The organism is Microbispora sp. GKU 823, from assembly GCF_002027145.1.
Lineage (GTDB): Bacteria > Actinomycetota > Actinomycetes > Streptosporangiales > Streptosporangiaceae > Microbispora > Microbispora siamensis.
In genome coordinates, this window is record NZ_MWJN01000001.1 from 1 (window position 1) to 226878 (window position 226878).

Consider the following 226878-nt stretch of genomic DNA (forward strand, 5'->3'; position numbering starts at 1 on the left):
CCCGGCACGACAGCTCCCGCACCCGCCCGTACGACACCCGGCCCCCCGGCGTCACCAACGCCGTACGCCCCGGATCGACCCCGTCCAGGAAACGCGCGGAGATATTGAATTCGGCGGGATAGGAGCCGCCTTCGGGAATTGCCGGAAGGGGCGGGCTGCTGAGGATCGTCATTTTCCAGCACACCTTTTCTCGAACCGGAATTGTTCGTCACGCACCACTCACCGTGCTCCTCGACGACCCCCGCGACCAGGCGAATCGGCGGCAGCAAGATGCCCGCAGCTGTCACCTTCCTGCCACCGCACGGCAACACCCGAGCGACCGTCAGGGGGCGTTATCGCAGATTGCTGAATATGCCGCCGCGCGTTGACCTGGCCCTGGCGCGGCGTGCTTCACTTGTCCTGCACCGGCATGTGCTTGTCCGCAGACACGAGCCAGTGCCGGACACCGGGGCAGCCGGGGCGGCCTCGCCGCCGGAGGTCCCAATCACGGTCCGGGGTCCGTGACGAGGAGGGACGGATGGCGACTACCCCTGGAGTCTCCCGGCCGGCGACCGCGGGCAAGTCCTGGTCGCCCGGGCCCGCCGGTGAGGTCGCCGAATGTCTCGGCGGCGGGGTGCACCTCGCCTACGCCGAAGGGCCGGTGTCCGGATCCGTCACCGTCGCCGCCGCCTTCACTCCGGAGGCCGCGCTGGCCCGGGCGCGCACGCGCGCCGCCGCTCTGGACGCCCTGCACGAGGTTCCGGCGAGCCTTCCGGCCTCGCCGGCCGCCCGGCGGCTCACCCTCGCCGACTTCATGGTGGAGCCGCCCGCCGACGACACCCCCGCCCGCGTGCCGGGTGTCGGCCTGCTCAGCGGCGACGAGTACCTGCTTCCCGCCGAGGTCGTCCAGATCGGAGGGCGTGACGGCGGGGTCGAGCCGACGACGGTGGGAGTGGTGGAGGAGGACGTCTCCGCGGCGGTCGCCGACCTCCTCGCGCACGACGTGGTGATCCGATGGTGGGAGAGCCCGCGGATCCCGCTCCTGCGGATCTCCGAGCATCTGGGCGGGCTGCTCCCGCCCGGTCTGCTGTCCGCCGCGCGCACGCTGGGCCTGCGGATTCCGGCGTTCGTGCTCCCGGGCGCCGACTTCCGGATCGGCCTGGTGGGGGTGAGCGGCGAGGGCACGACGGTGGCCGCGGCGGCGGGCCGCACGGTCGAGATCGCGATCGGCGAGGCCTTCCTGCGGGCGATGGCGGCCCGGGCCCAGCCGTGGGTCACGTTGCCCGCGACGGACTCCCTGCGGCGCCTCACGGTCTGGCACCGGGAGGCCGACTACCTCGCCTACCTGGAGCGCTCGGCCGTCGACGCCGACCCCGCCGCGCTCGACGACGCCGTGCTGTGGGAGAGCGCGCTCGACTGGCCGGACATCGCCTGCCGCCGCTTCGGGCACGAGCCGGTCGTCGTCGGGCCGGGCACGCCCGCCGGGCCGGTCAAGGTGGTCTGCCCGGGCGCCGCCTGCTACCGGACCGCTCCGCCCGGCTTCATGCTGCCCTGCCCTGTGCCGTGAGGAGCCCGTCCACCATGTCTCCCCGTCCGCGGGAGCGGGCGCTTCCCGGCGCGCTCACCCGTCCCGCCGCGCCTCCCGACCGGGTCATCCGGTACGGAGACCACCCCGACCAGATCATCGACGTACGGCAGGACGGGGACCGCCCGGATGCGCCCGTCGTCGTCCTGCTGCACGGCGGGTTCTGGCAGGCGGCGTACGACCGGTGTCACACCCGGCCGATGGCGGACGAGCTGGCCCGCAACGGCTACGTGGTGTGCACGCCGGAGTACCGCAGGATCGGCCAGCCGGGCGGTGGTCACCCCGGAACCTTCGACGACGTGGCGGCCGCGGTCGACGCCGTGCTGGCCGATCCTCCCACCGGGGGCGGCGTCGTGCTCGCCGGTCACTCGGCCGGGGGTCACCTGGCGCTGTGGTCGGCGCTGCGGCACCGCCTGCCCGCCACGTCGCGCTGGCAGGCGCGGCCGCGGATCCGGGGGTGCGTGGCGCTGGCGCCCATCGCCGACCTCGGCCGCGCGATCGAGCTGGGGCTGGGCGACGGCGCCGGCCGCGAGCTGCTGGCCGATCGGCTCGGCCTGCTGGCGGACACCGACCCGATGCGGCTGCTGCCGTCCGGGCCGGGCACGCTCGTCCTCGTGCACGGGACGGCGGACCGGCTGGTGCCGGTCGAGCTCAGCCGCCGCTTCGCGGCAGGGGAGCCGTCCGCCACGCTGATCGAGCTGGAGGGCGCGGGGCACTTCGGGCTGATCGAGCCGCTGTCGCGGTCCTGGCCCGCCGTCCTGGACGCCATCGGCCTGGTCGCGGGCAGGGCGGCCCTGCCGAGACCTCCCAGGACCTAGTTCCTCCGGTCGCCGCGGTCGCCGTCGCGCTCGTACACCAGACACCACAGCATCCGGTTGAACTGCTCTCGCTCGTCGGGGTTCAGCGGGGTGAGGAAATCGTCGAGGGCCCCGAGCATGGCCGGGCCGAGCTTGTGCCGCAGCAGCGACTGTCCCTCGCCCGTGAGCGCGATCGCGTACTTGCGCCGGTCTCCGGGGTCGCGGGAGCGCCGCACGAGGCCGAGCCGCTCCAGCCCGTCCACCACGCTGACCATCGTCGTCCGGTCGATGCCGTGGCTGCGGGCGAGCTGCTGCTGGGATTGCGGGCCCATCGCGTCGATGGCGGTGAGCACGATGAAATCCTTCGACTTCAGCCCGAAGGGTTGCATCGCCGTTTCGAAGATCTCGGCGAAAAGGTTGGTGGCCTTGCTCATCAGAACGCTGGTGGAGCTGGACAGGAACCCGGGCGTGGACAGGTCGGCGGGTGCGGAGAGATTCGTGCGAGGGGAATCAGTGCTCACGTCTGTCCCTTCGATCGCCGTTTCCGGTCAGCTATGCGAGGGCGTCCGTACCAAGCAGGGCCTGCCATATATCGGAAGAGTGTCACACGTGTGTTTTGGGTCGCGCAATGGCGGACAGCGAATCGTCAGGTCTACTGATTGACACGCTTCCGATCGTCAGCAACACTGACGATATGGGAGGCGGAAGGTTGAGAGTGGTGTCCGCCCCCGGTGAGGAGAGACCATGTCGGTGGGAAAGCCGGAGAAGTCGGCGGGACGGTCCGGTTCCGTTGGCGGCATCACCTGGGACGAGGCGGCGGAGTCCCCGGTCGCCGCGGAAGCCGCCGAGGCGCCGGACGGACGGGAAGGCTGAGCGGTAGCCGGCGGAGGAAGGGATCCACGCGTGGAGGGAGACGGACGACTCGCCGCCCCGGTCTCGGGGCCGCTCGCCACGTCCGTCTGCTGGCTGCTCGGCGACGCGGCCCGCGAACTGACCCAGGAACTGGAGCGGGTTCTGCGGAAGGACGACCTGCGCTGGCGCGACTACGGCGTGCTCGTGGTCCTGGAGGCCGCCGGGCCGCTGTCGCAGCAGGAGATCGGGCGGCGCCTGTCCGTGGACCGGTCGACCATGGTCCACGTGATCGACGTGCTGGAGGAGCGGGGACTGGTGGCCCGCGCCCGTGACGCCGCCGACCGCCGGGCCTACTCCATCCGGCTCACCGACTCCGGCCGCGCGCTGCTCGTGGACGTGCTCCACCCCGCGACCGAGGCCGTACAGGAACGGGTCCTCGGCGGCCTGGCCGCCGAGGACCGGATGCACCTCAACCGTGTTCTTGCGCAGTTGGCGGCAGGTCGCTGACGGGGCAATTTGCGAGAAGGTACTGACTATCTACCTCTTGATAGTTTGGGAATACGCATATTGCCGTCGATCCCTTAGCGAGCGGGCTGGGCGCATGCCGGGAGGTGTGCCATGGACATTTCCGTCATCGGTGTCTCGCCCGAAGGGGTGGAGATCTACCGGTACTTCCTGCGGCACCGCGGCGAGGGAGTCGGCGACGCCCGTAAGGCGCTCGGCCTCGACCCCGACACGGTCGAGGCCGCCGTCGAGGAACTGGAGCGGCTGTCCCTGCTCGACCTCAGGGACCGGCACAGGGTGGTGGCCACCGAGCCGAGGGTCGGCATCGAGCGCCTCATCGAACAGCGCCTGAACGAGCTCAACGCGGAGATCCGGCGGGTGCTCGCGGCGAGGGACGCCATCGCCGTCTTCATGGAGGACCAGCAGCAGGGGGAGCGCACGGCGACCGCACTCGACATCGAGCGCGTGGAAGGGCTGGAGCGGGTCCGGGAGCGCCTGGACGACCTGGGTTTCTTCTGTTACAAGGAGACCCTCTGCCTGCATCCCGGCGGCCCGCTGTCCCGGGGCGCCATCGAGACGGCGATGCCGCTGGACACCCGCTCGCTGCGGCGGGGGCTCGCCGTCAAGGCGGTGTACCACCCCAAGGCGCTGGACGACTCCCTGATGGCCGCCTACCTCCGCGACATCGTCGGCCTCGGCGGCCAGGTGCGCATCACCGAGGAGCCGATGGACCGGATGGTGGTCTTCGACCGGAGCGTGGCCGTCGTGCCGATCCACCCGAAGGAGTCGGCCCGGGGCGCGCTGCTGGTGCGGGAGCCGGGACTGGTATCCCAGCTGGTCACCTATTTCGACGGCGTATGGGAAGCGGCCACGGATTTCCGCGAGTACACCGAGCCGTCGAAGGAACCGCCGCTGCTGTCCGATCTGGAAAGGCGGGTCCTGGCCGTCATGGCGACCGCCGACAAGGACGAGATCGCGGCCCGCGAAATCGATGTGTCCGTACGGACCTACCGCCGTTATGTGGCCGACCTGATGGCGCGGCTGGGCGCCGTCAACCGTTTCCAGGCGGCGCTGCGGGCCAAGGAAGAGAAGTGGATCTGACGCCGCGCGCGGTGTGAAGGCGTTGGGCTCGAAGTTGCGTTTCCGGCGTTTCCGCCGTGGGCCGGGCGTCCCCGGCCGTCGGCGTGCCGGTCTTTCACCGAATCGCGCCTGTGGATGCCACGGGTAGTGCAGCGGCGCGTCAGTCCCAGGTGGTGCCGTTGCCCTGGGAAGCGGAGTCCCACGTGGTGCCGTCCTCGTCGGCCGGCGCGCTGTCCCAGGTGGTGCCGTTGCCGTTGGCCGGCGCGCTGTCCCAGGTGGTGCCGTCGCCCTGGGGAGCGGAGTCCCACGTGGTGCCGAGGCGGCCAGCACGGGGGCGTCCCAGGTGGTGCCGCCCCCCTGCAGCCCGCCCATCCCGACGGCGCAGGCGATGGCGCCGGAGACGATCGCGATCGAGAGACGGGTGATGTTCATCGGCGAAGCAATCCGGGTGTTCATTTCTTCACTCTTTTCTGTGGGCTGTTTGTTCTCGCACCATCGACTCTGCGGTTCGCACAGCCCCGGAACCAGGCAATCCGGCGGCAGCAAGGTGCCGGGCGGTTGCAGTTTCCTGCCACGGTCTCCGGGATGACCGCCGTGGCGGCGTCCGCATGCTGCCCCCCGGGGTGCGGCGCATCTGTCCGGCTGCCCCGGAAAGGCCCGGCTCATTCCGGTCCCCGTCCGCTTTCCGACAATCCGGTAAGACCGGCCGCACGGTGGTCAAAGCACACACAGAGATGACAGTCCGGAGGCGCCCGTCCTTGACTGGAAGGAATTGAAAGGAGTCGGCGAAATGCTGGTCACCGTCACCGGTGGGACCGGGTTCCTGGGCGCCCACACCGTTGCCGGGATCCTCCGGGCGGGTCATCGGGTCCGCCTGCTCGTGCGCGACCCGTCCACGGTGGACCGGGCGCTGGCGCCGCTCGGCGCCGACCTCGGCGCCGTCGACGCGGTGCCGGGCGACGTCACCGACGAGGCTGCTGTGGCGCGGGCGGTGCGCGGCGCCGACGCCGTGCTGCACGCCGCCTCGGTGTACTCCTTCGACAGCAGGCTGCGCCCGGTGATGCGGCGGGTCAACGAACACGGGACGGAGGTCGTGCTCGGGGCCGCCCGCCGGGCCGGCGCGTATCGGGTCGTCCACGTCTCCAGCGTGGTGGCGATGTTCCCCGCGGCGGGACGCGTGATCGACGAGCGCTCGCCGGTCGGCCGTCCCCGGGACACGTACATGGCGACCAAGGCCGCGGCGGAGGCGGTCGCCCGGCGGCACCAGCGCGAGGGCGCGCCGGTGGTGATCACCTACCCGCCGGCCCTGCTCGGCCCGCACGACCCGCGTCTGGGCGACCAGACGTCCCGGATGCGCGACGCGCTGCGCGGGCTGATGCCGATCTGGCCCCTGGGCGGATTCCCCGTGGGCGACGTACGGGACACCGCCGCGCTGCACGCCCGGCTGCTCGGCATGCCGGAACCCGGCGCCGGCCGTCTCTTCGGACCGGGCCGTTACGTCTCCACCCGCGAGTACGTGCGCACGTTGCGCGAGATCACCGGGCGGGCCCTTCCCACGGCTTTCCTGCCTGCCCGGATGATGCTCCCCGTCGGACGCCTCACCGACCTCGTGCAGCGCGTCGTGCCCTGGCACATCCCCGCCGAGTACGGCGCCATCTACACCTGCGCGTGCGCGACCCGGCCCGCCGAGGGGGTCGACACCCTCGGGATCGAGGCCCGCCCGCTCGCCGAGACCTTCGCCGACACCGTGCGCTGGCTGCGCGACCACGGCCACCTGTCCGCCCGGCAGGCCGGTCTCGTCGGACAGGCGGGTCCGGCCGTGCCGCGGGGAGCGTCCCGGAGGGCGCCCGCCGGCCACGCCGGGACCCTCGTCCTCGACGGAGAGGAGCGTTCATGACGATCACCAACGACCCCGTTCTGCTCGGCCTGCCCCGGCAGCCGGGAGAGGGCGCTGCGGCCGGGCCCCCGCGTACGGGCGACCGGGGTGAGGCGGGCCGGCGGCAGGAGCCGGAGGCGCGGACCGTCCCCACGATGCGGTCCCTGCGCGAGCGGCGCGACGCCCTGCGTGACGACATCGTGACCGGCAACCCCGCCGCGGTCGACCGGCAGCACTCGCTCGGCAAGCTGACGGCCAGGGAACGGCTCGGCCTGCTGCTGGACGAGGACTCGTTCGTCGAGATCGACATGTACCGCCGGCACCGGGCGCACGGCCTGGGCCTGGAGGAGCGCCGCCCGCACACGGACGGCGTGGTGACGGGCTCGGGGACGATCCACGGCCGCCGTGTCTTCGTCTACGCCCAGGACTTCACCATCTTCGGCGGCTCGCTGGGCGAGGCCCACGCGCTCAAGATCCAGAAGGTGATGGACCTCGCCGTCTCCACCGGGAACCCGTTCATCGGCCTCATCGACAGCGGCGGCGCCCGCATCCAGGAGGGCGTGCTGTCGCTGAACGGCTACGGCGGCATCTTCCAGCGCAACGTCCAGGCGTCCGGCGTGATCCCCCAGATCAGTGTGGTGCTCGGGCCGTGCGCCGGGGGAGCCGCCTACTCGACGGCGCTGGCCGACTTCACCTTCATGGTGCGGGACACGGCCCAGCTCTACCTGACCGGCCCCGACGTCGTGGAGGCGGTGAGCGGGGAACGGGTCACGCACGCGGAGCTGGGCGGCGCGCAGGTCCACGCCCGGCGGTCGGGGATCGCCACGTTCGTGCACGACGACGAGGAGAGCTGCCTGGAGGACGTCCGCTATCTCGTCTCGATGCTGCCCGCCAACAACATGGAGCCGCCGCCCCGCGGGCCGTCCAGGGACGCCTCCCGCGATTCGCGGCCACGGCTGGCCGAGCTCGTCCCCGCCGACCCCAAACAGCCGTACGACATACGCGAGGTGATCGCGGAGATCGTGGACGACGGGGAGTTCCTGGAGCTGCACGAGGCGTGGGCGCGGAACGTCGTCTGCGCGCTCGCCCGTGTCGACGGCGAGGTCGTCGGCCTGGTCGCCAACCAGCCCATGGTGCTGGCCGGGGTGCTCGACGTCGACGCATCCCAGAAGGCCGCGCGGTTCGTCCGGTTCTGCGATGCCTTCAACATCCCGCTCGTGACCCTGGTCGATGTGCCCGGCTTCCTGCCCGGCACCGGCCAGGAACACGCCGGCGTCATCCGGCACGGGGCCAAGCTGCTCTACGCCTACTGTGAGGCGACCGTGCCCCGGATCCAGGTCATCCTGCGCAAGGCGTACGGCGGCGCGTACATCGTCATGGACTCCAGGTCCATCGGCACGGACCTGTCACTCGCCTGGCCCTCGAACGAGATCGCGGTGATGGGCGCCGAGGGCGCGGTCAACGTCGTCTACCGCAAGGAACTGGCCGCCGCCGGCGACCCGGCCAGGCGGCGCGCGGAACTGATCGACACCTACAGGGGGGAGCTCGCCCACCCCTACTTCTCCGCCGAGCGGGGCCTGGTCGACGACGTCATCGACCCCGCGGACACCCGCTCGGCCGTAGCCCGCGGCCTGGCCATGCTGCGCGACAAGCGCGGGCCCGTCGTACGGCGCAAGCACGGGAACGTGCCTCTGTAGTCCTGCCCGCCGTCCCCTGACGCCCGGAACCCGCCACCGGCGGGCCGGGCGTTTCGGCATGCCCTCGTAGCACCTCCGGATCTGACAGCTTGCGGTTACCCGCATGCAGCTTGCTGCCGCCTCCGCACCTGGTCTCCGGCACCGCCCCGAAGCACAGTGAAGGTGTCGGGTTCGCACGTCGGAGCGGCTGGAGGCGGGAGAAGGTTCGCAGGTCATGGTTTATCAACTGACGATGCGGCGGAGCGCGCCGTGGTCGGCACCCACCTCGCCGGTCGACGGGATACGCGTGCTGGCTCTTCTGCCGCGGCGATGGCAGAAGGACCTGAGCCAGGTGGCCGGCGAGATCGTGATCCGGATCAGCGCCGGCGAGGAGGCGACGAGCGAGGACGTCCACGCCGAGGTGGAGCGGGCCCTCGCCAGCTCTGAGGTCAGCCATCTGGAACTCGTGGCCTGCCGCCCGCTGGCGGCCGGGCCCCCCAAGTGAACGGGCCGAGGAGTGACCGGCGGGGCTTGACCGTCGGACATGACGTAGGAGAGGAGAAGGACCAATGGTTGTCTCTGTCTTGCAGGCGGGCGAGTGCCGCGTGTGGTGGGCGGATCCGCGGAACGAGACGATCGACACCCTGACCGAGCCGCTCAGCGTGGTGGAGCTGGAAAGGGCGGCGCGCTTCCGGCGCGACGCCGACCGCCGCCGGTTCCTGACCGGCGCCTGGCTGCTGCGAGTGGCGGCGGGGGCCCGGCTCGGAGTCGGTCCGGAGGACGTGGTGGTCGACCGGACGTGTCCCGACTGCGACAAGCACCACGCCGGCCGAGGATCGTGGCGGGCCAGGTCCGGTCCCTGCACGCTTCGATCTCCCACTCCGGCGACCGGGTCGCCGTGGCCCTGACCGCGGAGGCGCCGCTGGGGGTCGACGTGGAACAGGTGGAGTCCACGGGCTCGGTGGAGGATCTCGTGAAGTGCGCGCTCACCCCGAGCGAGCGCGACGCCGTGCTGAGGCTGCCGGAGTCCGAGCAGTACGAGGCCTTCGTACGCGTCTGGGTGTGCAAGGAGGCGGCGCTCAAAGCCACCGGGCACGGCCTGCGCGTCTCCCCGCACCTCGTGGAGTTCGACGTGGCGGAGGACCCGCCCGTCCTGCTGCGCTGGCCGCTGGACATCCCCCCGGAGACCGTGCGGATCCACCGGCTGGACCCCGGCCACGGATACGCCGCCGTCGTCGCGCTGCTGAGCGGGGACCGTGAGGTGGAGGTGCTGGAGTCGGCCCCGATCGAGCACGAGCCGCTCTCCGTTGACCCGTCCCGGCGGGCCGCGTAGAACCGGACAGCAGAGGGACATGAATTCTCGTGAAGACATTCGTTCTGATTCCGGGCCCCTGGATGGGGGCGTGGGCGTGGGAGCCGGTGGCGCGGCGGCTGCGCGGCTACGGCCACCGCGCTCTCCCGGTCACGCTGCCCGGACTGTCCCGCGCCGACACCGACGTCTCGGCGGTCGGGCTGGACACGCATGTGGGGACCGTCCTCGCGCTGCTGGAGGCGGAGGACCTCCACGACGTCGTCGTCGTGGGCCACAGCTACTCCGGCATCGTGGCCGGCCAGGCGGCCGACCGCGCCTTCCACCGGGTGGCGCGGACGGTGTTCGTCGAGGGTTTCCTGCCGCATCACGGCAAGTCGATGCTGCACGCCTTCCCCGAGCGCCAGCACGCCGCGGAGCTGCGACTCATCGAGGACAACAACGGACGCTGGCCGCCGCCCGACGCCCAGGTGGTGGCCGAGGGCCAGGGCCTGTCGCTGCGGCAGGCGCGGCAGATGACCGAGCGCTTCGTCGGCCACCCGGGGCGCACGATCGCCGAGCCCGCCGTCCTGACCCGGCCCCTGGAGCAGCAACGCGCCACCTACATCATCTGCTCGCTGGAACACTTCGGCGGCCGCATCGCCGACGACGTGCGCGCCATGCGCGGGCTGCCGAACTGGCGGTTCGAGACGCTCGACACCGGGCACTGGCCGATGATCTCGGCTCCCGCCCGGCTGGCCGAGGTGCTGCACCGGACCGCCGGATAGAGGCCTTCCGCCTCCGTCGGCGCGCCGCCCCGGTAATCGCCTGCATCCGGGGTAACTTCGGCATCATGGCCACCCGTACGTCCGGACAGGGGTCCGGCAAGCGCCCCGCGTCGCGCTCCGGATCCCGTACGGCTTCCCCGAAGCGATCCCCGGCGGGTTCCCGAGGCAGGGCGGCGCCCAGGCCCAGGCCCGCGCCCAAACGGCCGGTCGCCACCGGGCAGGACCCGATCAGCTGGTTCTTCCTCGTCATCGGCAAGCTCGTCATCGGCATGTGGATGCTGGTGGCGAACGGCGTGGGCGCGGCGGCGCGGGCGCTCGGGCAGGGAGCCCGCGACCTCGACCCCATGCACCGCCGAGACGGGCAGGGCCTGTCGGTGCTCGCGGGCGCCATCGTGCTCGCCGCCCTGACCTGGCGGGACACCAAGACGGGCTTCGCCGCGTTCGTCGACGCCGTGGTGCGCGGGACGGTGGGATCGCTCGCCTGGGCGGTGCCCGTGCTGCTCGCGGTGCTCGCCTGGCGGCTGCTGCGCCACCCCGACCAGAACGCCGAGACCGGCAGGATGGGCATCGGCTGGACCGCGCTGCTGGCCGGGATCCTCGGGATCGTGCACGTCGCCCACGGCACGCCGTACCCCTCAGGCGGGCCCAACGACGGCATGGACAACGTGTCGGCGGCGGGCGGCATGATCGGCTTCATCGTCTCGGCTCCGCCGTCGAGCATCCTGCCGGCGTTCATCACGATCCCGCTGCTGCTGATGCTGTCCGGTTTCGGCCTGCTGGTGATCACCGCGACCCCGGTGCACCGCATCCCCGAACGTCTCGCCGAGATCCAGCACATGCTCTTCCAGCGGCCGGAGGAGACCGGGGAGCGCCGCAAGGCCCCCGCGCCGGCCAGGAAGCGCACGCGCAAGCAGCAGGGCGGCGGGCGCGACGCGGCCGAGGGCGGCGACAACATCAAGCCGTACGACACGCCCGTGCTGTCGGAGAAGGACCACTCGCCGGAGATCGTCCCCGGCCTCGTGGACGACGTCGTGGAGTCGGCCGAGCCGACCGAGCCGGAGATATCCAAGCCGGCGCCCCAGCCTCCGCTGCCGACCCCCGCGCCGCGCAAGGTGGAGCAGCTCGTCCTGTCCAGCCAGGAGGGGCCCTACACGCTGCCGGACCTCACGCTGCTGCGGCCGGGCAGCGCGCCCAAGCAGGAGACCAAGGCCAACCGGACGGTCGTGAACGCGCTGACCAGCGTGCTGGAGCAGTTCTCCATCGACGCGCAGGTCGTCGGCTTCACCCGGGGTCCGACGGTGACCAGGTACGAGATCGAGCTGGGCCCGGCCGTCAAGGTCGAGAAGGTCACCGCGCTCACCAAGAACATCGCCTACGCCGTCAAGTCCGCGGACGTCCGGATCCTGTCTCCCATCCCCGGCAAGTCGGCGATCGGCGTGGAGATCCCCAACGTCGACAAGGACCTCGTGTCGCTCGGTGACGTGCTGCGCTCGCAGGTGGCCCAGGCCGACCACCACCCGATGATCGTCGGCCTCGGCAAGGACGTCGAGGGCCGCACCATCGTGGCCAACCTGGCCAAGATGCCGCACATCCTCATCGCCGGCGCCACCGGCGCGGGCAAGTCGACCTGCATCAACGGGCTGATCTCCTCGATCCTCCTGCGGGCCACGCCCGACGAGGTCCGCATGGTGCTGGTCGACCCCAAACGGGTCGAACTCAGCTCGTACGAGGGCATCCCCCACCTCATCACGCCCATCATCACCAACCCGAAGAAGGCCGCCGAGGCCCTCGAATGGGTGGTGGGCGAGATGGACCGGCGGTACGACGACCTCGCGGCCAGCGGCTTCCGGCACGTGGACGACTTCAACAAGGCCGTGCGCGCGGGCAAGCTGGTGCCGCCGCCGGGCAGCGAGCGGGTCTACCAGCCGTACCCCTACCTGCTGGTGATCGTGGACGAGCTGGCCGACCTCATGATGGTCGCGCCGCGCGACGTGGAGGACTCGATCGTCCGCATCACGCAGCTCGCCCGGGCCGCCGGCATCCACCTGGTCATCGCCACGCAGCGGCCGTCCGTGGACGTCGTCACCGGCCTGATCAAGGCGAACGTGCCCTCGCGGCTGGCGTTCGCCACCTCCTCGCTCGCCGACTCGCGGGTCATCCTCGACCAGCCGGGAGCCGAGAAGCTCGTCGGGCAGGGCGACGCCCTGTTCCTGCCGATGGGCGCGAGCAAGCCGATGCGGCTGCAGAACGCGTTCATCTCCGAGAAGGAGATCGCGGAGGTCGTCGCCCACTGCAAGGCCCAGATGCAGGCCGAGTATCGGGAGGACGTCGCCGCGCCCGCCGCCACGAAGCGGGAGATCGACGAGGAGATCGGCGACGACCTCGACCTGCTGATCCAGGCCGCGGAGCTGATCGTGTCGACCCAGTTCGGCTCCACGTCCATGCTCCAGCGCAAGCTGCGTGTCGGCTTCGCCAAGGCCGGGCGGCTGATGGACCTGCTGGAGAGCCGCAACGTGGTCGGCCCGAGCGAGGGGTCCAAGGCTCGCGAGGTGCTGGTCAAGCCCGACGAACTGCCCGGCCTGCTCGCCGAGTTGCGCGGGGAGACCGGCTGAACGCCGGCCTGATCGCGGACGTGCCGTCCGTGATCAGGCCCGTTCGGGCGCCGCGCTCTCCGGCGCGCCCGCTGGGAAGGCGGCCTCGGCCTCGGGCGCGGGCCGGTGCGCCACGCCTTCGTACCGCTGCCGCATCTCGGTCCCGCCGCGGGCCCGGCCGCGAGACCGTAGCCGGCGCCGTCGACCCGCTCGCCGGTGTGGGCGTCGACGACCACGGGCTCGGCCTCCCGGCCGGTTCGCGCGTCGACGAGGATCATCGACCGCTCCTGCGGGGCCAGTTGCGCGTTGCGCCACGCGGCCATCGCGACGAGCACCGGCCGCAACGATCGCCCGAGGTCGGTGAGCACGTACTCGTACCGGACCGGCCGCTCCTGGTAGGGCCTGCGTTCCAGGATGCCGCGATCGACGAGGCCCTTCAGCCGGGCGGTGAGCATGCTCGACGACAGGCCGGTGTTGGCCTGGAACTCGTCGAACCGGGTGTAGCCGTCGAAGCAGTCGTGCAGGATCAGCACCGTCCACCACTCGCCGACGATGCCCAGCGTCGCGGACAGCCTGGCCGCCGTACGACTCGACCGGGCGATCGTGCCGTCGATGCTCGCCGCCGGCCGCGGCGCGATCGTGCACGTGGCCTCCATCCAGGCACGCATGCCCCTGTGGAACGGCACGCTCGGGTACGCCGCGGCGCGTCTGCTTCGCCGAGGCCGCACACGTCGCCGACGACGGGCGCGACTATCGGGGAACAGGCGAGATCAGAAGGTGGCTCGACCGCGTAGCGGGCGAGTACACCTACACCGTGACGCCGCTGTCCGCCCACGCCGGCGGCGTGGCCGGGCGGACGATCGTGACCTGCCGGTTGGAGGGAACGTTCCCCGGCAGTCCCGTCGAGCTCGACTACCGGTTCGACCTCGACGGCGCGGAGCGGATCGCCCGGCTGGAGATCGTGGCCCACGACCCGTACGCGGGCGGCTGAGCCGCGTTCCTCTCGTCTCGCCCTGAAACCGGTGCGAAGGTGACAGGGTAGTTGCTCCGAGTCCACCAATGGGTACCCTCCGTAGTCAGTTGCTGATTGAATGTGACTAACTACGCATCGTGGGGCGAGCTGGAAGACGGTGCGGTTGAAGACAGGGGGGCGGAACGATGAGCGTTGGTGCTGTTTTGGCCGAAGCCCGTGAGCGCGCCGGACTGACCGTGCGTCAGCTCAGCGAGCGCACGCGGATCCGCGAGACCGTCATCGAGCGCTTCGAGCGGGACGACTTCTCGGTGGGCGACTTCTACGCGCGCGGGCACATCCGGACCATCGCCTCCGACCTCGGCCTCGACCCGGACGAGATCCTGCGGCAGTACGAGCAGGAGAACGCCGACAACGCGTCACCGGTCAAGGCGTCGGCGGTGTTCAGGGGCGACGTGGGCGAGCGGGCCCGCAGGGCCCCGGGGTGGACGAAGGCCGTCGCGGTCGCCCTGGCCATCGTCGCGGTCGTCGTGGTCGCGCGGATCCTCGGGGGCTCCGGCGGGAAGACGGGCCCGACGGCCGCCCAGCTCCCGGTGACCGCGCCGCACGCGCACTCGCGTCACGAGAAGGGCCACGAGAAGAAGACCCTGGAGGAGGCCGTCGCGCCCGGCCTCGTGGTCATGAAGGTCACCGCGCGCAAGGCGGCCTACCTCAACGTGAGGGACGCCAAGGGCCACGAGATCTTCCAGGGGACGCTGCCCGAGGGGAAGACCACGACCTATTCGGCCAAGGACCGGATGCGGGTGACCATCGGCGACGCGGGGGCGGTCAGGCTGGAGGTCAACGGAAGGGACCTCGGCACGCCGGGCAAGGACGGCCAGATGATCCGGCGGACCTTCGACGCGGGCGGCCCGAGTCCCCGTTAATCGCCGACTGCCGATACCGTAGTTCGCATCATGTCTTCTCGCCGAACCGTATCGCTGATCACGCTGGGCTGCGCCCGCAACGAGGTCGACTCCGAGGAGCTGGCCGCGCGGCTGGAGGCCGCCGGCTGGCATACCGATGACGACGATCCCGACATCGTCGTCGTCAACACGTGCGGCTTCATCGATTCGGCGAAGAAGGACTCGATCGACACCCTGCTCGCCGCGGCCGACTCGGGCGCGAAAGTGGTCGCGGCGGGCTGCATGGCCGAACGCTACGGCGCGCAGCTCGCGGACGCCCTGCCCGAGGCGACCGTGATCTCGTTCGACGACTACGCCGAGATCGGGGAGCGTCTCGACGACGTCCTCGCGGGCAGACCGCTGGTCCCGCACTCGCCGCGGGACCGCCGCACGCTCCTGCCGATCACGCCGGTGGAGCGCTCGGCCGCCCGGGCCCACATTCCCGGTCACGCCCAGGAGGACCCGCTGCCGGAGGGCGTCGCCCCCGCAAGCGGCCCGCGCATGCTGCGCAAGCGGCTCGGCTCCGGGCCGGTGGCCTCGCTGAAGCTCGCGTCCGGCTGCGACCGGCGCTGCACGTTCTGCGCGATCCCGGCCTTCCGCGGCTCGTACGTCTCGCGCCGGCCGGAGGACCTGCTCGCCGAGGCCGCCTGGCTGGCCGGTCAGGGCGTCAAGGAGCTCGTGCTGGTCAGCGAGAACTCCACGTCGTACGGCAAGGACCTGGGCGACCTGCGCGCGCTGGAGAAGCTGCTGCCCCCGCTGGCCGCGACCGAGGGCATCGAGCGGGTGCGGGTCAGCTACCTGCAGCCCGCCGAGCTGCGGCCCGGGCTGCTCGACGTGATCGCCTCCACCGAGGGGGTCGCGCCCTACTTCGACCTGTCCTTCCAGCACGCCAGCGGGACCGTGCTGCGGCGGATGCGGCGCTTCGGCGACCCCAAGCGGTTCCTCGACCTGCTCGCGCAGATCCGTGACCGCGCGCCCGAGGCGGGCGTCAGGTCCAACTTCATCGTGGGGTTCCCGGGGGAGACCCAGGAGGAGTTCGACGAGCTGGTGGGCTTCCTCGAGGAGGCCAGGCTGGACGTCATCGGCGTCTTCGGCTACTCCGACGAGGAGGGCACCGAGGCGTACGGCTTCGAGGGCAAGCTCGACCAGGACGTGATCGACGAGCGGGTCGCGATCCTCACCGAGCTCGCCGAGGAGCTGACCGCCCAGCGGGCCGAGGAGCGAATCGGCACCGAGCTGGAGGTCCTGATCGAGGAGGACCTCGGCGACGGCGGATACGAGGGCCGGGCGGCGCATCAGGGCCCCGAGGTGGACGGAGCGGTCACGGTCCAGGGGATCGGCCTGGTCCCCGGCCAGATCGTCCAAGCGGTCGCCGTCGACTCCGAGGGGGTCGACCTCATCGCCCGGATCAAGGCAGGCACATGACGGAGCGCGGTGAGCCACCGGTGGACGTGGCGGGCCCGGGAGAGATGACACCGGAGCCCGCGGCGCCACCGGTCGCCGCCGTGCCCGCCGCCGTGCCCGCCGTGCCGGTGGCGGCCCCGGCGCCCGAGCCGCCGTCCGCCGGCGTGGCCGGAGAGAGCGCCGCGGAGGCCGCCGTAGAGGGCGCGGTGCGCCGCGTCAGCACCTGGAACATCGCGAACGCCCTGACCATCGCCCGGCTGGCGATCGTCCCCGTCTTCACCGTCTTCCTGTTCGTCGAGGGGGAGGGCTGGCGTCTGGCGGCCCTCGGCGTCTTCCTGCTCGCGTCCCTCACCGACCAGCTCGACGGCTGGCTCGCCAGGAAGTACGCGCTGATCACCGACTTCGGGAAGATCGCCGACCCGATCGCGGACAAGGCGCTGATCGGCGCCGCGCTGCTCAGCCTGTCGTACCTCGGTGAGATCCCGTGGTGGGTCACCGTGGTGATCATCGCCCGCGAGGCGGGAGTGACGCTGCTGCGCTTCCTCGTGATCCGGCACGGGGTTATCCCGGCCAGTTACGGGGGCAAGGTGAAGACCGTGTTGCAGATCGTGGCCATCGCCCTCTACGTCGTGCCGGGCGTGCCCGACCTGGTCAGGTGGGCGGCCATGGGCCTCGCCCTTGTGGTCACGGTGGGGACCGGAGCCGACTACGTGGTGCGGGCGGTGCGGCTGCGGCAGGTGGCGAGGAGCGCGCGAAGCGGATGATGGGTGTGGCGAGCGAGGTGCTGTCCCTGCTGGTCCGTCAGGGCGCGACGGTCGCCGTGGCGGAGTCGCTCACGGGCGGCCTGATCGGGGCCGCGATGACCGGTCCGATGGGGGCCTCGGCCGCCTTCCGGGGCGGGGTGATCGCCTACGCCACGGACCTCAAGGCGAGCCTCCTCGACGTCCCGTCCGATCTCCTCGAGAGGGAGGGGGCGGTGCACCCCGGCGTGGCCGCGGCCATGGCCACCGGAGTGCGCAAGCTCACAGACTCCGACTACGGCCTGGCGGTGACCGGGGTCGCCGGCCCCGATCCCCAGGACGGCAAACCGGTCGGCACGGTCCACGTCGCCCTGGCCGGACCGGGAGAGCGCCTCTGGCATCGCGACCTGCGCTTGACCGGAGACAGGGACACGATCAGAACTGCCACCTGTCAGGAGGCGTTGACCCTGCTGGAAGGTGTGCTGAAGGCAAATTTGGGGGAACATTCGGGGTGATTACCGCGTTACGTCCCCAGCGAACATGCTCGCCTCGGTCTGCCGCGGTGTCGCCCTCTACAGGTACGGTGGAGCTGTGAGTGAGGTCCGTGAGCCATCGGCGAGGAGCAAGACAGGCGCACGCCCGGCGAAGGGGCCGAGCGAACCCATGATGACGGCGAGGCGTATGTACGAAGGGCAGATGAAGAAGGGGCGACATGAGCCCACCGCGAGAGGCGTCGTGAAGGCGCCCCCCTTGGGGAGGGAGCGACAGATGATCCTGCTGCGTCAGCTGCTCGGTGACGTACTGCGGCGGCTGAGGGTGCGGCAGAATCGCACCCTTCGCGAGGTCTCCACTCTGGCGCGTGTCTCACTCGGCTATCTGTCCGAGGTCGAGCGCGGTCAGAAGGAAGCCTCTTCCGAGCTGCTCGCCTCGATCTGCGGCGCGCTCGGAGTCCCGCTGTCCCAGGTGTTGCGCGAGGTGTCCGATCAGTTCGCGCTGGCCGAACTGCAGGCCGCCCCCGTGCTGGCAGAGCTGCCCGAGCACGAGCGCCTGCCCATTCCCGAGACCGTCCCGTCAGGGCCGGAATTCGAGGGCTTCCCCGAGGTCAAGGACATGGTCGCCGCCTAGGCGGCGTCTCGGCGCCCCGCAGTGCCGGCGGACGGCGTCACCGCGACTTCGCCTGACCGTCTCCGAGACTTCATAAATCACGGCCCCCGTAAGACACGCCCGGCATGGATGTCAGGCGTGGCCCGCGCTCGCAGTCCGGGTCGCCCGGACCCGGGTCGCCCTGTCCCGATCCCACGGGCGGGCGCCTGGCCCCCGCCGCAGGCCCGTTTCCGTTCCCGACGTGTCCGTTCGGCCGCGTTCCCGCTTCGTCGCGCTCGCCGGGCCTCTCGTCCCCTTGCGGCCTCCCGGCCCCATCCCCGGCTTCCGTCCTGGAGCCGTCCTCGCTCCCAGCGCGCGGCCTGACGTACGGCCGGTCAATCCCGCTGGCAGGCGGGGCACCAGTAGATCAGCCGCTCGGCCGGCTGTGGTCCCATCTCTCCGCCGCTGATCGGGCCGCCGCAGCGACGGCACGGGCGACGTGCCCTGCCGTACACGAGCAGCGACCGTCCGGGGCGTGGATCGCCCGTCGTCACCGGGAGCGGCGCGTCCTTGCTCGCGTCCATCAGACGGTGGGCGACCGAGACCAGCTCCTCCAGATCGTCCGGCGGAATGGACCCCACCGGACGCCACGGGGACACCCGCGCGGCGTACAGCGTCTCGGCCCGCCAGATCGTGCCGATGCCCGCCAGGTCGCGCTGGTCGAGCAGCGCCTCCCCGATCGACCGCTGCGGGGCGCGCAGCAGGTTCCGTACGGCCAGGGCGGCGTCCCAGTCCGGCCCGAGCAGGTCCGGGCCGAGATGGCCCACGACCCGCTCCTCACGGTCGGTGGGCACGAGATCGACCATCCCCAGCCGCGTGCCGACGGCCTGCCACTGGGCGTTGGCGAGGATCAGCCGGACCACGTCGCCCCTCGGCGCCGGGCGGCCCGCCGGGCCCACCCGCCAGCTTCCCTCCATGCGCAGGTGGGTGTGGACCGTGAGCCCGCCCTCCACCCGGGTCAGGAGGTGCTTGCCGCGCGAGACCGTCGTCAGCACGGTCCGGCCGCGCAGATCGGCGGTGGCGTACCTGGGCACCCGGAAGTCGCTGCGGGTCAGCCTCCGGCCGTCGAGGGCCTGCCTGAGCCGCTTGGCGGTCCGGTAGACGGCATCACCCTCCGGCACGGCTCTCCTCCCGGGAGGATCGGGTACAGGCGGCTCACACCGGCATGTGCGAGTCCCACGCCGCCGGGTCGGCGGCGAGCTCGGTCACCCGGGGCGGCAGCTCGCCCTTGGCGATCTGCTCCAGGGTGACCTCCTCGAGGATGGCCCGCTCACTCGCCCGCAGCGCGATCCACACCTGCTGCAGAGCCTGGGCGGCGCCCTGGTAGCCGACGTGCTCGGGCCGCTCGCCCCGCACGTTGGCCAGCGGCCCGTCCACCGCGCGGATCACGTCGGCGAGCGAGATCTGACTGGCCGGCCGTGCCAGGACATAGCCCCCCTCTGGGCCCCGCTGCCCGCGCACCAGTCCGGCGCGGCGCATCTGCAGCAGGATGTTCTCCAGGTATTTGGGGGGCATCTCCTGCTCCTTGGCCAGCTCGCCCACCGTGGTGGGTCCCTCACCCGCCGCGGCGAGTTCGGCGGCGGCGCGGAGGGCGTAGTCGACACGGGCAGAAAGTCGCATGTAGTCGATTATCCCGCCTGGTTGGCATCGGTAGGACGCCCGCCTGCCAACACGGCCCGGCCGGGCCTATTTCAGGCGCAGCCGTACGACGAGCGGGAGGTGGTCGGAGAACGGCACCCGGGGCGCGTCGGCCGCCACCGCGGTGAGTCCATCCGAGATCAGCACGTGGTCGATGCGCCGCACGGGGGCGTCGGCGGGAGAGGTCGGCGGGTCGCCGAGCGCCCGCAACGGGTCGGACAGGCCCGCGGCCTCCAGCACGCGCATCTGGGGGTCCGACGGCGTCGTGTTGAGGTCTCCCGCCACGATCACCGGTCGCGGACCGGCCACCCCGACCCCGGGCGGGAGGGTGTTCGCGGCGAGCCGCCGGACGATCGCCGCCACCTCGGGCGCCTGCCCGCGCGGCTCCTGCAGGTGGGTGTTCACGATCCCCACCTCGTGGTCGCCGACCTCCAGCACGATCGACTGGGCCTGGGCGCCGGTCGGGTATCCGTGCCGCCCCAGCCGGGTCGAGCCGATCTCGGCGACGGGCAGGTTCGTGAGCAGCGCGTCGCCCCAGAGGCGGTCCGCGGCGGGGGCGAAGTAGTAGCGCATGCCCAGGCCGCGGGCGATCCTCGCCAGGTCGTCGTGCCCGCCGTTGAGCAGCCAGCCCCGGTCCACCTCGCTGAGCAGCACCACGTCGGGACGCCGGGCGGCGGCCCAGGCGGCGACGCGGTCGAGGTCGAGCCGCCCGCCGAGCCCGAAGCCCATCCGGATGTTGTACGCCACGAGTGTGAACTCGTCACCGGTGATCGTCCTCGTAGCGGGCGGCGACTGCCAGGTGAGGAAGCCGGCCAGCAGGGCCGACGACAGTGCGATCGAGCCCCATCGCCGCGGCGCCCGCCGTACCGGTGCCGTCCGGTGCCGCCGGCCCGCGCGTACGGCGACGGCGGCGACCAGAACGGCGACCGCCACCGGGACCAGCGCGTTGGGGAACCCCAGGTCGGCGTCGAAGGCCGCGTAGTAGAGGAACGCCCCGGCCAGGAACACGAGCATCCCGCCCAGCACCGCGACGCCCCCACGCCCGCCCGCGGTGGTGTCCGCCTGCTGTCCGGCGGCGCCGGCGCAGGCCCCGAGGGCGACCGCCGTCACGAGAGCCGGCAGGCCCTGCACGCCGGTCTCCGCCGCCGCCACCCCGGCGACGAGGAAGAGCCCGGCGGTCCAGCCCCACGACGTGGTCCAGGCGTAGACGACGGCCGCGCACAGCGCCACGACCTGGAGCGCGACCGCCAGGGCCGTGAAGGGCGCACTGTGCTGCCCGGTGTCCTGCGCGAGTACGGCCGGGCCGCCGCAGTACATGCCCGCGAGCATGAGCATCGGGCCGAAGGCGAACCACACGGCCGCCGGGGCGGGGGCGGGCGACGCGGGCGAGAGCCGTACGGACCACAGGAAGGCGAGGCAGAGCGCGGCGACGGCGAGCCAGGGCAGCGGCCCGCCCCGCCAGACGAGGTCCACCCGGTCGAGGGCCAGATGGACGATCGAGGAGGCGGCCAGGCCGCCGATCAGCCCGGCCGGCACCCATGTGCCCGCCGCGTCCGCGCGCAGCCGTAGAGGAAGACCCAGGCCCGCCGTGACCCCGGCGGAGGCGAGCAGAAGCTGGGGCGTGCCCCCGTCCGCGGCCTGCAGGCCGAGCCGGGCCGCGACGAGCGCCACCGCGCCCGCCATCGTGACGACCCGGGGCGAGGTGAGCCGCGCCGCGGGAACGGCGGCGAACGGCAGGACGAACCACAGCGCGGCGTACAACCCCATGCTCGCGGGGTCGGTCTCGCCCGCCCTGCCGTACAGGGTGATGAGGGACGGCAGGAACACCCGCACCACGTCGAACAGGAGCGCGACGCCCGTGACGAGCATGACCAGTGGCCACGGGGGAGCGGGATGCCGGCGGGTCGGTGTGGTGTGCGGTTGCCTGGCCGTCTCGGTCATGGCGCTCACTTCGGACTCATATGAGCCATCCTCATGAAACATGGGAGCGTTACCAATCGTTCGACCTGGGGCGATCCCCCGCACTCGTCTGCTCGCTAAGCTTGCTTTAAACCTTGTTATTCATTCACGGGCGTGCATGACCGAAGCGCCACCGGGGGCCGAGCGAACCGGAGGGGCGTGGGTGGGCGCACCGACGGCGAGCCGGAGACTCAGACGATGGGAAGCAGGAGCATGGAGCGACGTCCTGGCGTACCCCGGCTGCTCCGGGAGATCAACGACCGGGCCGCCCTGGAACTGCTGCTCGCCTCGGGTCCCCTGACCCGCGGCCAGATCGGGGAGCTCACCGGCCTGTCCAAGGTCACCGCGTCCCAGACGCTGGCGCGTCTGGAGGAGCGCGGCCTCGTGGAGGTCGTGGGGGAGCAGGCGGGCAACCGGGGGCCCAACGCCGCGTTGTACGGCGTGATCGCCTCCTGTGCGTACGTCGCGGGGCTCGAGGTCGGCCCCGACCGGGTGTCGGCGGCGATCGCCGACATCAACGGCGACGTGGTGGCCGAGGTGACGGCCTCCCCCGAGGGGCAGGACGACCCGGTGTCGCTGGTGCACGCGGCCGTGGTGAAGGCCTGCAGGAGCGCGAAGGTGGCGCTGTCGCGGCTGCGCGGCGTGGTGATCGGCACGCCCGGCGTCGTCGACCCCCGCACCGGCGATGTGCGGTTCTCCTTCGACCTGCCGCAGTGGCACGAGGGCATCCACGAGGCGCTCGCACGCGACCTGCGCCGGGACGTCACGATCGAGAACGACGTCAACCTCGCCGCGATCGCCGAACGCGCGAAGGGCTCCGCCCAGGAGGTGGACGACTTCGTGCTCGTGTGGGTGGGCCGTGGCATCGGCCTGGCCGTCGTACTGGGCGGGCGGCTGCACCGGGGCCGTTCGGGCAGCGCGGGGGAGATCGGCTATCTCCCGGTGCCCGGGGTGCCGCTCGCCGACGACGTGAGGGCGGTCCCCGGGCGCCTGCCGTCGCTCGGGGGCGGCCTGCAGTCGCTGGTCAGCTCCGAGGCCGTCACCGAACTGGCCCGTGGGCACGGCTTCGCCGGAGACACCGCCGCCGACTGCGTGACCGCGGCCGTCGCGGCCGGGGCCGCGGGCGAGCCCCTGCTCGACGAGGTCGCCTCGCGGCTCGCCCTCGGTGTGGCGTCGGTGTGCGTGGTGCTCGACCCCGGCCTCGTGGTGCTGGCCGGAGAGGTCTGCCGGGCCGGCGGGGCGGCGCTGACCGCCCGCGTGGAGGAGGCGGTCGCGCGCATCTGCCCCGTCCCGCCGCAGGTCGTCACGAGCCAGGTGGAGGGCAACCCGGTGCTGCGCGGCGCCGTCCTCGCCGCGCTCGACCAGGCCCGGGAAGAGATCTTCACCTCCTGAGGAGGGTGCGAGGCCGTCGTCAGGACCGCTCGCGGGCGCGGCGGCGGTGGGCGGCCACCCGCTCCCGTGAGGCGCAGGCGGCCGAGCAGTAGCGGCGGGCGCTGCCCGGGCCGGTGCCGAGGTAGAAGGCCGAGCAGGTCGCGGCGGCGCATTCGCCCCAGGTGACGCGGCCGTACTCGCTGAGGATCCGCGCCAGGGCCAGCGCGCTCGACGCGAGGAACCACTCGTCCCAGCCCGCCTTCTCGCCCCGGTCCACGTGCAGGTGCCAGGGGTGACCGTCGTGCCGGGACAGGTACGGCGGCGCGCAGTGCTCGGCCAGCAGGACGTTGAGGGCCTGGGCGGCCTTGTCGGTGTCGGTCTCGGCCAGCACGTCCGCCATGCGGAGGGCGGCGGCACGCAGGGCGTCCGCGTCCGAGTCCGAGAATTCCCGCTCCGTCAGGTCTCCGGCGCTCTCACCGTGCCGGGCGAGCAGGTCGGCCATCGCGGCGCGCGGCAGGTCCTGGGACCGGCGGACCGCGTTCACAAGGTCGATCAGCCGCCGGGCCGGCTGGAATCCCTGCTTGGTCGACGTCTCGCTCACACGTCCTAGGGTAACGTCTTGATTCGCAAAGCCGTTACATGGGAGGTCGCGTGCCCGCCGGAGTGAGGCTCTATCTGGTCACCGCGTTGCTCGCCCGGCTGGCCGAGGAGGGTGTCGCGGTCGCGGCCGTCCTGCTCGCCCTCGACCGGTCGGGCAGCGCGGCGGAGGGCGCGTTCGTGCTCACCGCCCTGATGGCGCCGCACGTGTTCGCCGCGCCCCTCGCGGGCGCCCTCGCCGGACGGGTGCGCAGCCCGCGCGTCTTCTACGCGGGGGCGCTGGCCGGGTTCGCGCTGGCGGTCGAGGCCCTGGTGCTCCTCGTCGGGCGCGCGCCGTTGCCCGTGACGCTCGCGGTCGCCCTGGCCGGCGGTTGCTGCGGGCCGGTGGTCTCCGGCGGGCTGTCCGGTCTGCTGGCCGTGCTGGTTCCGGCGGGCGCGGCGCGGGACCGTGCCTACGCCCTGGACGCCGCCGTGTTCAACGCGGCGTCCGTGACCGGCCCTCTCGCGGTGACCGTGGTGACCGGCCTGGCCTCGCCCGCGCCGGCCATGGCGGCCGTGGGCACGGCCGCGGCGTGCGCGGCCGTGCTCGTCGCCCTGCTGCCGCACCGTCGCCGGCAGGACACTCAGGAGCGTCCGACGCTGTGGGGCGACCTCATGGCGGGGCTCGCCGTCGTGTGGCGCATCCGGGAGCTCCGGGCGATCACGGCGGCCACCTGCCTGGCCTTCCTCGGAATCGGCGGCCTCACCGCCGCCACCGTGCTCTTCGCGGACGCGCACGGCAGTCCGGGCGCGGGGGGCGCACTGGTGACGGCGTTCGCCGTGGGAGCCCTGATCGGCTCGCTGGCCGTGGCGCGGCGGCCCGTTCCGGCCCCACGCCTGGCCGGGCTCGCCATGCTCGGCTTGGGGCTGGCTCTGGCGGTCGCCGCGCTCGCGCCTTCGGTGACCTGGGCGGTGCTGCTGTTCGCCCTCGCCGGGCTGTTCGACGGGCCGCTGCTGAGCGCCACGCTGCGCATCCGGGCGGACCACGCGCCGCCCCGGCTGCGGCCCCAGGTGTTCACGCTCGGAGCGGGTCTGAAGATCACGGCGGCGTCCTGCGGGTCCGCCGTGGCGGGCCTGTGCGCCGGGCTGCCCGCGCCGCTCGTGCTGCTCGGGATCGCCGCCGTCCAGGTCGCCGCCGCGGTCCTCTACGCGATCGTCCGCTCTCCTCGTACGCGCGGCACGACGGCGGTGCCCGAGGCGTTCACGCCGTGAGGAGTTCGACGGCCGCCTGGGCGTTGGCGCGGGCCGCGCCGTACGTCGCGATGTAGGCCCCCGAGTCGGGCCGCCAGATCGGCAGGCCCATCTCCACCACGACGGCGTCCGGGCGGGCGGCGAGCAGCCCCGAGATCAGCTCGCGGCTGCCCTGGTGGCGGTGGGCGTCCTTGACGACGACGATCAGCGAGCGGTCCCGCGCCCGCCCGAGCAGCGCCGCGGCGTCGGCCTCCTCCGGCTTGACCCGGACGATCTCGGCCTGCGGCAGCCACGGCGCGACCCCCCAGGGCACCTCGCCCACCGCGATCGTGGGCGGCGTGTCGATCTCGACCACGAACGGGTCGACCAGCGGCCCCGCCGAGCCCGTCAGCGACACGGCGCGGCGGGCGGCGTCCAGGCCGATGACGTCGCCCTCCGCGTCCTCGGCACGTGTCGCGCCGAACCAGTCGCGCAGCCGCTCCACCCGCGCGGCGGCCTCCTCCAGCCGCTCGGCCGTGAGCCTGCCCTCGGCGACGGCGTCCACGATGTGGTCCACCATGCCCCGGACGTCCTCCGGAGTGGGCAGCGGCCCGAGGCACAGCAGGTCGGCGCCCGCGGCCAGGGCCATCACCGCACCCTCCGCGAGCCCCACGCTCCTGCTGATCGCGTGCATGTCGAGGGCGTCGGTGATCACGACGCCGTCGTAGCCGAGCTCGCGCCGCAGCAGCCGGGTCAGCGTCTCCCGGCTCAGCGTGGCGGGCAGCGTCCCGGTCAGGTCGGGGACCGCCACGTGCGCCGACATGATGGACTTCGCGCCCGCCTCGATCGCCGCCAGGAAGGGGACCAGCTCGCGCTCCCTCAGCAGGTCGAGCGAGGCGTCCACCAGCGGGATCTCCAGGTGCGAGTCCTGGTGGGTGGCGCCGTGACCCGGGAAGTGCTTGACGCAGGCGGCGATCCCCGCGGACTGCAGGCCGCGTACGGCGGCGACCGTGTGCCGTGCCACGAGGTCCGGCGATGAGCCGAACGACCGGGTGCCGATGATCGGGTTGTCGTCGGCGGTGTTGACGTCGGCCACCGGGCCCATGTCGAGGTTCACCCCGCACCGCGCCAGGTCCGCGGCCATCGCGTGGTAGACCCGCTCGGTCAGGGCCACGTCGTCCACCGCGCCGAGCGCCGCGTTGCCCGGGTAGGCGCTCCCGGTGTGGTAGGCCAGCCGGGTGACGTCCCCGCCCTCCTCGTCCAGGGAGACGACCGGGCGTCCCGCCTCGTGCAGGCGGGCGCTGAGCGCGGCGACCTGCTCGCCGTCCGCGACGTTGAACCCGAAGAGGCAGACGCCCCCCAGACCGTCCTCCAGGCCGCGCAGGACCCAGTCCGGCGCGGTCGTGCCCCGGAACGAGATCAGCAGTGCGCCCGCCGCGAGCCGGTGCAGGCCCGGGTCGCCGGTACGCGTGGACGGGTCGGCGGCCCCGTCAGGGGGTCGCGGGTGGCGGACATGGTGTCTCGGCTCCTTAGGTGACAGAGGGTGTGACGGCGCGCGGGCAGGGCCCGTACGGCCACCGGGTCGCGGTGGCCGTACAAGGGCGCCGACAAGGGCGGCCGTACGAGGGGGAGGTGCCGGTGGCGGTGTGGTTATCCCTTGACCGCGCCCGCGACGAGGCCGGAGACCATCCGCCGCTGGACCAGCAGGAAGAAGATGAGGACCGGGATGGTCATCAGGGTGGAGGCGGCCATGATGCCGCCCCAGTCGGTCGAACGCTGGCCGACGAAGAACTGCAGCGCGACCGGCATCGTGTACTTGCCCTGGTCGCCGATGAGGGTCAGGGCGTAGACGAACTCGTTCCAGGTGGTGATGAACGCGAAGATGCTGGTCGCGACGAGACCGGGCGCGACGAGCGGGAACAGCACCCGCCAGAACGTGGTGAACCGGCCCGCGCCGTCGATCCAGGACGCCTCCTCCAGCTCCTTGGGCACGGCCGCGACGAACGTGCGCAGCATCCAGACGGAGAACGGCAGCGTCAGGCCGACGTTGATGATGATCAGGCCGAGCAACTGGTCGTACAGGCCGAGCCGCTTGACCATGGTGAACAGCGGGATCAGCAGCGCCTCGGCCGGCACCATCTGCACGATCAGCAGCAGGATCAGGAACGAGGTGCGGAACCGGAAGCGGAACCTGGCCACCGCGGTCGCCGCGAGCAGCGCGAACACCGCGCCGAGCACGACGGCGCTGAGCGCCACGAGCGTGCTGTTGAACAGGTACTGCCAGATGGAGTGGCCGGCGACGCCCTTGGTGAAGACCCGCGAGATGTGGTCCATCGAGGGCGGGCTGGGGAACGGGATGAAGCTCGTGGTGAAGATCTGGTCGTTCGGCTTGAAGGCCGTGGTGACCATCCAGTAGACGGGGAAGACCGCGAAGAGGAACACCACGACCCCGGCCGCGTTCAGCGCGGCCCGTCCGAGCCTCCTGCGGGCGAGCGGGCTCATCGGATGTCGTCCTCCGTCTTCACGATCTGACGCACGTACACGAAGGTGATCAGGAGCAGGATCACGGTCAGCACGACCGCGATGGCGGCGCCCAGGCCCATCTTCGGCGGGCTGCTGAACGCCTCGGCGTAGCTCCACAGCGACAGGTTGAACGCGTCGCGGTTCACCGTGCCGCCGGCCAGCAGGTAGAGCTGTGTGAAGACCTTGAAGTCCCAGATGATCGACAGCACGACCAGCACCGAGAACACCGGCTTGAGCAGCGGAAGCGTGATCCTCCTGAACGTGAGGACCGCGCCCGAGCCGTCCATCTTCGCCGCCTCGTACAGCTCCGAGGGGATGCTCTTGAGCCCCGCGAGCACCGACACCGAGATGAACGGGAACGACGCCCACACCACGGCCACGATCAGCACGAAGTAGAGCGTGAGCGTGTCGTTGAACCACGGGTGCCCGCTCCAGTCGGCGCGGCCGAACAGCAGGTTCGACAGCCAGTCGGGCAGGAGGTTCAGCGTCCAGTTGACGATGCCCGAGTCGGAGTCGAACAGCCACTTCCACACGACCGCCTGGGCCGTGGGCGGGGTGGCCCACGCGGCCATGATGCCGACGATCACGAAGGTCGACATCTTCGGGCCGAGCTTGTTGAGCAGCAGGCCGACGAGGGTCCCGAGGACGAGCGTCAGCGCGACGGTGACGACGGCGAAGAGCACCGTGTTGCGCAGCGACGACCAGAACAGGTCCGAGTCGAGGATCTGCGAGTAGTTGTCCCAGCCGACGAAGTCGGCGGGCGCGGGGTTGACGGCCTTGATCTGCCGGAGCCCGACCTTGTGGAAGGACATCTCGACCATCTGGTACAGCGGGTAGAGCAGCAGCACCGCGATGACCAGGAAGCCGGGCAGGAGCAGGACGTACGGAACGGCCTTCGGGGAGAGCCCCGACCTGCGCGTCCGCTTGCGACTGCGCCGCGACGGGGCGGAGGTGTCGGCTCCGCCCCGGGCGAGGGTTGACGAGTGAGTCATGATCTACTGGTTGAGGATCGTCTCAAGCTCGGTGTTCGCGTCCGCCAGAGCCTGGTCGACGTTCTTCTTGCCCTCGATCACCTCACGCGCCGCGTTCTGCAGCACGGCCTTGGTGTCGTTGGCCTCCGCCCAGTTGGGGCTGGCCGGGAAGCCCTTGGCGACCTTGAAGGTGTCCGTGAACGGCTTCTGGGCGGGGTCGCTGCCCAGCTCCGCGAGCGCGTCGGGGTAGAGCGGGAGCAGGCCGCCCTCCTTGGCGTACCGGACGCCGAACTCCTTGCCCGCGGCGAGCTTGACGTACTCGAGGGCGAGCTCGGGGTTCTTGGCGTCCTTCCAGACGGCGATGTCGTTGCCGCCCTGGAAGGCCGGGGCCGGGCCGGAGCCGTCCTTGGCGGGCAGCGAGAAGAAGCCCATCTTCGACTCGTCGACCTTGCCCTTGCTCTGCTCCTTGATGGCGGCGATGTCCCAGCCGCCGGTGACGTACATGCCGACCTTGCCGGCGGCGAAGCGCTGGGCGATGTCGACGGAGTTCTGCGTCAGGCGGCCCTTGCCGGACACGCCGTCCTTGGCGACCAGATCCGTGTAGAACTGGAAGCCCTCCTTGAAGGCCGGCTGGGTGAGCTGGCCCACCCACTTGCCGCCCTCGAACTTGGCGAAGTCACCGCCCGCCGACCAGACGAACGGCGACAGCGACATGTTCGCGTCGGAGCCGCCGTTGAAGGCGAAGCCGTCGACGTCCTTGCCCTGCTTGTCCACGATCTTCTTGGCCGCGGCGACCAGGTCGTCCCAGGTCTTGGGGATCTCGATGCCGAGCTTGTCGAACCAGTCCTTGCGGTAGAGCACGGCGCGGGTGCCGCCGCCCCACGGCACGGCGTAGATCTTGCTGTCGATCGTCTCGTAGCTCCACAGGTTCTGCGGGATCTGCTGGAGCTCGGGGTCGCTCTTGACGGCGTCGGTGATGTCCGCGAGCGCGTCCTGGGCCACCCAGGCGGCGACCTGGTCGTTGCCGAACTCGGTGACGTCCGGGCCCTCGCCGCCGGCGAGCGCGGTGGTCCACTTCTTCTGGGCGTCGGGCCAGGGGATCCACTGGACCTTCGCCTCGGCGCCCGTCTTCTCCTTGAACTTGGCGTTCAGGTCGTCCATGTATTTGGTGAAGACGTCGGTGGGGGCACCGAGTCGCCACACGGTAAGAGTCTGGCCGGCGAACTTCGGACCGCTCGCGGCGGCGGAGGACGACGGGGCCGTCGTGCTTCCGGAGTCGTCGCTTCCGCAAGCGGCGAGTCCCAGGGCCAGGGCAGCGGTCGCGGTGGTCGCGACCGCGATCTTCGCGATCTTCACGTTGTGTCTCTCCCTTCCCGGCTTCGCGTCGGGGGTGCGCCTCATGGGGGGTGTCGGCGGGCCGCTCACCTGCCGGAAGGCGCTCTCCTTTCGGTCGGCGCTCTGGCGTCCCGAGGCTGATCGGTTGCCTCCGGGCTGGCTGGCGATAAACTAACAAGAAACTTTCTTATAAAAAAGACCGCGTTAGCGGATCGTGACGAGAGGGGAACCAGCCGGTGCCTCAACGACCGGGTACGCCTCGGCTGCTTCGGCAGATCAACGACCGCGCGGCATTGGAACTCCTCATCTCCAGAGGCCCGCTGACCAGGGCCGAGTTGGGAGAGCTTACCGGGCTGTCCAAGGTCACATCCGGCCAGCTCCTGGCCCGGCTGGAGACGCGCGGGCTGGTCACGGCCGCGGGGGAGCGCCCCGGCGGACGCGGCCCCAACGCCGCGCTGTACGGGGTCAACCCCTCCAGTGCGTACGTCGCGGGGCTGGAGGTGCTGCCGGACAGCGTCACCGCCGCCGTCGCCGACATCACCGGCACGGTCGTCGCCCAGGTGGCCGTGGACCCGAGCGAGGCCCGCGATCCCGTGGGCATCGTCCACGAGGCCGTCCAGCGGGCCTGCGGGACGGCCGGGATAGAGCTCACCCGGCTGCGCTGCTTCGTCATCGGCACGCGCGGAGTGGTCGATCCGCTCACCGGCGACGTGCGCTACTCGGTCGACCTGCCCACGTGGCACGTCGGCATCCTGGCCGGGCTGCGCACCCTCCTGGGCGAATGCGTGATCATCGAGAACGACGTCAACCTGGCGGCCCTCGCCGAGCAGACGTACGGCGCCGCGCGGGGCGCCGACGACTTCGTGATCCTGTGGACCGGCGTCGGCCAGGGCCTCGGCGTCATGCTCGGCGGCCGGCTGCACCGCGGCATCACCGGCGGCGCGGGCGAGATCGGCTGGCTGCCCGTTCCCGGGGAACCGCTGCCGAGCGCGGTCACCGCGCCGCAGACCGGGTCCTTCCAGCGCCTCGTCGGAGGAGAGGCGCTGTGGAACCTGGCCCGCGCGCACGGCCTCGCCGCCCCGGACGTTCGGGACGCCGAGGTGGCCGACCTGGTCCGTACGGCCATGGACGTCGGCAACGAGGCCTTCGTCGAGGACCTGGCCGGGCGGCTCGCGGTCGGGGTCGCGGCGGTCTCCGTGGTCCTCGACCCGGGGCTCGTCGTGCTCGGCGGTGACGTGGGCAGGGCCGGCGGCGTCCACCTCGCGGAGCGCGTCGAGGAGGCGGTGGCCAGAGTGTGCCCGAGCCGCCCCACCGTGGTGGCGACCGGAGTGGAGGGCAATCCCGTTCTCATGGGTGCGATCGTCGCCGCTTTGGACCGAGCGCGTGAAGAGGTCTTCTCGGACACCGTGTGACGGTAGGTTGATCCTCATGCCCGACTTTCCGCATGATCGCTCCGCCGTGCCCGGCCTCGCCGAAGGTCCGGTGCTCATCTCCGATCCCCGCGTGACCTCGATCGGCGTGAACGAGTGCGGGGAGAAGCTGAGCGACGTACGGGGGCGGCTGCGGGTGGACGGGCGGCTCGCCGACCCCGCCGGGGCCTACGCCCACCTGCGTGAGGGCCTGCTCGCCCGCCTGGAGGAGGCACAGGAGCGCCTGCCCGCAGGGTGCAACCTGGTGGTGGTCGAGGGCTACCGCCCGCCGGCGCTGCAGACGAAGTATTTCGAGGAGTACAAGGACGAGTTGCGGGCGACGTTCCCCCACATGTCGGGCGCGGAGCTGCACGTCGCCGCGAGCCGGTACGTCTCGCCGATCGAGGTGGCCCCGCACACGGCGGGCGCGGCCGTCGACCTCACGCTGTGCGGCGACGACGGGGTGGAGCTCGACATGGGGACGGCGGTCAACGCCACCCCCGAGCAGAGCGGCGGCGCGTGCTACACCGCCGCCCCCGTGGGAGCCGAGGCGCGGCGCAACCGCGACGTCCTGCGCGCCGCCCTGGAGGCGGCCGGGCTGGTCAACTACCCGACCGAGTGGTGGCACTGGTCGTACGGCGACCGCTACTGGGCCATGACCCGCCGCGCCCCCGCGGCCATCTACGGCCCCGTCGAGCTGTAGGGCATTTCCGCCCCCACCGGTGCTTCGGGACGTCCCGGCGAAGCGAGCGCGCCCGTGGACACGGTGCGCCCGGGCCGGCTGTGAAACGTCCGGCGGTATTCCACCGGGGTCACGCCGACCGACCTGGTGAAGTGGTGCCGCAGGTTCCCGGCCGTGCCCATGCCGCACAACCGGCTGACCCGCTCGATCGGCAGATCGGTCGTCTCCAGGAGGTGCCGGGCCCGCGCGAGGCGCTGGGCGTGCAGCCATCGCAGCGGGGTGGTGCCGGTGGCCGCGTGGAACCGCCGGACCAGCGTGCGCGTGCTGACCGACGCCCACGCGGCCATCTGCGCGACGGTGAGCTGCTGGTGCAGGTGCTCGAGCGCCCACTGGAGGACGGGGGCCAGCCCGTCCTCGCCGGAACGGGGCACCGGAGTCTCGATGTACTGCGCCTGCCCGCCGGGCCGATGAGCGGGTACGACCATGCGCCGGGCGACCTGGTTGGCGATCTCGGCGCCGAGGTCGGTCCGGACGAGGTGCAGGCACAGGTCGATTCCCGCGCTGCGTCCCGCGCTGGTGAGCACGTCGCCCTCGTCCACGTAGAGGACGGCGGGGTCGACCTGCACCCGGGGATGACGCGCGCTGAGGATGCCGGTGTACATCCAGTGCGTGGTGGCCCGCCGCTCGTCCAGGAGGCCCGCCGCGGCCAGGACGAAGGCGCCCGTGCACAGCGAGACGATCCGAGCGCCGTTCGCGTGCGCCGCCCGCAGCGCTTCCGGCAGCCCCCAGTCGTCCATGCGGGCCGTGTCGCCCGCGAGCACGGCGTCGGGCGGGATCGCGGGGACCACCACGGTGTCGGCGGTGGCGAGGGTGTGGAAATCGTAGGGCGTGTGCAGCGCGAACCCGTTCTGCGTACGTGTCGTCCCGGGGTGGGCGGCGCACAGCCGCAGCTCGTACCAGGGATCGGCGAGTTCGCTGCGGTCGGTTCCGAAGATCTCACAGGCGATGGACAGCTCGAACATCGGCATGCCCGCGGTGACGGCGAGGGCCACGATGCCGGGAACGGCTCTCATGCGCTCACCATAGCGGCAGGATTTTGACGGACAGCGGCAGTTCTGCCACTCGTTCGCGCGCGGCGCCCCGGTCAGGCTGATGAGTGTGAACAACGCGACTTCCACTGCTCCGGCCACGAGACGGCCGACGTCCGGGTCGGCGTTCGCTCTGACGGCGGGGGTCATCGGGCTCTGCCTCGCCGCGTCGGCCGTGCCGTCTCCGCTGTACAGGCTGTACGCGGTCCGATGGCACCTGCCGGCCTCGACCGTGACCCTGATCTACGCGACGTACTGCCTCGGGGTGCTGGCCTCGCTGCTGGCCTTCGGCCGGGTCTCCGACACCTGGGGCCGCCGGCCGGTCATCGTGACGGGCCTGGCCGGCCTGCTCGCCTCGATGGGCCTGTTCGTGTACGCGTCCGGCGCGCCCTGGCTGTTCGCCGCCCGCGCGGTTCAGGGGCTGGCCACCGGCATCGCGATCAGCGCGTCCGGCGCGGCCCTGCTCGAGTTGCGCCAGGGCCGGGATCCGGCCACGGCCAGTCTCTACAACGTCGTCGCCAGCGCTCTGGGCGTCGGGGCCGGCGGCCTGCTCGGCGCGGTGCTCCTGCAGTTCGCGCCGGGACCGCTGGTCACCCCGTTCGTCGTGCTCGCCGTGCTGGTCGTCGTCCTGCTCCTGGGCATGACGGCGGTCCCCGAGACCGTGTCACAGGAATCACGCTCCGGGTTCCGGGTCGCGCCCCCGGGCGTGCCACGGCAGATCCGCGCGCCGTTCGTCCTCGCGGGCCTCGCGATCACCTGCGCCTGGTCGATCATCGGCATCTACCTGGGGCTCGCCGGGACGCTGGCCCCCGCTCTTCTCCACACCACGAGCCCGCTCGCGGCCGGACTGGCCATCCTGGCGCTGGGGGGCGCGTCGGCGGTGCCGCCCCTGGTCGCCCGGGCGCTGCCCCCGGCCGTCCAGATTGCCTGGGGAACGCTCGCGCTCATCGGCGGCATCGCGTCGATGGCGTGGTCGCTGTCCGCCGACAGCGCTGTGTCGTTCGTCGCGGCCAGCGTGGTGATCGGCATCGGCGTCGGCTTCGCGATGTTCGGCTCACTGCGCACCGTCGGCGCCGCCGCGCCGCCCGGCGGCCGGGCTCAGGTTATGGCCGCCTTCTACATCGTCGCCTACGGCGCGATCTCGCTGCCCGCCGTCGCCGCGGGATTCGTCGTGCACCGGCTGGGAGCGGCGGCGACATTCCAGATCTTCGGCGCGGGCATCGTCGTCGTCTCCGCCGGCACCCTGCCGCTGGCCGTGGCGCGGCACCGTGCCCGGAAGCGGGCCGCGGGCGTGACCACGTCGCCGGCCTTCGGTCAACTGCGGATCCGCAGGCCACGGGGAGTGGGGTGGAACCCGGCGGCTTCCAGGGCCTCCGCCAGGGGTGAGTCGGTGATGGCGGTGCCGTCGGCCCGCTCGACCGTCAGCTTCCCCAGTGCCCCCCGCTTGACGGCGACCGCCAGGGCCTGGACGCCGGCCGCAGGTCCTCCTCGGGCCCGGACGAGAGCAGGGTCTTCCCGCCGCGCTCGACGTAGAGGATCAGTTCGCCCTCCACCAGCACCACCAGCGCGCCGGCCTTGCGGCCCGGCTTGTGGGTCACGTCGTCCGTGCGGTCCGGCCAGGGCAGGGCCGCGCCGTACGGGTTGGCCGGGTCGGTCGCCGCGAGCACGACCGCACGGCGGGGCGGCGGAGGGGCGGGGATCGACCACAGGTCCTCGGCCGGAGCGGGACGCGTGGAGGACATGGTGGAGGACATGGCGCGCATGCGGTCGACCGCGCCCGGCAGGGCGAACTGGGCGCCGCCCAGACCTTCGACGAAGTAGCCCCGGCGGCACCGGCCGCTCTCCTCGAAGGCGCGCAGCACCTGGTAGACGGCGGAGAACCCGCCGGGCAGGCGCTCGGCCGTGATGCCGCCCCGCGTCAGCACGCCGTGCCGCTCCAGCAGGACCTCGGCCTGCGCGTGCGCCCGCTGGGTGGCGTCGGGTGACGGCGAGGGCAGCAGCCACCAACGGCCGCTCACGGTCGGCGGGCCGCTTCTCGTCGGCAGCACCGCGCGGCGGCGCCTGGTCGCCGACGGCCGGTGGGCGGGCCGCCCGGTGCCCAGCGTCGAGCGAAGCGGGGCCAGCGTGTCGCCGGTGACCCGGCCCGCCCAGACGAGGTCCCACAGGGCCGCCGCGAGTGTCGTGTCGTCCGGCAGCGCGCTCGCGCGCGCGACACCCGCCACGCCATCCGGCCCCGTCGCGCCATCCGGCCCTGCTGTGCCCTCGCGGCCGAGGATTCTGGCCCGGCGGGCCGAGGCGGCGTCCGGGCCGGACAGGGGCGGCGCCTGGTCGCCGAGCGCCGCCGCCGCGATCCGGTTGGACAGCTCGCGGAAGAACAACGCGCCGCCCCCGCTCAGGATCTCCAAGATCTGCTCGTGCAGCGGAGTCATGGTGATCTCCGACGGCGCGGGGAGCAGCAGGGGTGCGGTGTCGGCGAAATAGAGACCGACCCACCCGTCGCCACCGGGCAGGGAGCCCTGGCCCACCCAGACGACCTCCCCGGACGAGGTCAGCTCGTCGAGCAGGGCGGGGGAGTATCCGGGCACTCGCGCGGGGAGCACCAGCGACTCCAATGCGGAAGCAGGGATGGCCGCTCCCTGCAAGCGTTCGATCGCCGTGATCAGAGCGTCCATGGCCCGCGGCGAGCCGTGGCCCTGGCCGTTCTGGGCGCCGGGCCCTGCGAGCCCGGTCCGGCCGCCGTCGCCGCCCGGTCCGCCGCCGGTCGGCGGGACGCTCTGGGGGACGATGCCGTGCCAGGCGGGCAGGAACGCCGCCAGCGTCTCCGGGGGGACCGGTTCGACCTCCTTGCGGAGCCGCGCCAGCGACCGGCGCCGCAGCAGCCGCAGCACCCCGGCGTCGCACCACTCCTCGCCCCGGCCCCCTGGGCGGAACTCGCCGGCGACCACCCTGCCTGCCGCCGCGAGACGGCGCAGCGCCTCGTCCACCACCGCGACGCCCACGCCGAAGCGCCCTGCGGCCGTGCCGGAGGTGAACGGCCCACGGGTGCGGGCGTGGCGCGCGACCAGGTCGCCGAGCGGGATCGGGGGCGGTGACCCGGCCCGGCCCGCCGGGCCCACCGGCGAGCGGCGCTTCGAGGAACTCGTGCGGGACGCCCACAGGCAACGGCACCCCGAGCGCGTCGCGCAGGCGCCAGGCGTCCTCCACCGCGGCCCATTGCTCGTGGCCCGCCACGCGTACCCGGATGGCCCGGCGCGCCCGCTCCAGGTCGGCGAGCCAGGCGGGATCTCCCTCGCGGATCGAGACGTCCTGGGCGAGCAGCGGACCGTGCGAGCGCAGCAGGTCGGCGAGGTCCTCGGCGTCGCGCAGCGGCCTGTCCAGCCGCGCCAGCTCCCGCTCGGTCTCGGCGACGACGTCCGGGTCGAGCAGCTCCCGCAGGTCGGCCTGCCCCATGAGCTCGGCGAGGAGCGCCGTGTCGAGGGCGAGCGCCTGCGCCCGCCGCTCGGCAAGCGGCGCGTCACCCTCGTACATGAACGCGCCGATGTAGTTGAACAGCAGTGACGCCGCGAACGGGGACGCCTGCGAGGTCTCCACCTCGACCACCCGCACCCGGCGGGCGGCGACGTCCCGCATGAGCTCCACCAGGCCCGGCACGTCGAAGACGTCCTGCAGGCACTCGCGCATCGTCTCCAGCACCACCGGGAACCCGGCGTACTTGCTCGCGACGCCGAGCAGGTGGGCCGCCCGCTGGCGCTGCTGCCACAGGGGGCTGCGCCTGCCGGGCGAGCGGCGCGGCAGCAGAAGGGCACGTCCGGCACATTCCCGGAACCGGGAGGCGAACAGGGCGGAGCCCCCCAGCTCCTCGACCACGACCTGCTCGATCTCCTCGGCGTCGAACACCGCGACGTCGGTCGGCGCCTCCTCGAAGGTGTCGGGCACGCGCAGCACGATGCCGTCGTCGGAGTGGACGGCCTGGACGTCGACGCCGTACCGCTCGCGCAGCCGCCGCCCGATGGCGAGCGCCCAGGGAGCGTGGACCCGCGCGCCGAAGGGGGAGTGGATCACCACGCGCCAGTCGCCCAGCTCGTCGCGGAACCGCTCGACCACGAGAGTGCGGTCGTCGGGCACATAGCCCGTCGCCTCCCGCTGCTCGGTCAGGTAGGCGAGCAGGTTGCCGACGGCGTAGTCGTCGAGCCCCGCCGCGCGGATCCGCTCGCGCGCCGACGCCGGGTCGCCCCGGCCGCCCGCCCCGGCGGACGACAGCTCGCGGAGGAACGCGCCGATCGCCCGGCCCAGCTCGGCGGGCCGGCCCGGGGCGTCTCCGTGCCAGAACGGCAGCTTGCCCGGCTGCCCGGGGGCGGGGGAGACCAGGACCCGGTCGGCGGTGATGTCCTCGATCCGCCACGAGGTGGCGCCCAGCACGAACACGTCGCCGACGCGGGACTCGTAGACCATCTCCTCGTCCAGCTCGCCCACGCGCGACGCCTTGTCGCCCACCAGGAACACGCCGAACAGCCCGCGGTCGGGGATGGTGCCCCCGTTCGTCACCGCCAGGCGCTGGGCCCCGGGACGGCCCTGCAGGGTGCCCGTCACCCGGTCCCACACGATGCGCGGACGCAGTTCGGCGAACTCCTCGCTCGGGTAGCGCCCGGCGAGCATGTCGAGCGTCGCCTCCAGCGCGCTGCGCGGCAGCGTGGCGTACGGCGCGGCCCGGCGCACCACCGCCTCCAGCGAGTCGACCGTCCACTCGTCGAGCGCCGTCATCGCGACGATCTGCTGGGCCAGCACGTCGAGGGGATTGCGCGGATAGCGGATCTCCTCGATCTGCCCCGTTCGCATGCGCTCGGCCACGACGGCCGTCTGGACCAGGTCGCCCCGATACTTGGGGAAGATCACGCCTCGGGACACGGCCCCGACCTGGTGCCCGGCGCGGCCGATGCGCTGCAGGCCGCTCGCCACGCTGGGCGGCGCCTCGACACAGGCCACCAGGTCCACCGACCCCATGTCGATGCCCAGCTCCAGGCTGGAGGTGGCGACCACCGCGGGCAGGCGGCCCGACTTCAGCGCCTCCTCGATCTGGGACCGCTCCTCCTTGGAGACGGAGCCGTGATGCGCCCGCACCACCTCGGGGATCGCTCCCGCCGAGGCCCCCGCCTGGGCCATCATCTCGGACGGCATGGCCGCCGGGCCGGTCCGCCGGGCATCCCCGCCTTGGGCATCAGGTCCTTCGCGCCGGTCCGACCATTGCGCGTGCAACTCCTCGAAGGCATCCGACCAGTGGGCCGGATCTCCCAGGCCAGGGCTCGGATCCTCGCTCCGCGCGGGAGCGGTCCGCCGCTCCCAGGCGAGCTCGTTGAGCCGGGTGCACAGGCGCTCCGACAGACGCCGCGAGTTGGCGAAGACGATCGTGGACCGATGGGCCTCGATCAGGTCGAGAAGGTGCTCCTCGACATGCGGCCAGATGCTCCTCCGGTGCTCCGGCGACTCGCCGTCGGCGCCGGGCGGAGGCGGCGCCAGCTCGGTCATGTCCTCCACCGGCACCACGACGTCGACCTCGATGACCTTCTCGGAGGGCGGCTGCACGACCGTGGCCGGGCGGGACCCGCCGAGGAACGTCGCCACCTCCTCGACCGGCCGTACGGTCGCCGACAGCCCGATGCGCTGGGCCGGAGCGGGCAGCAGGGCGTCGAGCCGCTCCAGCGTCAGCGCGAGATGCGCCCCGCGCTTGGTCCCCGCGACGGCGTGCACCTCGTCCACGATCACGGTTTCGACGCCGCGCAGCGCCTCGCGCGCCTGCGAGGTGAGGATCAGGAACAGGGACTCGGGCGTAGTGATCAGGATGTCGGAGGGCCGGGCGGCGAAACGGCGCCGATCCTCCGACGCGGTGTCTCCGGAGCGGATCGCCACCGAGATATCGGGGGCGGGCAGGCCCATCCGCAGCGCCGTCTGCCGGATGCCCGTGAGCGGGGCCCGCAGGTTGCGCTCGACGTCCACCGCGAGGGCCTTCAGGGGGGAGACGTACACGACCCGGCAGGGCCGGGGCGGCTCCCCCGTCATCCTTCCGGCCGCGTCGCGTGCCGCGGCGGCCGCCGGACTGTCCCGTCATGGATCCGCCGGGCCGCTCGCTCTGTCGTCCCGCCACAGATCCGCCGATCCGCTCCTCCCATGCCGCCAGGTCTCCCGGCGAGGCCGGGCCCGCCGTGTGCTCGACGGCGAGGCGATCGATGGCCCACAGGAAGGCCGCGAGCGTCTTGCCCGACCCGGTGGGAGCGACCACGAGCGTGTTCTCGCCCCGCGCGATCGACGACCACGCGCCCTCCTGCGCAGCGGTCGGCGTCGCGAAGGCGCCGGCGAACCACTCCCTGGTCACCGGGCTGAAGCCGTCGATCGCACCCACCTGCCCATCATGCATCCCCCCACCCGACAGAAAACAGCCGCACCGCCATCCCGTCACCAGGTGAGAGGCAAGTGCGGGGCAAGCCAGCCCAGGCAGGCGGCCGCTCCCCTGACCCGGGATGGCATGAGATGCCCCCATCGGGACAATCTTCCTGAGTATGGAAATCGACTACGCGGCCATCGAGGCGGAGCGCGCGCGGATCCGCGAGCGCTACCTGGGCGAGCGCCGTGCCGCCAGCAGCGCGAGGGGCCTGCACCACTTCGCGCTGATCTCGTCCGACGTCGAGCGGACGATCCGCTTCTACCACGAGCTCCTCGAGTTCCCGCTGACCGAGATATTCGAGAACCGCGACTACCGCGGGTCCAACCACTTCTTCTTCGACATCGGCAACGGCAACCTGCTGGCGTTCTTCGACCTCCCCGGCCTCGACCTGGAGCCGTACAAGGAGGTCCTCGGCGGGCTCCACCACATCGCGATCTCGGTGGAGCGGGCGACCTGGGAGCGCCTGCGCGGCAAGCTCGACGCCGCCGCCGTGCCGTACCAGGTGGAGAGCGGCAGCTCGATCTACTTCCAGGACCCGGACGGCGCCCGCCTGGAACTGCTCGCGGACCCGCTCGGCGAGATGTACGGCACCCGCGTCATGTGACGCCGTCTCCTGCCGGTCGGGAAGCGATCGCGGCGCCGCGGCCGGGACGGGTCATCCGGGCCGCGGCGTCATACTGAACGCATGCGCCTCACAGACTTCTGGAACAGGATGCGCCGCCACTTCGGGGAGGCGTACGCGGAGTCGTGGGCGAAGGACTACGTGATCGCCGGGCTCGGCGGGCGCACGGTCGAGCAGGCCCTCTCCGAGGGCGTGGCGGCCAAGCAGGTCTGGCAGGCCGTCTGCCAGGAGGTCGACGTGGACCCCAAGCTGCGCTGAAACCCCTCTCCCGCCTGCCGGCAGAGCGCGCCGGCGGCCACCGCTCGGCGGCGCTCCCCGCCGGCTCCACCCCGTGACCGCGGCGGTGTGATCCCGTCACGTGTCATTCCGTCCGTTACTCATGCCCTCCACCGTCTACGGCGACCACTTGAACGACGGTTGAGTGCTTGCTAGCGTGTTTAGCGGATGAACACGGAGGAAGCGCATGAGCGGAGACCACTTCACTCCCGATGAGGCTCTCCAGGAGATCGGGCGCGTGGGACGGCGGGTCCGGCACTCCTCGCGCGGGCCCGGACGGGCGTACCTGTTCGTGGGACTGGCCACGATGGTCTACTGGCCGGCGATTTTCCTCGGCGGCCACCCCTTGCCGTTGATCGCCGGGCTCGGATGGATCGTCCTGACGGTCGCCCTGTGCGTGTACTGGGCCCGGCTGCGGGTTCACGATCGGCTGATGAAGCGGATCAACGGGCCGGTCTCGGCCGCGTACGTGATGACGATGGCGGTGCCGTTCGTCGTCGGCGTCTGGCTGCTGCCCGACCGGCCCACGGCGGGCTGGACGGCGGCGTTCGCCGCGCTGTCGGTGCTCGCCGGGCTGCCTCTGGTGTACGGCGGGCTCCGCGTGATGAGGAACCGATGACGGCCCATCCGCGCCACGAGCTCGACGAGATCATCCACGCGCCGGTGCGGCTGTCGATCATGGCGGCCCTGGCCGCGGCGGACAAGGCCGACTTCCGCTTCCTCCGCGACACCATCGAGGTCAGCGACTCGCTGCTCAGCAAGCACATCCTGACGCTCGAACAGGCCGGTTACGTCCGGGTGGAGAAGACCTTCGTCGGCAAGCGCGCGCGCACCTGGCTCTCGCTGACCGATGGGGGACGTACGGCCTTCGAGACATACATGGACGTTCTACGACGAATTGTGGAGGCAGCCCCCCGTGCTTGAGATCGACGGCCTGCGCAAACGCTATGGAGACAAGACCGCCCTCGACGGGGTGGGCTTCACCGTACGGCCGGGCGAGATGTTCGGGTTCGTCGGCGCCAACGGCGCGGGCAAGACGACGACGATGCGGATCGTCATGGGCGTGCTCGACGCCGACACCGGCGAGGTGCGCCTCGACGGGCGCCCGGTGACGTACGACGACCGCCGCACGTTCGGCTACATGCCGGAGGAGCGCGGCCTCTACCAGAAGATGAAGGTCGCCGAGCAGATCGAATACTTCGGCAGGCTCCACGGGCTCGCCCCGGCCGCCGCGCGCTCGGCCACCTCCGCCCTGGTCGAACGGCTCGGCCTGGTCGAGCGGCGCGACGACGCCGTGGAGGCGCTGTCGCTCGGCAACCAGCAGCGGGTGCAGCTCGCCGTCGCGCTCGTCCACGAGCCGGCGGTGCTGATCCTCGACGAGCCGTTCTCGGGCCTCGACCCGCTGGCGGTCGACGCGCTCGCGGAGGTGCTCAAGGACCGAGCCGCCGCGGGCGTGCCGGTGATCTTCTCCAGCCACCAGCTCGACCTGGTCGAACAGCTCTGCGACTCCGTGGGCATCATCTCGGCGGGCCGCATGGTGGCGTACGGGCCGGTCGGCGAGCTGCGCGAGCGGGAGGGCCGCGGGGTGCTGCGGGTCGTGGTCAGGGGCGCCGCGCCCGGCTGGGCCGACGGCCTGCCCGGCGAGCTGACCCGCGAGGGCGACCGCGACGTCCTGCGGTGCGAGGAGGGCGACGACCAGGACATCCTGCGTACGGCGATCGGAGCGGGCAGGGTGGAGCACTTCGGCCGCAGGCAGCCGACGCTGGCCGAGATCTTCAGGGAGGCGGTGGCATGAACGGCCTGTGGCTGGTGGCCCAGCGGGAGATCCGCACGCGCGTCAGGACGAAGTCGTACCTGATCAGTCTGGCGGTCAGCGCCGTCCTGGTGGCCGCGCTCGCGTTCCTGCCCAAGGTCCTCGCCGGCGACGACACCTACAACGTGGGCGTCGTGGGCGACGCGCCCCCGCCCGCGGCCCAGCTCGCGTACTCCCGGTGGCCGGACGAGGCGGCCGCGCGGAAGGCCGTGATCGACGGGGACCTCGACGCGGCCCTGATCGACGGGAACAAGGTCCTCGCGAACGGCGAGCTCGACCAGCGGCTGGGACTGGTCCTGGAGAGCGCCCACCGCGACGCCCAGATCAAGGCGGCCGGCCTCACCATCACGCCGCTGACGGTGGAGTCGGTCGGCGCGGACGCCCGCTACCAGGGCGTGCGCACCGGCATCGCCACGCTGATCGTGATGGTGCTGTTCTTCCTGCTCATCTACTCCTCGATGTTCGTCGCCATGGGCGTGGTGGAGGAGAAGGGCAGCCGCATCGTGGAGATCCTGCTCACCTCGGTGCGCCCCTGGCAGCTCCTCGGCGGCAAGATCGTCGGGCTGGGCTCGCTGGGGCTGGTCAACCTCGTCGTGGTCATCGCCGCAGGTCTGGCGGCGTCGTTCGCGACCGGCTTCACGGCCGACCTGCCGCCCGGAATGGGGGGAATCGTGGTCAGCGCGGTCGTCTGGTTCGTGCTGGGCTACGCCTTCTTCTCGGCGCTCGCCGCCGCCTTCGGTTCCCTGGTGTCGCGGCAGGAGGAGCTCAACACCGTCCTGACGCCGATGACCATGCTCATGATGCTCACCTACCTGACGGCCTACTTCGCCGCCGTCGAGCCGACGGGCACGGTCGCGCGCGTGCTGTCGTTCGTGCCGCCGTTCTCCTCGATGGTCATGCCCGTGCGTACGGCCGCCGTCGACGTGCCGCTGGGGGAGATCCTCATCGCCGGGGCTCTCATGGTCGTGGCCGTGGTGGCCGTCCTGCTGGGCGCGGCCCGCGTGTACCGGAGGGCGGTGCTCCGCACCGGCGCGCGGGTCAAGCTGGGCGAGGTCGTCCGCTGACGGCCGGGGCACCGCCGCGAGGATCAGGGGTGCCGGGAGAGCGTCCGATGGATCAGTTCGGCCGCACGGCCGGGGTCGTCGGCGCTCTCTTGGCCGCCCGGCGCCCACAGGAACATCCAGCCTTCCTTGGCGGGCGTCGCGAAGACGATCGTCTGCCTGCCGGTGCCCGGGTGCCAGACGGACAGGACCGGGTCGTCCGTGCCGAGCAGCCGTGCGGAGAGACCGTGCTCGGGGAGCCGCGCCGCGAGCGCCTCAAGGCGGGCCAGGCGCTGTCCGCTGTAGTCGCCGGTGCCCGTCACGTGGCCCCTCCAGCGGGGAGATCCAGCTTTGCTACAAGGATCGTCCCAGGTCAGGGCGGTGGCAACCATGGCAGAGTAACGCCCGGGAATGTAACGGCGCGGTTGGGACGCCGTTCGTTCGCGGGCTCGTCGGCGGTTCCGGCATGTGATCGAACAGTCGTTCGGCTATATTGGACTGGTCGCCGCCGGGGTGCGCGCCGTCAGGTCGCCGGGGCGCGACAGGCTCCCGGCCCGCCTTCCGGGGCGGACTGCGGGAAGCTCCGGAAAATGTCGGTGGCACCCCGTAGCTTTTCGGTGACCGAGCAGACGACCACCCTTCAGGGGGCACCCAATGGCAATCAACGACCGCGAGAAGGCCCTTGAGACCGCCCTCGCGCAAATCGAGCGGCAGTTCGGCAAGGGCAGCGTCATGCGCCTCGGAGACGACGCGCGTGCCCCGATCGAGGTCATCCCCACCGGTTCGATCGCTCTCGATGTCGCCCTCGGCATCGGCGGCTATCCCCGCGGCAGGATCGTCGAGGTGTACGGCCCCGAGTCCTCCGGTAAGACGACGGTCGCCCTGCACGCCGTGGCCAACGCGCAGAAGGGCGGCGGCATCGCCGCGTTCATCGACGCCGAGCACGCCCTCGACCCCGAGTACGCCAAGAAGCTGGGCGTCGACGTCGACGCGTTGCTCGTCTCCCAGCCGGACACCGGTGAGCAGGCGCTGGAGATCGCGGACATGCTGATCCGCTCCGGCGCCGTCGACATCATCGTGATCGACTCGGTGGCGGCCCTCGTGCCGAAGGCCGAGATCGAGGGCGAGATGGGCGACAGCCACGTCGGTCTCCAGGCCCGCCTCATGTCGCAGGCCCTGCGCAAGATCGCCGGCGCGCTGAACCAGACCCGGACCACCGCCATCTTCATCAACCAGCTCCGCGAGAAGATCGGCGTCATGTTCGGAAGCCCCGAGACCACCACGGGTGGCAAGGCGCTGAAGTTCTACGCGTCGGTGCGGCTGGACGCGCGCAGGATCGAGACGCTCAAGGACGGCACCGAGCCGGTCGGCAACCGGACCCGGGTGAAGGTCGTCAAGAACAAGATGGCCCCGCCCTTCCGCCAGGCCGACTTCGACATCCTGTACGGCATCGGCATCTCCCGCGAGGGCGGGCTGATCGACATGGGCGTCGAGCACGGGTTCGTGCGCAAGGCCGGCGCCTGGTACACGTACGAGGGCGACCAGCTCGGGCAGGGCAAGGAGAACGCCCGCAACTTCCTCAAGAACAACCCCGACATCGCCAACGAGATCGAGAAGAAGATCAAGGAGAAGCTCGGTGTCGGGCCGCGGCTCGACTCGCCGAGCGAGCCCCCCGCCGCTCCGGCGGCGCCGCCCGCCCCCACGTCCGGCCGGGGCAGCAAGGCGGCCAGCGCGCCCAAGCCGGGTGACGTCTGAGCGCAGGCATGAGGCGCGAGGAGGCCCCGGCCCGGACGACGAGATCGGGCCGGGGGACTGGACTCGGGACCCTGGGGGCCGGCCGAAGAGCCGCGCGGGCGGGCTGAGGACGCGTCCGCGACGATCGCCGCCCTGCGCGAGGAGATTCGGCGCGCGGAGACCGGGCGTGCGGAAGCCGGGCGTGCGGAAGCCGGTCAGGAGGCCGGCCGGGCCGGACGCCGGCGCCAGGGACGTGGCAGCCGCCGAGGAGAACGGGCACGCCTGCGAGAACAGGAAGCTCCGGGAGACCAGGCAGGGCTGGGAGACCGGGCATGGCTGGGGGAACCGGGAGCTCTGGGAGACCGGGCAGGACTACGGGAACCGGGATCTCTGGGGGAACGGAGAGCGCCGAGAGGCCGGGGAAAGCGTGAGCGCTCCGGCGGGTGGCTTCCCGACGGGCCGCAGGAGGGCACCGCGGCGAGCGAGGGACCTCCGGCCGACCCCGAGGCGGTGGCCAGAGCCATCTGCCTGCGGCTGCTGACGATGGCGCCCAAGACCCGGGCCCAGCTCGCGGACGCCCTGCGCAAGCGGGACGTGCCCGAGGAGGCGGCGAACGCCGTGCTGGAGCGGTTCTCCGAGGTCGGGCTCATCGACGACGAGGCCTTCGCCGCCGCGTGGGTGAGCTCCCGGCACAGCGGTCGCGGGCTCGCCCGCCGCGCGCTCGCCCAGGAACTGCGACAGCGCGGCGTGGCCGAGGAGACGGTCAAGGACGCCGTCGGGCGGCTCGATCCGGACGAGGAGGCCGAGACCGCACGCAGGCTGGTGGACCGGAAGCTGGCCGCCACCCGCGGCGTGGAGCCGCAGGCACGGATGCGACGATTGGTCGGCATGCTGGCCCGCAAGGGCTACTCGCCGGGACTCGCCTTCCGTGTGGTCCGAGAGGCGATCGAGGCCGAAGGCAGTCCGTCAGATGGGCTTCCGGATACCTTCGAGTGAGCCATAGCACCACACAAAAGTCACTTGACAGGGCATCTTTGCTTGCTCGTTACCTCTCTGACGCTTAATCTCGACCGCAGTGAGGAGTTACTCCGCGCAGCGCGGATTGCCATAACGGTGTACCACGACGGACGAGAGACATTGACCGGCCTTCGGGCCATATCGGTCGCCCCTCGGGGCGTCCGGGCATTGCGACGATATTTGTCCTGGTGACGCCACCGGGCGCTGCCGTGCTGCGCGTGTGACCCCTGCCAAGAGTTGTCGTGAGGGGTGAGCGCGCATGGACACGATCGTGATCGTTCTTGCGGTTGCGGTGGTGCTGCTGGCTCTCGTGATGATCGCCGCCCTCGTCATAGTCATGCGCCGCACCGGTGTCGTCACACCGCCCGGCCCCTCGCCCGAGCAACTCGCCGAGGTGAAGGCCGAGGTCAACGAGGAACTCGAACGGGCCAGGCGCGAGGCCGAGGAGATCCGCACGAAGGCGGAGCGTGACGCGGGGGAGATTCTCAAGAAGTCGGAGGCACTCGCAGAGAGCGCCGCGCTGATGCGCAAGGAGGTCGAGGAGGAGGCGCGGATCCTCAAGACGGAGCTCAAGGAGCTGCGCTCCGACCTCGAACGGCGCGAGAACCGGCTGGCCGAGCGGGAGCAGCGGCTCGACGAGGAGGCGCGCAGGCAGACCGAGCGGGCCCGCAAGCTGGCCGAGACCGAGACCGAGCTGGCCGACCGCCGCGAGGAGCTGGAGCGGGTGGCCGAGCGGCGGCAGGAGATCCTTGAGCGGGTCGCCGGCCTGACGGCCGAGCAGGCCAAGGCGGAGCTGGTCAAGGAGATCGAGAACCAGGCCAAGCGCGAGGCCGCGCTGATCGTCCGGGAGATCGAGAGCGAGGCCCGGAAGGAGGGCGAGAAACGCGCCTGCAAGATCGTGACGCTGGCCGTGCAGCGGGTCGCCACCGAGCAGACGGCCGAGTCGGTCGTGAGCGTCCTCCACCTGCCCGGCGACGAGATGAAGGGCCGCATCATCGGCCGCGAGGGCCGCAACATCAGGGCCTTCGAGTCCACCACCGGGGTCAACCTGATCATCGACGACACGCCGGAGGCGGTGCTGTTGTCGTGTTTCGACCCGGTCCGGCGGGAGACGGCCAGACTGACGCTGGAGAAGCTCGTGCTCGACGGCCGGATCCACCCCCAGCGCATCGAGGAGGCGTACGAGCGCAGCAAGGCCGAGGTGCGGGACCTGTGCGTGCGGGCGGGAGAGGACGCGCTGGTCGAGCTGGGCATCACCGAGATGCACCCCGAGCTGGTCACCCTGCTGGGCCAGCTCCGCTACCGCACCTCCTACGGCCAGAACGTGCTCAAGCACCTGATCGAGTCGGCGCACATCGCCGGGATCATGGCCGCCGAGCTGCGGCTCGACCGTGACCTCGTCAAGCGCTGCGCGCTTCTGCACGACATCGGCAAGGCGCTCACCCACGAGGTCGAGGGCAGTCACGCGATGATCGGCGCGGAGATCGCCCGGCGGTACGGCGAGCACGAGGACGTCGTCCACGCCATCGAGGCGCACCACAACGAGGTGGAGGTCAGGACCGTCGAGGCGGTCCTCACCCAGGCCGCGGACGCGATCAGCGGCAGCCGCCCCGGCGCCCGCCGCGAGTCCCTGGAGGCGTACGTCAAGCGGCTGGAGCGCCTGGAGGAGATCGCCCAGTCGTACGACGGTGTGGACAAGGTCTTCGCCATGCAGGCGGGCCGGGAGATCCGGGTCATGGTCAGGCCCGAGAACGTGGACGACATCCAGGCCCAGGTCATCGCCAGGGACGTCGCCAAGCAGGTCGAGGAGGAGCTGACCTACCCCGGCCAGATCCGGATCACCGTGGTCCGCGAGTCCCGCGCCACGGAATTCGCCCGTTAGAACCCCACCCCGCCGGTGCCCAAGACGGCGTCTGCCAAGACCAAGGGCCCCCGCCCAGTGCTGGGCGGGGGCCCGGGGCCCGGTTCGTGCGGGGGCGGCCCGGTGGGACGCCCCCTGATCAGGCGCTCAGGCCTTCAGGCTGAGTGCGTCGGCGAGGTCGTTGAGCGCCTTCGCCAGCGTCGCCTGCGCGCCGACGGAGGTGTCGAGCTGGTGGGAGACGGCCCGAAGCTGCGCCACGGCGGCGTTCTTCTGCGGCCCGTCCGTGAACCGCTCGGCCCGGTCGACGAACTTCCGCACGTTGGCGGCGGTGTCGGCGGGCATGGTGCCGGTGCGCAGCGCCTGCGCGTAGTAGGCGCGCACCAGCGGGAAGCTCGCCGGCCACGTCACCCGGGGCTGGTGCTGGGTGTTGAACCGGTCGAAGGTGGCCGTGGCCGCCGCGTCGATCTCGGCCTGGTCCAGGTGCTCGCTCGGGGTCAGCGCGAACGCGTCGAACCCGCGGGCGATCTCGCTGCCGTAGACATGGCCGTTGTAGTAGTACGCGGACCAGAAACCACCGAGGAGCAGAGAGGCCGCGTTGACCGGACCCCGGTCGAAGTACGCGATCTCATGCGGGTTGGCCGAGTCGGTGAAGTCGAACACCGAGACACCGCCCTGATACCAGGCCTGGACCATGATGTCCCGGCCGGGCACGGGAACGAGCGACCCGTTGTGCGCGACGCAGTTCTCCTGGTTCGTCTGCGGCACCGGCAGCTTGTAGTAGCTGCGGAACTTCAGCTTGCCGTCGACGATGTCGAAGATGGCGTCCGCGCCCCACGACGGCTCGTCGGTGACCCGGCAACGCGCCCCGCTGCCGCCGCCCCACTCGTCGGTGAAGACGACCTTCGTCCCGTCGTTGTTGAACGTGGCCGAGTGCCAGTACGCGAAGTTCGGGTCCGTCACCGCGTCGAGCCGCTTGGGGTTGGCCGGGTCGGAGATGTCGATCAGGAGCCCGTTGCCCGCACACGCCCCGGCCGCGAGGCCGATCTCGGGGTAGGCCGTGATGTCGTGGCAGTGGGTGGTGACGGGCGACGGCGACCAGGCCGAGCCGGACGGGTGCCGCGGGGTCTGCGGGGTGTTCTGCAGACCGTTGATCGCCCCGGTCTCCGGATCGGTGAACAGGCGCGGCGTGGAGACGATCGCCGCGTTCTGCGGCGCCGCCACCGGCACCTTGATGACCTCGATGCGCCACTGGGCCGTGTTCGGGTCGGTCGCCGCGGTGTTGGCGCAGCCCGCGAGCTCGGAACCCGAGCGGATGCTCGCCGTGCCCTGGACGTAGACGTACACGTTGCCCGGGTCGTTCTTGCTGGTGACCAGGGTGTGCGTGTGCGAGCCGCGGCAGGTCTGGACGGCCGCCACCTGGACCGGCTTGCTGATGTCGCTGATGTCGAACACCCGGACGCCGCGGAAGCGGTCCGGGTTCACGCTGCCGCTCGCGCCCTGCGTGCCGCAGTCGATCCGGCCCCGGGTCTCCTCCACCGACATGAACAGCAGGTTGCCGTACACCGACAGGTCGCCCTGGCCGCCCGGGCACACCACGGAGGTGGTCAGGACAGGGTTCGAGGGCGTGGAGACGTCGTAGATGTTGAAACCGGTGTAGTTGCCGACGAACGCGTACTTGCCGCTGAACGCCATGTCCGAGTTCGCGTACGACGAGTTGCCCGGGCTCGAGGCCTGGTAGAAGCCCTCAGGCTTGTCCCGGTGGGCCAGCAGTTCCAGCCCCTGGCTCGCCTGCTGGGCATCCAGCCATCCGGCCCCCAGACCGGCTCGTGGATCGGTGTCGCTCGCCATGGCTGTGGCGGGCATGACGCCCACCAGGGCCGCCCCAACGGCGACGACTCCGATCTTCCTTAATCCAGCACGCCCCCAACGTGCTGCCGCACGGCTGATCCTCAAGGGTCGCCACCCCTCCTTTTCTGGTCTTGCCGGCGTGACCCATTGCGCGTGCGACAGATCCCGGGGCCCGGCCCAGCCCAAAAGATCTACGCGGCGTTTGGGGGACACTAACTGAATCTGGGGTGAATGTGCTATATCCCTACACATCCTCCGGTTTGGCCGGTATCCCCCAACCGCCAAAGAAGTGAGTGCAGGCATGATCTCCCCGTCCTCGTTCCGGCAGCTGCTCGTGCTCGTGCTCGCCGCCGCCTCGATCAGCGCCTGTACGGCCGAGACCCCCGAGCGGGCCAAGGTGAACGTCGTGCAGCCGGGCGCGCCGGGACAGGGCAGCAAGGTCCTGCTGGCCGACGAGGTGCCGAGTTCCGACGGCCGGGAGTACACCGACGCCGACGTGCGGTTCATGCAGGGGATGATCCGGCACCACTCCCAGGCCCTGCGGATGACCGCGCTCGTCGCCGGGCGCAGCGAGAGCAAGGACCTCCCGCGTTTCGCCAAGCGGATCGAGATCTCCCAGCAGGACGAGATCGACCAGATGGTGCGCTGGCTCAGGGCCCGGCTCCAGCAGGTGCCGAGCGTGGGCTCCGGCGCGGGGCACGACCACGGCGGCGGAGAGCTCATGCCCGGCATGCTCAGCGAGGAGCAGTTCGCCGAACTGGAGCAGGCCAAGGGGGCGCCGTTCGACCGGCTCTTCTACGAGTACATGATCCAGCACCACCTGGGAGCGCTGACCATGGTGGAGCGCCTCTTCGGCGACGGGGGAGGCGAGGAGTCAGAGATCAACCAGTTCGTCGCCCATGTCGACGCCGACCAGCGCATCGAGATCGACCGGATGCGCACGCTTCTCGCCGAGCAGTGACCGGCCCCGCTCACCGGAAGATCTGCAGGTAGAACGACAGCTCGGCGGCGAGGGCCGCCGCCTTGGTCTCCAGCCGCCGGAACCCGTGGGCCTCGCCCTCGAACGTCAGAAAGGTGCAGGGCACGCCGCGCTCCATCAGGCGCTCGGCGAAGGCCTGCGACTGGGCCGGCGGCACGACCGGGTCGGCGAGCCCCTGCATGAGCAGCATGGGGCAGTTCACCTGGCCGGCCCGGGCCAGCGGTTCACGCTCGCCGTACCGGTCCTCGGGACCGACCAGCCACTCCACGTAGCGCGACTCGAAGTCGTGGGTGGCCGCGACGAGGGGCCCGAGCGCACTGACGCCCGCCACCGCGACGCCGCCCGCGAAGACGTCCGAGGCGCCGCAGGCGGCCATGACCGTCCATCCGCCCGCGCTCGCCCCGCGTACGGCGATCCGGGCGGGGTCGGCGAGGCCCTCGGCGACCAGCCACTTCGCCGCGGCGACCACGTCCTCCACGTCGGTCACGCCCCACCGGCCGCGCAGGCGCTCCCGGTAGGCCCGGCCGTATCCGCTGGATCCGCCGTAGTTCACGTCGATCACGCCGATGCCGCGGCTGGTGAAGAACGCCTTCTCCAGGCTGAGCTCGCTCGTCGCGTGCCCGGTCGGCCCGCCGTGCACGAAGACGACGTACGGCGCGCCGCCCTCGTCCGCCTGCTCCGGCGGATACAGGTACGCGTGGACGCGCATGCCGGCCCCGGCCTCCGCAGCCCCGGACTCCGCGGCCTCGAACTCCACGACACGGGGCACCGGGAGGACGCGGGCGGGAACGTCGTCGATCTCCCGTCGCAGCTCCTCGGCGCGACCGGCGCGACCGGCGCGACCGGTGCGACCGGTGCGACCGGTGCGACCGGCGTCACCGTCGTGACCCGCGTCACCGGAGCCGTCGGCGGCGTCGATCCGGACGACCGAACGCGGCGCGCCCGCCCGGTAGCCGAGGCCGACGAGCACATCGCCGTCCGCGTCCAGCGCGGGCGCCCACCCCTGGAAGGGGACGTCGAGGTCGGTCAGCCTGCCCGTCTCCGGGTCGAGGACGCCCAGGCGCAGGTCGCCGCGCCCGTGCAGCACCGCGAGCCGCCCGTCGCCCAGCACGGCATACGGCAGGCCGCCGAGCTGCCACAGCGGCCCGGCGAACTCCTCCTCCGCCGGGCAGAGGGCCTCGCACGGCGACCCGGAGATGTCGGCCCGGTAGAGGTTCCACCAGCCGGACCGGTCGGAGACCGCGTACAGGCGCCGCTCGTCGCACCACAGCGGCGCGAGGACCGACTCGGCCGGCCCGCCCATCACCGTCCACGTGGCGCCGTCGGACAGCCGCGTGACCCGTAGTTCGGTGCCGGTCCAGGGCATGTGCGGATGGTTCCAGCAGACGTAGGCGAGGTGCCGGCCGTCGGGGGACGGCGTGGGCGAGGCGTAGAAGTCGCTGCCGGTGACCACTTCGGCGACCTCGCCGGCCCCGGTCGGGTCCACGATCACGATCGAACGGGTGACCTTGGCGTCCTGGTGATGGCGTTCCCGTACGCACCACACCCGCGGGCCGCCCGCGCCGTCCTGGACCCGCAGGTCGGCGTAGCGCAGCGCGCCCGGCTCGCCGGGGCTCCGGTGGTGATCGGGCGGGGCCGCTCCGCGCCCCAGGCCCGGCTCCCCGCCGGCGCGGGGGCGGGCCAGATAGAGCCGCTGGTCGGGGTGGTGCGCGAACACGATCCCGTGGCCGGGGACGACGACATAGGACCGCCCGCCGTACTCGTGGACGCGCGTACGGGCGTCCCAGGGCGCGGGAAGCAGGTCGGTGAGGGCGCCGTCGGCGGCCCGGTGGACGACGGTACGGCGGCCGCCCTCGGCGGGGCGGTCCTCCTCCCACCACGTCTCCGCGCCCAGCACGCTCGGGAAGCCGAGCCGCAGACCGGCGCGTGCCACGTCGGCGGTGGAGATGGGCGACGGCCGTGGCGAGAACGACCTCGGGCCAGGCGTGGGGGGCATGACCGCATCCTGCCGGACGGGCCCGCCCCCGGGGGCGGGAATGCGGCAACGCATCAGTCGAGGGACGGGGGAGTGGTGTAGCGGGTGGCGAGCGCGCCGAGCTGGTCGATGACCGTGCGCTTCCAGGTGCCGTCGTCGAACATCCGGCGCAGCGCCTCCTCGACCTGGTCGCGCAGCGCGGCCGTCCCGGTGGCGATGCCGTACTTCTCGGTGGCCAGAGACCTGCCGCTGAAGCGGAACTTGCCGGGGTACTGGGCCGACAGCCCGGCGAGCACGGGGGCGTCGGCCACGATCGCGTCGGTCCGGCCGGAGGCAAGCAGCGGCGCGCAGGCCGCGGGCAGGTTCGCCTCGGCGAGGAAGAACCGCCGCCACCGGGTGCCGAATCTCTTCACGAGCGGCTCGGCGGACTCCCGGGTGGCGCAGACGCGCTTGCGGGCGAGGTCGCGCGGGCGGCGGATGGACAGGTCGCCGGTCCGGACGAGGACGTCGGTGCTGGTGACGAGGTAGGGGCCGGCGACGTACCGGGAGCCCGGCGGGCCGGTGGCGCCGACGACGAGATCGGCCCGCGTGGTGTCGAGCGTGTAGACGACCTGGTCGTCGCGGTAGCCGAGCGCCCGGGCGACGTACTGCGCGACCTCGATGTCGAAGCCGCTGTAGCGCCCGTCGGGGAGCCGGGTGACCAGTCCCGGCTGCCCGGGACGCACGGCGACCACCAGCGTGCCGTCGTTCCCGCATCCACCGGTCAGGAACGCGGCCGCCAGGACGCCGATCACGGCAACGCCACGCCACACGCGCTCAATATCGAGGTCGCGTGCGTCCCCTTGCCAGCAGCGACACGGCAAAGATCCCTTTGCCCGCGAGCCCTACGGGTCAGCGCATCAGCGCGACCTCGCCGCCCGCGGCCGCCTCGGCGGCGGCCGGGTCGGCCGCGACCTTGCGGCTGCGCCTGCTGCGCCGTTCCAGCCACGTGGCGAGGTAGCCCAGCGCCAGGTTGATCGCGATGTAGACCGCCGCGATGACGATGACCGACGGGATCAGGTTGGCGTAGTTGGCCGGCACCACGCGGGCGCCCGCGTTCAGCAGGTCGGCGTACGCCACGACGAACCCGAGCGCGGTGTCCTTGAGCAGCACCACGAGCTGGCTGACGATCGCGGGCATCATCGCGGTGACCGCCTGCGGCAGCAGGATCAGCCGCATCACCTGGTTCTTGCGCAGGCCGATGGCGGATCCCGCCTCGGCCTGGCCGCGCGGCACGGCGAGGATGCCCGCGCGCACGATCTCGGCCAGGACCGACCCGTTGTAGACCGTGAGGCCGAAGACCACGGCCGCGAACTCGGTCACGACCAGCCCGGCCAGGCTCCCGCCGTACTGGGCGAAGAAGATCAGCATGAGCACCGGGACGGCACGGAAGGCCTCGACGACCACCGCGGCCGGGATCCGCACCCAGCGGTGGTCCGACAGGCGGGCGATGCCGAACACGGCCCCGAACAGCAGCGCGAGCACCGCGGCGACCGCGGCGGCGGCCAGCGTGTTGAGCAGGCCGGGCAGGATCAGCTCGGTCCAGGTGTCGGCGCGCAGGAACGGCTGCCACAGCTTGCCGTCCCACTGGCCCTTCTCGTCGAACTTGGTCCACACGAAGTACGCGACCAGCAGCAGGACGACGCCGAACGCGAGGGTCAGCGCGTTGTTGCGCAGGCGGGCGCGCGGGCCCGGGACGTCGTACAGGACGGTGGCGCCGCGCTCGGTCATCGGACCACCGCCAGGCGCCGCGCGAGGCGGCCGGACAGCAGGTTCATGGGCAGGGTCAGCACGACGAACCCGGCGGCGAAGCCGAGGAAGATGGGAATGATCGCGTCTCCGTGGGCGTCGAACAGGTTCTTCATCCGCAGCGCCGCCTCCATGACGCCGATCGCGGCCGCGACCGTCGTGTTCTTGACCAGCGCGTTCAGCAGGCTCCCGAGCGGCGCGATGACCGTGCGCACCGCCTGGGGGAGGATCACCAGGCGGAGCGTCTGCAGGAACGTCAGCCCGATCGCCCGGGCCGCCTCCGCCTGCCCGAGCGGCACGGTGTTGATCCCGGACCTGACGACCTCGCACACGAAGGCGGAGGTGTAGGCGGACAACCCGATGATCGACAGCCAGAAGCTGTTGAGCGACAGGTCGTCCCGGGAGAACTGGACGTTCATCACCGTGCCCAGGCCGAGACCGCAGAACACGATGATCAGTGTGAGGGGCGTGTTGCGCAGCACGTTGACGTACAGCGCGCCCGCCCCTCGCAGCACCGGCAGCGGACTGACGCGCATGGCCGCCAGCACGATCCCCCAGACCAGCGAGATCACCCCGCTGACCACCGTGAGCTTCACCGTCAGCCAGAACGCGCCGAGGATGACGGGAAGCTCGTCGACGACGGCCTCCACCGCCGGCCTCCTTCCAGTGCCGCTATCGGTGCTCTAGTACCGTTCGACGGACGGCGGCGAGGTGAAGTACTTGCCGAACTCGCCGAGGTTGGCGTCGAGGGCCTTGCGCCAGCTGCCGTCCTTGAAGAACTTCTCGATCGCGTTGTTGATCGCGTCGCGGCCGGCCTTGTCGTCCTTCTTGATGCCGATGCCGTACTTCTCCTCGCTGAACGGCTGGCCGATCAGCTTGAACTTGCCGGGGAACTGGGCGGCGAACCCGGCGAGGATCGTCGCGTCCGTGGAGATCGCGTCGACCTGCTTGTTCTCCAGCAGCGGCAGGCACGCGCCGTACCCCTGCTGCTGGGTGAGGTTCTTGGACTCCCACTCCGCGCCGAACTTCTCGGCGAGGCGCTTGGGCGACGACGAGCCCTGCGCGCCGCAGACCTTCTTGTCCTTGAGCGAGTCGACCCCGGTGATCGAGGTGTCGTCGGCGCGGACGAGGATGTCCTGCCCGGTGACCAGGTACGGCCCGGCGAAGGAGATCTTCTTCTTGCGCTCGTCGGTGATGGAGTAGGTCGCCACGACCATGTCCACCTGGCCCTGCTGGATGAACGGCTCACGGTTGGCCGACTGGGCCTCCTTGAACGTGATCCCGCTCTCCGGCACGCCGAGTTCCTTGGCGACGTACCTCGCAACGTCGACGTCGAACCCGCCGTAGCTGCCGTCGGGCTTCTTCAGTCCCCAGCCCGGCTGGTCGATCTTGATGCCGATGACGAGCTTCTTGTCGTTCTTGGCCTTGTCGACGATCGAGTCCGCACCGGAGTTGCCGCAGGCCGTGAGGCCGGTGGCCAGGGCGGCCAGCGCGAGCAGGCCGGCTCCGAATCGCATCCGCGTCACCTTTCGCTTCTTGTGGAGCTTGTCGTGAGCTGGGATCAGTGAGCTGAGGATCAGTGTGTGAGGATCTTGGAGAGGAAGTCGCGGGCGCGCTCGGTGCTCGGCTGGGTGAAGAACTCCGAGGGCGACCCCTCCTCGACGATCTGGCCGTCGGCCATGAACACGATCCGGTTGGCCGCCCGGCGGGCGAAGCCCATCTCGTGCGTGACGACCATCATCGTCATGCCGTCCTTGGCCAGGCCGGTCATCACGTCGAGCACCTCCTGGACCATCTCGGGGTCGAGGGCCGAGGTGGGCTCGTCGAAAAGGATCATCTTGGGGTCCATGGCCAGCGCGCGGGCGATGGCCGCGCGCTGCTGCTGGCCGCCGGACAACTGGGCGGGATACTTGCCCGCCTGTGAGGCGATGCCGACCCGTTCGAGCAGTTCCATGCCCCGCTGCTCGGCCTGCTGCCGGGAGATCTTCCGCACCCTGGTCGGGCCGAGCGTGACGTTCTCCAGGATCGTCTTGTGGGAGAAGAGGTTGAAGGACTGGAACACCATCCCGACCTCGGACCGCAGGCGGGCCAGAGCCCTGCCCTCCGCGGGCAGTTCCCGGCCGTCGAAGACGATGGTCCCGGTGTCGATCGTCTCCAGCCGGTTGATCACCCGGCACAACGTGGACTTGCCGCTGCCGGAGGGGCCGATGACGACGACCACCTCACCCCGGCCCACGCTCAGGTCGATGTCCCTGAGCACATGCAGGGGACCGAAATGCTTGTTGACTCCCTCCAGCCTGACAAGCGGGTCGGAACCACTGATCTCCGTCATGGTCAACAACGTAGGGGGGTCAAGGCCGCCGAGTCACTAACGGGCCGGTACCGAATAGATCACATCCCGGCTGCTCAGGACATCACTCCCGGTTTGTCCGTACGGCCCGCCCCATGCGGCCCGGGACACGGTCCCGCTTTGCTTCTGCCGACCTCTCATCGTGTAGGAGCACAGATGCTGAAAAATCCGGATCTGTTTCGGAAGACCGTTGCGGGCGCGGCCATGCTGGCGTGGCCCGTCCTGCTCGGCCTGGCCTTCCTGACCTCGCCGCCGGGCACCGAGCACGATCCCGCGGTGTTCCGCGCCAGTCCGGTGCAGGTGCAGGCCAGCGCGCTGCTGTTCCAGTGGGCGACCGTCTGCCTGGTCCCGGTGATCCTCGGCCTCGCCCATCTGCTCCGTACGCGGGCGCGCGCACGGGCAACATCGGCGCGGCCGTCGGCCTGATCGGCGCGGTCACCGCCACCTGCCTGTTCATGACCGACTTCTACGACCTGGCGCTGGCGCTCACCCTTCCGGACGCCCCGGCCGCCCGGGTGACCGAGGTGGCCGGCGCGCTCGGCGGGTTCGTGTACGGCGTCCTCCTGCCGGGCTTCCTCACCCATGTGGGCCTGCTGGTGCTCCTGTCGGGCCTGGCGGCGGTGCGGCGGGCTCCGTGGTGGGTCCCGGTGGCGGCGCTCGCGGGCGTCTGCGGGCCGTTCCTCACGATGGGGCAGCCGCCGGCCGTTCAGGCCATCGGGTCGCTGTTCCACCTCGCCGCGTTCGGCGCCGTCGCGCTGAAGGTCCTGCGCATGCCCGTGAACGAGTGGCGCGCCGCGTAAGCCGGGCTCGCCCTCCGGCGCCGATTCCGACACCAGGCCTCCTCGTTGCGAGGCCGGCCTGGTCGAGGTGCGCAAGGAGGCGCAGCGACGCTGGTATCGGCTGCGGCCCGAGCCCCTGGCGGACATCGACGCCTGGCTGGCGCCCTACCGGCGGTTGTGGAGCAATCGGCTCGACGCGCTCGAACGCGATCTCGACGCGACACCGGACGACTGAGGTCAAGCGGCGGCGATCCGCCTCGATGTCCGGGAGCCACGCCTCCTGGCTGATCCTGGCCGCCTGCCGAAGCTCGAGCTAGAGGCCCGATTCCCTGGCCCGCATGATCGCCTCGGCCCGGTCGGCCACGCGCAGCTTCGCGAAGATGCTGGACACGTGGTTGCGCACGGTCTTCTGGCTCAGCCCGAGCCGGGCCGCGATCTGGACGTTCGTCAGGTGGCCGGCGACCAGGCCAAGGATCTCCCGTTCACGCGGGGTGAGTTCGGGGAAGCTCGGCTCCGGCTTCCTGGCGAGATCGGAGAAGTAGCCCATCAGCCGTCCGGCGAGGGCGGGGCCGAAGATCGCCTCGCCCTCGGCCACGGCCCGGATCGCACGTACGAGCTCGGCCCGGCGCGCGCCCTTGAGCACGTATCCGCGCGCCCCCGCACGCACTGCCGCGAAGACCGCGTCGTCGTCGTCCGCCATGCTCAGCACCAGGACCCGCACGTGCGGGTTGTCCCTCGTGATGCGCTCGGTCGCGGCCACCCCGCCCATGCCGGGCATGGCGAGGTCCATCAGCACGACGTCGGGCTGCACGCGGGGGAGGAGGGCGAGGGCCTGCTCGCCGCTGGCCGCCTCGTCGGCGACCTCCATCTCCTCCACCGGCCGCAGGAGCGCGCGCAGCCCCGCCCGGAAGGCCGCGTGGTCGTCAACCAGCAGCACGCGGATCGGCTCCATCGCCCGCCTCCCGTCTCGTGTCCCCTGTCGTGACACCGGCCGTGTCCCGCACGGTGCCCTGTGCCGTGTTCTGTGCCGTGATCCGCGCCGGAAGGCGGGCCAGCACCGCGTCCCACCACCGGGCCGCGGGCCGATCACGCAGGTGCGCCGAGTTCGGCGGCCCGCTCACGCATCGACGCCGTGCCGACCCCGCTCCCACCGCCGTCAGTGAGCGGCTCGCCGCCCTCGTCGGCGACCTCCACTTCGAGCACGTCGCCGGTCATGCCCAGCCGTACGCGCACCCGCCCGGCCCCGGCGTGGCGGCGCGCGTTCGCCAGCGCCTCGGCCGCGATCCGGTACGCCGCCACCTCCACTGCCGCGGGCAGCGCCGGGAGGGATCCGTCGATCTCGACGCCGGCCTCGACGCCGGGCAGCCGGGCCGCGTGCGACCTGATCGCCCCGGCCAGGCCCAGCGTGTCGAGGGCCGGTGGCCGCAGCCCCTCCACCAGCGTCCGTACGTCGGCCATCGCCGTGCGGGCGTCCGTCATGATCTCCTCGAGCATCGCCAGGGCGTCCGGGTCGCGCACCATGTCCTGCACGGCCTCCGCCCGCATGGTCAGCGCGGCCAGGGTCGGCCCGAGGCCGTCGTGCAGGTCGCGCCGCAGCCGTCGCCGCTCCTCCTCGCGGGCCGCCACCAGCCGTTCACGCGAGCGCTGCAGGTCCGCCGACAGCCGTACGGCGTGCACGGCGATCCCCGTCTGCCTGGCGAGGTCGGCGAGAACCCGGCGGTCTCTCGCGCCGAGCCCGCTCTCGCCCGGGCGCGGAGACAGGACCAGGTCGCCCACCGGCTCGCCCCGGTGCACGAGCGGCAGCCGTACGGTGCCGGGGGAGGGCACGCCGTACGCGTGGGTCGGCCCTCCGGCGACCTCGACCGCGACATGCGGCAGGCGCAGCGCCTCCGCCACCGACCGGGCCGCCGCCGCCAGCACCGCGCCCGGCTCCGCCGCCTCTTCGAGGCGCCTGCCCAACAGGGCCAGCGCCGCGTACGGATCGTCGCGCCTGCCGTACATCACCAGGTTGACGGCGCGTTGCAGCCGCTCGCGCAGCGGCGCGAAGACGACGGCGACCACCCCGGCGGCGGCCACCGACACCGGCAGCCCGTCCGCCGCGCGGAACACGGCGCCGAGATAGGTGACCACGAGCACGTAACCGCCGAACACGCACGCCGACAGCAGCACGTAGACGAGCGTGCGGTTGATGACGAGGTCGATGTCGAACAGGCCGTGCCGCAGCACCGCCACCGCGGCGGCGGCCGGAAGCAGGCAGGCCGCGAACGTCCCCATGAGCTCCCAGAACGGGCTGGTGATGGGCCAGATGGAGCGCGGGTCGCCGTCGGACAACCCCGTGGCCAGCCGCCCCGCGACGATCAGCCCGGCGAGCCCCGCGGCGTACCCGAGCCACTTCAGCTGCACCCGTTCGTCGGCGTCGCCGCGCCCGGCCCGCCGTACGAGACCGGCCGCGCCCGCCAGGAACAGGGCACCCATGAGCCCGGTCGTCAGCGGCTCGACGAACGGGGAGACGGCGGCGAGCGCGGGCACTCCAAGGGGATTCGGCAGCGGAGTCCCCCATCCGAGCTGGTGGCTCGGGCCGGGCAGCAGGGCGCTCAGCGCGGTCGTCGCGGCGGCGATGGCGGCGAGCGCCCACAGGGCCGCCCGCCACCCGGGCGACGACGGCCGTCCCGACGGGAAGAAGGCCGGCACGGCGGCGACCGACAGGTTCGCGGGGACCCACAGCCACGTCTGCGGCCAGGCCATCGGCGTCGCGAACGGCAGCCCGGCCAGCGCGTAGTGCCCGGTCGCGTCGAGCAGCGCGAAACACAGGCCGCACGTCGCCATCAGCCACCCGACGGCGTTGCCCGGACGTTCGGCGGAGATCAGGCCGCCGACCAGCGCGCAGGCGGTGACGAAGAGGAGGTGGCTCTGGGCGAACAGCCCGGCGCCGTTGCGGTGACCGAACACCAGGGCCGCGGCGACCAGGAGCAGGCTGAGCACGCAGACCGCCCACGCCGTACGCCGCACTGCCCGCCTCCTTCGCGCCTCCGGCGCGAGCGCCGAACCGGGCTCAGGCTAGCGACCGAAATGCCCAGGCGAACAGGACGATGTCCCAGGACGCCCGGGTCGTACGGCGCCGACGCCTGTTCATCGCGGGACCGGGGAACTGAAGAGGCCGGTGTGACCGGCACGATGTTCGCTTCGGCCGGTGATCTGCGGCGCTTCGCGGACGGGGAGGCGCAGGACGAACCGTGCTCCCCGTTCGCTGTCCTGGATGGTCAAGGTGCCCTGATGTGCTTCTGCGATCTCCCGCGCGATCGCCAGCCCCAACCCGGTCCCCCCGGAGTCCCGGTCGCGCGAGGCGTCCAGCCGGGTGAAGCGGTCGAAGACCCTTTCCCGATGTTCCGGGGCGATTCCGGCGCCGTCGTCGAGGACCTCCAGCGTCGCCGTCGGCCCGTCGGCCCGCACGCTGACGGTGATCCGTGAGGTGGCGTGCCGTTCGGCGTTGTCGAGCAGGTTCACCAGGAGCCGGGTGATCCGCAGCCGGTCGCAGTCGACGAAGACGTTCCGCTGGAGGTCCCTCACGATCTCCATTCGGTAGGTGCGGCGGTCGAGCTCGCCGCCGACCAGCCGGCCGAGGTCGGTCGCACTGAGGTCGAGGGGGGCGCGGGCGTCCAGCCTGGCCAGGGTCAGCAGGTCGGTCACGATCGCCTGAAGCCGGTCCACCCCGGCGAGCACCGCCGCGGTCGTCTTCGGCCAGTCGGTGTCGTGCGGGTGCATGAGGGCCTCTTCGAGCTGAGCCCGCATTGCGGTGAGGGGACTGCGCAGGTCGTGGGAGGCGTCCGAGGTGAACTGCCGCAGTTGTTTGTACGCGCCTTCGAGCCGGTCCAGGGTGTCGTTCACCGTTCCGGCCAAGAGCTTGATCTCTTCCTGGTTGTTGTGCGCCACGGGGACCCGGCGGTGGAGATGGGTGGCGGTGATCTCCGCCAGTTCCGTGCGGATGGCGTCCACCGCGGTCATATCCCTTTTGACCACATGAAAAGTCCCGGCCGCCGTCATCGCGGTCGTCAGCAGGGACATGCCGATCGCGAAAGACAGGGCCGCGGTGTTCCCGTACCAGGGGACCGTGGGCACCGCCACGTAGAGGAGCCAAGGACCGTCCGGCTGATAGACCTTGTACGAGAAGACGGTCATGCAGCCCTTCAGCCCGGCCGGAGGGCACAACACCCGTTCGGCATGCACGCTCGCGCTGGTCGCGTGGAAGGTGGCCATCGGGGGCTTGCGCGTGAGTTGCGGCGTGGACGCGACGACCTGCTGGCGTGTGTTCAGGACCTGGATCGCGATGTCCTGGCCGGCCGGCAGCACAGGGGGAAGGAATCCCTGCCTGATGAGGGGCACGGTCCGGTCCCACGCCCCGGTGACCCGACCCCGCGCCGCGTCGGCGTCCTTGCTGCCCACGACGACGAGGAAGAGCACGCTGACCCCGGTGCAGACCAGTGCCGCGACGGCGGAGTAACCAACCGTCCTGCGGACGAGAACGGATGATCGGTTCCAGTTCAACATCGGTTCAGGCCAATCCGTGGGGAGCGTGGGTCTGTGCCCTCACAAGGGCACCACACAGACATGAATGCTTCAATAAAACGAACTTTTCGCTTCTCACAAGCCTGGGTAATGGCAGATGCGAGCCCTGGTCATGACCGCGGATCCGCCCGCGATGCTTCCGGTACGGGCGAGGGTGGGGAAGCGCCTACCCTTGTAGTGCGATGACTGCGACCACACCTACTGTGACGACACAGGGCGCCGAGGGCGCGACGACGACACAGGGCGCCGAGGGCGCGACCCGGACCTACGAGGTGCGGACCTACGGCTGCCAGATGAACGTGCACGACTCGGAGCGGCTGTCCGGGCTGCTGGAGGACGCGGGATACGTCCGCGCGGCCGAAGGGGAGACGCCGGACGTCGTCGTGTTCAACACCTGCGCCGTACGCGAGAACGCCGACAACCGGCTCTACGGCAACCTGGGCCACCTGCGGCCGATCAAGATGGCCCGCGAGGGCATGCAGATCGCGGTCGGCGGGTGTCTGGCGCAGAAGGACCAGGGCGAGATCGTCCGCCGGGCCCCCTGGGTGGACGTCGTCTTCGGCACCCACAACATCGGGTCGTTGCCGGTGCTGCTGGAGCGGGCCCGGATCGCCGAAGAGGCCCAGGTCGAGATCAAGGAGTCCCTGGAGACCTTCCCCTCCACGCTGCCGAGCCGTCGCGAGTCGGCCTATGCGGCCTGGGTGGCGATCTCGGTCGGGTGCAACAACACCTGCACGTTCTGCATCGTGCCGTCGCTGCGCGGCAAGGAGAAGGACCGCCGTCCCGGCGACATCCTCAGCGAGGTGCGCACGCTGGTCGACCAGGGCGTCCTGGAGATCACCCTGCTCGGCCAGAACGTCAACACCTACGGCGTGGAGTTCGGCGACCGGCTGGCGTTCGGCAAGCTGCTGCGGGCCTGCGGGGACGTCGAGGGCCTGGAGCGGGTCCGCTTCACCTCGCCCCACCCGGCCGCCTTCACCGACGACGTGATCGCCGCCATGGCCGAGACGCCGAACGTGATGCACCAGCTGCACATGCCGCTGCAGTCCGGCTCCGACCGCATCCTCAAGGCCATGCGCCGGTCGTACCGGTCCGAGCGCTACCTCGGGATCATCGAGCGGGTCCGGGCAGCGATGCCGGACGCCGCGATCTCGACCGACATCATCGTGGGCTTCCCCGGCGAGACCGAGGAGGACTTCCAGCAGACCCTCGACGTCGTGCGGCAGTCGCGCTTCGCCAACGCGTTCACGTTCCAGTACTCCATCCGCCCCGGCACCCCGGCCGCGACCATGGACGACCAGGTGCCCAAGGCCGTCGTGCAGGAGCGGTACGAGCGCCTGGTCGCCCTCCAGGAGGAGATCTCCTGGGAGGAGAACAAGAAGCAGGTCGGGCGCACCCTGGAGGTGCTGATCGCCGAGGGCGAGGGCCGCAAGGACGACGCCACCCACCGCCTGTCCGGCCGCGCGGCCGACAACCGCCTCGTCCACCTCTCCGCCGCCGATGCCGCCGCCGACGCCGTCCGGGTGACATGGTCACGGTCGAGGTGACCTACGCCGCGCCGCACCACCTGGTGGCCGACAAGGTCCTTTCCGTACGGCGGACCCGCGCGGGCGACGCGTGGGAGGCACGGCAGGCCGCCCCCGCAGCGGGGCAGCGCGGTGAACCTGGGGGATGCCCACCATCGGCCGTCCCGCTCCGCTCCCCGCGGAGCCGTCCGCCTGCTCGCCCGTCTGACGCACGGAGCCCCGCGACGGCCGGGTCACCGGGCGAGGCGGCGCAGGACCTCGTAGCAGTAGGCGCGCCGCAGGTCGTCGTCGAACCGCAGGCAGGGGTCCTGGATCCGGGTGCGCGCCGCGCCGTCCACCCCGGTGGGGGGCGCGGCCGTGCTGCGCGTGCCCGAGTCCCGGGCGGCCGAACTCGTGGTCGAGGTGTCCCGGGCCGCCGTGTCCTTGGACGCGGAGTCCTTGGACGCGGCGTCCTTGGCCGTTTTCGCCGCGTTCCTGGCGGCCGTGCTCCCGGCCGCCGAGTCGCCGGTCGCAGGGCCCCGTACGGCCGGCTTGGCGGTGCCCGGGGAAGCGATCCGGGTGGGTCGCGGCCGGTGCGCCTCCCTCGTCCTGGCGAGGCCTGTCGCACCGCTGGAGTCGCTTCCGCCGCGCCGCGCCGGCGAGACCGGTGAGGGCGGCCGGGACCGGGTGGAGGGGTTCGCCGTCCGGGCATGGCGACCGGGCAACCGCGACGCTTCGGCCTCGTGACCGGGCGGCAGCGCACCGCGTCGGCTCGCCGGCTGCTCTGAGGTGGGTTGCCGCGGGGCGGTCGCCGGCGAGAAGAAGGGGCCGGCAGCGGGAAATCCCGGCGCCGGACGTGCCGGTGCGGCCCGAGCGCCCAGATCGGCGGCCACCGGCCGGGCGGCGGAGGGCACGGGGTCCCGCGCGGGCAGGACGGCCAGGACGACGCCGAGCCCGGCGATCGCGGTCACACCGATCACGCCCGTGAGGGCGAGGACGGGATGACCGTCGCGCCGGTGCCGTGGAGTGGGGGAGAAATCCGGCAAGGTCGTGTTCTTCCGTGCGGCGGTCGGTTGTTTCCGATTTCTCAGTCTGCCCGCCGCGTACGAATTCCCGCGGTGGTTCTGTCAATTGCCGGGAACTCCAAATGCGCCACCCGGACATTATTTAGAGAAATGTCCTGAATAGTGCCGTGATGATAACGCGATATTTGTGCTAAAAGGTGTGTTCGTCATCGCGGCCCGCAGGACGCGCGGGGAGGTCCGTCTGACGGTGGAGAGGCCCGATGAGCAGGAGGAGGCCGGCCAGCGCGACGCCGCCCGCCGTCAGCCACATCGTCGGTCCCGCGCCGAGCGTGTCCCCGAGCGCCCCCGCGGCGAGCGCGCCCGCCGGGATGGCGCCGAAGTTCAGGAACTGCATGCTGACGACCACCCGGCCGAGCAGGTGGGAGGGCACGTACGCCTGCCGGAAGCCACCCCTGATGACGTTTCCGGCGACGACGCCCGCGGTGACCACGGAGCCTCCCAGCACCACGAGCGACAGTCTCCAGCCCTGTGCCGCGAGAGGAGTGAGCAGCGCGAACGGCGCGGTGCAGAGCTGGCACAGCACCAGGGCGCGGGCCGTGCCGAAGCGTCGCGACAGCCGGGTGGCGGCGAACGCGCCGAGCATCCCTCCCGCGCTGCCCGCCGCCACCAGGTAACCCACCGCGCCGGGGGCGACGTGGACGACGCGGACGAGGAAGACGACCAGGATCGTCTGATACCCGGTGAGGGCGAGGTTGGTGACCGCGCCGGCGACGGTGAGCACCCGCAGGTAGGGGTCCCGGCCGACGAACCGCAGTCCCTCGCCGATCTCCCGGCGTAGCCGGGCGGTGCCAGGCGGCCCGGCGATACCAGAGGCCCCATAGGTCACAGGCGCCCCCGCCTCGCGGCGTTCGTCGCCGCCCTCCCGGGCGCGGATTCCGAGCAGGCAGGCGGCGGAGACCAGGAAGCTCACGGCGTCTGCCAGCAGTCCCGTGACCGCGGCGGACGCCTGTGTGATCAGCCCCGCCAGGCCCGGGCCGGCCACGGTCGCCGCCGAGTCGGTGCCCAGGAGCTTGGCGTTGCCGCGAGGTCACCAGCAGCCACGGCAGCCAGGAGGCGGCGGCGAGCGCGCCGACCAGCAGCGGGCTCGCGTCCAGGGCCGAGACCGCGACCAGGGGGAGCGCCACGGCGCTGATCGTGCTGCCCAGCCTGCTGGTGGTCTGCCCGATCCAGATCAGGCGGAAGTCGCGGTGGTGGAGCAGCCCGCGCTGGGCGGGGCGTTCGGCCGTGGCCGTGCTCATGGCCGGGCCGGGACGCCGTGGGCGAAGACGAACACCGTCTCGCGCCGCTGCCCGTCGTCGGGGATCTCCCGGCCGGCCCACCGCTGGAACACGGCCGACAGCTCGCGGGACACCTCGGCCAGCTCATCCGGGGTCAGTCGCAGCCACTTGTCCATGGAGAACGCGCTGTCGTCCCAGACCTCCTGCTCCGCCTCGGGCGCGGCGTACCAGGCCTCTTGCGGAAATCTTGTTGCACGTCTGGCCCGGGCCGAGCGCCTAGCATCGGCGGTGTGTCCGTTCGTGAACTCGTCGTCCTCGGCACCTCGAGCGCGGTGCCCACCCGTCACCGCAACCACAACGGTTACCTGCTGCGCTGGGACGGCGAGGGGTTCCTGTTCGACCCGGGGGAGGGCACGCAGCGGCAGATGCTGCACGCCGGGGTGAGCGCCCATGACGTCACCTGGATCTGCGTCACCCACTTCCACGGCGACCACTGCCTGGGAGTGCCCGGCGTGGTCCAGCGGATCGCCAGGGACAAGGTGAACCACGAGGTGCGGGCGGCCTACCCCGCGAGCGGCGAGATCTACTGGCGCAGGCTGCGCAACGCGTCGGCGTTCGCCGACACCGACGTGATCACACCCCGCCCGGTCTCCGGCGAGGTGGTCAGCTGGCCGTCGGGCCCCGTGACGCTGACCGCGCGGCCGCTGTCGCACCCCGTCCAGTCGTACGGCTATCGCGTGGACGAGCCGGGCGGGCGCCGCATGCTGCCCGAGGAACTGGCCAGGCGGGGCGTGCGCGGTCCGATGATCGGAGAGCTCCAGCGGAACGGCTCGCTGACGACGCCGGACGGCTCGACGGTCACGCTGGACGAGTGCAGCGCCCCCAGGCCGGGGCAGAGCGCGGCCTTCGTGATGGACACCCGGTTGTGCGACGGGGCGTTCGCCCTCGCCGACGGCGTCGACCTGCTGGTGATCGAGTCGACGTTCCTGTCGGACGAGAGCGCGATGGCCGCGCAGTACGGACACCTGACGGCGGCCCAGGCGGGTCAGATCGCTGCGGCCTGCGGGGTGCGGCGCCTGGTGCTCACGCACTTCTCCGAGCGCTACACGACGGCGGACGAGCCGCGCTTCGTGGACGAGGTGCGCAAGTCCTACGCGGGGGACGTCGTGACGGCGCGCGACCTCATGCGCGTCCCCGTGCCGAAGCGTGGGGACTACCAGGTCCAGCGGGCGACGAAGTAGCCCACGCCGTACGGCGCGTCGTCGTACAGCAGCTCGGAGGCGGCCGGCCGGGGCGCCCCCCGCGCCGCGCCGCCGAGCACCTGGAAGGCCGCCCGGCCCGCGGCCCACAGCTCCCGCGCCTCGTCCGGGTCGAGGCCGAGCAGGCGACCCGTGTCGCCCGAGGCGAGCGCGGCGGCGAGCATCTCGTCGTACGGCACGGCGCCGGGATGGACGTAACCCGGCGCCTTCTCGGTGCGCCTGGCGGAGCCGTCGCCCATGACCAGCAGCGCGACCCGCCGCGCCGACTCCGCCAGGCGGCGGCCCAGGGCGGCGCACTCGGCCGGCGGCGCGTCGAATCCGGCCGCCTCGAACCGCAGTGCGGGCAGGTCGCGTCCGGACGCGTGCGCCCGTTCCAGCAGCCAGCGGCCGAGTCGTCGAGCGACAGGGGCAGGACGGGATCCCCCGGGCCGACCCGGACGTCGGGGCCCACGGGCGCAGCGTCCCCGCGGCGTTCCCCGGGAACGACGCGCCGACGTCCGCGCCGCCGGCCACGGCCAGCACGTCGGGACGGGCGTCCAGGAGCGAGCCGACCGCCGCGGCGCAGGCCGCGCGCAGGTCGTCGAGTTCGGGTGCGGCGGCCCCGGCGACCTGCGGGACGAGCAGCGGAGGATGCGGGCAGACGGCAGCGGCGACCAGCACCCGATCACCCTACCCCGCCCGGTGACGCGCAGAATGGGACGCATGGACAGCAGCACGGTGGCGTTCGCGACCGTACCGACCAGGCTGGGCGACGTGCTGGCCGCCGTCACCGAGGACGGGGTCGCCGCGACGCACTTCCGGGACGACCCCCTGCTCAGGGAGCGCATCGCCGATCGCCTCGGGATGGCCGTCGCCGACGACCCGGCCCGTACGGCCGCCGCCGGGGAGGAGCTGGCGGCGTACTTCCGGGGCGAGCTGAAGGAGTTCCGCGTCCCGGTGGACTGGCGGCTCATGTCGCCGCTGCAGCGGCAGGTCCTCGGCACGCTGTTCGCCACCGTCCCGTACGGCGAGGTGGTGACCTACGGGGAACTGGCGGCGCGGAGCGGCACGGGGGTCCCGGCGCGGGCCATCGGCTCGATCATGGGCGCCAACCCGATCCCGATCATCGTGCCGTGCCACCGGGTCGTCGCGAGCAACGGGCTCGGCGGCTTCAGCGGCGGCGAGGGAGTGGAGTCCAAGCGGTGGCTGCTCACCCTCGAAGGCCACCTGCCGCCCACCCTCGACTGGGACATGTGACCTCCCCGCCGCTGGGACACTGGACGGTGTGGGGCAGCTACCTGTGATCGCCGTCGTGGGCGCGACCGCGGCGGGCAAGTCCGACCTGGCCGTCGAACTCGCGCTCCGCCTGGGCGGCGAGGTGATCAACACCGACTCCATGCAGCTCTACGAGGGCATGGACATCGGCACGGCCAAGCTCTCGGCGCGGGAGCGGCGCGGCGTCCCCCATCACCTGCTGGACATCTGGCCGGTGACGCGGACCGCCAGCGTGGCCGAATACCAACGGCTCGTCCGCCCCTTGATCGAGGACCTGCGCTCCCGCGGCCGGGTGCCCGTGCTGGCGGGCGGCTCCGGGCTCTACGTGCGCGCCGCTATCGACGCCCTGGAGTTCCCCGGGACCGACCCGGACGCGCGGGCCCGGCTGGAGAAGGAGCTCGCCGAGACGGGCCCGGCGCCCCTGTACGAGCGGCTCAAGGGCCTCGACCCGGTGGCCGCCGAGAACATCCTGCCGAGCAACGGCCGCAGGATCGTCCGCGCGCTGGAGGTCATCGAGCTGTCCGGGCGGCCGTTCTCCGCCACGATGCCGTCGTACGACGCGGTCTACGACAGCGTGCAGATCGGCGTCGAGGTGCCGCGGCCGGTCCTCGACGAGCGGATCGAGCGCCGGGTCGCCCTCATGTGGGAGGCCGGGCTGGTGGACGAGGTGCGCGCGCTCGCCGCGCGCGGCCTGGCCGAGGGCAGGACCGCCAGCCGGGCGCTCGGATACGCGCAGGTGCTGCGCTTCCTCGCCGGGGAGTGGACCGAGGAGCAGGCCAGGGAGGAGACGGTGCGGGCCACCCGCAGGTTCGCCCGCCGGCAGGAGTCGTGGTTCCGCCGCGACCCCCGGGTGGTGTGGCTGCCGTTCGACGCGCCCGACCTGGCCGACCGCGCGATCGCCGTGATCACCGGCGCCTCCTAGACTTCTGCCATGCGGTTTGAGAAGGGCCTGCGGTTCGTGAAGGGCCACGGCACCGAGAACGACTTCGTCATCCTGCCGGACGCCGACGCCACGCTGGACCTGTCCGCGGCGGACGTCGTCGCGCTCTGCGACCGGCGCGCGGGCATCGGCGCCGACGGGGTGCTGCGTGTCGTGCCCACCAAGCTCTGCCCCGAGGTGGCCGGGCAGGCGGGCGAGGCCGAGTGGTTCATGGACTACCGCAACGCGGACGGCGGCATTCCCGAGATGTGCGGCAACGGCGTCCGGGTCTTCGCCCGCTACCTCGTGGACGCGGGCCTCGCGGCGCCGGGCGAGTTCGCCGTCGCCACCCGCGGAGGACCCAAGCGCGTACGGCTCGGCGCGACGGGCGACGTGACCGTGGACATGGGCAGGCCGCGGGTGCTGGGGGAGAGCCGCGCGGTCGTCGACGGGCGCGAGTGCCGCGGTGTGAACGTGAACATGGGCAACCCCCACCTGGCGTGCGTCGTGGAGGAGCCGGTGGCCGGGTTCGACCTCGGCCGCGAGCCGGACTTCGACGCGCGGACTACCCCGAGGGCGTGAACGTCGAGATCTTCAACGCCGTGGGCGACCACAAGGTGACCATGCGGGTGCACGAGCGGGGCTCCGGGGAGACGCGCTCGTGCGGCACCGGGGCCGTGGCGACGGCCGTCGCCGCCGCCCACGCCGCCGGGGAGACCACCGGCACCTGGGAGGTCCGGGTGCTCGGCGGCACGGTCACCGTCACGCTGGAGGAGGACACGAGCTACCTGGCCGGGCCCGCCGTCCTCGTCGCCTCGGGGGAGTGGCCCGCCGTCCTCTGATCGTTTCGGAGACTTGCAGAACCTTGTTCTGATCCGCCACCCTGGGTCCGGAGAGTAGACCGAGGAGGGCGCATGGACCCGCGCGACGCGGTGGTGGAGACGAAGGCGGCCGTCGGGGCCCTCGGCGGGGGTTTCATGATCTCCCGGGAGGTCAAGGCGCTGTGCGAGCGCCACGGCCTCGGTCCGCGGGAGATGTACTTCCGGGGCAGGTGCGGCGTCCTCGGCGAGGTGGACGCCGACGTCGTGCTCGCGGCGGTCGTCTTCTTCCCGGCCGGGCACGTCAGACAGTCATGGGAGTGCGGGCGCAAGCTCCCGGCCGAGGAGGCCGTCGCGCTCTACGCCGGCGCCTGCCACGACTGGGGACGGCGCAGGCTCGCCGGGCTCGGGAACGCCGACCGGCTGGCGGAGTTGCTCGCCGTCGTCGCCGACGGCGCCGACCCGTTCTGCGCGCCGCTGTTCGCCGGATGGCGGGCCTTGCCGCGGCCCGGCGGCGGACCCGCCCTGGCGGCCCACCTGCTCCACGTCGTACGGGAACTGCGCGGCGCCCGGCACGCGACGGCCGTGGTGGCGCACGGGCTCGACCCGCTGGAGGCCACCCTCGTGGGCGCGGACAACACCGGGACCCCGGTCCCGTACGACCGCAGCTCCGACGTCGCCCGTTTCCTCGCCTGGCCCGAGCCCTATCCCGAGCCGTCGGCGGAGGCGGAGCAGCGCAGGGCCGGGGCGGAGGAGCTGACCGACGACCTCGTCGCCCGCGCGTACGCGGCGCTCGGCCCGGCGGAGCTCGCGGAACTCTGCGACCTGCTCAAGGAGGCGTCCCAGGCGGCCCGGGCGCGCTGACGCGCCCGTACACCCGAGGCCGCGTGCTGTTTGGGTCATGGTCGGCGACCTGGCAGACTGACTGCTCATGGACGTGGACATCTGGGCCTGGGTCGGTGGCACCCAGCGTGAACTGCACGAGGCGGGCAACACGGGGCTGGCCATGGCGCTGGGTGACGTGCCCGCGCAGGCGCTGGAGGGCCGTTTCGCCCAGCTCGACGTCGTGGCGCCGGCGATCGCGCAGCACGCCGAGACGCTGGAGAAGCCGTGGCTGGAGTTCTTCGCGCGCTACTGGCACCTGCTGGGGCGGGTGGGCGACCGGGCGATCGGCGCGGCCGCGCTCGACGACGCCGTCGCGCTGGCGGACTTCGCCGAGCGTGACGACGTCAGCGACTGTCCCGCCGCCCCCGGCGCCGTCGAGGTCCTGGCGATGGCCCAGGCCAACACCGACGGCCCCGGCTACGCCGAGACCCGGCTGGCCGCCCTCGGCGCGGCCCTCGACGGTGTCGGCCCGGACTCCCTCGCCTTCTCCGGCCTGGCCACGCAGTACGTCGCGGCCCTGATCGACGCGGGCCAGGCGGCCGAGGCCGTCGCGTACGCCGAGGCGGCGGTCGAGCGCCTGCGCGGCGAGGGACGCGAGGCGAGCTGGGAGCTGGGCGCCGCCTCCGCGCGGGCCCTGCTCGCCGCCGGACGCCCGGACGACGCCCTGACCGCGCTCGACGCCTCGACGGGCTTCAAGCCGGACGACCCGGTCGCGAAGGGCCGCCGCGAGAGCCTGCTCAGGTCGCAGGTGCTGGCCACGCTCGGCCGTCTGGAGGAGGCCGTCGACGCGCTGCCCGACCTCGACGTGGTGGGCGACCACGCGCGCGAATGGGTGGAGTGGGCGCGCACGTCCGCATGCTCACCGCGGGCGGCTCGATCGCCAACACCTGGCAGCTCGGCCGCATCCTGCGCCAGTGGATCGCCTACTTCGAGAGCGTGGGCGGCCACCGCGCCAGGTTCGAGCTCGCGCTGACCGCCGGGCACCTGGCCGTCGCCCGGCAGGGCCTCTGGCAGGCCCGCCTGCTGGCCGACTACGCCGAGGCCGTGATCGCCGACCTCCGTGTCAGCGAGGGGCTGGCCGAGCGGGTGGCCGAGCTGCGCGCCGCGGCCGACGCCGCCAAGGAGCTGCCCCCGCCCGGCCCCCGCGACGAGCTGGTGGCCTACTTCGACGCCGCCGACGGCCGCACGGCCGATCCCGAGCGCTGGGTGGGCTGGCTGTGGCCGCTGTCCGGCACCGATCTCGAGGCCACCCGCGCCACACCACGACGCTCGGGTTCCTCGGCTACGCCCCGGTGGGCGCCGACATCTACTGGAAGACGATCGTCGAGGACGGCGACCCGGCCGCCGCCGGCGACGAGGACATCTCCTACCTCACCGGCCTGCTCATCGAGGCCCGGCAGGACGAGCGGGTGGAGACCCTGGCGGGACGGCTGCCGGAGACCCGCTCGCACCTCGCGCTCGCCCGGCTCCACCGCGCGCGCGAGCGCTGGGAGCAGACGGCGGCCGAGGCCGAGCAGGCGGTCGCCCACGAGGGCGGGCTGGAGGCGCGCCGCCTGTGGTCGGGCGCCGCCCAGCAGCTCGGCGACAACGCCAAGGCGGCCGAGATCCTCAAGCCGCTGCTCGAGTCCGAAGAGGGCGAGGAGGAGGACGTCTGGCGGCTCATCGTCCTGTCCACCGCCGTGGAGGACTGGGCGACCGTGCGCGCCGCGGGCGCCAAGCTCGGCATGCCGATCGAGCCGGGAGAGGGCCCGATCGAGGAGGAGTGGCACCTGGTCCGGGTGATCCTCCCGGCCCCCGACGGCAGCCAGCGGGAGGTGCTCGCCGTACGGACCGGCCCGGCCACCGCGCGCCTGGCGATCCCGCAGCCGCGCGGCATGGAATACAACGCGGGCGACGTCGTCGTGATCGACCCCCGGCCGCTGGAGCCGATCCCGGAGGACGAGCAGGAGCGGGAGAGCTTCGTCATCCCGTTCGCCGGCGTGACGATGCTGCGCCCGGGCGGCTACACGAGCTGGTTCTTCGACGGCGCGGCGCCGTCCGAGGACGAGTGGGCCGAGTTCAACGAGGTCCTCGCCGAGCGCGGCTGGCCGATGTGGGTCTACAGCGACGAGAACTACCGCGTCACGCACCCGGCCACCGGTGAGCAGCTTCCCGGCGTGTTCGGCTGGATCGCGATCCCGCCCACCGTGCGGCCGGCGGAGCTGGACGCCGTTCTCGACGACGTCACCGAGCAGTGGTCCCACCCGCTGGCGTGGCTCGACCTCGCCCGCGAGGTCGGCATCGAGGCCGAGCGGCACGAGCGGATCTCCAAGGAGTACGGCCTCTGATCCGCCTGCCCGTCGCCCTGGCGAAACCCTGCTCTAGAGTCGGGTTCGATTCTTGAGCGAGGAGGCGGTGTGATCCTGGACCGGTTCCGTCTTGACGGCAAGGTGGCCATCGTGACGGGGGCCTCGTCGGGGCTCGGCGGTCGCCTTCGCCAAGGGCCTGGCGGAGGCGGGCGCCGACGTGGTGATCGGGGCCCGCCGTCCCGAGGGCCTGGAGCGGACCCGGCGGCTGGTCGAGGAGACCGGCCGCCGCTGCCTCGCGGTCCCGACCGACGTGTCGGTCCCCGAGGAGTGCCAGGCCCTCGTCGACGCGGCCATGGGCGAGTTCGGCCGCGTCGACGTCCTGGTCAACAACGCGGGCGTCGGCACGGCCGTGCCCGCCCTGCGGGAGACGCCCGGCGAGTTCCGCCGCGTGCTCGACGTCAACCTGAACGGCACCTACTGGATGGCCCAGGCCTGCGCCCGGGTCATGCGGCCGGGGTCGTCGATCGTCAACATCGGCAGCGTGCTCGGCGAGACCACGGCCGGCCTGCCGCAGGCGGCCTACAGCGCGTCGAAGGCCGCGGTCGTCGGACTCACCCGCGACCTCGCCCAGCAGTGGACCTCGCGCCGGGGAATCCGGGTCAACTGCCTGGAGCCGGGCTTCTTCGACTCCGAGATGACCGCGCAGTATCCCGACGGCTACCTCGACCGCATGCGGGAGCAGCGGGTCCTGATGAAGCGCTCGGGCGACCCGGAGGAACTCGTCGCCGCCGCCGTCTTCCTCGCCTCCGACGCCGGTTCGTACGTCACCGGGGCGGTGCTCCCGGTCGACGGAGGCATTCTCGCCACCTGATCCCGGCCCTCCCGGTGCCGCCTCGCCTCTCCGGAGGCCGGTCTTCACGCCTCGCCGCCGCGCCCTCACTGCCCGGTACGACGTATGGGGCGAAAGATCACCGGACGGTCACGATATGGAGATTGAGTGGCATTTTTCACCATAAGAGGGGCAGCAGGGCCCTAGCCTCAGACCTGTTGTCAAAACAGGATCCGTGTTGCGCCTAGCGCAACGCCTGTGCGTGTGCCCTGAGGAGTCGTTGGCCCCCCGCTCTTCATTCACGGCGTGCGAGCGGCAGCCCTCGCGCCGTGCTTTGGCGTTTCCGGGCGTCCACGCCGCCTCGCGGGCGAGCGCCAAGTGAGGGGAATCAGAGTGGGCACAGCCGCGATCGACGTTCGCGGGCTCTGGAAGATCTTCGGTCCCAAGGCCGACCGGATCATCGGCAGCCCCGACGCCGACCTTGAGCCCGCGCAACTGCGGGCGAAGACGGGGTGCACCGCCGCCGTCAGGGACGTCAGCTTCGAGGTACGGCCCGGCGAGGTCTTCGTCGTCATGGGTCTGTCGGGCAGCGGCAAGTCGACGCTGGTGCGGTGTCTCACCCGGCTGATCGAGCCGACGGCGGGCGAGTTGCGCATCGACGGTCAGGACGTGCGCGCGATGTCGGCCAAGCAGTTGCGGGAGCTTCGCCGCCACCGGGTGAGCATGGTCTTCCAGCACTTCGGGCTGCTGCCGCACCGCAAGGTCGTGGACAACGTCGGCTACGGCCTGGAGATCCAGGGCGTCGGGAAGGCCGAGCGGCACGAGAAGGCCCGGAGCATCCTGTCGCTGGTCGGGCTGGAGGGCCACGAGGACTCCTATCCCGAGCAGTTGTCGGGCGGCATGCAGCAGCGTGTGGGGCTGGCCCGGGCCCTCGCCGTCGACCCCGAGGTGCTGCTGTTCGACGAGCCGTTCAGCGCGCTCGACCCGCTGATCCGCCGCGACATGCAGGCCGAGGTCATCCGGCTGCACCGCGAGGTCGGCAAGACCATGGTCTTCATCACCCACGACCTGTCCGAGGCGCTCAAGCTCGGCGAGCGCATCGCGATCATGCGGGCGGGCGCGATCGTGCAGGTGGGCACCCCCGAGGAGCTGGTCGGCGCGCCCGCAGACGACTACGTGGCCGACTTCGTGCGGGACGTTCCCAGGGCGCAGGTGCTGTCGCTGCGCTGGATCTCCCGCGCCCCCGAGCCGGACGAGCCGCTCGACGGTCCCGAACTCCCCGCCGACACCGTGATCCACGACGCGGTCCCGGCCGCGATGGCCTCCGACCGGCCCATCCGGGTCGTCGCGGACGGCGAACTGGTCGGCGTGGTCAGCCGCGTCGATCTCCTCGGCGCGGTACGCCCCCAGCCCGCGCCCGTGGTCGTCGCCGCCCCGATCGAGCAGTCCGCCGAAAAGCCCGTTGAGGAGCCTGCCGAGGAGCCTGCCGAGGAGCCCGCCGCCTCTGCTGAGGAAGCCGCCGAGGAGCCGGTCGACGAACCTGCCGGGGAGTCCTCCGGCTCGGAGGAGACCGGCGGCTCGGAGGAGTCCGGTGGGGACGAGCCCGTCGCCTCCGGGGAGGCCGGCGAGGAGGAGCCGTCCGGCGAGGACGCCGCCGGCGAAGACGCTCAGGAGGAGCAGCCCGGCGAGGACGCTCAGGAGGAGCAGCCGGCGCGGGACGAGGGCGACACCTCCGCGACCGCCGAGGCGAGGACGCGCGGGGGCGCGGCGGTCGCTCCGCCGGCGCCTCCGGGGAGGCGTAAGTGGTGAGCGCGCCTGTGCAGGCGGCCCCGCCGGTGCCGGCTCCGGCGCGGGTCCGGCGCCTGCCGCGATGGGTCGCGCCGGTCGCCGGAGTGGTCGTGGGGGTGGCCCTCTACGTGGCCTTCCGCGGCAAGGCCGTGCTGCCGCACGACGACGACGCCACCCTGTTCCACTGGCTCAACGACGCCCGCGACTGGGTGGACGCCAACCGCAACAGCAACCCGATCTTCCTGTACGTCGTCAACTACATCCGCCTGGGTGCGGCGGAGGTCTTCGCGCTGATCCAGGGCGCCCTGGTCGCGCTGGGGTGGCCCGGGCTCATCGGCCTGGCCGCCGGCCTCGGCTGGCTCGCGGGCGGCTGGCGGATCGCGCTCGTCTCGCTCGTGGGCTTCGGCGGCCTCGGCGTGCTCGGGTTCTGGGAGGCGAGCGTCGAGACGCTCGCGCTGACGCTGTCCGCGGTGGTGCTGTCGCTGCTGTTCGGCATCCCGCTGGGGATCTGGGCCGGCCGCTCGCCCCGGGTCCGGCGGATCGTGACGCCGGTGCTCGACGTCATGCAGATCATGCCGACGTTCTCGTACCTGTCGCCGATGGTGCTGCTGTTCCTCATCGGGTCGGCGTCGTCGACGATCGCGACGATGATCTACGCGATGCCGCCCGCCATCAGGATCACCGCGCTGGCCATCGAGCGGGTCTCCGGCGTGACGGTGGAGGCGTCGGAGTCGCTCGGCGCCACGCGCTGGCAGACGCTGCGCAAGGTCCGCCTGCCGCTGGCGCTGAACACGATCATGCTGGGCGTCAACCAGACGATCGCCGCGGCTCTGTCGATGGTGCCGTTGACGGCGCTGATCGCGGCGCCGGGCCTCGGCGAGGACCTGATCCGGGCGCTCGCCCGGGTCAACGTGGGCGCCGCGCTGGTGCCCGGGATCGCGATCGTGCTGATCGCCATCGTGCTCGACCGCATGACGCGGGCGGCGGCGCAGCGGCGCGAGGGCGGGGCCCGGGCGCGGGGTGTCCGCTGGGGGCGGCTTCGCCGTCCTCACGGCCGCCGGGCTCGCCCTGACCCCCGTGCTGGCGCAGGAGTTCCCCGAGCAGTGGCAGGTGCAGATCATCCGGCCGATCAACGACGTGGCCGACTGGATCGAGGCGCACTGGTACACCTTCACCGGCTTCCTCAACGACACCGTCGCGTACGGCTTGCTCAACCCCCTGCAGGACGTGCTGACCAGCGCTCCCTGGTGGCTGGTCACGGCGGCGGTGCTGGTGTTCGCCTGGCGGGTGAGCGGATTGGTGGCCGGTCTGGTCGCCGCCGCCTGCCTTCTGGGCGTCGCCGCGCTCGGCCTGTGGGAGCACGGCATGCAGACGCTGACGATGGTGCTGGTCGGCGCGGTGATCACGATCGCCGCCGGGCTCGCGCTCGGCGTGGCGGCGGCGCGGTCCCGGTGGTTCGCCGCCGTGCTGCGGCCGCTCCTGGACGCCGCGCAGACGATGCCGTCGTTCTCCTACCTGCTGCCCGCCGTGGCCCTGTTCGGCAACGGCCGCTTCACCGCGATCATGGCCGCCTTCATCTACGCGGTGCCGGTGGTCGCGCGCGTGGTCGAGGACGGTCTGCGGGCGGTCCCCGGCACCGTCATGGAGGCGGCGAGGTCGGCGGGCTCCACCGACCGGCAGTTGCTGTGGAAGGTGCAGCTGCCGATGGCCCGCGGCTCGCTGCTCCTGGCGGCGAACCAGGGCATCGTCATGACGCTGGCGATGGTGGTGATCGGCGCGCTGGTCGGCGCAGGGGCCCTCGGATACGACGTCGTGGCCGGATTCGCGCAGCAGGAGGACTACGGCAAGGGCCTCGCCGCCGGCGTCGCCCTGGTCCTCCTCGGAGTCATGCTCGACCGGATCACGCAAGGCGCCAACGGGCGCCGCTCTCCCCACAAGAAGAGGAACGCATGAAGAAGTTTGGCCTAATCGCAGGGGTCCTCGTTCTCGGCCTCAGTGCGGCCGCCTGCGGAGGCGCCAAGGTAGAGGACGGCTCCGCGGCGGCGCCGAGCGCGAGCGCCGCGGGCTCCGCGGGCGCGTCCGCGGCGGGCACGGTCAAGATGGCCATCAACGGCTGGGTCGGCTACGAGGCCAGCGCCGCGGTGGTGTCCTACCTGCTGGAGCACGAGCTCGGCTACAAGGTCGAGAAGGTGACGCTCGCCGAGGAGCCGTCCTGGCAGGGCATGGAGTCGGGCGACGTCGACGTCATCATCGAGAACTGGGGTCACCCGGACCTCAAGAAGAAGTACATCGAGGAGAAGAAGGTCGCCGTCGAGGCGGGCAGCACCGGCAACAAGGGCGTCATCGGCTGGTACGTGCCCGAGTGGATGGTGCAGAAGTACCCCGACATCACCGACTACAAGAACCTGAACAAGTACGCCGACCTGTTCAAGACCTCCGAGTCGGACGGCAAGGGCCAGATGCTGGACGGCGACCCGTCCTTCGTCACCAACGACGAGGCGCTGGTCAAGAACCTCAAGCTCGACTACAAGGTGGTGTACGCGGGCAGCGAGGCCGCGCTGATCAAGGCCGCCAAGCAGGCGACCGAGCAGAAGAAGCCGCTGCTCATGTACTTCTACGAGCCGCAGTGGCTGTTCAACCAGGTCAAGCTGGTGAAGGTCAACCTTCCGGCGTGGGAGGAGGGCTGCGACAGCGACCCCAAGAAGGTCGCCTGCGACTACCCGCCGTACGACCTCGACAAGATCGTGAGCAAGAAGTTCGCCGACACCGGCGGCAAGGCGTACGAGCTGGTCAAGGCCTTCCAGTGGACGAACGACGACCAGAACGCGGTCGCCGACGACATCACCAACAACGGCATGTCGGCCGAGGACGCGGCCAAGAAGTGGGTGGAGGCCAACACCGCCAAGTGGCAGGCCTGGATGCCCAAGTGATCTGAGGATCACGACCTCCGCGCGCCGTCCGGGCGTGAGCAGTCGTCGCCGCGATCCGCGCGATCGCGGCCGATCCCGCTTGTTGTGGAATACTCTGCCGGTGTCGCCGCGGCCCCGCCGCTCGCGTTCGCCGCCCGTACGACATCAGATGAGGCTAGATATGAGGATCCGTCTCCTTGCCGGCGCGCTGACGCTCGCGCTGGCCATGACCGCCTGCAGTGGCGGGAGTTCGGATGACGCCGCCGGAGCAGGCGCCGGGGGCGGCACGAAGACCGTACGACTCGCGATCAACCCCTGGATCGGCTACGAGGCCAGCGCCGCGGTCGTCGCCTATCTCCTGGAGCACGAGCTCGGCTACAAGGTCGAGAAGATCGAGAGTGGCGAGGCGGACTCCTGGAAGGGCTTCGAGAAGGGCACGGTCGACGTCATCCTCGAGAACTGGAACCACCCGGAGCTGAAGAAGGAGTACATCGACGAGAAGAAGGTCGCGATCACCGCGGGTGAGGACGGCAACAAGGGCGTTCTCGGGTGGTACGTCCCCGAGTGGATGGTCCAGAAATATCCGGACATCACGGACTGGCACAACCTGCCCAAGTACAAGGACCTCTTCAAGACCGACAAGAGCGACGGCCTGGGACAGTACCTCGCCGGCGACAAGTCGTTCGTCACCAACGACGAAGCGCTGATCAAGAACCTGAACCTTCCGTACAAGGTGGTCTACTCCGGCAGCGAGGACGCGCTGATCGCGGCGGCCCGCAAGGCCACCGAGAACGAGACTCCGCTGCTGATGTACTTCTACGAGCCGCAGTGGCTGTTCAACCAGCTCAAGCTCGTCAAGATCAACCTCCCGCCGTACGCCATCGGGTGTGACGACAACCCCAAGACGGTCAAGTGCGACTATCCGCCGTACCTGCTCGACAAGATCGTCAGTGTGAAGTTCGCCCAGACCGGCGGTAAGGCGTACGAGTTCATCAAGAACTGGAGCTGGACCAACGACGACCAGAACGCCGTGGCCTACGACATGGCGGTGAACAAGATGAGCGCCGAGGCGGCCGCGAAGAAGTGGGTCGACGCCAACAAGATCGTCTGGCAGGACTGGATCCCGGCCTGAACCCCTGTCCGAACCACCGCATCTGATCCACCGGGCTCTTTCACCGGGTCCGTCCGAGGGGCGTGGCGCGCACGGCGTGCCGCGCCCCTCGTCGTACGCCGCGGTTCTCGCCCGAGGCGGCGCCGTCGGTGAGCGGGAAACGTCGCAATGCCGCGGCTCTTGTGCGCGCCTCCTTTGCCACTTTTTTGCACTTTGCTATATCTGAGGGGGATATTTCATTACCTAGGGGTGGCAGTGGGCGGGCGTGGCAACCGGTTGATCGCTGTGTCGATCGCCGGAATCTCGGTGGCGGTGGCCGTACTCGCGGGTTGCGGGCCCATGCCGGAACTCGACGGCGGCCCCACGGGCAAGGGCGGCGGGGCGAAGGGCGACTCCGGAACGGAGCGGGGCGTCAACCCGCTCGACAATCCCGACGGCACCGGCCCCGGCCTGAAGGCGATCACGTCGGACAAGGACCGGGCGAAGGCCCGCGATCTGATCGACAAGGTGGCGACGAAGGGCCGGGGGCCGAAGACCGGCTACGACCGCGACAAGTTCGGCTACGCCTGGGCCGACAACGTGGACGGCGTCCCGTGGGGGCGCAACGGCTGTGACACCCGCAACGACCTGCTGAAGCGGGACGGCAAGGACATCAAATATCGCAGCGGGTCGAACTGCGTCATCACCTCCATGACCCTGTACGACCCGTACACCGGCAAGACCATCGACTGGAGCAAATCGGACGCGGCGGAGGTCCAGATCGACCACGTCATGCCCCTGTCGTACGACTGGCAGATGGGCGCGTCGCGGTGGAGCGAGAGCAAGCGCAAGCAGATCGCGAACGACCCGCTCAACCTGATCCCCGTGGACGGCTCCACCAACGGCTCCAAGGGCGACTCGGGCCCGGCCACCTGGCTGCCGCCCAGCCGCGACATCCGCTGCTCCTACGTCGTGCGGTTCGCCCAGGTCGCCCTCAAGTACGACCTGCCGGTGACCTCAGCCGACAAGGCGGCCATGCTGGAGCAGTGCAAGTAACGGGCCCGGCTCAGCGGTAGACGACCTTCTTGGCCGACCGGCCGGGGAACACGACGACCAGGTGCTCCTCGGCCCCTTCGGGCCCCCGGGCGTAGGCCCGCAGCCGGTAGCGTCCGGGACCCTTCACCGCCAGGTTCGGCAGCCGGGCCCCGGCGCCCTCGTCGCCGCCGTCGTACGAGGGCACCTCCAGGCGGCCGCTGCGGCTGACGATGCCGACCTCGGCCACCCGCTCCCAGCCCGTCAAGCGCAGCGGGGGAGCGGAGCCGAACGCCTTCACGGTCAGGCACATCGGCTCGTTCTCGCCGTAGGTCATCACGACCGCCGAACTGCCGGCCGCGCCGAGGAACCCGTCGTCCACCGCCGTGTCGAAGGCGCCCTCGCCCTCCTCGGTGATGTCGTCCGGGTCGTACACGCCGTATCCCCCGCCCTCGAACAGGAAGTACGCGGCCGTGCCCTGCCGCCGGGCCCGCACCCTCGGCCAGGGGTCTCGGCAGCGGGCGTTGGCCTCCGCGACGTGGCTCTCGTCGCCCGCGCGTGCCCCGTCCTCGGCCGCAGCGCCTCGGGCGGCCCCTCGTACCACCAGCCGGTGTAGGCGGGGCGCCCGGTCTCCTCCGGCCCGACCAGCACGAGGAACGGCAGCAGGACGGCCGCCAGCAGGACCGGCCCGGACGGGCGGAGCGGCGCACGCTCCGGGGGCGTGCCGTGAGGGCCGGTGAGTTCGCGGGCGGAGCGGGCCAGCCACACCGCCAGGAAGACGTCGAACTCCTCCAGCATCTTCATCAGCGGTACGTCGTTGTAGACGAACACCGAGAGGACGGCCGCGGCGGCGAGGGGAGTCGCCAGCGTCACGGTGACGTGGCGCCAGCCGGCCGTGACGGTGTCGCGGCTCCAGCGGCCGTCGCGGTGCTGGCCGAAGAGCACGGCCACCTGCCAGGCCGCCGCCATGGCCAGGCAGGCGAGCAGGATGAACCGGGGCGCCCGCACCCCGGGCACCTCGTCCATCGCGATCATCGCCAGGCCTGCCGACCCCGGCCAGGCGGTGACGAGCGCGAACACCCGGAGCCGTCCGCGGAGGGTCAGCGCGAACAGCACCTGCAGCGGGCACCACAGGGCCAGTGTGAGCGCCTCGCCGACGACGTCGGGAAGCGGCGCGACCGGCAGCGGGGGGATCAGGGCGTGGGCGACGGCCAGGTACAGCAGACGCCGCAGCCAGACCGTCCGCCGGTCGGCGGGCCGGGCCGCGGGCGGGGGGAAGGTGAAGACCTGGCGGAGCATCCAGGTCTTGAGCGCGAGGATCGTGAGCAGACCCACCGCCCCCGTCACGGCGGCGGTGGGCGACTCGGCGAAACCCATCGAGGAGTGGTCGTCGAGCGGATACCACAGGACGGCCGCCCAGAGGGCGTCGAGACGCCCGGTGACGGCCGTGACCACGGCGCCGACGGCCGACACCGCCAGGTGGACCCCGGCCGCGATCCACCCCGCACGCTCTCGGATCACTCCGCGCCCTCCCGAGACAAGAAGGACGATCTTAGGGGAGATCGCCTTCGGTGGCGCCTGACGTCATCCGGCGAGCAGGTCACGCAGGCGTGCGCACTCCCGGGCGAAGCGGCTTCCCCGGCTCGCCCGGCCAGTGGCGGCGTGTGCCGACACGACCGGGATCTCGCCGCGGGCGCCCACCCAGGCGGCCAGGTCGGCGGCGAGCGTCACCGCCTCGGTATGAGTGACGTTCGGCCGCTCTCCGGCGGAGGGCAGCAGATCCGGCAGCAGGCTGCGTAAGATCTCCCACACCTGCTCGTGCGCCCCCTGATGCGCGGCCTCCCGCAGCGATGCCAACACCGGACGGAGCTCGAACCAGGTGTGGCGGATCAGCAGCGCGAGCTGACGGCCGACCGCCTCGGCGTCCAGGGCTCCCCGGCTCGTCATCCGCAGCAGCACAGGGACAGGGTCCGGGCGGCGCTCGGCCAGGAAGTAGGCGAGGATGAGCGCGGTCGCGTCCCCGACCGGGCCGTCGGCGTCCGCCAGGGCCTCCAGGTACGGCGGATAGACCCCCGGCTGGTTCCACTGGTAGAGCAGGTGGGGCAGGTAGTTGACGGAGACGACCTCACGGTGCGACGGGAGGATCGACGGCCACCAGCCCATGGCGTAGCCGTGATCGTCCCAGCGCCACTTCGGCGGCTCGCGCAGCAGCTCGTCGATGAGGGGGTGTCCGGTGGGCTCCGCCCGCAGCACCGGCACCAGCCGCACCTGCTCGACGTGCCCCGGGTCACGTTCCTCGAACAGGTGCTCCCGCGCATCCTGGATGTAGCCCCACTTCAGCCCCGCCTCCGGGTCGGGCAGGCCGCCCCGGGCGAGCCAGGCGGCGACGGCCGACGCCGCCCGTGATCCCACGCGTCCGGCGCGTTCGGCGACGAGGGGGTGAGCCCCCCTGGGCAGCCGCAGCAACGCCTGCTGCAGGTCGGCGGGCAGTGGTTCCACGCCCGCGGCGGCGCACAGCTCCAGCCGGTCAACCAGCACGCCGGGATCGAGGTGCCCGGTCGTCACCGTCGGCGTCGCCAGCAGGACTGGGGGCAGCGTCCCTTCTCGAAGCGCCCGGTAGATCTCGCTGAGCCGGTGCAGCAGGAACATGTGCGGCGGGGAGACGTGCGCGGGTTCCGGCAGCCGGGCGCGGCGGCGGAACTCCACCGCGGGGTCGGGCTCCTCCGGTTTGCCGAACAGCGGCCGGAAGCCCGAGTATATGATCCCCACCGGGAACTCCGGTTCGCCGGGATCGCGGGGAGGCACGGGCCTGCCGTCGCGCATCGCCGCCACCCGCTCGGCGGAGACCCCGATCTCGAGGATCTGGCGGAAGATCTCCTCCCGGACGTGCTCCGGCAGGTCGCCGAAGGCCGGCCCGGGTGCCGCCTCGTCCTCCGAGCCGTCTTCGTCTTCCGGGCCGTCCTGATCTTCCGGCCCGTCCTCGTGGTCGTCCGTCTCCTCGGGCGGCACGGCGCTGACCCGCACGGAGAAGCTCGACCCCGCCCAGGGATCAACGGGCTCCGGATCGGGCACGCCGGGATCGGCGCCGGGAGCGATCACTTCCTTCGCCAGGGCGGCGATCCAGGCCTCCGGATCGAGCCAGCGCTCCAGGCCGTACAGATAGGGAAAGGAGTCCCGGAAGACGGGGGTGAGCGTCTCGCGCAGGGCCGCACGGTCCCTGCCCACCCGCTCGACGAAACCGGCGAGCCACTGCTCGCACGCCGCCCATCCGTGGAGTTCCCCTGCGGTCCGGTCCACCGCCGGTGCGGGGAACGGGCCGGGCTCGGGGAGGACCGGCAGCGGCACGGGGGTGAACGGCTCCGGCGTCTCCTCGGCCGCGACCTCGCCCCCGAACACGGCGGCGAGCTCCCGGCCGAGCTCGGCGGGCAGCAGCGGGACCGCGTCGGCGATCACCTTCGCGTCCGCGCCGAACGCCGCGGCGTGCCTGAGCGCGATCCGTACCGCTCGCCGCCGCACGTCGTCGGAAGCGTGAGCGAACGCCGTGACGAGCGCGGGAGCCAGTTCGCCGGCGCGTGCGGACCTCTGCCGCACCTGCCGGTCCAGCAGGGTCAGGCCGGCGCGGGCCAGCTTGGCCTCGGGCCTGAAGGTGAGCGCCTCGATCGCCTCTTGGACGTCCGCGTCGTCGTGCGGGCCGGACCGGTTGATCTGGGCCAGGGCCAGCTCGGCGACCGGGGCCGGGGGCGGGCGGGGAGCAGCCGCAGGTAGTCCCTGGCCCGTTCGGCCGCCTCCTGCGGCGCCGGGTCGATCAGTTCGTGCAGGCGCACGAAGAAGCGCAGGTCAGCGGCGTTGCCCCCACGCAGGAACCGGCTCACGCAGCCGTCGAGGAGTTCCGCCCGCGACACCCGTCCGGCACGCAGGAGCCGCCGGATCAGGGAGAGCCACCGGGTGGGGGACGGCGTGAGCCGTTCCTCACGCAGGGCGCGGCCCGCGCCCTCGGCCTCGAAGATCCGCGGCAGCAGCGGGCCGAGCAGCGGATCGCCGGCCGCCGCCTCGCCGGTCAGCCACGCGACCACGAGCGGGTCGTGCGCGGGCGGTGTCACGCCGGAGGCCCGCAGCAGCGCGAGCACCAGCGGGGCGACCCGATCGTCGTCCGCCCTGCGGATCTTTCCGGCGAGCCGGGCCGCCACGTCGGCCTGCCATTCGGCCGGGCGGGTGACCAGCACGCGGACCACCTCGGCAGGGTCCGGTGCCGGCGCCCACTCCGGGTAGAGCTCGCGGCGGCTCAGCCAGGCGGCCGCGGCGGCGGGCCCGGAGATCGTCCCCGCCCCCGCGATCCGCAGCGGCGCGCCGAACTCGGCGAGGGCGTCCCGCACGGTCCGGCGGCGCTCCCAGGCGAGCCAGGGGTCCTCGTCGTCGTGGTGGTCCCGCTGGCTCTCGCGGGCCATCTGCGTGGCGGTGTCGCGCATCTCCTTGAGGAAGTCCGGCAGCCGTCTGCCCACCTCGGCGCGCTCGGCCTCGGTGAGCGCGATCACGCGGTCGGCCAGCGTACTCGTCTCCCGTGCGGTGACGAGGTCGCGCACCTCCTGCCAGGCGCTCATCGGGCCGCCTCCGAGCTCGTCTCCAGGCCGGACTCCACGCCCGTGTCCGTGGTGGCCCGCGCGGCGATCCTGGCCGCGAGCACGTGCTTGCACGGCCCACGCGAGCCGCGATGGTCCCACCACCAGGGACAGGTGCACGATCCGTCGGCCAGGCCCACCTCCCGCAGCCCGCCGCGGGTCCGGACGTGCGCCGTGTCGCCCGTGATCTCCACGGCGCCGGTCTCGACCAGCGCCCGCGCGGCCGTCAGCCGCGGGTTGAGGTGCTGCACGTGCTCCCTGTCGTAGGGCAGCTCACGATGGAAGTACGCCGCCTCGGACAGGTCGTAGCCGACCCGCCCGGCCGTGCCGAGCTGCGTGAGGGCGGCCCGTACGCGCGTGGAGGACAGCCCGGCGCGGTCGGCCAGCAGGCCGATCTCCACCTCGGGCTCGAAGTTGAGCAGCATGCCCACCACGTCGGCGTCGGCCTCGGCCTCGTCGGTGGCGAGGTCGGCCAGCACCGCGCCCTCGCCGGAGAAGCCGCGCCAGCGCTCCGGCGACAGGACCAGCGTGTAGCGCATGCCGGGCAGATCCAGCTCCCACGCGCTCGACGCCGGGCCGCCGGGGGAGGCCGGGCCGTACACCTTGAGGCTCCTCGCGAAGCGCAGCAGCGGCAGCAGCGTCGCCAGGCGGCCCACGCCGGACAGGCACACCGCTCCGGGGCCGGGCCGGTCGGTGACGCGCAGGTCGCGGCCCGAGGGGGCGACCCACAGGTCGGCCGTCGCCCGCTTGGGCAGGGCCCGCAGGAACCGCACCGCGCTCATGCCGTGCAACTCGGCCCGCAGGTCCATGCGCGCCGCGATCACCTGAACCTCGGCGAACCCCCGCAGCCACCGCTCGGGCAGCGGCACCTTCTTCTCCACCACCGCGCCGTCGAGCGTGGTCACCGTGAGCTCGTCCGCGCCGACCCCGAGGTGCAGCGGGTCGCGCGCGCCCACCCGGGCCAGCGCCTCCCGCAGCGGGCCGTTGACGTCGACGTTGGTCGTCCCCCGGTCGAACACCTCGCCGTCCAGGGCGTTCTCGAGCAGGTCGAGCCGGGCGTACACCCCGCCGCAGGCGGAGAACGACTCGAACCGCAGCCGGTCCCCGCCGCACGTGACGACCGGATCGCGCGTCCACCCCGGACGCGGCTGGTGGTAGCGGGTGAGGGCCACGTCGGCCACGCCGAGCAGGGCCGCCGCCGCGGGCGCCGCCTGGGTGACCACCCCGCTGAAGAACCTCGGCGCCACGGCGGGGCCGCTCAGGGCCCTGCCGCCGGACGTCGAGAGCCCGAGACGTCCGTCCACCAGCATCGAAGGCGCGGCGTAGCTGTACGCCTGCGTCGCGTTTGTCATGTGCCGGAGGCTAGAGATCACCACCGACAAATCGCCGCCCGTACAGGCGGGGGATCAGAGGCAGCCGGAGTCGGGGTCCTTCACCTCGGGCGCGGTGTCGTCGACCGTGACCTCCAGCTGGGCGGTCGAGGCCACCAGGCTCCCGGCGGGCGCCTTCGCCTCCTTCTCGTCCACCACGATGCCGCGCTCCCCGAGCAGCTCATACGTGGACGGGTCGAAGATGATCTCCTCGCGCACCCCGCCGGAGACCCGGCCGACGCCGATGCCGGTCCGGCCCGCCGCGTCCTCGACCTTCTCGGTCACCGTGACCCCGGGGATCGTGGCGGCGGCCTTGAACAGCGCCGCGCGCTGGGGCGCCGGCACGTACGTCTCCCGCAGCAGGTCGCCGACGGCCGTCCACGCCCCCGTGTCGGGCGGATTGTCGCCGTGCGGCCGGTCGTACAGGTAGCCGCGCATCTTCTCCGGGTCGGCGGGCAGCTTCTTCAGGTTCGTGTAGGCGGTGTCCCGCACGCTGTTGCAGGCGGGGAGCCGCATCCACTCGGTGCCCTTCTCCTTGTACGCCTCCGGCGGGATCGGCCAGCCGGGATAGGCGTGGGGCTCCAGATATTCGACCTTCAGTGCGCCGTCCCTCGTGCCGTCGGCGGACAACCAGATCGTCCGCTTCGTCCGGTAGAGGTAGCGCGACTCCTTCTCGCCCTCGCCGACCACGTCGGCCTCGTACATCGTCTGGGAGCTGACCCTGACGAACTGGTCGTCACGCGGCGACAGGTCGGTCACCGCGCGGGCCGCCCTGCCCAGCACCTCCTCGGCCGACATGGCCGACACCTTCGGCAGCGTCACGACTCCCGGGCTCACCTTCGCCGGCCGGGCCTCCGGTTCCGTCAGCACGGTGGTGACGGCGACGACGCCCGCCGCCGCGGCGAGCAGCGCCGTCCCGCCCGCCAGAAACAGGTACGGACGCGGGCGCGGGCGGGCGCGACGGCCCGCCGGGTCGGCCAGCCGCCGCCGTACGGCCGCCTTGGCCGCCAGGGAGTAGGGCGCGACGTCGGGCCGCTCCCGCGCCACCAGGTCGATCTCGTCGGTCATCACACGTTCTCCTCGGGAAGGTCGAGATGGCGGCGCAGCTTCGCGCGCACCCGGTGCAGGCGCGAGCGGACCGTGCCGATGGGGATCTTCAGCGCCTCGGCCGCCTCCTCGTAGGAGAGGTCGGCCCAGGCGACCAGCAGGAGCAGGTCACGCTCGGCGGCCGACAGCCTGGCCAGCGCGGCGGCGAGGGCGGGCCGCAGGGCGGCGCGCTCGCCCGCACCTCGCTCCGCGCTCCTCCTCGTGGGCGCCGCGCTCGCCGGCGTCGCGCGGCGCGCGGGCGAGCGCCCGCAGTCGGCGTACCTCCGACCGGCGGTGTCCCGAGATGAGGTTGCCGGCGATGCCGTACAGCCAGGGCCGGGCGTCCGGCCGGGAGGTGTCGTAGCGGTGCCGCTTGCGGAACGCAACGAGGAACGTCTCGGCCGTGACGTCGTCGGCGTGCTCGGGGCCGAGACGGCGTCCGGCGTAGGCGTGGATCTCGTCCGCGTGCCGGTCGAAGACGCCGGCGAACCGCTCGGGTGCCGTCAGCGACGCCTCTATCAGCCCCGCGTCGCTCGGCTCGGCGCCGTCCGGCCCGGCGCCGTCCGGCCCGGCGCCGTACGTCTCGGCGCCGTACGGTTCGGCCTCGCGGGAGCCGCCGGGCGAGCGACCCGGGGCCGCCGCGGGGAAGCGCGTGTCGCCGGAGACCGTCCTCACCACCCGTGTTGTCCGTTCATAGGGGAATCCTTCCGTGGGCGCCGTCGCGCCCTTCGCCCCTACTCCGCCGGACCCGCCGGGCCGGTTCCATCCGATGTGCTCAGCCGGTGATGAGGAACCCGTTGTGGTCGCGGGCCACCCCGCCGGTGCGGTCGGCGATCGCGAGGGCGGCCCGCCGGGCGGCGGCGGGAACGCCGGTGCCGTAACCGCCGTCCGCGGACAGCTCGTACGTCACGTCATCGCCGTCCCATTCGGTGACGAAGACCTCGATCGGGCTCTCGGCGCTGGTGAGCAGCGTCGTGCCGGCGTCGGTCACCGTCGTGACCTCCAGGCCGGGCACCTCGTCCGCGAGCAGGCCGATCACCTCGTCCACGGGGATGAGCCGCCCGCCGGTGACCTCGGCCAGGTCCTCCGGCGGCTCCTGGCACTCCGGGTGCTCCCGGCCGCCGAGCCGCTCGGCCAGGCCCCGCACGAGCAGGCTCGGCCGCGAGAAGTCGCCGCCCGCCTCGCTGTCGATGTTGCGCGCGAAGAACGCGGTCGCCCAGCCCGCCGGGAGGCCCGCCCGGGCCGCCAGCTCCGGGGTCAGCGCGACCGGCCCGCGCAACTCGACGTTCTCGCCGATCTTGAACCCCCGCCCGTACGGCCCGGCCTGCGGGTCGTGCAGCCGCACCGTCTCCAGCACGGTCGCGGGGTCGGGCGCGTACGGCAGCAGCAGCGTGGGCCCTCTGCGCAGCCGCCGGGCCATGAGGAAGTCGGAGATCAGTCCCATGCGGCCACTGTCGCGCCCGGCACTTGTGGTTCGCTTGGACCCGGTCGCCCGGGTGCGACTAGGTGATCGATTCCAAGGGTTAGTTGTCGTAGCCACCCCGGACTTGCCGGACGGATGGCGCGGCCCCATAGGCTAAGCCCCCGTCCGCACTGTCTGGAGAAGTCATGACCAGTAGGTTCACCGAGTTGGTTGTCGACTGCCACGATCCGGAGCGGCTCGCGGCCTTCTGGTGCGCGGTCCTGGACTTCAAGGTGATCGACCGGAGCGAGGGCAAGGTCGAGATCGGCTCCTGGGAGCCGACCGTCGAGGAGGTCCGGGCCCGCCAGATGCCGCCCACTCTGGTGTTCATTCGGGTGCCTGAGGGCAAGACCGTGAAGAACCGGCTCCACCTCGACGTCAGCCCGATCGACGGCAGTACCGACGACGAGGTGGCCAGGCTGCTCGGCCTCGGCGCCGCCAAGGTGGACGTGGGGCAGGGCTCCGGCCGGAGCTGGGTGGTCATGGCCGATCCCGAGGGCAACGAGTTCGATGTCCTGCGCACGCTGGCACCGTCCACGTACATGATCGGTCCGGAGGGTTAGTGGTCGCAGGCGGTCAGTGAGCGCAGGACGGGCTGTCCGCTCTGGTCGTTGTGCCAGATGGCGGTGGTCAGCGTGAGGATGCGCTGCATGACGCGGGCGACGACGCCGGCGGGTGTTCGGCCGTGGTGCCGTTCCAGGCGGGGGTAATTCCGACAGCCGGTCGCCAGGGCGCGAGATGCGGCGATGCCTTCAGCGCGTCGTCGGTCTTCACCTACAGTGCGGTGGCGAGGGAGTCCAGGTCTGGGCGTCACAACCGCACTTTGGGCTCCCTCGCCTCATGCGCGCAGCCGATCCTTTGGAATAGATCATCTAGGCGTGTGACTAGGCGTGCCGGAGCGCGACCTGGCGCATCCTGGCGCAGACCCTGCCGGGATCGCCCAGATAGCTCCAGGGCCTTTCGGTGACGAGGTCCCCGAGCGCCTCGAACCGCTCCCTGGCCGCGACGTGGTCACCCGCAAGGACGAAGGCGCAGGCGAACAGGTTGTGGTCTTCCGGCCAGCCCGGCCGCCGCCGGTAGGCCGGATGCCGCACGGAGTGGTCGGCGGCGGCGCGCAACTCGGCCCGGACGTCGGGCCGCGCCATGTATTCCTCGTCCTCACCCCGGTCCAGCGACAGCCATTTCTCCAGGTGCGCCTCGGCGACCAGTCTGCCCAGCGGGCTTCCCGGAGGCGAATCGGTGACGGCACGCCGGGCGAAGGCGAACATCTCCTCCTCGCTGCCGAACCATTTCGCGCACAGCCACTGCAGCATCTGCGAGTGCGTGTGCACGTGCCCGGGATGCCTGCTCGTCGCCGCGTGGAATCGCCGCAACGTCTCCTCCCGTCCCACCTGGCGGCCCCGAGCGGAGACGACGAGGAACGACCACGCCGCCACGTCGTCCGGGTCGCGCTCGACGACCTCGTCGAGACAGTCCTCGGCCACCTTGAGCCGCCGGTGGAACTCCCGGAACTGCTGTTCGCTGGTCATCTCCGCGACGGCCGCGCCCCGGGCCTCCCACGCCCACTTGATCCCGTGCGCGCCCTTCACCAGGAGCGGGAGCGTCGAATCGGGCTCGGCCGCGATCCATTCGTCGATCCAGTCCTGCACGCCTTCCACGGAACCGCAGACGTTCACATAGAAGGCCCGGTCGTCCGGATCGGTGACGGATCCGAGAAAGGACTGGGCGGAACGCCAGTCACGGGCGATCAGCACCGACCGCAGCCCCGCGGCTCCCGGATCGCCCATAGCCGGATCGATATCGATATTTCCGTTTCTTCTCCGAAAAAGCCTAAGAGACATGCGACGGATGGTACATAAATAGCCGATCAACTCTATTGAGAGCGTGTGAATTGGCGAACAGCATACGGGCCGGGATCAGCCTGGCCATGCTCGCGGGGTTCTTCGTGCTGGCGGCCGCCCAGGTCGCCGGGCTCCTGGCGCTCGCCCTGTGGCTGTCCACCGTGCTGGCCGGGCTGGTCGTGGTGAAGCTGCTGTGGCCGCTCTTCGCGGCCAGCACCTGGGCGGTCGGGCGCGGCGTGTGGCGCGCGGTGCGCTCCCGCCCGGAGCCGCCCGCCGGCCTGCTCATGCCCGCCGACCAGGCGCCGATGCTGTGGGCGGCCGTCCGCGACCTGGCGGCGGAGGCGGGCACCCGTATGCCGGACGAGATCTGGCTGACCGCGGAGGCCAACGCGGCGGTACAGGAGGAATCGCGTTTCCTCGGCCTCGCCGGGGGACACCGGCGCCTCTACGTCGGGCTGCCGCTGCTGCAGACGATGACCGTGGCGCAGATGCGGGCCGTGCTCGCGCACGAGCTCGGGCACTACTCCGAGCGGCACACCCGCCTGTCCGCTCCCGCGTACCGGGGCAGGCTGGTGATCGCTCACACGCTGGAGCGGATCGGCCCGCACAACCCGGCGGGATGGATTTTCCGGGGATACGCCCGCCTCTACCTCCTGGTCGACCACGCCGTGTCGCGCCGCCAGGAACTCGAGGCGGACCTGGCGTCGGCCCGGGCCGCCGGAGCCGACGCCGCGGCCGGCGCGCTGCGCGAGATCCGCGTCCTCGACGCCGCGTGGAGCTTCTTCCTCGGCCAGTACGTCCACCTCGGCTGGGAGTCCGGGTACGCCCCGGCCGACCTGTTCGCCGGGTTCGGCGCACTGGTGGAGGCGCGCCGGGACGAGCTGGACGAACTGCGCGCCCACGAGCCGGACGACAACGGCTCCCGGTGGGACACCCACCCGCCCCTGTCCGAACGGCTCGCCGCCCTCGCGGCGGCGCCTCACACGACGGCGTCACCCGACACGCGGCCGGCGGCGATGCTGCTCGCGGACATCGCCGAGGCCGGTCGCGCCCTGCAACGCGTGGCGATCGACAGCGGAGAGCGCACCCTGCTGCCCTGGCCCGACCTCACCGCGGCGGCCCTCGCCGCGCGAGTGCAGCGCGAGGCCGACGCGGTCTTCCGCATGATCGCCCGTACGGTCGGCCGGCCTGTGGCCGGGCTGGCCGACGTGGCCGAGTACATCGCGGCCGGGCAGCTCACGACGATCGCGCAGCCCTTCTTCCCGACGGCCACCCGGCGGGAGGCGGGCCCGCTGTTCGCCGAGCCGCTGGAGACCCTGCTCCGGCTCGCCGCGTTGCGGTCCGGCGTCGCGCGGTGGTGGCATTCCTGGAGCGGCCCGGCCGAGTTCCGCGGTGTGCGCGGCACCGAGCTGCCGCTGGAGGAAATCGCGAAGCTCGCGGTCACACCGGGCGGCCTGGACAAGGCACTCGGGGAGCTGGCCGCGCTCGGCGTCGACATCCACCGGGCCGTACCGGCGGACACGGCGCCGAGCACCTTCGGCTCCGACGTCGTCGGCGGGCTGGCGAACGTCCGGGCGGACGGAGCCGAGCACGACCTGTTCGTGTTGACCACCGGGCTCGTCTTGGTCGCGGACCCCGGAAAGTCGGACAACGGGCGGCAGCGCATGCGGGAGCTGCTCGCCGCGACGTCCGCGGTGAGCCTGGCCGAGCGGAACCGGTTCGTCGCCTTCGAGGAGATCGAGAGCGTCCGGATCCACAAGCAGGTCCCGCTGGACGCCGAGCTCGTGCTGTACGGCGGCGCGACCCTGCGGATCGGGGAACGGTGGAGCAGCGACGAACTGGACGACGGCAGCCGCAAGCGCCTCGTCTCCCTGCTCGAACGCGTTTAGAGCGGCTACCGGGCGGTCGAGCCGCGGACCTGGAGGGAGGCCAGCAGCGCCGTGCTGGCCTGCGTGATCTCCTCGACCGCGCGGTCGAACGCCTCGGCGTTGTGCGCGGCGGGCGCACGGAAGCCGGAGATCTTGCGGACATACTGCAGGGCCGCCGCCCGGATGTCCTCCTCGGTCACCTCGTCGGTGAACGGCGGGCGCAGGGTCTTGATGCTTCGGCACATGACCCCATACTGGCCGATCCGGCCGGGTCTTCAGAAGCGGCGGTCAGGAGTGGAAGACGGCGGCGCCGAAGTCCTCGGCCACCTTGCGCAGCATCGCGGCCAGTTCCTCGCGGTCGATCGCGTCGATGCGCTCGGCCGGCCCGGACACCGACATCGCCGCGAAGGCCCGCCCGCCGTCGTGGACCGGCACGGCCATGCAGTGCACGCCGCTCTCCTCCTCACCCAGGTCGAGCGCGTACCCCCGGGCGCGCACCCGGCCGAGCTCCTCCAGCAGCTCGCCGACCGCCGTGATCGTCCGGTCCGTACGGCGGGCAGCCCGGTGCGCCGGAACACCGCCTCCGCGTCGTCCCGCCCGGCCAGCAGGGCCTTGCCGACGGCCGTGCTGTGCGGCAGCACCCGGCGGCCGACCTCGGCGAACATCCGCAGCCTGCGCGGCGAGGGCACCTGGGCCACGTAGACGACGTAGTCGCCCTCCAGCACGGCGAGGTTGGCGGTCTCGCCGGACAGCTCCACGAGCCTCGCGAGGTAGGGCTCGGCCCAGACCGCGAGCATCCGCTCGGCCACGCCGCCGATCCGCACGAGCGCTCCGCCGAGGGCGTAGCGCCGGTCGGACTCCTGCCGGACGTACCCACGGGCCAGCAGCGTCTGTAACAGCCGGTGGATCGTCCCGTAGGGCAGGCCGGTCGTGGCCGCGATCTCCGACAGGCCGGCCTGGCCGCCGTGCTCGGACAGTGCCTCGAGCACGTCCAGCGCCCGGTCGACGCTCTGCACGCTCACCGCGCCCTCCTCCTCGGCGGTGTCATCCTCAATGCGGGGACCGTCCCAGCATGCCGGGTTCGAGGCCTCGCAGCGAGGCGTCGAGCACCTCTGCCGTGTGCGCGACCCGGATCTCCCCCTTGCCCGCCCTGCGGACGGAGGCCGCGATCTGCATCGTGCATCCTGGATTGGCCGACACCAGGACGTCGGCGCCGGCGGCGAGCACCCGCTCGGCCTTGCGGTCGCCCAGTTGCCGGGCCGCCTCCGGCTGGAAGAGGTTGTAGGTGCCCGCAGACCCGCAGCAGATCGCGGACTCCTCGACCTCCCGCAGCTCCAGCCCCGGGATCGCGCGCAGCAGCTCACGCGGCTGGGCGCGCACGCCCTGGGCGTGGGCCAGGTGGCAGGCGTCGTGGTAGGCGACCGTGACGGGCAGCGGGTGGCGCTCGGCGGCCGGTCCGAGCTCGGTCAGGAACTCCGCCAGGTCCCGGGTCCGCAGCGCCCCGGCGCGGGCCGCCCAGGCGGGCTCGCCGGCCAGCACCTCGGCGTAGTCCTTCATGCTCGACCCGCAGCCGGCCGCGTTCACCACCACGGCGTCCACGCCGGCCCGCTCGAAGACGGCGATCGTGCGGCGGGCGAACCTCCGCGCCTCGGCCTCGCGGCCCGAGTGCAGCGACAGCGCCCCGCAGCAGCCCTGCCGGGGCGGGATCACGACGTCGCAGCCCTCCAGCGCGAGCACCCGGGCCGTCGCCGCGTTGACCTGCGGGAAGAACTCGCCCTGCACGCAGCCGGTGAGCAGCCCGACCCGCGCCCTGCGCCGTCGCCTCGCCCGCACGAGCGGCGGCAGCCGTACGGGCCGGGGGACGGCGGGCGCCAGTTCGGCCATCGCGCCGAGGGAGGGGTTGACCCGTTCCAGGAACGGCTGCAGGCGCCTGCCCAGCCGCATGGGCAGCCGCATCGCCCGCAGCCTGCGCCGGTAGGGGAACAGCGCGAACACCAGCGCCCGGATCGCGCGCTCGTCCGGGCGGCGCACGTGCTCCCGCTCGACGACCGCGCGCGTCTGCTCGATCAATCGGTCGTACCGCACTCCGGACGGGCACGCGGTGACGCACGCCATGCAGCCCAGGCAGGCGTCGAAGTGGCCGGCCATCGCGTCGGTGAGGGGGGTGCCCTCGACGTGCTGCCCCATGAGGTGGATGCGCCCGCGCGGGGAGTCCATCTCCTCGCCCCACAGCACGTACGTCGGGCAGGTGGGCAGGCAGAACCCGCAGTGCACGCAGTCTTTGATCAGTTCGGGGTCCATTTCAGATGCCTCCGACGAAACGGCCGGGCGACAGCCGGCGATCGGGGTCGAACCGCTCCTTGACCCGCCGCATCAGCGGCAGCGCGCCGACGCGCCCCCACCGGTCGAGGCGGCGTGCGGCCTCCGGGGGCGCGGCGAGCACGACGACGCGGCCCTCGCCGTCCGCCTCCATGTCGTCGCGCAACACGCCGGTGAAGCCGGCGACCCGGCCGGGTTCGGTGTCCGGCGGCAGCGCGACGTGGAACACGTGCGAGGCCAGGGAACCGCGCACCGCCGCGCGCACGTCCGCCGTGCGGGCCGCGCAGAAGGGCTCGACGAAGCTCCCGGCCAGCCGATAGGGGATGTTCCTGACCTCCAGCAGGATCTCCCCGCCGTCCGCGGCTCGGCCCTCGGGGCCCGGCGGCTCGTCCGGCCCCGGCGGCTCGGGCAGGCGCCCCCACCACGGCGGCGGCTCCTCGCTCACCTGGACCACCCCGCCCGTGGCGTCGCCGACGAGGCTGCACAGCGCCTTGGCGCGCTCGGCCGCGGCGGCGCCCTCCACCAGGACCGCCACCGTGCAGGGGCCCGCCACGTCGGGCCAGTCCACTTCCACCGCGCTCGGCTCCAGCGGTGACTCGGTCACCGCCGGGATCACGGCGTGCAGGGCCGGGGCCGCTTCGATGCTCGTGCTGTCCAACGTCCTGCCCTCGTACACGTAGGGCTTGACGGTCTCCGTCACCGGACGTTCGACGGTGAACGTCACCCAGGCGCGGGCGGCGGGCAGGGGATGGAGGCGGAAGGTGGCGTCCGCGATGATCCCGAGCGTGCCGTACGAGCCGGTGAACAGCTTGCCGAGGTCGTATCCGGCGACGTTCTTGACGACCTTCCCGCCCGACTTCGCGATCGTGCCGTCGGCGAGTACGACCGTGACGCCGATGAGCAGGTCGCGGGCCGTGCCGTACCGGAACCTGCGCGGCCCGGCGATCCCGGTGGCCAGCAGCCCGCCGACCGTGGTGCCCGGGACGGGAACGTCGAGCGCGAGTTCCTGACCACCCTCGGCCAGAGCGCGCGCCAGCGCCTCCACGGTCACCCCGGCCTGCGCCCGGACGACCAGGTCGCCCGCCGCGTGTTCCAGCACCCGGTTCATGCAGCACAGGTCCACGAGCACGTCGCAGCGGGCGGGCGGGGCGCCCCAGTGCAGCTTGGTCCCGCCGCCCGTCGCGACGGCGGCCAGGTCGTGCGCGGCGCAGACCCGCATCACGGCCGCGATCTCCTCGGCCGACTCGGGCAGCGCCACCCAGCGCGGCCGCACGCCCGCGACCTCGTCCCCGTCGCCGGCCGCGCGCCCGGCCACGCCGGTCGCCTCCAGCGCCTCCAGAGCGTCCCGCGCGTCCATCAGAACTGCTCCGCGAGGCCGGCCTCGACCAGGGGGTGAGCGCCCCTGCGCACTCCCGGCGCCTCGCCGCACAGGCGCGGGGTGGGGAAGATCTTGCCGGGGTTGGCGAGACCACGGGGATCGAACGCGCACCGCACGAGTTGCATGGTGTCGAGGTCGTCCTCGGTGAACATCCGGGGCATGTAGCGGGCCTTGTCCACGCCGACGCCGTGCTCCCCGGTGATCGACCCGCCGTGTCGACGCACAGGTCGAGGATGCGCCCGCTCACGGTCTCGGCGCGCTCGGCCTCGCCGGGCACGGAGTCGTCGAACAGCACGAGGGGATGGAGGTTGCCGTCGCCCGCGTGGAAGACGTTGGCCACGCGGATGCCGTACTCCTCCTGCAGCCGGTCGATCCCGGCGAGCACGCGGGGAAGCGCGGTCCGCGGCACCACGCCGTCCTGCACGATGTACGCCGGGCTGATCCGGCCCACGGCGGCGAACGCCGACTTGCGGCCCTTCCAGATGGCCGCCCGCTCCTCGGCGGAGGCGGCCACCCGGATCTCGAAGGCGCCGCTCTCGTGGCAGATCCGCTCGACCTCGGCGAACTGGTGCTCCACCTCGGCGCGCGGGCCGTCCAGCTCCACCACCAGTACGGCTCCCGCCCCGGCGGGGTAACGGCAGTGGACGGCGGCCTCGGCCGCCTCGATCGCCAGCGCGTCCATCATCTCGATGGCGGCGGGCACGACGCCCGCCGCGATGATCGCCGACACCGCGTGCCCGCCGGCCTCGATGCCCGTGAAGGCGGCGAGCAGGGTCGTGACCGCCTCGGGCGCCCGCGACAGCCGTACGGTGATCTTGGTGGCGATGCCGAGCGTGCCCTCCGAGCCGACGAACGCGCCGAGCAGGTCGTAGCCCGGGTCCTGGGCGGACAGCTCCACGATCTCCCCGTCCGGCGTGACGATCTCGGCGGCGAGCACGTGGTTGACCGTGAAGCCGTACTTGAGGCAGTGCGCGCCGCCCGAGTTCTCCGCCACGTTGCCGCCGATCGAGCAGACCTGCTGGCTGGAGGGGTCGGGGGCGTAGTAGTACCCCCGGTCGCGGACCGCCTCGGTGATCGCCAGGTTCGTCACCCCGGGCTCCACCACGGCACGGCGGTTCGGGATGTCGATCTCGACGATCCGCCGCATGCGGGAGGTGACGATCAGCACGCCGTCCGTGCGGGGGAGGGCGCCGCCCGACAGGCCGGTGCCCGACCCCCGCGCGACGAACGGCACGCCGTGCTCGCCGCACAGCCGTACGACCGCGGCGATCTCCTCGGCCGTCCCCGGCAGCACGACCACCCCGGGCGTGGCCCGGTGGACGGTCAGCCCGTCGCACTCGTAGGTGCGCAGCCGTACGGGGTCGGTGATGACGGCGTCCGGCGGGAGCACGGCCGCCAGCCGTGCCGTCAGCCGTTCGAGCTCGGACATCGGCTCCCGCTTCCCCTCACATCGTCACGGCATCCGCTCGTACGCCGGAAGCGTAAGGAACTCCGCGAAGTCGTCGTCAAGGGCGACCTCCTTGAACAGCGCCGTTGCCTGCGCGTAGAGCTTCTCGTCGTAGCCCGGCCCGGCGGCGATCCCGGCCAGCTCCTCCTCGATGATCCGCTCGACGAGCTCCCGTGTCACCACCGCGCCGGTGTCGGCCAGCGTGATGTCGTTGTGGATCCACTGCCAGACCTGCGAGCGGGAGATCTCGGCGGTCGCCGCGTCCTCCATCAGGTTGTGGATCGCGGCGGCGCCGTTGCCGCCCATCCAGGCCGCCAGGTAGCGCAGGCCGACGTCCACGTTGTTGCGCAGCCCGGCCTCGGTGATCTCGCCGGGGGTCTTGGACACCGACAACAGGTCCTCGGCCGTGACGTGGACGTCCTCGCGCAGCCGGTCGAGCTGGTTGGGCCGGTCGCCGAGCACGCCGTCGAACACCTCGCGGCAGATCGGCACGAGGTCGGGGTGGGCCACCCAGGAGCCGTCGAAACCGTCGCCCGACTCCCGGGTCTTGTCGGCCCGCACCTTCTCCAGCGCGACCTTGTTGACCTCCGGGTCGCGGCGGGAGGGGATGAAGGCCGCCATGCCGCCGATGGCGTGCGCGCCGCGCTTGTGGCAGGTGCGCACCAGCAGTTCGGTGTAGGCCCGCATGAACGGCGCGGTCATCGTCACCGCGTTGCGCTCCGGCAGCAGGAATTCCCGCCCCCGGGTGCGGAACTTCTTGATGACGCTGAACAGGTAGTCCCAGCGGCCGGCGTTGAGGCCCGCGGAGTGCTCGCGCAGCTCGTAGAGGATCTCCTCCATCTCGAACGCGGCCGGGTAGGTCTCGATGAGCACGGTCGCCCGAATCGTCCCCCTGGGGATGCCGAGCAGCTCCTGGGCCCGGACGAACACGTCGTTCCAGAGCCGCGCCTCCAGGTGCGACTCCATCTTCGGCAGGTAGAAGTACGGCCCCCGGCCCTTGGCGATCTGCCGCCGCGCGCAGTGGAAGAAGTAGAGGCCGAAGTCGAGCAGCGACCCGGACATCGGCGCGCCGTCCACCAGGATGTGCTTCTCCGGCAGGTGCCAGCCGCGCGGGCGGACCACGATCGTGGCCAGCTCCTCGTCCGGCCGCAGCGCGTACGTCTTGCCGCCCGACTCGAAGTCGATCGTACGGTCGAGGGCGTCGCGCAGGTTGAGCTGCCCGTTGATCGTGTTCTCCCAGGTCGGGGAGTTGGCGTCCTCGAAGTCGGCCAGCCAGACCTTGGCGCCGGAGTTGAGTGCGTTGATCGTCATCTTGCGGTCGACGGGACCGGTGATCTCGACCCGGCGGTCCTCCAGCCCCGGAGCCGGCGGGGCGACCCGCCACTCGGACTCCCGGACGTGGGCGGTCTCGGGAAGGAAATCGAGCATGCCGCCCGCGGACAGCTCCTCCTGCCGCGCCTGACGCGCGGCGAGCAGTTCCCTGCGCCTGGGGTCGAACTCGCGCTGCAAGGTGGCCACGAAGCCGAGGGCCTCGGGAGTGAGGATCTCGTCGAACCGGTCCAGCAGGGGGCCTGTGATCTCGACGCCTTCCGTCATTTTCCACCTTCCGGAAAAATAGTTCTGAATCGTGGAATCGACGCTACTTCAGGGGATGGCCGGGGGTCAACGCCAGGGACTTCCTCAGGGGGCGGTCCGGGGATTCCCCGATGGGCGACGCCCGACGCATCGCCGAAGATCGAGGACATGAGACACAAGACGATGGCCGTCGTGGGGGCCGTCCTGGGAATGAGCCTCGCCGTGGCGGCCTGCGACGTGAAGCTGAACATCGGCGGCGGGGAGCAGGACACGATGTCCTACGACGTCAAGGACGCGGTCACGGCCATCGACGCCCACACGGGGGCGGGCGACATCGTGGTGACTGAGACCGGCAGGACCGGCGTCCACGTCACCGAGACCCGGCACTGGCGGGGCGACAAGCCCGCCGACGGCCACAGCGTGAGCGGCGGCACGCTCACGCTGGCCTACGAGTGCGACAACTGCTGGGTCGACTACCGGGTCGAGGTGCCGCATGGCGTCAGGCTCAAGCTCGACAGCGGGTCGGGGAACGTCACCCTGCGCGACGCGACCGGCCCGGTGGAGGTGACCACGGGGTCCGGCGACGTCGACAGCCGTGGCCTGGTCGGCAAGCAGGTGACGGCCAACACCGGGGCGGGCAACGTCAGGCTCCGGTTCACCGCCGTGCCCGACCTGGTGCGCGCGGAGACCGGTGCGGGCGACGCCCATCTGTGGGTGCCGGCGGCGACGTACAACGTGACCGTCGAGACCGGCATCGGGGACGGGAAGATCGGGGTTCCCGTCGATCACTCGGCGCCGCGCACGATCGTCGTGAAGACGGGAGCGGGCGACGCCGAGGTCAACAAACTGTAGCTACCCGAGCACCGGCTGGTTGGCGCGGAAGACGCCGTCAGGGTCGCGGTGGCGCTTGATCTCGCGCAGCCGGGCCAGCGTGTCCGCGTCGAACGCCGAGGCGGCCTTCTCGTCGCCGCCCAGGTAGGTGAACGGCTTGCGGCCGGTCGTGTGCGGCGCCATCGCCCGCGCGATCTCCGCCAGCCGCGCCTTGACCGCCTGCCCGGCCTCCGGTGACAGGACCGGCCCGATCATGTTCAGCAGGTACGGCTCGGCGATGTGCCCGCACGCCCCGCCGCCGTCGGCGGCCGGCTCAGCGCGCCGCCCAGGTGGCGCACCTGCACCGTGGCCAAGGGGGCGACGTCGCCCACGGCCGCGAGCAGGTCGTCCGCCACGGCGTCGCCGAGCCCGGTCAGCAGTTCGCCGCGGCCCGCGCCGGGCACCGGCTGCGTCGGCTCGGCGCAGATGCCGCCCAGGGCGTCCAGGGGCATCGCCGCGCGGCTGTCGCTCAGCACGCCGGGGATGTCCTCGAACCGCCGCAGCAGGTCGCGCCCCTCCTCCTCGCCGCCCAGGAACGTCGAGTCCACCGCGACCACGGCGAGCCCGCGCAGCGGCTCGGGCACCTGGGGCACCGGCGGGAACTTCGCCATCGCGAACCAGACGGTCAGCTCCGCGGGCGCCGCGGCGGTCACCTCCCGGTAGGCGGCGAGCACCTCGGGCGCCCGCTCCGCGGGCCACAGCATGCGCCCGCCGTACAGCAGCGGCGCCGGGTGCAGGTCCAGCTCCATCGCCGTCACCAGCGCGAAGTCGCCCCCGCCGCCGCGCAGCGCCCAGAACAGGTCGGGGTCGGAGTCGGCGGTCACGCGGGCCTGGGCGCCGTCGGCGCCGACCACCTCGAAGGCGCGCACGGCGCCGGCCGCCCAGCCGTGCCTGCGGGCGAACCACCCGAGCCCGCCGCCGAGGGTGTAGCCGGTGACGCTGACGACGGGGGAGCTGCCCGGCAGGCCGGTCAGCCCGTGCTTGCCGGTCGCGGTCAGCAACTCGCCCCACTGCACGCCGGCCTCGACGCGGGCGGTCCGCCGCTCCGGCAGGACCTCCACGCCGCGCAGCCGTCCGGTGCGCACCAGGATCGTCCCGTCGAGGCGGGTCGTGGCGCCGTGCCCGCTCGGCTGCGCCGCGACGGCGAGGCCGGCCAGCCTCGCGCAGCGGACCACGGCGGCGGCGTCGGCCGCGTCCTCGACCTCCACGATCGCGGCCACCCGCTGGTCGACCGCCCGGTTCCACGGCAGCCGCGCGGTCTCGAATCCGTCGTCGCCGGGGACGAGGACCTGCCCGCGTACCGTGCGGCGAAGGTCGGTTCCCAGGGTTGTCACGCTCTCCTCCTGCTGCGTCCGGCGGCGCCGGTCGGCCCCGCTCGCGATCAACCCTGCTACATCCCGTTTGGCGATGGTTAGGAATCGGCTCGGAATCGTCTGGTCCTACGGTAGGAGTCCGATTTCCGGTACACGTCTCGCGATGAGGAACGATGGACTTTCGCCTGTTCGGCCCGATCGAGGTCACCGACGCCACCGGCCGGGCCGTCGACCTGGGCACGCCCAAGCAGCGTGCCGTGCTGGCCGTGCTCGCGCTGGAGCCGGGCCGCGTGGTCTCCCTCGACCGTCTCATCGACGAGCTGTGGGAGGGCGAGGCGCCGTCGAGCGCGACCGGGACCCTGCAGGGCTACATCTCCCAGCTCCGCCGGGCGCTCGAACCCGGCCGGCCGCCGCGCACGCCGCCGAAGGTGCTGGTCACCCGCGAGCCCGGCTACCTGCTGGCGGTGGCGCCCGGCCAGGTGGACCTGGTCCGCTTCACCGCGCTGGCCGAGGACGGCGGGCGGGCGCTCGCCCGGAGCGAGCACGCCGCCGCGGCCGAGTCGCTGCGCGCCGCGCTGGAGACGTGGCGGGGCGAGCCGCTCGCCGAGTTCACCGCGTACGAGTTCGCCCAGCCGGTCGTGGCGCGGCTGACCGAGCTGCGCGCCACGGCCACCGAGCACTGGTTCGAGGCCCGGCTGGCGCTCGGCGACGCGGGATCGTGCGTGCCCGACCTCGAACGCCTGGTGGAGGACCACCCCTACCGGGAGCGGCTGTGGAGCCTGCTCGTGCTCGCCCTCTACCGGTCCGGACGGCAGGCCGACGCCCTCGCCGCCCTGCGCAGGGTCAGGGAGCTGCTCGCCGGGGAACTGGGCCTGGAGCCCGGCCCCGAGCTGCGGCGGCTCGAGCAGGCCGTCTTCGGCCAGTCGCCGGACCTCGACGGCCCCGGGCCCGCCCTGCTCGCCCCCGCCGCCGCGCCGGTGACGGCCGTCCCGCCCGGGACCCCGCCGGGACCTGTCGTCCACGACGGGCTCGTCGCCCGGCGCGAGCAGCTCGGACGCGTGGCCGCACGCCTGGCCGAGGCCCGGCGCGGCCGGGGCGGCGTGCTGCTGGTGGCAGGGGAGGCGGGCATCGGCAAGTCCCGCCTGGCGGAGGCGGCGGCCGACGAGGCGGCCGCCCTGGGGATGACGGTCGCCTGGGGCCGCTGCGCCGAGGACACCGGCGCCCCCGCCTTCTGGCCCTGGCTGCGGGTGCTGCGCGACCTCGGCCCGGACGCGGCGGACGCGCTGGCCGCCCTGTCCGGGGGAACGCCGGGACGGACACCCGGCGGCGACCCCGGCGCCGCGCTGTTCGAGCTGCACGAGCGGGTGGCCGCCGCCCTCCGGGCGGCGGGGCCGGCGCTCGTCGTCCTCGACGACCTGCACTGGGCCGACGCGTCGTCCCTGCGCCTGCTCGCGTTCGCGGCCGGGGAACTGCACCGGTCGCCGGTGCTGGTGCTGGCGACGATCCGTCCGGAGCCGGGCGGCGACCCCGAGCAACTGCGCGACACGATGGCCGCGCTCGCCCGTGAACGCGGCGCGGAGCGCCTCACGCTGCCGCCGTTCACCCGGGAGGACGTGGCCGCCTACCTGGCCGGGCGCGACCTGCCGGACACACGGCTCGCCGCGCTGCTCCACGAGCGCACCGGGGGCAACCCCTTCTATCTGGGCGAGCTGATCCGGCTGCTGGGCAGCGAGCACCGGCTCGACGCCGCCTCCGTCGGCGTGCCCGAGGGGGGTGCGCGAGGTCATCGGCCGCCGCGTCGCGCGACTGCCGGAGGAGACCCGTGCGCTGCTGGAGGCGGCCGCCGTACTCGGCCGCGAGGTGAGCCTCGACGCGCTGGAGGCCGCCTGCGGCGTGGGCGCGGACGAGGTGATGCTGCGGCTCGAACCGGCCGTGGCGACGGGGCTGCTCGTCGAGGCGCCCGGCTTCGACTACCGGTTCTCGCACGCCCTCGTCCGCGACGCCCTCTATGCGGGTCTCGGCCGGGTGCGCGCGGCGCGGCTGCACCTGCGCACAGGGGAGGCGCTGGAGACGCTTGCGGGGGTCGAGGCGTCCGTGCTCGCCCACCACTTCGTGGCGGCCGCCCGGGCGGGCGGGGCCGCCAAGGCGGTGGAGTACGCCGTCCTGGCCGCCCGGCAGGCCGCCGCCGGCTGCGCGTACGACGAGGCGGTGGAGTGGTGGGGCAGGGCCCTCGCCGCCCTCGGGCCGGCGGACCCCGCCCGGCGGAGCGCGCTGCTGGTGCGCCGCGGCGAGGCGCTGCGCGCGGTCGGCGACGTCGCCGGGGCGAGGTCGGCCCTGGAGGAGGCGATCGGCCTCGCCGCCGCGATCGGCGAGCGCGTGACGCTGATCGAGGCCGTCACCGTGTTCGGCGGCATGTCGGTGTGGAACTGGCGCCACTACGGCGTCGTGGACGACGAGTCCGTCGCCCTGCTGGAGGGCCTGCTGAAGGAGCCGCTCGGCGACGCGGAGCGGGCCACCCTGCTGGGCACCCTGGGCCTGGAGCTGTACTACTCGCCGCGCAGGGCCGAGGGGGAGCGGCTGGCCGCCGACGGCGTGCGGCTGGCCCGGCGCACCGGCGACCCCCGCCTGCTGGCCCGCTCGCTCAACAACTACGTGATGGCCGCCTGGGTCTCCGAGCGGGAGGACGAGCGCCGCCGGGCGGTCGAGGAGATGCTCGCCCTTCCCCTGGACCCGACGGCGGAGGCCGTCGCCCGCGTCTTCCGCATGGCGCACCTGCTGCGGGCGGGCGAGTTCGCGGAATGGGACCGCGACCTGGCCCGCTGCGCCCGGCTGGCCGACGAGATCAAGCGTCCCGAGATGACCGGGATGGCGCGGATCGCCGAGGCCGCCGGTCGCACGATGCGTGGCGACTGGGCGGAGGCCGAGCGCCTCGCGGAGGAGTTCACCGCGCTCATATCCGGGTTCAGCATGTGGGGGCTGGACTACCCCGGCCTGGTCACCCTCTACACCTGCCGCCGAGGGCAGGGCCGGGTGGACGAGATCGCCGACCGGCTGGTGTCCCGGGCGCACGACGCCGACATGGTGCCGCTGCGCGCGGTCGCCGCGCTGGCGGCCCTCGACGTGGGCGACGCCGCGCTCGCCCGGAGGCTGGCGGAGCGCTGGAGCGGTGAGATCCGCGACGACTGGACCGCCGAGTTGCTCGTCGTCGTGTGGGGCCACGTCGCCGCCCGGCTCGGCGTGCCCGACCCCGCCGCCCTCTACCGCAGGCTCGCGCCGTACACGGAACGGCTCGTGGTCAGCGGCATGGGCGGCGCCGGCTGGGGCTCCACCCACCTGGTCCTGGCCGAGCTGGCGGACGCCACGGGCGAGCGCGGGCTCGCCCTGCGCCACGCGCGCCGGGCCCACGAGACGCATCTGCGCCTGGGGCTGGATCACTGGGCGGGGGAGAGCACGCGGCTCCTCGCCGAACTGGAGGGATGAGCCGCCGTCAGCCGAGGACGGGGTGGTTGCCGAGGATCACGCGGTGCGGGTCGCGGCGGCGCTTGACCTCCCGGAGCCGGGCCAGGATCTCGGCCGGGAAGGCGGAGGCCGCCGGCTCCCCGTGGCCGAGGAAGGTGAAGGGCGTGCGGCCGCTCGCGACCCCCGCCACCGCGTCGGCGACGGCCGACTGCCGGCGCCGGATCGCCTCCGCCATGCCGGGCGCCGCGAGGACGCCGAGCGTGCTCAGCAGGTAGGGCTCCGCGATGTGGCCGCAGGCCCCGCCCTTCTCGTCCACCCGGGCCAGCGCCCCGCCCAGGTGACGGATCTGCACGTAGGCGAGCGGCGCGATGGTGCCCGGCCCGGCGGCGGCCAGCAGCGCCGCCGCCTCGGCGTCGCCGAGCCCGGTGAGCAGCTCGGAGCGCAGCAGCGCGGGCGTCGGGTCGGTCGGCTCCGCGCAGATGTCCGCGAGGTTCGCCACCGGCATCGGGCCGCGTGTGTCGAAGACGGCCTCGGGAATCCGGTCGAACCGGTGCAGCAGGGCCCGCGCCTCGTCCGGGTCGCCGAGGTGGGTGACCTCGATCGTCACGGCCGACAGGCCGCGCAGCGGCTCGGGCAGCTCGGGCAGGGGAGGGAACTGCAGCAGGTGGAACCAGACCGTCAGCTCCTCGGGCGCCTCGGCCGTGGTGGCGCGGAAGGCGGCCAGCACCTCCGCGGCCCGCTTGGCCGGCCACAGGATCCGCCCGCCGTAGAGCACCGGCGCCGGGTGCAGGTCGATCTCCATCGCGGTCACCACCGCGAAGTCGCCCCCGCCGCCGCGCAGCGCCCAGAACAGCTCGGGGTCGCTGCCGGCCGTGACGGTCGCGTGCTCGCCCGAGGCGTTCACGACCTCGAACGCGCGCACGCTGTCGGCGGCGAAGCCGTACCTGCGCCCGAACCAGCTCAGGCCCCCGCCCAGGGTGAACCCGGTGGCGCTGACGACCCCCGTGCTGCCCGCCAGGGGCGTCAGCCCGTGCTCGCCCGCCGCCGTGAGCACCTCGCCCCACGAGACGCCGGCCTCCACCCGGGCCACCCGCTCCGCCGGCCGTACGGTCAGGCCGCGCAACGCCGTGGTGCGCAGCAGGATCGCGTCGTCGAAGGCGGCGGGGGCGTGCCCGTTCGGCTGAGTGGCGACGCGCAGCCCGGCGAGGTTCGCGTAGCCCACCACGGCCGCGACGTCGTGCGCGTCCCGCGCCTCGACGACCGCCGCGACCCGCTGGTCGACGCCAGGTCCCAGGGGCTACGGCTCTCGTCGAAGCCCTCGTCGCCGCGCACCAGCACCCGGCCGCGCACCACCCGGCGGAGATCGGCGCCGAGCGCCTTCACCTGGTCCATCTCTTCTCCTCCCCATCGTGGGTTCCTCGTGTGGGACCACCGTGGAGCACGGGGATCGGAGCGGGCATGGGCGCGGCTTGGAGACCGTCCAAGTCGCCCCCAAGTGGACCGTTCCGGTGGGGGTCGTCCCGGCTCTACGCTTGCCGCAGCGATCAGAGGGGTTTTCGGTCATGAACTCGCTGTCCTTCCGGCTGCTCGGCCCCTTCGAGGTCACCGGCGGCGACGGCCGCGTCATCGACCTCGGGCCGCGTAAGCAGCGGGCGGTGCTCGCCGTCCTCGCCCTGGAACCCGGCAGGATCGTCTCCCTCGACCGGCTGATCGACGAGCTGTGGGCGGACGAGCCGCCCTCCAGCGCGACCGCCACGCTGCAGTCGTACGTCTCCAACCTCCGCAAGGTGCTGGAACCGGGACGCCGGCCGCGCACGCCCCCGGCCGTGCTGCTCACCCGAGAGCCGGGCTACCTGCTGTCCGTCGCGCCCGGCCAGGTCGACCTCGCGCGTTTCGTCTCCTGTGTGGAGGACGGTCGCAGGGCGCTCGCCCGGCGTGAGTACGCCGAGGTGCTCACGCTGACCGACCGGGCGCTGGAGACGTGGCGGGGCGAGCCGCTCGCCGAGTTCGCGGCCTACGAGTTCGCCCAGCCCGCCATCGCGCGCTTGGCGGAGCTGCGGGCGGTGGCGGTCGAGGACCGGTTCGAGGCCAGGCTCGCCATGGGCGACGGGCCCTCGTGCGTGGCCGACCTGGAGCGGCTGGTCGAGGCGTACCCGTACCGCGAGCGGCTGTGGAGCCTGCTCGTCCTCGCCCTCTACCGGTCGGGCAGGCAGACCGACGCGCTCGGCGCGCTGCGCCGGGTGCGGACCCTGCTCGCCGAGGAGATGGGCCTGCAGCCCGGCCCCGAGCTGCGGCGGCTGGAGCAGGCCGTGCTGGAGCAGTCGCCGGCCCTGGACGCGCCCGCGCCCCTGGAAGCGCCCGCCGTCGCGAGGCCGGCCGCCCCGCCCGCCGAGGAACGGTCCCTTTCCGCGGCCGAGCCGCCGTCCGCGGCCCTCGTCGCGCGCGAGCGCGAACTCGCCCGTTTCGGCGAACGGCTCGGCGCCGTACGGCGGGGCCGCGGCGGCGTGCTGCTGGTGACCGGTGAGCCGGGAATCGGCAAGACCAGGCTGGCCCAGATCGCCGCCGAGGAGGCCGAGGCGCGCGGCGTCACGGTCGTCTGGGGCCGCTGCGTGGAGGCCGAGGCCGCCCCGCCGTTCTGGCCCTGGCTGCAGGCGCTGCGCGAGCTGGGGGACAGGGGCCGGGCCGCGGCGCGGCTCCTCGCGGGCGAGGGCGACGCCGCCGCCGACCCGGAGGCCGCGCTCTTCGAGCTGTACGAGGGCGTGCTGGCCGCGCTCGCCCGGTCGGCACGCCGACGATGGTGGTGCTGGACGACCTCCACGCGGCGGACGCCGCCTCGCTGCGGCTGCTCGCCTTCCTCGCGGCCGAGCTGCACCGCAGGCCCGTGCTGGTCCTCGCCACCGTACGGCCGGAGCCGGGCAGGGAGGCCGAGCGGCTGCGCGACACCCTCGCCGCCCTCACCCGCGAGCCCGGCACCGAACGGCTCGCCCTCGCGCCGTTCACCGCGGAGGAGGTCGGCGCGTTCCTGCGGCGGCACGACCTGACCGACCCGGCGCTCGCCGAGGTGCTCTACCTGCGCACCGGCGGCAACCCCTTCTACCTCGGCGAACTGCTGCGGCTGCTCGGCAGCGAGCACCGGCTCGACGCCGCGTCGCTGGGCGTGCCCGAAGGCGTCATGGAGGTCATCGGGCGGAGGGTCGCGCGGCTGCCCGATCCCACCAGGGACCTGCTGCGCCGCGCCGCCGTCCTGGGCCGCGACGTCAGCCTCGACGTGCTGGAGGCGCTGACGGAGACCCCCGCCGAGGAGGTGATGTCGCTGCTCGAGCCCGCCGTCGCCGTCGGTATCCTCTCCGAGGCGCCGGGAGGCTTCGACTACCGCTTCTCGCACGCCCTGGTGCGTGACGCGCTCTACGCGGGGCTCGGCCGCCTGGAGAAGGCCAGGCTCCACCTGAGCGTGGCGGAGGCCCTGGAGTCCCTGCCGACGGCGCCGCCCGCGTCGCTCCCCGGTGGCGACGGGGCGGCGCGCCTGCCCGTCCTCGCCCACCACTTCGCCATGGCCGCGCGGGTCGGGGGAGCCGGCAAGGCCGTCGACTATGCCGCGAGGGCGGCCAGGAAGGCGACCGCGCAGCGCGCGTACGACGAGGCGGTTGAGCTGTGGGACAAGGCGCTGCTCGCCCTCGGCACGCGCGACCCGGCCAGGCGGTGCCGCCTGCTGATCGAACTGGGCCGGTCGCTGCGCGTCGTCGGGGACGCCGCGCGGGCACAGGCGGCACTCGAGGAGGCCATCGAGCTGGCGGAGGGCACGGGCGACCGGGTGGCCCTGGTGGAGGCCTTGACGGTGTTCGGCACGCTCAGCGTCTGGAACTGGCGATCGTACGGCGTGGTCGACGACCACACGGTCGCCCTCCTCGAGAACCTGCTGGCGGGCCCGCTGGACGACGCCCACCGGGCGGCACTGCTCGGCACTCTCGGCATCGAGCTCAACTACGGGCCTCGCCGGGCGGAGGGCGAGGCGATGGTGGTGGAGGCCGTGGAGATCGCCCGGAGGATAGGCGACCCCGCCCTGCTCCTCCAGGTGCTCAACAACTACATGATCGCGTCCTGGGTGCCGGAGCGGGAGAACGAGCGCCTCCGCGCCGCCGAGGAGATGCTCGCGGTGCCCGATCTTCCCGCCGCGGCTGAGATCGTGGCCCGGGTACGCCGGATGTCGTGCCTGTTCAGGGTGGGGGAGCTGGCCGAATGGGACCGGGATCTGGCCCGCGCCGAGCATCTGCTGCAGGAGGTCAGAAGCCCTGAGCTGACGGCCATGGTGCGCATCGCCCAGGCCGCGCGGCTGACCCTGGAGGGCCGCTGGGACGAGGTCGAAGACCTCGCCGGCGAGCTCGGCGAGGTCTTCGGCGACAGCAGCATGTGGGGCCTGGGCGTCGTGCGGACGACCATGCTCTACACCTGCCGGCGGGGACAGGGCAGGGTCGCCGACATCCTCGAGGAGGTCGTCACGGCGGCGTCGCAGCCGCAGAACGACCCGCTACGTCCCATAGCCGTGCTCGCGGCGCTCGACGTGGGCGATCGCGAGCTGGCCGGGAGCCTGATCGCCCGATGGGGCACGACGATTCCCGACGACTGGTCGGGAGAGTTCGTCGCCGTCATCTGGTCGTACGTGGCGGCTCGGCTCGGCGTCCCCGATCCCTCGGGCCTGTACGCCAGGCTGGCGCCGTACGGGGACCGGCTGGCCCTGCACGGCCACGGCACGGCCGGCTGGGGCGCCGTCCACCAGGCGCTGGCGATGCTGTCGGCGGCGATGGGCGACCGGGAACGGGCCCTCGACCACGCCCGACGGGCCCACGAGATCCACCTCCGCCTGGGGCTGGACTACTGGGCGGAGCAGAGCGCGCGACTCCTCGCCGAACTGCGCCCGTAAGAACTGCGCCGTAAAGAACTGAGCGCATAAGGGAGTGCGCACGTCCCGGGGGTCGTGTCACCATCGACGGAAGGCATCCGGGGGCCGGGAAGGCATCGGGGTGTCCGACTGTTCTGTCTAGTAGAGATGACATATATGCGAAACGAGCCCGAAGACCTCGCCGTGGGCGATTACGAACTGGAAGAGCGCCAGGCGCTCCGCCGCGTAGCGGGTCTGTCGACAGAGCTCGAAGACATCACCGAAGTCGAGTACCGGCAGCTCCGGCTGGAGCGGGTCGTCCTGGTCGGCGTCTGGGCGGGCGGCACCGCACTGGACGCGGAGAACTCGCTGCAGGAGCTGAAGCTGCTGGCCGAGACCGCCGGATCGCAGGTGCTGGAGGGTCTGATCCAGCGTCGCGACCGGCCCGACCCCGCCACCTACATCGGATCGGGCAAGGCGGTCGAGCTGCGGGACATCGTGGCCGCCAGCGGCGCCGACACCGTGATCTGCGACGGCGAGCTGACCCCCGGCCAGCTCCGCCAGCTCGAAGAGGTCGTGAAGGTCAAGGTCATCGACCGGACCGCGCTGATCCTCGACATCTTCGCGCAGCACGCCAAGAGCCGCGAGGGCAAGGCGCAGGTCGAGCTGGCGCAGCTGCAGTACCTGCTGCCCCGCCTGCGCGGCTGGGGTGGCAACCTGTCCCGCCAGGTCGGCGGCCGCGCCGCCGGCGGCGTCGGCATCGGCGGCCGCGGCCCCGGTGAGACCAAGATCGAGCTGGACCGGCGGCGGATCCGCGAGCGGATGGCCAAGCTGCGGCGGCAGATCAAGGAGATGTCGACCGCCCGGCAGACCATGCGGCACCGGCGGCAGGCCCGCGAGGTGCCGGCCGTGGCGATCGCCGGATACACCAACGCCGGTAAGTCGTCGCTGCTCAACCGGCTGACCGGCGCGGGCGTGCTGGTCGAGGACGCGCTGTTCGCGACCCTCGACCCGACCGTGCGCAAGGCCCGCACGCCCGAGGGCCGCCTGTTCACGCTGGCCGACACGGTCGGTTTCGTACGGCACCTGCCCCACCAGCTCGTCGAGGCGTTCCGCTCGACGCTGGAGGAGGTGGGGGACGCCGACCTGATCCTCCACGTGGTGGACGGGTCGCACCCCGACCCGGAGTCGCAGATCGCGGCCGTCCGCGAGGTGCTGGCCGAGATCGAGGGCGCGCGGGACATCCCGGAGATCGTGGTCGTCAACAAGGCCGACGCCGCCGACCCCGTCGTGCTGACCCGGCTGACGATGAAGGAGCGGCACAGCATCGTCGTCTCCGCCCGCACCGGGGCCGGGATCGGCGACCTGATGTCCATGATCGAGCGGGAGCTTCCCCGTCTCGACCACGAGGTCAGGCTGCTGGTGCCGTACGACAGGGGCGACCTGATCGCGCGGGCGCACAGCGAGGGCGAGGTCCTGTCACTGGAGCACACCGGCGACGGGACGATCCTGCACGCCCGGGTCTTCGCCGACCTGTACGCGGAACTGGACCGGGTGGCCAAGCCCGTCGAGACCGTCTGACGCCTCTCGTCGGCGGGTCGCCTTCAGCGTGTCGGTGGCCCGCCGACGGTTGCCCTTGCTACGATAAGGAAAGCCTAATGGGACCTTATGGCGTGGGTAACAACATGACACCAGGCAGTGCGGTCACCCTTTCCAAGGCGTTCGCGGACATCGGATCGGTCGGGTCGATCCTGATCTCGCCGCAGCGTGTGAGACGACTGATGCGCGATGATGCGCATGAGACCGGCGTACGTTTCTGTCGCTAACCCTGTACATCAAGCCCACCAGTGAAATACCGTAACTGAACTGAATCGCCCGGGTTCGAGATCCCGGCGGTAGGGTCATCGCACAACATCGGTGCGCGATGAGGCAGGAGACCCCCCAATGACGTCCGGACACGAAGCGGACCCGGCGGGCCAGGCGCCCGCAGGCGGGGGCCGTTCGTCGTCCCGGGGTGTATGGCAGGTGGTCGGATGACCGTTCGCCTTCTCACCAACATCGGCCGGCTCTGGACCGGGCACGATGTGTGCAGCAACGCCGCGATCCTGGTGCACAACGACCGGATCGCGTGGGTCGGCCGGGCCGCCGACCTCCCGCAGAGCGTTCCCGGGGTCGTGGACGACATCGTCGACGTCGACCACGTGGAGAACCTCGGCGGCGCGCTCGTCACGCCCGGCCTCATCGACGCGCACACCCACCCGGTGTACGCCGGCAACCGCTACGCCGAGATGGCGATGCGTTCCGGAGGATCCAGCGCCTCGGCCATCGCGGCGGCGGGTGGCGGCATCGGCTCGACCGTCACCGTGACGCGCGGCACCGACCCCTGGACGCTGTGCAACGGGGTCCGTGAGCGGCTGCGCGAGTGGCTGCTGAGCGGCACCACGACCGTCGAGGCCAAGACCGGCTACCACCTGACCCGCGACGGCGAGCTGGCCGACGTGCGGCTGCTGCGCGAGCTCGAGAAAGAGCCGATGATGCCGCGGGTCCACGTCACGTTCCTGGCCGCCCACGTGGTGCCGCCGGAATACTTCGGCCGCCAGCGCGACTACGTCGAGGCCGTGGCCTCGTGGTGCGCGGACGCCGCCGGCGCCGGGGCCGACAGCGTGGACGTCTACTGCGACGACGGCCACTTCACCGCGGAGGAGGCCCGCTGGGTGCTGGCCTCCGGCCGCAACGTTGGGCTGCTGCCGCGCATCCACGCGGGCGCCTACAACCGGCGCGGCGCCGTCCAGCTCGCGGCCGAGATGGGCTGCGCCTCCGCCGACCTGCTCCACCACGCCTCCGACGAGGACGTCGCCCTGATGGCGAGGTACGGCGTGCCCGCCGTCGTCTGCCCGGGCGCGGCCCTGCAGGTGGGCCACCTCCCGCCGGTGCGCCGGATGCTGGCCCAGGGAGTCCCGGTGGCGCTCGGCAGCGACCACAACCCCGGTCACTGCGGCATCACCTCGATGTCCCTGGTCATCAGCCTCGCGGTGGCGGCGTTCGGGATGAGCGTCGGAGACGCCCTGCGGGCCGCCACTCTGGGCGGGGCCCAGGTCCTCGGCGCGCCCGACCGCGGCATCCTCGCCCCCGGCCGCCTCGCCGACATCGTCCAGTGGGACGCCGACCACGAGGGCGCGTTCGCCTGGTCGTTCGGCCTCAAGCCGCGCCGCGTCTGGCGGGGCGGCGTACCGGTCCAGTAACCGGTGGCCTGAACGTTCACGAAGAGGTTGCCGGGCGATCACCGCTGGGTAATCTCGCGATATGTCACCATCTGTCGCTGTCGTCACGGATTCCACGGCGTACCTCGGCGCCGAGGCGACCGGCAGATGGAACATCACCGTCGTACCGGTTCAGGTGCTCCTGGGCGATCGTGAGATCGACGACGTGACCCCGTTCGACGCCGGTCTTCTCGCGCACGCACTCAAGGACCGCTCGCCGATCGTCACCTCACGCCCGGCCCCCGAACGCTTCGCGGACGTTTACCGGCGGGCCGCCGCGAACGGCGCCGCCGAGATCGTCTCCGTCCACCTGTCCGGCGCGCTGTCCGGGACCGCCGACTCCGCGCGTCTGGCCGCGCGTGAAGCCCCCGTACCGGTCGAGGTCGTCGACAGCGGGTCGATCGCCATGGGCCTCGGCTTCGCGGTGCTGGCCGCCGCGCGGGCGGCCGTGACGGGAGCCCCGGGCGCCGAGGTGGCCGATGTGGCCCGGCGGCGGGCCGCTGCCGTGAGCACGTTCTTCTACGTCGAGACGCTCGACTACCTGCGGCACGGCGGCCGCATCGGCCGGGTGACCAACCTCCTGGGGTCGGCGCTGTCGATCAAACCGCTGCTGCGCATGGCCGACGGCGAGATCGGCGTGCTGGAGAAGGTCCGCACCGCGAGCCGTGCCCTCGCCCGCCTGGAGGACCTGGCCGTCGAGGCGGCCGGGGACCGGCCGGTCGACGTGGCCGTACAGCACCTGATGGCGGCCGAGCGGGCCGAGGCGCTCACCAAGGGGCTGACGGCACGACTGCCGAGGCTCGTACGGATGTGGGTGGCCGAGATCGGGCCGGTCCTCGGGGCCCACGTCGGCCCCGGCATGCTCGGCGTCACCGTCGCCCCCGCCGCCGCGGACTGAACCCCTCGGTAGCCGGATCGGCCTGAGTACCCGGCCGTTTTCGCGCCGTGCCCGGGGTACGTGGGGCAACCTGCCGCTCGCCCCTCGCCCGGCGGACACTCCGGGGTTCGCGGGTTGTCCACAGAATCGCGTTCGGCGCCGGGCGGGGCTCTGGCACATGCCTACCGTCCATGGCGTGCGAAGCAAGGAGTTTCGCGGGGCCGCACGCGGCGTCGCCGGCGAGTCCCGCCTGCGCGGGCTGTTGCGTCCGCTCGATCCGGTTCCCCCGTCCGCCCGCCTGCGGTCGACGCCGTCCCCGCCCGGGCCGCCGCCGTCGTTCGGTGCTCCCCATCTCGTCCGTACGGAGACGTACGCGCCGGAACATCCGACGGAGGTCGAGGACGGTCCTTACCGGGCGGAGACCTTTGGGATGCCCGAGGAGGTCGCCGACCGGCGGGAAGGACGCGCGGACGGGCCGGGGACGACGGTGCGGAGCCTGCGAACGCGCGGGCGACAGGCCCTCGGCCGCGCCCTGCCACGGCTCGACCCGGGCATGCCGGGGCTGCGGGCGCTGGTGGCCGCCGGGCTGCTCGCCGCCGTCGTCACCGGGGTCCTGGCCTGGCGGTCGAGGCCGGTGGCCGAGCCCATCGCCCCGCCGCTCCCGGCCGCCGCGGTTCGCGACCTCAGCCCTGTCTCCGGCCCTGCCGCCGGCCCCGGGGCGGCACCAGGCGAGACCTCGCGTCCGGCCCCGGCTCGCGGAACCGGAGTCGGAGCAGGGCCGGGCGCGACCGCCTACGTCGCGGGCACCGGTGGCACCGTTGCCGCCACCCCCGGCCCGTCGGCGCGAGTCGTGGTGTACGTGACGGGCAAGGTCCGCAACCCGGGGGTGTACGTCCTCGTGTCGGGCTCGCGGGTCGCCGACGCTGTCGAGGCGGCGGGAGGTCTGCGGAAGGGCGCGAATCCGGGTGGGATCAACCTGGCCCGGCGTCTGGTGGACGGTGAGCAGATCGTCGCCGGAAGCCCGGCGACGCCGGTGCGGTACCCGCTTCCGGCCATGATCCGGGCATGGTGCCTGGGGCCGGGGTGGTGAACCTCAACACCGCCACCGCCGAGCAACTCGACGCGCTGCCCGGGATCGGCGGCGTGATCGCGCAGCGGATCGTCGACTACCGGGACGCGCACGGGGGTTTCCAGAGCGTCGACCAGTTGAAGGACGTCCCTGGCATCGGAGACAGGAAGTTCGCCGAGATGCGCGACAAGGTCTCCGTGTGACCGCCGTCGGCCGCCCCCACGACCTCCCCGAGGGCCGCGACGAGCCGGGGCAGGACGAGCAGGGACGCGATGAACCGGGCCGTGATCAGCCGGACCGTGATCAATCGGGCCGTGATCAGCCGGGCCGTGATCAGCCGGGGCGCGGCAGGACGGTCTCCGGGCCGGCGGCGCTGGCCGCTCCAGCGGTGGCCTCCTGGCTCACGGCACTCGTGCTGCTCGGCTGCCCGCCGTCGCCGGAGCCGCCGTGGCAGTGGCCGCGGCTGTCGCGGGCGCCGTCACCTGGGCGGTGGCGCGGCGCCGCACCCACATGGACCCCACCGTGGCTCCGGCAGGAGAGCATGGCCGGGGCGGCGTCGCCGAGGCGGGATCGCGCGCCGGCGGGGGGCTCCCCGGCCCGACGGGAGCGCCCGGGGCCGCCGTCAGGATCGCGCTCGCCGTGCTCGCGTCCGTGGCCGTCACGGCCGCGGTGACGGCGTTCACGGTCCACGGGGTGACGACCGGGCCGGTGCCGGAACTGGCCCGCCGAGACGCCACGGTGACCGCCGAGGCCGAGATCACCGACGATCCGCGTATCCGGCCGCACCAGGGCGGGGTGTCCCGGCGGGAGACGGCGGTCGTCCGGGCCCGGATGCTGCTGGTGTCGGCGCCCAGGAGCGGTTCGTCGTGGACGTGCCCGTCGTGCTGCTCGGTCCCGGCGACGGGTGGCGTCCACTGCTGCCGAGCCAGCGGGTCAGGGTGCGCGGGCGGCTGGGCCAGGCCGAGCCGGGTGAGCCGGTCGCGGCCGTGATGCTCGTCCGGGGGCCGCCCGAGCCGATCGGTGCGCCCTCGGCCGTGCAGCGTGCGGCCGGGGCGCTGCGCGCGGGTCTGCGCGAGGCGAGCGGCGTGCTGCCGGACGACCAGCGCGGTCTGTTGCCCGGCCTGGTCGTCGGCGACGTGTCGCGCCTCGATGAGGAGGTCCGGCTCGACCTGGCGACGGCGGGGCTCGGCCATCTCACCGCCGTTTCCGGCACCAACCTGGCGATCGTGGCGGGCGCCGTACTGGTGCTCGGGCGCCTCGCCGGCCTGCCACTGGCCCTCCGGGCCGTGGTCGCGGTCGTCGCGATGATCGCGTTCTCGGTCGTGGCGAGGCCGTCGCCGAGCGTGCTTCGAGCCCTTGTCATGGGAACCGTCGCCGCCGTGGCACTCGGCACCGGCCGCACCCGGGACGGCGTGGCCGCCCTGTCGGCGACCGTGCTGGGACTGGTCGTGTTCGATCCCGGGCTCGCGCGGCAGTGGGGCTTCGCGCTGTCGGTCTTCGCGACCGGCGGCATCCTGGTCATCGCGCCCCGGTGGCGTGACCGTCTGACGGCCCGCCGGGTGCCCCGCCTGCTCGCCGAGGCCCTGGCCGTGACCGCCGCGGCGCAGGCGGCCGTCACGCCCCTGCTGGTGCTGATGTCCGGGCGCCTCGACCTGGCCGCGATCCCGGCCAACCTGCTCGCCGAGCCCGCGGTGGCGCCCGCGACGGTGCTGGGGTTCGGGGCCGCCGTGATCGCCCCGGTGAGCATGGACCTGGCCCGGCTGCTGGTGCGCCCCGCCGGGTGGGCCGTCGGCTGGATCATCGCGGTGGCGCAGCGGGCGGCGGACCTTCCGTTCGCCTCGGCCGAGTGGCCCGGGGGAGTGTCGGGAGTCGCCGTACTCGCGGTGGCGGCCGTCGCGGCATGGCTCGTCCTGCGGGGCCGCGCGCGCAGGCGCCTGGTGGCGGCGCTCGGCGCGGGAGCGTTGCTCGCCGCCCTCGTGGCCATGCCGGTGGTGTCGCCCTGGCCGCCGCCGGGATGGCTGTTGGTCGTCTGCGACGTCGGACAGGGGGACGTCCTGGTGCTGGCGGCCGGTCCCGGCCGGGCCGTGGTGGTCGACGCCGGGCCGCAGCCGGGCCCCGCCGACCGGTGCCTGCGCGCTCTCGGAGTGCGGCAGGTGCCGCTCGTGGTCCTCACCCACCCCCACCTCGACCACGTCGGCGGGCTGCCCGGCGTGCTGCGCCGCCGCGCGGTGGGGGCGGTGGTCGTGAGCCCGGGCCGCGTGCCGGAGGGCGAGGCCCGGCGGGTCACCGCGCAACTCAGGACGGCCCGGATCCCGGAATGGCAGGCGGTCCCCGGGATGCGGTGGCGATTCGGGCCCAGCGAGATCACCGTGCTCGCCCCCGAGCCCGGTGTGGCGCCGCAGGGCACCGGCGAGGGGACGACCGCCAACAACGCCAGCGTCGTGCTGCTGGTCCGCTGGCCCGGACCGCGTCCGGGGGCGGCCCTGCTCGCCGGGGACCTGGAGACGGAGGCACAGGAAGCCCTGGTGCGGCGCGGCCTGCCACGGGTCGACGTGCTGAAAGTGCCCCATCACGGGTCGTCCCGGCAGGCGCCGGCCTTCCTCGCCGCCACGGGCGCGCGGGCCGCCCTCATCAGCGTCGGCGCGGTCAACGACTACGGGCATCCCGCCCCGCTGACGCTGCGGCGTCTGCGCTGGCTCGGCATGCGGCCCTACCGCACCGACCTGTCGGGGGACATCGCCGTCGTCGTCGCCCACAACGGCCTCGCCGTAGTCGTACGGGGCAAGTGAGCGGGTGGAGCCGTACGCGAAGATCACGAGTGGAACGGTGGTTTCCGCGCCCAGCGGGGGCATGTGCGCCTCGTTCGGCAGCGGCCTGTTCACGCGGAATACCGGGGTGGCGGACTCTGGCCGTGGAAGTGCTCCTGACCTGCCGATCAACGGTGCGGACGTGGTTCGGCCGGCGCCGGGTGGCGTGGATGGAGCCGAGGAGATCGAGGGCCTGGGCGCTGGCGCTGCCTGGCTCGGCATGGTAGATCACAAGCTGCTGGCCGGGGGCGTCGCGTACGTCGAAAGCCTGGTAGGTGAGCGTGAGGGGTCCAACGTCGGGGTGGAGGAAGTGCTTGGCGTCCTGGGTCTTGCCGCGCACGGTGTGAGCGTTCCAGAGGCGGGCGAAGTCCACACTGTGCTCGGTGAGGGTGCGGACGAGTTCGCGTAGCCGCGGGTTGTCCAGATCGAAGCCTGCTGCCTGGCGCAGATTGGCGACAGTGGCCTGGGCCGCTCGGTCCCAGTCTGTGTAGAAGCCTCGGCCCGCGGGGTCGAGGAAGGTCATGCGGGCCAGGTTGTCCGCCGGCTCGAACGGGGTGTAGAGGGCGTCGGCCAGGGAGTTGGTGGCGAGGATGTCCAGGGTTCGGCTCATGACGAATGCCGGAGTGCTGGGGTAGCCGTCCATCAACTGGCGCAGCGCCGGGCTGACCCGGTCGGCGACGTGGGCGGAGGGCCGGTAGCCCGGCGCCGTCCCGGCCAGCAGGTACAGGTGCGCTCGGGCATCTGCGTCGAGGCGCAGCGCGCGGCTGAGGGCGTCGAGCACCTGGGGTGAGGGGTTGCGCTCGCGCCCTTGTTCCAGGCGGGTGTAGTAGTCGGCGTTCACTCCGGCCAGGACGGCGACCTCCTCACGGCGCAGCCCGGGGACTCTGCGGGCCCCGTAGCTCGCCATGCCGACGTCCTCCGGCTGCAGCCCGGCGCGGCGGGCGCGCAGGAAGTCCCCCAGATGGTTGCTGTCCACGTGCTCAGGCTATGCGGCGGCTCCGCCGTGCTGCCTGGGTGCGCCGCACCCAGGCAGCACACGTCCTGGTTGATGCCTCCCGACCTGCGCAGACTCGGTGGAGCGAGCCAGAACCGCGTGGAGTGAGCCAAGGAAAGGAGCCCGCCATGTCCCAGATCGCCGATGACGACAACGTCGACGTGATCGGAATGTGGGTGTCAGCGGACGGTTACATCCGCCAGGAGTTGCTGCCGGACGGCCGCTACGACGAGGCCCGCGGCGAGCGGCGCAGCGCGTACACCGGCCGGTACACGGTGACCGGCAGGCACCTCGACTACGTCGACGACACCGGGTTCACCGCGACGGGTGATATCCGGGACGGGGTCCTCTATCACGAGCACCTCGTGCTGTACCGGGAGGAGAGGCCGTCATGACCGAGATCGCCTGCGGCTTCACCGGCATATGACCGGCGCTCGCAGCGCCACAAGACCCGACCCAGAGATCGGCACAACGAGACACAGGGGGATTTCCCATGACAGGGCAACGACTCGCCGGCAAGGTCGCGCTGATCACCGGCGCGACCGGCGGCATCGGCACGGCGACCGCCGAACTGTTCGCCGACGAAGGCGCCCGGCTGGTGATCACCGATGTCGCCGAAGGGCCCCTGCGCGACCTGGCCCACCGGATCGAGGCGCGTGGCGCGGAGGTCGTTGCCGCCCGCCTCGACGTCTCCTCCGCGTGGGAGTGGGACAACGTGATCGGCGTCGTGCGGGACCGGTTCGGCATGCTGGACGTGCTGGTGAACCTCGCCGGCATCGTGGACTGGCCGGGCATCGAGGACACGCGGGAGGACGTCTGGGACCGCGTCATCGACGTGAACCAGAAAGGCACCTGGCTCGGTATGAAGGCGGCGATGTCGCTCCTGCGCGCGAGTGGCAACGCGTCTGTGATCAACACGTCATCGGTGCTCGGGCTCGTGGGAAGCGGCGCCGCCGCGGCCTACCAGGCGTCCAAGGGCGCGGTGCGTCTGTTGAGCAAGACCGCCGCGGTTGAGTACGCGCGGCAGGGAGTGCGGGTCAACTCCGTGCATCCCGGGGTCATCGCGACGCCGATGATCCAGGATCTCCTGGACGAGCAGGGCGATCAACAACCGGACATCCAGCGCACCCCGATGCGCCGGGCCGGCCGTGCCGACGAGATCGCACCCGCTTTCCTCTTTCTCGCCTGCGACGACTCCTCGTTCGTCACCGGCTCGGAGCTCGTGGTCGACGGCGGGCTCACCGCTTACTGAGCAGCGGACCCAGGACGGCGCGCAGAAAAGTCTGCCGCCGCGTCATCGCGAGGCGATTCAGGCGCCTCGCAACCGGCGTCTGACCTCACCACCCAAGGAGTGGACAATGTCACCTGCGAATTCGTCCGTCGAGACCGCCGAGTTCGCTGGAAAGGTCGCCCTCGTCACCGGGGCCGCGCGCGGCGTGGGCAAGGAGACCGTCCGGCTGCTGCACCACCGCGGCGCACAGATCGTCGCCGTCGATCAACGCCCCGGGGTGAAGGAGCTGCCCACCGAGTTTCCGGGCGTGCACCCCCTTGTCGGCGATGTCACCGATGAGGCGACCGCCCACCTCGCGGTGCGGGAGGCCGTCGATGTCTTCGGCGGTCTCGACATCCTGGTCAACAACGCCGGGCGCACCCTCAACAAGCCGATCACAGAGACGACGGCGCAGGACTGGGACGCCGTGATGGCGGTCAACGCCCGGGGTTCTTTCTTCTTTGCCCGCGAGGCGTTCCGTGCGATGCGGAGCCTTGGTGGTGGAGCCATCGTGAGCACGGGCTCCTACGTCTGCACGATCGCGCTGCCCGAGGGCGCCGCCTATAGCGCGTCCAAGGGGGCACTGGCCCAGTTGACCAAGGTCCTCGCCGTCGAGGGCGGGCCCTTGGGCATCCGGGCGAACATCGTGGCCGCGGGCGTCATCGAGACGGACTTCCTCGACACCTTCCGCTCCGACAGTCGTGCGTACCTGGCGTCCTTCGCCGGCGCCCAGCCGCTCGGCCGGGTGGCCAAGCCGGAAGAGATCGCCGAGGTGCTCTGCTTCCTCGCATCGCCGCGTTCGAGCTTCATCACGGGCGCCGTGGTCGCGGCGGATGGCGGGTTCACCGCGATTTGAGCGGCAGACCCGTACCCCCGCAACACGGCAGCGGCAGGCGGACAGCGGGCGTCCGCGCGGCGGCAGCGGCGCAAGCGCTGCGCACGGCTGGCGCGAGACGGACGACCGAGGCCCTGACTCCGCGCTGGGCCGGCGCGACCGCCGCCTCCTCCGGCCGGCACCCGGCCCGCTGCGGGATCACGTCGTCCGCCTCCGACGCGGCCTCCCGCAGCATGTCCCGGCCTGACGAGGTCGGCGTCGTCCGGTCGGACTCGGCCGTGGACGCTGGGATCCGTCGTGGAGGCGGAAGGCGGATGTGCCCCGGCAGCCTGGGCGTGGCATGCTGCGTGACATGGCGAACCCAGCACCCGTGACCCTGGTCGTCGGCGACGAGGAGTTCCTGGCCGATCGCGCCGTCGGCTCCATCGTGGCGGCGGTACGCGCCGAGGACCCGGGGGCGGAGCTGCACGACCTTCAGGGGAGCAAGGTCGAGCCGGGGGAGCTGACCGGGCTCGCTTCCCCCTCGTTGTTCGGCGACCGGTCGGTCATCGTGATCCGGGGGGCACAGGACCTCTCGAAGGACGTCATCGCCGAGATCGTGAAATACACCGCCCATCCGGCCGACGACACGGTGCTGGTGCTGGCCCATCCCGGCGGAGTCAAGGGCAAGGCCCTGGTGGACGGCGTGAAGAAGGCGGGCGCCGACGTCGTCACCGTGGCCAAGCCGACGAAGGCGGGAGAGCGGCTCGACTTCATCAAGGCCGAGGTCCGCAGGGAGGGCCGCTCGATCTCGCCCGGCGCCGCCCAGGCGCTGCTCGACGCCGTGGGCAGCGACCTGCGCGAACTGGCGGCCGCCTGCAACCAGCTCGCCTTCGACACCGAGGGCAAGAACATCGACGAGGCGGCGGTCGCGAAGTACTACCGGGGACGCGCCGAGGTCAGCGGCTTCACCATCGCCGACCTGGCGATCGAGGGCCGCCTGGGAGAGGCCCTGGAACAGGTCCGGTGGGCCCTCGCCACGGGCGTGGCGCCGGTGCTGATCGTCAGCGCGCTGGCGGGAGGCCTGCGCTCGCTCGCCAAGGTGGGCGGGGCGCCCCGCAACCTGCGCGGCGGCCAGCTCGCGAGCCATGTGGGCATGCCGCCCTGGAAGGTCGACCGGGTGAAGCGCCAGCTGGCCGGCTGGGGGCCGGAGGGGATCTCCGCCGCCCTGCAGGCCGTGGCCACCACCGACGAGCAGGTCAAGGGCGGCGGCACCGACCCGGCGTACGCGCTGGAGAAGGCGGTGCACACGATCGTGGCCAGCCGCGGCACCCGCTGAGCCGCTCCCGCCATCGGCTCAGGCGCGGCCGGGGTTCTCCATGCGGAGCAGCATCCGCTTGAGCAGCGCCGCGAGGACGTCCTGGTCGTCCGGCCCCAGGACGCCCACCATCGCGTCCTCGACCTCTCCGCGCAGGTCCATCGCCTTGAGCCAGATCGCGCGGCCCTCGCTCGTCAGCTCCACGTCCACCCGGCGACGGTCCTCCGCACTGCGGATGCGCCGGACGAGCCCCGCCTTCTCCAGGGTGTCCAGGCGGCCCGTCATGCCGGCGGGGGAGACCTTCAACTCGGCGGCGAGCTCCGACGGGGTGGCCCGGCCGCCTTCCCCCCGGGCGCCGAGCCAATGAAGGGTCTCGTACTCGAAGTCCTGCAGGCCCACCGCGGCCAGTGCGCCGTCCTTGGCCTGGGCCAGGTGCTTCACCAGGAACTGCATGCGGGTGACGATCGCCTCCACACGTTCGTCGAAGGGCGCCTTCCCGCGCCACCGCGCGATGTGCCGGTCCACCGAGTCGTCCACGGGACAATCCTACGCCGAATAAAAATACGTTGACGAAAGATTCGCTGGCGAAATACCTTCCCTCGCATGATTGCACGTCTGGTCGCCGGGCGGACGGTCGCGGCGCTCGCCACCGCCCTCATCCCCACCGGGCTCACCCTCGCCGTCATCAGGGTGACCGGCTCCGCCCTCGATCTCGGTGTCGTCCTCGCCGCCGAGATGCTGCCCATGCTCCTGCTGCTCCCGGTCGGCGGGGTGATCGCGGACCGTTTCCCGCCGAGGCGGGTGATCCTCGTGGCCGACCTGGTCCGCTGCGCCGCCCAGGTGACACTGGGGTCGCTGCTCCTCCTCGGCCGTCCCGGAATCGCCGTGATGGCGGGACTCGCCGCGCTCACCGGAGCCGCGGTGGCCTTCGGCGTCCCGGCGGTGTCACCGCTGGTCGTCGGAGTGGTGCCGGCGGAGCGCCGGCTGCGGGTGAACGCCCACATCGGGGTGGCCGCCGGCCTCGCCCAGATCTCCGGCCCCGCGCTCGCCGGAGGACTGACACTGTGGCTCGGCCCGGGCTGGTCCTTCCTGCTGACGGGGGTCCTGTTCGCCGGGTCCGCGGTCACACTGGGCGGCCTGGTCACGGCTCCCCGGCCGGCGGCCGTACGCGATCACTTCCTCGGCGACCTGCGGGAAGGGTGGCGCGAGGCGCGGCGGCACCGCTGGTTCCTGATCAGCGTGGCCGGGCACGGCGTCTGGCACCTCGGGGCGGGCGTCCTGCTGACCCTCGGCCCGGTCATCGCCGTACGCAGCCTGGGCGGGGAGCCGGTCTGGGTGGCCGTCGCGCAGGCGGGAACGGTGGCGGCGGTGCTCGGCGTCTTCGTGGCCCCCAGGCTGCCGATCCGGCGGCCCCTCGCCGTCGCGGCTGTCGGGGCGGCGGTCTACGCGTGCCCGCTCGTCGCCTTCGCGTTCCCCACGGCGTTTCCCGCGCCGGCCGTGGTCGTGACCGCCGCGTATGTCGTCGCCATGCTGGGTGTGGGGATGCTGTCGCCGCTGTGGGAGACGGTGGTGCAGCAGCGTGTGGAGCCTCAGGCCCTCGGCCGGGTGGACTCGTTCGACGCGCTCATCTCCTACGCGGCCCGGCCTCTCGGGCTCGCGGCGGCCGCGCCGGTCGCCGCCTGGGCCGGCGCCGCGGCTCCGCTGCTCACCGCGGCGGTGCTGGTGGCCGTGGTCAACCTGGCCGTGCTCGCCCTGCCCGAGGTCCGGCGGCGTACGACCGAGGAGGCGGTGGAGTCGCCCGTGCCCGCCTGAGGTCCGGCGGCGGGTACGCGAAAACGCCGCATCCCCCGCGAGGGAGATGCGGCGTGCGCCTTGCGTGAACTACTTGGCGGCCTGCAGGGCGGCGGCGCGCTTTGCGATCGCCGACTTCCGGTTGGCGGCCTGGTTCTTGTGAATGACGCCCTTGCTGACGGCCTTGTCGAGCTGCCGGGACGCGGCCTTGAGCGCGACGAGGGCGTCGTCGACGTTGCCCTGGTCGGCGGCCTCGCGGAACTTGCGGACCGCGGTCTTCAGGGACGACTTGACGGCCTTGTTGCGCAGCCGGCGCTTCTCGTTCTGCCGGTTGCGCTTGATCTGGGACTTGATGTTCGCCACGAAGAAAGCCTCAGTGTTAAGTCTTGGTCGGATGGGGCGCGCGGGCTGGTGAGAGGGCGCGCCACACGCAGTTGGACAGGATACCAACAGCCCGGGTCGCCGCTCAAATCACGACGACGGGGCCGCCCTCGCTCATGCTATCGCGACGCGGCCACCGCGGTCCGCACATCGGCCCGCCCGCCCGACGACTCGACGGCTCCTCCGGCGCCGCCGCGCACCCAGGCCCGCTCGTACTCCCTCCAGTCCTCCTCCGTGGCCGCGAAGTCGACGTACAGGGCCAGGCCGAACTCGGTGCGCGGACCGTGCTCGCTGATCGCGAGCCGCGCGCCCTCGGCGGCGGCCTCGACGCTCTCGGCGTAGTCGAGGTACGCCACGCCGTGGTCGTGGTACGCGGGAGCCCCGATGAGGAGGGTCTTGTCCTTGGGCACCAGGTCGAGGGCGAGCGAGGTCTGCCGCGCGACGTAGCCGCCGTACAGGGACGGCAGGGGCGTCCCTGAGTCGTACGTCATGATCGCCACCTGGTCGGTGAGGCCGACGACCTGGCGGAAGTAGTCCGGCGTCCAGTACTTGTCGTGGCCGATGGCGAGGGCGGTGGGGGCGCGCAGGCCGGTCAGCGGCTCGATCTGCTGGGTGGCGACCGACAACGGCCGGGCGCCGATGGCCTGCCGCGTCTCGCGCAGGACGCTGAGGAACGGCCCGTCCCCGTCGGAGACCGGTTCGAAGTCGTAGTGGATCCCGTCGAACCCGAGGGTGACCAGGTCACGGGCGCCCGCCACGACGCGGGCCCGCGTCGCCGTGTCGGCCAGGCTCAGGTGGGGCTTGCCGTTGTCGTTGACCGTCTGGCCGAGCCAGGCCGACACCCGGACGCCGGGCACGTTCTTCCTCCACCATTTCAGAAAATTTCCGGCGTTGGCGTAGCGGTCGGGCGGCAGGGTTCCGTCGTACTTGAACGGCCCGCTGTGGACGTACACGTCCCTGATCCCGCTCGCGCGCAGCCGTACGGCGAGGGCCCGCACGTCGGCCTCGGTGCGGCGGCCGTCCACCCACGCGTGGCCCATCCAGAGGGCGTCGTGGCCGGTGGTCCTGGCCCATCCGGCGGGCGTGCCGGCGAACTGCAGACGCAGCGCGGCGGCGCCGGCCAGGGCGAGCGCGAGCGGTACGGCCACGACGACGGCGGCTAATCGCAGAACACGTCTGGTGGTCAAGGCAAGCATCCGGACATGCCACCATGGAGGGTGGCTGGTCCGCCAGCCTCGGGAGGGCCCGCCGAGCGCGAGGCGAGGCGGACGGCCCGCCCGATCAGCAGTCAATCATCTTGTCGAAACGGACCTCGGTGCGCACTCAGCCTGGCCAGACCGACCCCGCGTTGATCCGCAACTTCTGCATCATCGCGCACATCGACCATGGCAAGTCGACCCTCGCCGACCGCATGCTGCAGCTCACCGGCGTGGTGGACGACAGGTCGATGCGCGCGCAGTACCTCGACCGCATGGACATCGAGCGGGAGCGGGGCATCACCATCAAGTCGCAGGCCGTGCGGCTCCCGTGGAACGGCCACGTCCTCAACATGATCGACACCCCGGGCCACGTGGACTTCACCTACGAGGTGTCCCGGTCGCTCGAGGCGTGCGAGGGCGCGATCCTGCTCGTGGACGCCGCCCAGGGCATCGAGGCGCAGACGCTGGCCAACCTCTACCTGGCCATGAACGCCGACCTCCACATCATCCCGGTCCTCAACAAGATCGACCTGCCCGCCGCGCAGCCGGACAAGTACGCCGAGGAGATCGCCGGGCTGATCGGCTGCGACCCCGCCGACGTGCTGCGCGTGTCCGGCAAGACCGGCGTGGGGGTCAAGGAACTGCTCGACCACGTCGTGGAGCACGTCCCGGCGCCCGTCGGGAACGCCGACGTCCCCGCCCGGGCGCTGATCTTCGACTCGGTGTACGACACCTATCGGGGCGTCGTGACGTACGTCAGGGTGGTCGACGGCCACCTGTCCAAGCGCGAGCGCGTGCTGATGATGTCCACCGGCGCGCAGCACGAACTGCTGGAGATCGGCGTCATCTCGCCCGAGCCGATGCCGTCCGACCAGGGCCTCGGCGTGGGCGAGGTGGGCTACCTGATCACCGGCGTGAAGGACGTGCGCCAGTCGCGCGTCGGCGACACGGTCACGAACGCGGCCAAGCCCGCCGCGGAGGCCCTCGGCGGATACGAGCACCCCAAGCCGATGGTCTACTCGGGGCTCTATCCGATCGACGGCGACGACTACCCCGAGCTGCGCGAGGCCCTCGACAAGCTGCGGCTGAACGACGCCGCGCTCGTCTACGAGCCGGAGACGTCGGCGGCGCTCGGCTTCGGCTTCCGCTGCGGGTTCCTCGGCCTGCTGCACATGGAGATCGTCCGTGAGCGGCTGGAACGCGAGTTCAACCTGTCGCTGATCTCGACCTCGCCCAACGTCATCTACCGGGTGATCATGGAGGACGGCAAGGAGCACGTCGTCACCAACCCGTCGGAGTTCCCGGCCGGGAAGATCGGCCAGATCTTCGAGCCGGTGGTGAAGGCCACGGTGCTCGCGCCTTCCGAGTTCATCGGCGCGATCATGGAGCTGTGCCAGGGCCGCCGCGGGCAGCTCCAGGGCATGGACTACCTGTCGGAGGACCGGGTCGAGATCCGCTACACGCTCCCGCTCGGCGAGATCATCTTCGACTTCTTCGACCAGCTGAAGTCGAAGACCCGCGGGTACGCCTCGCTCGACTACGAGCCGTCCGGCGAGCAGGAGGCCGACCTGGTCAAGGTGGACATCCTGCTGCAGGGCGAGACCGTGGACGCGTTCAGCGCGATCGTCCACCGCGAGAAGGCGTACGCCTACGGCGTGGAGATGGCCAAGAAGCTCAAGGAGCTCATCCCGCGGCAGCAGTTCGAGGTGCCCATCCAGGCCGCTATCGGCGCCCGCGTCATCGCCCGGGAGAACATCCGCGCCATGCGCAAGGACGTCCTCGCCAAGTGCTACGGCGGTGACATCAGCCGTAAGCGCAAGCTGCTGGAGAAGCAGAAGGAAGGCAAGAAGCGGATGAAGATGGTCGGCCGGGTGGAGGTCCCCCAGGAGGCCTTCGTCGCCGCCCTCTCGTCCGAGGCCCCGGACAAGAACAAGAAGTAGGCACCGCCTGGCTTGACCAGAACTTAATAGCATCGCGGAGAAACATGACCATCCGTTAACGTTTGGCCATGCGCATCCTCTCTGTGAACGTGGGCCGGGCCGTCGACGCCGAGTGGGCCGGCAACCTGCGGCGTACGGCGATCGACAAGCGGAAGGCCGAGGGCCGGGTCGCCGTACACGAGAACGGCCTGGCGGGCGACGAACGCGCCGACGTCGCCAACCACGGCCACCCGGACCAGGCGGTGTACGCCTACGCGCGGGAGGACTACGACTGGTGGGAGCCCCGGATGGGCCGTGACCTGCGCGACGGTCAGTTCGGGGAGAACCTCACGACGGTCGGGGCCGACGTGACCGGCGCGGTCCTCGGGGAGCGGTGGCGGGTCGGCACGGCCGTCCTGGAGGTCACCGCCCCCCGCGTCCCCTGCGTGGTGTTCCGCAACTGGCTGGACGAGCGCGGCTGGGTGAAGCGCTTCACCGACGAGAACCGCACCGGGGCGTACTTCCGGGTGATCGAACAGGGCGAGCTCGGCGCCGGCGACGAGATCGAGGTGCTCGACCGGCCCTCGGACAGCGTGACGATCGCCGAGTCGTTCCGGGCCTACCACGGCGACGGGGACCTGTTGCTGCGGATCCTCGCCCTCCCCGGGCACAGCGACAAGTGGGACCGCATCGCCGAGCGCGTGCTCGGGACCCGGACCGACGTGGCCGCGTCCTGATCAAGAAGTGTCCGCGGCCCTCGGTTTCGGCCGTGGCCCGCGGGTGCAGGTGACTTCCGTAGAATGACGGGCCGACCCCCAGCCGCGTGAGGCGTCGTCATGTCCCTGACCGCACGACTGATCGCCGCAGCCGCCCTCGTGTCGTGCGCGACGGGCTGCACGGCCGCGCCGGGTGAGGCTGGAACTGCACGGCAGGACGATGGACGGCCAGCGCTACGTCTCGGAGTTCTTCGCCGTCCGCCCCGGAAACGAGCCGCCCCAGGCGGCCTTCGGCGTCTACTGGACGGGCCTCGGACTCGACGAATCCCCGTTCGGGCCGGACAACACGAAGGTTCCGCAGAATGCCTGCCCAGGCAAGGAAGCCACGCGGTACATCAGTCAGCCTTGGGTGTCCCGATAGCAGGTGACGGTCGCGTCCGTGAAGCGCTGGAAGCTCGACGGCATGGGGAGACCGGAGTCCTTCTGGGCCTGAAGCGCCTCCGGTTCCCTGCTGAAGGCGGCGGCTCCCTCGGCGCTCTGCCACAGATTCACGGTGATGATGCCCTCGTCGGTCGCGCTGGTGATCGAGAGGATCGCGCCGTGCCTCGGGGCGAGGCGCTCGACCACGGGATCCATGTGCCGCTGCTTACGGGCGAGCAAATCGTCGGCGTCGCCGGTCATGGTGTGGATGGACAGGAAGGCCATGAACACCCCTCCTCATCGGTTCAGGCCAGCTGTGCTGGGACCGTCAGCAGTACAGCAGGTCCCACCGACAGAAAGTGGGCTCGCCGAGCGGGCCCTTGCCGTTCCCAGTGTCAATAAGCCCGCGCCGTCAGCGGTCGCCCGGCTGTGGTGCGGAAGGGGCCGGGCGCCCCTTCCGCACGGCCCGTCAGCGGAGGATGGAGTAGAGGGCGGTGGTGAGGGAGGCTTTGTTGTCGTCTTGGTCGATGGACCAGAGCATGGAGCCGCCGAGGCCCTTGAGGCGGATGTAGGCGGCTTTCTGCAGCATGACGGCGGGGTCGTCGTAGGACCAGAACTCGTTGCCGTCGTAGAGCCACTGGGTGCCGGTGAGCAGGTCGCGGTAGCGCTTGCCAGGCTTGTTGACGAGGTTCTTGTAGTCGTCGCTGCCGGGGGCCCAGGTGCCGGGGGCGGGGCCGGTGGCGGTGGCGTAGCGGCCGTCGCCGCCGGAGGTGACACCGGTCCAGCCCTGGCCGTAGGCGGGGACGCCGATGACGATCTTCTGTTTGGGCGCGCCGCGTGCGATGTAGTCGCGTACGGTCTGGTCGACGCTGAACTTCACGTCGTTGGGGTCGCGGTGGTCGGTGAGCAGGTTGGCCTGGTGGCCGGTGCGGTTCTCCCAGGGGCCGTGCAGGTCGTAGCCCTGGACGGTGGCGAAGTCGAGCTGGTCGAAGACCTTGCGCACCTCGAAGCCGGCGTCGATCTTGGTGGCGGCGGCGGGGAGGAAGGCGGTGAGTTCGTCGCGCCGGTCGTGGGCCTTCATCTGGCGGCGTAGTTCGGTGAGGAACAGGGTGAGGTTCTGCTTGTCCTCGGGGCGGATGACGTTGCCGTCGTTGCCGGCCGAGCCGGGCCATTCCCAGTCGAGGTCGATACCGTCGAAGACGCCGGCGGCGGCGGCGCCGGGGGGCAGTCCGGGCAGGTCGCCCTTGAGCCACAGGTCGACGCAGGAGGCGGCGAGTCTGGCCCGGGACTCGGGGGTGAGGACGGCGTCGGAGAAGTATTTGGAGCCGGTCCAGCCGCCGAGGGAGATGAGGACCTTGAGGCTGGGGTGGCGGGCCTTGAGCTTCTTGAGCTGGCCGAGGTTGCCCTTGAGTGGCTGGTCGTCGGTGTCGGCGGCGCCGTCGACGCTCTGTTCTGCGGGTACGGGGCGTTGCCAGTCGGCCCAGGGGTCGGCGGAGTAGCAGGTGCCCTCGGGGCCGACGAACCCGAAGGCGTAGTTGAGGTGGGTCAGCTTCGCGGCGGCGCCGCTGGCGTCCACGTCCTTCACATGGAAGTTCCGTCCCTAGTACCGCCCTTGGCGCAACATGTCTTCGTAGGAATGTCAGCCTGGAGCTTGGCGACCACCATCCAGCGCGACTTCCCCCTGACATGCTCCGATGCCGTTGTGCCGCCGTACCTTGCGCCGCCAGCACTTATCGCCATGCCCGAAGGCAGCGACAAACGACCACGTATCGGCGAGGACTTTCTCTACAAGGTCAAGGCGAGCCGCTGCGGCGGCTCGCAGCGCGCCGGGCGGCCAGCGGGCCGGGCATGCGGCTCTCCGGCCGGTCCCGGCCCGCGCCGCCCCGCGCAGAGCAGCACCGGGCTGGCTAACGAAGAGCTATGCCAGTACGAGGCCGCAGGTTCCATGTAGAATCGTCCGAACTGTCGTTCCCATCACGAGAAGGACAAATCGGTTGGAGCATCCTGTTGACGCCGCTATTCGCGCTTTGGGGATGGAATCGTCCTACGAGGAGCGACTGGAGGCCGTCTGGCAATCTTATGAGGAGGCCACAGGACCTCCCTGACCCGCCCTCCGAGTAACCAGGAACGCAAGGCAGTTTACGAATGGTTGCATTCTTTCGAGGACCCCCCCGTCCTTGCGTATCGGGCCCCTCGCATATGGAGCGCATTAAGCCTGACGCCACTAGACAAAGCTCGGCGAATCGGGGGCAGTTGCTATGCGTGTGAACCGCTTATGGACGAGCAGGGCAAACTACTACTGGTAATGACGTTCCATATTCAGGTTGACCCGTGGTCTCGCCAATCTTCCAAGCAGGATAGGGCCATCACTGAGGCAGTGAAGGAACAACTTCGCGACCGAGGATTTTCCGGCCCCTGGATGAATAGCCCGATATGCTTGACCATCGTCTCGCTCGTCCCTCGCAACAAGAGAGTTGCCGATGTGGATAACCTGGTTAAGGGATTGCTGGACAGCATGGAGGGTGTCCTATACAAGAACGACAAGCAAGTGCAATGCTTAACGACTCGGAGAATCGAATATGGCGGAACCGTTGGCATGTATACGGTCCGTGCCGCGGCGGTCCATCCATGGCAAGCGGATGTCATTTACGATAATCCAGCTGATCCAATAGTGCTTACAGGGAAGAGGATAGTCATCTAGCCCCGCCCCCGCTGCTCGATTGTTCGTGGCCCTTGGTCGGCGTCAACGCCGTCTGTGCGGGTTGATTGCGGGGTTGCGGTGTACGTCGTTGGTGGACGGACACGCGAAGACGGCATTGACACCTCGGCCGGGCCACTGATGTCCGCAGCTATCGGGGGCGGGGGAGGAGTGGTGCGGGCCACAAATCCGCTCCCCGAGCGGCGCGACGGCACGGGACTGATCGCCCGGGGAAGCGAGTTCCTGTCCACGTTAAGGGACATGGACCGTCACAGGGGATGAGAGCTGTACCGGACCGCGAACCGACGCACTGCAGCCTGGTAGTGCGTCCGTCCTGCATCCGGTATAGACGTACCGCCCGATGTGCTCTTCCATTCGGCCGGTCCGCCAGCGATAGCGCCACTCGTCCGGTCCCCGGCTCCCGCCGAATAACGAGATCTACCCGCACCGACACCAGCGCAATGCCGTAGCCTTCCTTCACGTCGGCGGCGATGCCGTACGTAGGGTTCGAGTTCGGCCCGCAGCCGCTCGGCTTCCGCCGCCGGCGCCCGCCGCAGCATCCCCGAGCCGATCACAGCTCGACCGCTCTCCGGCCGATGCGCGGGACGTCCCGGTCCCTGTCGAGTACGCGGTCATCGGGTCGCCAGCGATGGACGTTCACCAGTCAGTCCGGGCCGCAGCGCGGCCCGGTGAAGAAGTCCGATCTCCTCGCAGGTACGCAGCTCGACAGTGCGTTCGCTCACTCATACGGCCCGCATGCGGCCCTTCAGGTCAGAGCGATACTCCACATGCGAGATCACGAGGTAAGAGTGGGGATGGCATCGCCGCGTTGGCCTCACGGAGGTCCAGGCCACTGAGGCTGCAGCTGACCTCGACGCGGGAAGACCTACTGCCTACACAGTTCGGCAATTAGTCGAGGATGTCTCAATAACGCAACTTGCGACGTATGTGTGACCATCGATTCTGATCTTTAGTTAGATTCGTTGGGACAATCTTTCTCTGTAACGTGGGTCGCAGCTATATCCAGCGCAGAGTACACAAACATCTCATCGACTTTGTCTGGATTAAATCCATCCACCGTCAGAGCAATGCGTAGTATTTGGGACAAGGCTGCCAGGGCAAGGCGGGAGGCGTGGATCGGCATGCCGTCCAGATGGAGAAGTTGCTTTTTGTGTGGGCCAGGAACGCCATGAACAACTCTAGACCGATAAGAGTAGACGTCTTTGATTGCACTCAAAATCCCCCCGCTGCCACCCCAGCCATACCGTGACAGCATTGCGGCTGCACGCAGGGAGATCTTGTGGACGATCTCGCCGGAGCCTGACCCCCCACCCAGCAGGGCTTCTAGACCTATGCACAGGTCAACTATGCGGTCCTCGTCGTTGTCCCTTGTTCGTGCGGCCGAGAGGCGTCGTGTCGCTACTCGGATGCTGGGATGACTGCGGCTCATCTTTTCGAAATATAGGTTCACGTGCGCAAGCTGATCCAGATTTAGTTCGCCTGCATGACGCGTGAGATTATCGATTCGAGTTGCGTAGTCCCTGAAGAGATATACGGATCTCGTGTTGCCGGTATGATCTATGTCTCCAAACCATTCAATAGGCTCTAGCAGCATCTGTGCATAGCCTATAGAGCTGGAAGACTCTATTGATGCTGCCTCAAAAAACTCCTCCACCAATTCAAAGGTTGGCTCGTACGGTTCCAGTGCAAAGTACAGGCCGCACCCCCCTGCGAAGGCCGGAACGTTCTCGAGCTTCAATGCATGTGTTGCTGCACTTAATCGTCCCGCGTCATAAGGGGAAACGTGCGGCACATCTGCAAGCGACTGTTGCTGTGCCTTGCTCAATCTGACAATCGAGATCTTACTAAAAACACTCTCTTCTGCTATTTGGGCGCCTAAAATCGGTACGTACACGTCCATTCTCAGATCGTCGGCCAGTAGGTAGGATTCCTGCTCACGGTATAGATACTCCAATACTGTCTCGTCGACTTCAACCCGGTCTTCATGCGCCGCAACATACCTATCTGCAAGGAGAATGGGAATCATAGCCACTTCGTGGAGAAGGATCTTGGCGAAATCCAGGGGCTCTTCGCGGTCATTTGGAAGTAAGAACTTTAGTGCTACCACCGGCAATGACTGCACCTGCTGGTACAGCCTCTGTAGTCCGTCTAGGTCATTGTAGTTGTAGAAACTCGCCCGTTCTCCCGATGGAGGGCTGTCGAACAATGATTTATAGCCATGCTTAAGCATGTTATTGTCGGTGGTTATTAATCCTTCTGACACACCCTGCTTGTACCTTTTGATCTTGGCGATAGCGTCGATCGTCGGAGTGCGGACGTAGTTCCACAGGTCAGCTTCAGTCGGCGTGCTTTGCGTCATGGGCACATCCTAGTCCGGCGGGCTAACGGCGCAGTTTGCTATAAATGCCCCGAAACTACACAACATAGCCTCGCGATGCCCGGTACGGTGCGTATTGTCGTCCGCTTCCACGAGATTGATGCAGACCCAATCCCGCCGAGCGCAGAGAAGAGCGGTGCGGGTCGTAGACACAGGTGCGGCCCCGCCCGAATGAGCGGGGCGCGTGAGGGCTGGACCGTCTATCGCATCTCGCCGAGCAGAAGGGCGTGCCACACCCTGTGGGCCTCCTCGATGGGCCAGCGGTGCGTCTCTTTGACCTTTGGTGTCGGTTCCGCCTGGGTGGTCTTGCGGATGAACGCCTGCCCGCCGGCCTGGAGCAGTTCGTAGACGACGGCTCGGCAGTCGCAGGTCCAGGCGAGAACGCGCACACGCCCCACCCCCTCGAAGGGCTTATGCCACACGAGCTTCACGTGATCTTCTTGGCGCATCTCCCAGTGCGGGCTCAGGCATCCTTCGTTCGGGTCCAGGAAGGTGGCCGCCATCAGAGCCGCCGCCCTACTGCGCTCCGCCGTTGGCCCAGCCGACGATCCACCGGACGGCGGACTGCGGTTGGTCGACCGAGGGCAGCGGAACCACGGTCCCGGACTTCGGCAGCTTGATCAGAAAGCGGCGCGGCTTGTTCTCCTGGTCGATGGTGACCGTCGCGACCTGTCCGCCGAAGCCGTAGACGTCCAGCTCCGAGCCCGCCTTCTCCTGCACCGGGAACCCGGTCATCCGCAGGGTGATGTGGCTTATGAACCGAACGTGGACCCCTTGGGACCGGAGCAGGTCGCCGAGGGCGGCCAGGATGCCCGCCTGCTGGTTGACGCTTCCGGCCCTGATCGTGATCTGACGCATGGCTCTCCCATCTGTCTCGCTGACGGGTTGAGCGTACGCCAACCTTCCTACCCCTACCTAGTCCTTCTCCTAGGTACCTCTAGGTACCTCTGGTAACGACATGGAACGCTTTCATTCCTACTCTTGAGCCCGTGATCGAGTTCCGGCCTGACCAGCTCAAATGGGAAGCCGTCCTCGAAGAGATACGACGGCGTATCCGGACGGGCGAATACCAGGTGGGGCACCCCATCCCTGGTGAACCCCGCATGGCCGAGGAGTTCGGCATCGCCAAGGGCACCGCACGCCGGGTCATCAACGAACTGCTCAAGGCCGGAGACGTCTACACCGTGCTGGGCAAGGGAACCTTCGTCGCCGACCCCGAGACTGGCGGCCCGCCCCGGCGAGACACCGAAGACGAGTGAAGGCCCCCGAACGGATCGGGGGCCTTCTGCCTTCTATCGGTTGTCAGCAAGACGATGGAAGGCGCACCAAGCGTAGATGCCAGCGAGCCGAGGACGGTAGCTTTGCGTAGTCACCGCTCGACTGCATCACTCTGGGCTATCAGCGCCATCGCTGGAAGCTAGCTTCTTGTTGCGGGACTCGAGCATTGCTCGCATCAGTCGTTCCTGCCACTCGCGTCGAGTTTCTTCTCCCGTTCGCCACGCAGCTGTGATCTTTGCGTCTGCTTCCTGCAGCTCATCCGCCAGTCGTTCAACGTCCGACGTAGTCATATGCGCCTCGGCGCCGAAAAACTTGCGCAGCCTACTCCGGTAGAAGTGGTAAACGGGGCCGGCGTCTGCGGCGGGAGGAGGAGAAGAATCCCACAGGTCGCATAAACCGTCATTTTCGTCCTGGCTACATATAGTCCAGACGCCATGTATGACGAGATTTCGCCGTTCTCGAAGAGCGGTCAAAGAAGGGAGTATCGATGCAAGCTCCTTATATTCTTCAAAATCATGAAGATCGTGCTCCATTCTAACTTTCAGGACTATGGATAAATTATTTGCGAGCCACTCCCATGACTGCCCTTCGAATAGTACTGTGAGATTCTCTCCGTCGGAATAGTCGCTTTCGGCGCGCACGTATGCGCAGAAAATCCATCGTAGAGTTGCCTCAATATTTGCGCTTTCGCTTGCCACGCGACCGATAGCTGCATAAAGATCGCGATAATTATTCGTCATGAATTTTTCTTTCTTTGTGCTCGAATCGACGAGAGAATGAGTACGATAGCGCTGTCCCTGGTTTCCAGGCAACTAACTATCGTCCCTACTAAATTCGAGGTCTCATGAAGACCTCGCGAGCCGGAGGCAGCGCGTGCCGCGGCAGTACTGTCGACGTGGTTGCAAGCCAGTGTCGACTATGGCCGCTCCTGCTTTCGAGCGATTTGGCGTGCGGTGGCGATGCGTTGCCGGATCAGCTCGGCCCACAGGTGTTCGCCGTGCCGGTATCCGCTTCCGGCGAAGCGCCACTGGCCGACTGTGACCGTCTCTCGCTCGTCGCGAGGAGGCAGGCCGTGCCGTTCCCGAGCCCGCTCGGCCTGGTGATCGGCGCGCACCCGCCGAAGCGCGCCGAGCGTGGTCGAGTAGTGGCGGCTCTTGGTCGAGAAGTGGCCCCGGTAGCCGAGCATGTGCGCCCACTGCCGCAACGGGATCAGCCGGTAGGCCGGATCGTTCCCCAGGGCGAAGCAGGTGTAGATCATGCGCCGGGCATGCTCGGTGACGTCGAGCCGCGCGACGTCGGCGACCTCCCGGATCGGCCGGTCCACGGTCCCGGCTGACTCGGCCCCCTTGGTGGCGTACTTGGCGATGTAGGCCGCCACCCGCTGATCCGCGACGCCCTCCAACCCCGTCGCGACATAGATGGGGTCCACGTCGAGTTGCGTTCCCCACCGGCCGACGAACGACGGGTCATCGTCCGGTACGGGAACCGAGACCGCAGCCGCGGTTTCCCGAATCGCCGCCTGGAGCACGGGCACGGTCGCCCAGTCCGGCGGACGATCGGACGGGCCGTCCGGGCCGTCGAGGCGGATCACCGCGTGGAAGTGGACCAGGCCCCGTGCCTGGTACTCGGCCACCTTGGTGTACGACAGCCGCAGCCGCCGTCGAAGCTCGGCCCGAGAGATGCCGAGGTGCCGGGCGAAGGTCGCCGGTAGCGCCTGGGTGAAGCGCCGCCACAGCTCACCGGCATGGGCGTTCCACAGGACCGCGCCCCGGTAGTCGTAGCAGTCCACACAGACCGGCTGCCCGACCTGGGGATCACCGTCGGCATGTCGGACCCCGCAGCCTTCCGGCCTGCCGTGCTCGCACACCGGGTTGTCCCGCCGGGGACGGCACGGCAACACCTTGTCTCCCTTCATACGACGAGCGTGGACCGCGCCGAACGAGGGGGCGGTGAACGTGGTGAAGACGCGGGGATGAGCGCTCACGTCCTCGGGGACGCCCTTGCCGCCGCGCAGGCCGGACAGGATCAGGTGGTAGGTGTCGTCCCGGTAGACCTCCGAGCAGGCCGGGCACCGGGACGCACGACGGTTGCCGCACGCGGTCAGCAGGTAGCCGGTCGGCTCGTCGGCCGTCCGGTAGACGTCCAGCACCTCCAACCCGGCATCGAAGGTGATCCGGCGACCTTGCAGCCGGATCGGCTGGGCACAGCCGCCCGTGGCGCGCACCATCTCCTGCCACCGGGCGAAGTCCGGCATGGCGGCGCGTTGGGCGGCGGCGAGGACATCGGGGGAGAGGGGAGGGAGTTCGCTCACGCGGCGTCCCTCCCGCTGTCGGAGGCGGTGTCGTGCGCGTCGCCGACGTACTCGGCACCGTGGATGGCGGCCAGCCGCCGCCACTTGTTGACGCCCCACCGGGGCGAGCGTTCGAGCTGCCGCTTGCACCACTCCTCAGCCAGCGCAGCCATTGGACCCAGTTCCTCGGGTACCAGCGGAGACCTCCTTTCCTCGTAGGAAGCCCCCTCGCGCGAACCCGGGAAAGACAAAGCACCAGCGCAGAGCAGACCGAAGCAGGTCTGTAGTGCGGTGGTGCTTTCAGCGAGGCGATATGTGGAGTGTTTTATGCGACGGTGAACCGGTGAGCACGTCGAGGGGGCCTACCGCTGGGCCGGGTCCCTCCAGCGGAACGGCCTATCTGTTGTGTTGTTTGCCCGGTGGTTCCCCTGTGCTCGAATCTGTCGCAGCCGGTAGCTCGCTGTTGTAAATGCCTTTCCGCCCTGTCGCGGACGGAGCCCTTGCCCTCTCAGATGTACCACCCGGAGAACGTATTTATCCAGGTCAGCGTTCCGCGCATGGCCCTTCTCGGGACTGTCCACCGTTGTTCGCTGGCGTTCACTGGCGTCCATCGGCGTTCGCTGGCGTATGTCTGCGTAGGGAGGAGAGGAAGGCAGATGTCACGCTGAGGTAAGGGCGTCAGTCCTCCCGCCAAACGGGTTCGAGCGCGTTCGGGTCGAAGTTGCCCCACGACCCCATGCCCTTGCCCACCGGATGGACGATCACCGCATGGAACGCCTCCATGACCATCGCGCGCTTCGTGCCCATGGAGAGGCCGCCCTGGTCCTCGGGCAGATACCAGCGCCGTCGTATGTCGGCCCCGTCAACGATGCGCCGAGCCCGCTTGCGTTCCTTGGCCGCCGTGTACGCCTGGCCCTCCCGCCGCAACTCGTTGATCCGCTGCTCAAGCGACGGGACGAGCATGAAGAACAGTTCGTTGCTGATCGTGCGCGCGTTCCACTGCCGGGTGAGTTCGGCGAGCTGCTCCTTCTTGTCGTTCAGCTCTTGCTCACCGGCCCAAGGGACGTCCTCCGTGTCCGCGTCGGGAGACTCGTCGAGCTTCGCCAGGACCAGCTCGGATAGGAACACGTCCACCCGGTCACCGCGCCGCCCGACGCCCCCGCATCCGCCGTCGCTCGGAGCGGGACAGACGTAGAGGTGAACCCCTCCGCGTGCCGGCCGAACCCGCAGGGGCGCGTTGCAGATGCCGGTCCCATCGGCCTTGGGCTTGCCGCACCGGAGGATGCCCGACAGGAGATAGCGGTGCTCACGCTGATCGAAGCGCATCCCCAGGGCCGCGTACTGATCGGCCTTCTCTCGGGAGGTGCGCAGGAAGGCGGCCCGCACGGCAAGCAGTTCGTCGGGTGTGATCAGGGCTTCCCACTTGCCGACCACCGGATTGCCGTCCACGTCGCGGACCAGTTCACTGTTGATCTCCCGCCACCCGCAGAGTCGAGGGCTGGACAGGGTGGCCCGCAGAGAACGGCGTGACCACTCGTTCCCCCGCGTCGTACGCACCCCGAGCTGCTGCCACTTCATCACGATCGCGCGAAGAGAGCCCCCGGCGATGATCGCGTCTACCGCTTCGCGCAGCAGCGGCCCCTCTTCGGGATGAATGGTGACGCGATCGGCCAGCCAGCCGAACGGACGAGGCCCGCCCACCGGTACGCCCTGCTCGGCCCGCGCCCGGTGAGAGCGACGCATGCGCCGCTGCATCTTCCGGACTTCCATCTTCGAGATCACGGCCCCGAACAGGCCCATGCTCTCGGTGTCCTCGCTGTAGAGGTCCTTCGGCCCGCGAGCGTCGGCGAAGACCCGCCCGTCGCGATAGGTGAAGGCTTCCACGAAGCGTTCGTAGTCGCCGGGACGGCGTGCCAGCCGGTCCTCAGCGACGATCACCACACCTTCTATAGGTGTCCCGTCCGCGAGGCGTCCGGCGCGAAGCGCCTTGACCATGGCCTCGAAGGCGTCGCGTACGACGTTGGCCTTGGCGGCGGACTTGTCGTTGTCGGTGAACTCGTGGACGATCGTCCAGCCGAGCCGCCCGGCGGTCTCCCGGTTGACCTTGTGCTGATCCTGTACGCCGTGCTCGTCTCCCCGTCCGTCCGACGAGATGCGCGCGTACGAGACGACAGGGACAACCTCTGCCATGGGGGCCTCCTCGAAGTTTGCACTCCAAGGAAGGTTCTAACCGTAGATTCCCCACTGGATGAAGTAGGCGACCCGCTTGTATCGGTCGCCGCCGGTGCTGGCCTGGGCCGCCGACGGCACCAGTCCGGCCGCCAGGGTGGCGGCGGCCGCCACGGCGAGGGTCCTTCTCATGAGCACGCCGGCCTCCCGAGCGCTTTTATATAGGAAAGTTTCCTGTAAATTGCCGCGATCGTAGACCGCTGTGATCAGGGCGTCAATGGCAGGGCGCGAGTGGCGGCAGACTGGAGAGCGTGCCTTCTGTGCTTCCCGACGGCGACCCCGTCCCCGCGAGCGGCGAGCTGCCGTCCGGGGCCCTCGACGGGCTCGGCTCCCGTCCGTTCGGCTTCTACGTCCACGTGCCGTTCTGCGCGACGCGCTGCGGCTACTGCGACTTCAACACCTACACGGCGGCCGAGCTGGGGCCCGGCGCCGCGCAGCGCGACTACGCCGCCACCGCGGTCGAGGAGATACGGCTGGCCCGGCGCGTGCTGGGAGACGCCGCGCCGCCCGTGGAGACCGTCTTCTTCGGCGGCGGCACGCCGACCCTGCTGCCCGCCGCCGACCTCGTACGGATCCTCGACGCCATCGGCGAGGAGTTCGGCCTGCGGCCGGACGCCGAGGTGACGACCGAGGCCAACCCGGAATCGGTGGACGAGACCTACCTGAAGGAACTGCGGGCGGGCGGGTTCACGCGGGTGAGCTTCGGGATGCAGAGCGCGGGCGAGCACGTCCTGGCCGTGCTCGATCGGCGGCACACCCCCGGCCGGCCCGCCGAGGCCGTACGGGAGGCCCGCGCGGCCGGGTTCGAGCACGTCAACCTCGACCTGATCTACGGCACGCCGGGGGAGAGCGACGACGACTGGCGTGCCTCCCTGGAGGCCGCGCTGGCCGCCCGGCCCGACCACGTCTCGGCGTACTCGCTGATCGTCGAAGACGGCACCCGGCTTGCCGCCCGGATCCGGCGCGGCGAGCTGCCGATGCCGGACGACGACGTGGCGGCCGACCGCTACCTGATCGCCGAGGAGATGCTGACGGCCGCCGGCCTGAGCTGGTACGAGATCTCCAACTGGGCGGCGGGCGACGAGGCCCGCTGCCGCCACAACCTGCTCTACTGGACCGGCGGCGACTGGTGGGGGGCCGGGCCGGGGGCGCACAGCCACGTCGGCGGCACCCGCTGGTGGAACGTCAAGCACCCCGCGGCGTACGCCGCCCGCCTGGCGGCCGGGACCTCGCCCGCGCACGCCCGCGAGGTGCTGTCGGCGGAGGACAGGGCCGTCGAGCGGGTCATGCTGGAGCTGCGTCTCGACTCGGGCTTCCCGCTCGCCGACCTCGCCCCCCAGGCGCGTACGGCGTGCGCGCGGGCGCTGGCGGAGGGCCTGCTGGAGGTGGAGGCGTTCAAGGCGGGCCGGGCCGTGCTCACGCTGCGCGGCAGGCTGCTCGCCGACGCCGTGGTCCGGGACCTGACTCCCTAGTCTCCGGTGCCTGCGGCGGCCGCGAGCGCCTTTCCACAGACGGACGAGCAAGGCGCCCGGTCCTGCGACCGGGCGCCCCGACGATTCAGCGGGAACAGTTCCCATGCCGTCCGCGGTGGTGGGCAGACGGAAGGCGAGGCCCGCGGCCGGTTCGGGTCCTGCTCACAGGACGAGCCTCGCGTAACCGATCCGCCAGCCGCTTTCCTTCGCGTCCGAGACCCTCTTGTTCACCACCTTGTAGCTGTGCGCCGTGTAGAAGATCCCTCGTTCGCTGGAAGCCGTCTTCTTCGTGACGATCGACATGTGGTCGGGCCCGTTGTTGTTCCACGGGTCGAAGTCCCAGTACATGATGTCGCCGGGCCGCACCTGCGAGAAGGTGGAGCGCCACTGGATCCGGTGGCGGCTGCTCATATGGCTCATGCTCTTCGTGACGATGACGAAGGTGTTCGAGTCCTTGCCGACGGGCGCCGCCCAGAACCAGTTGTTCTGGTTCTCGCGTTTCTGCTTCGCGGTTCGCCCGTAGTTCCGGATCTCCCTGGCGCCGCCGCCGAATCGCAGCGCCTTGGAGGCGAAGTTCGTACAGTCGCCGCCGCGGTGCCAGAAGTTGTCGTACTCCTGGTGGCTCTTCCAGTGCTTCACGGCCCAACTGGCGATGCCCGACGGGCTCACGGAGGCGGCCGAGACGGTGCCTTCGGGGGCGTCGCCCGGCTCGGGCACGGTCAGGTCTTCGCCCATGTCCGCCGTGACGGACCCATCCGGGTAGACCTGGGAGTCGGCAGAATCGCCGTCCGTCCGGCCGGCGAGGCCGTCGGCGGAGCCGTCGGGACGCTGACTCTGACCGGACAGCACGGCGTTGAAGGAGTAGTCGGACGGGTTCTCCTCCTCCTGCGTCGTCTTCTCGCCGGTGGGGTCGCGCAGGACGCGGGACTGCCGCACGGTGGCCCGGACGGTGACGGTCGTGCCGTCGGCCGACAGAGAGACGAGAGGGTCGCTCAGCGTGGTCGTCGAGCTCTCCTGGGCGCCTCCGCCTGCCTCGGCCTCGGATTTGGCGGCCAGGAGCGCTTGCTCGTCCGCCTCGATCAGCGACTCGAACCGGTAGCTCTGGTCGTGCTTCGCGATCGCGTCGGCGGCGCTCGTGAAACGTCCCTCGACGATGCCCTCCCGGCTGTCCAGATACTGGCTCACCGCGTCGACGTACGACTGCCTGTCCGGTACGGCCTGAGGATGCACGACCGAGGTGGTGCTCCAGGCGCCGTCGCCCTGCTCGTTCACGGCGCGCACGCGGAAGGTGTAGGCCGACCCGTTGGTCAGCCCGGTGACGACGGCTCTCGGCTCGGACGGCGTCAGCGTCTGGACGACGCTCCCCGAGCCGTTGAGGACGTCCAGGTCGAACCCGGTGATCCGCGCGTCACCGGTCGACTCGGACGGCGGCCCCCAGGTGACCAGCGCTCCGCCGTCGCCCGCCCGCACGCTGACGTTCTGCAGGGTTCCCGGCGCGGCCGGCGCGACGTAGACGACCGTGATCGTCGCCGAGCCGAAGGACGCCTCCGGCGCCGCGGGATCGGTGACGCGCAGGGCGAGCTCCGGGAAGCCCTGGCCGTCCTGGCGGTCTCCCTGCACCGAGCCGGTGATGTCGATCCTCGGGCTGGTGAGGTCCGCCTCGTCGAACGGCTCGTCCAGCAGCAGGGACGAGGCGTCGGCCCCTGACGCGTCCGCGGCGGGGTCGTCGCTCAGCTCGTACGCCGACACCTTGAGCGTGGCGGGGCAGGCCGCGGCGCAGACGGGAGTGCCCAGGTCGAGCGTGGCAGAGGTGATTTCCGCGCCCGCCGGGATGGCGCCGAGGTCAGCCTTGAACGTGGAGATCCGGCCGCCTCCCACCTGCAACGCGGTGGTGCTCTCCAGGGGGCAGGGCGTCCCGTCGCAGGCGTCCGAGGCCGTCTTGGCGCTGCGGACGGCCAGCACATCCGCGCCGAAGGTCGTGGACTGGGCGGGCCTGTCCGCCACCGGCTGCGGGGCCGTGAAGGCGACGGGCGTGGTCCGGGCGCTGCAGGTGGAGCCGGTACACGCCTCCACCTGCCACTTGTAGCCGGCCCCGGCGGTGAGCAGACCGGGCGCGAGCTGCAACGCGGCCCGTTGCCCGCCCTGGACAGTGCTGGATCCCAGCGGGCTGGGTCCGACGACCGCACCGGAACTGTCGAAGAGGTAGAACCTGGCGGTCAGGGGCTGGCCCGAGGGCCGCGATATCACGGCCGACAGCACCACGGCCGACGGGTCGCCGAGGCCGGTGGCCAGGCTCGTGGGGACCGTGGGCACGTCGGTGGCGAAGGCCATGCTCGGCGACCAGCCGCTCGCCCCGGTCTGGCTCGTCGTCCTGACCCTGAACCGGTACGACCCGGGGTTCCTCAGGACGCCCGCGGGCACCTTCCAGGTCGCGGTCGCGCCGGAGGCCACGCCCTTGGGGCCTCCGGTGGCGATGACGTCGCCGTCGTCGGCCGTGGTCACTTCGAACGTGTAGTCCAGCGGCTTTCCGGCAGGATCGCTCGCCTTGGCCGACAACGTGGGGGTGAGGCTCGCGACGGTGCCGACCGCCGGGTCCGAGGAGGCTCTCGGGGCGACGTCGAGCCCCGAAGGGGCGCTGAGCTTGTACGTGAAGGTGACGCTGAGCGCGGGCTCCTTCTCGCCCTGAGCTCCGGACACATAGTTGGAGGAGTAGTAACGTCTCCAGGTCGAGGCGTCCTTCTCGTCCGCGCCGCGCAACTGGATCCCGTAGTTCGGCTGGCCGTCGGCCCACGCCTGGACGATGGCGTCGGTGTCCCAGTGCATGAAGTCCTGCGGGCAGTTCGCCGCGCCGTAGGCCGTCTTCGTGGTGACGGCGCCCGTCGCGGTCGTGGCCGGTTCCGAGCCGTACTTGATGGTGTCCGGGTCCCACGCCGACGTGATGCGGCGTGCCTGTACGCCTGCGCTGGGGTCCACGCACACCGACGACCAGAACGTCCACAGTCGTAGGTCGGTGTCCACGATCGTGGTGCCGCGCAGGTCGTCGACGTGACGGAACTTCAGGTACGAGCGGGCGATGTGGGCGCCGTCGTAGGTACCGGCCTTGAGCTCGGTGGAACCGCGCTGGGAGTCCGGGATGTCGCTCTGGACCCACGTGTCGGTCTCCACCGTGAGCGTGCTGGTGGGATCGATGGTGACGGGATACCTCACCGCCGGGTCCGACAGGAACCCCGCAGCGGGCTTGAGCACCAGCACCGTGCCCTGAGGGGTCTGCTTGACAGTCGTGTCGATCGCCATCTGGTGCACGGGCTCGCCGGACCGGGGGTCGGTCGTCGAGTCCCACATGCGCGGGGCCGGAGCGGACGCCAGCAGGGTGCCGGTGGAGTCGTGCAGGTTGAGACCGTTGTCGCCGGCCTCGGAGAGATTCAGGCCTTTGCCCGCCACGGGCAGCGTGATCTCCAGCGGCTTGGCCGGGCGGCTGCGCAGGACGATCGAATGGCTGAACCCGTTCGGCAGGGCCTTCACCGTCAGGTCGCCGCCGGGAACGACGTCCTTGTACGTGGCGGTGTCCGCCTTGACCTGCGGCGCCGGCAGGGGCTTGCCCCACGAGACGGCGAACGAGCGATCCGCTCGCCGGACCTCGCCGAATGGCCGGGCTCCTCCGGCCGACATCCGCACATCGGCCGGTGTGAGCTTGGGGCGCAGCCCCGCCTGTCCATCGGGGACCAAAGTAGTGTCGATCGGGCGCCACGTGCCGCCGTCCTTGACCCGCAACGGTCCCGCGAAGGTCTCGAGAGTGAAGGTGCCGTCGGGGTTGGCCCACAGTGAGGAGCTGTCGGTCTTCTCGCTCTCCACCTCCACCGGAGTGCCCTGCGCCTTCGCCGTGCGCGCGGCGGCCTCCGGCCGGAACCTGGAGACTGATCGGCTGCGACGGCGGCCGGCTCGCCGGACGCCGCGGGTGAGACTGGTGGCCTGGCGGTGACGTCGGCCGCGGTGGCGGCCCTCGCGGGCGTCACGCCGCCTGGGTGCAGGGCGCCGGCCGTCAGCAGGAGGGCGGCGGCAAGGGCGATGCCTGGCGGATGGGGGCGCATGGGTCTCCATCGAGAAGGGGGAACGCACGCAGGCGCGTGCACCCTTCAGTCGATCAAGACCGGGTTCACCGCCGGTCCACCCGGAATGAACCGGCGCGGCGGATCACAACCAGGCCGCCGGCGACTCCGGGCGAGATCGTCCCCGTGAGCGGGGATGCCGGGGGGCCGCCGTCCGGAGGGGTGGCCCCGGGGGCTCAGGCAGCCGTGACGAAGTCGATCAGTTCTTCCACGCGGCCGAGCAGTTCGGGCTCCAGGTCGGCGTAGGTCGTGACCCGGCCCAGGATGTGCCGCCACGCCTCCTGGGGGTCCATCCGCCAGCCGAGGGCGTCGATCACGCCCTCCTTCCAGGGCACGCCGCGCGGCACGTCCGGCCAGGCGGGGATGCCGAGCACCCGGGGCCTGACCGCCTGCCAGATGTCCACGAACGGATGCCCGACGACGAGCACGTCGTCCCCGGAGACCCGGGCGGCGATGCGGCTCTCCTTCGACCCGGGCACCAGGTGGTCCACGAGCACGCCGAGCCGCCTGCCCGGCTCGGGGCCGAACTCCTCGACGATGGCCGGGAGGTCGTCCACGCCCTCCAGGTATTCGACGACGACCCCCTCCACCCGCAGGTCGTGCCCCCAGATCTTCTCCACCAGCGAGGCGTCGTGGACGCCCTCGACGTAGATGCGGCTTTCCCTGGCGACCTGCGCGCGCAGGCCCTCGACCGCGATCGACCCCGAGGCGCTCCGCAGCGGCCCCTTCGGGCCGGCCTGGGGGCGCACCAGCGTCACCGGTTTGCCTTCGAGGAGGAATCCGGCGGGCGTCAGCGGGAACACCCGCCGCCGGCCGAACCGGTCCTCCAGCGTCACGGCCTCCTTGTCGCAGGCCACCACCGCGCCGCAGAAGCGGCCCTCGGCGTCCTCGACCACGAGGTCGGGCTCGGCCGGGATCTCGGGGATCTGCCCCCGCCGTGGCCGCCGCCAGTCTCCGGAAAGCACGTCCCGCCCGTACATGCGGGGAACGCTAGCAAATCACACCACGCGACGGCGGCGCGCGAGCACGACGATGGTCACGATCAGCGCGGCCAGGAAACCGACGGTGGGCAGGGCCAGCAGCGCGATCGCGCCGCCCGCCAGAGAGCCGGCCTCGCCGGCGAGCTGCTTGCCGACGCCGAACCGGACTCCGTCGCCCTCACACGCGAGTGGGTAGGCGCCCGCCTTCGGCACGCCGGCCTCGAACAGCAGCTCCCAGGTCGTGCCGTTCAGCGTGACGGTCTGGGAGACGGCGGGCCGGGTCAGCCGCACCCGCGGGTCGGCGCCGTCGCCGAGCTGACAGCGGACGTCGGTGGGCTGGTCGACGGCCGCGTAGATCGCCGGCTTGTCCGCGGGGTCGAGCGTGACGTTCACCGACTGCCGCCGGAGAAGGTCGTCGTGGGCGCGGCGTCGCCGATCGTGGAGAACAGGCCGCCGGCGAACCCGCCGACGCCCGCCACCAGCAGGACGACGAAGAGCGCCCAGGAGAGGAAGATCCACAGCAGCCGGGGCCGGATCGGCCGGGAACCGCCGTACGGAGGGGGAAAGGGGTGCGGCATCCGCAAGGTCACGTCGGTCTGGGGCACGGGGCGGGGCACCCGCATGGTCACATCGGGGGTCTGGTTCTCGTGCATGGAAACAAGAGTCGACCACGTGGCTTGCGGGGGATTTGGAATCCGCTTGTCCTGGTGCCCTGTGCTGTCCTGGCGCCCTGTGCTGTCTTGGTGCCCTGCGCTGTCTTGGTGCCCCCTGCGTTATCGCACCACGTGGGGTGGTAGCCGTACACTTGGCACTCGGGAACACAGAGTGCCAGAGTCGGTGTTTCCAGGCACAGGGAGGTGACACATTGCTCGACGACCGCAAGCTCGCCGTCCTGCGCGCCATCGTCGAGGACTACGTGTCCACCAACGAGCCGGTGGGGTCGAAGGCCCTGGCGGACAGGCACAACCTCGGCGTCTCCCCGGCGACGATCCGCAACGACATGGCGGCGCTGGAGGAGCAGGGATACATCACCCAGCCGCACACCAGTGCCGGCAGGGTGCCGACGGACAAGGGATACCGCCTGTTCGTCGACCGGCTGTCGCAGATCAAGCCGCTGTCCGGCGCGGAGCGCAGGGCCATCGAGACCTTCCTCGCCGGGGCCGTGGACCTCGACGAGATCGTCATGCGGACGGTCCGGCTGCTCGCGCAGCTCACCCGGCAGGTCGCGGTGGTCCAGTACCCCTCGCTCACCAGGTCGTCGGTCCGCCACGTGGAGATCGTCCCGCTCGCGGAGCGCCGGGTCATGCTGGTGCTGATCACGAACACCGGGCGGGTCGAGCAGCGGGTGGTCGACCTGCCCGAGGCCATCGCCGACGACCGGATCGCGAACCTGCGCGCCGTGCTCAACGCGTGCCTGGACGGCTGCGGCCTGTCCCGGGTGCCGGAGACCGTGGCCGACGTTCCCGAGCGTCTGCCTCCCGAGGACAGGCCGGTGGCGGCCACGATCCTGTCCGTGCTGCTCGAGACGCTCGTCGAGCGGCACGAGGAGAAGATCGTCTTCGGCGGTACGGCCAACCTCGCCGCCGCCGACTTCAGCGTCGGCCTGCGGGACGTGCTGGAGGCGCTGGAGGAGCAGGTCGTCCTCATCCGCCTGCTGGGGGAGACCGGCGGGCTGTCCGAACTGACCGTCCGGATCGGATCCGAGAACCCCTATAGCGGGCTGCGCGGCACCTCTATCGTGGCCGCCGGATACGGTTCGGGTGACAAGGAACTGGCCCGGCTCGGAGTGCTGGGCCCGACACGAATGGACTATCCGGTGACGATGGGTGCGGTGCGCGCGGTGGCGCGTTACGTCGGCCAGATCCTGGCGGGGTCATAAGTGTCCAACGACTACTACGCGACCCTTGGCGTACGACGCGACGCCAGCCAGGAAGAGATCAAGAAGGCGTACCGCCGTCTCGCCCGCGAACTGCACCCGGACGTCAACCCCGATCCGGAGACCCAGGAGCGGTTCAAGGAGATCAACCAGGCGTACGAGGTGCTGTCCGACGCGGGCAAGCGCCGCATGTACGACATGGGCGCCGACCCGTTCGGCGGCGGCGCGGGCGCCGGGGCCGCCGGTGGCTTCGGCGCGGGCTTCCCGTTCAGCGACATCATGGACGCCTTCTTCGGCTCGGCGGGCGCCGCGCGGGGGCCCCGCTCCCGTGCCCGCCGGGGCCGCAACGCCACCATCCGGGTCGAGCTCGACCTGGCGGAGTCGGCCTTCGGCACGACCCGCGAGATCGTGGTCGACACGGCCGTGGTCTGCGAGGTCTGCCAGGGCTCCGGGGCGGCGGCAGGCACGCACCCCGACACCTGCGACATGTGCCACGGGCGCGGCGAGGTCTCGCAGGTGACCCGTTCGTTCCTCGGCCAGGTCATGACCTCCCGACCCTGCCCCCAGTGCGGCGGGTACGGCAGCGTCATCCGGCACCCCTGCATGGAGTGCTCGGGCGAGGGACGGGTCAGGACCCGGCGTACGATCAAGGTCAGGATCCCGGCCGGCGTCGAGGACGGCACGCACATCCAGCTCGCCGGCGAGGGCGAGGTCGGCCCCGGCGGCGGACCTCCCGGCGACCTGTTCCTGGAGATCGTCGAGCGGCCGCACCAGATCTTCGAACGGCGCGGCGACGACCTGCACTGCACCGTTCACATCCCGATGACCGCCGCCGCGCTCGGCACCTCGATCACGATCGAGACCCTCGACGGCGCCGAGGAGATCGACGTACGGCCCGGCACCCAGGCCGGCCAGGTCATCCCCCTGTACGGCAAGGGCGTCCAGCGGCTCAACGAGACCGGCAGGGGCGACCTGCTGATCCACGTGAACGTCGAGACGCCGACCAAGCTCGACCCGCAGCAGGAGGAACTGCTGCGCGAGCTGGCGAAGCTGCGCGGAGAGGAGCGGCCGCCCGGCAAGTTCTCCCCGGGCCAGCAGGGCTTCTTCTCCCGCCTGCGGGACGCCTTCAACGGCCGCTGAGCTGATCGCATGACTGTTCCCGTGTTCCTGTCGGACGCGGCCGGCCAGGCGGCGGACACGATCGTGCTCGACGGGCCGGAGGGGCGGCACGCCGCCGCCGTACGCCGCCTGCGCCCGGGGGAGCGGATCGACCTGACCGACGGCGCGGGGCGGGTCGCCGAGTGCACGGTCACGGCGGCCGGCAAGGACTCGCTGACCGCCGAGGTGCTGCGCCGGTTCGAGGTCCCGCCGCCCCGGCCGAGGCTGGTGGTCGTCCAGGGCCTGCCCAAGGGCGACCGGGGCGAGCTCGCGGTCGAGATGATGACCGAGGCCGGGGTCGACGTCATCGTCCCCTGGGCCGCCGCCCGCTGCGTCACCCAGTGGAAGGGCGACCGGGCCGCCAAGGCCCTCGCCCGCTGGCGCGGCACGGCCCGCGAGGCGGCCAAGCAGGCCCGGCGCTTCCATCTGCCCGAGGTGACCGAGCAGGCCACGACCGCGGCGGTCGGCTCGCTCGTCTCCGCGGCGGCGCTCGCGGTCGTGCTGCACGAGGAGGCCGCCGAGCCGCTGAGCCGCCTGCCCCTGCCGGAGGAGCCGGGCGACATCGTGATGGTCGTCGGCCCGGAGGGCGGCGTCACCGAGGAGGAGATCGCCACGTTGCGGGAGGCGGGAGCCACGCCGGCCCTGCTGGGGCCGACGGTGCTGCGCACCTCGACGGCGGGCGTGGCCGCGGCGGCCGTCCTGCTGTCCCGCTGCGGCCGCTGGTGAGGGTCAGCCGAGGAATCCGACTTCGGGGAACGCGGGACTCGGCCGGTCGAACAGGCGGGTCTCGCGGCCCTTCAGATGCAGGTCGAGGAACGCGGCCACGTAGGCACGCTGGGCCGCGATCGAACGGACCGGGTCGACGGTGCCGACGATCTCGGACGGCGTGCCAAGGCCGCTCGAGATCCGCGGGACCAGCGCCTGCAGGTCGGTGAAGGAGTAGTGCTCCGCTCCGGCGAGCCGAAGGTCGCGCTTCCAGCCCCGGCGCTGCTTCCTGAACGTCTCCCACGAAGGGTCGTCCCTGTCCGCGGCCAGTTGGAGGAACGGGCCGTCGAGTCCGCGCTCGGTCACCTCGCCGAAGAGCGAGCCGTCGAGGTTCACGCCCGCCTTGACCCGGTGGTCGGCGTACATCAGCCGCGCCGTCGCCGCGCCGCCCATCGAGAAGCCCACGGCCGCCACGCGGGTGGTGTCCAGCGCCCTGCTTAGCCACGAGGGCAGCCGGGAGGGCAGGCCGGTGTGCCGCGCGGTGACCACGTCGAGGACGAACCGCAGGTCGGCCACCCTGACGTCGAGTGCCTTCATCGCGTCGGCCGTGCTGTCCGCCCGCACCCGGGCACGCTCCAGCCGCCCGCCGGGGAACTCGACGGCGGACGCTTCGTAGGTGTGGTCGACCGTGACGACCACGTAGCCGCGCGAGGCCAGGTCCTCCGCCGCGAGCGTGCCCAGCGAGCGCGGCACCATGTAGCCGGGGGAGTACAGCACCACGGGGTAGCCGCCGGTCTTCGGCCGTACGGGCGCGTCCAGGCGGGAGTGCGTGCGGGTCGCCGCCCAGTCCACCTGCCCGGGCCGTACGCCGAGGAGGGCGGGCGCCGACGTGGCGTCGAGGTCGGCGGCGACCAGCGGCGGCAGGTGAGGGGACACCGGGCGCCCCGGCGCGCGGGCGGCGGGGTACCACACGCTCACCATCAGCTCCCGGTAGGGCCGTCCCTTCACCCAGGGGTCGGGCCGCGACCGGTCCACCAGGCGTACGGGGACCGTGCCGACCGGCAGCGGCCCCGACGGGGCGGGCAGGGAGAGCCGGATCCCGGTGACCGTCGGAATTCCCGGCGCCGTCGTCACCCCCGCCGGCGCTGCGGACGCCGGGACCGCGGCCACCAGGGTGAGGGCCAGGGCCGCCCCGAGCGCGCCCACCCGCTTCCGCCACATTTCGGGCATGTCTCGCCTCTTTCGATCCTGATCTCTGTCAGTTGCGTGATCAGGATTCCAACGAGGAGGCGCGACGCCCTCCGGCCGCGTGACGATCTACCGGTGCGACCCCCGGTGATCGGGCGAGCGCCGCGTCATACCCCGGGATGACGGGCGGACCGGGTCAGGGAGTGGGCGTCTCGGTCGCCGAGTCGGTCGTGGCCGTCTCCGTGGGCGTCGTGCTCGGGGTGACCGCGGGCGCGGACGTGGGCGGAGCCGTCGAGGGACGGCGCGAGGCCGAGGGCGTCACCGCGGGCGGCTGCGTCACCGACGTCGGCGAGCACGTCGGCGGGAGGGCCGCGTCGGGCTCGATCGACCCCGGGCTGGGGGGTGGGCGTGACGCAGGGATCGGACGGCGACGGCGACGGCCTGGTGGTCGCGCCGACCCTGTGCGTCGGGGACGGGGCGGGCCGTCCGCGGGACGGGCTCGGGGTGACGGGCACGATCACGGCCGGACGTGAGGGCGCCAGGTTGGGCGGCCGGCTCACCGACGAAGTGTCCCTCTCGTCCTCGCGCTCGTCGCCGGCGGGAGCGATGCCCGTGGACTGCGCCACCTGGTCGCGCAGGCCGGGGACGACCATCACGACCGCGCCCGCCACGAGCACGGCCCCCGCGGCGGCCGCTCCGACGCGCCACCACAGCATGTTCCGCAGGCCGCGCAGACCGCGCTGCTCGATGCGCCCGCGGATGATCTCGAGTCCTTCGGGAGACGGCACGACCGAGTCCGCCTCCGCGCGCAGGGCACGGCGGAGCAACTCGCCGTACTCGTCGTCGGGCGGGAAGGTCATGAGAACTGCTCCAGTGCCATCCGTAGTGCGGCCATGCCGCGGGCCGTGTGACTCTTCACCGCGCCCTTGCTGATCCCCATCGCATGTGCGATCTCGGCCTCCGACAGGTCGCCGTAGTATCGCAGCACCAGCGCCTCGCGCTGGCGGGTCGGTAAGCTCCGCAGCGCCTCGATGACGGCCGAGCGCTCCAGTTCACCGATCGCGCCGTTCTCCGCGCTCGGCGCGTCCGGCAGCCCCTTGGGCGCGTACTTCTCGACGACCGCGCGGTGCCGCAGCACGGAACGCGATCGATTCACGACCGATTGACGAAGGTAGGCCAGTGCCTTGTCGGTGTCTCTCAGCCTGCGCCAGGCGCCGTGAAGGGCGACGAACGCATCCTGAACGACCTCTTCCGCGCTGGCCATATCACGCACCAGCAGCACGGCGAGACGCACCAGTGACCGATAGTGAGCGCTGTAGAGCGCCGTCACGGCCATGTCGGCATCCCACCCGACGGGCACCGTCCCCAACGACCTGTCGGCCACGAGGGTCTCGGTGGTCACATCGATAGGACGCTCGTCATCCCCGGGGGGTTTACGTTCTTCCGAATCATGAGGGGGCATGGCCCAGCGGTGTCCTCGCCCGACACTAGGGGGGTTTTCTGGTGCAGTCTCGCACACTCACACTAGCCCGGGGGATCATTGCAGTCATCAACTAGCGGCAACGGCTAGGCTTTCGCGCGTGAGCGACTGCCTCTTCTGCAAGATCGTGGCCAAGGAGGTCCCGGCGGACATCGTCCTGGAGGCCGGGCGGGCGCTGGCCTTCCGCGACATCAACCCGCAGGCCCCCACCCACGTCCTCGTCGTGCCCAAGGCCCACCACGAGAACGCCGCCGCGCTGGCGGCGGCCGACGACGGCCTCGCCGACGACCTGCTCAAGACCTGTCACGCGGTGGCCGTACAGGAGGGCGTCGCCGAGACCGGTTACCGGATCGTGTTCAACACCGGGCAGGGGGCCGGGCAGACGGTCTTCCACGTCCACGCGCACGTCCTCGGCGGACGAGGCCTCACCTGGCCCCCCGGCTGAGCGACTAAAGTGGGGAGGGAACTAGGGAGGCGATCAGGGCCGCAAGGGCCGCCCATGTCCGAGTCACAGCACATCCACAAGACCCAGGCCAAGGTAGTCATCCCCGAGGGGCAGCCGATGGTCAGCCTCCTCGGGTCGGGTGACGAGCTGCTGCGGGTCATCGAAGGCGCTTTCAGCGCCGACATCCACGTGCGGGGCAACGAGATCACGATCACCGGCAGTCCCGAGGAGAGCGGCGTCGTCGTGCGCCTCTTTGAGGAGCTGGTGGAACTGGTCGGGTCGGGTGCCGAGTTGTCCCCCGACGCGGTCGAGCGCAGCATCCACATGCTGCGGCAGGCCACCGACCGTCCGGCCGAGGTCCTGTCCCTGGACATCCTGTCCGCGCGGGGCCGCACCATCCGGCCGAAGACGGTCAACCAGAAGCGGTACGTCGACGCGATCGACAGGCACACCGTCGTCTTCGGCATCGGCCCCGCCGGCACCGGCAAGACGTACCTGGCGATGGCGAAGGCCGTGAAGGCCCTGCAGAACAAGCGGGTCAACCGGATCATCCTCACCCGCCCCGCCGTCGAGGCGGGGGAGCGGCTCGGCTTCCTGCCCGGCACGCTCTACGAGAAGATCGACCCGTACCTGCGGCCGCTGTACGACGCGCTGCACGACATGCTCGACCCCGACTCGATCCCCCGGCTGATGTCGGCGGGGACGATCGAGGTCGCGCCGCTCGCCTACATGCGCGGCCGGACGCTCAACGACGCCTTCATCATCCTGGACGAGGCGCAGAACACCTCGCCCGAGCAGATGAAGATGTTCCTCACCCGGCTCGGGTTCAACTCGAAGATCGTGGTCACCGGCGACGTGACCCAGATCGACCTGCCCGGCGGCCAGGAGAGCGGCCTGAAGGTCGTCCAGCAGATCCTCGAGGGCATCGAGGACATCCATTTCAGCAGGCTGACCAGTGCCGACGTCGTACGGCACAAGCTGGTGAGCGACATCGTCGACGCCTACGGCCGTTACGACGCCGCGATGGCGTCGGAGCCGCGCGCGATCAACAAGCGGCCGCGGAACAACCGGCGGTGAGCACGACCATGACGGGTGAGGAGACCCCGTGAGCATCGAGGTGGCCAACGAGTCCGGCGTCGAGGTCGACGAGTCGGCGCTGGTCGAGCTGGCCGGGCACGTCCTCGGCCGGATGGGGATCAACCCGCTGGCCGAGCTGTCGATCCTGGTGATCGACGAGGCGGCGATGGCCGAGCTGCACGAGCAGTGGATGGGGGAGCCCGGTCCGACCGACGTGCTGGCCTTCCCCATGGACGAGCTGCGGCCCAACGTCGGCGGCCGGGACGAGGACGCGTCCCCCGACCCGGCGCTGCTCGGCGACGTGGTGCTGTGCCCCCAGGTGGCGGCCAAGCAGGCCGCCGAGGCCGGGCACAGCGCGCAGGACGAGCTGGAGCTGCTGTGCACGCACGGCATCCTGCACCTGCTCGGCTACGACCACGCCGAGCCCGAGGAGCACGCCGAGATGTTCGGGCTGCAGGACGAACTGCTCGGCGCCTGGCGGGAGGTGCGGCGTAAGCCGTGAGCAACGGCTGGCTGCTGTCCGCCGTCTTCCTGATCGTGGCCGGCGGCCTGCTGGCGAGCGCGGAGACGGCGCTGACCCGCATTTCCCGGGTGCGCGCGGAGGAGTTCGTCAAGGAGGCGCGGCGGGGCGCGGTGCGGCTGCAGGCGATCGTCGCCGACCCGCCGCGCTACCTCAACCTGGTGCTTCTGCTGCGCCTGAGCTGTGAGCTCGTCGCCACGGTGATCACGACGCTGCTGTTCATCGACTGGCTCGGCGACCGCGGGCAGGCGTACGCGCTGGCGGCCGTGGTGATGATCCTGGTGAGCTACGTCATCGTCGGGGTCATGCCGCGTACGCTCGGCCGCCAGCACGCCGAGCCGGTGGCGCTGGCCAGCGCGCCCATCGTGTACGGCCTGACCCGGATCTTCGGCCCGCTGCCCGAGCTGCTGATCCTGCTGGGCAACGCGCTCACCCCGGGCAAGGGCTTCCGCGAGGGCCCGTTCACCTCGGAGGCCGAGCTGCGCGATCTCGTCGACCTGGCCGAGCAGCGCAGGGTCATCGAGCCCGACGAGCGCGAGATGATCCACTCGGTCTTCGAGCTCGGCGACACTCTGGTGCGCGAGGTCATGGTGCCGCGCACGACATGGTCTTCATCGAGCGCGGCAAGACGCTGAACCAGGCGCTCTCGCTGGCCCTGCGCAGCGGGTTCTCCCGGGTTCCCGTGGTGGGGGAGAACGAGGACGACGTGGTGGGCATCGCCTACCTCAAGGACATCGTCCGCCGCATCCAGGACACCGGCGACGGCGGCGTGCGGGTCGACGAGCTCATGCGCCCCGCGACGTACGTGCCGGAGAGCAAGCCGATCGACGAACTGCTGCGTGAGATGCAGGCGCGGCAGATCCACCTCGCCATCGTCATCGACGAGTACGGCGGCACCGCCGGCCTCGTCACCATCGAGGACGTCATCGAGGAGATCGTCGGGGAGATCGCCGACGAGTACGACCAGGAGGCCCCGCGGGTCGAATGGCTGGACGACGGGGCGGTGCGGGTGACCGCGCGGCTCCCGGTCGACGAGCTCGGCGAGCTGTTCGACACCGAGATCGAGGTCGACGACGTCGACACGGTCGGCGGCCTGCTGGCGCACGCCCTGGGCCGGGTGCCGATCGCGGGGTCGGAGGCGGTCGTCGGCGGCCTGCGCCTGACGGCCGAGAACCTGGCCGGACGCCGCAACCGGATCAGCACGGTCGTCGTGCGCCGCGAGGAGCTCGCGACGGGTGACGAGGTCGTGGCCGCCGGCGCCGACCACGAGTGACCCGTCGCCGTCCGGGACTGCAAGCGTCTTTCAACCGGGCTGCAAGCGTGTCAGGCCATTGTTGTCCCAGGCGCTCAGAAGGGGTTCGGGGCGCCTCGTTGGGGAGTCCGGCGCGCCGGGAGGGGGTTCGCGGCGCACCGGAGCCTCCCATGGGGGATCCGTAATCGGTGCGGGGCTCTCACCCGGTTCGGGTGGGAGCCCCGTATTGATTACGCAATGTGATTACCCGCTCGCGGTCCGGGGAAGGAAAACCTCCGGCAAAGCGGGGAGGCGGGTATGCGCATCGTCCACGCGGCCGTCGCGGGCTGCCTGGTCCTGGCCACTGGTGCCTGCGGCACTGGCGCGGTCACGTACGCCGCCGTACGGGCGCCCGGCAAGGCGGCGGACGCGAGCCGTCCGCGGGCGGTGCTCGGCAGGATGGACGACCTTCCCGAGGGGTTCTTCAGCCACGCGCGGGCGCCCTGGCGTCCGCCGTTCCGTCCCCGCGCCCGCGCGTGCCGCCTGCTGTTCGACGCTGCCGCGGGGCAGGCCCCCCGCGCGAGGGGCTCGGCGGCACGGCCGCCGCCACCTACCAGGGCGCGCACGCGGGCGAGCTCGCCGGGGTCGGTGTCGCCGTCTACGACGGCGGCGAGGCGGCCGGGCACCTGGCCGTGCTCCGCGACGCCCTCTCCCACTGCGCGACGGCCGACGGCGGCACGCCGTACGACCGCCTGACGGCCGCGCGGACGCCGCTGCCCGGCATCGGCGGGGCCGATGCGGCGGGCCGGGCCCTGTCCGGGAAGGTGGGCGGTTACCCCTACCGGATGCACGTGGTCGTCGCACGCTCCGGCCACACGCTGATCGCGCTCGTGCACGCGGGCCTGACCCCGCCCGACCCCGCCCGCACGGCCGAACTGGCACGGCTGCTCGTCCGCGAGGTCGGTACGCTTGACGCGTGACACAGACGCTGGACCCCGAGGACAACAAGATCATCACGCTGGCCCGGTCGGCGCGGGCGCGCGGCGGCACCCCCGAGGGTGCCGCGGTGCGCGACGAGACCGGCCGGACGTACGCCGCGACCACCGTGGCGCTGCCCTCGCTCCGGCTCTCGGCCCTCCAGGCGGCCGTGGCCATGGCCGTGTCCAGCGGGGCGAAGGCCCTGGAGGCGGCGGCGATCGTCAGCGAGGCCGACGACCCGGCGGAGCAGGACCTTGCCGTCGTCGAGGACATGGGCAACGGCACGCTGTTCCTGGCCGCCCCCGACGGTTCGCTGAAGGGCCGGTACATCTGACGTGGACGCCGAATCGAGCGGTTTCCGTGCGGGCTTCGCCTGCTTCGTCGGCAGGCCCAACGTCGGCAAGTCCACGCTGATGAACGCCCTGGTCGGCACCAAGGTGGCGATCACCTCGTCCAAGCCGCAGACCACGCGGCGGGCCATCCGCGGCATCGTCCACCGGCCGGACGCCCAGCTGGTGATCGTGGACACCCCCGGATTCCACCGTCCCCGCACGCTCCTCGGGGAGCGGCTGGACAGCCTGGTGCTGTCCACGCTCACCGAGGTCGACGTCATCGGATTCTGCGTCCCGGCCAACGAGCCGATCGGCAAGGGTGACCGGTTCATCGTCGACAAGCTCGCCGCCGTCAAGAAGACCCCGGTGGTGGCGGTCGTCACCAAGTGCGACCTGGCCACCCGCGAGCAGGTCGCGCACCAGCTTCTCGCGGTGTCCGCGCTGGCCGAGTTCGCGGAGATCGTCCCGGTGTCCGCGCAGGGCGGTGAGCAGCTCGACGTCCTCGCCGACGTGCTCGTCAAGCGGCTGCCGGAGTCGCCCCCGCTGTACGCCGGCGGGGAGCTGACCGACGAGCCGGAGCAGGTGCTGGTCGCCGAGCTGATCCGGGAGGCCGCGCTGGAGGGCGTGCGCGACGAGCTGCCCCACTCGATCGCGGTGGTCGTGGAGGAGATGCACCCCCGGGAGGGCCGCGACGACCTCCTCGACGTGTACGCGCACATGTTCGTCGAGCGCCCGTCGCAGAAGGCGATCGTGATCGGCCCGGGCGGCACGAGGCTCAAGGACGTGGGCACCCGCGCCCGGCAGCAGATCGAGGCGCTGCTCGGCACCCGCGTCTACCTCGACCTGCGGGTCAAGGTCGCCAAGGAGTGGCAGCGCGACCCCAAGCAGCTGCGGCGTCTCGGCTTCTACGACTGACGGCCGTCACCGGCGGCGCAGCAGCGCGGCGGCGGCCAGCACCGCCAGCGCGACCGAGGCCAGCAGGCCGGCGAACCAGCCGTACTGGATCGTCGGGTGCACCCGCAGCAGCCCGGAGACCTGGAAGTCGAGCCGGCCCACGAGGTCGCGCGGGTCGGCGAGGAACATGGCCAGCGCGAAGGCGGCCACCGCGCCGGGCAGGATCGCCAGCCCGGTGAACAGCCAGCTTCGCGTCGCGCCGAGCACGCCGAGCAGCATCGCCGTGATCCCGGCGCCCATCACGAACCAGCCGGGGCCCGCGTCCACGCCGCGCACCGCGTGCGTGAACGACGCGTCGAGGATGCCGAACTCGGCGGTGAGGCCCGCCCACGGGAGCAGCGCGGTCACGGCCAGCGCGAACCCCGCGACGAACACGCCGGCGGCCCGCAGGACGCCGGCCACGCCGGTGCCTCGCCTCGGTCTGCCGGGATACTGCGTGGGTTCCGACACGATCACCAGGCTACGGCCCGAGGCGGCCGGTTTCAGCCCTGGAATCGCCGGCCAGCCGGGCGCCGGGCGCTTGGGCACGTGGAGCCCGCGCCGAGGCGGCGCCTGGGGTGGCCGGTGGCGCGGGTGCCCGGGAGGCCGGTGGCGCGGGTGCCGGGGTGGCGGCTGGTTCCGGTGGTGGCGGCGCGGCGGCCTGCTCGCCGCGCCGCAGCCGCTCCCTGAGCTGGACCGCGTCCGCGCCGAGCGCGCACACCTGCACGCCGGGACCGGCCAGCGGCAGCGCCGCCCAGCCGTCCCCCAGCACGGCCCGCCGCCCGCGCTTGACGTCCGGCACGGCGGGAGGGGCCCAGGCGGGTCCCGCGATCAGGGTCGAGCCGATGCAGCGGGCGTCCCCGTAGACGGCCGGGCTGCCGTCCACCGCCTCCTCGCCCACCAGGAGGTCCTGGCGGAGCAGGGGCCGTCCGGCCACGGTCACGTCGAACCGCGCATGGCCGCGTCCCGGCCGTTCGCCGTGCCGCCCGAAGACGATCTCCTCCCGCCAGAAGACCGTGGCGTCCTCGGCGAGCGAGAGCCGTACGACAAGGCGGTGCGCGCATCCGGCGGCGAGGACGGTCGGCTCGGGGGAGAAGTGCAGGGTGGCGCCCGCACCGACCCGCGCCCGTACGACCATGACCGAGGGGGTGTCCGCGAGACCCGGCAGCACCAGCGTGGCGCCCACCGAGCGGACCTCCAGCGAGGTGCCGGGGGCGACGTCCACGCCGAGTTCGAGGCGGTCCCCGCGCAGCGGGCCGGCGCCCGTCGAGACGAGGTGGACCCGCCGCGGGCCGGTCTGGCGCAGCGTCAGCGGCGGGTCGGACCGCAGCGTCTCCAGCCGGGTCCGGCCTCCGCCCGCGGCCTCCGTCCTGATCAGCGCACGCGCGGTGACGGCCGTCATGCCGGTCAGGACGCCGGAGCCTGCTGGGCGGCGCTCGGGAGGGCGTGGCGGTGTGGCTCGCCGTGCTCGCGCCGCCAGGCGTCGACCATGCGCGTCACCCACTCCGCCACGGTGTGAGCGCCCTTGTCCTCCCTGATCGACGTGAACAGCACCGGCTTGCCGTCCCGTACGGCCGCCGCGTCGCGGGACATCACGGTCAGGTCGGCCCCGACCATCGTCGCGAGGTCGGTCTTGTTGACCACGAGCAGGTCGGCCGAGGTCACCCCGGGCCCGCCCTTGCGCGGCACCTTGTCGCCGCCCGACACGTCGAGCACGAAGATCTGCCGGTCGGCCAGGCCCCGGCTGAACGTGGCGGTGAGGTTGTCGCCGCCGCTCTCGACGATCACGAGGTCGAGCGGCCCGAACCGCTCCTCCAGCGTCTCGACGGCGTCCAGGTTGGCCGCGATGTCGTCGCGGATGGCGGTGTGCGGGCAGCAGCCGGTCTGCACGGCGAGGATCCGTTCCGGGTCGATGACCCCCGCGCGGCGCAGGAAGTCGGCGTCCTCGGTGGTGTAGATGTCGTTGGTCACGACCCCGAGCCGCAGCGACGGTCCGAGGCTGCGGCACAGCGCCGCCACCAGGGCGGTCTTGCCGCTGCCGACCGGCCCGCCGATGCCGAGGCGGAGCGGCCGCCCGTGTGGCTCGGCCGCGTCGTGGAGGTCGTCGTGGTGAGCGCCCATATCGGGGTACCTGCTCTTTCTCGTGCGGTGGCCGGTGCGCGGATGTCAGGAGACGAAAAGCTTCATCGGGTTGGTCAGGTGTCCCTCCGCCAGGAGGTCGAGCCGCGGGCGCGCTGTGCCCCGGCAGCGCGCGCCATCGGGCCCGCCATGCCGCGTGCCGCCCGGGCTGCCGTCCCGGGTGCTCTTCCGCCCGGCACTCGTCCGGATCCTCGTCCGCCGGGACCGCGTCGTCGAGCGATGCGCAGGCGGCGCGGGCCGTGGCGTCGAGCGCGGGGGCGAGGTCGGCGAGCAGGCGGTGGACGATGACCGGGTCGAGGCCGAGGAGCCGTACGGCCGCCGTGGCCGGGCCGGTGACCGATGTGTACGCGGCGGCAAGCGCGGCCTGGCGGGGCGTGCAGCCCGCCGATGCCGCCGCCGCGCCGAGCGCGACGGGATGGTGCGGACCCTCCGGCAGCGCCCGCGCGAGCGTGTCCAGGGCGGCCGAGGGCCACATCCGGCGGGCCGTGCGCAGCAGGAGCCGCCCCTGCGTGCGGGCGGCCTCCCGCTGGGCGGGCGAGGCCGTCCGGGCGTCGGCCTCGGCGTCCAGCCGCCGCCACAGCGGAACGCCGTCCGCGGCGCCGTCCGCGGGCGGTGCCCCCGGGTCACGGGTGGCGCCGAGCTCCCGATCTGCCCTGTCGCCCTCCCGGCCTGCACTGTCGCCGTACGCGGCCGTTCCGGGGACGCCGCCGGGGACGGCTTCTGCGGTGGTTTCTGGGGCGGTTTCGGAGGCGGCCAGTTCGCACGCGGCGGCGGCGAGGGCGGCGGTGACGAGGCCCGTGGTGGCGAGCCTGCCGTGCAGAAACCGCGCCAGGTCGCCGGTGCCGGTGACCTCGCCCAGCCGTACGGCCTCCTCCACGCCGCCCGAGTGCGCGTGCCCGCCGGCCGGGAGCCGGGAGTCGGCCAGGAGCAGCAGCGCCGCGTCCCCGTCCACGTCAGAAGAGGAAGTAGCGCTGCGCCATCGGCAGCGACTCGGCCGGGGCGGGCTCGATCAGCTCGCCGTCCACGTGGACGGCGAAGGTGTCGGGGTCCACCCGGATGTCGGGCAGGGCGTCGTTGAGCGGCATCGCGTCCTTGCGCCGGGCGCGTGACGTCGGCCACGGGGACCAGCCGTCTGGCGACGGCCAGGCGGTCGGCCAGGCCGTCCTCCAGTGCGAGCGGCGCGACGAAGTGCAGCGAGGTCGCGGCGGCGGTGGCCGGGGCCGCGCCGAACATCGGGCGGGGGAGCACGGGCTGCGGCGTCGGGATCGACGCGTTCGCGTCGCCCATCTGCGCGTAGGCGATGACGCCGCCCTTGACGACGAGGTCCGGCTTGACCCCGAAGAAGGCCGGGCTCCACAGGACGAGGTCGGCGAGCTTGCCTGCCTCCACCGAGCCGATCTCCGCGTCCAGGCCGTGGGCGATCGCCGGGTTGATCGTGTACTTGGCGACGTAGCGGCGGGCGCGGAGGTTGTCGGCCGGGCCGTCGCCCGGCAGCGCGCCGCGGCGCCGCTTCATCACGTGCGCCGTCTGCCACGTACGGATGATCGTCTCGCCGACGCGGCCCATGGCCTGGGAGTCCGAGCCGATCATCGAGATCGCGCCCATGTCGTGCAGGACGTCCTCGGCCGCCATCGTCGTCGGCCGGATCCGCGACTCGGCGAACGCCAGGTCCTCGGGGATGGAGGGGTTGAGGTGGTGGCACACCATAAGCATGTCCAGGTGCTCGTGGTGGGTGTTGACGGTGTGCGGCCGGGTCGGGTTGGTGGACGACGGCAGCACGTTGGCGTGGGAGGCCACCGTGATGATGTCCGGGGCGTGTCCGCCTCCGGCGCCCTCGGTGTGGTAGGCGTGGATCGCCCGGCCGCCGATGGCCCGCAGGGTCGACTCCACGAACCCCGCCTCGTTCAGCGTATCGGTGTGGATGGCGACCTGCACCCCGGTGGCGTCGCAGACCCCCAGGCACGCGTCGATCGCGGCCGGGGTGGTGCCCCAGTCCTCGTGCAGCTTGAAGCCCGACGCCCCGGCCCTGAGCTGTTCGAGCAGTCCCTCCTCGCTGACCGTGTTGCCCTTGCCGAGCAGGGCCACGTTGACCGGGTAGGCGTCCAGCGACTCCAGCATCCGGCCGAGATACCAGGTGCCGGTCACGGTGGTGGCCTTCGTGCCCTCGGCGGGTCCTGTGCCGCCGCCGACGACCGTGGTGACGCCCGAGGCGAGCGCCTCGTCGAGGATCTGCGGGCAGATCAGGTGGACATGGGAGTCGACGGCGCCCGCCGTGACGATCTTGCCGTTGGCCGCGAGGATCTCCGTGGACGGACCGATGACGAGGTCCGGGTGGACGCCGTCCATGGTGTCGGGGTTGCCGGCCTTGCCGATGGCGGCGATCCGGCCGTCGCGTACGCCGATGTCGGCCTTGACCACGCCCCAGTGGTCGAGGATCACCGCGCCGGTGATGACGAGGTCGGCCGCGCCCTCGGCCCTCGTGGTGCGCGCCTGCCCCATCGACTCGCGGATGACCTTGCCGCCGCCGAACACGGCCTCGTCGCCCGCCCCGGCGGGCCCCATCGACAGGTCCTCGGTCACCTCGACGTACAGGTCGGTGTCGGCCAGGCGCACCCGGTCCCCGGTCGTCGGGCCGTACAGGGCGGCGTAGCGGGAGCGCTCGACACTAGACATCGGTCCTCCCGTCGAGAGGCCCGGCCCACTCGGGACGAAGGCCCGGTACGACGCGGTGGCCGGCGATCGGGACCAGCGTGACGTCGCGCTCCACCCCGGGCTCGAACCTGACCGCGGTGCCCGCCGGGATGTCGAGGCGGGTGCCCCAGGCCGCCTCCCGGTCGAACTCCAGGCCCGGATTGGCGGCGGCGAAGTGGTAGTGCGAGCCGACCTGCACCGGGCGGTCGGCCGTGTTGACGACTCTCAGGGTGATCCGCTCCCTGCCGGGGTTCAGCGGCACGTCGCCGTCGCCGCAGAGGATCTCGCCCGGCACGCCCGTGAAGCTCGTCGCGCCGTGCTGACCGGTTCGCTCGCTTCGCTCGCCGTGCTGACCGGTTCGCTCGCTTCGCTCGCTCATGCGATCGGGTTGTGGACGGTGACGAGCTTGGTGCCGTCGGGGAAGGTGGCCTCGATCTGGACGGACTCCAGCATCTCGGGCACGCCCTCCATGACGTCCTCGCGCCGCAGCACCTTGCGGCCGGCGTCCATCAGATCGGCGACGCTGCGGCCGTCGCGGGCGCCCTCCAGGAGGAAGGACGCGATGAGGGCCGTCGCCTCCGGATGGTTGAGGCGAAGGCCGCGCTCCTTCCGCTCGCGGGCCACGCCCGCGGCGACGTGGATGAGGAGCCGTTCCTGTTCGTGTGGAGTGAGCCGCATGGCGGGACGATAAGTACCCGGCGTTTCCCCCGCGTTACCCGCTGATTTCGTATGCGTATCCGGACCGCGGTGAGCCCTCGCTAATGAGTTGTTAACCGCCGGGATTTCGGCGGGAAATACCGCGCGCTCACCTTGACGGCAGACGGATCGGCGCGGGGACCGCGGCGGCAAGGGAGAGGCATTTGCGTAACTCATTATGGCGCACCGGAGCGGTGTTCACGCTGGCGGCCGTGACGCTCGCGGCCTGTGCCGGGCAATCGTCCACGAATGACACGGGCGCCTCGTCCAGCGGCTCTGACACCATCAAAGTGGGCATTCTCCACTCGCTCAGCGGCACGATGGCCATCAGCGAGGTCACGGTCAGGGACGCCGAACTGCTCGCGATCGACGAGATCAACGCGGCGGGCGGCGTACTGGGCAAGAAACTGGAGCCCGTCGTGGAGGACGGCGCGTCCGACTGGCCGACCTTCGCGGAGAAGGCCACCAAACTCATCGCGCAGGACAAAGTCGCCACCGTCTTCGGCGGCTGGACGTCGGCGAGCCGCAAGGCGATGCTCCCCGTCTTCGAAAAGCGCAAGGCGCTGCTGTGGTATCCGGTCCAGTACGAGGGACTGGAAAGCTCGCCGTACATCTTCTACACGGGCGCGACGACCAACCAGCAGATCGTCCCCGGGCTCGACTACCTGAAGGAGAAGGGCAAGAAGAAGCTCTTCCTCGTGGGCAGCGACTACGTCTTCCCGAGAACCGCGAACAAAATCATCAAGGCGTACGCCGCGGCGAACGGGATGGAGGTCCTCGGCGAGGAGTACACCCCGCTCGGGCACACGGAGTACAGCACGCTCGTCAACAAGATCGTCGAGGCGAAGCCGGACGCGGTCTTCAACACGTTGAACGGCGACAGCAACGTCGCGTTCTTCAAGCAGCTCAAGAGCACCGGGATCAGCGCCGACCAGATGCCGGTCATGTCGGTGTCCGTGGCCGAGGAGGAGGTCAGGGGCATCGGGGTCGACAACGTCGCCGGGCACCTCGTGGCCTGGAACTACTACCAGACGACCGACACCCCCGCGAACGAGAAGTTCGTCGCCGCGTTCAAGGCGAAGTACGGCGCCGACAAGGTGACCTCCGACCCGATGGAGGCCGGATACAACGCCGTCTACCTGTGGGCCGAGGCCGTGAAGAAGGCCGGGACCACCGACGTGGAGGCCGTCAAGAAGGCCGCCGGCGGCGTGTCCCTCGACCGCCCCGAAGGCAAGGTCACCATCGACGGCGACAACCAGCACGTCTACAAGACCGCGCGCATCGGGGTCGTCCAGCCGGACGGCCAGATCAAGGAGGTGTGGAACTCCGGCGAGCCGATCAAGCCGGATCCCTACCTCAAGACGTACTCCTGGGCCGGCGGCCTGGTCTGACGGCCGCCATGGAGGGAGTGCTCAACCAGCTGCCGATCGGGCTGTCGATCGGAGCGGTCCTGCTGCTGATCGCCCTCGGGCTGACGTTCACGTTCGGGCAGATGGGCGTGGTCAACATGGCCCACGGCGAGTTCATCATGGCGGGGGCCTACACGGCCTACCTGCTCCAGGGCGTGGGGTTCCTGATCGCCCTCCCGGCCGCGTTCGTGGTCGCCGGGCTCATGGGCCTGGTCCTGGAGCGCACGCTGATCCGGCGCTTCTACGGCCGCCCGCTCGACACGCTGCTGCTCACCTGGGGCGTCAGCCTCATGCTCCAGCAACTGGCCAGGGACCTGTTCGGGGCGCCCAACGTGCAGGTGGCCTCGCCCGCCTGGCTGCGCGGCGGCGTCGGGATCCTGCCGTACAACCGGCTGTTCATCATGGCGCTCGCCGCGGCGTCGGTGCTCGCGATCTGGGCGTACATGAACAGGACCGGGCAGGGGCGGCGCATGCGGGCGGTGATGCAGAACAGGAGGCTCGCGGCCACCAGCGGCATCGACACCGGGCGGGTCGACCAAAGGACGTTCTTCATCGGCTCCGGCCTCGCCGGGGTCGCGGGGGTCGCCCTCACGCTGATCGGGCCGGTCGGCCCGACGCTCGGGACGTACTACATCGTGGACGCGTTCCTCGTGGTCGTGGCGGGCGGCCTGGGCCAGCTTCGCGGCGCGGTGCTGGCCGCGGCCGGCCTCGGCCTGCTGAACTCCTATGTCGAGTTCTGGAGCGACGCCAGCCTCGCCAAGGTGGTGGTCTTCGTGGCGATCATCGGTTTCCTGCAGGTCCGGCCGCAGGGGCTGTTCTTCGTCCGGTCGCGGGCGCTGACATGACGGCCCCCGCGGTGTCCGTACGGCGGTGGCAGGGCCCGGCGGCGTTCGCGGCGGTGTTCTCGGCCGTGGCGGTGCTCGCCCTGGTGGCGGCGCCGCTGCTGCTGGAGCCGTTCCGCCTCGGCCTGCTGGCCAAGTATCTCTGCTACGCGATCGTGGCGCTCGGCATCGGCCTCGCCTGGGGCCAGGGCGGCATGCTCACGCTCGGGCAGGGGGTGTTCTTCGGCCTCGGCGGCTACGCGATGGGCATGTATCTCAAGCTCAACGACGCCGCCGGGGACCTGCCCGACTTCATGGTCTGGAGCGGGGTGGAGAAGCTGCCGGCGCTGTGGAAGCCGTTCGGCAACCCGGTCTTCGCGCTGGCCATGGTCGTCGTGCTGCCGGTGGCGGTCGCCCTGCTGCTCGGCACGCTGGTGTTCCGCCAGCGCGTACGAGGGGCGTACTTCGCGATCCTCACCCAGGCGCTGGCGGCGGCGCTGGTGATCCTGCTGGTCGGGCAGCAGGGGCTGACCGGCGGCACGAACGGCCTGACCAACTTCTTCGACTTCTTCGGCCAGGACGTGGCGGCCGACGAGACCCAGCGGGGCCTCTATCTGCTGGTCGCGGTCGTGCTCGGGGCGCTCTACCTGGGCGCCAGGCAACTCGTCCGCAGCCGGTTCGGGCGGCTGCTGCTGGCCGTCAGGGACGGCGAGGACCGCGTGCGTTTCCTCGGCTACGACCCGGCCACCGTGAAGACGCTGACCTTCGCCGTCTCGGCGGGCATGGCCGGCATCGCGGGGGCGCTGTTCGTGCCCGTGGTCGGCATCATCTCGCCGGCCCTGCTCGGCGTCGTCCCCTCGCTCGAACTCGTCGTCGCGGTGGCGGTCGGCGGCCGGTTCGCGCTGGCCGGCGCGGTGCTCGGCGCGGTCGTCATGGGGTACGCGCGGACCTACTTCAGCGAGGAGTTTCCGGACGCCTGGCTCTACCTGCAGGGCGCCCTGTTCGTGCTCGTCATGACGCTGGCGCCCAAGGGCATCGCGGGCCTGGCCGCCAACCTCGTACGGAGAAGGGAGGCACGGACGTGACCGAGGCGCTGTTGGAGATACGGAGTCTGGAGGTCGCCTTCGGCGGCTTCCGGGCGCTCGACGGTGTGGATTTGACCGTGGGGCGGGGTGAGCTGCGCTTCCTGATCGGGCCGAACGGCGCGGGGAAGACCACCCTCATCGACGTGATCACGGGCCTGACCAGGCCCACCGGGGGCTCGGTGCGGTTCGAGGGGCACGACCTCCTGGGCCGCAGGGAGCACGAGATCGTCCGGCTCGGCGTGGGCCGCACCTTCCAGACCTCGGTGGTCTTCGAGGAGCTCACCGTGCTGGAGAACCTTGACCTGGCCGCGTCGTTCCGCCGCCCGCTCTGGTCGCTGCTGCGGCGCAGGCGCGGGGTGTCGGAGGAGGTCACGGCGGCGCTGGAGACGACCGGCCTGGCCTCGCTGGCGGGCAGCAAGGCGGGGGTGCTGTCCCACGGGCAGCGGCAGTGGCTGGAGATCGGCATGCTGATCGTCCAGCGGCCTCGGCTGCTGCTGCTCGACGAGCCGGTCGCCGGCATGTCCTCCGGCGAGCGCGAGCGCACCGGCGAACTGCTCACCGAGGTCGCCCGCGACCACACCGTGATCGTGGTCGAGCACGACATGGACTTCCTGCGCCGCTACGCCTCCCAGGTCACCGTGCTGCACGAGGGCAGGGTGCTGACGGAGGGCTCGGTGGAGCAGGTGCGGGCCGACCCGCGCGTACAGGAGATCTACTTGGGACGGGCGCGGGAGGGTGCCGAGGATGCTGTCCGTTGAGGGACTGGAGTCGGGGTACGGCCGGGCCCGGGTGCTCTTCGGCGTCTCGCTGGAGGTGCCCGCGGGCCGCCTCGTCTGCGTGATGGGCCGCAACGGGGTCGGCAAGACCACCCTGCTCGACACCGTCATGGGCGTGCTCCCGGCGACCGGCGGGAGGGTGACGTTCGAGGGCAGAGACGTCACCCGGCTGCGCCCTGACCAGCGCGTACGGCTCGGCATGGGCTACGTGCCGCAGGGGCACGACACGTTCCCCCAGCTCAGCGTGATGGACAACCTCCTGGTCACGCTGGAGGCGTCCGCGCACCGGGACCGGGCGGCGCTGGAGGAGGCGCTGGAGGTCTTCCCCCGGCTCAAGCCGCTGCTCAAACGGCCGGCGGGCTTCCTGTCCGGCGGCCAGCAGCAGCAGCTCGCGATGGCCCGGGCCCTGGTCACCCGGCCGAAGCTGCTGATCCTGGACGAGCCGACCGAGGGCATCCAGCCGTCGATCATCCTGGAGATCGAGGAGGCCGTCGAACGCCTGCACGCGACCGGCCTCGCGATCCTGCTGGTGGAGCAGTACCTGGACCTCGCGCTGCGGCTGGCCGACGGGTTCGTGATCCTCGACGCCGGACGGGTCGTCAGGTCCGGCCCCGCGCGGGAGCTCCAGGACGAGGAGGTTCACCGCCTGTTGTCCGTCTGAGCCCTGTCGCCGGTCGCGGCCCCGCGTTTACGCTGGAAGGGAGGAAGCGATCGCACGTGTGAACGCCTTCGGCCGCGCCGGAGGCTCCGCACCGCCCATGCGGTGGGGGCCGTCCGGACCCGGCACTGCGCACGGCCCGACCGCTTCCTCCTGTCATGCGGAGCCTGTGACGTGGGGCCTGGCGTGCGGAGTTCCGGCTATCCGATCGCGACTCCCTCGACCCGCGCGCCCGCCGTGCCGTGCCAGGGGAAGTCGACGTCCACGCTCCGCACCTCGTCGGGCAGCCGGTAGACGCCGGAGTAGGTGACGCTCTCTCCGGGCGCCAGCGTTCTCTTGGCGGCCGTGCGGGACATGGACGTGCACACGCATTGCCCGCCGGAGTCGCGCAACGGGTAGTACCAGATCTTGGCGGACCGGTCGAGCAGGGTGACGCCGTCGGTGCCGCTCGGGGAGGGGCTGAACATGCCGTGATACCGCTGATCCTGCTCGAACGCCGACTGCAGCTCGGCGTCGGACTGCCCAGTGTTGCGAACGGTCCAGACCACGGTGGTCAGGCCTGTGGAGTCGCGGTGCGCGCTGTTGACCTCGACCCGGAGATCCTTGGCGCCGTCGGCGGTGAACGCGGCGCTGCCGGACACCGGGGCCTCGCCGGGTGACCACTCGAAGGGCTGCCCGCCCGAGGACTGATCCGTGGCGGACGATGAGGGCGGCGGAGGCGTGAACCGGACGGTGACCCGCCGGTTCTTGCGCCTCCCCTCCTCGGAGGCGTTGGAGGCCACCGGGTCCGCCGAGCCGTGGCCGGCGGTCCGGAAGGTGGCGCCGCCCCGGGTGACCAGCGTCCTGAGCCGGTCGGCCACGGCCTTGGCGCGCCGCTCCGACAACGGCTGGTTGATGGCGTCGTTCCCTGTGGTGTCGGTGTAACCGTCGACCTCGACCGTGGTGTCCCCGGAGGCGTCGATCTGCCCGGCCACTTCCTTCAGCAGCGCGCTCGCCCGCGGGGTCAACTCGGCTTTGTTCAGGGCGAACAGCACATCGGCCGACAGCCGTACGGCGCGGCCGTCGGCGTCCTCGTCCACCGAACGCTCGTCGCCCTCGGCCCGGCTGTGCACGCTGAGCACCCGCGGCGGCGCCAGGTCCACCGACGCCGGGTCGATCGTCTGGTCCGCCGCCGGCCGGAGCGGGCCGTCCGTGATCGGCACGTCCTGGACCGGCACCGTCAGCGGCATCGTCACCGTCACGCGCCGTACGTCCGGCGGAGGCGCGGGGAACACCGCGTGAACGTCCACCGATTCGCCCGGCGCGATCGTCGTGCCGGCCAGCGAGGAGCACAGGCACGTGTGGTCGGTGGTGGACAGCGGCATGTACAGCTTGCTGCCCCGGCCGTCGAGCAGTCCGATGCCGCCGGCCACCAGCGAGCTGCTGTCCGCCCCCCTTCCGCCCTCGAACAGGCTGATCGACAGGTCGAGCCCGGTCCGACCGTCGTTGACGACCTTGAAACGGCCGGTCACCGTGGTGGCCGACGTCCGGTTCAGCGCGACGACCTCGACGTGCGCGGGACCCTGCCGGTGTGCCATGGGCACCGCCCTGCCCAGGGTCCCCCCAGGGCTCGCGGCGCCGTCCGGGGCCGGGCTGCGGGCGGTGAGGCCAGGCGTCTTCCGCTCGTCCGAGCCGCCGGTGGGCTCGACGGCGTCGCCGGCGCATCCGGACAATGCGACGAGAAGGGCGGCCAGGCCGCCTCCCACGCGTGTGATCCCCTGCCGTTCGAGATTCGACCTGAGCATGATTCTCGTCCCCTGTTTCCCAAGAGCGCGGCATCCTCCAAGATTCTTACTCTGTCGGGCCGCCGACCGCGCACGGCGTGAGGATGGGATGGTGGACGAGGATCTCATGGGCGGGACAGGGTGGTCCCGCGCGGAACTGCTGGCCGCGGCCCGCTCGGGTGACGGCGACGCCTTCGGGCGCCTGGTCGGGCCGCTGCGGGACGAGCTGCGTGCCCACTGCTACCGGATGCTCGGGTCGGTCCACGACGCGGAGGACGTCGTCCAGGAAACGCTGGACCGGGCGTGGCGTGCCCTGCCGCGGTTCGAGGACACTGACTCTGAGAACCCTGGCTCCGACGACCGCGGCTCCGTACGGCCCTGGCTGTACGCGATCGCGACGAACAGGTCGCTGACGCTCATCGAACGGCGCGGGCGGCGCGAGCTGCCCGCCGATCTGAGCCCGGGAGGCGCGCCGGCGGCCGAGGCGGCGTGGGTCGAGCCGTTCCCCGACCGGTTGATGGGCTGGACGGCGGAGCTGGGCCCTGAGGCGCGCGCCCTGGCGCGGGAGAGCGTGGAGCTGGCCTTCGTCGCCGCGCTGCAGCACCTGCCGGCTCGGCAGCGGGCCGTGCTGCTGCTGCGCGACGTCCTCGGCTACGGCGCAGGCGAGGTCGCCGGCCTGCTGGAGACGACCGTCGCCGCGGTCAACAGCGCGTTGCAGCGGGCCCGCGCCACGCTCGGCCGCCTGGTCCCGCCGGCCACCCAGCAGCAGACCCTCGGCCTGCTCGGCGAACCGGTGTGGCGGGAGACGGCCCGGCGGTACGCCGCCGCGTGGGAGGCCGCGGACGTGGACGCAATCGTGGCGATGCTGACCCATGACGCGAAGTACTCGATGCCGCCGCTGACGGCCTGGTTCCACGGGCACGACGGCATCCGCGGCTTCCTGCTGGAGACGGCCGGGAACCGGCGCTGGCGTTTCCTGCCGGCGCGGGCGAACGGGCAGGTCGCGTTCGGCACGTACCTCTGGGACGACGACCGCGGCGTCTACGCCGCCGCGGGCCTGGACCTGCTCGCCCTGCGCGGACCGCTGATCGCGGAGGTGGTCTCGTTCCTGGACGCCCACCTGCCGGCGTTCGGCCTGCCGGCGGAACTGACACCCGGATAGAGCGATGAGTCCGGCGGTCGCCGCGGGTTGTAGGTGCTGACAGGAATCATCAGCGCGACAACCCGGAAGGACCGAGCCGGATGACCGACGACCACAAGCTGATCCGCGACCTGATCGAGCGCTGGGCCGAGGCGGTCCACCGCGGCGACATCGACGGGGTCGTCGCCGACCACGCCGACGACATCGTGATGTTCGACGTGCCGCCGCCGTACGAGGGCGTGCGCGGCCTGGACGCCTACCGCGAGACGTGGCCGCCCTTCTTCGCCTGGCAGGCACAGGGTGCCTGCTTCGAGATCGAGTCGCTGGACGTGACCGCGGGGGAGGACGTCGCGTTCGCCCACGCCCTGCTGCGCTGCGGCAGCCCGGAAGAGCTCGCCGCGAACCCGCGGATGCGCCTGCGGCTGACGCTCGGCCTGCGCAGGCAGGACGGCCGATGGGTGATCGCCCACGAGCACCACTCGTTCCCGTACGTCGAGCCGGACGCCGATTCCGGAACGGCCGAGGAGGAGGTGCGCGAACTGCACCGCCGGTGGTTCGCCGGCACCGCCGCCGGAGACCTGGACGGCCTCATGGCCGGCATCGCCGCCGACGTCGTCTCCTACGAGCACGACGAGCCGCTGCAGCACCGCGGTGTCGAGGCGGTCCGCGAGGTCTGCGCGCGTGGCCTCGACGCCGCCGAGGACGGCGTGAGCTGGGACGTCCCCGACCTCAAGATCCTGGTGAGGCAGGACCTGGCGGTCGCGTGGGGGCTCAACCACATCCGGGTCGGGCAGGCCGGCGGCGAGAGCACCGAGACGTGGTCACGCGGCACCCGCGTGTTCGAGAGGCGAGACGGCGCGTGGGTGATGATCCACCAGCACCTCTCCTTCCCGTACGATCCGGTCACCGGCGAGGCCAGGACCGACCTGCGCCCGTAGGGGGATGCCAGCGCGGCTCGGCGTCCACGCCTCAAACGGCCTGAATCCGGCGGAAGGCGTCGGCGTGGGCGGTCGCCCATTGCTCGAAGGTGCGGGGTGGGCGTCCGGTCACCTCCCGCACGGTGGGGTGGATTTGCGACTCGTCAAGCGTGCCGTCGACGAAGAACCGGAAGAACGCGTCGACGTACTGCGCGGGCATCTGCGCCTCCATCTCGGCCCGGGCCTCGGCGTCGGTCAGGCCTTCGCAGCGCAGATCCCTGCCGAGCACCGTGGCGAGGACGGCGACCTGGTCGGCGGGCAGCAGCGTCTGCGGGCCGGTCACTTCGTGGATCAGGCCGTCGTGCCCGTCGTCCAGCAGCGCCCGGGCCGCGACGGCGGCGATGTCGAAGGGATCGACGGCGGCGGTGCGCACGCCGGCGAACGGCACGCGCACCACGTCGCCGGCCTCGAGCTGAGGGAGCCAGCGCAGGGCGTTGGACATGAACGACCTCGGCCTCAGGATGGTCCAGGGCAGGCCGGATGCGCGCACGGCTCGCTCGGAGAGGGTCATGTAGCGGGAGACGGCGTTGGTCATGTCCTCCAGTGCGGCGGAGCCGCCCGTCAGCAGCACGATCCGCTCCACCCCGGCCCGGCGGGCGCGGGCCAGCAGGCCGGGCATGTCGTCGTAGCCCGGCAGGAGGAACACACGGCGGACCCCGTCGAACGCCTCGGTCAGGCTCTCCGGGCGGTTGAGGTCGCCGCCGACGGGCTGCGCGTCAGGGGGCAGGGCGGCGTCCGCCGGGTTCCGGACGAGCGCCCGCACCCGTTCCCCCGCCCCGAGCAGCGCCTTGACCAGTTCCGAGCCGACATTCCCGGTCGCGCCGGTCACCAGGATCAATTCACATCTCCGTTCGCTCACAAGAGGGGTTTACGCGGCCCGGATGAGTCCGGCCGCCAGGGCGATGAGCGCGGCCGCGAGGAGCAGGGCGCCGGTCCGCGTGAGCGCCGTGCCGTACGAGGTGCGGCCCTCCTCGCCGATGCCGAGGTGGAGGAAGAACCCGCCCGACTGGGCCAGCACCCCGGCGAGCAGGGCCGCGCCGCACAGCCATTCCAGGCCGTCGGGGAAGCCGGCGCGGGGCAGGTACAGCAGATAGACGAGTGAGAGCACCAGAAGCACACCCGCGTGCGCGTGGCCGGCGCGGAAGAAGCGCTCGCGGAGGGCCCCGAGCCTGTCGCGGTCGGTGGTGACGAAACGCAGCAGCGCGTGCCCGCCGAACTCGACGGTGACGATCGACAGGATCGCGACGATCGGCAGGACTTCGGTGGGCTCCATCAGCGTGCCCCGGCGCCTGCGAGGGTCGCCGCCCGCTGCGGGGCGTGGTCGCCTGTCTTTCCCATGACATCTCCTGCGCACAAGACGGCAGAGCCGCGGCACGCGGCGGACGCCGTTCGGTGGATCTTGGTTCACTTCACCGAAAGCGTGGCAGAAGGCCGGAGGAGGCCGTTAGTGCCCCAGTAACGGGGCCGATGTGCATTTCGCACATGGCTAGATCCAGCCGGACTCGGTGGCGATCCGGATGGCGTCGACCCGGTTGCGGGCCCCCAGCTTGGCGACCGCCGAGGTGAGGTAGTTGCGCACCGTGCCGTAGGTCAGGAAGAGCCGCTCGGCGATCTCGGCGGGCTGCGCGCCCGTGGCCGACATGCGCAGCACCTCCGTTTCGCGCTGGCTGAGCGGGCTTTCCGGCGCCTCCAGCGCGACCAGCGCCAGCGACGGGTCCACCGCGCGTCCGCCCGCCGCGACGGTCCTGATCGCCGCGGCGAGCTCGGCCGGCCGGATGTCCTTCGGGACGAAGCCCGCGACCTGGACGCCCAGCGCCCTGCGCAGGACGCCCGGTTTGGTCAGCGCCGTCAGGATCAGGACGGCGCATCCGGGCAGCGCCCTGCGCAGCTCGGCGGCCGCGGCCACGCCGTCCAGCCCCGGCAGATCGATGTCGATCACGGCCACGTCGGGCCGGTGCTCCAGCGCCGCGGGCACGATCTCCAGGCCGGAGGCCACCCCCGCCACCACCTCGATGTCGTCGTGCAGGGACAGCAGCTCGACCAGCGCTTCGCGGAGGATGTGCATGTCCTCCGCGATGAGGACGCGAATCACGCTCATCACCCTCCCGGCCCTCGAACGAACGGCCTCGACCGGCATCCGATCGACAGGATCATGCCAGCGGTCCCGACCTCGGGAGAGCCGGCGTGCCCGCACCCGGCTGGAAGCCCTCCGGACCGCCACCGGGTCCGGCCGGTGCGGGGAACTCGGCGAGCATCTCGAAGCTGTCACCGGAGCGGTGTCCCGCCGTCACCCGTCCGCTGGTCCGCGCCGCGATGCTGTCGAGCCCGGTGCCGCGCCGCTCCGGCCGCGCCGATCCCTCCCGTACGGTGGCCTGCACGGCGGCGCCGTCGTTGACCAGCCGCAACCGTACGCCGCCCGAAGTTCCCGACACGGCGATCTCGCAGGTGCGGGCCTGACTGTGGCGCAGGACGTTGGTGACGCCTTCACGGAGCACCGCGGCCAGCGCGGTGTCGACCGGCGCGGATAGCGGCCCTGTCTCGACGCGCACCACCGCCTCGATCCCGGCGTCCGCCAGCACCTCGCGGGCGGCGTCGATCTCACCGCTCAACCGCAGTTCGACCCGATCGCCGGTGATGGAGTCGAGCTCGACCAGGGCCCGGTCGACCAGTGACCCCAGTGCGGCGATCTGGGTCCTGGCCCTGGCGGGGTCGGTGCCGAGCAGGTGTTCTGCCACCTCACCCTTCAGGGCGACCGCCGACAGGCTGTAGCCCAGGATGTCGTGCAGGTCACCGGCGATCCGCACTCGTTCGCGGCGCACCGCCGCCTCGGCGAGCTCGTGCCGTGCGCGCTCCAGCACCGTGAGAAGCCCGCTCAGCCGCCCGAGGCGGTACACCAGCCACATGATCATGACGTGGCCGCCGAAGTTGCTCAGCGCGGCGGGGAGGTCGTCGATGAAGAGGAAATCGCTGTCGACGCGGTGCAGGAACCAGGCGAGGTGCCCGGCCAGGACGACTCCGACGATCGCCCAGGAGCGCGGCGGCCGTACGTTGAGCAGCAGCTTGCCCGTGAAGACGCTCAGCAGGCGGTCCCAGGCGTCGGGGAAGACGGGCAGGGGCAGCAGGATCAGCAGGCTCTGCGCGACCAGCACCGTCCGCGACTGCGGAAGAACCTGAAGGACCGCGATGACGACGAGCAGGACGGTCGCGAAGGCGAAGGCCGGCCAGTCGCCGGGGCGGACGTAGGCCAGGTTCTTCAGGACGAGCACGCACTGGATGAGCAGGACCGCGAGCAGCACCCGTCGCGCCAGCCGCGGCGACTCGACCGGCGGTGAGATCCTCTCGGGGGCATCGGCGCGGTAGGCGCCGGCCGTGGCACGCACCTCCGCCAGGGTGCGCCGCGCGAGTTCGATCCCTTCCCGGAGGGAGTGCCGCGCCTCGCCCGGTTCCTGCCGGGCCGCGGTCCGCATCCGGAACGCGATCGCCTGGAGTTTCCCGCCGAGCAGGCGCCGCAGCTCTCCGTCCAGCCGCAGCCGTTCCCTCGACAGGGCCGTCCGGGCCAGTTCCTCGCGGGTCTGGTGAAGTCTCGCGACGGCCATGACGAGCCTGGACAGGCCGAAGACGATGAGACCGTCGTCCGCCGTGACGATCATGTAGCCGAGACCGCCCTGGACCTCCAACCCGGGATAGGGGTAGGCGGGGAGGAGGGCCGACGCGCCGGCCGCGGCCACGATGAGGACGAACAGCGGCCAGGCGATCCGCGTGGGGAGCGCGCACAGGACAGCGGCGGCCACGGTCCACGGGATCCACTCCCAGGACCCGCCGACGAACGGGATCGGCAGGAAGTAGAGCAGCACCACGGCGGCGAGGAGCCTGTATCGGACCGCTGGGCTCCAGCACCACATCGACAGCGCGACGAGCGGCGGATAGGACGCCATCGGGAGCAGCACCCCGAGCGGACCGGCGCCGTTGTCCAGAGCGCTGAACGCGCGGATGTAGACGAGGATGCCGAACGAGGCCCACAACATGGCCCTGGCCAGCCGGAGCGGAAGGTCGTCCGCGGTTCGCCCCACTCGCCGGGACCCTCCCGTGAACCGTGCGAAATGCACGTCTAGCCGATGACGGGGACACTATCAGCCCCGCTTCCGCCGATGTCATGATCCCGTACGTCGCGCGGCCGGCTCGGCGTACGAGAGCCGGGGCCGTCCGCGGCCGAGATCGTTCACGCCGGCGCGGCCACACCACCTCGGCCCTGCCGGCCCCTCGCAGCCCATGGAGACACCCGTGCTGAAGAGACTGTCCCTGTCCGTCGTCTCGGCCGCGGCCGTACTGGCACTGACCGGCGCGCGGCCGCCGCCACGGCGCCGGTCGCCGCGCCGGCCGCGCGGACCCAGAGCGCAGCCGCCGATCCGCTCGAGCCGGGGCCTTTCCATCGCCGGCTCGACCCGCTGGTCGGCACCTGGAAGGCCACCAAGTACAACTACCTTCTCGGCGGCGACGGCAAGCCGGTCGTCTCCCGCGACATCACGGTCAGGACGCGGTGGATCGCCAAGACGGGCGGCCGGTTCCTGGAGGAGGAGGCCGAAGGCGTCCTCGGCGGTCACCCGTACTACCGGCTGGGGATCCTCGGCTTCTCCACCATCGACCGGCGCTACGAGTGGACCACCTTCGACAGCGTCACCCCCACCGCGATGACCTATCGCGGCCCCGCACTCGCCGAGGGCAGCAACGTGCTGTCGCTGCCCGGGACGTTCACCGACCCCGGAGTGCTCGGCCCCGAGTACGTCGGGAAGACCATACCGATGCGCACAGTGATCACCATCAGGTCGAACGACCGGCACACCTTCGACCTGTACTTCACCCCGCCCGGTCAGCCCGAGCGGCTGGTCGACCGCGTCGTCTACACCCGGAAGACGAAGTAGGCCGGCCGGCCCCGGTCAGATGTCGAGCTGCCACTGGTGCCAGGTGTCGAAGACCTCGAAGCCCATCGCCTCGTTGATCGCCAGCATGTGCGGGTTCGCGACGGAGTTCCACGTGATCACCCGCTCCACCGACGGCTCGCAGGCGCGGAACCAGGTGATGTTGGCGAGCTTGAGCACCAGGCCGAGCCGGCGGCCGCGGTGCGGCGCGAGGACGGTGGTCGCGCCCTGACGGGCCCACCCCTCCGGCCGCTCGGCGTCCACCACGAGCTGGGTGAACCCCGCCGGCTCTCCGCCGGCCGTGCACCGGGCGATCATCGTGTACGTCCGCTGGCCCGCCCGCGTGAGCATCTCCTCGCGGGCGCGCACGCGGTCGGCGGTCCAACGCTGGTCCTCCATCGCGAGGTCGCCCAGCGGCTCGTCGTTCATGCCCTCCGCCAGGCGGGCCATGTCGCCGAGCAGGTCGTCGGGGGTCGGCCCGGCCCACCGTTCGAGCGAGTAGTCCGTGGCGTGCCGCACTGCTCGGGCGCGGAGGAGTTCGAGGCCGGACCAGTCGGCCGTACGCAGGTCGAGCACCAGGCGGGTCTCGGTGGAGGCCGGGGAGAACCCGCGGGCCTTGGCGAAGGGCGTGCCCGGACCGTCCGACGGGGCCTCGGCGATCAGGACGCGCCTGCCCTCGTCCCGCGCCCGGCCGATGGCGTGGTCGAGCAGCGCGCCGCCGATGCCCTCGCGCCTGCGGCCCGGATGCGTCATCAGCCGGAGCAGGGCGAGATGGGTGTTGTCGTCCTGGGGGAAGTGGAGGACGTAGCCGCCGACGACCTGGTCACCGCCGACCTGGTCACCGCCGACCTGGCTGCCGTCGACTTCACCGCCGTCGACGTGGCCGTCGTTGATTGAGCGGTCGTTGATCGGGCCGCCGTTGATCGGGCCGCCGTTGATCGGGCGGCTGTTGATCGGGCCGCTGTCGCACGCCGCCCACGCCTCGGCGCGTTCGCCGCCGGACCCGCTCCGGACGCTCGCACTGAAGTGCCGCCACGACATCGCCGGACCCGGATGGTCGCATGCCCGCGCGATGTCGTACAGACCGGCCAGGGGGGAGTGGCCCGCCGGGCCGTCCGGGCCGTCTTCCCCCTGCTCGGCGTCGTTCTCGATGGGGGCGACGCGCTTCATCCGCATGCCGACAAGAATTCCGCACGCGTTGTCAGGGGCGCGACTGATTTTCACATCGTGGAACGGCGGCGGTGAGGGCTCTATCGCATGTGGTTCGTCTATTGCATGTAGTTCTCGACCTCGTCGGCCGGACGGGGGGAGGCGAAGTCGGGGTCCTCGCCCACGTCACGCCGGGCGCGGCGCTGGCGCAGCAGGTCCCAGCAGCGGTCGAGCTGCTCTTCCAGCGAGCTGATCCTGTTGTGCTCCTCCTCGGAGGTCAGCTCACCCGCGACCAGCCGTTCGCGCAGGGCGTGCTCCTCGTCGACCAGCTCGCTGATCCGCTTCAGGATCTCGTCGTCCTTCATGTGGCCTCCTTCGTCACGAGTCACCCTAACCTGGGGCTCCGTCTCGAAATGTGATCGGGTGTCTCGTCCCGTCGAGGGCGTCTGCTAGTCTGCTTGGCATGCTGCGCGGACTCCTTCTTATCCGCCGCGGCGAGGGCCTGTAAGAGGCCGGCTCCCTCGCCGCGGTGCGAGTGTCATGCGCGTCGGCCGCCCTGGTTTCATCCAACGGCGCCCCTTTCCCGAATGAATCGACGGCAACGTCATGCCCGGGACTCGCCGTGCGCCCGACGAGGAGCAATCATGAATGAGCAGCAGCCCAGCCCCATGCCGTTCCAGCGCTACACGCCGTTCGAGCCCGTACGGCTGGCCGACCGCACCTGGCCCGACAAGGTCATCACCAAGGCGCCCCGCTGGTGTGCCGTGGACCTGCGCGACGGCAACCAGGCGCTGATCGACCCGATGGACTCCGACCGCAAGCTGAAGATGTTCGACCTGCTGGTCCGGATGGGTTACAAGGAGATCGAGGTCGGCTTTCCCGCCGCGTCGCAGACCGACTACGACTTCGTCCGCCAGATCATCGAAGAGGAGCGCATCCCCTCCGACGTGGTCATCCAGGTGCTGACGCAGGCCCGGCCCGAGCTGATCGAGCGGACCTTCGAGTCGCTGCGCGGCGCCCGCCAGGCGATCGTCCACCTGTACAACTCCACCTCCACCCTCCAGCGCCGGGTCGTCTTCGGCCAGGACAGGGACGGCATCACCGCGATCGCCGTCGAGGGCGCCAAGCTGTGCAAGAAGCTGGCGGCCGAGATGGAGGGCACCGAGATCTACTTCCAGTACTCGCCCGAGTCCTTCACCGGCACGGAGCTGGAGTACGCCGTCGAGGTCTGCAACGCCGTCAACGACGTGTGGCAGCCCACCCCCGACCGCAAGGTGATCGTCAACCTGCCGGCGACGGTCGAGATGGCCACCCCCAACGTGTACGCCGACCAGATCGAGTGGATGCACCGCAACCTGGCCTACCGGGACTCGATCGTGCTGTCGCTGCACCCGCACAACGACCGCGGCACCGCCGTCGCCGCCGCCGAGCTGGGCTACATGGCCGGCGCCGACCGCATCGAGGGCTGCCTGTTCGGCAACGGCGAACGGACCGGCAACGTCTGCCTGGTCACGCTGGGCATGAACCTGTTCTCCCAGGGCGTCGACCCGGAGATCGACTTCTCGGACATGGACGAGATCCGGCGGGTGGTCGAGCACTGCAACCAGCTGCCCGTGCACCCCCGCCACCCGTGGGGCGGCGAGCTGGTCTACACGGCCTTCTCCGGCTCGCACCAGGACGCCATCAAGAAGGGCCTGGAGCACCTGGAGCGCGACGCGGCCGCCGCCGGGGTGCCGGTCGACGAGTTCGCCTGGGCCGTGCCGTACCTGCCGATCGACCCCAAGGACATCGGCCGCACCTACGAGGCCGTGATCCGTGTCAACAGCCAGTCGGGCAAGGGCGGCGTCGCCTACATCATGAAGGCCGACCACCAGCTCGACCTGCCGCGCCGTCTGCAGATCGAGTTCTCCCGCGTCATCCAGGCCCGTACGGACGCCGAGGGCGGCGAGGTCACCGCGGCCGAGATGTGGGAGCGGTTCGCCGACGAGTACCTGCCGAACCCGGCGAGCCCCTGGGGCCGCCTGGGCCTGCTGGCCCACCGGCACACCTCCACCGTGGACGACAAGGACGCGATCAGCGCCGACGTGCGGGTCGACGGCCAGATCCGGGAGATCGAGGGCGTCGGCAACGGCCCCATCTCGGCCTTCTGCGACGCGCTGGAGAGCATCGGGGTGCCGGTGCGGGTCCTCGACTACACCGAGCACGCGATGAGCGCGGGCGCCGACGCCAAGGCCGCGTCGTACGTGGAGTGCGAGGTCGGCGGGCCGAACGGCACGCAGGTCCTGTGGGGCGTCGGCATCGACGCGAACACGACGAGCGCCTCGCTCAAGGCCATCATCTCCGCCGTCAACCGCGCCACCCGCGCCTGACATCCCCTGAACTTCGCAGTGGACGGCAGGACCTGCGGTCGCACTGCCCGTGACCTTGCACAAAAACGCAAGCATATGCTCTGACCAGCCCACAAGGCGGTCGTGAACACGCGAAAGGCGGCAACCGGGAAATCCTCGACTGCCGCCTTTCGCATGTCCCCATCTCGAACGGCCGCCCGGGGGCGCTTGGCGGCCTGATATCTTTCACGGGTAAAACACTTGCGAAAGAACGGGGGATCATGAGGCCGGCGATGCGAGGGCGGCTGCCGTTGCGGGGAGTGTTCCGGATCGGCGGGCTGGGGGACGTCTGGCACAAGAACGCGCTCAGCGCGGTCATCGCCCTCGCCGTGCCGGACACGGTCCTGCTCCTGCTGGACCGCCTGGACCTGGCGGTCTACACCTCCGCCGGTGCCATGTGCGCCCTCTACGCGCACGGCCTGCCGTACCGGGTCAGGGTCCGCACCCTGCTCGGCGTGGCGACGAGCATGGTCGTCAGCGTGGGCGTCGCGCTCACCGCGGCCGGGCTCACCCGGTCGGCCCCCGTCCTGGTCCTGGTGGCGGCGCTGCTGGCCGCCGCGCACAAGGTGGCGTGCGACGCCGCCCGGATCGGTCCGCCGGGCAACCTGATCTTCACGTTCATGAGCGCGACCTGCGCGTTCCTGCCGCAGCGGCTCGGGGAGATCCCCCTCCACCTCGCGCTCGTCGCGGTCGCCGCGGCGCTCGCGTGGCTGGTCTGCATGGCTCCCGCGTTCGTACGGCCCGAGGGGCCCCAGCGCACGGCGGTGGCCCGCGCGCTGGAGGCCGCCGTGCGGCTCGCCCGCGCGGAGGGGGCGGCGGTCGCCCGCGCCCGGCATGACGCGGCGGCGGCGGTGAACGCGGCGTGGCACACGCTGCTCCCGTCGCCCGAGGGGCCGGGCAGGCACGCGCTCGAACGCCTCCTGGCCCGGGTGGAGGCGTCCCTCCCGGCCGTGTCCCACGACGAGGCGGGTCTCTTCGCGAGCTGGGCCGCCGACGTGCGCCGCAACCGGCCGGTGCCCGAGGTGAGCCTCGGCGAGACGGGGACCGCCGGGCTCGCGGGTATCGCGCTGGAACGGGCGGCGCCGGGCGGACCCGGCCTGCTGCGCGATGTTCCATCCCGCCTCCCCGCTGTTCCCGATCGGCGTACGCGTCGCGGTCGGGTCCGCCCTCGCCGGGCTGGTCTCGCTCGCCGCGGGGGTCGGTCACCCCTACTGGGCGGTGGTCACGGCCGCGTCCGTCTTCCAGGCCAACGCCACGCTGTCGTGGCACCGGGCCCTTCAGCGCGCCCTCGGCAGCGTGGTCGGCCTGCTCGTCTTCACGGCGCTGCTGCCGATCGGCCGTACGGGCGCGCTCGCCCTGGTCCTGCTCACGCTGGCCCTCCAGTTCTGCACCGAGGCGCTGATGACCCGCAACTACTGGCTGGGCACGGTGTGCGTGACGCCGATGGCCCTCCTGCTCACAGAACTGCCCGGCTATCAGCCCGCGTGGCGGCTGATCAGCGACCGCTGGCTGGACACGGCCGTGGGCGTCGTGGCAGGCCTGCTCGGCTGCCTGCTGGTGACCAACCGCCGCAGCGCCGGGCGGGATCGACGCGGCGCTGCGGCGTGTGGCCGACGCCCAGGCGGCCGCCCGGCGCCTGCTGGCGGTCGGCGCCGGTGAGCCGGGGGAGATCGCGCGGGTTCGCGGCCTGCTCGTCGAGGCCCTCGTGGAGCTGCGCCGGGCCGCGGACGTGGCGGCCGGCGAGTGGTGGCAGCGCGCGCTGCCGGAGGAACAGGTCGCCCGGGCCGAGCACGAGGGGCACCGCCTGCTGGCGCGGCTGGCCGCACCGGCTCGGGATAGAGTCGGCTGCGAACGGACCCAGGACTGAGGATCGGGGCGTGGAGGACATCGCCGAGGAGGCGCCCGAGAGCGTCGCAGAGGACGTCGTCGCGCAGGTGATACGCCAGTGGCGGCGTGTCCGCCCCGAGCTGGACACCGCGCCGATCGCCGTGATGGGCCGCCTCACCCGGTGCGTCCTGCTGCTCCAGCAGGCCGGCGACGCGCCCCTCCGCGAGTACGGCCTCACCCGGCCGGAGTTCGACGTCCTCGCCGCCCTGCGCCGGCTCGACCGTGAGCTCACCCCGGGCCAGATCGCCAGGGAGACCTTCGCCTCGGGGGCGGCCGTCACCAAGCGGCTGCGGGTCCTGGAGGAGCGCGGGCTGGTGAGCCGCCGGCCCGGCGAGCGCGACCGGCGGGTCTCCCACCTCGCGCTCACCGATGAGGGCCGCGCGCTCACCGACCTGCTCCTGCCGCGGCAGCTGCGTTACGAGAGCGATCTCCTGGCGGCGATGGGCGCCGACCGGCGGCGGGAGCTGGGAGACCTGCTCGGCGAGCTGCTCCTCCTGCTGGAAGGACGCCTCGGCGCCCACCAGCTCTGACCGGGAGCCGACCCGATCCCGCCGGGCCGATGCGGTCGAGACGGTCACCGCGGATCATCGGACCGGAGACGACAACCGGGCACGTCGATACGACCACGGTCAGATCCGGAAGTGTGGTCCCCACTCCGACGACCCGGCGTGTGCGGCGGCGGCATCGTTGCCCCCATGAGTGCAACGACCCCGTCAATCACTGGTGCCAACCCTGTCTTTCCGGGACGCTGGGTGGGCGGCGCATCCCTTGTCGCCGGGCCTTTGCTGTTGCTCACCGGCATACTGCTGCGCCTGCGTTTCGACTTCTTCTTCCCCGCGCAACTGAGCGCATACGAGCACCATCCTGACCTCATGACGGCCTCGTACAGCCTCGTCGCCGCCGGATGGGTGCTGCTGTGGCCGGGAGTCGCGCTCCTCGCCGCCAGGATCGGTGAGACACTCCGGGAACTGGCGGTGTGGGGCGGGGTGCTCACGATCCTCGGCCTGTTCGCCCGGACGTTTCACGCCGGTGTGGACCATCTCGGCCTCCACCTGGTAACCGTCCACGGGGCTGCGTCGGCGACACGAACGGTGAGCGAGACCTACGGCGCGTTCCATGTCTTCAGCACGTTGAACGCCGCGATCATGGGCGGCTGGGTTCTCCTGGCCGTCGGCGCCTACCGCTCGCGGGTGCTCGGACCGGTGCGCGCGGCGGCTCTGGCCCTCGCGTCGGCGATGCCGTTGGGCGTGCTGAAGGGAACGACCCCCTGGTCGGTGGCCGCTGCCGCAGGGCTGTGCGTCGCGCTCGTCCCTCTGGGCGTTGCCGCGATGCGCACCGGGCCGGCACCGCGAACGGCCACGGTCGTCGGAAGGCTTGTCATGGTGGGCGTCGTGGGCACCGTGATGTTCCTTTTCGGACAGGCCGGATGAGTGGCCATCGGTATCGTCGTGCGATGCACAGAGCGCGGTGGCGTCTCCCGACAGGCCCGCATCTACTGATACTCGATGCCTGCGTGGCGGTCGTCGTGGCCGCCGCGTATGGGGCGCTGGCCGGCCAGGACGCCTCTGACGGCCTGCCCGGGTTCTCCGGCCCTTCCTGGGTGGCGTGGCTGATCGCCGCCTGTGTCGGAGCGCCGCTGGCCGTTCGGCGTCTTCGGCCGCTGCCCGCCCTCGCCGTGGTTGTGGGCGCATCGGCGGCGGCGACGCTTCTCGACATCACCCGCGACCCGTACATCCCCGCGGCCCTGGCCGTCTACGCGGTGGCGCTCGCCGAGCCGGCGCGCCGGGCCTCGGCGGCGCTGGCCCTGACCCTCATCGGCTCGGCAGCCGCGGTCGTCACCGGGGAGGCGGTCCTGACACCGTCCGGCCCCTGGCCCGAAGCCGCCGCGACGGCGGCGCTCGTGTGGCTTGTGGTCGGCGCCGCGTGGGCCGCGGGCCGCGTGGTGCGTGAACGGCGACGTCGAGCCGCCCGCAGGGACCGGCGCCTGGCCGAGCAGACGCTGGCCGAGGAACGCCTGCGCATCGCCAGAGAACTGCACGACATCGTCTCGCACAGCCTCAGCGTGATCGTCGTCAAGGCCGCGGTCGCCAACCACGTGGCGGAGGAACGCCCCCAGGAGACGCGCGACGCCCTCCAGGCGATCGAGCAGACCGGCCGGGAGGCGCTCACCGACATGCGGCGCGCCCTGGGAGTGTTGCGCGGCGACGCCGCCGGGCAACGCGCGCCAGGCCCCGGCACGGCTCCCCCTCCCGGGCTGGACGACCTGCCGCCCCTCATCCGGCGTGCCGAGCAGGCGGGAATCCGCACCGGGCTTCGCACCCGACTGGCCGCCCCTCTCCCGGCGGGGACGGCGCTGACCGTCTACCGGATCGTGCAGGAGGCGCTGACAAATGTGATCAAGCATGCGGGCGACGGAACGCACTGCCAGGTGGCGATCACCGCCGATGCACGCGGAGGCGTGCGTGTCGAGGTGGTGGACGACGGAGCCGGGAACGCGCCGGGGTCCGGCCGGGCGGGTCTCAGCGGCGGTCACGGTCTCGTGGGGATGCGCGAACGCGTGATGATGTACGGGGGGACGCTGGAGGCCGGGCCAAGGCCCGGCGGCGGGTTCGCCGTGTCGGCTCGTCTCCCGCCCGAACCCGCTCACGGCACAGCCGTCAGCCCGAAGGAGGCGACCGCGTGACCGATCCGATCCGGGTGCTCGTCGCCGATGACCAGCCTCTGCTCCGAGGCAGCTTCCGGGTGCTGATCGACACCGCCCCGGGGCTGACCGCGGTGGGCGAGGCCGGCGCCGGCGCCGAAGCCGTCGAAAGCGCCCGTCGACTACACCCGGACGTGGTGCTGATGGACATCAGGATGCCCGACATGGACGGCATCGAGGCGACACGGCGCCTAGCCGGATCTCCCGAGACGGCCGCTACACGCGTCCTCATCCTCACCACCTTCGATCTCGACGAGTACGTGTACGGGGCCCTGCGGGCCGGCGCGGCCGGGTTCCTCCTCAAGGACACCTCCCCCGAGGTCCTGCTGGCGGGCATCCGCACCGTCGCCGCCGGAGAGTCCCTCCTCGCGCCCTCGGTGACCCGGCGCCTGATCGCCGAGTTCGCTCGTCTTCCCTCTGCCCGCCCTGCCCCGGGGCCCGCGCTGGACGTCCTCACGGCGCGCGAGCGCGAGGTCCTGGTGCTCGTGGCACGCGGCCTGTCCAACGCCGACATCGCCGAGTACCTCCATCTCAGCCACGGCACCGTCAAGACGTACATCGGCCGGCTGCTGAGCAAGTTGCGGGCGCGCGACCGTGCCCAACTGGTGATCGGCGCGTACGAGTCCGGGCTTGTGCGCGCCGCTCATCAACCGGCCGACTCCTGAGCGAGGCCAGGCAACCACGGCCCGCGTGTCGCCTGCTCGGACAGGCCGAGTCGTGTCGTCTACTCGGGCAGGCCGAGCCGTGTCGTCTACTCGGGCAGGCCGAGGAAGTGGGCCAGGCAGGTCATGTTGTGCTCGAACAGTTCGGCGCGGTGGGTGATCGTGTTGTTGAACTGCCCGAAGAGCTCGAAGCTGACCATCCCGAACAGGCCCGTCCACGCGGCGATCGCCCGCGCGATCACGTCGTCCGGCACGTCCGGCACCAGCGACCGTACGATCTCCGCGTCCTCCGCCAGGACCGCCGGCGGCGGCGGGCAGATCGGGGGAGGGGCGAGCCTGCCTGCGTGGTGGGCGTCGGCGACGATCCGTCCGTACACGGCCGTGTCCCGCACCGCCGGCGCGATGGTGTCCTGCGGAGCGGCGTAGCCCGGCACGGGTGAGCCGTACAGCAGGGCGTACTCGTGCGGATGGGCCAGGGCCCACTCGCGTACGGCCCGGCAGACGGCGAGCCAGCGCCCGAAAAAGTCGTCGCGGGCGCAGGCGGCGTCGGCGCGCTCGACGGCCTCTCCGAGCGCGTTGTACCCGTCGATGATCAGCGCGGTCAGCAGGTCGTCGCGGCTGGGGAAGTAGCGGTAGATCGCCGAGGAGACCATCCCCATCTCCCGGGCCACCGCCCGCAGGGACAGGCCCGTGGCTCCCTCTGTCGCCAGATGTCGCCGGGCGATGTCCGTGATTTCCTTGATCAGCTCAGCTCTCACCCGCTCCCGCGCGGTCCTGCTCGCGTTCATGCGGCCAGGCTAACAGAGCACTTGAGCGATTAGAGAGCACCGCTCTTGACGAATATCGCTCTAATGGGAGAGCATTGCTCTCGAAACGGAGCAACAACCGCAAGGAGTGCCGATGCTCACCGTGGCCAAGGGCGTCATCCCCGCAGTGATGTTCTTCCTGGAACTGGGCGTGCTGATCTCGCTGGCCTACTGGGGGTTCACCGTGCAGGCGAACGTCCTGGTCAAGATCCTTCTGGGCCTCGGTGGGCCGGCCGTGTTCGCCACGCTCTGGGGGTTGTTCATGGCGGGCGGCAAGGCGCCGCACCAGTTGCACGGTCTCGCCCGCGCCGCCTTCGAGGTTGTGTGGTTCGGGGCGGGGGCGGCCGCGCTGGCGGCCTCCGGCCTCGTCACGGCGGGCGTCGTGTTCGCGGTCGTGTACGTCGTGGACGGCGTGCTGCGGCTGCTGACGGATCAGGTCTGAAGGAGAAGTGATGGGCAGGCATGTGATCGTCGGAGCGGGACAGGTCGGCGGCGGGCTCGCCGAGACGCTGGCGGAGCGCGGGCACGAGGTCACCCTCGTCACCCGTTCGGGCTCGGGCCCCGAGCACCCCGGGATTTCGCCGGTCGCCGCCGACGCGGCCGACGCGGCCGTGATGCGGCGGCTCACCGAGGGGGCCGACGCGCTCTACAACTGCGCCAACCCGCGCTACCACCGGTGGCCCCTGGACTGGCCGCCGATCGCGGCCTCGCTGCTGGCCGCCGCCGAGTCGTCCGGGGCCGTCCTGGTCACGCTGGGCAACCTGTACGGGTACGGCCCGGTGGACGGGCCGATGACCGAGGATCTGCCGCTCGCCGCGACGGGCACGAAGGGCATGGTCAGGGCCCGGATGTGGGAGGAGATGCGGGCCGCGCACGAGGCCGGCCGGGTGCGGGTCACCGAGGTGCGCGGCTCGGACTACTACGGGCCGCGGTCGTCCGACCAGTCGTACGTGGGGCCGCGGCTCCTGGAACCTCTGCTCGCGGGCAAGCCCGCCACCGTCATCAGCGATCCCGACATCCCGCACAGCTGGACGTACCTGCCCGACGTCGTGCGGGCGCTGGCGGCGGCCGCGGAGGAGGAGCGCGCGTGGGGCCGGCCCTGGCACGTCCCGACCGCGCCGCCCTTCACCATGCGGCGGTACGCCGAGATGGTGTGCGAGGCCGCGGGCGTCCCGGCGCCGCGCCTGCGGCGGCTGCCGTCGTGGACGCTGAAGGCGGGGGGCCTCGTATCGCCGTTCCTGCGCGAGCTGGGGGAGACCCGTTACCAGTTCGACCGGCCGTACGTGCTCGACTCCTTCGCCTCCCAGGAGGTGCTCGGGTTCGCGCCGACGCCGGTCGAGGACGGGGTGAAGGAGACGGTGGCGTGGTGGCGGGGGCGCTGAAAGGCGCCGGAACGACGGCGATAGTCTCCCGGGCATGAGAGTCGGGATCATCGGCCTGGGCGACATCGCGGAGAAGGCCTACCTGCCGGTGCTGGCGGCGACGCCGGGCATCGAGCCGCTGCTGTGCACCCGCGACCGGGCGGCTCTCGACCGGCTCGGCGACGCCTACCGGATCGGCGCGCGCTTCACCTCCGTGGACGGCCTGGCCGGGGCCGGGATCGACGCGGCCTTCGTGCACGCGGCCACCACCGCGCACGTCCCGATCGTGACCACGCTGCTGGAGGCGGGCGTGCACGTCTACGTGGACAAGCCGCTCGCCTACGACGCCGCCGCCTCCGCCGGGCTCGTACGGCTGGCGCACGAGCGGAACAGGTCGCTGATGGTCGGGTTCAACCGCAGGCACGCCCCCGCGTACGCGGCCCTGCGCGACCTGCCGCGCGACGTGGTCGTGATGCAGAAGAACCGGCGTGACCTGCCCGGCGACCCGCGGACCGTGGTCTTCGACGACTTCATCCACGTGGCCGACACGCTGCGCTTCCTCGCCCCCGGGCCGGTCACCGACACCGTGATCAGGACCAGGGTGCGGGACGGCCTGCTCGAACACGTGGTGCTGACGCTCGGCGGCGACGGCTTCACCGCCGTCGGCGTGATGAGCCGCACCAGCGGCGCGGCCGAGGAGACCTGCGAGGTCATGGGCGGCGGCGGGAAGCGGCGGGTGGTCAACCTCGGCGACGTGGTGGACCTCGGCGGGGACGAGGTCCTCACGAGGCGCGGCGACTGGGTCCCGGCGACGCGGCAGCGCGGCATCGAGCAGATCTGCGGGGAGTTCCTCGCCGCGGTCCGGGAGGGACGGATCCTCACGGCCGACGACGCCCTGGCGACCCACGAGCTGTGCGAAGAGATCGTGACGGCCGCGACGGCCTGACCGCCTCCCGGAAGCCGCATATTCCCGGGAGGCGGTCATCGTCGCCGTCTTAGAGGGACGTCAGGGGCCTCACGGGTAGAGGCCCCGCATCCGGTGGGCCTCGGCCACCCGCCCCACCCCGATCGCGTGGGCGGCCTGGCGGAGCGTGAGGTCGCGCTCGGCGGCCAGGTCCGCGACCGCCCGGTAGGCGTTCTCCATCAGGTCGCGGAGCTTCACCTCGACCTCGCCGGCGCTCCAGGAGTACGCCTGGGTGTTCTGCACCCACTCCAGGTAGGACACGATCACCCCGCCGGCGTTGGCCAGGATGTCGGGGACCACGGTGGTCCCGTTGCCGGCCAGGATCAGGTCGGCCTCGGGCGAGGTGGGCCCGTTGGCGCCCTCCACGACCAGGCGGGCCCGTACGCGCGGCGCGTTGTCCGCCGTGATCACGCCTTCGAGCGCGGCCGGCACCAGCATGTCCACGTCGAGTTCGAGCAGCTCGTCGCGGGAGAGCGGGTCGGCGTCGCGGTAGCCGTGGACCGTCCCGGTCTCGGCCGTGTGGGCGCGCAGCGCGGCGACGTCGAGGCCGGAGGGCCGGACGACCGCGCCGCCCGCGTCGGATACGGCCACGACCCGGCAGCCGGCGTCGGCGAGATACTGGGCGGCGAGCGCGCCCACCTTGCCGAAGCCCTGCACCGCCACGGTCGTGCCCTCCGGGGAGCGCGCCCCCCTCGTCCGGGCCAGGGCCTGCAGCGCGGCGATCTGCACTCCGCGGGAGGTCGCGCCCGCGCGGCCCAGCGAGCCGCCGAGCGCCGTGGGCTTGCCGGTCACCACGCCAGGGACCGAGTAGCCGGCGTTCGCGCTGTAGGTGTCCATGATCCAGGCCATGGTCTGCTCGTCGGTGCCCACGTCGGGCGCGGGGATGTCCTTCTCCGGGCCGATGAGCGGCAGGATCTCGTTGACGTAGCGCCGGGTGACGCGTTCGAGTTCGCGGGTGGTCAGCGTGGCCGGGTCCACCGCGACGCCGCCCTTGGCCCCGCCGTACGGGATGCCGACGAGGGCGCACTTCCACGTCATCCACATGGCGAGGGCGGTGACCTCGGCGAGGTCGGTGGCGGGATGGAAGCGGATGCCGCCCTTGGCGGGCCCGCGCGACAGGTTGTGCTGCACGCGGTGGCCCTGCACCACCTCCAGGCGGCCGTCCTCGCGCCGTACGGGCACCGAGACCGTCAGCGAGCGGCGGGGCGTGGCGAGCATGTGGTGCATGCCGTCGTCGAGGCCGAGGAACCGGGACGCCTCGGCGAGCTGGAAGCGGGCGGCGGCGAGGGCGCGCTCACCCGGTGAGGGGGCATGGAGGTCGGGGATCGGAGACCGAACCCCCGACGCCGTTGTCGGGAAGTCCGTGACGGTCATTCTGGTGTTCTCCTGTCGGAAAGGGTGGCCGTCCCCCGGACCCCGTGTGCCGTCGTCGTTGACGGCAGCGGAAGGCGGACCGGGAGGAGCGACATCTGGATCAAACCGTGCGCCGGGTGGTCGCGATATAGGCCAATACGGAGATCGCCGGGCGGGATTTCGCCGTTCCGGCGCATAGGCGGCGCACGCTCCGTGAACGACGGTGGAGGACGGGGGCAAGTCGCGCTTTGCCGCCCTTTTGCAGTAGACAGGGTTTGTGCCGGAACTTGTGCTGGGCCCGCTGCTGCGCCATGTGGACGCGGCCGCCGCGACCGTCTGGGTGGAGACCTCCGAGCCCTGCACGGTCCGTGTGCGGGCCGGCGACGCCTGCTCCGAGGAGCGCACCTTCACCGTGCACGGCCACCACTACGCCCTGCTCGACGTCGGCGTCGAGGGCCCGGTGGCCTACGAGGTGGAGCTCGACGACCGGCGGGTGTGGCCGGAAGAGGGCCTGCCGCCGAGCGTGATCCGCCCGCTCACCCGCCTCGACCGGCTGATCTTCGGCTCCTGCCGTACGAGCGTGCCGCACGAGGAGCCGTACGTGCGCACGCACGGCCCGGACGTCCTGCGGGCGTACGGCCTGCGCCTGATGGAGTCGCCGGACGAGCGGCCCGACCTGATCCTGCTGCTCGGCGACCAGGTGTACGCCGACGAGCTCACCCCGGACATGAAGGAGTTCATCGCCGGGCGCAGGGACGACGGGCCCGAGGAGGTCGTCGACTTCGAGGAGTACGCCGAGCTGTACCGCCAGGCGTGGTCCGACCCTCCGGTCCGCTGGCTGTTGGCCACGGTCCCCACCTTGATGATCTTCGACGACCACGACGTCAGGGACGACTGGAACACCTCGAACGTCTGGCGCGAGCAGATGGCCGAGGTGCCCTGGTGGGAGCGGCGCGTCGTCTCCGCGCTCGGCTCGTACTACATCTACCAGCACCTGGGCAACCTGCCCCCGGCCGAGCGGGCGGCCGATCCCGTGCTGGCCGCGCTGCGCTCGGGCGGCGGCGACGAGGCGCTCGACGCCTTCGCCCGGCGGGCCGACAAGGAGCCCGACTCGGTGCGCTGGAGCTACCACAGGGACCTGGGCGGCAGCCGGCTGATCGTGCTGGACAGCCGCAGCGCCCGGGTGCTGGAGCCGGGACGCCGGCGGATGCTCGACCCCGGCGAGTGGGACTGGTTCGACAAGCACGCCACCGGCGACTTCGACCACCTGCTCATCGGATCCTCGCTGCCGATCCTGCTGCCCGCCGGGATCCACCACGTCGAGAGCTGGAACGAGGCGGTCTGCGACGGGATCTGGGGCCGCCGGGCGGCGCGGTGGGGCGAGCGGGTGCGGCAGTTTCTCGACCTGGAGCACTGGGGGGCCTTCCGCCGGTCGTTCGAGGAACTCGCGCACACGGTGCTGGACGTCGCCTCGGGCGGCCGGGGCAGGCCGCCCGCGACCGTCCTGCTGCTGTCGGGAGACGTCCACTACTCCTACATGGCGTCCGTACGGCGCCGGGGCGGCGGGCGCGTCCACCAGATCGTCTGCTCGCCGATCCGCAACCCGCTGAGCCGCACGCTGCGCTTCGCCAACATCGTGGCGTCGTTCGGGCTGGCGGGCGTGCTCGGCGGGGTGCTGGCCAGGGCCGGGGGCCTTCCCCGGCCGCCGTTGCGGTGGCGCATCAGCAAGGGACCCTGGTTCCCCAACATGATGACCGCCATCGACCTGGCGCCCGGGGAGGCCACGGTGACGTGGTTCACCGACACCGGCGATCAGGACACGGTGCGGATCAGGCCCGAGCCTCCCGCAGCACCGCGCTGAGCTGGTCCACCGCCCAGTCCAGGTCGTCCCGGGAGACGACGAGCGGCGGCGCGAGGCGGATCGTCGAGCCGTGCGTGTCCTTGACGAGCACGCCGCGGCGCATGAGCGCCTCGCTGATCTGCCGTCCGGTGCCGAGCGAGGGGTCGATGTCGATGCCCGCCCACAGCCCGCGCCCGCGCACCGCCACCACGCCGGGCCCGAGGTCCGCCAGGCGGGCGTGCAGGAACGCGCCGAGCTCGCGGGCCCTGGCCTGGTAGTCGCCGGTCCGCAGCAGCCCGATCACCGCGTCGCCGACCGCGCACGCCAGCGGGTTGCCGCCGAAGGTGGAACCGTGCTGGCCGGGCCCGATCACGCCCATGACGTCGGCGTTCGCGACGACCGCGGAGACCGGGACCACGCCGCCGCCGAGGGCCTTGCCCAGGACGTACAGGTCGGGGACGACGCGCTCATGGTCGCAGGCGAACGTCTCGCCGGTGCGGCCGAGGCCCGACTGGATCTCGTCGGCCACGAACAGCACGTTGTTGTCGGTGCAGATCTCCCGGACCGCGGCCAGGTAGCCGTCCGGCGGGACCAGCACGCCGGCCTCGCCCTGGATGGGCTCCAGGAGCACGGCCACCGTGTTCTCGTCGATCGCCTCCCTGACCGCCTCGGCCGAGCCGTACTTGACGATCCGGAAGCCGGGGGAGAAGGGGCCGAAGCCGTCCCGCGACTCGGGGTCGGTGGAGAAGCCCACGATGGTCGTGGTCCGGCCGTGGAAGTTGTCCTCCATCACGACGATGTTGGCCTGGTCGGGGGCGACGCCCTTGACCTCGTAACCCCACTTGCGGGCGACCTTGACCGCGGTCTCGACGGCCTCCGCGCCCGTGTTCATCGGCAGGACCATGTCCTTGCCGCACAGCTCGGAAAGGCCGGTCACGAACGCGGCGAACCGGTCGTGGTAGAACGCCCGGCTGGTCAGCGTCAGCCGGTCGAGCTGCTCGCGGGCCGCCGCGAGGATCGTGGGATTGCCGTGGCCGAAGTTCAGCGAGGAGTAGCCGGCCAGGCAGTCGAGATACCGCTTGCCCTCCACGTCGGTGACCCAGGCGCCCTCGGCCGAGCTGATCACGACGGGCAGCGGGTGGTAGTTGTGCGCGCTGTGGCTCTCGCTGAGCCGGATCAGTTCCTCGCTGTTCATCGAATCTCCCTGTTCGGCCGGATCTCGAGGGTGCAGCACTTGGGCCCGCCGCCGGCCTTGCGCAGCTCGCCGAGGTCCACCGGGACGACCTCGAAGCCACGGCGCTTGAGTTCCAGGATCAGCCCGGTCGCCTCGGCGTTGACGACGACGTTGCGGCCGTCGCTCACCGCGTTGAGGCCCAGCACCTCCGCGTCCGCGGACGTGGCGATCACGGCGTCGGGGAACAGCCGCCGCAGCACCTTCCTGCTGCCCTCGCTGAACGCCTCCGGATAGTACGCCACGTTGTGGCCGTCCAGCGGAAACAGGGCGGTGTCGAGGTGGTAGTACCTCGGGTCGACCAGGCGCAGCGTGACGACCGGCCGGCCGAGGAACTCCTGGGCCTCCATGTGCGCCGCCACGTCGGTGCGGAAGCCCGTCCCGGCCAGGATCATCTCGTCGAGCGTCAGGTAGTCGCCCTCGCCCTCGTTGGTGAAGGACGCCTCCAGTGTCTCGTATCCCCGTTCGACGAACCACCGCAGGTAGGCGGGGCCCTCGGCGGCGCGTTCCGGGTGGGCGAACCTGGCGCCGTAGACCCGGCCGTCCACGACGAGCGCGCCGTTCGCGGCGAACACCATGTCCGGCAGGCCCTCGATCGGGTCGATCAGGCTCACGGTGTGGCCGAGGTCCTCGTACGCCTGCCGGAGGCTCTCCCACTGCCGCAGTGCCCTGGTCGTGTCGGCGCCCTTCTCGGGATGCATCCATGGGTTGATGGAATACGAGACCGTGAAGAACTCGGGCCGGCACATCAGGAAGTGCCGGGCCGTGCCCGTACGACCACTGTCCGTGGTCTCGGCGGCTGGCGCGAGTGTCATCGTCGACTCCAAGCGGGAAACCGGGTGAACGGGACTTCAGCGTAGGAATCGGAGGGCGACAATCCAATGCGCCCGCGTTGCGATCACGTGTGGATCGGTTGCGTCCTTCACCCGTTCTGCAGCGATCCGTTAATAAGCCGCGACAGCACGATCGAGCTCTTGGTGCGGACCACGAACGGCTCGGCCGCCAGGCGTTCGATCACCCGCTCGACGTGCCGCACGTCGGTCGCGCGGATGTGCAGCAGCGCGTCGGCCTCGCCGGTGACCGTGCAGGCCGAGACGACCTCCGGGTGCCGGGACACGGCCATGCCGATCTCCGCGGGTGAGGTCTTGCCCCGGCAGTACAGCTCGACGTACGCCTCGGTGGTCCAGCCGAGGGCCGACGGCTCCACCCGGGCGCTGAAGCCGGTGATCGCGCCGCTGGCGATGAGCCGGTCGACCCGCCTCTTCACGGCCGGAGCCGACAACCCCACTTGAGCGCCTATTTCGGCGTACGTCGCCCGGGCGTCCTGCACGAGGGCCCGGATAATGGCGCGATCAAGCTCGTCCAACCTCACGTGGACCTGTATACAGCCGCCGCGCCCGGCATGCTCTCGGGCATGCCACGGGCGGCGGGGTCGACGTACCGGGTTGGGCTTCGGTCAGGCGGCGGCGCGCTTGAGGATGTCCTCGAACACGCTGGGGTCGTCGGAGGAGACCACGGGCCAGCCGATGCCGTACGAGCCGGCCCAGCCGACCTCGATCCCGGGGTTGGCGTGGTCGGTGCCGTCCGGCAGGAACAGGTGCGGGCTGCAGTTCACCCGCTCGGTCGCCGCGACGGCGGCCTGTTCGGACAGCGTCCTGCGCGCCCGGCCGTCGTCGAGTGCGGCCGCCAGGGCGTCCACGTCCACCACGCCGGTGGACGCGGCGGCGTCCAGGATGACCTTACGGTGGCTGATGCACCGCGACTCGGCCCAGAAGGCCCTCCGCAGCGCCAGGTCGAGCTGCTCGGACGCCGCGAACCCCTGCTCCTTGGCCGCCTGGACGGCCTCAAGCGCGGGCAGCGTCGTGGACGGGTACAGCCAGTCCTTCGCCTGCCACAGCTGCCATCCCGCGTCGGGTTCCAGCGCGGCCATCCGGCCCACCTCGCTGTCGGTCCCCGGCCGGGGGCTGGGCGCGTCGTTGAGCAGTTCCAGGGGGAAGGCGCGGTGGTCGAAGCGCACCCGGCCGGTCAGGCCCAGCCGTTCCCGGGTCCTGTGGAGCCGGTGCACGGCTATGTGCGCGAAGGAGCACCAGATGTCCGAGAAGATGATGATGGTGCCGGGTTCCGGGGTCAGTGTCGTCGTCATCGACGTTCTCCTTGTGTCGGGGGGGCGCTCAGGTGAGCTGGACGAGCACCGAGCCGGCGATGAGCAGGGCGAGACCGGTCAGGCGCGGTGCGGTGAGCGGGCGCCGGGGCAGCCGCAGGAGGCCGTAGTTGTCGATCACGGCCGAGGCGGCCTGCTGACCCGTCACGGTCAGCGCCACGGTGGTGGCGGCGCCGATCGTGGGGATGAGCGTGAAGGTCGCGGTGACGTACGCCGCGGCGCAGGCGCCGCCGAGCCAGCCCCACCAGGGCATCGTGCGCAGCGGAGCGAACCGCGGGCGCGGCGTGCGGCGCGTGGCGAGCAGGACGGCCAGCACCACGGCGATGGTGATCGTGGCCGCCATAAAGCTGATCATCGCGGTGGTCACCGGCTGGTGGATGTCCTTGCGGAGCGCGGCGTTGACCGCGCCCTGCACGGGCAGGACGGCGCCGGCCACGATGCCCAGCAGGATCCAGCCGCCCTGGCCGAGGCCGCCGGTCCGGCGTACGGCCGCCGTCGCGGCCGGGGCGGTGACGGTGGCCGTCCCGGCACGGCCGGGAGTGCCGGGAGCGCCGCCGGGCGCCGGTCCCGCCGAGGGCGGCGTCTGCGCCGGGCGCTGTCCCCGGATGACGACCGTGATGCCGGCGAGGACCGCGAGCGCGCCGAGGGCGATGCCGACGCTGAGCGGCTTGCGCGCGATGCCGAGCAGGCCGAACAGGTCCAGCCCCAGCGACGCGAACATCTGGCCGGTCACGAACAGGCCCGCCGCGGCCAGCGCGCCGAGCCGGGGGAAGAGCAGGATCCCGCTGGTGATGTAGAGCGGGCTGGCCAGCCCTCCGAGCAGGTGCCAGAACGGGACACCGGGCACGAGGCGGACGGCGCCGATCGCCCCGGCGGCGACCGCGAGGAGCGCCAGCAGGGCCGTCGCCACGCTCAACTGCAGGGTCGAGGCGCCGTACGGCGTTCCGACCGCCTTGTTGAGCTGGAGGTTCACCGAGGCTTGCACTGCCAGCAAGCAGCCGACCAGCAGTGCCGAGGCGAGGAACAGGGCATGCATCGCGATCCCTCTTCTGAAAGAACCGGATTTCGAGAAGCCGGGCCAGAAACGGACAGGGTGTCCGGATGAGCGTAAGGCAGAAATGGACGCTCTGTCCACATCGTTCCGCCGGGGGATTAGGATGTCCTCATGACCAACGGGTTGACGGATCCCGGCGGGAACCGGAGCAACGGCCGTGTTCCCCCGGAGGGGACCACGCCGGCCGCGCGGCCGGGAACTGCCCGTGCTCGACCTCGAACCGGGCCGGCCGGCGCCGGTGCGGGAACGGGCGGACGCCGCGCGCAACCGCATGCGCGTGCTGAAGGCGGCCGAACGGCTCTTCGCGACGAGGGACGCGCGGCACGTCACGATGGACGAGATCGCCAAGGCGGCGGGGGTGGGGCGGGCCACGCTCTACCGGCGCTATCCCGACCCCGCGTCGATCGCGACGGCCCTGCTGGACGAGCACGAGCGGCAGGTGCAGGGACACATCCTGAACGGCCCGCCGCCGCTCGGCCCGGGCGCCTCACCGGCCGATAGGCTCGCCGCGTTCTACATCGCCATGATCGACCTGCTGGAGCGTCACCTGCACCTCGTGCTGGGGGCCGAGACCGGGAGCGCCCGCTTCGGCACCGGCGCCTACCGCTTCTGGCGCGCGCACGTGCGGATGCTGCTGACCGAGGCCGGGGTGCCGGACCCGGAGGGAACGGCGGACGCCGTGCTGGCGCCGCTCGCGCCCGAGGTCTACCAGTTCCAGCGGCACACCCTGGGCCTGTCGCAGGCCCGCGTCACCGAGGCGCTGGTGTGGAGCGCTCGCCGGCTTGCGGGAGCCTGAGCGATCCGGGCTCGGGGCGCAGGCAGTAGTCGCCGACCCCGCGCTCCAGCAGGTCGAAGGCGCGCTCGGCGTGCTCCCTGACGTCCGCCCTGATCAGCGCCGCGTCCTCGCCGGCCATCTGCCGCATCGCGAAGTGGCGGGTCAGCGCGCGGACGACGGCGCAGATCTGCGCCGACACCAGCCAGGGGGTCAGGTCGTCGGGATCGGCGTCGGCCTCCTCGGCGAGCGTCCGGGCCAGCCGCTCCTCCCGGTTGACGTCGAGCATGCGCGCCCGTGACTGGAGCGCCACGCTCTCCCGCACCCGCTGCGTGAACAGGTCCAGGCCCTCGCTCATCCCGTAACGCCAGTCGCCGGCGTCGAGGGCCTCGAAGAAGTCGCGCCGCACCGCCTCGACCGCCGTCTCGCCCGCGCGGCGCTCGCGCACGGCCCGGGCCAGCATGTCCTCGCTTTCCTCGCTGCGGTCGAGGAACAGGTCCTCCTTGGTGCGGAAGTAGTTGAACACCGTGTTGACCGACACGTCGGCGGCCCTGGCCACCTCGGCCACGGTGACGTTGTCGAACCCCCGTTGCAGGAACAGTCCCATCGCGATGTCGGCGATCCGCTGGCGGGTCTCCCGCTTCTTCCGCTCCCGCAGGCCCTCTTCCACGCCTCGATTGTAAGGGCGAGCACAAACTTTAAGTGACACCAAATTTGGTGTTACTCTACCCAGCATGATTCACGCCAGAGGGCTCACCAAGACCTTCGGCCCGGTCGAGGCCGTACGGGGGATCGATCTCGACGTCTCCGCGGGGGAGATCGTCGGCTTCCTCGGACCGAACGGCGCGGGCAAGACCACCACGCTGCGCATGCTGACCACGCTGCTGCGCCCCACGTCCGGCACCGCCACGGTCGCGGGCGCCGACCTGTTCGCCGACCCCGCGGCCGTACGCCGCCGCATCGGCTACGTCGCCCAGGGCGGCGCGTTCGCCCCGTTCTCCCCGGTGGGGCAGGAGCTCGTGCTCCAGGCCCGCCTGTACGGACTGAACAAGGAGCAGGCCCGCGAACGGGTGACCACCCTGCTCGCCGAGCTGGACCTGCCCGGGGTCGAGGAGCGTACGACGGTCACGATGTCGGGCGGCCAGAAGCGCCGGCTGGACATCGCGATGGGCCTGCTCCACCGGCCCGAGCTGCTCTTCCTCGACGAGCCCACGACCGGGCTCGACCCGCAGAGCCGCGCCAACCTGTGGGACCACGTGCGGCGGCTGCGCGAGCGGGACGGCCTGACGGTCTTCCTCACGACGCACTACCTGGAGGAGGCCGACGCGCTCTGCGACCGCGTCCTGATCATCGACAACGGCCGGATCGTCGCCCAGGGCACCCCGGACGAGCTGAAGTCCGAGCACGGCGCGCGGACGCTCGACGACGTCTTCCTCGCCGTCACCGGCCGCGAGCTGCGCGAGGGAGCCGCCGCGTGACCGCCCTCACCGTCCTGACCGGGCACTACCTGCGCGCATCCTTCGGCAACAAGTTCAGCCTGGTCTTCAGCGCCCTGCAGCCGTTCCTCTACCTCGTGTTGTTCGGCCCGCTGTTCGACCGCAGCGGCGTGGGCTCGTGGGCCGTCCTCGTGCCCGGCCTGCTGGTGCAGCTCGGATTGACGAGCGCGGGGATGGCGGGCTTCGGCATCGTGTTCGACCAGCGGTTCGGGGTGCTCGAACGGCTGCGGGTCACGCCGGTGAGCCGGGTGACGCTGCTGCTCGGCCGGGTGCTCAGGGACTGCGTCGTGCTGCTGATCCAGGCGGTGGCGATCATCGTGGCCGCGTACGCGCTGGGCCTGCGGGCGCCGCTGGCGGGGGTGCTGGCGGCGCTGCTGCTGACCACCGTGCTGTCGGTCGGCATGGCGTCGCTGTCGTACACGGCGGCGCTCACGATACGGCAGGAGCTGTTCGCGCCCGTGATGTCCACCCTGGTGGTCCCGCTGATGCTGCTGTCGGGCGCGCTGCTGCCGATGTCGCTCGCCCCCGCCTGGCTCGACGTGGTGTCGCGGCTCACGCCGTTCCGGTACGCGGTCGAGGGGCTGCGCGCGCTGTTCGCCGGTTCCTACGCGTCGTCCGCCCTGTTGTGGGGGGTCGTCGTGTCCCTGGCCTTCGCCGTCCTGGGCGTTACCCTGGGCACCAGTCGTTTCCAAAGGGAAAACGCCTGATCAGGGCTAGGAAAAGGCATTCGAAGTTGATACCGGTTTGCGGGCGCCGTCGGGCACTTGGACGGTCACAATGGGTGGCGTGGCGGACGTCAACTTCACCCTCGTCCAGCTGCGTTACTTCGTAACCGCGGCCGAGCTCGGCAGCATGACCGCGGCCAGCAGAGAGCTCATGGTGGCGCAGTCGGCGATTTCGGCCGCCATCGCCCAGGTGGAGCGGGAGCTGGGAGTCCAGCTCCTGATCCGCCACCACGCCCGCGGTCTTTCGCTGACCCGCGCGGGCGAGCGCTTCCTCGTCGAGGCCCGGGAGTTCCTGTCCCACGCCGCGGCGCTCGCCCAGTCGGCGCGGGGCCTCGCGGGGTCGCTGACCGGTGAGCTCGCCGTCGGCTGCCTGACCACGCTCGCGCCGTTCTACCTGTCCCGGTTGCTGCGCGAGTTCGCCGAGAGGTATCCGGGGGTGCGGGTCAGCGTCGCGGAGGGCGAGATCTCCGCCATGGAGTCGGCCCTGCTCGACGGGCGGTGCGAGGTCGCCCTCGTCTACGCCATCGATCTCGCCCTCGATCTCGACATCCGTACGCTCACCCGGGCCAGGCCGTACGCGCTGCTGCCGCCGGAGCATCCGCTGGCCCGGGCGGAGACGGTGTCGCTGGCGGACCTGGCGGCCGAGCCGATGATCCTGCTGGACCTGCCGCGCAGCCGCGACTACTTCCGGGCCATCTATCCCACCGAGCCACGCGTACGGTTCCGCACGTCGAGCTACGAGACGGCGCGCTCACTGGTGGCGGGCGGGCACGGCTACTCGATACTCAACCAGCGGGCCGAGAACGACCAGACCTACGACGGCGGCCGGGTCGCGTGCGTCCCGATCAGCGACGACGTGCCCGCGCTCGACGTCGTGCTCGCCTCGGTGCGCGGCGTGCGGCCCACCGCCCGGGCGGTCGCCTTCGCCGAGACCTGCCAGGCGTTCTTCTCCAGGAGGTAGCTCACCCGAGGTCGGCGAGCAGTTCCTCCAGGAACGCGCCGGTCTGCGTGGCCGGCCGGGCGTCCACGCACACCTCGTTCATCACCTGCGTGTACGCCTCGGTGTCCTCGGGCTTGTCCAGATAGAGGGCACTGGTGAGCTGCTCCAGGTAGACGACGTCGGGCAGCTCGGGCGCCTCGAAGCGCAGGATCGTGAAAGGCCCCCCGCACGCGGCGTGCCCGCCGTGGTCGAACGGCACGATCTGCAGCGTGATGTTCGGCTGCTTCGTCACCTCGATGAGGTGTTCCAGCTGGGCCCGCATCACCTTCCGGCCGCCGATCGGGCGGCGCAGCGCCCCCTCGTCCATCACGGCCCACAGGGTCGCCGCCTCGGGCCCGGTCAGCCGCTCCTGCCGGCGCATCCTCAGGTCCACGCGCCGGTCGACGTCGTCGGCGGACCGCCCCACGCTGCTCCTCAGGACGAGGGCCCGCGCGTACTCGGGCGTCTGCAGCAGCGTGGGCACGAACTGCAGCTCGTAGCAGCGGATGACGGACGCCGCCTCCTCCAGCCCGACGTAGAACTCGAACCACCCCGGCAGCACGTCGCTGTACTTGTGCCACCAGCCGGGGATGTTCGCCTGCCGCGCCAGGTCGAGCAGCACGGCACGGTCGTCGGCGTCGGTGATGCCGTAGAGGGTGAGCAGGTCGGCGACGTCCCGCTCCTTGAAGCCGACCCGGCCGAGCTCCAGCCGGCTGATCTTGGCGTGCGACCCGCGGATGGCACGGGCCGCCTTCTCGGGGGTGATGCCGCTCTGCCGGCGCAGTCGCCTGAGCTGGGCCCCGAGCAGAAGCCGCAGGGCCGTCGGGCCGCCGCGGGCGATCCCGACCGGTACGGGGGCGGTGCTGTCCGCCTGTGCGTTCACGATCGCTCCATCGGCGGCGCTCCCGGAAAATCCCTGGTGAACCAATCGGGTTGATCATCCTACCGGACCGGGGTGAGGCCGTCTTTTCTGGGAACTTCCACGGAAAGTCGGGGACGCGCGACATTTGCACGTGCACGCGTGCTTGCATCCGCAAGGCACAGGGCAAGATACACGACGGCAGGGAAATTCACATCATGTAATGGGTGAGACCTGAGGGATCGGCGATGACAGCAGACCTGGCGGGCCCGGGAGCCGCGACAGCGCCTCCGTGGTTGACCTCGATGTTCGAGCGGGACGACGTCGCCGGCTTGTCCCTGCCTCCGTCGGCGACGTGCACCTTTCGCGGGCGCACCACATCCGCCGCCGCGGCCCGTGACTTCACCGCCAGGACGTTGTGCGGCTGGGGTGTCCCCGGCCTCGTGCCGGACGCGCAGCTCGTGGTGTCCGAGTTGGTGACGAACGCGCTGAGGCACGCCCCCGGTGATCCCGCCGACGCCCCGCCGATCCGGCTGAGGCTGGTGAAGCACCGGTTTCATATCGGCTGCGGCGTGAGCGACGCCAGCGCCCGGGTGCCCGCGATCTCGCCCTGGAGCGACCTGTCGGAATCGGGCCGGGGGCTGCACCTGGTCGAGGCGCTGACCGCGGCGTGGGGATGGATCCTCACCCGCGGCGGGGGCAAGGTGGTCTGGGCGCTGTTCGACGCCTCGCCCGCCGCCTGAGCGGCCGTTCGCCTGCCGATCGGCCGCCTTTTCCGAGATCAGCCGAGCCGCGACAGGGCGGCCTGGGCGTCCCGCTCCCACACCGGCGCGCCCCAGCGCCGGGCCACCTCGACGGCGCGGGAGAAGTACCCCGCCGCCTCCTCCGGGCGGTCCAGGAGCAGGGCGAGCACGCCGCGCTGGCGCGGCCGCCGAGCTGGGCGGGCGCGCCGTCGACCTCGGCTTCGAGTGCGCCGAGCCCGCGGATGCGGATCATCGGCCGCTCAGCCCGCCGTCACGCCAGGGGGCCCGCCGGGTCAGCCCTGCTCGGCCTCGCCGGTGACCTGCTCGGCGGCCTCCTCGGGCGACTGCTCCAGGTCCTGGTCGGCCTGGGCCTGCGCGGAGGCCTTGTCCAGCCGGACCCAGCTCGTGACGCTCTCGACGGCGAACAGCACGAGCAGGTACGCCGTGAGGACGGCCGCCACGGGGGTCAGCCATCCGGCGGCGGCGCCCACGCCGAGGACCAGCAGGCGGACCTCCCAGCCGAGCCCGGCCTGGTAGAGCCAGGCGGGGGGCCAGATGCCCTGCCGGGTGCGGTAGACGGTGTCGTACGTGTGGTAGCCGATCACGTAGATCAGCACGAACAGCAGCCACTTGGGCGTGTCCTCGGCCAGCCCGAGCAGGATGATCGTCACGAATTCGGCCGCGCGCAGCAGCGGGGGAGTGATCCAGTCGAACCGCCCCAGGTGGTCGCGGCCCGCGGTGGGCAGGACCAGCACGAGCAGCACGGCGACGGGCACGAGCAGGATCGGGCCGTCGGTGAGGGCGCCGGCGACGGCCAGCGCCACGATCGCGATCAGCGCCACCACGGTCGCGGGCACGGGCGGCAGCAGCCGGCCCAGGGAGCCCTTCAGCGCGGTGGCGAGCGGGCCGTCGTCGCGGTAGGCGAGCAGGCGCGCGGTCTGGACGCGGCGGCGCTCCTCGTCCGGGTCCGGAAGCGGCGTGGTGGCCTGCGGCTGAGTGATCATGCGAGCGACCTCAGGAGACGTCCGGTGAGGGTGTAGGTGGCCGCGACGCCGCCCCAGACGATCAGCGTGAGCAACGTCACGCGGGGGTTGAAGAACGCGGCGGTGATCGCGATGGCGGCGAAACGCTCGCCGATGGGGAACACGATCATCTTGCGGGCCCAGTGGACCGGGCGGAACTTGCCGGCCTTGGTCCACAGCTTCAGCAGCCCGCGCACGCCGGTGCTCCGGCTCGCCCTGCGCTGCTCCAGCGCCTCCCGCAGCGGACGGTCGTCGGCGACCGTCAGGTCCAGCGTGGGCAGCGGCACGGGCGCCTTGCGCCGGTTCGCCGCACCGAACGAGAAGTCCAGCAGGTGCTTGACCGACTGGAGGGCCAGCGCGACCAGCGCCAGCGTCCAGACGCCCTCGCCGTCGCCGAACTGCCCGGACACCGTCGCGCCGACCGCGAGTCCGACGAAGACGGCGTACTCCTTGAACCGGTCGAACGTGGCGTCCAGCCAGGCGCCGAGCACGCCGAACTTGCGCGCGTAGCGGGCGAGCTGGCCGTCCACGCAGTCGAAGACGAACGCGAAGTAGATGAGGACCGCGCCGGCCACCGCTCCCCAGCGGGTGCCGGTGGCGAACGCGCCGGCCGACAGCAGGCCGAGAGCGATCGAGATCAGCGTCACCTGGTTGGGCGTGAGCCCTCGGCGGGCCGCCCAGCGGGCGATGAAGCGCGAGTAGGTGCTGACGAAGAACGTGGTGAAGAAGCCGTCGGCGCCCTTCACGGCGTTGTTCAGCCGGGCCCGGTCCTCGTTGAAGCCCGCCATCTCGGCCAGCGCCTCGTCGGCCTCGGCCTGGCTGCGGACGCGGCGGAAGAACAGATCGCGGCGGCCCCGCCGGCCCACCGACACGCCGCGCCGGACCAGGCCGAGCACGAGAAGCTCGGTCACGTCGTCCTCGGGGCCGAACAGGTGGGCCATGTCCGCCAGCTCGCGGGCGACCTCGGCGAGGGTCTGCAGGTGCCGCTGGTGGAGGTGGAGAGGTCCGAGCAGCGCCGCGTTCGGCCGGGTCACCGCGTGGTAGGCGGTGCCGACCGAGATGATCCGGCTCCGGCCGATGCGGGTGCGCTGGGGCAACCCCTCGATCACCTTCTCGCCGATCTCGGGCTCCGCCTCCTCGATCGGCACCTCCTCCTCCGCCGGAGGGTCGTTCTCGCCCTGCTCCTGCCGCTCCTGCCGGACGACCAGTGCGATGGCCCCCCGTTTGGCCTTGGTGATCTGGTAGATCAGCTCGTCGTGCACCAGCGAGTCGGCCGGCAGGATCAGCAGGTTCTCGTCGGCGCCCTCGACCGCGTCGGCCAGCGCGCGCAGGTCGCCGGCGACGTCGGGGCTCTCCACCACCCGTCCGTACGGCCTGCGGTAGGCGGCGGCGTCCCCCGGCCGGGCGATCGTCGTCGGCTCGGGGTCCAGAGCGGCGGCCTGCGCGAGCAGCCTGTCGTACGCGGAGGGGGCCCCGGGCAGCGATTTCAGCGTGATGGCCGCGGGCAGGGCGGGCTGGCCGCCGGGCGGCGGGGGACTGATCGGGCCGGGCGGGCGCCAGCAGGACCACGCGGGTCATGGCAACCTTTCGACGCAACGGGGGGAGATCAGGCCCTCAGGCTTGACCGGCGCGGGGAAGTCCGCCGGAAGCCAAAGCTTAGTGACCTTTCGGTTGAACCGATGCACCCCAGGTTTACCGTACGGTCCCTGGATGTACAGCTTGGGGAGGGTTCGTCGCCCGGCATCGTCGCCGGATCATTACCGAATTTTCACCATTCATGACCATCAACGTGGCGAATGCCCGTCTGGCGGGGCGGACGCCCGCGCGCACCCATACGATGGCGGGGTGAGCCTCTACCGGGACGAGGGCGTCGTGCTGCGCACCCAGAAGCTGGGTGAGGCCGACCGCATCATCACGCTCCTCACCCGGCGCACCGGCAAGGTCCGCGGCGTGGCCAAGGGTGTGCGCAGGACCATGTCGCGCTTCGGCGCGCGGCTGGAGCCGTTCTCCCACGTCGACCTGCAGCTCCACAGCGGCAGGTCGCTCGACGTGATCACCCAGGTCGAGACCCTGCACCCGTACGGCGAGGCGATCGTGGCCGACTACGCGAGGTACACCGCGGGGACCGCGATGCTGGAGACGGCCGACCGGCTGACGGTGGGGGAGAAGGAGCCGGCGCTGCGCCAGTTCCTGCTGCTGGTCGGCGGGCTGCGCACGCTCGCCGAAGGCGGCCACGAGGCCCGGCTGGTGCTCGACGCGTTCTTCCTGCGCTCGCTGGCCGTGGCGGGCTACGCCCCCGCGCTGTCGGAGTGCGCGCGGTGCGGCGCGGAGGCCGTGCGCGCCTTCGCGATCGTCGCCGGTGGCGTGGTGTGCGGCGCCTGCCGCCCGGCCGGCGCCGCGGTGCCCGCCGCGGAGACGATCGCGCTGATGATCGCACTGCTGCGCGGCGACTGGGCGGCCGCCGACGCCTCCGAGTCCCGCCACCGCGCCGAGTGCAGCGGCCTGGTCGCCGCGTACCTCCAGTGGCACCTGGAGCACGGCATCCGCTCGCTGCGTCATGTGGAGCGGGAGTGGCCCGCTCAGGTGACCGCAAGCGAAGCGAGGATCATCTGAGCGGCCCTTGGCGGGGGTCCGGGGGTCGTCCCCGGTGTGGGCAGGTCAGATGACCGCAAGCGAAGCGAGGATCATCTGAGCGGCCCCGCGGGGGTCCGGGGGTCGTCCCCCGGTGTGGGCAGGTCGGATGACCGCAGGCGAAGCGAGGATCATCTGAGCGGCCCCGCGGCCCTTGCGGCGGTCTAGGGGTCGTTCTCGGTGGCGTCGGCGTGAGGTGGGGAACGCACGGAATCCGCACGGGATCCGCACGTCTCGCGCGCCTGAGGACCGGTCGGGACGCAATACCCTCGGTACATGGTCCGTCCTCCCTCTCCGCACCCGTCCGGTGTCACCCCGCCCGCCATCCCGCGTGACCTGCTGCCGCGACACGTGGCGATCGTCATGGACGGCAACGGCCGCTGGGCCAAGGCGCGCGGGCTGCCCAGGACCGAGGGGCACAAGATGGGCGAGGCGTCGCTGTTCGACGTCATCGAGGGCGCCATCGAGATCGGCATCCCCTACCTGTCGGCGTACGCCTTCTCCACGGAGAACTGGAGGCGCTCGCCGGACGAGGTGCGCTTCCTCATGGGGTTCAACCGCGACGTCATCCGCCGGCGGCGCGACCAGCTCAACGCGATGGGCGTGCGGGTCCGCTGGGCCGGGCGCCCCGGGCGGCTGTGGAAGAGCGTGATCAAAGAGCTCGAGGACGCCGAGCGGATGACGGTCGGCAACAGCACGCTGACCCTCCAGTTCTGCGTGAACTACGGCGGCCGCGCGGAGATCGTGGACGCGGCCGTGCGGCTCGCCCGCGACATCGCCGCGGGCCGGGTCAAGGCCGACAAGGTCTCGGAGAAGACCTTCGCGCGCTACCTGGACGAGCCGGAGATCCCGGACGTGGACCTGTTCCTGCGTTCGTCCGGCGAGCAGCGCACCTCCAACTTCCTGCTCTGGCAGTCCGCGTACGCCGAGATGGTCTTCCTCAACCAGCTGTGGCCCGACTTCGACCGACGGGACCTGTGGCAGGCCTGCGAGATCTACGCCAAGCGCGACCGCAGGTACGGCGGCGCCGTTCCGAACGAGGTGGCGCGGAGCTGAGACGCCGGCCGGTGGCGGGAGCCCGGCATCAGGAGGCGTCGCGGCGGCGGGCCCGGTACGCGGCGACGTGCATGCGGTTCCCGCAGGTACGGCTGTCGCAGTAGACCCGGGAGCGGTTCCTCGACTCGTCCACGAAGACGTGGGAGCAGTCGGGCGCCGCGCACGTGCGCAGGCGATCCCGCTCGTTCTCCACGAGCACGTGGGCGAGGGCGACGCCGCAGTCGGCGGCCAGGTGCTCGGCGACCGACGAGCCCGGCGCGAAGTAGTGGACGTGAAGGGGATGGCCGTCGTGCTCGGCGAGGTGCGGCGTGATGCGGGTGCGCTGCAGCAGCGTGTTGAGCAGGGTGACCGCCGTCGGCTGGTCCGGCGCGGTGAACACGGCGTGAAACTCCTCGCGCAGGGCCTGGACCTCGGCGAGGTCCCGCCGGGTCACCACCCCGACCCCGCTGACCTCCCGCCTGCGGACGAACTCCTCCAGGTCGCCGACCTCGGCGAGCCCGTCGCGCTCGCCGCGCCGGTGTTGATGAGGTCCACCACCGTCGCCAGCGAGTACACCATGTCATGGCTGAACGGCACGCCATCTCCCTTTTGTCGCGGCGGTCCCTGTCGCGGCGCAGGCAGCGTACCTCTCGGGGAGCCCGCGCGGGGCGGGGTCAGCTCTTTCCGGCCGCCTCCGCGTGCGACGCGGCCGCCTGCGCGCACGAGGAACAGGTGCCGAAAACCTCCACGGTGTGGGTGACGTCGATGAAGCCGTGCTCGGCCCCGACGACCTCGGCCCAGCGCTCCACGTCCGGCCCGGCCACCTCGACCGTACGCCCGCACTCCCGGCACACGAGGTGGTGGTGGTGCGTGTCGGTCTGGCAGGCCCGGTAGACCGACTCGCCCTCGTCGGTGCGCAGCACGTCGACCCGGCCGGCGTCGGAGAGCGACTGGAGTGCCCGGTACACGGTCGTCAGGCCGATCTTGGAGCCGACCGCGCGCATCTCGGCGAACACGTCCTGCGCGCTGCGGAACCCCCGGCTCTGGCGGAGGATCTCGTGAACGGCGTCACGGCTCTTCGTCATCAGGACTCCTGTGTACGGCTTCGCCCCCTACGACCTACCAGGTTAGGCCGGTTCGCGTCAGATCAGGCCGAAACGGGTGGCGGCGAGGAGGACCAGGAACGTCGCGACCGCCACACGCAGCAACCGGCCCACCGGACGCAGCGAGGGCCACGACAGGTAGGCCAGCCAGGCGATGAACGCGAGCACCGGAAGCACGGCGACCCCGCCACGCCAGTCCGGCACCACCAGCCCGGCGATCAGCAGGGCCACCATGACCAGCGGGATCACCCAGCGGGGCTGCTGGAACAGGAAGACCAGCGGCGCGGCGCTCTTGCGCTCGACCTCCGCGCGCAGCCCGGTCGCGCCGGGAGTGAAGAACTGCTCGCCCCGCGGCAGCGGCCGCCGCACCCGCGGGGACGCCGCGTTCCCCCGGGCGGGAGGCTTCCTCGCCAGAGGATGGGCCGGCACCTGACGGCGCGGCGGTTCGGTTTCGCTTCCCACGCGTTCGAGCCTAGTGCGCATCCGCCCAATCTTCGCCCCGTCGCGTCGCCCGCCGTGCTTGTTCCGCCCACGTCGCCCGTCGCGTCGCCCGCGGTGCTCCTTCCGGCCGCCTCGCCCCGTCGCCGCCGTGATCCTTCCGCCCGGGTCGCCCCCCTCCCCGGCGGGGCGTACGCGAGGGGTGGCATGCTGGGCGACATGCTCGCCGTGATCCGTTATTCGGTGCCGGGCGCCCGCGCCGACGAGTTCGCCGCCCAGGCGCGCGACATCCTCGACCTGCTGGCCGCGCAGCCGGGATACCTGCGCGGCCAGATCGGCAGGTCGGTGGACGAGCCGGCCCTGTGGGCGGTGGTCAGCGAGTGGGAGGGCGCGGGCTACTACCGGCGGGCTCTGTCAGCGGCCCGCATGGTGATGTATCCCCTGATGACCCTTATGATCAACGAGCCCAGCGCCTTCGAGGGCGTCTACACGCTGCCGGGCGAGGGGGCGAGCGCGGGGACCGTGGGCAAGGCTTGAGCGCGGGGGCGCCGGATTCCCCTAAGCTTGAGCACGGATCCGGGCAGGTGGCCGGACGTCCCGCAGCCGCGGCACGGCGGCCGGGCCGGCCCGCCCGCTTCAGCGGACAACGCACGCTGACCCCGATCTCAACGCCGACACCCAGCCGGATGGAGTTCCACTGATGGCACGTCGCACCGACGTCTTGGAAACGATCGTCAGCCTCGCCAAACGCCGCGGGCTCGTCTTCCCGTCGAGCGAGATCTACGGAGGCCTGCGGGCGTCCTGGGACTACGGCCCCCTCGGTGTCGAGCTCAAGAACAACGTGAAGCGCGAGTGGTGGAAGGCCATGGTGCAGGGCCGCGACGACGTCGTCGGCCTCGACTCCTGCGTCATCCTCGCCCGCGAGGTCTGGCAGGCCAGCGGCCACGTCGACACCTTCACCGACCCGCTCACCGAGTGCCAGGCGTGCCACAAGCGCTACCGCGCCGACCACCTCATCGAGGCGTACGAGGCCAAGCACGGCAGCGAGCCGGCGGGCGGCCTGGCCGACATCACCTGCCCGAACTGCGGCAACAAGGGCGCGTTCACCCAGCCCAGGCAGTTCAGCGGCCTGCTGAAGACGTTCCTCGGCCCGGTGGAGGACGAGTCGGGCCTGGCGTACCTGCGGCCGGAGACCGCCCAGGGCATCTTCATCAACTACCTGAACGTCCAGCAGTCGGCCCGCAAGAAGATCCCGTTCGGCATCGGCCAGATCGGCAAGTCGTTCCGCAACGAGATCACCCCGGGCAACTTCATCTTCCGCACCCGCGAGTTCGAGCAGATGGAGATGGAGTTCTTCGTCAAGCCCGGCACGGACGAGGAGTGGCACCAGTACTGGATCGACGAGCGCCTGCGCTGGTACGTCGACCTCGGCATCAACAAGGACAACCTCCGGCTCTACGAGCACCCGAAGGAGAAGCTGTCCCACTACTCGAAGCGGACCGTGGACATCGAGTATCGCTTCAACTTCGCCGGCGGCGAGTGGGGTGAGCTGGAGGGCATCGCCAACCGCACCGACTTCGACCTCACCGCGCACGGCAAGGCGTCCGGCACCGACCTGTCGTTCTTCGAGCAGGAGTCGGGCGAGCGCTACGTGCCGTACGTCATCGAGCCGGCGGCCGGTGTGGACCGCGCGACGCTGACCTTCCTCCTCGACGCCTACACGGTCGACGAGGCGCCCAACGCCAAGGGCGTGATGGAGGAGCGGACCGTGATGCGCCTCGACCACCGCCTGGCCCCGGTCAAGGTCGCGGTGCTGCCGCTGTCGCGCAACGCCGACCTGTCGCCGAAGGCCCGCGACCTCGCGGCCCGGCTGCGCCGCCGGTGGAACGTGGACTTCGACGACGCGGGCGCCATCGGCCGCCGCTACCGCCGCCAGGACGAGATCGGCACGCCGTTCGCGATCACGGTCGACTTCGACACCCTGGAGGACCAGGCCGTGACGATCCGCGAGCGGGACTCCATGGCCCAGCAGCGGGTCGCGCTCGACCAGGTCGAGTCGTACCTGCGCCAGCACCTCAACGACTGATCACCGCGACGAGGCGCCTGTCCGGAAATTTCCGGACAGGCGCCTTTTGCTATCGGGTGCTGCGATCGGGACTCTTTATCGGGCCGTGCAGGTGAGGGCGGGAACCGGAGTGCTCGCCCCGGACGCGAGGAAGCCGAACGTCGTGCTCGCGCCGGCCGCGAGCGCGCCGTTCCAGTCGGTGTTCCGCGCGGTGACCGACGATCCGCTGCCGGTCAGCGCCGCGTTCCACGACTGCGTGACGGTCTGGCCGCCGGTGAAGGTCAAGGTGACCGTCCAGCCGCCGATCGCCGCGCCGCCCGCGGTGACCGCGACCTCGCCCTGGAAGCCGCCCTGCCACGCGTTCGTGACCTTGTACGTCGCGGAGCAGGCCGCACCCGGGGAGCCCGTCGGGCCCGCGCTCGGGCTGGGGCTCGGCGTCGGGCTCGGACCGGGGGACCGGCTCGGACTGGGACTCGGGCTCGCACTCGGACTGGGGGAGGGGCTCGGGCTGGACGTCACCGGCGTGATGGCGAGTTCGGCGTCGGTGAAGGTGCCGTGGGCCGGATTGACGTCGGTCTCCCCGCCCCTGCCGTCGCAACCGCGATCGGGATCGAACATCAGGTAGGTGCCCGAGCCGCAGGCGGTCGAGAGCTCGGCGTCCCCGCCGACCACGATGTTCCCGCTGAGGTTCGCCCCGCCCTGGATCAGCGCGTTGTCCTTCACCACCGCGTTGCCGCCCACGGTCGCGCCGCTGTTGACCCAGGCCAGGCCCTCGATGCGGGCGTTGCCGCTGACGGTGCTGTTGCCGTAGACCGCCGCGCGGGGGCCGACGTAGGCGGTTGCGGCGACGTTCGCCCGGTCGTCCACCCAGCCGCCGCCGTTGGAGTGCCAGTGGCCCCCGGCGGGAGCGGCCGGGCGGGGGTACCCCGGCTCGAAGCCCGACGGCGCGGCGCCCTCGACGCGGAACTCGTACGGGTAGCGGTAGTTCTTCGGATAGCCGTCGAGGTAGGCCCAGTGGTGCACGGTGCCGGGGGTCCCCGTCACGACGAGGTAGACCTCCTTCTCGCCCGGCTGGGTCTGGAAGCTGATCACGCCGTCCGCCGCGCTGCTCAGCGGGCCGTACCTCGGCACGCCGTTCTTCACGGCCACGAAGCCGTACGTCCAGCCCGACTGGGCCGCCGCGTTGACGTGTCCCTTGAAGTGCAGCCGGATCAGCCCGCCGTCCGTGCCCGGGACGAGCTTGATCTTGTTGTAGCCGTAGTCCGACGGGGCGAGCGCGTCGGGGATCCGGTAATGACCGGCCGACGCGTTGACGGCCTCCACGGGCACCCCGTTGTACGCGGTGATGAACGGATAGAGGCTGTCGATGAACGGCATGACGTTCGCCCGGTTGGAGTAGTCCCAGGTCACCTGCCGCTGCGCGTACTCGCCGGCCCGCGTGTTCAGCTCGGCCTGGGTGATGCCGCTGATCCGCCGATAGGTCTCCAGCGGGTGCTCGGTGTTCCTGGCCTCGTTCCACAGGCGGTTGAACATGGCGAGCCCGTCGCGGTCCTTGACGTACTGCATCAGCATCCAGTTGCCGTAGTGGTGGCGGCTGCTGCTCCAGTAGAGGTTCTCGGTGCGCAGGAACCTGGTGAGGTCGCCGGCGGCGGTGGTCGGGTAGACCTGCATCGCCATGAACTCGGCGCTGGTCTCCCAGAACGTGCCTGCGGAGGGGTCGGTGAAGCCGTACCCGGACCGGCCGAGGAACGTGTAGTTCTGGAAGACGTGCCCGAGCTCGTGGGCCAGGCCCCAGGAGCCGGGCTGCGCGGCGGCGGGGGCGATGTTGATGACGCCGACGACGCCGTCCACGGAGCCGCCGGTCGCCCAGTCGTTGAGGTTCGCGTTCGACCACGTCTGCGTGACGATCACGATGATCTTGTATTTTGCCAGGTAACCGGTCTCCGGCGTGAACTTCATCGTGTTCACGTAATAGGAGTAGAGGCTCTCCAGCTGGCTCAGCATGTTGTCCGGGTCGAACCGGTACTGCGAGGGGGCGCTGCGCGGATCGGTGCCGGAGCGGTCGCCCCACAGCAGGATGAAGTTCGCGGACTCCTTGGTCCTGGCGCTGCTCCACGGCACCTCGCCGGTGGTGGCCCAGCGGCTGGGAATGTACACGGTCTTCGTGGCCGCGTACGAGGGCGCGGGCGCGGCGAACGCGGGCAGGAGCGCCAGCCACAGCGCCGCGAGTGCCAGGACGGTCTTTCTCCGGATCAGATGGATCATGTTCGCCCTTCCGAGGGGGGATCGGGGGCGCGCGAGGGCCGGCCCACTGTCGTGTGTGTGGACCCGCGTCGCGCGTGAACGATGAGCCGACCGCCTGACCCGGTGCTCGTCGTGCCTGCGAAGCTCGATGACCTCCCTTCTCGTGACGTCCCTAGACGGTCGACTCGCGGATGATCAGGCGGCACGGCATCCGGTGCACGCCCGGCGTCGCCCGCCCGTCCATCGCCGCGAACAGGTGCTGGGCGGCCGTGCGGCCGAGCACCTCCAGGTTCATGTCGACCGTGGTCAGCGGGGGCCTGGTCTCCGTGGACAGGACCTCCCAGTTGTCGTAGCCGACCACCGCGAGGTCCTCCGGCACCCGTCGCCCGCGTTCCCGCGCGGCCTCCACGAGGCCGGCCGCTATCTGGTCGCTGCCGCAGACGACGGCGTCCACCTCGGGATCGGCGCGCAGGATCACCTCGGCGGCCTGCCGTCCCCAGCGCTGCGACCACACGCCGTACAGGACCTGGCCGCCGGACATCGGCAGGCCCGCCTCCTCCAGCGCGAGCGTCACCCCGGCCGCCCTGTCCTGGGCGGCCTGGTAGTGCTGCGGGCCGGTGACGTGCGCGATCCTGCGCCGGCCGAGGGTCACCAGGTGCCGTACGGCCTGCGCCGCGCCGTCCACGTCGTCGGGCACGAACGACACGTCGTCCGGGTCGTCGGACGGCGCGTAGGCGTACACGACGGGCACGGGCAGGTCGCGGCTTATCGAGGGCCGGGGGTCGGTGCTCTCGCCCACGACGATGAGGCCGTCCACCCGGCGGGTCAGCAGCGTGCGGATGTGGTGCTGCTCGCGGATGGCGTCGCCGCGGGCGTCGCACAGCAGCACCGCCATCTCACCCGCGCCGAAGGCGTCCTCGGCGCCGAGCAGCACGGGGATGCCGAAACGGCCGACGCTGTCACTGGTGAGCAGACCCATGGTGCGGGTGGACCCGGTCAGCAGGCTGCGGGCCAGCGCGTTCGGCTGGAACGACAGCTCTTCCGCTGCCTGGAAGACGCGCCTGCGGGTCTCCGCGCGAACCTGTCCCCGGCCGTTGAGCGCCTTGGACGCGGTCGCGATCGAGACCCCCGCGAGGGCGGCCACGTCGGTGATCGTGGCGGGTCGTTGCGGAGGAGCCATCGATACGTAAAACCTTTTCAGAATGTGGGCGACTACGGCCATGCCGAAGATAGTCGCCGTTCCGTGATGACGCAAGGACTAGGCATGCCATTGACGGCGGCGTATGTTGCGGCTACGTTTCCGAAAACCTTTTAGGTCATTTTCCGTGATCTTCACGCGAGGAGCACCTGCCAGCACGGCACACCCCCCGTAAGGAGCACCGATGTTCAGACGACTGCCGGCGATCACGGCCGCAGCGCTCCTGGCCGCGGCACTCGCGGCCTGCGGCGGCGGCGAGCCCGCGGGATCGGCATCGGCCGGGTCGAGCGGCCCGGTCACCGTCACGATGTGGACCCGCGCCGCCACCCAGGCGCAGAGCCAGCGCCTGGTCGACGCCTACAACAAGACCCACAAGAACCAGGTCAAGCTGACCGTCATCCCCACCGACAACTATCAGCCGAGGATCGCGGCGGCGGCGGGGGCCAAGCAGCTCCCCGACATCTTCGCCGCCGACGTGATCTTCGTGCCCAACTACACCTCCCAGGGTCTGTTCCTGGACATCACCGACCGGATCGCCAAGCTCCCGTTCAAGGACGCGCTGGCCCCCTCGCACATGCGGCTCGGCACGTACGAGAACCGGCAGTACACGCTGCCGCACACCCTCGACCTGTCGGTCTGGTTCTGGAACAAGGACCTCTACAAGAAGGCGGGGCTCGACCCGGAGAAGGGTCCCACCACGCTCAAGGAGTTCGCCGAGCAGGCCACCACCGTGCAGGAGAAGCTGGGCAAGGACGGCAAGGTCCACGGCACCTTCTTCGGCGGCAACTGCGGAGGCTGCTACGTCTTCACGTTCTGGCCGTCGGTCTGGGCCGCGGGCGGCGACGTGATGAACGAGGACGGCACCCAGTCGCTGGTGGACAAGCCGCCGATGACCGACGTCTTCGCGATCTACCGGAGCCTGTACGAGAAGGGCGTCACCGGACCGACCACCAAGGAGGAGCAGGGGCCGACCTGGACCGGCTTCTTCCCCAAGGGCGAGATCGGCGTGATGCCGATGCCGTCCACCACGCTCGGGTCGATGCCGGCGGACATGAAGATCGGCGTCGCGCCCATCGCGGGCCCCGACGGCGGCGAGTCCACCTTCGTCGGCGGCGACTCGGTCGGCATCTCGGCCACCTCCCAGCACCCGGACGAGGCGTGGGACTTCCTGTCCTGGTCGGTCTCCGACGAGGCCCAGGTCGAGGTCATGGCCAAGAACAAGGACGTGGTGGCCCGCACCGACCTGGCGGACAACAAGTACTCGTCCGCCGACCCGCGGGTGGTGCTGATCAACTCGCTCGTCGCCAAGGGCAGGACGCCGTACGCGCTGAAGTTCGGCCAGACGTTCAACGACCCGCAGGGGCCGTGGCTCAGGCTGGCGCGTGAGGCCGTCTTCGGGGACGCCTCGAAGGTCGCCTCGCTCAACGAGTCCGTCAACCAGTCCCTCCAGCAGTGATGGCAGGCCCAGTGACCGGCACTGTCCATGTGACGGCGGCCCGTGCGGGCCGGGGCCGACGCGCCCCGGCCCGTCCGGGCACCCTGCGCGCGCTGGCCGGGATGGCCTACGCGGCGCCCACCGCCGTGATCGTCCTCACCCTGTTCCTCGCCCCGCTCGTGCTGGTCGTCGTGATGTCGCTGCACAGGTGGCCGCTGCTCGCGTCGTCTGCAGGCCATGCGCCGACGTTCAACGCCCCGGCGAACTACGCGAAGATCACCGACGACCCGTTGTTCCCCGGCGCCGTGGTCTTCACGCTGAAATACACCGCGATCATCACGGTCCTGCTGTCGGCGCTGGCCCTCGGCCTCGCGCTGCTCGTGCAGGAGCGCCGGCTCGGCGTCGGCTTCTTCCGTACGGCGTTCTTCCTGCCCGGCGCGGTCGGGTTCGCCGCGGCGGCGCTGCTGTTCTACGGCATGCTCAACAACGACGTCGGCCCGTTCGGGTTCCTCGGCGTGAAGTGGACCGGCACGCCGAACATGGCCCTCACCTCCACGATCGTGCTGGTGCTCTGGCGCTTCGCCGGGTTCAACATGCTGATCCTGCTGACCGGCCTGCAGTCCATCCCGGTCGAGGTCTACGAGGCGGCCAGGTCCGACGGCGCGTCCCGTTGGCAGGTGTTCACCCGGATCACGCTGCCGCTGCTGCGCCCGACCCTCGCGCTGATGCTGATCCTCAGCATCACCGGGTCGCTGCTCGCCTTCGACCAGTTCTTCATCTTCACCAACGGCGGGCCCGACAACAGCACGATCTCGATGGTGATGGTGATCTACCGCAACGCGTTCTTCAAGTTCGACCTCGGCGGCGCCGCCGCGATCTCCGTCGTGCTGCTGGCCGTCCTGGTCGCGCTCAACACCCTCCAGTTGAAGGTCCTGAGATGAGGTACTACTCGTCCCGGTCGGCGCTGGCCGTGCTGTTCCTGTTCCCGCTGCTGTGGAGCGGCTGGTCCTCGCTGCGGGGACAGGACGGCGGCTACACGCTCGGCAACTACGCGCAGATGGCGCGGTTCGGCGAGGGCCTGCCGCGTTACTTCGGCAACAGCCTCCTGGTGTCCGTGATCACGGTCGTCGGCACCGTCGTCGTCTCGGCGCTCGGCGGCTACGCGTTCGCCCGGTTCCGCTTCCCCGGCAAGAACCTGCTCTTCCTGGCCACGCTCGCGATCCTCATGGTGCCGTACGCCACCATCCTCATCCCGCTGTACGTCCTGCTCGGGTACGTCGGGCTGCAGAACTCCCTGGTCGGGCTGGCCCTGGTCTTCGTGATGTTCCAGCTTCCCTTCGCCACCTACATGATGCGCAACTCCTTCGAGGCCGTCCCGAAGGAGCTGGAGGAGGCCGCGATGGTCGACGGGTGCGGTTCGCTGCGCGCGCTGATCGGCATCCTGCTGCCCGCCGTGCGGCCCGGCCTGATCACCGTCGGCCTGTTCGCGTTCCTCGCCTCGTGGAACGACTTCTTCGCGCCGTTGATCCTGCTCAACGACGGGTCGAGCTTCCCGCTGCCGGTCGCCGTCGTCAGCATGACGCAGAAGACGTTCGGCGCGATCGACTACGGCATGCTGCAGGCCGGCGTCATGGTCATGGCGGTGCCCTGCCTGCTGCTCTTCCTCGTCCTGCAGCGCTACTACGTCCGCGGATTCATGTCAGGAGCCTTGCGTGGTTAGTCCCGTCGCCCCCTCCTCCGGCGCCCTCACCCCCCTCAGCCTGCCGGGCGTCCGCCTGCTCCCGGGGTTCTGGGGCTCGCAGCCGACCCAGACGATCATCGACCACTGCTACACGTGGATGGAGCGGGTGGGGTGGATCGGCAACTTCGCGGGCGAGCCGCGGCGCGGACGCGAGTTCAGCGACTCCGAGGTCTACAAGCTGATGGAGGCGATGGCCTGGGCGGGCGACCCGCGGATCGAGGAGCTGACCCGCGTCGTCGCCGCGGCGCAGGAGCCCGACGGCTACCTCAACACCAAGTGGGCCGGCGCGCGGTACACCGACCTGGAGTGGGGCCACGAGCTGTACTGCTACGGCCACCTGATCCAGGCCGGGATCGCCCGCAAGCGCACCCACGGCGAGGACGAGCTGTGGGACGTGGTCCGCCGCGCCGCCGACCACGTCTGCGCGACGTTCATGGAGGGCACGGGCGTCTGCGGGCACCCGGAGATCGAGATGGCGCTGGTCGAGCTCTACCGCGAGACGGCGCGGAACGCTACCTGGAGATGGCCCGCCGGTTCGTCGAGCGGCGCGGGCTGCCGGCGCTCGCCGACATCGAGTTCGGCCGCGCCTACTACCAGGACGACCTGCCCGTACGGCAGGCCGAGGTGTTCCGCGGCCATGCCGTACGCGCGCTCTACCTGGCCTGCGGGGTCGTGGACCTGGCCGTGGAGACGGGCGACAAGGAACTGCTGGAGACCGTCGAGCGGCAGTGGGAGCGCACGGTCGCCCGGCGCACGTACCTGACCGGCGGCATGGGGTCGCGGCACTCGGGGGAGGCGTTCGGCGACGACTACGAGCTGCCGCCCGACCGCGCCTACAACGAGACCTGCGCCGGGGTGGCGTCGGTCATGCTGGCCCACCGGCTGCTGCTGGCGACCGGCGACCCCCGCTACGCGGACCTGGCCGAGCGCACGCTCTACAACGTCGTCGCCGCCGGGCCGGCCCTCGACGGGAAGTCGTTCTTCTACGCCAACCCCCTCCAGGTGCGGGTGCCGGGGGAGAAGGTCGAGGGGGTCAGCCCGCGTGCGGAGGGCGGGCTGCGCGCCCCCTGGCGCGAGGTGTCGTGCTGTCCCACGAACCTCGCCCGCACCTTCGCCTCCCTGCCCGCCTACCTCGCGACCGCCGACGAGCGGGGAATCCATGTCCAGCACATCACGCCGTCGGTCATCGGTCACGACGGGCTGCGGGTGCGGGTCTCCACGGGTTACCCCTGGTCGGGCTCGGTGACGCTGACCGTCGAGGAGGCTCCGGCGGACCCGCGCCGGATCACGGTGCGCGTCCCGGGCTGGGCGGGCGGCGGCCGGCACGAGTGGGAACGTTCCTGGCAGCAGGGCGAGGAGGTCCGTCTCGACATCCCGATGTCGCCGCGCTGGGTCCGCGCCGATCCCCGGGTGGACGCCGTGCGCGGGTGCGTGGCGGTCGAGCGCGGGCCCCTGGTCTACTGCGCGGAGTCGCCCGGAGACGCGCCGCTGCTGTCGCAGATCGAGGTCAGCACCGCCACGCCACCGGTGGAGCGCGGGCCGTCCCTGGAGGTCGCCGCCCGTCACGTCGTCGCCGAGGACGACGGCTGGCCGTACGGGGAGGCCCGGACGGAGCAGGGGGAGCCGATGGTGCTGTGGCTCGTGCCCTACCACCGCTGGGGCAACCGGGGGCCCGCGACGATGCGGGTCTGGCTGCCTGAAGCCCGCTGAAAGGTTCATCGCGAAAACCTTTTCTGACATATTTGGCGATAATTGCGGAGTGGTAATTCTCCGTGGATTTCAGTTGCCGGGGCGGCGGGGGAGCGGGCCGGTCGACTCCCGCACCACCAGCCGCCCCGTCCGCCGTACGACGCCGGACGTGCGGTGCCCGTCGAGGGCGGCCGACAGGTGCTCGACCGCCGCGGCGCCGAGCTGCTCGAGGTTGAGGTCGATGGTCGTCAGCGGCGGGCGGCAGTCGGCCGCGAGCGCCTCCCAGTTGTCGTAGCCCACCACCGCGACGTCGTCGGGGATGCGCCGTCCCAGGGCGGCCAGGGCCTCGCAGGCGCCGTCGGCGATCTGGTCGTTGCCGCAGAAGATCGCGTCCACCTCGGGGGCCGCGGTGATCAGCATCCGGGTGGCGTGGCGGCCCCACCGGCGCGACCACTCGCCGAAGAACGGCTCGCCACCGGCCAGGTCGAGGCCGGCCTCGTCCAGTGCCGCGCGCAGGGCGGCGGCCCGGTCGCGGGCGGCCCGGTAGGACGTCGGGACCGGTGATGTGCGCGATGTGGCGGCGGCGCAGCGCGATCAGATGACCGGCGGCCAGCCGGGCCCCTCCCGTGTCGTCGGCGAGGATCGACAGGTCGGCCGGGTCGCTGGACTCGCCGTACACGTAGACCACCGGCACGGGGATGTCCCGGGTCAGGGACGGCCGCACGTCGTTGCTCTCGCCCAGGATGACGAACCCGTCGACCTGCCGGGCCAGCAGCGTGCGGATGTAGTGCTGGCGCCGGATGGCGTCGCCGCGCGCGTCGCACAGCACGACCGACATCTCCTCGTTGCCCAGCGCGTTCTCCACCCCGAGCAGCACCGGCATGGAGAAGCGCCCGCCGAGCTCGTCGGTGAGCAGCCCGATGGTGCGGGTGCGGCCGGAGATCAGCCCTTGGGCGAGCGCGTTGGGGCGGAAGGACAGCTCGGCCGCGGCCCGCCGCACCCGGGCGCGGGTCTCCTCGGCGACCTCGGCCCGGTTGTTCAGGGCCTTGGAAGCCGTCGCCACCGAGACCCCGGCCCGGGCGGCGACGTCGGTGAGCGTCACCATTCCGGAACGACGTCGGCCCACCGAAATCCTTTCGAAAGACATTTCAGAAAAGGCGCGGGAGAAGGCACCCGCACGCCCTGACCATATGCGGGCGAGCGCGCCGCCATCAATGCCGCCTGCGCGCTGATCTCGTTACCCAAAGTTAACGTTGCCGAAAACCTTTTCGGCGTCGATTGTGGGCTCAAGCGCGGCATCCGCCCCCGGGTGACCGTCCCCCCACCACCCCCGAAGGAGGTGACGTGATGCCGGCGTTCGTCCATCCCCGGTTCAGATCCCTGACCGTGGCGGTGGTGCTCTGCCTCGTCATCGGCGCCCTCATGGTGCCGAGGCAGGACGCCTCCGCCGCCCAGACCATCGGCTATCCCACGTTCACCGGTCCCGCCATCCCCACGCCGCCGGTCGGCTACAGCACGGGGAACATGCTGCGGGCCGTCTACGACTCCGAGAGCTCCGGCACCGACTTCTGGATCGACCGGCTGCTCAGCCGCACCGGCGGAAGCGACCCCTCCGACGCCGACGGCGGCATCCTCATGACGCGCGGCCGGGCCCTGTTCATGAAGACCCACACCCCCGGCACGCTCGGCTTCGCCGGCAAGGTCGCCTACATCGAGAGCATCAACGACCAGAGCGCCTTCACCGTCGCCGTCACCCCGGGCACGTTCACCGAGCAGACCGCCCAGCGCAAGCAGGCCCCCAGCCACTGGAAGAGCGTCCACACCAGCGGCAACGTCCGGATCGAGCAGACGAAGTTCATCACCGACAACAACGTCGCGGTGGCCAACCTGGCGATCACCAACGGCGGCACCGCCTCCACCACCCTGCAACTGCGCGCCACCTCGCCGTACGCCACCTCTGGCAGCGGCAACGAGCTGACCGGCACCGTGAACGCCTTCAACAACCTCACGACGATCCGCCCCCGGCTGTCGGGCGACGGGTTCACCGTCTCCAGCGGGGGACTGAACCGCTCGGTGACGATCGCGGCCGGCGCCACCGTCACCGTCAAGCTCGTCATGGGCTTCGTCACCGACGAGATCCCCGAGTCGCTGAGCGAATACAACGCCTACAAGGGCTACGACGCCGCCACCGCGTTCGCCACGCACGTGCGGGCCTACAACCGGTGGTGGGCGGACAACATCCCCTACTTCGACTCGCCCGAGCCGGCGATCATGAAGAACTACTACTACCGCTGGTGGCTGATGCGGTTCAACAACCTCGACGCGAACCTGCCCGGCCAGACCTACCAGTTCCCGACCTCCGTCGAGGGCGCGCTCGGCTACAACAACGCCATCGTGCTCACCCAGCCGATGCACATCGACGACCTGAAGTATCTGCGCACCCCGCTCTACGCGTACGGCGACTGGCTGTCGGCCGGGCAGGTGTCGAAGGGCGGCCGGTTCCTCGACAACCCGGGCGACCCCGCCAACTGGTCCAACAGCTACACCCAGTACATCGGTGAGGCGGCCTGGCGCAGCTACCAGATCCACGGCGGGCCGCCCGCCGTCGCGGCGAACCTCGCCAAGTACGCCGAGGGCGACGCCAAGGGCCAGCTCTCCTACTACGACCATGACGGCAACGGGCTGATCGAGTACGACTGGGGCGCCCTCACCGGCAACGACGCCGACGCCGTGTCGTTCCACTGGCGCAGCGGCAACCTCGACCGCACCGAGTCGGCCTACGTCTACAGCGGGGCCCTGGCCGCCGCCAAGGCGTACGACGTGATCGGCAACGCCACGAAGGCGGCCGAGATGCGGGCGCTCGCCACCCGGGTGCAGAACGCCGTGGTCAACGTGCTGTGGGACCCGTCGAACCGGGTGCTGGAGCACCGCCACGTGGCGACGAACACGCTCGACCCGTGGAAGGAGATCAACAACTTCTACCCGTACGCGGTGGGCCTGATGCCGAACACGGCGACCTACCGGGAGGCGCTGCGGCTGTTCGCCGACCCGGCCGAGTATCCGGTCTTCCCCTTCTACACGGCCAACCAGAAGGACAAGGCGGCAGCGGCGGCGGCCGGCAACCCCGGCAGCAACAACTTCTCCACGATCAACTCGACCGTGCAGTTCCGGCTGTTCTCCTCGGCCATCCGCAACTACCCGAGCTCCTACATCACCAAGGACGACTACAAGAAGCTGCTCTACTGGAACGCCTGGGCGCAGTACGTGGGCGGCGACACCCGCTGGCCCGACGCCAACGAGTTCTGGGCGAACTGGAACGGCTCGTCGATCACCTACCGGTCGTGGATCCACCACAACATCCTGGGCAGCAGCAACTGGACGCTGATCGAGGACGTGGCCGGGCTGCGCCCGCGCGACGACGCCAAGGTGGAGCTGTCGCCCATCGACATCGGCTGGGACCACTTCGCCGTCAACAACATCCGCTACCGCGACGCCGACCTGTCGATCGTCTGGGACGACCCGTCCGACGGCGTCACCCGGTACGCCGGGGTGCCGCAGGGCTACTCGATCTACGTCAACGGCGCCCGGGCGGTGACCGTGGACCGGCTGGCGCCGTTCGTGTGGGACCCCGCGACCGGGTCGGTCACCTTCACCGGGGGTGCCACCGGGACCGTCTCCTACAACCAGGCGGTCGCCGGGATGAAGGCGCCGCAGCAGGTCGTCCACACCGACCCGCGGGTGGTCGACGAGCTGGCCAAGGCCGGGGCCGACATCACGGCGAACCTCACCGACCTCGCCCAGGGCGCCACCGTGTCGGCCTCCTACACCGGCTCCGGCACCACCACGGCCTCCGCCGTGGACGGATTCCCGATCAACGAGCCGTTCTGGGGCGCGGCCGGCTCGTCGAACGCCCAGGACTGGTACGAGGTGAACTTCGGCAGCGCCAAGACCTTCGACGAGGTCAGGCTCTACTTCAAGGACAGCCGTCCGGCGAGCACGGCCTACCGGCCGCCGTCGGCCTACCAGATCCAGTACCTCGACGGCAGCACCTGGACCACCGTGAGCGGCCAGGCGAAGACGCCCGCCACCCCGCAGGGCAACTACAACCTGGTCAAGTTCAGCCCGGTGACCGCGCAGCGGGTGCGGGTGCTGATGACCAACCCGTCCGGGGCCAAGAGCGGGCTCACCGAAATCAAGATCTACAACCGTGGCGGCACCAACCCGCCGCCGGTCACCAACCTGGCGCAGTCGGCGACGCCCTCCGCGTCGTACACCTCGTCGTGGGAGTCGGTCGCCGCGATCAACGACGGGATCGACCCGCCGTCGTCCAACGACACGGTCAACCCGCGCTGGGGCACCTGGCCCAACCAGGGTGAGCAGTGGGCGGCCCTCACCTGGCCGTCGGCGGTGACCGTCGGCCGGGCGCAGGTCTACTTCTTCGACGACGACCAGGGCATCGGCCTGCCGGCGTCGTGGAAGCTCCAGTACTGGAACGGCAGCGCCTACGTGGACGTCGCCGGGGCGAGCGGCTATCCGGTCACGGCCGACCAGTACAACACCGTGACCTTCACCCCCGTGAGCACCACCCGCCTGCGGGTGCTGCTGCAGAGCGCCTCCGGCTACTCCGTCGGGCTGCTCGAAGTCAAGGCGTACGGCTCGTAACGCGTCAGGCGGGGGAGGCGAGCGGCCTCCCCCGCACCCACCACTCCGACGGAAGACGAGACAGCCATGCCAGAACCCCCCAGAAGCGTCTCACGCAGAACCCTGCTCGCGGCCGGCGCGGCCGGGCTCGCCGCCGGCGCGCTCGGCGCCCTCGGGACCGCCCGCCCCGCCGCGGCCGCCTCCCGTCCCGACATCGGCGTCGCCGCCTACGCGTTCCCGCTCACGGCCGTGCGCCTGCTGGGCGGGCCGTTCGCGGCCAACGCCGGGCGTACGCACAGCTACCTGTCGTTCCTCGACCCCGACCGCCTGCTGCACACCTTCCGGCGCAACGTCGGCCTCGCCTCGGCCGCCACGCCCTGCGGCGGCTGGGAGTCGCCGACCACCGAACTGCGCGGCCACTCCACCGGGCACCTGCTGTCCGCGCTGTCCCAGGCGTACGCCTCGACCGGCACGGCGGCGTTCAAGAGCAAAAGCGACTACCTGGTGACCGAGCTGGCCGGATGCCAGGCCCGCGCGACCACCGCCGGGTTCAACGCCGGCTACCTGTCGGCCTTCCCCGAGAGCTTCATCGACCGCGTCGAGGCGCGCCGGCAGGTCTGGGCCCCCTACTACACCCTCCACAAGGTCATGGCGGGGCTGCTCGACGCGCACCTGCTCACCGGCAACGCCCAGGCGCTGACCGTCCTGCTCGGGATGGCCGCCTGGGTCAAGCTGCGCTGCGACCGGCTCAGCTACACGCAGCGGCAGAACATGCTCGACACCGAGTTCGGCGGCATGAACGAGGTGCTGACCAACCTCTACCAGCTCACCGGTGACCCCGCCCACCTCGCCACCGCGCAGGACTTCGACCACGCCGAGGTCTTCGACCCGCTCGCGGCCGGGACCGACGCGCTGAACGGCTACCACGCCAACACCCAGATCCCCAAGGTGATCGGGGCCATCCGGGAGTACCACGCCACCGGCACGACCCGCTACCGCGATATCGCCGTCGCGTTCTGGGACATCGTCACCCGCCACCACACGTACGCAACGTGGCGCTGCCCTCCGGCATCCTCGCGGGCGCGACGGCCTTCTCCGTCGCCCTCTGGGTCCGGCTGGACGCCGTCGACACGTGGTCGCGGGTCTTCGACTTCGGCACCGGCACCACGGCCTACATGTTCCTGACCCCGCGCAGCTCGGCGGGGACGGCCCGCTTCGCCGTCACCACCACCGGATCGGGCGGGGAGCAGCGTCTCGACGCCCCCGCCGCCCTGGCGGCCGGGAAGTGGATCCACGTCGCCGTCACCGCCGCCGGCGGCACCGGAACGCTGTACGTCGACGGGGCCCAGGTGGCCCGGGCCACGGGCATGACGCTGCGCCCCGCGACCTCGGCTCCACCCCGGGGAACTGGATCGGCCGCTCGCAGTACGCCGGCGACCCCTACCTGCGGGGCGCGGTCGACTCGCTGCGGATCTACAGCCGGGCGCTGACCGCCGCCGAGATCGCCGATCTCCACTCGACAGGCTTGTAACCCCTCGCGGAAAGGCACTTCATCCATGTCACGACGCTCATGGCGCCGGCGCCTGTCCTCGGTGGCCGCGATCGCGGCCACGCTGGTGCTGGTCCTGGCGGGAGGCGCGTACGCCGCCAACCCGATCATCACCTCCATCTACACGGCCGACCCCGCCGCCCTCGTGGTGGGGAACACGATGTACATCTACTCCGGGCACGACGAGGCGGCCCCCGGCGCGACCAACTTCTCCATGCGCGACTGGCACGTGCTCTCGTCGACGGACGCGAACACCTGGACCGACAACGGGGCGAAGCTGTCGATCGCCGACTTCTCCTGGGCGGGCGCGGACGCCTGGGCGGGGGAGGTGGAGCCGCGCAACGGGAAGTACTACTGGTACGTCCCGGTCAACGGCAACGGTGCGGGGTGGATGGACATCGGCGTGGCGGTCGGCGACAGCCCGCTCGGCCCGTTCCACGACGCCAAGGGCGGCCCGCTGATCAGCGACAGCACCCCGAACTCGTCGCCGCTGAACATCGACCCCACCGTGTTCACCGACGACGACGGGCAGGCGTACATCTACTGGGGCGGCTACTGGGGAGTGCGGGCGGCCAAGCTCAAGTCCAACATGATCGAGCTGGACGGCTCGGTCGTCACGCCGCAGGGCCTCACCAACTACTGGGAGGCGCCGTGGATGTTCAAGCGGAACGGCGTCTACTACATGGTCTACGCGGCCAACGACACCAACGGCTGCGTCACCTCGTCCAGCTACGCCTGCCAGCGCTACGCGACCGCGAGCAACCCGCTCGGGCCCTGGACGCAGCGGGGCGTGATCCTCGACCAGGTCAGCTCCACGACGAGCCACGCGGCGGTGGTGGAGTTCAACGGGCAGTGGTACATGGTCTACCACACGGCCGACGCGCCGGGCGGCGGCAACTTCCGCAGGTCCGTCGCGGTGGACAAGCTCTACTTCAACGCCGACGGCACGATCCAGAAGGTGATCCAGACCAGGGGCGGCGGCACCGGCGGTGACAACAAGGCGCTGACCGCGACCGCCTCGACGTCGTACGTGTCCTCCTGGGAGAGCCTCGCGGCGATCAACGACGGCTACATCCCGGCCGGTTCGGCCGACCGGGCCCACGCGGTGTACGGCAACTGGCCGCAGCAGGGTGCCCAGTGGGTGCAGTACGACTGGCCGGCCGCGGTCACCCTCAACCGGGTGCGGGCCTACTGGTTCGACGACGACCAGGGCATCGACCTGCCGGCGTCCTGCTCGG

212 protein-coding genes and 17 pseudogenes (1 of these 229 only partly in view) are annotated in these 226878 nt (G+C 71.6%); 124 read left to right on the forward strand and 105 right to left on the reverse strand.

Features of this window, described 5'->3' with window-relative positions; genetic code table 11:
• Positions 1-517 precede the first annotated feature (517 nt).
• Entirely contained in the window at positions 518-1546 is a 1029-nt protein-coding gene (locus B1L11_RS00005; protein ID WP_079311947.1) for a hypothetical protein, read from the forward strand.
• Positions 1547-1560: 14 nt separating this feature from the next.
• A complete protein-coding gene (locus B1L11_RS00010) occupies positions 1561-2382 on the forward strand; it encodes a S9 family peptidase (protein ID WP_079311949.1) in 822 nt (273 codons plus the stop codon).
• Here the strand turns inward: B1L11_RS00010 and B1L11_RS00015 are convergent.
• Positions 2379-2882 (reverse strand): MarR family winged helix-turn-helix transcriptional regulator, encoded by a 504-nt coding sequence (locus B1L11_RS00015; RefSeq protein ID WP_079311952.1) that lies wholly within the window; start codon positions 2880-2882, stop codon positions 2379-2381. The genes B1L11_RS00010 and B1L11_RS00015 overlap by 4 nt on opposite strands.
• Before the next feature lie 223 nt (positions 2883-3105).
• Between B1L11_RS00015 and B1L11_RS49395 the strand changes: the two genes are divergently transcribed.
• From B1L11_RS49395 to B1L11_RS00055, 10 genes are all read left to right on the forward strand, one after another.
• A complete protein-coding gene (locus tag B1L11_RS49395) occupies positions 3106-3234 on the forward strand; it encodes a hypothetical protein (protein WP_256862089.1) in 129 nt (42 codons plus the stop codon).
• Between the two features lie 30 nt (positions 3235-3264).
• Entirely contained in the window at positions 3265-3720 is a 456-nt protein-coding gene (locus tag B1L11_RS00020) for a MarR family winged helix-turn-helix transcriptional regulator (protein ID WP_079311954.1), read from the forward strand.
• Between the two features lie 111 nt (positions 3721-3831).
• On the forward strand, positions 3832-4818 hold the full coding sequence (locus B1L11_RS00025; protein ID WP_079311956.1) for a DUF6879 family protein: 987 nt from the start codon (positions 3832-3834) through the stop codon (positions 4816-4818).
• A gap of 769 nt (positions 4819-5587) precedes the next feature.
• Positions 5588-6694, forward strand: a complete 1107-nt coding sequence (locus B1L11_RS00030; RefSeq protein WP_079311958.1) for an NAD-dependent epimerase/dehydratase family protein — start codon at positions 5588-5590, stop codon at positions 6692-6694.
• A gap of 134 nt (positions 6695-6828) precedes the next feature.
• Positions 6829-8370, forward strand: coding sequence for an acyl-CoA carboxylase subunit beta (locus tag B1L11_RS00035; RefSeq protein ID WP_143736808.1), 1542 nt, complete (start codon positions 6829-6831; stop codon positions 8368-8370).
• A gap of 214 nt (positions 8371-8584) precedes the next feature.
• Positions 8585-8854: a hypothetical protein gene (locus B1L11_RS00040; RefSeq protein WP_079311962.1), complete on the forward strand. Its 270-nt coding sequence runs from the start codon at positions 8585-8587 to the stop codon at positions 8852-8854.
• Positions 8855-8918: 64 nt separating this feature from the next.
• Entirely contained in the window at positions 8919-9257 is a 339-nt protein-coding gene (locus B1L11_RS46355; RefSeq protein WP_179154916.1) for a hypothetical protein, read from the forward strand.
• Complete coding sequence (locus B1L11_RS46360; protein ID WP_179154917.1) at positions 9248-9682, forward strand: 4'-phosphopantetheinyl transferase superfamily protein; 435 nt, start codon at positions 9248-9250, stop codon at positions 9680-9682. Before B1L11_RS46355 ends, B1L11_RS46360 begins: the two co-directional genes overlap by 10 nt.
• Before the next feature lie 29 nt (positions 9683-9711).
• Positions 9712-10425 (forward strand): alpha/beta fold hydrolase, encoded by a 714-nt coding sequence (locus B1L11_RS00050; protein ID WP_079311966.1) that lies wholly within the window; start codon positions 9712-9714, stop codon positions 10423-10425.
• A 65-nt stretch (positions 10426-10490) separates the two neighbouring features.
• Positions 10491-13037: a DNA translocase FtsK gene (locus tag B1L11_RS00055; RefSeq protein WP_079311968.1), complete on the forward strand. Its 2547-nt coding sequence runs from the start codon at positions 10491-10493 to the stop codon at positions 13035-13037.
• Positions 13038-13318: 281 nt separating this feature from the next.
• Here the strand turns inward: B1L11_RS00055 and B1L11_RS54395 are convergent.
• Positions 13319-13684, reverse strand: a pseudogene (locus B1L11_RS54395) (winged helix-turn-helix transcriptional regulator); the annotation flags it as partial.
• 146 nt (positions 13685-13830) lie between these two features.
• Between B1L11_RS54395 and B1L11_RS46365 the strand changes: the two are divergent.
• The 6 genes from B1L11_RS46365 to B1L11_RS00085 all read left to right on the forward strand — a co-directional run bounded on the left by B1L11_RS46365 (position 13831) and on the right by B1L11_RS00085 (position 18199).
• Positions 13831-14007 (forward strand): hypothetical protein, encoded by a 177-nt coding sequence (locus B1L11_RS46365; RefSeq protein WP_179154914.1) that lies wholly within the window; start codon positions 13831-13833, stop codon positions 14005-14007.
• A gap of 185 nt (positions 14008-14192) precedes the next feature.
• Positions 14193-14912 carry a helix-turn-helix domain-containing protein gene (locus B1L11_RS00065; protein WP_179154918.1) on the forward strand — a complete coding sequence of 240 codons (720 nt, stop codon included), beginning with the start codon at positions 14193-14195 and terminating at the stop codon, positions 14910-14912.
• A 30-nt stretch (positions 14913-14942) separates the two neighbouring features.
• Positions 14943-16355: a 30S ribosomal protein S12 methylthiotransferase RimO gene (gene rimO, locus B1L11_RS00070; protein ID WP_079311972.1), complete on the forward strand. Its 1413-nt coding sequence runs from the start codon at positions 14943-14945 to the stop codon at positions 16353-16355.
• Positions 16352-17098, forward strand: a complete 747-nt coding sequence (gene pgsA / locus B1L11_RS00075; RefSeq protein WP_079311974.1) for a CDP-diacylglycerol--glycerol-3-phosphate 3-phosphatidyltransferase — start codon at positions 16352-16354, stop codon at positions 17096-17098. The genes rimO and pgsA overlap by 4 nt, the downstream gene beginning before the upstream one ends.
• Entirely contained in the window at positions 17095-17589 is a 495-nt protein-coding gene (locus B1L11_RS00080; protein WP_079311976.1) for a CinA family protein, read from the forward strand. The genes pgsA and B1L11_RS00080 overlap by 4 nt, the downstream gene beginning before the upstream one ends.
• A 253-nt stretch (positions 17590-17842) precedes the next feature.
• On the forward strand, positions 17843-18199 hold the full coding sequence (locus tag B1L11_RS00085) for a helix-turn-helix domain-containing protein (protein WP_079311978.1): 357 nt from the start codon (positions 17843-17845) through the stop codon (positions 18197-18199).
• 353 nt (positions 18200-18552) lie between these two features.
• Here the strand turns inward: B1L11_RS00085 and B1L11_RS00090 are convergent, their stop codons facing one another.
• The 3 genes from B1L11_RS00090 to B1L11_RS00100 all read right to left on the reverse strand — a co-directional run bounded on the left by B1L11_RS00090 (position 18553) and on the right by B1L11_RS00100 (position 21796).
• Positions 18553-19338 (reverse strand): DNA-formamidopyrimidine glycosylase family protein, encoded by a 786-nt coding sequence (locus tag B1L11_RS00090; protein ID WP_079311980.1) that lies wholly within the window; start codon positions 19336-19338, stop codon positions 18553-18555.
• 34 nt (positions 19339-19372) lie between these two features.
• On the reverse strand, positions 19373-19837 hold the full coding sequence (locus B1L11_RS00095) for an Rrf2 family transcriptional regulator (protein WP_079311982.1): 465 nt from the start codon (positions 19835-19837) through the stop codon (positions 19373-19375).
• Between the two features lie 66 nt (positions 19838-19903).
• Positions 19904-21796, reverse strand: coding sequence for an endonuclease/exonuclease/phosphatase family protein (locus B1L11_RS00100; RefSeq protein ID WP_079311984.1), 1893 nt, complete (start codon positions 21794-21796; stop codon positions 19904-19906).
• 231 nt (positions 21797-22027) lie between these two features.
• On the opposite strand from B1L11_RS00100, the gene B1L11_RS00105 reads away from it, so the two are divergent.
• Entirely contained in the window at positions 22028-23206 is a 1179-nt protein-coding gene (locus B1L11_RS00105) for an ROK family transcriptional regulator (protein WP_079311986.1), read from the forward strand.
• Between the two features lie 19 nt (positions 23207-23225).
• On the opposite strand, the gene B1L11_RS00110 is transcribed toward B1L11_RS00105, so the two are convergent.
• On the reverse strand, positions 23226-23786 hold the full coding sequence (locus tag B1L11_RS00110; RefSeq protein ID WP_079311988.1) for a CGNR zinc finger domain-containing protein: 561 nt from the start codon (positions 23784-23786) through the stop codon (positions 23226-23228).
• 50 nt (positions 23787-23836) lie between these two features.
• Here B1L11_RS00110 and B1L11_RS00115 point away from each other — a divergent pair, with 50 nt between their 5' ends.
• Positions 23837-25033 carry an MFS transporter gene (locus tag B1L11_RS00115; RefSeq protein WP_143736788.1) on the forward strand — a complete coding sequence of 399 codons (1197 nt, stop codon included), beginning with the start codon at positions 23837-23839 and terminating at the stop codon, positions 25031-25033.
• Here B1L11_RS00115 and B1L11_RS00120 read toward each other — a convergent pair.
• From B1L11_RS00120 to B1L11_RS00135, 4 genes are all read right to left on the reverse strand, one after another.
• Positions 25023-26441: a glycoside hydrolase family 3 protein gene (locus B1L11_RS00120; protein ID WP_256862130.1), complete on the reverse strand. Its 1419-nt coding sequence runs from the start codon at positions 26439-26441 to the stop codon at positions 25023-25025. The two genes, B1L11_RS00115 and B1L11_RS00120, sit on opposite strands and share 11 nt — an antisense overlap.
• Positions 26442-26641: 200 nt before the next feature.
• Positions 26642-27493, reverse strand: coding sequence for a carbohydrate ABC transporter permease (locus tag B1L11_RS00125; RefSeq protein ID WP_030506489.1), 852 nt, complete (start codon positions 27491-27493; stop codon positions 26642-26644).
• Positions 27490-28506 (reverse strand): carbohydrate ABC transporter permease, encoded by a 1017-nt coding sequence (locus B1L11_RS00130; protein WP_079311994.1) that lies wholly within the window; start codon positions 28504-28506, stop codon positions 27490-27492. The genes B1L11_RS00125 and B1L11_RS00130 overlap by 4 nt, the downstream gene beginning before the upstream one ends.
• Positions 28507-28509: 3 nt before the next feature.
• Positions 28510-29841, reverse strand: coding sequence for a sugar ABC transporter substrate-binding protein (locus tag B1L11_RS00135; protein WP_079311996.1), 1332 nt, complete (start codon positions 29839-29841; stop codon positions 28510-28512).
• Positions 29842-30056: 215 nt separating this feature from the next.
• Between B1L11_RS00135 and B1L11_RS00140 the strand changes: the two genes are divergently transcribed.
• Entirely contained in the window at positions 30057-31232 is a 1176-nt protein-coding gene (locus B1L11_RS00140) for an ROK family transcriptional regulator (RefSeq protein WP_079311998.1), read from the forward strand.
• A 16-nt stretch (positions 31233-31248) separates the two neighbouring features.
• Positions 31249-31932 carry a M15 family metallopeptidase gene (locus B1L11_RS00145; RefSeq protein ID WP_079312000.1) on the forward strand — a complete coding sequence of 228 codons (684 nt, stop codon included), beginning with the start codon at positions 31249-31251 and terminating at the stop codon, positions 31930-31932.
• Here B1L11_RS00145 and B1L11_RS00150 read toward each other — a convergent pair.
• Positions 31911-32984, reverse strand: coding sequence for a helix-turn-helix domain-containing protein (locus B1L11_RS00150; protein WP_079312002.1), 1074 nt, complete (start codon positions 32982-32984; stop codon positions 31911-31913). The two genes, B1L11_RS00145 and B1L11_RS00150, sit on opposite strands and share 22 nt — an antisense overlap.
• A 79-nt stretch (positions 32985-33063) precedes the next feature.
• On the opposite strand from B1L11_RS00150, the pseudogene B1L11_RS54400 reads away from it, so the two are divergent.
• Positions 33064-34083, forward strand: a pseudogene (locus tag B1L11_RS54400) (MFS transporter); the annotation flags it as partial.
• A gap of 44 nt (positions 34084-34127) precedes the next feature.
• Here B1L11_RS54400 and B1L11_RS46370 read toward each other — a convergent pair.
• The gene (locus B1L11_RS46370) at positions 34128-34298 is read right to left on the reverse strand and encodes a hypothetical protein (RefSeq protein ID WP_179154915.1); all 171 of its coding nucleotides are present in this window, start codon (positions 34296-34298) and stop codon (positions 34128-34130) included.
• Between the two features lie 1049 nt (positions 34299-35347).
• A pseudogene (locus B1L11_RS00160) lies at positions 35348-39408 on the reverse strand (DEAD/DEAH box helicase); the annotation flags it as partial.
• Positions 39409-39550: 142 nt separating this feature from the next.
• On the opposite strand from B1L11_RS00160, the gene B1L11_RS00170 reads away from it, so the two are divergent.
• From B1L11_RS00170 to B1L11_RS00195, 6 genes are all read left to right on the forward strand, one after another.
• A complete protein-coding gene (locus B1L11_RS00170; protein ID WP_079312004.1) occupies positions 39551-40039 on the forward strand; it encodes a VOC family protein in 489 nt (162 codons plus the stop codon).
• Positions 40040-40120: 81 nt separating this feature from the next.
• The gene (locus B1L11_RS00175; protein WP_079312006.1) at positions 40121-40315 is read left to right on the forward strand and encodes a DUF3046 domain-containing protein; all 195 of its coding nucleotides are present in this window, start codon (positions 40121-40123) and stop codon (positions 40313-40315) included.
• 205 nt (positions 40316-40520) lie between these two features.
• Positions 40521-40952, forward strand: a complete 432-nt coding sequence (locus B1L11_RS00180; protein WP_079312008.1) for a hypothetical protein — start codon at positions 40521-40523, stop codon at positions 40950-40952.
• Positions 40949-41257 (forward strand): transcriptional regulator, encoded by a 309-nt coding sequence (locus B1L11_RS00185; protein ID WP_079312010.1) that lies wholly within the window; start codon positions 40949-40951, stop codon positions 41255-41257. Before B1L11_RS00180 ends, B1L11_RS00185 begins: the two co-directional genes overlap by 4 nt.
• Complete coding sequence (locus tag B1L11_RS00190; protein WP_079312012.1) at positions 41250-42128, forward strand: ABC transporter ATP-binding protein; 879 nt, start codon at positions 41250-41252, stop codon at positions 42126-42128. The genes B1L11_RS00185 and B1L11_RS00190 overlap by 8 nt, the downstream gene beginning before the upstream one ends.
• Positions 42125-43210 carry an ABC transporter permease gene (locus B1L11_RS00195; RefSeq protein ID WP_079312014.1) on the forward strand — a complete coding sequence of 362 codons (1086 nt, stop codon included), beginning with the start codon at positions 42125-42127 and terminating at the stop codon, positions 43208-43210. The genes B1L11_RS00190 and B1L11_RS00195 overlap by 4 nt, the downstream gene beginning before the upstream one ends.
• 23 nt (positions 43211-43233) lie before the next feature.
• Here B1L11_RS00195 and B1L11_RS00200 read toward each other — a convergent pair whose 3' ends face one another.
• Positions 43234-43509: a hypothetical protein gene (locus B1L11_RS00200; RefSeq protein WP_079312016.1), complete on the reverse strand. Its 276-nt coding sequence runs from the start codon at positions 43507-43509 to the stop codon at positions 43234-43236.
• 331 nt (positions 43510-43840) lie between these two features.
• Here B1L11_RS00200 and recA point away from each other — a divergent pair, with 331 nt between their 5' ends.
• The 3 genes from recA (at position 43841) to rny (ending at position 47819) form a co-directional block, all read left to right on the forward strand.
• Positions 43841-44941 carry a recombinase RecA gene (gene recA / locus B1L11_RS00205; RefSeq protein WP_030506474.1) on the forward strand — a complete coding sequence of 367 codons (1101 nt, stop codon included), beginning with the start codon at positions 43841-43843 and terminating at the stop codon, positions 44939-44941.
• Between the two features lie 315 nt (positions 44942-45256).
• Complete coding sequence (gene recX / locus B1L11_RS00210; protein ID WP_079312018.1) at positions 45257-45916, forward strand: recombination regulator RecX; 660 nt, start codon at positions 45257-45259, stop codon at positions 45914-45916.
• Positions 45917-46196: 280 nt separating this feature from the next.
• Positions 46197-47819: a ribonuclease Y gene (gene rny / locus B1L11_RS00215; RefSeq protein ID WP_079312020.1), complete on the forward strand. Its 1623-nt coding sequence runs from the start codon at positions 46197-46199 to the stop codon at positions 47817-47819.
• A 126-nt stretch (positions 47820-47945) separates the two neighbouring features.
• Here the strand turns inward: rny and B1L11_RS00220 are convergent, their stop codons facing one another.
• Positions 47946-49661 carry an LVIVD repeat-containing protein gene (locus B1L11_RS00220; RefSeq protein WP_079312395.1) on the reverse strand — a complete coding sequence of 572 codons (1716 nt, stop codon included), beginning with the start codon at positions 49659-49661 and terminating at the stop codon, positions 47946-47948.
• A gap of 286 nt (positions 49662-49947) precedes the next feature.
• Between B1L11_RS00220 and B1L11_RS00225 the strand changes: the two genes are divergently transcribed.
• A complete protein-coding gene (locus tag B1L11_RS00225; protein ID WP_079312022.1) occupies positions 49948-50607 on the forward strand; it encodes a DUF305 domain-containing protein in 660 nt (219 codons plus the stop codon).
• A 10-nt stretch (positions 50608-50617) separates the two neighbouring features.
• On the opposite strand, the gene B1L11_RS00230 is transcribed toward B1L11_RS00225, so the two are convergent.
• The 6 genes from B1L11_RS00230 to B1L11_RS00255 all read right to left on the reverse strand — a co-directional run bounded on the left by B1L11_RS00230 (position 50618) and on the right by B1L11_RS00255 (position 56720).
• Complete coding sequence (locus B1L11_RS00230; protein ID WP_079312024.1) at positions 50618-52621, reverse strand: prolyl oligopeptidase family serine peptidase; 2004 nt, start codon at positions 52619-52621, stop codon at positions 50618-50620.
• A 53-nt stretch (positions 52622-52674) separates the two neighbouring features.
• Entirely contained in the window at positions 52675-53412 is a 738-nt protein-coding gene (locus B1L11_RS00235; protein WP_179154919.1) for a transporter substrate-binding domain-containing protein, read from the reverse strand.
• Between the two features lie 79 nt (positions 53413-53491).
• Positions 53492-54370, reverse strand: a complete 879-nt coding sequence (locus B1L11_RS00240) for an amino acid ABC transporter permease (RefSeq protein ID WP_079312028.1) — start codon at positions 54368-54370, stop codon at positions 53492-53494.
• Positions 54367-55038, reverse strand: coding sequence for an amino acid ABC transporter permease (locus B1L11_RS00245; RefSeq protein ID WP_079312030.1), 672 nt, complete (start codon positions 55036-55038; stop codon positions 54367-54369). The genes B1L11_RS00240 and B1L11_RS00245 overlap by 4 nt, the downstream gene beginning before the upstream one ends.
• 33 nt (positions 55039-55071) lie before the next feature.
• Entirely contained in the window at positions 55072-55905 is an 834-nt protein-coding gene (locus B1L11_RS00250; protein ID WP_079312032.1) for a glutamate ABC transporter substrate-binding protein, read from the reverse strand.
• Positions 55906-55964: 59 nt separating this feature from the next.
• Positions 55965-56720 (reverse strand): amino acid ABC transporter ATP-binding protein, encoded by a 756-nt coding sequence (locus B1L11_RS00255; protein ID WP_079312037.1) that lies wholly within the window; start codon positions 56718-56720, stop codon positions 55965-55967.
• A gap of 174 nt (positions 56721-56894) precedes the next feature.
• On the opposite strand from B1L11_RS00255, the gene B1L11_RS00260 reads away from it, so the two are divergent.
• From B1L11_RS00260 to B1L11_RS44670, 3 genes are all read left to right on the forward strand, one after another.
• A complete protein-coding gene (locus B1L11_RS00260; RefSeq protein WP_143736789.1) occupies positions 56895-57164 on the forward strand; it encodes a hypothetical protein in 270 nt (89 codons plus the stop codon).
• Between the two features lie 29 nt (positions 57165-57193).
• A complete protein-coding gene (locus B1L11_RS00265) occupies positions 57194-57538 on the forward strand; it encodes a hypothetical protein (protein WP_079312041.1) in 345 nt (114 codons plus the stop codon).
• Positions 57539-57605: 67 nt separating this feature from the next.
• On the forward strand, positions 57606-57752 hold the full coding sequence (locus tag B1L11_RS44670) for a hypothetical protein (protein WP_256862093.1): 147 nt from the start codon (positions 57606-57608) through the stop codon (positions 57750-57752).
• 78 nt (positions 57753-57830) lie between these two features.
• Here B1L11_RS44670 and B1L11_RS00270 read toward each other — a convergent pair whose 3' ends face one another.
• From B1L11_RS00270 to B1L11_RS00280, 3 genes are all read right to left on the reverse strand, one after another.
• Entirely contained in the window at positions 57831-58469 is a 639-nt protein-coding gene (locus B1L11_RS00270; RefSeq protein ID WP_079312043.1) for a response regulator transcription factor, read from the reverse strand.
• Between the two features lie 134 nt (positions 58470-58603).
• A complete protein-coding gene (locus tag B1L11_RS00275; RefSeq protein WP_079312045.1) occupies positions 58604-60526 on the reverse strand; it encodes a histidine kinase in 1923 nt (640 codons plus the stop codon).
• Positions 60527-60646: 120 nt separating this feature from the next.
• Entirely contained in the window at positions 60647-62062 is a 1416-nt protein-coding gene (locus B1L11_RS00280; RefSeq protein ID WP_079312048.1) for a cell wall metabolism sensor histidine kinase WalK, read from the reverse strand.
• A 311-nt stretch (positions 62063-62373) separates the two neighbouring features.
• Here B1L11_RS00280 and miaB point away from each other — a divergent pair.
• Positions 62374-63814, forward strand: a pseudogene (miaB, locus tag B1L11_RS00285) (tRNA (N6-isopentenyl adenosine(37)-C2)-methylthiotransferase MiaB).
• Between the two features lie 25 nt (positions 63815-63839).
• On the opposite strand, the gene B1L11_RS44675 reads toward miaB, so the two are convergent.
• The 3 genes and pseudogenes from B1L11_RS44675 to B1L11_RS44680 form a co-directional block, all read right to left on the reverse strand.
• A complete protein-coding gene (locus tag B1L11_RS44675) occupies positions 63840-64565 on the reverse strand; it encodes a hypothetical protein (RefSeq protein WP_143736790.1) in 726 nt (241 codons plus the stop codon).
• A 235-nt stretch (positions 64566-64800) separates the two neighbouring features.
• Positions 64801-65682, reverse strand: a pseudogene (locus B1L11_RS00295) (MFS transporter); the annotation flags it as partial.
• Positions 65683-65904: 222 nt separating this feature from the next.
• On the reverse strand, positions 65905-66063 hold the full coding sequence (locus tag B1L11_RS44680) for a hypothetical protein (protein ID WP_218670811.1): 159 nt from the start codon (positions 66061-66063) through the stop codon (positions 65905-65907).
• 114 nt (positions 66064-66177) lie between these two features.
• Here B1L11_RS44680 and B1L11_RS00300 point away from each other — a divergent pair, with 114 nt between their 5' ends.
• Positions 66178-67128 (forward strand): ribonuclease Z, encoded by a 951-nt coding sequence (locus tag B1L11_RS00300; RefSeq protein ID WP_079312052.1) that lies wholly within the window; start codon positions 66178-66180, stop codon positions 67126-67128.
• Here the strand turns inward: B1L11_RS00300 and B1L11_RS00305 are convergent.
• Entirely contained in the window at positions 67101-67850 is a 750-nt protein-coding gene (locus tag B1L11_RS00305) for a hypothetical protein (RefSeq protein ID WP_256862094.1), read from the reverse strand. The two genes, B1L11_RS00300 and B1L11_RS00305, sit on opposite strands and share 28 nt — an antisense overlap.
• On the opposite strand from B1L11_RS00305, the gene B1L11_RS00310 reads away from it, so the two are divergent.
• The 8 genes and pseudogenes from B1L11_RS00310 to B1L11_RS00340 all read left to right on the forward strand — a co-directional run.
• Positions 67849-68382: a methylated-DNA--[protein]-cysteine S-methyltransferase gene (locus B1L11_RS00310; protein ID WP_079312055.1), complete on the forward strand. Its 534-nt coding sequence runs from the start codon at positions 67849-67851 to the stop codon at positions 68380-68382. The genes B1L11_RS00305 and B1L11_RS00310 overlap by 2 nt on opposite strands.
• A 28-nt stretch (positions 68383-68410) precedes the next feature.
• Entirely contained in the window at positions 68411-69322 is a 912-nt protein-coding gene (gene miaA / locus B1L11_RS00315; RefSeq protein WP_079312058.1) for a tRNA (adenosine(37)-N6)-dimethylallyltransferase MiaA, read from the forward strand.
• A gap of 27 nt (positions 69323-69349) precedes the next feature.
• Positions 69350-70161: pseudogene (gene dapF / locus B1L11_RS00320) on the forward strand (diaminopimelate epimerase).
• 72 nt (positions 70162-70233) lie between these two features.
• Positions 70234-71001, forward strand: coding sequence for a hypothetical protein (locus B1L11_RS00325; protein ID WP_079312060.1), 768 nt, complete (start codon positions 70234-70236; stop codon positions 70999-71001).
• 67 nt (positions 71002-71068) lie between these two features.
• Positions 71069-71995 carry a tetratricopeptide repeat protein gene (locus tag B1L11_RS49415; RefSeq protein WP_256862095.1) on the forward strand — a complete coding sequence of 309 codons (927 nt, stop codon included), beginning with the start codon at positions 71069-71071 and terminating at the stop codon, positions 71993-71995.
• 244 nt (positions 71996-72239) lie between these two features.
• Positions 72240-73349, forward strand: a complete 1110-nt coding sequence (locus B1L11_RS49420) for a hypothetical protein (RefSeq protein WP_256862096.1) — start codon at positions 72240-72242, stop codon at positions 73347-73349.
• A gap of 178 nt (positions 73350-73527) precedes the next feature.
• Positions 73528-74181: an SDR family NAD(P)-dependent oxidoreductase gene (locus B1L11_RS00335; protein ID WP_256862097.1), complete on the forward strand. Its 654-nt coding sequence runs from the start codon at positions 73528-73530 to the stop codon at positions 74179-74181.
• A gap of 336 nt (positions 74182-74517) precedes the next feature.
• Positions 74518-75570 (forward strand): annotated as a pseudogene (locus tag B1L11_RS00340) (glycine betaine/L-proline ABC transporter ATP-binding protein); the annotation flags it as partial.
• A 613-nt stretch (positions 75571-76183) separates the two neighbouring features.
• Here B1L11_RS00340 and B1L11_RS49425 read toward each other — a convergent pair.
• Entirely contained in the window at positions 76184-76546 is a 363-nt protein-coding gene (locus B1L11_RS49425; protein ID WP_256862141.1) for a hypothetical protein, read from the reverse strand.
• Between B1L11_RS49425 and B1L11_RS49430 the strand changes: the two are divergent.
• The 5 genes and pseudogenes from B1L11_RS49430 to B1L11_RS00360 form a co-directional block, all read left to right on the forward strand.
• A pseudogene (locus B1L11_RS49430) lies at positions 76479-76865 on the forward strand (ABC transporter permease subunit); the annotation flags it as partial. The gene B1L11_RS49425 and the pseudogene B1L11_RS49430 overlap by 68 nt on opposite strands.
• Positions 76866-76947: 82 nt before the next feature.
• Entirely contained in the window at positions 76948-77880 is a 933-nt protein-coding gene (locus tag B1L11_RS49435; RefSeq protein WP_256862132.1) for a proline/glycine betaine ABC transporter permease, read from the forward strand.
• Complete coding sequence (locus B1L11_RS49440) at positions 77877-78857, forward strand: ABC transporter substrate-binding protein (RefSeq protein WP_079312064.1); 981 nt, start codon at positions 77877-77879, stop codon at positions 78855-78857. The genes B1L11_RS49435 and B1L11_RS49440 overlap by 4 nt, the downstream gene beginning before the upstream one ends.
• Before the next feature lie 160 nt (positions 78858-79017).
• Positions 79018-79968 (forward strand): ABC transporter substrate-binding protein, encoded by a 951-nt coding sequence (locus B1L11_RS00355; RefSeq protein ID WP_079312066.1) that lies wholly within the window; start codon positions 79018-79020, stop codon positions 79966-79968.
• 264 nt (positions 79969-80232) lie between these two features.
• On the forward strand, positions 80233-80982 hold the full coding sequence (locus B1L11_RS00360; RefSeq protein WP_256862098.1) for an HNH endonuclease family protein: 750 nt from the start codon (positions 80233-80235) through the stop codon (positions 80980-80982).
• Between the two features lie 10 nt (positions 80983-80992).
• On the opposite strand, the gene B1L11_RS00365 is transcribed toward B1L11_RS00360, so the two are convergent.
• From B1L11_RS00365 to B1L11_RS00400, 9 genes are all read right to left on the reverse strand, one after another.
• The gene (locus tag B1L11_RS00365; protein ID WP_079312070.1) at positions 80993-81394 is read right to left on the reverse strand and encodes a hypothetical protein; all 402 of its coding nucleotides are present in this window, start codon (positions 81392-81394) and stop codon (positions 80993-80995) included.
• Positions 81295-82479, reverse strand: a complete 1185-nt coding sequence (locus B1L11_RS00370) for a hypothetical protein (protein WP_079312072.1) — start codon at positions 82477-82479, stop codon at positions 81295-81297. Before B1L11_RS00370 ends, B1L11_RS00365 begins: the two co-directional genes overlap by 100 nt.
• 63 nt (positions 82480-82542) lie before the next feature.
• Positions 82543-84549 (reverse strand): hypothetical protein, encoded by a 2007-nt coding sequence (locus B1L11_RS00375; protein WP_079312075.1) that lies wholly within the window; start codon positions 84547-84549, stop codon positions 82543-82545.
• Positions 84550-84566: 17 nt separating this feature from the next.
• The gene (locus B1L11_RS00380) at positions 84567-85556 is read right to left on the reverse strand and encodes a hypothetical protein (protein WP_079312077.1); all 990 of its coding nucleotides are present in this window, start codon (positions 85554-85556) and stop codon (positions 84567-84569) included.
• Complete coding sequence (locus B1L11_RS00385; protein WP_079312079.1) at positions 85553-86926, reverse strand: SWIM zinc finger family protein; 1374 nt, start codon at positions 86924-86926, stop codon at positions 85553-85555. The genes B1L11_RS00380 and B1L11_RS00385 overlap by 4 nt, the downstream gene beginning before the upstream one ends.
• A gap of 54 nt (positions 86927-86980) precedes the next feature.
• On the reverse strand, positions 86981-88012 hold the full coding sequence (locus B1L11_RS00390) for a CU044_5270 family protein (protein WP_079312081.1): 1032 nt from the start codon (positions 88010-88012) through the stop codon (positions 86981-86983).
• On the reverse strand, positions 88012-88212 hold the full coding sequence (locus B1L11_RS53640) for an RNA polymerase sigma factor (RefSeq protein WP_306291578.1): 201 nt from the start codon (positions 88210-88212) through the stop codon (positions 88012-88014). The genes B1L11_RS00390 and B1L11_RS53640 overlap by 1 nt, the downstream gene beginning before the upstream one ends.
• Positions 88160-88705 (reverse strand): RNA polymerase sigma factor, encoded by a 546-nt coding sequence (locus tag B1L11_RS53645; RefSeq protein WP_306291576.1) that lies wholly within the window; start codon positions 88703-88705, stop codon positions 88160-88162. Before B1L11_RS53645 ends, B1L11_RS53640 begins: the two co-directional genes overlap by 53 nt.
• A gap of 100 nt (positions 88706-88805) precedes the next feature.
• The gene (locus B1L11_RS00400; RefSeq protein ID WP_079312083.1) at positions 88806-89474 is read right to left on the reverse strand and encodes a hypothetical protein; all 669 of its coding nucleotides are present in this window, start codon (positions 89472-89474) and stop codon (positions 88806-88808) included.
• A 164-nt stretch (positions 89475-89638) separates the two neighbouring features.
• Here B1L11_RS00400 and B1L11_RS00405 point away from each other — a divergent pair, with 164 nt between their 5' ends.
• A complete protein-coding gene (locus tag B1L11_RS00405) occupies positions 89639-90055 on the forward strand; it encodes a VOC family protein (protein ID WP_079312085.1) in 417 nt (138 codons plus the stop codon).
• Between the two features lie 321 nt (positions 90056-90376).
• Here the strand turns inward: B1L11_RS00405 and B1L11_RS00415 are convergent, their stop codons facing one another.
• A complete protein-coding gene (locus tag B1L11_RS00415) occupies positions 90377-91279 on the reverse strand; it encodes a hypothetical protein (RefSeq protein WP_079312089.1) in 903 nt (300 codons plus the stop codon).
• A 104-nt stretch (positions 91280-91383) separates the two neighbouring features.
• Here B1L11_RS00415 and B1L11_RS00420 point away from each other — a divergent pair, with 104 nt between their 5' ends.
• Positions 91384-93222 carry a M48 family metallopeptidase gene (locus B1L11_RS00420; RefSeq protein WP_218670813.1) on the forward strand — a complete coding sequence of 613 codons (1839 nt, stop codon included), beginning with the start codon at positions 91384-91386 and terminating at the stop codon, positions 93220-93222.
• Between the two features lie 5 nt (positions 93223-93227).
• On the opposite strand, the gene B1L11_RS00425 is transcribed toward B1L11_RS00420, so the two are convergent.
• From B1L11_RS00425 to aceB, 7 genes and pseudogenes are all read right to left on the reverse strand, one after another.
• Positions 93228-93446 carry a DUF2277 domain-containing protein gene (locus B1L11_RS00425; RefSeq protein ID WP_079312092.1) on the reverse strand — a complete coding sequence of 73 codons (219 nt, stop codon included), beginning with the start codon at positions 93444-93446 and terminating at the stop codon, positions 93228-93230.
• Positions 93447-93489: 43 nt separating this feature from the next.
• Positions 93490-93987 (reverse strand): IclR family transcriptional regulator C-terminal domain-containing protein, encoded by a 498-nt coding sequence (locus B1L11_RS53650; protein WP_306291579.1) that lies wholly within the window; start codon positions 93985-93987, stop codon positions 93490-93492.
• A 122-nt stretch (positions 93988-94109) separates the two neighbouring features.
• Positions 94110-94223: pseudogene (locus tag B1L11_RS49450) on the reverse strand (helix-turn-helix domain-containing protein); the annotation flags it as partial.
• A gap of 28 nt (positions 94224-94251) precedes the next feature.
• Positions 94252-95502 carry a (Fe-S)-binding protein gene (locus tag B1L11_RS00435; protein WP_079312094.1) on the reverse strand — a complete coding sequence of 417 codons (1251 nt, stop codon included), beginning with the start codon at positions 95500-95502 and terminating at the stop codon, positions 94252-94254.
• Position 95503: 1 nt separating this feature from the next.
• Entirely contained in the window at positions 95504-96877 is a 1374-nt protein-coding gene (locus tag B1L11_RS00440; RefSeq protein WP_079312096.1) for an FAD-binding oxidoreductase, read from the reverse strand.
• Positions 96877-98327, reverse strand: a pseudogene (locus B1L11_RS00445) (FAD-linked oxidase C-terminal domain-containing protein). The gene B1L11_RS00440 and the pseudogene B1L11_RS00445 overlap by 1 nt, the downstream one beginning before the upstream one ends.
• A 24-nt stretch (positions 98328-98351) precedes the next feature.
• Positions 98352-99941, reverse strand: a complete 1590-nt coding sequence (gene aceB, locus B1L11_RS00450; protein ID WP_079312098.1) for a malate synthase A — start codon at positions 99939-99941, stop codon at positions 98352-98354.
• Between the two features lie 147 nt (positions 99942-100088).
• Here aceB and B1L11_RS00455 point away from each other — a divergent pair, with 147 nt between their 5' ends.
• On the forward strand, positions 100089-100772 hold the full coding sequence (locus tag B1L11_RS00455; protein ID WP_079312100.1) for a DUF4097 family beta strand repeat-containing protein: 684 nt from the start codon (positions 100089-100091) through the stop codon (positions 100770-100772).
• Here B1L11_RS00455 and B1L11_RS49455 read toward each other — a convergent pair whose 3' ends face one another.
• Together B1L11_RS49455 and B1L11_RS00460 are read right to left on the reverse strand one after the other, a co-directional pair.
• The gene (locus B1L11_RS49455; protein ID WP_256862100.1) at positions 100773-101006 is read right to left on the reverse strand and encodes a BBE domain-containing protein; all 234 of its coding nucleotides are present in this window, start codon (positions 101004-101006) and stop codon (positions 100773-100775) included.
• A gap of 2 nt (positions 101007-101008) precedes the next feature.
• Positions 101009-102124, reverse strand: a complete 1116-nt coding sequence (locus B1L11_RS00460) for an FAD-binding oxidoreductase (protein ID WP_256862101.1) — start codon at positions 102122-102124, stop codon at positions 101009-101011.
• A 152-nt stretch (positions 102125-102276) separates the two neighbouring features.
• Here B1L11_RS00460 and B1L11_RS54405 point away from each other — a divergent pair.
• Both B1L11_RS54405 and B1L11_RS49465 read left to right on the forward strand, forming a co-directional pair.
• Positions 102277-103536: pseudogene (locus B1L11_RS54405) on the forward strand (BTAD domain-containing putative transcriptional regulator); the annotation flags it as partial.
• A 340-nt stretch (positions 103537-103876) separates the two neighbouring features.
• Positions 103877-105583, forward strand: a complete 1707-nt coding sequence (locus tag B1L11_RS49465) for a hypothetical protein (protein ID WP_079312102.1) — start codon at positions 103877-103879, stop codon at positions 105581-105583.
• A gap of 7 nt (positions 105584-105590) precedes the next feature.
• On the opposite strand, the gene B1L11_RS00480 is transcribed toward B1L11_RS49465, so the two are convergent.
• Positions 105591-106787 carry an FAD-binding oxidoreductase gene (locus B1L11_RS00480; protein ID WP_256862103.1) on the reverse strand — a complete coding sequence of 399 codons (1197 nt, stop codon included), beginning with the start codon at positions 106785-106787 and terminating at the stop codon, positions 105591-105593.
• Positions 106788-107124: 337 nt separating this feature from the next.
• Here B1L11_RS00480 and B1L11_RS00485 point away from each other — a divergent pair, with 337 nt between their 5' ends.
• From B1L11_RS00485 to B1L11_RS49475, 8 genes and pseudogenes are all read left to right on the forward strand, one after another.
• Positions 107125-108603 (forward strand): BTAD domain-containing putative transcriptional regulator, encoded by a 1479-nt coding sequence (locus tag B1L11_RS00485; RefSeq protein ID WP_079312104.1) that lies wholly within the window; start codon positions 107125-107127, stop codon positions 108601-108603.
• Positions 108604-110615: 2012 nt separating this feature from the next.
• Complete coding sequence (gene hflX / locus B1L11_RS00490; RefSeq protein ID WP_239108104.1) at positions 110616-112019, forward strand: GTPase HflX; 1404 nt, start codon at positions 110616-110618, stop codon at positions 112017-112019.
• A 452-nt stretch (positions 112020-112471) separates the two neighbouring features.
• Positions 112472-113680 (forward strand): imidazolonepropionase, encoded by a 1209-nt coding sequence (hutI, locus tag B1L11_RS00495; protein ID WP_079312108.1) that lies wholly within the window; start codon positions 112472-112474, stop codon positions 113678-113680.
• 61 nt (positions 113681-113741) lie between these two features.
• Positions 113742-114596 (forward strand): DegV family protein, encoded by an 855-nt coding sequence (locus B1L11_RS00500; RefSeq protein ID WP_079312110.1) that lies wholly within the window; start codon positions 113742-113744, stop codon positions 114594-114596.
• A gap of 175 nt (positions 114597-114771) precedes the next feature.
• Positions 114772-115665 (forward strand): SLBB domain-containing protein, encoded by an 894-nt coding sequence (locus B1L11_RS47785; protein ID WP_218670814.1) that lies wholly within the window; start codon positions 114772-114774, stop codon positions 115663-115665.
• A complete protein-coding gene (locus B1L11_RS47790) occupies positions 115641-115847 on the forward strand; it encodes a helix-hairpin-helix domain-containing protein (RefSeq protein WP_218670815.1) in 207 nt (68 codons plus the stop codon). Before B1L11_RS47785 ends, B1L11_RS47790 begins: the two co-directional genes overlap by 25 nt.
• A gap of 244 nt (positions 115848-116091) precedes the next feature.
• The gene (locus B1L11_RS49470; protein WP_143736791.1) at positions 116092-116634 is read left to right on the forward strand and encodes a hypothetical protein; all 543 of its coding nucleotides are present in this window, start codon (positions 116092-116094) and stop codon (positions 116632-116634) included.
• Positions 116634-118163 (forward strand): annotated as a pseudogene (locus tag B1L11_RS49475) (ComEC/Rec2 family competence protein); the annotation flags it as partial. The gene B1L11_RS49470 and the pseudogene B1L11_RS49475, both read left to right, overlap by 1 nt.
• A gap of 127 nt (positions 118164-118290) precedes the next feature.
• Here the strand turns inward: B1L11_RS49475 and B1L11_RS00520 are convergent.
• The gene (locus B1L11_RS00520) at positions 118291-119427 is read right to left on the reverse strand and encodes a helix-turn-helix domain-containing protein (RefSeq protein WP_256862104.1); all 1137 of its coding nucleotides are present in this window, start codon (positions 119425-119427) and stop codon (positions 118291-118293) included.
• A 146-nt stretch (positions 119428-119573) separates the two neighbouring features.
• On the opposite strand from B1L11_RS00520, the gene B1L11_RS00525 reads away from it, so the two are divergent.
• From B1L11_RS00525 to holA, 4 genes are all read left to right on the forward strand, one after another.
• Positions 119574-119840, forward strand: a complete 267-nt coding sequence (locus B1L11_RS00525) for an Atu4866 domain-containing protein (protein ID WP_079312114.1) — start codon at positions 119574-119576, stop codon at positions 119838-119840.
• 98 nt (positions 119841-119938) lie between these two features.
• Positions 119939-120697: an SDR family NAD(P)-dependent oxidoreductase gene (locus B1L11_RS00530; RefSeq protein WP_079312116.1), complete on the forward strand. Its 759-nt coding sequence runs from the start codon at positions 119939-119941 to the stop codon at positions 120695-120697.
• A gap of 106 nt (positions 120698-120803) precedes the next feature.
• Complete coding sequence (locus B1L11_RS00535; RefSeq protein ID WP_079312118.1) at positions 120804-121571, forward strand: SDR family NAD(P)-dependent oxidoreductase; 768 nt, start codon at positions 120804-120806, stop codon at positions 121569-121571.
• 331 nt (positions 121572-121902) lie between these two features.
• Complete coding sequence (holA, locus tag B1L11_RS00540; RefSeq protein ID WP_218670817.1) at positions 121903-122868, forward strand: DNA polymerase III subunit delta; 966 nt, start codon at positions 121903-121905, stop codon at positions 122866-122868.
• 18 nt (positions 122869-122886) lie between these two features.
• Here holA and B1L11_RS00545 read toward each other — a convergent pair whose 3' ends face one another.
• Positions 122887-123384: a MarR family winged helix-turn-helix transcriptional regulator gene (locus B1L11_RS00545; protein WP_204047091.1), complete on the reverse strand. Its 498-nt coding sequence runs from the start codon at positions 123382-123384 to the stop codon at positions 122887-122889.
• 66 nt (positions 123385-123450) lie between these two features.
• Between B1L11_RS00545 and B1L11_RS00550 the strand changes: the two genes are divergently transcribed.
• A complete protein-coding gene (locus tag B1L11_RS00550) occupies positions 123451-124659 on the forward strand; it encodes an MFS transporter (RefSeq protein ID WP_079312122.1) in 1209 nt (402 codons plus the stop codon).
• 69 nt (positions 124660-124728) lie between these two features.
• Here the strand turns inward: B1L11_RS00550 and rpsT are convergent, their stop codons facing one another.
• Both rpsT and B1L11_RS00560 read right to left on the reverse strand, forming a co-directional pair.
• Positions 124729-125001, reverse strand: coding sequence for a 30S ribosomal protein S20 (rpsT, locus tag B1L11_RS00555; protein WP_079312124.1), 273 nt, complete (start codon positions 124999-125001; stop codon positions 124729-124731).
• Positions 125002-125138: 137 nt separating this feature from the next.
• Entirely contained in the window at positions 125139-126215 is a 1077-nt protein-coding gene (locus B1L11_RS00560; RefSeq protein ID WP_256862105.1) for a hypothetical protein, read from the reverse strand.
• Between the two features lie 119 nt (positions 126216-126334).
• On the opposite strand from B1L11_RS00560, the gene lepA reads away from it, so the two are divergent.
• The gene (gene lepA, locus B1L11_RS00565) at positions 126335-128158 is read left to right on the forward strand and encodes a translation elongation factor 4 (protein WP_256862106.1); all 1824 of its coding nucleotides are present in this window, start codon (positions 126335-126337) and stop codon (positions 128156-128158) included.
• A gap of 68 nt (positions 128159-128226) precedes the next feature.
• Positions 128227-128874 (forward strand): MOSC domain-containing protein, encoded by a 648-nt coding sequence (locus tag B1L11_RS00570; RefSeq protein WP_079312130.1) that lies wholly within the window; start codon positions 128227-128229, stop codon positions 128872-128874.
• Positions 128875-129252: 378 nt separating this feature from the next.
• Here the strand turns inward: B1L11_RS00570 and B1L11_RS00580 are convergent, their stop codons facing one another.
• Positions 129253-129558, reverse strand: a complete 306-nt coding sequence (locus tag B1L11_RS00580; protein ID WP_143736792.1) for a hypothetical protein — start codon at positions 129556-129558, stop codon at positions 129253-129255.
• Between the two features lie 184 nt (positions 129559-129742).
• A complete protein-coding gene (locus tag B1L11_RS00585; RefSeq protein ID WP_218670818.1) occupies positions 129743-130858 on the reverse strand; it encodes a glycoside hydrolase family 18 protein in 1116 nt (371 codons plus the stop codon).
• 66 nt (positions 130859-130924) lie between these two features.
• On the opposite strand from B1L11_RS00585, the gene B1L11_RS44690 reads away from it, so the two are divergent.
• On the forward strand, positions 130925-131224 hold the full coding sequence (locus B1L11_RS44690) for a hypothetical protein (protein WP_143736793.1): 300 nt from the start codon (positions 130925-130927) through the stop codon (positions 131222-131224).
• Positions 131225-131578: 354 nt separating this feature from the next.
• On the forward strand, positions 131579-131974 hold the full coding sequence (locus tag B1L11_RS54410) for a RusA family crossover junction endodeoxyribonuclease (protein ID WP_372974631.1): 396 nt from the start codon (positions 131579-131581) through the stop codon (positions 131972-131974).
• Between the two features lie 967 nt (positions 131975-132941).
• Here B1L11_RS54410 and B1L11_RS44695 read toward each other — a convergent pair.
• The 3 genes from B1L11_RS44695 to B1L11_RS00600 form a co-directional block, all read right to left on the reverse strand.
• On the reverse strand, positions 132942-134351 hold the full coding sequence (locus tag B1L11_RS44695) for a HEPN domain-containing protein (protein ID WP_143736794.1): 1410 nt from the start codon (positions 134349-134351) through the stop codon (positions 132942-132944).
• A 218-nt stretch (positions 134352-134569) separates the two neighbouring features.
• Entirely contained in the window at positions 134570-134872 is a 303-nt protein-coding gene (locus B1L11_RS00595) for a hypothetical protein (RefSeq protein ID WP_079312138.1), read from the reverse strand.
• 13 nt (positions 134873-134885) lie between these two features.
• Complete coding sequence (locus tag B1L11_RS00600) at positions 134886-135227, reverse strand: hypothetical protein (protein ID WP_079312140.1); 342 nt, start codon at positions 135225-135227, stop codon at positions 134886-134888.
• A gap of 131 nt (positions 135228-135358) precedes the next feature.
• Between B1L11_RS00600 and B1L11_RS00605 the strand changes: the two genes are divergently transcribed.
• Positions 135359-135628: a GntR family transcriptional regulator gene (locus tag B1L11_RS00605; protein ID WP_076437814.1), complete on the forward strand. Its 270-nt coding sequence runs from the start codon at positions 135359-135361 to the stop codon at positions 135626-135628.
• 126 nt (positions 135629-135754) lie between these two features.
• Here B1L11_RS00605 and B1L11_RS44700 read toward each other — a convergent pair whose 3' ends face one another.
• The 5 genes from B1L11_RS44700 to B1L11_RS46380 all read right to left on the reverse strand — a co-directional run bounded on the left by B1L11_RS44700 (position 135755) and on the right by B1L11_RS46380 (position 140304).
• The gene (locus tag B1L11_RS44700; RefSeq protein WP_143736795.1) at positions 135755-136459 is read right to left on the reverse strand and encodes a hypothetical protein; all 705 of its coding nucleotides are present in this window, start codon (positions 136457-136459) and stop codon (positions 135755-135757) included.
• Between the two features lie 104 nt (positions 136460-136563).
• Entirely contained in the window at positions 136564-137958 is a 1395-nt protein-coding gene (locus tag B1L11_RS00610) for a replication initiator (RefSeq protein WP_079312144.1), read from the reverse strand.
• Positions 137955-138110 carry a hypothetical protein gene (locus tag B1L11_RS46375; RefSeq protein ID WP_161628146.1) on the reverse strand — a complete coding sequence of 52 codons (156 nt, stop codon included), beginning with the start codon at positions 138108-138110 and terminating at the stop codon, positions 137955-137957. The genes B1L11_RS00610 and B1L11_RS46375 overlap by 4 nt, the downstream gene beginning before the upstream one ends.
• 505 nt (positions 138111-138615) lie before the next feature.
• The gene (locus B1L11_RS00615) at positions 138616-140127 is read right to left on the reverse strand and encodes a recombinase family protein (RefSeq protein WP_079312146.1); all 1512 of its coding nucleotides are present in this window, start codon (positions 140125-140127) and stop codon (positions 138616-138618) included.
• Positions 140128-140163: 36 nt separating this feature from the next.
• Complete coding sequence (locus B1L11_RS46380; RefSeq protein ID WP_179154921.1) at positions 140164-140304, reverse strand: hypothetical protein; 141 nt, start codon at positions 140302-140304, stop codon at positions 140164-140166.
• Positions 140305-140417: 113 nt separating this feature from the next.
• Between B1L11_RS46380 and hemW the strand changes: the two genes are divergently transcribed.
• Positions 140418-141638, forward strand: a complete 1221-nt coding sequence (gene hemW / locus B1L11_RS00620; protein WP_079312148.1) for a radical SAM family heme chaperone HemW — start codon at positions 140418-140420, stop codon at positions 141636-141638.
• Positions 141639-141800: 162 nt separating this feature from the next.
• On the opposite strand, the gene B1L11_RS00625 is transcribed toward hemW, so the two are convergent.
• From B1L11_RS00625 to B1L11_RS00640, 4 genes are all read right to left on the reverse strand, one after another.
• The gene (locus tag B1L11_RS00625; protein ID WP_079312150.1) at positions 141801-145496 is read right to left on the reverse strand and encodes a DNRLRE domain-containing protein; all 3696 of its coding nucleotides are present in this window, start codon (positions 145494-145496) and stop codon (positions 141801-141803) included.
• A 424-nt stretch (positions 145497-145920) separates the two neighbouring features.
• Complete coding sequence (locus B1L11_RS00630) at positions 145921-146724, reverse strand: DUF3097 domain-containing protein (protein ID WP_079312152.1); 804 nt, start codon at positions 146722-146724, stop codon at positions 145921-145923.
• Positions 146725-146742: 18 nt separating this feature from the next.
• Positions 146743-147117, reverse strand: a complete 375-nt coding sequence (locus B1L11_RS00635; protein ID WP_079312154.1) for a hypothetical protein — start codon at positions 147115-147117, stop codon at positions 146743-146745.
• Positions 147114-147377: a hypothetical protein gene (locus tag B1L11_RS00640; protein ID WP_079312156.1), complete on the reverse strand. Its 264-nt coding sequence runs from the start codon at positions 147375-147377 to the stop codon at positions 147114-147116. Before B1L11_RS00640 ends, B1L11_RS00635 begins: the two co-directional genes overlap by 4 nt.
• A gap of 212 nt (positions 147378-147589) precedes the next feature.
• On the opposite strand from B1L11_RS00640, the gene hrcA reads away from it, so the two are divergent.
• Genes hrcA through B1L11_RS00655 form a run of 3 tightly spaced genes read left to right on the forward strand, consistent with a single transcriptional unit; the run spans position 147590 to position 150484 of the window.
• Positions 147590-148603, forward strand: coding sequence for a heat-inducible transcriptional repressor HrcA (gene hrcA, locus B1L11_RS00645; protein WP_079312158.1), 1014 nt, complete (start codon positions 147590-147592; stop codon positions 148601-148603).
• A complete protein-coding gene (dnaJ, locus tag B1L11_RS00650) occupies positions 148604-149740 on the forward strand; it encodes a molecular chaperone DnaJ (protein ID WP_079312160.1) in 1137 nt (378 codons plus the stop codon).
• 9 nt (positions 149741-149749) lie between these two features.
• On the forward strand, positions 149750-150484 hold the full coding sequence (locus tag B1L11_RS00655) for a 16S rRNA (uracil(1498)-N(3))-methyltransferase (RefSeq protein WP_079312162.1): 735 nt from the start codon (positions 149750-149752) through the stop codon (positions 150482-150484).
• A gap of 3 nt (positions 150485-150487) precedes the next feature.
• Here B1L11_RS00655 and B1L11_RS00660 read toward each other — a convergent pair whose 3' ends face one another.
• The 3 genes from B1L11_RS00660 to B1L11_RS00670 form a co-directional block, all read right to left on the reverse strand.
• Complete coding sequence (locus B1L11_RS00660) at positions 150488-151693, reverse strand: lipase (RefSeq protein ID WP_256862107.1); 1206 nt, start codon at positions 151691-151693, stop codon at positions 150488-150490.
• A gap of 125 nt (positions 151694-151818) precedes the next feature.
• Entirely contained in the window at positions 151819-152511 is a 693-nt protein-coding gene (locus tag B1L11_RS00665) for a hypothetical protein (protein ID WP_079312166.1), read from the reverse strand.
• Positions 152508-152987: a SigE family RNA polymerase sigma factor gene (locus tag B1L11_RS00670; protein ID WP_079312403.1), complete on the reverse strand. Its 480-nt coding sequence runs from the start codon at positions 152985-152987 to the stop codon at positions 152508-152510. The genes B1L11_RS00665 and B1L11_RS00670 overlap by 4 nt, the downstream gene beginning before the upstream one ends.
• Before the next feature lie 244 nt (positions 152988-153231).
• Between B1L11_RS00670 and B1L11_RS00675 the strand changes: the two genes are divergently transcribed.
• The 8 genes from B1L11_RS00675 (at position 153232) to era (ending at position 158629) form a co-directional block, all read left to right on the forward strand.
• Positions 153232-153576: a histidine triad nucleotide-binding protein gene (locus B1L11_RS00675; protein WP_239108097.1), complete on the forward strand. Its 345-nt coding sequence runs from the start codon at positions 153232-153234 to the stop codon at positions 153574-153576.
• 54 nt (positions 153577-153630) lie between these two features.
• Positions 153631-154653 carry a PhoH family protein gene (locus tag B1L11_RS00680; RefSeq protein ID WP_079312170.1) on the forward strand — a complete coding sequence of 341 codons (1023 nt, stop codon included), beginning with the start codon at positions 153631-153633 and terminating at the stop codon, positions 154651-154653.
• Positions 154654-154681: 28 nt separating this feature from the next.
• On the forward strand, positions 154682-155155 hold the full coding sequence (gene ybeY / locus B1L11_RS00685) for an rRNA maturation RNase YbeY (protein WP_079312172.1): 474 nt from the start codon (positions 154682-154684) through the stop codon (positions 155153-155155).
• Complete coding sequence (locus tag B1L11_RS49480) at positions 155152-155808, forward strand: CNNM domain-containing protein (RefSeq protein ID WP_256862108.1); 657 nt, start codon at positions 155152-155154, stop codon at positions 155806-155808. The genes ybeY and B1L11_RS49480 overlap by 4 nt, the downstream gene beginning before the upstream one ends.
• Complete coding sequence (locus B1L11_RS49485) at positions 155778-156446, forward strand: hemolysin family protein (protein ID WP_256862109.1); 669 nt, start codon at positions 155778-155780, stop codon at positions 156444-156446. Before B1L11_RS49480 ends, B1L11_RS49485 begins: the two co-directional genes overlap by 31 nt.
• Before the next feature lie 494 nt (positions 156447-156940).
• Positions 156941-157384, forward strand: coding sequence for a hypothetical protein (locus B1L11_RS00695; RefSeq protein WP_079312174.1), 444 nt, complete (start codon positions 156941-156943; stop codon positions 157382-157384).
• On the forward strand, positions 157381-157716 hold the full coding sequence (locus B1L11_RS00700) for a cytidine deaminase (RefSeq protein WP_079312176.1): 336 nt from the start codon (positions 157381-157383) through the stop codon (positions 157714-157716). Before B1L11_RS00695 ends, B1L11_RS00700 begins: the two co-directional genes overlap by 4 nt.
• A 1-nt stretch (position 157717) precedes the next feature.
• On the forward strand, positions 157718-158629 hold the full coding sequence (gene era, locus B1L11_RS00705) for a GTPase Era (protein WP_079312178.1): 912 nt from the start codon (positions 157718-157720) through the stop codon (positions 158627-158629).
• Positions 158630-158635: 6 nt separating this feature from the next.
• Here era and B1L11_RS00710 read toward each other — a convergent pair whose 3' ends face one another.
• The 7 genes and pseudogenes from B1L11_RS00710 to B1L11_RS00740 all read right to left on the reverse strand — a co-directional run bounded on the left by B1L11_RS00710 (position 158636) and on the right by B1L11_RS00740 (position 164155).
• Positions 158636-159118 (reverse strand): hypothetical protein, encoded by a 483-nt coding sequence (locus B1L11_RS00710; RefSeq protein ID WP_143736797.1) that lies wholly within the window; start codon positions 159116-159118, stop codon positions 158636-158638.
• A 10-nt stretch (positions 159119-159128) separates the two neighbouring features.
• Positions 159129-160049 carry an urease accessory protein UreD gene (locus B1L11_RS00715; protein WP_079312405.1) on the reverse strand — a complete coding sequence of 307 codons (921 nt, stop codon included), beginning with the start codon at positions 160047-160049 and terminating at the stop codon, positions 159129-159131.
• Positions 160050-160054: 5 nt separating this feature from the next.
• The gene (gene ureG / locus B1L11_RS00720; protein WP_079312182.1) at positions 160055-160768 is read right to left on the reverse strand and encodes an urease accessory protein UreG; all 714 of its coding nucleotides are present in this window, start codon (positions 160766-160768) and stop codon (positions 160055-160057) included.
• Positions 160769-161102: 334 nt separating this feature from the next.
• Positions 161103-161738: pseudogene (locus B1L11_RS00725) on the reverse strand (urease accessory protein UreF); the annotation flags it as partial.
• Between the two features lies 1 nt (position 161739).
• A pseudogene (locus B1L11_RS00730) lies at positions 161740-163459 on the reverse strand (urease subunit alpha).
• Positions 163452-163772 carry an urease subunit beta gene (locus tag B1L11_RS00735; protein WP_256862134.1) on the reverse strand — a complete coding sequence of 107 codons (321 nt, stop codon included), beginning with the start codon at positions 163770-163772 and terminating at the stop codon, positions 163452-163454. The pseudogene B1L11_RS00730 and the gene B1L11_RS00735 overlap by 8 nt, the downstream one beginning before the upstream one ends.
• A gap of 80 nt (positions 163773-163852) precedes the next feature.
• The gene (locus B1L11_RS00740; RefSeq protein WP_030506285.1) at positions 163853-164155 is read right to left on the reverse strand and encodes an urease subunit gamma; all 303 of its coding nucleotides are present in this window, start codon (positions 164153-164155) and stop codon (positions 163853-163855) included.
• A 182-nt stretch (positions 164156-164337) separates the two neighbouring features.
• On the opposite strand from B1L11_RS00740, the gene urtA reads away from it, so the two are divergent.
• From urtA to urtE, 5 genes are read left to right on the forward strand one after another with little or no spacing between them, the layout of a single operon-like run.
• Positions 164338-165564 carry an urea ABC transporter substrate-binding protein gene (gene urtA, locus B1L11_RS00745; protein ID WP_079312186.1) on the forward strand — a complete coding sequence of 409 codons (1227 nt, stop codon included), beginning with the start codon at positions 164338-164340 and terminating at the stop codon, positions 165562-165564.
• An 8-nt stretch (positions 165565-165572) separates the two neighbouring features.
• On the forward strand, positions 165573-166427 hold the full coding sequence (gene urtB, locus B1L11_RS00750) for an urea ABC transporter permease subunit UrtB (protein ID WP_079312188.1): 855 nt from the start codon (positions 165573-165575) through the stop codon (positions 166425-166427).
• Positions 166424-167488: an urea ABC transporter permease subunit UrtC gene (gene urtC, locus B1L11_RS00755; RefSeq protein WP_079312190.1), complete on the forward strand. Its 1065-nt coding sequence runs from the start codon at positions 166424-166426 to the stop codon at positions 167486-167488. Before urtB ends, urtC begins: the two co-directional genes overlap by 4 nt.
• Positions 167485-168246 (forward strand): urea ABC transporter ATP-binding protein UrtD, encoded by a 762-nt coding sequence (urtD, locus tag B1L11_RS00760; protein ID WP_079312192.1) that lies wholly within the window; start codon positions 167485-167487, stop codon positions 168244-168246. Before urtC ends, urtD begins: the two co-directional genes overlap by 4 nt.
• Positions 168233-168925, forward strand: a complete 693-nt coding sequence (gene urtE / locus B1L11_RS00765) for an urea ABC transporter ATP-binding subunit UrtE (protein WP_079312194.1) — start codon at positions 168233-168235, stop codon at positions 168923-168925. The genes urtD and urtE overlap by 14 nt, the downstream gene beginning before the upstream one ends.
• A 197-nt stretch (positions 168926-169122) precedes the next feature.
• Here urtE and B1L11_RS49490 read toward each other — a convergent pair whose 3' ends face one another.
• A complete protein-coding gene (locus B1L11_RS49490; RefSeq protein WP_256862110.1) occupies positions 169123-170706 on the reverse strand; it encodes an OmpA family protein in 1584 nt (527 codons plus the stop codon).
• 88 nt (positions 170707-170794) lie between these two features.
• Here B1L11_RS49490 and B1L11_RS00775 point away from each other — a divergent pair, with 88 nt between their 5' ends.
• Both B1L11_RS00775 and B1L11_RS00780 read left to right on the forward strand, forming a co-directional pair.
• On the forward strand, positions 170795-171847 hold the full coding sequence (locus B1L11_RS00775) for a sigma-70 family RNA polymerase sigma factor (RefSeq protein WP_079312196.1): 1053 nt from the start codon (positions 170795-170797) through the stop codon (positions 171845-171847).
• Between the two features lie 80 nt (positions 171848-171927).
• On the forward strand, positions 171928-172764 hold the full coding sequence (locus B1L11_RS00780) for an SgcJ/EcaC family oxidoreductase (protein ID WP_079312197.1): 837 nt from the start codon (positions 171928-171930) through the stop codon (positions 172762-172764).
• Positions 172765-172795: 31 nt separating this feature from the next.
• Here B1L11_RS00780 and B1L11_RS00785 read toward each other — a convergent pair whose 3' ends face one another.
• From B1L11_RS00785 to B1L11_RS00800, 4 genes are all read right to left on the reverse strand, one after another.
• Positions 172796-173632 carry an NAD(P)H-binding protein gene (locus tag B1L11_RS00785; RefSeq protein WP_256862135.1) on the reverse strand — a complete coding sequence of 279 codons (837 nt, stop codon included), beginning with the start codon at positions 173630-173632 and terminating at the stop codon, positions 172796-172798.
• Positions 173633-173671: 39 nt separating this feature from the next.
• Positions 173672-174076 carry a hypothetical protein gene (locus B1L11_RS00790; protein WP_079312199.1) on the reverse strand — a complete coding sequence of 135 codons (405 nt, stop codon included), beginning with the start codon at positions 174074-174076 and terminating at the stop codon, positions 173672-173674.
• A 213-nt stretch (positions 174077-174289) separates the two neighbouring features.
• Complete coding sequence (locus B1L11_RS00795; RefSeq protein WP_079312407.1) at positions 174290-174895, reverse strand: response regulator; 606 nt, start codon at positions 174893-174895, stop codon at positions 174290-174292.
• 58 nt (positions 174896-174953) lie between these two features.
• A complete protein-coding gene (locus B1L11_RS00800) occupies positions 174954-176873 on the reverse strand; it encodes a sensor histidine kinase (RefSeq protein ID WP_079312200.1) in 1920 nt (639 codons plus the stop codon).
• 144 nt (positions 176874-177017) lie between these two features.
• Between B1L11_RS00800 and B1L11_RS00805 the strand changes: the two genes are divergently transcribed.
• Positions 177018-177722, forward strand: a complete 705-nt coding sequence (locus tag B1L11_RS00805; RefSeq protein ID WP_079312201.1) for a DUF1579 family protein — start codon at positions 177018-177020, stop codon at positions 177720-177722.
• A 15-nt stretch (positions 177723-177737) separates the two neighbouring features.
• Here the strand turns inward: B1L11_RS00805 and B1L11_RS00810 are convergent, their stop codons facing one another.
• Both B1L11_RS00810 and B1L11_RS00815 read right to left on the reverse strand, forming a co-directional pair.
• On the reverse strand, positions 177738-178895 hold the full coding sequence (locus B1L11_RS00810) for an N-acetyltransferase (RefSeq protein WP_079312202.1): 1158 nt from the start codon (positions 178893-178895) through the stop codon (positions 177738-177740).
• Positions 178896-178987: 92 nt separating this feature from the next.
• Positions 178988-179233 (reverse strand): DUF2630 family protein, encoded by a 246-nt coding sequence (locus tag B1L11_RS00815; protein ID WP_079312203.1) that lies wholly within the window; start codon positions 179231-179233, stop codon positions 178988-178990.
• 276 nt (positions 179234-179509) lie between these two features.
• On the opposite strand from B1L11_RS00815, the gene leuA reads away from it, so the two are divergent.
• Complete coding sequence (gene leuA, locus B1L11_RS00820) at positions 179510-181237, forward strand: 2-isopropylmalate synthase (protein WP_218670831.1); 1728 nt, start codon at positions 179510-179512, stop codon at positions 181235-181237.
• 424 nt (positions 181238-181661) lie between these two features.
• Here leuA and B1L11_RS47795 read toward each other — a convergent pair whose 3' ends face one another.
• On the reverse strand, positions 181662-182261 hold the full coding sequence (locus B1L11_RS47795) for a hypothetical protein (protein ID WP_218670819.1): 600 nt from the start codon (positions 182259-182261) through the stop codon (positions 181662-181664).
• A 101-nt stretch (positions 182262-182362) separates the two neighbouring features.
• On the opposite strand from B1L11_RS47795, the gene B1L11_RS47800 reads away from it, so the two are divergent.
• From B1L11_RS47800 to B1L11_RS00840, 6 genes are all read left to right on the forward strand, one after another.
• On the forward strand, positions 182363-182914 hold the full coding sequence (locus tag B1L11_RS47800) for an FUSC family protein (protein ID WP_218670820.1): 552 nt from the start codon (positions 182363-182365) through the stop codon (positions 182912-182914).
• Positions 182862-183122 carry a hypothetical protein gene (locus tag B1L11_RS47805; protein ID WP_218670821.1) on the forward strand — a complete coding sequence of 87 codons (261 nt, stop codon included), beginning with the start codon at positions 182862-182864 and terminating at the stop codon, positions 183120-183122. Before B1L11_RS47800 ends, B1L11_RS47805 begins: the two co-directional genes overlap by 53 nt.
• A gap of 10 nt (positions 183123-183132) precedes the next feature.
• On the forward strand, positions 183133-183672 hold the full coding sequence (locus tag B1L11_RS47810) for a MarR family winged helix-turn-helix transcriptional regulator (protein WP_256862111.1): 540 nt from the start codon (positions 183133-183135) through the stop codon (positions 183670-183672).
• A 165-nt stretch (positions 183673-183837) separates the two neighbouring features.
• Entirely contained in the window at positions 183838-184572 is a 735-nt protein-coding gene (locus tag B1L11_RS00830) for a hypothetical protein (RefSeq protein ID WP_079312411.1), read from the forward strand.
• 83 nt (positions 184573-184655) lie between these two features.
• A complete protein-coding gene (locus B1L11_RS00835; protein ID WP_218670822.1) occupies positions 184656-185825 on the forward strand; it encodes a sensor histidine kinase in 1170 nt (389 codons plus the stop codon).
• On the forward strand, positions 185822-186508 hold the full coding sequence (locus tag B1L11_RS00840) for a response regulator transcription factor (RefSeq protein WP_079312209.1): 687 nt from the start codon (positions 185822-185824) through the stop codon (positions 186506-186508). Before B1L11_RS00835 ends, B1L11_RS00840 begins: the two co-directional genes overlap by 4 nt.
• An 86-nt stretch (positions 186509-186594) precedes the next feature.
• On the opposite strand, the gene B1L11_RS00845 is transcribed toward B1L11_RS00840, so the two are convergent.
• Positions 186595-187293 (reverse strand): TetR/AcrR family transcriptional regulator, encoded by a 699-nt coding sequence (locus B1L11_RS00845; RefSeq protein ID WP_079312211.1) that lies wholly within the window; start codon positions 187291-187293, stop codon positions 186595-186597.
• Positions 187294-187405: 112 nt separating this feature from the next.
• Here B1L11_RS00845 and B1L11_RS00850 point away from each other — a divergent pair, with 112 nt between their 5' ends.
• Genes B1L11_RS00850 through B1L11_RS00860 form a run of 3 tightly spaced genes read left to right on the forward strand, consistent with a single transcriptional unit; the run spans position 187406 to position 189618 of the window.
• Positions 187406-187753 carry a YrdB family protein gene (locus B1L11_RS00850; protein ID WP_079312213.1) on the forward strand — a complete coding sequence of 116 codons (348 nt, stop codon included), beginning with the start codon at positions 187406-187408 and terminating at the stop codon, positions 187751-187753.
• 10 nt (positions 187754-187763) lie between these two features.
• Complete coding sequence (locus tag B1L11_RS00855) at positions 187764-188693, forward strand: NAD-dependent epimerase/dehydratase family protein (RefSeq protein ID WP_079312215.1); 930 nt, start codon at positions 187764-187766, stop codon at positions 188691-188693.
• Between the two features lie 34 nt (positions 188694-188727).
• Positions 188728-189618, forward strand: a complete 891-nt coding sequence (locus B1L11_RS00860) for a Gfo/Idh/MocA family protein (RefSeq protein ID WP_079312217.1) — start codon at positions 188728-188730, stop codon at positions 189616-189618.
• A 69-nt stretch (positions 189619-189687) separates the two neighbouring features.
• Here the strand turns inward: B1L11_RS00860 and B1L11_RS00865 are convergent, their stop codons facing one another.
• The gene (locus B1L11_RS00865; protein ID WP_079312219.1) at positions 189688-191010 is read right to left on the reverse strand and encodes a Glu/Leu/Phe/Val dehydrogenase; all 1323 of its coding nucleotides are present in this window, start codon (positions 191008-191010) and stop codon (positions 189688-189690) included.
• Between the two features lie 256 nt (positions 191011-191266).
• On the opposite strand from B1L11_RS00865, the gene B1L11_RS00870 reads away from it, so the two are divergent.
• Entirely contained in the window at positions 191267-192850 is a 1584-nt protein-coding gene (locus tag B1L11_RS00870; protein WP_079312221.1) for an alkaline phosphatase D family protein, read from the forward strand.
• On the opposite strand, the gene rocD is transcribed toward B1L11_RS00870, so the two are convergent.
• The 5 genes from rocD to B1L11_RS00895 all read right to left on the reverse strand — a co-directional run bounded on the left by rocD (position 192819) and on the right by B1L11_RS00895 (position 197257).
• A complete protein-coding gene (rocD, locus tag B1L11_RS00875) occupies positions 192819-194024 on the reverse strand; it encodes an ornithine--oxo-acid transaminase (protein WP_079312223.1) in 1206 nt (401 codons plus the stop codon). The two genes, B1L11_RS00870 and rocD, sit on opposite strands and share 32 nt — an antisense overlap.
• Entirely contained in the window at positions 194021-194875 is an 855-nt protein-coding gene (ddaH, locus tag B1L11_RS00880; protein WP_079312225.1) for a dimethylargininase, read from the reverse strand. Before ddaH ends, rocD begins: the two co-directional genes overlap by 4 nt.
• Before the next feature lie 107 nt (positions 194876-194982).
• On the reverse strand, positions 194983-195432 hold the full coding sequence (locus tag B1L11_RS00885) for an Lrp/AsnC family transcriptional regulator (protein WP_079312227.1): 450 nt from the start codon (positions 195430-195432) through the stop codon (positions 194983-194985).
• 84 nt (positions 195433-195516) lie between these two features.
• Positions 195517-196203: a DsbA family protein gene (locus B1L11_RS00890; protein ID WP_079312229.1), complete on the reverse strand. Its 687-nt coding sequence runs from the start codon at positions 196201-196203 to the stop codon at positions 195517-195519.
• Between the two features lie 28 nt (positions 196204-196231).
• Positions 196232-197257: a DMT family transporter gene (locus tag B1L11_RS00895; RefSeq protein WP_079312231.1), complete on the reverse strand. Its 1026-nt coding sequence runs from the start codon at positions 197255-197257 to the stop codon at positions 196232-196234.
• 223 nt (positions 197258-197480) lie between these two features.
• Between B1L11_RS00895 and B1L11_RS00900 the strand changes: the two genes are divergently transcribed.
• Positions 197481-198071 (forward strand): TetR/AcrR family transcriptional regulator, encoded by a 591-nt coding sequence (locus B1L11_RS00900; protein ID WP_256862112.1) that lies wholly within the window; start codon positions 197481-197483, stop codon positions 198069-198071.
• Here B1L11_RS00900 and B1L11_RS00905 read toward each other — a convergent pair.
• Positions 198025-198717 (reverse strand): TetR/AcrR family transcriptional regulator, encoded by a 693-nt coding sequence (locus tag B1L11_RS00905; RefSeq protein ID WP_079312233.1) that lies wholly within the window; start codon positions 198715-198717, stop codon positions 198025-198027. The two genes, B1L11_RS00900 and B1L11_RS00905, sit on opposite strands and share 47 nt — an antisense overlap.
• Positions 198718-198781: 64 nt before the next feature.
• On the opposite strand from B1L11_RS00905, the gene B1L11_RS00910 reads away from it, so the two are divergent.
• From B1L11_RS00910 to B1L11_RS00920, 3 genes are all read left to right on the forward strand, one after another.
• Positions 198782-199525: an ABC transporter ATP-binding protein gene (locus B1L11_RS00910; protein WP_079312235.1), complete on the forward strand. Its 744-nt coding sequence runs from the start codon at positions 198782-198784 to the stop codon at positions 199523-199525.
• The gene (locus B1L11_RS00915; protein ID WP_079312237.1) at positions 199522-200250 is read left to right on the forward strand and encodes an ABC transporter permease; all 729 of its coding nucleotides are present in this window, start codon (positions 199522-199524) and stop codon (positions 200248-200250) included. The genes B1L11_RS00910 and B1L11_RS00915 overlap by 4 nt, the downstream gene beginning before the upstream one ends.
• Positions 200251-200320: 70 nt before the next feature.
• Positions 200321-201229 carry a LysR substrate-binding domain-containing protein gene (locus tag B1L11_RS00920; RefSeq protein ID WP_079312239.1) on the forward strand — a complete coding sequence of 303 codons (909 nt, stop codon included), beginning with the start codon at positions 200321-200323 and terminating at the stop codon, positions 201227-201229.
• 1 nt (position 201230) lies between these two features.
• On the opposite strand, the gene B1L11_RS00925 is transcribed toward B1L11_RS00920, so the two are convergent.
• Complete coding sequence (locus tag B1L11_RS00925; RefSeq protein ID WP_079312241.1) at positions 201231-202130, reverse strand: helix-turn-helix transcriptional regulator; 900 nt, start codon at positions 202128-202130, stop codon at positions 201231-201233.
• A gap of 224 nt (positions 202131-202354) precedes the next feature.
• On the opposite strand from B1L11_RS00925, the gene B1L11_RS00930 reads away from it, so the two are divergent.
• Entirely contained in the window at positions 202355-202849 is a 495-nt protein-coding gene (locus B1L11_RS00930) for an ATP-binding protein (RefSeq protein ID WP_143736799.1), read from the forward strand.
• 38 nt (positions 202850-202887) lie between these two features.
• Here the strand turns inward: B1L11_RS00930 and B1L11_RS49495 are convergent, their stop codons facing one another.
• The 3 genes from B1L11_RS49495 to B1L11_RS00940 form a co-directional block, all read right to left on the reverse strand.
• Positions 202888-203019: a hypothetical protein gene (locus B1L11_RS49495; RefSeq protein ID WP_256862113.1), complete on the reverse strand. Its 132-nt coding sequence runs from the start codon at positions 203017-203019 to the stop codon at positions 202888-202890.
• A 123-nt stretch (positions 203020-203142) separates the two neighbouring features.
• Positions 203143-203853 carry a DUF5941 domain-containing protein gene (locus B1L11_RS00935; protein WP_079312245.1) on the reverse strand — a complete coding sequence of 237 codons (711 nt, stop codon included), beginning with the start codon at positions 203851-203853 and terminating at the stop codon, positions 203143-203145.
• Positions 203850-205229 carry a CDP-alcohol phosphatidyltransferase family protein gene (locus tag B1L11_RS00940; RefSeq protein ID WP_256862114.1) on the reverse strand — a complete coding sequence of 460 codons (1380 nt, stop codon included), beginning with the start codon at positions 205227-205229 and terminating at the stop codon, positions 203850-203852. Before B1L11_RS00940 ends, B1L11_RS00935 begins: the two co-directional genes overlap by 4 nt.
• Before the next feature lie 487 nt (positions 205230-205716).
• On the opposite strand from B1L11_RS00940, the gene recO reads away from it, so the two are divergent.
• Both recO and B1L11_RS00950 read left to right on the forward strand, forming a co-directional pair.
• The gene (gene recO / locus B1L11_RS00945) at positions 205717-206484 is read left to right on the forward strand and encodes a DNA repair protein RecO (protein ID WP_079312247.1); all 768 of its coding nucleotides are present in this window, start codon (positions 205717-205719) and stop codon (positions 206482-206484) included.
• Positions 206485-206778: 294 nt separating this feature from the next.
• Positions 206779-207558, forward strand: coding sequence for an isoprenyl transferase (locus tag B1L11_RS00950; RefSeq protein WP_079312249.1), 780 nt, complete (start codon positions 206779-206781; stop codon positions 207556-207558).
• A 28-nt stretch (positions 207559-207586) separates the two neighbouring features.
• On the opposite strand, the gene B1L11_RS00955 is transcribed toward B1L11_RS00950, so the two are convergent.
• The 4 genes from B1L11_RS00955 to B1L11_RS00965 all read right to left on the reverse strand — a co-directional run bounded on the left by B1L11_RS00955 (position 207587) and on the right by B1L11_RS00965 (position 209102).
• Positions 207587-208036: a CGNR zinc finger domain-containing protein gene (locus B1L11_RS00955; protein WP_256862136.1), complete on the reverse strand. Its 450-nt coding sequence runs from the start codon at positions 208034-208036 to the stop codon at positions 207587-207589.
• On the reverse strand, positions 207988-208134 hold the full coding sequence (locus tag B1L11_RS49500) for a hypothetical protein (protein ID WP_256862115.1): 147 nt from the start codon (positions 208132-208134) through the stop codon (positions 207988-207990). The genes B1L11_RS00955 and B1L11_RS49500 overlap by 49 nt, the downstream gene beginning before the upstream one ends.
• A 77-nt stretch (positions 208135-208211) precedes the next feature.
• Positions 208212-208622 carry a Fur family transcriptional regulator gene (locus tag B1L11_RS00960; protein ID WP_079312251.1) on the reverse strand — a complete coding sequence of 137 codons (411 nt, stop codon included), beginning with the start codon at positions 208620-208622 and terminating at the stop codon, positions 208212-208214.
• 57 nt (positions 208623-208679) lie between these two features.
• Positions 208680-209102, reverse strand: a complete 423-nt coding sequence (locus B1L11_RS00965) for a DUF6703 family protein (RefSeq protein ID WP_256862116.1) — start codon at positions 209100-209102, stop codon at positions 208680-208682.
• 195 nt (positions 209103-209297) lie between these two features.
• Between B1L11_RS00965 and B1L11_RS00970 the strand changes: the two genes are divergently transcribed.
• Positions 209298-209615 carry an antibiotic biosynthesis monooxygenase gene (locus B1L11_RS00970; protein ID WP_079312415.1) on the forward strand — a complete coding sequence of 106 codons (318 nt, stop codon included), beginning with the start codon at positions 209298-209300 and terminating at the stop codon, positions 209613-209615.
• A gap of 163 nt (positions 209616-209778) precedes the next feature.
• Positions 209779-211164, forward strand: coding sequence for a glycine--tRNA ligase (locus B1L11_RS00975; protein WP_079312255.1), 1386 nt, complete (start codon positions 209779-209781; stop codon positions 211162-211164).
• A 75-nt stretch (positions 211165-211239) separates the two neighbouring features.
• Here the strand turns inward: B1L11_RS00975 and B1L11_RS49505 are convergent, their stop codons facing one another.
• Together B1L11_RS49505 and B1L11_RS00985 are read right to left on the reverse strand one after the other, a co-directional pair.
• A complete protein-coding gene (locus B1L11_RS49505) occupies positions 211240-213408 on the reverse strand; it encodes a DUF6055 domain-containing protein (RefSeq protein WP_079312257.1) in 2169 nt (722 codons plus the stop codon).
• 151 nt (positions 213409-213559) lie between these two features.
• Positions 213560-214567, reverse strand: coding sequence for a LacI family DNA-binding transcriptional regulator (locus tag B1L11_RS00985; RefSeq protein WP_079312259.1), 1008 nt, complete (start codon positions 214565-214567; stop codon positions 213560-213562).
• A 202-nt stretch (positions 214568-214769) separates the two neighbouring features.
• Between B1L11_RS00985 and B1L11_RS00990 the strand changes: the two genes are divergently transcribed.
• The 5 genes and pseudogenes from B1L11_RS00990 (at position 214770) to B1L11_RS54415 (ending at position 219471) form a co-directional block, all read left to right on the forward strand.
• Positions 214770-216041: a sugar ABC transporter substrate-binding protein gene (locus B1L11_RS00990; RefSeq protein WP_079312261.1), complete on the forward strand. Its 1272-nt coding sequence runs from the start codon at positions 214770-214772 to the stop codon at positions 216039-216041.
• A gap of 11 nt (positions 216042-216052) precedes the next feature.
• Positions 216053-216961, forward strand: coding sequence for a carbohydrate ABC transporter permease (locus tag B1L11_RS00995; protein ID WP_256862117.1), 909 nt, complete (start codon positions 216053-216055; stop codon positions 216959-216961).
• Positions 216958-217740 (forward strand): carbohydrate ABC transporter permease, encoded by a 783-nt coding sequence (locus B1L11_RS01000; RefSeq protein WP_079312265.1) that lies wholly within the window; start codon positions 216958-216960, stop codon positions 217738-217740. The genes B1L11_RS00995 and B1L11_RS01000 overlap by 4 nt, the downstream gene beginning before the upstream one ends.
• 211 nt (positions 217741-217951) lie before the next feature.
• Positions 217952-219018 (forward strand): annotated as a pseudogene (locus B1L11_RS01005) (glycoside hydrolase family 127 protein); the annotation flags it as partial.
• A 120-nt stretch (positions 219019-219138) separates the two neighbouring features.
• The gene (locus B1L11_RS54415; protein ID WP_372974632.1) at positions 219139-219471 is read left to right on the forward strand and encodes a hypothetical protein; all 333 of its coding nucleotides are present in this window, start codon (positions 219139-219141) and stop codon (positions 219469-219471) included.
• Positions 219472-219540: 69 nt separating this feature from the next.
• Here the strand turns inward: B1L11_RS54415 and B1L11_RS49510 are convergent, their stop codons facing one another.
• Together B1L11_RS49510 and B1L11_RS49515 are read right to left on the reverse strand one after the other, a co-directional pair.
• Positions 219541-219966 carry a substrate-binding domain-containing protein gene (locus B1L11_RS49510; protein WP_306291580.1) on the reverse strand — a complete coding sequence of 142 codons (426 nt, stop codon included), beginning with the start codon at positions 219964-219966 and terminating at the stop codon, positions 219541-219543.
• Positions 219967-220063: 97 nt separating this feature from the next.
• A pseudogene (locus B1L11_RS49515) lies at positions 220064-220597 on the reverse strand (LacI family DNA-binding transcriptional regulator); the annotation flags it as partial.
• 200 nt (positions 220598-220797) lie between these two features.
• Between B1L11_RS49515 and B1L11_RS01015 the strand changes: the two are divergent.
• The 5 genes and pseudogenes from B1L11_RS01015 to B1L11_RS01030 all read left to right on the forward strand — a co-directional run.
• The gene (locus B1L11_RS01015; protein ID WP_079312417.1) at positions 220798-224112 is read left to right on the forward strand and encodes a discoidin domain-containing protein; all 3315 of its coding nucleotides are present in this window, start codon (positions 220798-220800) and stop codon (positions 224110-224112) included.
• A gap of 66 nt (positions 224113-224178) precedes the next feature.
• Positions 224179-225276, forward strand: coding sequence for a beta-L-arabinofuranosidase domain-containing protein (locus B1L11_RS01020; protein ID WP_079312267.1), 1098 nt, complete (start codon positions 224179-224181; stop codon positions 225274-225276).
• A pseudogene (locus tag B1L11_RS54420) lies at positions 225162-225407 on the forward strand (LamG-like jellyroll fold domain-containing protein); the annotation flags it as partial. The gene B1L11_RS01020 and the pseudogene B1L11_RS54420, both read left to right, overlap by 115 nt.
• Positions 225377-225622, forward strand: coding sequence for a LamG-like jellyroll fold domain-containing protein (locus tag B1L11_RS54425; protein WP_179154922.1), 246 nt, complete (start codon positions 225377-225379; stop codon positions 225620-225622). The pseudogene B1L11_RS54420 and the gene B1L11_RS54425, both read left to right, overlap by 31 nt.
• Positions 225623-225647: 25 nt before the next feature.
• Positions 225648-226878, forward strand: partial view of a family 43 glycosylhydrolase gene (locus B1L11_RS01030; protein ID WP_079312271.1) — the 5' portion only. It continues 182 nt past the right edge of the window; the window shows 1231 of its 1413 coding nt (coding positions 1-1231); it begins with the start codon at positions 225648-225650; its stop codon lies off the right edge, out of view.

Bases quoted from the DNA above. Each gene is read 5' to 3' on its own strand.
- B1L11_RS00125 (WP_030506489.1), bottom strand. From the start codon at position 27,493: ATGAGCCCGCTCGCCCGCAGGAGGCTCGGACGGGCCGCGCTGAACGCG.
- B1L11_RS46355 (WP_179154916.1), top strand. From the start codon at position 8,919: ATGGTTGTCTCTGTCTTGCAGGCGGGCGAGTGCCGCGTGTGGTGGGCG.
- B1L11_RS00130 (WP_079311994.1), bottom strand. From the start codon at position 28,506: ATGACTCACTCGTCAACCCTCGCCCGGGGCGGAGCCGACACCTCCGCC.
- B1L11_RS00055 (WP_079311968.1), top strand. From the start codon at position 10,491: ATGGCCACCCGTACGTCCGGACAGGGGTCCGGCAAGCGCCCCGCGTCG.
- B1L11_RS00435 (WP_079312094.1), bottom strand. From the start codon at position 95,502: ATGGACCCCGAACTGATCAAAGACTGCGTGCACTGCGGGTTCTGCCTG.
- B1L11_RS00830 (WP_079312411.1), top strand. From the start codon at position 183,838: ATGAGTGCAACGACCCCGTCAATCACTGGTGCCAACCCTGTCTTTCCG.
- B1L11_RS46375 (WP_161628146.1), bottom strand. From the start codon at position 138,110: ATGGCTGCGCTGGCTGAGGAGTGGTGCAAGCGGCAGCTCGAACGCTCG.
- B1L11_RS00630 (WP_079312152.1), bottom strand. From the start codon at position 146,724: ATGTACGGGCGGGACGTGCTTTCCGGAGACTGGCGGCGGCCACGGCGG.
- B1L11_RS54415 (WP_372974632.1), top strand. From the start codon at position 219,139: ATGTCGCCGCGCTGGGTCCGCGCCGATCCCCGGGTGGACGCCGTGCGC.
- rimO (WP_079311972.1), top strand. From the start codon at position 14,943: ATGTCTTCTCGCCGAACCGTATCGCTGATCACGCTGGGCTGCGCCCGC.
- rny (WP_079312020.1), top strand. From the start codon at position 46,197: ATGGACACGATCGTGATCGTTCTTGCGGTTGCGGTGGTGCTGCTGGCT.
- B1L11_RS00085 (WP_079311978.1), top strand. From the start codon at position 17,843: ATGATCCTGCTGCGTCAGCTGCTCGGTGACGTACTGCGGCGGCTGAGG.
- B1L11_RS44695 (WP_143736794.1), bottom strand. From the start codon at position 134,351: ATGACGCAAAGCACGCCGACTGAAGCTGACCTGTGGAACTACGTCCGC.
- B1L11_RS49425 (WP_256862141.1), bottom strand. From the start codon at position 76,546: ATGAGGAACAGCAGCACCATCGGCGACAGGTACGAGAACGTCGGCATG.
- B1L11_RS00355 (WP_079312066.1), top strand. From the start codon at position 79,018: ATGAGGATCCGTCTCCTTGCCGGCGCGCTGACGCTCGCGCTGGCCATG.
- B1L11_RS00035 (WP_143736808.1), top strand. From the start codon at position 6,829: ATGCGGTCCCTGCGCGAGCGGCGCGACGCCCTGCGTGACGACATCGTG.
- B1L11_RS00670 (WP_079312403.1), bottom strand. From the start codon at position 152,987: ATGGCCGTGACGGCGCTCTACAGCGCTCACTATCGGTCACTGGTGCGT.
- B1L11_RS00600 (WP_079312140.1), bottom strand. From the start codon at position 135,227: ATGCGTCAGATCACGATCAGGGCCGGAAGCGTCAACCAGCAGGCGGGC.
- B1L11_RS00040 (WP_079311962.1), top strand. From the start codon at position 8,585: ATGGTTTATCAACTGACGATGCGGCGGAGCGCGCCGTGGTCGGCACCC.
- B1L11_RS00990 (WP_079312261.1), top strand. From the start codon at position 214,770: ATGTTCAGACGACTGCCGGCGATCACGGCCGCAGCGCTCCTGGCCGCG.
- B1L11_RS00535 (WP_079312118.1), top strand. From the start codon at position 120,804: ATGTCACCTGCGAATTCGTCCGTCGAGACCGCCGAGTTCGCTGGAAAG.
- B1L11_RS49490 (WP_256862110.1), bottom strand. From the start codon at position 170,706: ATGCTCAGGTCGAATCTCGAACGGCAGGGGATCACACGCGTGGGAGGC.
- B1L11_RS00975 (WP_079312255.1), top strand. From the start codon at position 209,779: ATGGCACGTCGCACCGACGTCTTGGAAACGATCGTCAGCCTCGCCAAA.
- B1L11_RS00230 (WP_079312024.1), bottom strand. From the start codon at position 52,621: ATGCCCCCCACGCCTGGCCCGAGGTCGTTCTCGCCACGGCCGTCGCCC.
- B1L11_RS00790 (WP_079312199.1), bottom strand. From the start codon at position 174,076: ATGGAGCCCACCGAAGTCCTGCCGATCGTCGCGATCCTGTCGATCGTC.
- rocD (WP_079312223.1), bottom strand. From the start codon at position 194,024: ATGAACAGCGAGGAACTGATCCGGCTCAGCGAGAGCCACAGCGCGCAC.
- B1L11_RS00855 (WP_079312215.1), top strand. From the start codon at position 187,764: ATGGGCAGGCATGTGATCGTCGGAGCGGGACAGGTCGGCGGCGGGCTC.
- B1L11_RS00985 (WP_079312259.1), bottom strand. From the start codon at position 214,567: ATGGCTCCTCCGCAACGACCCGCCACGATCACCGACGTGGCCGCCCTC.
- B1L11_RS00655 (WP_079312162.1), top strand. From the start codon at position 149,750: ATGACTGTTCCCGTGTTCCTGTCGGACGCGGCCGGCCAGGCGGCGGAC.
- B1L11_RS49395 (WP_256862089.1), top strand. From the start codon at position 3,106: ATGTCGGTGGGAAAGCCGGAGAAGTCGGCGGGACGGTCCGGTTCCGTT.
- B1L11_RS00910 (WP_079312235.1), top strand. From the start codon at position 198,782: ATGATTCACGCCAGAGGGCTCACCAAGACCTTCGGCCCGGTCGAGGCC.
- B1L11_RS00255 (WP_079312037.1), bottom strand. From the start codon at position 56,720: ATGACGGAGATCAGTGGTTCCGACCCGCTTGTCAGGCTGGAGGGAGTC.
- B1L11_RS00225 (WP_079312022.1), top strand. From the start codon at position 49,948: ATGATCTCCCCGTCCTCGTTCCGGCAGCTGCTCGTGCTCGTGCTCGCC.
- ddaH (WP_079312225.1), bottom strand. From the start codon at position 194,875: ATGACACTCGCGCCAGCCGCCGAGACCACGGACAGTGGTCGTACGGGC.
- B1L11_RS00180 (WP_079312008.1), top strand. From the start codon at position 40,521: ATGAGCGGAGACCACTTCACTCCCGATGAGGCTCTCCAGGAGATCGGG.
- B1L11_RS00175 (WP_079312006.1), top strand. From the start codon at position 40,121: ATGCGCCTCACAGACTTCTGGAACAGGATGCGCCGCCACTTCGGGGAG.
- B1L11_RS00935 (WP_079312245.1), bottom strand. From the start codon at position 203,853: ATGATCACTCAGCCGCAGGCCACCACGCCGCTTCCGGACCCGGACGAG.
- B1L11_RS01015 (WP_079312417.1), top strand. From the start codon at position 220,798: ATGCCGGCGTTCGTCCATCCCCGGTTCAGATCCCTGACCGTGGCGGTG.
- B1L11_RS00105 (WP_079311986.1), top strand. From the start codon at position 22,028: ATGGAGCGACGTCCTGGCGTACCCCGGCTGCTCCGGGAGATCAACGAC.
- holA (WP_218670817.1), top strand. From the start codon at position 121,903: ATGGCGAACCCAGCACCCGTGACCCTGGTCGTCGGCGACGAGGAGTTC.
- B1L11_RS00380 (WP_079312077.1), bottom strand. From the start codon at position 85,556: ATGAGCGCCTGGCAGGAGGTGCGCGACCTCGTCACCGCACGGGAGACG.
- B1L11_RS00325 (WP_079312060.1), top strand. From the start codon at position 70,234: ATGGACCCGCGCGACGCGGTGGTGGAGACGAAGGCGGCCGTCGGGGCC.
- B1L11_RS00425 (WP_079312092.1), bottom strand. From the start codon at position 93,446: ATGTGCCGAAGCATCAAGACCCTGCGCCCGCCGTTCACCGACGAGGTG.
- B1L11_RS54410 (WP_372974631.1), top strand. From the start codon at position 131,579: ATGACGTTCCATATTCAGGTTGACCCGTGGTCTCGCCAATCTTCCAAG.
- urtC (WP_079312190.1), top strand. From the start codon at position 166,424: ATGACGGCCCCCGCGGTGTCCGTACGGCGGTGGCAGGGCCCGGCGGCG.
- B1L11_RS01020 (WP_079312267.1), top strand. From the start codon at position 224,179: ATGCCAGAACCCCCCAGAAGCGTCTCACGCAGAACCCTGCTCGCGGCC.
- B1L11_RS00570 (WP_079312130.1), top strand. From the start codon at position 128,227: ATGCGCATCCTCTCTGTGAACGTGGGCCGGGCCGTCGACGCCGAGTGG.
- B1L11_RS00250 (WP_079312032.1), bottom strand. From the start codon at position 55,905: ATGCGATTCGGAGCCGGCCTGCTCGCGCTGGCCGCCCTGGCCACCGGC.
- B1L11_RS00640 (WP_079312156.1), bottom strand. From the start codon at position 147,377: ATGCACGAGAACCAGACCCCCGATGTGACCATGCGGGTGCCCCGCCCC.
- B1L11_RS00680 (WP_079312170.1), top strand. From the start codon at position 153,631: ATGTCCGAGTCACAGCACATCCACAAGACCCAGGCCAAGGTAGTCATC.
- B1L11_RS00560 (WP_256862105.1), bottom strand. From the start codon at position 126,215: ATGCTTGCCTTGACCACCAGACGTGTTCTGCGATTAGCCGCCGTCGTC.
- recA (WP_030506474.1), top strand. From the start codon at position 43,841: ATGGCAATCAACGACCGCGAGAAGGCCCTTGAGACCGCCCTCGCGCAA.
- hflX (WP_239108104.1), top strand. From the start codon at position 110,616: ATGCGAAACGAGCCCGAAGACCTCGCCGTGGGCGATTACGAACTGGAA.
- B1L11_RS00550 (WP_079312122.1), top strand. From the start codon at position 123,451: ATGATTGCACGTCTGGTCGCCGGGCGGACGGTCGCGGCGCTCGCCACC.
- B1L11_RS49505 (WP_079312257.1), bottom strand. From the start codon at position 213,408: ATGATCCATCTGATCCGGAGAAAGACCGTCCTGGCACTCGCGGCGCTG.
- B1L11_RS00260 (WP_143736789.1), top strand. From the start codon at position 56,895: ATGCTGAAAAATCCGGATCTGTTTCGGAAGACCGTTGCGGGCGCGGCC.
- B1L11_RS00960 (WP_079312251.1), bottom strand. From the start codon at position 208,622: ATGACGAAGAGCCGTGACGCCGTTCACGAGATCCTCCGCCAGAGCCGG.
- B1L11_RS00385 (WP_079312079.1), bottom strand. From the start codon at position 86,926: ATGACAAACGCGACGCAGGCGTACAGCTACGCCGCGCCTTCGATGCTG.
- B1L11_RS00025 (WP_079311956.1), top strand. From the start codon at position 3,832: ATGGACATTTCCGTCATCGGTGTCTCGCCCGAAGGGGTGGAGATCTAC.
- B1L11_RS49415 (WP_256862095.1), top strand. From the start codon at position 71,069: ATGGACGTGGACATCTGGGCCTGGGTCGGTGGCACCCAGCGTGAACTG.
- B1L11_RS00280 (WP_079312048.1), bottom strand. From the start codon at position 62,062: ATGTTGAACTGGAACCGATCATCCGTTCTCGTCCGCAGGACGGTTGGT.
- B1L11_RS44680 (WP_218670811.1), bottom strand. From the start codon at position 66,063: ATGGACAAGTGGCTGCGACTGACCCCGGATGAGCTGGCCGAGGTGTCC.
- B1L11_RS00530 (WP_079312116.1), top strand. From the start codon at position 119,939: ATGACAGGGCAACGACTCGCCGGCAAGGTCGCGCTGATCACCGGCGCG.
- B1L11_RS00030 (WP_079311958.1), top strand. From the start codon at position 5,588: ATGCTGGTCACCGTCACCGGTGGGACCGGGTTCCTGGGCGCCCACACC.
- B1L11_RS00270 (WP_079312043.1), bottom strand. From the start codon at position 58,469: ATGGAGCCGATCCGCGTGCTGCTGGTTGACGACCACGCGGCCTTCCGG.
- B1L11_RS00810 (WP_079312202.1), bottom strand. From the start codon at position 178,895: ATGCGGATGAAGCGCGTCGCCCCCATCGAGAACGACGCCGAGCAGGGG.
- B1L11_RS00525 (WP_079312114.1), top strand. From the start codon at position 119,574: ATGTCCCAGATCGCCGATGACGACAACGTCGACGTGATCGGAATGTGG.
- B1L11_RS00310 (WP_079312055.1), top strand. From the start codon at position 67,849: ATGGACAGCAGCACGGTGGCGTTCGCGACCGTACCGACCAGGCTGGGC.
- B1L11_RS47790 (WP_218670815.1), top strand. From the start codon at position 115,641: ATGGTGCCTGGGGCCGGGGTGGTGAACCTCAACACCGCCACCGCCGAG.
- B1L11_RS00485 (WP_079312104.1), top strand. From the start codon at position 107,125: ATGAACTCGCTGTCCTTCCGGCTGCTCGGCCCCTTCGAGGTCACCGGC.
- B1L11_RS00010 (WP_079311949.1), top strand. From the start codon at position 1,561: ATGTCTCCCCGTCCGCGGGAGCGGGCGCTTCCCGGCGCGCTCACCCGT.
- B1L11_RS00265 (WP_079312041.1), top strand. From the start codon at position 57,194: ATGACCGACTTCTACGACCTGGCGCTGGCGCTCACCCTTCCGGACGCC.
- B1L11_RS00665 (WP_079312166.1), bottom strand. From the start codon at position 152,511: ATGACCTTCCCGCCCGACGACGAGTACGGCGAGTTGCTCCGCCGTGCC.
- B1L11_RS00780 (WP_079312197.1), top strand. From the start codon at position 171,928: ATGACCGACGACCACAAGCTGATCCGCGACCTGATCGAGCGCTGGGCC.
- B1L11_RS00715 (WP_079312405.1), bottom strand. From the start codon at position 160,049: ATGACGGCCGTCACCGCGCGTGCGCTGATCAGGACGGAGGCCGCGGGC.
- B1L11_RS00660 (WP_256862107.1), bottom strand. From the start codon at position 151,693: ATGCCCGAAATGTGGCGGAAGCGGGTGGGCGCGCTCGGGGCGGCCCTG.
- urtE (WP_079312194.1), top strand. From the start codon at position 168,233: ATGCTGTCCGTTGAGGGACTGGAGTCGGGGTACGGCCGGGCCCGGGTG.
- B1L11_RS49485 (WP_256862109.1), top strand. From the start codon at position 155,778: ATGGTCTTCATCGAGCGCGGCAAGACGCTGAACCAGGCGCTCTCGCTG.
- B1L11_RS01000 (WP_079312265.1), top strand. From the start codon at position 216,958: ATGAGGTACTACTCGTCCCGGTCGGCGCTGGCCGTGCTGTTCCTGTTC.
- B1L11_RS00405 (WP_079312085.1), top strand. From the start codon at position 89,639: ATGACCAGTAGGTTCACCGAGTTGGTTGTCGACTGCCACGATCCGGAG.
- B1L11_RS00950 (WP_079312249.1), top strand. From the start codon at position 206,779: ATGGTCCGTCCTCCCTCTCCGCACCCGTCCGGTGTCACCCCGCCCGCC.
- B1L11_RS00595 (WP_079312138.1), bottom strand. From the start codon at position 134,872: ATGGCGGCCACCTTCCTGGACCCGAACGAAGGATGCCTGAGCCCGCAC.
- B1L11_RS00920 (WP_079312239.1), top strand. From the start codon at position 200,321: ATGGGTGGCGTGGCGGACGTCAACTTCACCCTCGTCCAGCTGCGTTAC.
- ureG (WP_079312182.1), bottom strand. From the start codon at position 160,768: ATGGGCGCTCACCACGACGACCTCCACGACGCGGCCGAGCCACACGGG.
- B1L11_RS00815 (WP_079312203.1), bottom strand. From the start codon at position 179,233: ATGAAGGACGACGAGATCCTGAAGCGGATCAGCGAGCTGGTCGACGAG.
- B1L11_RS00145 (WP_079312000.1), top strand. From the start codon at position 31,249: ATGCCCGACTTTCCGCATGATCGCTCCGCCGTGCCCGGCCTCGCCGAA.
- B1L11_RS00400 (WP_079312083.1), bottom strand. From the start codon at position 89,474: ATGGGACTGATCTCCGACTTCCTCATGGCCCGGCGGCTGCGCAGAGGG.
- B1L11_RS00865 (WP_079312219.1), bottom strand. From the start codon at position 191,010: ATGACCGTCACGGACTTCCCGACAACGGCGTCGGGGGTTCGGTCTCCG.
- B1L11_RS00080 (WP_079311976.1), top strand. From the start codon at position 17,095: ATGATGGGTGTGGCGAGCGAGGTGCTGTCCCTGCTGGTCCGTCAGGGC.
- pgsA (WP_079311974.1), top strand. From the start codon at position 16,352: ATGACGGAGCGCGGTGAGCCACCGGTGGACGTGGCGGGCCCGGGAGAG.
- B1L11_RS49455 (WP_256862100.1), bottom strand. From the start codon at position 101,006: ATGATCGGGCCGGTCCTGTCACCGGAGGCCGGGCAGGCGGTCAAGGCG.
- B1L11_RS00890 (WP_079312229.1), bottom strand. From the start codon at position 196,203: ATGACGACGACACTGACCCCGGAACCCGGCACCATCATCATCTTCTCG.
- B1L11_RS00440 (WP_079312096.1), bottom strand. From the start codon at position 96,877: ATGGACGCGCGGGACGCTCTGGAGGCGCTGGAGGCGACCGGCGTGGCC.
- B1L11_RS47800 (WP_218670820.1), top strand. From the start codon at position 182,363: ATGTTCCATCCCGCCTCCCCGCTGTTCCCGATCGGCGTACGCGTCGCG.
- B1L11_RS00150 (WP_079312002.1), bottom strand. From the start codon at position 32,984: ATGAGAGCCGTTCCCGGCATCGTGGCCCTCGCCGTCACCGCGGGCATG.
- B1L11_RS00005 (WP_079311947.1), top strand. From the start codon at position 518: ATGGCGACTACCCCTGGAGTCTCCCGGCCGGCGACCGCGGGCAAGTCC.
- B1L11_RS00390 (WP_079312081.1), bottom strand. From the start codon at position 88,012: ATGACCGACGAGATCGACCTGGTGGCGCGGGAGCGGCCCGACGTCGCG.
- B1L11_RS00195 (WP_079312014.1), top strand. From the start codon at position 42,125: ATGAACGGCCTGTGGCTGGTGGCCCAGCGGGAGATCCGCACGCGCGTC.
- B1L11_RS00970 (WP_079312415.1), top strand. From the start codon at position 209,298: ATGCTCGCCGTGATCCGTTATTCGGTGCCGGGCGCCCGCGCCGACGAG.
- B1L11_RS00185 (WP_079312010.1), top strand. From the start codon at position 40,949: ATGACGGCCCATCCGCGCCACGAGCTCGACGAGATCATCCACGCGCCG.
- B1L11_RS00860 (WP_079312217.1), top strand. From the start codon at position 188,728: ATGAGAGTCGGGATCATCGGCCTGGGCGACATCGCGGAGAAGGCCTAC.
- B1L11_RS00240 (WP_079312028.1), bottom strand. From the start codon at position 54,370: ATGACCGAGCGCGGCGCCACCGTCCTGTACGACGTCCCGGGCCCGCGC.
- B1L11_RS00895 (WP_079312231.1), bottom strand. From the start codon at position 197,257: ATGCATGCCCTGTTCCTCGCCTCGGCACTGCTGGTCGGCTGCTTGCTG.
- B1L11_RS00220 (WP_079312395.1), bottom strand. From the start codon at position 49,661: ATGCCCGCCACAGCCATGGCGAGCGACACCGATCCACGAGCCGGTCTG.
- urtB (WP_079312188.1), top strand. From the start codon at position 165,573: ATGGAGGGAGTGCTCAACCAGCTGCCGATCGGGCTGTCGATCGGAGCG.
- B1L11_RS00845 (WP_079312211.1), bottom strand. From the start codon at position 187,293: ATGAACGCGAGCAGGACCGCGCGGGAGCGGGTGAGAGCTGAGCTGATC.
- B1L11_RS00095 (WP_079311982.1), bottom strand. From the start codon at position 19,837: ATGCGACTTTCTGCCCGTGTCGACTACGCCCTCCGCGCCGCCGCCGAA.
- B1L11_RS49440 (WP_079312064.1), top strand. From the start codon at position 77,877: ATGAAGAAGTTTGGCCTAATCGCAGGGGTCCTCGTTCTCGGCCTCAGT.
- B1L11_RS00580 (WP_143736792.1), bottom strand. From the start codon at position 129,558: ATGGCCTTCCTGTCCATCCACACCATGACCGGCGACGCCGACGATTTG.
- B1L11_RS00930 (WP_143736799.1), top strand. From the start codon at position 202,355: ATGACAGCAGACCTGGCGGGCCCGGGAGCCGCGACAGCGCCTCCGTGG.
- B1L11_RS00100 (WP_079311984.1), bottom strand. From the start codon at position 21,796: ATGACCGAGACGGCCAGGCAACCGCACACCACACCGACCCGCCGGCAT.
- hutI (WP_079312108.1), top strand. From the start codon at position 112,472: ATGACCGTTCGCCTTCTCACCAACATCGGCCGGCTCTGGACCGGGCAC.
- aceB (WP_079312098.1), bottom strand. From the start codon at position 99,941: ATGACGGAAGGCGTCGAGATCACAGGCCCCCTGCTGGACCGGTTCGAC.
- B1L11_RS00415 (WP_079312089.1), bottom strand. From the start codon at position 91,279: ATGGGCGATCCGGGAGCCGCGGGGCTGCGGTCGGTGCTGATCGCCCGT.
- B1L11_RS00455 (WP_079312100.1), top strand. From the start codon at position 100,089: ATGAGACACAAGACGATGGCCGTCGTGGGGGCCGTCCTGGGAATGAGC.
- B1L11_RS00850 (WP_079312213.1), top strand. From the start codon at position 187,406: ATGCTCACCGTGGCCAAGGGCGTCATCCCCGCAGTGATGTTCTTCCTG.
- B1L11_RS00775 (WP_079312196.1), top strand. From the start codon at position 170,795: ATGGTGGACGAGGATCTCATGGGCGGGACAGGGTGGTCCCGCGCGGAA.
- B1L11_RS00305 (WP_256862094.1), bottom strand. From the start codon at position 67,850: ATGCGTCCCATTCTGCGCGTCACCGGGCGGGGTAGGGTGATCGGGTGC.
- B1L11_RS00170 (WP_079312004.1), top strand. From the start codon at position 39,551: ATGGAAATCGACTACGCGGCCATCGAGGCGGAGCGCGCGCGGATCCGC.
- B1L11_RS00740 (WP_030506285.1), bottom strand. From the start codon at position 164,155: ATGCGGCTCACTCCACACGAACAGGAACGGCTCCTCATCCACGTCGCC.
- B1L11_RS00615 (WP_079312146.1), bottom strand. From the start codon at position 140,127: ATGGCAGAGGTTGTCCCTGTCGTCTCGTACGCGCGCATCTCGTCGGAC.
- B1L11_RS00500 (WP_079312110.1), top strand. From the start codon at position 113,742: ATGTCACCATCTGTCGCTGTCGTCACGGATTCCACGGCGTACCTCGGC.